Annotated in this window: 197 protein-coding genes, 2 tRNA genes and 2 riboswitches (1 of these 201 cut by a window edge); of the genes, 91 read left to right on the forward strand and 108 right to left on the reverse strand. The window is 67.1% G+C overall.

Annotation, left to right across the window (positions count from 1 at the left end):
• From FHW78_RS17840 to FHW78_RS17870, 7 genes are all read left to right on the forward strand, one after another.
• A protein-coding gene (locus FHW78_RS17840; protein WP_183643802.1) for a fimbrial protein crosses the window boundary here: on the forward strand, positions 1-674 show its 3' portion. 352 nt of this gene lie to the left of the window's left edge; 674 of the gene's 1,026 nt are visible here — the last part of the coding sequence; its start codon lies off the left edge, out of view; it ends in the stop codon at positions 672-674.
• Positions 675-887: 213 nt separating this feature from the next.
• Positions 888-1,511 carry a fimbrial protein gene (locus FHW78_RS17845; protein WP_183643806.1) on the forward strand — a complete coding sequence of 208 codons (624 nt, stop codon included), beginning with the start codon at positions 888-890 and terminating at the stop codon, positions 1,509-1,511.
• 70 nt (positions 1,512-1,581) lie between these two features.
• Complete coding sequence (locus FHW78_RS17850; RefSeq protein ID WP_183643809.1) at positions 1,582-2,301, forward strand: molecular chaperone; 720 nt, start codon at positions 1,582-1,584, stop codon at positions 2,299-2,301.
• Between the two features lie 110 nt (positions 2,302-2,411).
• On the forward strand, positions 2,412-4,934 hold the full coding sequence (locus tag FHW78_RS17855) for a fimbria/pilus outer membrane usher protein (protein WP_183643811.1): 2,523 nt from the start codon (positions 2,412-2,414) through the stop codon (positions 4,932-4,934).
• A gap of 28 nt (positions 4,935-4,962) precedes the next feature.
• On the forward strand, positions 4,963-5,961 hold the full coding sequence (locus FHW78_RS17860; protein ID WP_183643815.1) for a fimbrial protein: 999 nt from the start codon (positions 4,963-4,965) through the stop codon (positions 5,959-5,961).
• Positions 5,954-6,727, forward strand: a complete 774-nt coding sequence (locus tag FHW78_RS17865; protein WP_218533635.1) for a molecular chaperone — start codon at positions 5,954-5,956, stop codon at positions 6,725-6,727. The genes FHW78_RS17860 and FHW78_RS17865 overlap by 8 nt, the downstream gene beginning before the upstream one ends.
• Positions 6,724-7,752, forward strand: a complete 1,029-nt coding sequence (locus FHW78_RS17870) for a fimbrial protein (RefSeq protein ID WP_183643818.1) — start codon at positions 6,724-6,726, stop codon at positions 7,750-7,752. Before FHW78_RS17865 ends, FHW78_RS17870 begins: the two co-directional genes overlap by 4 nt.
• A 906-nt stretch (positions 7,753-8,658) precedes the next feature.
• On the opposite strand, the gene FHW78_RS17875 is transcribed toward FHW78_RS17870, so the two are convergent.
• Positions 8,659-9,087, reverse strand: coding sequence for a PepSY domain-containing protein (locus tag FHW78_RS17875; protein ID WP_183643821.1), 429 nt, complete (start codon positions 9,085-9,087; stop codon positions 8,659-8,661).
• A gap of 536 nt (positions 9,088-9,623) precedes the next feature.
• Here FHW78_RS17875 and FHW78_RS17880 point away from each other — a divergent pair.
• Positions 9,624-10,280, forward strand: coding sequence for an OmpW family outer membrane protein (locus FHW78_RS17880; protein ID WP_183643824.1), 657 nt, complete (start codon positions 9,624-9,626; stop codon positions 10,278-10,280).
• Positions 10,281-10,664: 384 nt separating this feature from the next.
• On the opposite strand, the gene FHW78_RS17885 is transcribed toward FHW78_RS17880, so the two are convergent.
• From FHW78_RS17885 to FHW78_RS17895, 3 genes are all read right to left on the reverse strand, one after another.
• Entirely contained in the window at positions 10,665-13,874 is a 3,210-nt protein-coding gene (locus FHW78_RS17885; RefSeq protein WP_183643829.1) for a hybrid sensor histidine kinase/response regulator, read from the reverse strand.
• Positions 13,875-13,982: 108 nt separating this feature from the next.
• Positions 13,983-14,708, reverse strand: coding sequence for a polysaccharide deacetylase family protein (locus FHW78_RS17890; RefSeq protein WP_343205580.1), 726 nt, complete (start codon positions 14,706-14,708; stop codon positions 13,983-13,985).
• Complete coding sequence (locus tag FHW78_RS17895) at positions 14,705-15,796, reverse strand: glycosyltransferase family 4 protein (RefSeq protein WP_183643832.1); 1,092 nt, start codon at positions 15,794-15,796, stop codon at positions 14,705-14,707. The genes FHW78_RS17890 and FHW78_RS17895 overlap by 4 nt, the downstream gene beginning before the upstream one ends.
• A 192-nt stretch (positions 15,797-15,988) precedes the next feature.
• Here FHW78_RS17895 and FHW78_RS17900 point away from each other — a divergent pair.
• Positions 15,989-16,052 (forward strand) — tRNA-Lys (locus tag FHW78_RS17900).
• Positions 16,053-16,746: 694 nt separating this feature from the next.
• Here FHW78_RS17900 and FHW78_RS17905 read toward each other — a convergent pair.
• On the reverse strand, positions 16,747-17,100 hold the full coding sequence (locus FHW78_RS17905) for a hypothetical protein (protein ID WP_183643835.1): 354 nt from the start codon (positions 17,098-17,100) through the stop codon (positions 16,747-16,749).
• A gap of 416 nt (positions 17,101-17,516) precedes the next feature.
• Between FHW78_RS17905 and FHW78_RS17910 the strand changes: the two genes are divergently transcribed.
• The 7 genes from FHW78_RS17910 (at position 17,517) to FHW78_RS17940 (ending at position 23,609) form a co-directional block, all read left to right on the forward strand.
• Positions 17,517-17,807 carry a type II toxin-antitoxin system RelE/ParE family toxin gene (locus FHW78_RS17910; RefSeq protein WP_183643838.1) on the forward strand — a complete coding sequence of 97 codons (291 nt, stop codon included), beginning with the start codon at positions 17,517-17,519 and terminating at the stop codon, positions 17,805-17,807.
• Positions 17,808-17,884: 77 nt separating this feature from the next.
• Entirely contained in the window at positions 17,885-18,328 is a 444-nt protein-coding gene (locus FHW78_RS17915) for an addiction module antidote protein (RefSeq protein WP_183643841.1), read from the forward strand.
• Positions 18,329-18,959: 631 nt separating this feature from the next.
• Positions 18,960-20,270: a hypothetical protein gene (locus tag FHW78_RS17920; protein ID WP_183643844.1), complete on the forward strand. Its 1,311-nt coding sequence runs from the start codon at positions 18,960-18,962 to the stop codon at positions 20,268-20,270.
• A gap of 39 nt (positions 20,271-20,309) precedes the next feature.
• Positions 20,310-20,681, forward strand: coding sequence for a hypothetical protein (locus tag FHW78_RS17925; RefSeq protein ID WP_183643847.1), 372 nt, complete (start codon positions 20,310-20,312; stop codon positions 20,679-20,681).
• Positions 20,682-20,745: 64 nt separating this feature from the next.
• Positions 20,746-21,585 (forward strand): pyrroline-5-carboxylate reductase, encoded by an 840-nt coding sequence (proC, locus tag FHW78_RS17930; RefSeq protein WP_183643849.1) that lies wholly within the window; start codon positions 20,746-20,748, stop codon positions 21,583-21,585.
• 14 nt (positions 21,586-21,599) lie between these two features.
• Positions 21,600-22,064: a DUF4426 domain-containing protein gene (locus FHW78_RS17935; protein ID WP_183643852.1), complete on the forward strand. Its 465-nt coding sequence runs from the start codon at positions 21,600-21,602 to the stop codon at positions 22,062-22,064.
• Positions 22,065-22,196: 132 nt separating this feature from the next.
• On the forward strand, positions 22,197-23,609 hold the full coding sequence (locus FHW78_RS17940) for an MFS transporter (RefSeq protein ID WP_183643855.1): 1,413 nt from the start codon (positions 22,197-22,199) through the stop codon (positions 23,607-23,609).
• 22 nt (positions 23,610-23,631) lie between these two features.
• Here FHW78_RS17940 and FHW78_RS17945 read toward each other — a convergent pair whose 3' ends face one another.
• From FHW78_RS17945 to pdxH, 3 genes are read right to left on the reverse strand one after another with little or no spacing between them, the layout of a single operon-like run.
• Positions 23,632-24,426: a cobalamin-binding protein gene (locus FHW78_RS17945; protein WP_183643859.1), complete on the reverse strand. Its 795-nt coding sequence runs from the start codon at positions 24,424-24,426 to the stop codon at positions 23,632-23,634.
• A 3-nt stretch (positions 24,427-24,429) separates the two neighbouring features.
• Positions 24,430-24,885, reverse strand: a complete 456-nt coding sequence (aac(6'), locus tag FHW78_RS17950) for an aminoglycoside 6'-N-acetyltransferase (protein ID WP_183643862.1) — start codon at positions 24,883-24,885, stop codon at positions 24,430-24,432.
• A complete protein-coding gene (gene pdxH, locus FHW78_RS17955) occupies positions 24,882-25,484 on the reverse strand; it encodes a pyridoxamine 5'-phosphate oxidase (protein WP_183643866.1) in 603 nt (200 codons plus the stop codon). Before pdxH ends, aac(6') begins: the two co-directional genes overlap by 4 nt.
• On the opposite strand from pdxH, the gene FHW78_RS17960 reads away from it, so the two are divergent.
• Positions 25,484-26,362: a kinase gene (locus FHW78_RS17960; RefSeq protein ID WP_255443338.1), complete on the forward strand. Its 879-nt coding sequence runs from the start codon at positions 25,484-25,486 to the stop codon at positions 26,360-26,362. The genes pdxH and FHW78_RS17960 overlap by 1 nt on opposite strands.
• Before the next feature lie 141 nt (positions 26,363-26,503).
• Here the strand turns inward: FHW78_RS17960 and FHW78_RS17965 are convergent, their stop codons facing one another.
• Entirely contained in the window at positions 26,504-26,707 is a 204-nt protein-coding gene (locus FHW78_RS17965) for a dodecin family protein (RefSeq protein ID WP_141453826.1), read from the reverse strand.
• Between the two features lie 102 nt (positions 26,708-26,809).
• On the opposite strand from FHW78_RS17965, the gene FHW78_RS17970 reads away from it, so the two are divergent.
• Both FHW78_RS17970 and aroB read left to right on the forward strand, forming a co-directional pair.
• Complete coding sequence (locus FHW78_RS17970) at positions 26,810-27,352, forward strand: shikimate kinase (RefSeq protein WP_183643869.1); 543 nt, start codon at positions 26,810-26,812, stop codon at positions 27,350-27,352.
• The gene (gene aroB / locus FHW78_RS17975; RefSeq protein WP_183643872.1) at positions 27,349-28,458 is read left to right on the forward strand and encodes a 3-dehydroquinate synthase; all 1,110 of its coding nucleotides are present in this window, start codon (positions 27,349-27,351) and stop codon (positions 28,456-28,458) included. Before FHW78_RS17970 ends, aroB begins: the two co-directional genes overlap by 4 nt.
• A 561-nt stretch (positions 28,459-29,019) precedes the next feature.
• Here the strand turns inward: aroB and FHW78_RS17985 are convergent.
• A complete protein-coding gene (locus tag FHW78_RS17985; RefSeq protein WP_183643875.1) occupies positions 29,020-29,331 on the reverse strand; it encodes a cupin in 312 nt (103 codons plus the stop codon).
• Between the two features lie 122 nt (positions 29,332-29,453).
• Positions 29,454-30,080, reverse strand: a complete 627-nt coding sequence (locus tag FHW78_RS17990; RefSeq protein ID WP_183643878.1) for a cysteine hydrolase family protein — start codon at positions 30,078-30,080, stop codon at positions 29,454-29,456.
• Positions 30,081-30,174: 94 nt separating this feature from the next.
• Between FHW78_RS17990 and FHW78_RS17995 the strand changes: the two genes are divergently transcribed.
• From FHW78_RS17995 to FHW78_RS18010, 4 genes are all read left to right on the forward strand, one after another.
• A complete protein-coding gene (locus FHW78_RS17995; protein WP_183643881.1) occupies positions 30,175-31,128 on the forward strand; it encodes a helix-turn-helix domain-containing protein in 954 nt (317 codons plus the stop codon).
• Between the two features lie 29 nt (positions 31,129-31,157).
• A complete protein-coding gene (locus FHW78_RS18000) occupies positions 31,158-31,409 on the forward strand; it encodes a WGR domain-containing protein (protein ID WP_183643884.1) in 252 nt (83 codons plus the stop codon).
• 114 nt (positions 31,410-31,523) lie between these two features.
• Positions 31,524-32,597 carry a uroporphyrinogen decarboxylase gene (hemE, locus tag FHW78_RS18005; protein ID WP_183643887.1) on the forward strand — a complete coding sequence of 358 codons (1,074 nt, stop codon included), beginning with the start codon at positions 31,524-31,526 and terminating at the stop codon, positions 32,595-32,597.
• A 23-nt stretch (positions 32,598-32,620) separates the two neighbouring features.
• Positions 32,621-33,268 carry a hypothetical protein gene (locus FHW78_RS18010; RefSeq protein ID WP_183643890.1) on the forward strand — a complete coding sequence of 216 codons (648 nt, stop codon included), beginning with the start codon at positions 32,621-32,623 and terminating at the stop codon, positions 33,266-33,268.
• 290 nt (positions 33,269-33,558) lie between these two features.
• Here FHW78_RS18010 and FHW78_RS18015 read toward each other — a convergent pair whose 3' ends face one another.
• Entirely contained in the window at positions 33,559-37,101 is a 3,543-nt protein-coding gene (locus FHW78_RS18015) for an ATP-binding protein (protein ID WP_183643893.1), read from the reverse strand.
• Positions 37,102-37,208: 107 nt separating this feature from the next.
• On the opposite strand from FHW78_RS18015, the gene FHW78_RS18020 reads away from it, so the two are divergent.
• The 4 genes from FHW78_RS18020 to FHW78_RS18035 are packed head-to-tail and all read left to right on the forward strand — an operon-like array spanning position 37,209 to position 40,004.
• Positions 37,209-37,904, forward strand: coding sequence for a YceI family protein (locus tag FHW78_RS18020; RefSeq protein WP_183643897.1), 696 nt, complete (start codon positions 37,209-37,211; stop codon positions 37,902-37,904).
• Positions 37,882-38,481, forward strand: a complete 600-nt coding sequence (locus FHW78_RS18025; protein ID WP_183643900.1) for a cytochrome b — start codon at positions 37,882-37,884, stop codon at positions 38,479-38,481. The genes FHW78_RS18020 and FHW78_RS18025 overlap by 23 nt, the downstream gene beginning before the upstream one ends.
• Positions 38,478-39,041 carry a YceI family protein gene (locus FHW78_RS18030; protein ID WP_183643903.1) on the forward strand — a complete coding sequence of 188 codons (564 nt, stop codon included), beginning with the start codon at positions 38,478-38,480 and terminating at the stop codon, positions 39,039-39,041. The genes FHW78_RS18025 and FHW78_RS18030 overlap by 4 nt, the downstream gene beginning before the upstream one ends.
• Before the next feature lie 9 nt (positions 39,042-39,050).
• Complete coding sequence (locus tag FHW78_RS18035) at positions 39,051-40,004, forward strand: alpha/beta hydrolase (protein ID WP_183643906.1); 954 nt, start codon at positions 39,051-39,053, stop codon at positions 40,002-40,004.
• A gap of 315 nt (positions 40,005-40,319) precedes the next feature.
• Here the strand turns inward: FHW78_RS18035 and FHW78_RS18040 are convergent, their stop codons facing one another.
• Positions 40,320-40,550: a glutaredoxin family protein gene (locus FHW78_RS18040; protein ID WP_183643909.1), complete on the reverse strand. Its 231-nt coding sequence runs from the start codon at positions 40,548-40,550 to the stop codon at positions 40,320-40,322.
• Positions 40,551-40,623: 73 nt separating this feature from the next.
• Between FHW78_RS18040 and FHW78_RS18045 the strand changes: the two genes are divergently transcribed.
• The gene (locus FHW78_RS18045; protein ID WP_183643912.1) at positions 40,624-42,006 is read left to right on the forward strand and encodes an L-serine ammonia-lyase; all 1,383 of its coding nucleotides are present in this window, start codon (positions 40,624-40,626) and stop codon (positions 42,004-42,006) included.
• Between the two features lie 81 nt (positions 42,007-42,087).
• Here FHW78_RS18045 and FHW78_RS18050 read toward each other — a convergent pair whose 3' ends face one another.
• The 3 genes from FHW78_RS18050 to FHW78_RS18060 are packed head-to-tail and all read right to left on the reverse strand — an operon-like array spanning position 42,088 to position 45,427.
• Positions 42,088-43,167 carry a homoserine dehydrogenase gene (locus tag FHW78_RS18050; RefSeq protein WP_183643916.1) on the reverse strand — a complete coding sequence of 360 codons (1,080 nt, stop codon included), beginning with the start codon at positions 43,165-43,167 and terminating at the stop codon, positions 42,088-42,090.
• Complete coding sequence (locus FHW78_RS18055; RefSeq protein WP_183643919.1) at positions 43,164-44,384, reverse strand: O-succinylhomoserine (thiol)-lyase; 1,221 nt, start codon at positions 44,382-44,384, stop codon at positions 43,164-43,166. Before FHW78_RS18055 ends, FHW78_RS18050 begins: the two co-directional genes overlap by 4 nt.
• The gene (locus FHW78_RS18060; protein ID WP_255443339.1) at positions 44,381-45,427 is read right to left on the reverse strand and encodes a homoserine O-succinyltransferase; all 1,047 of its coding nucleotides are present in this window, start codon (positions 45,425-45,427) and stop codon (positions 44,381-44,383) included. Before FHW78_RS18060 ends, FHW78_RS18055 begins: the two co-directional genes overlap by 4 nt.
• Before the next feature lie 78 nt (positions 45,428-45,505).
• Positions 45,506-45,624: riboswitch (SAM riboswitch) on the reverse strand.
• 111 nt (positions 45,625-45,735) lie between these two features.
• Here FHW78_RS18060 and FHW78_RS18065 point away from each other — a divergent pair.
• The 5 genes from FHW78_RS18065 (at position 45,736) to FHW78_RS18085 (ending at position 52,261) form a co-directional block, all read left to right on the forward strand.
• A complete protein-coding gene (locus FHW78_RS18065) occupies positions 45,736-46,824 on the forward strand; it encodes a phytase (RefSeq protein WP_183643921.1) in 1,089 nt (362 codons plus the stop codon).
• Positions 46,821-47,816: a peptidoglycan DD-metalloendopeptidase family protein gene (locus FHW78_RS18070; RefSeq protein ID WP_318288607.1), complete on the forward strand. Its 996-nt coding sequence runs from the start codon at positions 46,821-46,823 to the stop codon at positions 47,814-47,816. Before FHW78_RS18065 ends, FHW78_RS18070 begins: the two co-directional genes overlap by 4 nt.
• 46 nt (positions 47,817-47,862) lie before the next feature.
• Positions 47,863-49,467 carry a peptide chain release factor 3 gene (locus FHW78_RS18075; protein WP_183643924.1) on the forward strand — a complete coding sequence of 535 codons (1,605 nt, stop codon included), beginning with the start codon at positions 47,863-47,865 and terminating at the stop codon, positions 49,465-49,467.
• 92 nt (positions 49,468-49,559) lie between these two features.
• A complete protein-coding gene (locus tag FHW78_RS18080) occupies positions 49,560-50,231 on the forward strand; it encodes a hemolysin III family protein (protein ID WP_183643927.1) in 672 nt (223 codons plus the stop codon).
• A gap of 86 nt (positions 50,232-50,317) precedes the next feature.
• Complete coding sequence (locus FHW78_RS18085; RefSeq protein WP_183643929.1) at positions 50,318-52,261, forward strand: AsmA family protein; 1,944 nt, start codon at positions 50,318-50,320, stop codon at positions 52,259-52,261.
• A gap of 3 nt (positions 52,262-52,264) precedes the next feature.
• Here FHW78_RS18085 and FHW78_RS18090 read toward each other — a convergent pair whose 3' ends face one another.
• From FHW78_RS18090 to mtgA, 3 genes are read right to left on the reverse strand one after another with little or no spacing between them, the layout of a single operon-like run.
• Complete coding sequence (locus FHW78_RS18090; protein ID WP_141453858.1) at positions 52,265-52,693, reverse strand: CBS domain-containing protein; 429 nt, start codon at positions 52,691-52,693, stop codon at positions 52,265-52,267.
• A complete protein-coding gene (locus FHW78_RS18095) occupies positions 52,653-53,681 on the reverse strand; it encodes a glycosyltransferase family 2 protein (RefSeq protein ID WP_183643932.1) in 1,029 nt (342 codons plus the stop codon). The genes FHW78_RS18090 and FHW78_RS18095 overlap by 41 nt, the downstream gene beginning before the upstream one ends.
• Positions 53,682-53,688: 7 nt before the next feature.
• Positions 53,689-54,462, reverse strand: a complete 774-nt coding sequence (gene mtgA, locus FHW78_RS18100) for a monofunctional biosynthetic peptidoglycan transglycosylase (RefSeq protein WP_183643935.1) — start codon at positions 54,460-54,462, stop codon at positions 53,689-53,691.
• Between the two features lie 74 nt (positions 54,463-54,536).
• Between mtgA and FHW78_RS18105 the strand changes: the two genes are divergently transcribed.
• Together FHW78_RS18105 and FHW78_RS18110 are read left to right on the forward strand one after the other, a co-directional pair.
• Positions 54,537-55,433, forward strand: a complete 897-nt coding sequence (locus FHW78_RS18105) for an Hsp33 family molecular chaperone HslO (protein ID WP_328805112.1) — start codon at positions 54,537-54,539, stop codon at positions 55,431-55,433.
• Positions 55,434-55,586: 153 nt separating this feature from the next.
• Positions 55,587-56,417, forward strand: a complete 831-nt coding sequence (locus tag FHW78_RS18110) for a hypothetical protein (RefSeq protein ID WP_183644828.1) — start codon at positions 55,587-55,589, stop codon at positions 56,415-56,417.
• A 97-nt stretch (positions 56,418-56,514) separates the two neighbouring features.
• On the opposite strand, the gene FHW78_RS18115 is transcribed toward FHW78_RS18110, so the two are convergent.
• From FHW78_RS18115 to FHW78_RS18170, 12 genes are all read right to left on the reverse strand, one after another.
• Positions 56,515-57,405, reverse strand: a complete 891-nt coding sequence (locus FHW78_RS18115) for a DUF4097 family beta strand repeat-containing protein (protein WP_183643939.1) — start codon at positions 57,403-57,405, stop codon at positions 56,515-56,517.
• A 20-nt stretch (positions 57,406-57,425) separates the two neighbouring features.
• On the reverse strand, positions 57,426-57,926 hold the full coding sequence (locus tag FHW78_RS18120) for an anti-sigma factor (RefSeq protein WP_183643942.1): 501 nt from the start codon (positions 57,924-57,926) through the stop codon (positions 57,426-57,428).
• On the reverse strand, positions 57,923-58,486 hold the full coding sequence (locus tag FHW78_RS18125) for a sigma-70 family RNA polymerase sigma factor (RefSeq protein WP_183644831.1): 564 nt from the start codon (positions 58,484-58,486) through the stop codon (positions 57,923-57,925). Before FHW78_RS18125 ends, FHW78_RS18120 begins: the two co-directional genes overlap by 4 nt.
• Positions 58,487-58,545: 59 nt before the next feature.
• Positions 58,546-60,117, reverse strand: a complete 1,572-nt coding sequence (locus FHW78_RS18130; protein ID WP_183643945.1) for a sulfotransferase — start codon at positions 60,115-60,117, stop codon at positions 58,546-58,548.
• A 66-nt stretch (positions 60,118-60,183) separates the two neighbouring features.
• Positions 60,184-63,228 (reverse strand): TonB-dependent receptor, encoded by a 3,045-nt coding sequence (locus FHW78_RS18135; RefSeq protein ID WP_183643948.1) that lies wholly within the window; start codon positions 63,226-63,228, stop codon positions 60,184-60,186.
• A 342-nt stretch (positions 63,229-63,570) separates the two neighbouring features.
• Positions 63,571-66,609, reverse strand: coding sequence for a TonB-dependent receptor (locus FHW78_RS18140; protein ID WP_183643951.1), 3,039 nt, complete (start codon positions 66,607-66,609; stop codon positions 63,571-63,573).
• A 404-nt stretch (positions 66,610-67,013) separates the two neighbouring features.
• Entirely contained in the window at positions 67,014-68,594 is a 1,581-nt protein-coding gene (locus FHW78_RS18145; protein WP_183643957.1) for a sulfotransferase, read from the reverse strand.
• Between the two features lie 99 nt (positions 68,595-68,693).
• Positions 68,694-71,606, reverse strand: coding sequence for a TonB-dependent receptor (locus tag FHW78_RS18150; protein WP_225562181.1), 2,913 nt, complete (start codon positions 71,604-71,606; stop codon positions 68,694-68,696).
• A 319-nt stretch (positions 71,607-71,925) separates the two neighbouring features.
• Complete coding sequence (locus FHW78_RS18155; RefSeq protein WP_183643960.1) at positions 71,926-73,515, reverse strand: sulfotransferase; 1,590 nt, start codon at positions 73,513-73,515, stop codon at positions 71,926-71,928.
• Positions 73,516-73,610: 95 nt separating this feature from the next.
• Positions 73,611-76,622 (reverse strand): TonB-dependent receptor, encoded by a 3,012-nt coding sequence (locus tag FHW78_RS18160; RefSeq protein ID WP_183643963.1) that lies wholly within the window; start codon positions 76,620-76,622, stop codon positions 73,611-73,613.
• A gap of 264 nt (positions 76,623-76,886) precedes the next feature.
• Positions 76,887-78,674, reverse strand: coding sequence for a phosphoenolpyruvate carboxykinase (GTP) (locus tag FHW78_RS18165; RefSeq protein WP_183643967.1), 1,788 nt, complete (start codon positions 78,672-78,674; stop codon positions 76,887-76,889).
• 214 nt (positions 78,675-78,888) lie between these two features.
• Complete coding sequence (locus tag FHW78_RS18170; protein WP_183643970.1) at positions 78,889-79,632, reverse strand: helix-turn-helix transcriptional regulator; 744 nt, start codon at positions 79,630-79,632, stop codon at positions 78,889-78,891.
• A 108-nt stretch (positions 79,633-79,740) separates the two neighbouring features.
• Here FHW78_RS18170 and FHW78_RS18175 point away from each other — a divergent pair, with 108 nt between their 5' ends.
• Positions 79,741-80,181 carry a hypothetical protein gene (locus FHW78_RS18175; RefSeq protein ID WP_183643973.1) on the forward strand — a complete coding sequence of 147 codons (441 nt, stop codon included), beginning with the start codon at positions 79,741-79,743 and terminating at the stop codon, positions 80,179-80,181.
• Between the two features lie 4 nt (positions 80,182-80,185).
• Positions 80,186-80,998 carry a DUF2145 domain-containing protein gene (locus tag FHW78_RS18180; protein ID WP_183643976.1) on the forward strand — a complete coding sequence of 271 codons (813 nt, stop codon included), beginning with the start codon at positions 80,186-80,188 and terminating at the stop codon, positions 80,996-80,998.
• A gap of 70 nt (positions 80,999-81,068) precedes the next feature.
• On the opposite strand, the gene FHW78_RS18185 is transcribed toward FHW78_RS18180, so the two are convergent.
• A complete protein-coding gene (locus FHW78_RS18185; protein WP_183643979.1) occupies positions 81,069-81,668 on the reverse strand; it encodes a TetR/AcrR family transcriptional regulator in 600 nt (199 codons plus the stop codon).
• A 168-nt stretch (positions 81,669-81,836) separates the two neighbouring features.
• Between FHW78_RS18185 and FHW78_RS18190 the strand changes: the two genes are divergently transcribed.
• The 4 genes from FHW78_RS18190 to FHW78_RS18205 are packed head-to-tail and all read left to right on the forward strand — an operon-like array spanning position 81,837 to position 86,192.
• The gene (locus FHW78_RS18190) at positions 81,837-82,784 is read left to right on the forward strand and encodes an alpha/beta fold hydrolase (protein WP_255443340.1); all 948 of its coding nucleotides are present in this window, start codon (positions 81,837-81,839) and stop codon (positions 82,782-82,784) included.
• Positions 82,781-85,258 (forward strand): acyl-CoA dehydrogenase, encoded by a 2,478-nt coding sequence (locus tag FHW78_RS18195; protein ID WP_183643983.1) that lies wholly within the window; start codon positions 82,781-82,783, stop codon positions 85,256-85,258. The genes FHW78_RS18190 and FHW78_RS18195 overlap by 4 nt, the downstream gene beginning before the upstream one ends.
• A gap of 54 nt (positions 85,259-85,312) precedes the next feature.
• Positions 85,313-85,795, forward strand: coding sequence for a hotdog fold domain-containing protein (locus FHW78_RS18200; RefSeq protein WP_183643985.1), 483 nt, complete (start codon positions 85,313-85,315; stop codon positions 85,793-85,795).
• Positions 85,796-85,799: 4 nt separating this feature from the next.
• Positions 85,800-86,192: a hypothetical protein gene (locus FHW78_RS18205; protein ID WP_183643987.1), complete on the forward strand. Its 393-nt coding sequence runs from the start codon at positions 85,800-85,802 to the stop codon at positions 86,190-86,192.
• 84 nt (positions 86,193-86,276) lie between these two features.
• Here FHW78_RS18205 and FHW78_RS18210 read toward each other — a convergent pair whose 3' ends face one another.
• Together FHW78_RS18210 and FHW78_RS18215 are read right to left on the reverse strand one after the other, a co-directional pair.
• Positions 86,277-86,624, reverse strand: a complete 348-nt coding sequence (locus tag FHW78_RS18210; RefSeq protein ID WP_183643989.1) for a DUF1304 domain-containing protein — start codon at positions 86,622-86,624, stop codon at positions 86,277-86,279.
• A gap of 179 nt (positions 86,625-86,803) precedes the next feature.
• Positions 86,804-88,171, reverse strand: coding sequence for an MFS transporter (locus FHW78_RS18215; protein ID WP_183643992.1), 1,368 nt, complete (start codon positions 88,169-88,171; stop codon positions 86,804-86,806).
• Positions 88,172-88,385: 214 nt separating this feature from the next.
• Between FHW78_RS18215 and FHW78_RS18220 the strand changes: the two genes are divergently transcribed.
• Both FHW78_RS18220 and FHW78_RS18225 read left to right on the forward strand, forming a co-directional pair.
• A complete protein-coding gene (locus FHW78_RS18220; RefSeq protein WP_183643996.1) occupies positions 88,386-89,987 on the forward strand; it encodes a choline dehydrogenase in 1,602 nt (533 codons plus the stop codon).
• Between the two features lie 178 nt (positions 89,988-90,165).
• Positions 90,166-91,542 carry a serine hydrolase domain-containing protein gene (locus tag FHW78_RS18225; RefSeq protein WP_183644000.1) on the forward strand — a complete coding sequence of 459 codons (1,377 nt, stop codon included), beginning with the start codon at positions 90,166-90,168 and terminating at the stop codon, positions 91,540-91,542.
• Positions 91,543-91,615: 73 nt separating this feature from the next.
• Here the strand turns inward: FHW78_RS18225 and FHW78_RS18230 are convergent, their stop codons facing one another.
• Both FHW78_RS18230 and FHW78_RS20080 read right to left on the reverse strand, forming a co-directional pair.
• Complete coding sequence (locus tag FHW78_RS18230; protein WP_183644003.1) at positions 91,616-92,155, reverse strand: SRPBCC family protein; 540 nt, start codon at positions 92,153-92,155, stop codon at positions 91,616-91,618.
• Between the two features lie 109 nt (positions 92,156-92,264).
• The gene (locus FHW78_RS20080) at positions 92,265-92,714 is read right to left on the reverse strand and encodes a hypothetical protein (protein ID WP_183644006.1); all 450 of its coding nucleotides are present in this window, start codon (positions 92,712-92,714) and stop codon (positions 92,265-92,267) included.
• A 222-nt stretch (positions 92,715-92,936) separates the two neighbouring features.
• Between FHW78_RS20080 and FHW78_RS18240 the strand changes: the two genes are divergently transcribed.
• Complete coding sequence (locus FHW78_RS18240; protein ID WP_183644009.1) at positions 92,937-93,287, forward strand: hypothetical protein; 351 nt, start codon at positions 92,937-92,939, stop codon at positions 93,285-93,287.
• Positions 93,288-93,341: 54 nt separating this feature from the next.
• Here the strand turns inward: FHW78_RS18240 and FHW78_RS18245 are convergent, their stop codons facing one another.
• The 5 genes from FHW78_RS18245 to FHW78_RS18265 form a co-directional block, all read right to left on the reverse strand.
• A complete protein-coding gene (locus tag FHW78_RS18245; protein ID WP_183644012.1) occupies positions 93,342-93,593 on the reverse strand; it encodes a hypothetical protein in 252 nt (83 codons plus the stop codon).
• Positions 93,594-93,741: 148 nt separating this feature from the next.
• Positions 93,742-94,137: a glycine cleavage system protein GcvH gene (gene gcvH, locus FHW78_RS18250; protein ID WP_141453884.1), complete on the reverse strand. Its 396-nt coding sequence runs from the start codon at positions 94,135-94,137 to the stop codon at positions 93,742-93,744.
• A gap of 105 nt (positions 94,138-94,242) precedes the next feature.
• Positions 94,243-95,352: a glycine cleavage system aminomethyltransferase GcvT gene (gene gcvT, locus FHW78_RS18255; RefSeq protein ID WP_183644016.1), complete on the reverse strand. Its 1,110-nt coding sequence runs from the start codon at positions 95,350-95,352 to the stop codon at positions 94,243-94,245.
• Positions 95,353-95,540: 188 nt separating this feature from the next.
• Positions 95,541-95,972 (reverse strand): NfeD family protein, encoded by a 432-nt coding sequence (locus FHW78_RS18260; RefSeq protein ID WP_183644019.1) that lies wholly within the window; start codon positions 95,970-95,972, stop codon positions 95,541-95,543.
• Position 95,973: 1 nt separating this feature from the next.
• Positions 95,974-96,939, reverse strand: coding sequence for an SPFH domain-containing protein (locus tag FHW78_RS18265; RefSeq protein WP_183644837.1), 966 nt, complete (start codon positions 96,937-96,939; stop codon positions 95,974-95,976).
• Positions 96,940-97,064: 125 nt separating this feature from the next.
• Between FHW78_RS18265 and FHW78_RS18270 the strand changes: the two genes are divergently transcribed.
• Genes FHW78_RS18270 through FHW78_RS18280 form a run of 3 tightly spaced genes read left to right on the forward strand, consistent with a single transcriptional unit; the run spans position 97,065 to position 99,871 of the window.
• The gene (locus FHW78_RS18270; RefSeq protein WP_183644022.1) at positions 97,065-97,631 is read left to right on the forward strand and encodes a sigma-70 family RNA polymerase sigma factor; all 567 of its coding nucleotides are present in this window, start codon (positions 97,065-97,067) and stop codon (positions 97,629-97,631) included.
• Positions 97,624-98,481, forward strand: a complete 858-nt coding sequence (locus FHW78_RS18275; protein WP_183644025.1) for a hypothetical protein — start codon at positions 97,624-97,626, stop codon at positions 98,479-98,481. The genes FHW78_RS18270 and FHW78_RS18275 overlap by 8 nt, the downstream gene beginning before the upstream one ends.
• Before the next feature lie 28 nt (positions 98,482-98,509).
• Positions 98,510-99,871, forward strand: coding sequence for a PDZ domain-containing protein (locus FHW78_RS18280; RefSeq protein ID WP_183644028.1), 1,362 nt, complete (start codon positions 98,510-98,512; stop codon positions 99,869-99,871).
• A 78-nt stretch (positions 99,872-99,949) separates the two neighbouring features.
• Here the strand turns inward: FHW78_RS18280 and FHW78_RS18285 are convergent, their stop codons facing one another.
• From FHW78_RS18285 to FHW78_RS18320, 8 genes are all read right to left on the reverse strand, one after another.
• Positions 99,950-101,164: an MFS transporter gene (locus tag FHW78_RS18285; RefSeq protein WP_183644031.1), complete on the reverse strand. Its 1,215-nt coding sequence runs from the start codon at positions 101,162-101,164 to the stop codon at positions 99,950-99,952.
• Positions 101,165-101,171: 7 nt separating this feature from the next.
• Positions 101,172-102,092: a DUF6607 family protein gene (locus FHW78_RS18290; RefSeq protein WP_183644840.1), complete on the reverse strand. Its 921-nt coding sequence runs from the start codon at positions 102,090-102,092 to the stop codon at positions 101,172-101,174.
• A gap of 26 nt (positions 102,093-102,118) precedes the next feature.
• Complete coding sequence (locus tag FHW78_RS18295) at positions 102,119-102,733, reverse strand: Hemin transport protein (RefSeq protein ID WP_183644034.1); 615 nt, start codon at positions 102,731-102,733, stop codon at positions 102,119-102,121.
• Between the two features lie 35 nt (positions 102,734-102,768).
• A complete protein-coding gene (locus FHW78_RS18300) occupies positions 102,769-104,952 on the reverse strand; it encodes a TonB-dependent hemoglobin/transferrin/lactoferrin family receptor (protein ID WP_255443379.1) in 2,184 nt (727 codons plus the stop codon).
• Positions 104,953-105,193: 241 nt separating this feature from the next.
• Positions 105,194-105,397 (reverse strand): hemin uptake protein HemP, encoded by a 204-nt coding sequence (locus FHW78_RS18305; RefSeq protein WP_183644039.1) that lies wholly within the window; start codon positions 105,395-105,397, stop codon positions 105,194-105,196.
• A gap of 112 nt (positions 105,398-105,509) precedes the next feature.
• Positions 105,510-106,280, reverse strand: coding sequence for an ABC transporter permease (locus FHW78_RS18310; RefSeq protein WP_183644042.1), 771 nt, complete (start codon positions 106,278-106,280; stop codon positions 105,510-105,512).
• Entirely contained in the window at positions 106,277-107,194 is a 918-nt protein-coding gene (locus FHW78_RS18315; RefSeq protein ID WP_183644054.1) for an ATP-binding cassette domain-containing protein, read from the reverse strand. Before FHW78_RS18315 ends, FHW78_RS18310 begins: the two co-directional genes overlap by 4 nt.
• Positions 107,195-107,565: 371 nt before the next feature.
• The gene (locus tag FHW78_RS18320) at positions 107,566-108,537 is read right to left on the reverse strand and encodes an aldo/keto reductase (protein ID WP_183644058.1); all 972 of its coding nucleotides are present in this window, start codon (positions 108,535-108,537) and stop codon (positions 107,566-107,568) included.
• A gap of 267 nt (positions 108,538-108,804) precedes the next feature.
• Between FHW78_RS18320 and FHW78_RS18325 the strand changes: the two genes are divergently transcribed.
• The 3 genes from FHW78_RS18325 (at position 108,805) to FHW78_RS18335 (ending at position 111,817) form a co-directional block, all read left to right on the forward strand.
• The gene (locus tag FHW78_RS18325; RefSeq protein ID WP_183644061.1) at positions 108,805-109,380 is read left to right on the forward strand and encodes a TMEM165/GDT1 family protein; all 576 of its coding nucleotides are present in this window, start codon (positions 108,805-108,807) and stop codon (positions 109,378-109,380) included.
• 90 nt (positions 109,381-109,470) lie between these two features.
• Positions 109,471-110,769, forward strand: a complete 1,299-nt coding sequence (locus tag FHW78_RS18330) for a nucleoside transporter C-terminal domain-containing protein (RefSeq protein ID WP_183644064.1) — start codon at positions 109,471-109,473, stop codon at positions 110,767-110,769.
• An 82-nt stretch (positions 110,770-110,851) separates the two neighbouring features.
• Positions 110,852-111,817, forward strand: coding sequence for a ribokinase (locus tag FHW78_RS18335; protein WP_183644067.1), 966 nt, complete (start codon positions 110,852-110,854; stop codon positions 111,815-111,817).
• A 30-nt stretch (positions 111,818-111,847) separates the two neighbouring features.
• On the opposite strand, the gene FHW78_RS18340 is transcribed toward FHW78_RS18335, so the two are convergent.
• The gene (locus FHW78_RS18340) at positions 111,848-112,510 is read right to left on the reverse strand and encodes a hypothetical protein (protein ID WP_183644070.1); all 663 of its coding nucleotides are present in this window, start codon (positions 112,508-112,510) and stop codon (positions 111,848-111,850) included.
• Positions 112,507-113,325 (reverse strand): hypothetical protein, encoded by an 819-nt coding sequence (locus tag FHW78_RS18345; protein ID WP_183644073.1) that lies wholly within the window; start codon positions 113,323-113,325, stop codon positions 112,507-112,509. The genes FHW78_RS18340 and FHW78_RS18345 overlap by 4 nt, the downstream gene beginning before the upstream one ends.
• Before the next feature lie 200 nt (positions 113,326-113,525).
• Here FHW78_RS18345 and FHW78_RS18350 point away from each other — a divergent pair, with 200 nt between their 5' ends.
• The 6 genes from FHW78_RS18350 to FHW78_RS18375 all read left to right on the forward strand — a co-directional run bounded on the left by FHW78_RS18350 (position 113,526) and on the right by FHW78_RS18375 (position 119,743).
• Positions 113,526-115,691 (forward strand): TonB-dependent receptor, encoded by a 2,166-nt coding sequence (locus FHW78_RS18350; protein ID WP_183644076.1) that lies wholly within the window; start codon positions 113,526-113,528, stop codon positions 115,689-115,691.
• A 38-nt stretch (positions 115,692-115,729) separates the two neighbouring features.
• Positions 115,730-116,845: a PepSY-associated TM helix domain-containing protein gene (locus tag FHW78_RS18355; protein WP_183644079.1), complete on the forward strand. Its 1,116-nt coding sequence runs from the start codon at positions 115,730-115,732 to the stop codon at positions 116,843-116,845.
• Positions 116,846-116,893: 48 nt separating this feature from the next.
• Complete coding sequence (locus tag FHW78_RS18360) at positions 116,894-117,229, forward strand: YegP family protein (RefSeq protein ID WP_183644082.1); 336 nt, start codon at positions 116,894-116,896, stop codon at positions 117,227-117,229.
• Positions 117,230-117,438: 209 nt separating this feature from the next.
• Positions 117,439-117,867: a hypothetical protein gene (locus FHW78_RS18365; protein WP_183644085.1), complete on the forward strand. Its 429-nt coding sequence runs from the start codon at positions 117,439-117,441 to the stop codon at positions 117,865-117,867.
• 39 nt (positions 117,868-117,906) lie between these two features.
• Positions 117,907-118,905 (forward strand): tRNA dihydrouridine synthase DusB, encoded by a 999-nt coding sequence (gene dusB / locus FHW78_RS18370; protein ID WP_183644088.1) that lies wholly within the window; start codon positions 117,907-117,909, stop codon positions 118,903-118,905.
• Between the two features lie 13 nt (positions 118,906-118,918).
• On the forward strand, positions 118,919-119,743 hold the full coding sequence (locus FHW78_RS18375; protein ID WP_141453905.1) for a class I SAM-dependent methyltransferase: 825 nt from the start codon (positions 118,919-118,921) through the stop codon (positions 119,741-119,743).
• 26 nt (positions 119,744-119,769) lie between these two features.
• Here the strand turns inward: FHW78_RS18375 and FHW78_RS18380 are convergent, their stop codons facing one another.
• The 3 genes from FHW78_RS18380 to FHW78_RS18390 form a co-directional block, all read right to left on the reverse strand.
• Entirely contained in the window at positions 119,770-120,861 is a 1,092-nt protein-coding gene (locus FHW78_RS18380; protein WP_183644092.1) for a metal-dependent hydrolase, read from the reverse strand.
• A gap of 201 nt (positions 120,862-121,062) precedes the next feature.
• Complete coding sequence (locus tag FHW78_RS18385; RefSeq protein WP_183644096.1) at positions 121,063-121,887, reverse strand: UDP-2,3-diacylglucosamine diphosphatase; 825 nt, start codon at positions 121,885-121,887, stop codon at positions 121,063-121,065.
• The gene (locus tag FHW78_RS18390; protein WP_183644099.1) at positions 121,884-123,599 is read right to left on the reverse strand and encodes a GNAT family N-acyltransferase; all 1,716 of its coding nucleotides are present in this window, start codon (positions 123,597-123,599) and stop codon (positions 121,884-121,886) included. The genes FHW78_RS18385 and FHW78_RS18390 overlap by 4 nt, the downstream gene beginning before the upstream one ends.
• Positions 123,600-123,814: 215 nt before the next feature.
• Here FHW78_RS18390 and metK point away from each other — a divergent pair, with 215 nt between their 5' ends.
• The 6 genes from metK to FHW78_RS18420 all read left to right on the forward strand — a co-directional run bounded on the left by metK (position 123,815) and on the right by FHW78_RS18420 (position 130,302).
• Positions 123,815-125,026, forward strand: a complete 1,212-nt coding sequence (metK, locus tag FHW78_RS18395) for a methionine adenosyltransferase (protein ID WP_183644102.1) — start codon at positions 123,815-123,817, stop codon at positions 125,024-125,026.
• A 131-nt stretch (positions 125,027-125,157) separates the two neighbouring features.
• Complete coding sequence (locus FHW78_RS18400) at positions 125,158-125,784, forward strand: CDP-alcohol phosphatidyltransferase family protein (RefSeq protein ID WP_183644105.1); 627 nt, start codon at positions 125,158-125,160, stop codon at positions 125,782-125,784.
• A gap of 1 nt (position 125,785) precedes the next feature.
• Complete coding sequence (locus FHW78_RS18405; RefSeq protein ID WP_183644108.1) at positions 125,786-126,379, forward strand: lysophospholipid acyltransferase family protein; 594 nt, start codon at positions 125,786-125,788, stop codon at positions 126,377-126,379.
• An 80-nt stretch (positions 126,380-126,459) separates the two neighbouring features.
• Positions 126,460-127,359: a phosphatidate cytidylyltransferase gene (locus tag FHW78_RS18410; RefSeq protein WP_255443380.1), complete on the forward strand. Its 900-nt coding sequence runs from the start codon at positions 126,460-126,462 to the stop codon at positions 127,357-127,359.
• Between the two features lie 150 nt (positions 127,360-127,509).
• Entirely contained in the window at positions 127,510-129,375 is a 1,866-nt protein-coding gene (locus FHW78_RS18415; protein WP_183644126.1) for an ATP-binding cassette domain-containing protein, read from the forward strand.
• A 66-nt stretch (positions 129,376-129,441) separates the two neighbouring features.
• Positions 129,442-130,302 carry an alpha/beta hydrolase gene (locus FHW78_RS18420; RefSeq protein WP_183644129.1) on the forward strand — a complete coding sequence of 287 codons (861 nt, stop codon included), beginning with the start codon at positions 129,442-129,444 and terminating at the stop codon, positions 130,300-130,302.
• A gap of 45 nt (positions 130,303-130,347) precedes the next feature.
• Here FHW78_RS18420 and ppc read toward each other — a convergent pair whose 3' ends face one another.
• Both ppc and FHW78_RS18430 read right to left on the reverse strand, forming a co-directional pair.
• Positions 130,348-133,071, reverse strand: coding sequence for a phosphoenolpyruvate carboxylase (ppc, locus tag FHW78_RS18425; protein ID WP_183644132.1), 2,724 nt, complete (start codon positions 133,069-133,071; stop codon positions 130,348-130,350).
• Between the two features lie 147 nt (positions 133,072-133,218).
• On the reverse strand, positions 133,219-135,696 hold the full coding sequence (locus tag FHW78_RS18430; RefSeq protein WP_225562179.1) for a prolyl oligopeptidase family serine peptidase: 2,478 nt from the start codon (positions 135,694-135,696) through the stop codon (positions 133,219-133,221).
• Positions 135,697-135,828: 132 nt separating this feature from the next.
• Positions 135,829-135,920: riboswitch (S-adenosyl-L-homocysteine riboswitch) on the forward strand.
• A 38-nt stretch (positions 135,921-135,958) separates the two neighbouring features.
• Here FHW78_RS18430 and ahcY point away from each other — a divergent pair.
• Positions 135,959-137,392: an adenosylhomocysteinase gene (ahcY, locus tag FHW78_RS18435; protein WP_183644138.1), complete on the forward strand. Its 1,434-nt coding sequence runs from the start codon at positions 135,959-135,961 to the stop codon at positions 137,390-137,392.
• Positions 137,393-137,544: 152 nt separating this feature from the next.
• Entirely contained in the window at positions 137,545-138,018 is a 474-nt protein-coding gene (gene ybaK, locus FHW78_RS18440; protein ID WP_183644142.1) for a Cys-tRNA(Pro) deacylase, read from the forward strand.
• A 36-nt stretch (positions 138,019-138,054) separates the two neighbouring features.
• Here ybaK and FHW78_RS18445 read toward each other — a convergent pair whose 3' ends face one another.
• Positions 138,055-138,612, reverse strand: coding sequence for a DUF3228 family protein (locus FHW78_RS18445; protein ID WP_183644145.1), 558 nt, complete (start codon positions 138,610-138,612; stop codon positions 138,055-138,057).
• Positions 138,613-138,735: 123 nt separating this feature from the next.
• Between FHW78_RS18445 and metF the strand changes: the two genes are divergently transcribed.
• Positions 138,736-139,563, forward strand: coding sequence for a methylenetetrahydrofolate reductase [NAD(P)H] (metF, locus tag FHW78_RS18450; protein WP_183644148.1), 828 nt, complete (start codon positions 138,736-138,738; stop codon positions 139,561-139,563).
• A gap of 88 nt (positions 139,564-139,651) precedes the next feature.
• Complete coding sequence (locus FHW78_RS18455; RefSeq protein WP_183644150.1) at positions 139,652-140,236, forward strand: hypothetical protein; 585 nt, start codon at positions 139,652-139,654, stop codon at positions 140,234-140,236.
• Between the two features lie 39 nt (positions 140,237-140,275).
• Here FHW78_RS18455 and FHW78_RS18460 read toward each other — a convergent pair whose 3' ends face one another.
• From FHW78_RS18460 to FHW78_RS18480, 5 genes are all read right to left on the reverse strand, one after another.
• Positions 140,276-141,601, reverse strand: coding sequence for a HAMP domain-containing sensor histidine kinase (locus FHW78_RS18460; RefSeq protein WP_183644153.1), 1,326 nt, complete (start codon positions 141,599-141,601; stop codon positions 140,276-140,278).
• Positions 141,588-142,271 carry a response regulator transcription factor gene (locus FHW78_RS18465; RefSeq protein WP_183644157.1) on the reverse strand — a complete coding sequence of 228 codons (684 nt, stop codon included), beginning with the start codon at positions 142,269-142,271 and terminating at the stop codon, positions 141,588-141,590. The genes FHW78_RS18460 and FHW78_RS18465 overlap by 14 nt, the downstream gene beginning before the upstream one ends.
• Positions 142,272-142,599: 328 nt before the next feature.
• Positions 142,600-143,484 (reverse strand): 30S ribosomal protein S6--L-glutamate ligase, encoded by an 885-nt coding sequence (gene rimK, locus FHW78_RS18470; protein WP_183644160.1) that lies wholly within the window; start codon positions 143,482-143,484, stop codon positions 142,600-142,602.
• Between the two features lie 91 nt (positions 143,485-143,575).
• Positions 143,576-143,649: transfer RNA gene (locus FHW78_RS18475), tRNA-Gly, on the reverse strand.
• Between the two features lie 88 nt (positions 143,650-143,737).
• The gene (locus FHW78_RS18480; protein ID WP_183644163.1) at positions 143,738-145,555 is read right to left on the reverse strand and encodes an autotransporter domain-containing protein; all 1,818 of its coding nucleotides are present in this window, start codon (positions 145,553-145,555) and stop codon (positions 143,738-143,740) included.
• 173 nt (positions 145,556-145,728) lie between these two features.
• Here FHW78_RS18480 and thiS point away from each other — a divergent pair, with 173 nt between their 5' ends.
• Positions 145,729-145,929, forward strand: a complete 201-nt coding sequence (gene thiS / locus FHW78_RS18485; RefSeq protein ID WP_183644166.1) for a sulfur carrier protein ThiS — start codon at positions 145,729-145,731, stop codon at positions 145,927-145,929.
• 18 nt (positions 145,930-145,947) lie between these two features.
• On the opposite strand, the gene FHW78_RS18490 is transcribed toward thiS, so the two are convergent.
• From FHW78_RS18490 to FHW78_RS18500, 3 genes are read right to left on the reverse strand one after another with little or no spacing between them, the layout of a single operon-like run.
• Positions 145,948-147,423, reverse strand: a complete 1,476-nt coding sequence (locus tag FHW78_RS18490; RefSeq protein WP_183644169.1) for a CehA/McbA family metallohydrolase — start codon at positions 147,421-147,423, stop codon at positions 145,948-145,950.
• Positions 147,423-148,547: a Ca2+-dependent phosphoinositide-specific phospholipase C gene (locus FHW78_RS18495; RefSeq protein WP_183644172.1), complete on the reverse strand. Its 1,125-nt coding sequence runs from the start codon at positions 148,545-148,547 to the stop codon at positions 147,423-147,425. Before FHW78_RS18495 ends, FHW78_RS18490 begins: the two co-directional genes overlap by 1 nt.
• A gap of 13 nt (positions 148,548-148,560) precedes the next feature.
• The gene (locus FHW78_RS18500) at positions 148,561-151,086 is read right to left on the reverse strand and encodes a TonB-dependent receptor (RefSeq protein ID WP_183644175.1); all 2,526 of its coding nucleotides are present in this window, start codon (positions 151,084-151,086) and stop codon (positions 148,561-148,563) included.
• 199 nt (positions 151,087-151,285) lie between these two features.
• Here FHW78_RS18500 and FHW78_RS18505 point away from each other — a divergent pair, with 199 nt between their 5' ends.
• From FHW78_RS18505 to FHW78_RS18515, 3 genes are all read left to right on the forward strand, one after another.
• Positions 151,286-152,080, forward strand: coding sequence for a thiazole synthase (locus tag FHW78_RS18505; protein ID WP_183644178.1), 795 nt, complete (start codon positions 151,286-151,288; stop codon positions 152,078-152,080).
• 4 nt (positions 152,081-152,084) lie between these two features.
• Positions 152,085-152,819 carry a tRNA (guanosine(46)-N7)-methyltransferase TrmB gene (gene trmB, locus FHW78_RS18510; protein WP_183644182.1) on the forward strand — a complete coding sequence of 245 codons (735 nt, stop codon included), beginning with the start codon at positions 152,085-152,087 and terminating at the stop codon, positions 152,817-152,819.
• A gap of 155 nt (positions 152,820-152,974) precedes the next feature.
• Positions 152,975-154,834: an SLC13 family permease gene (locus FHW78_RS18515; protein ID WP_183644843.1), complete on the forward strand. Its 1,860-nt coding sequence runs from the start codon at positions 152,975-152,977 to the stop codon at positions 154,832-154,834.
• Between the two features lie 115 nt (positions 154,835-154,949).
• Here the strand turns inward: FHW78_RS18515 and FHW78_RS18520 are convergent, their stop codons facing one another.
• Complete coding sequence (locus FHW78_RS18520; RefSeq protein WP_183644185.1) at positions 154,950-155,273, reverse strand: Rieske 2Fe-2S domain-containing protein; 324 nt, start codon at positions 155,271-155,273, stop codon at positions 154,950-154,952.
• A gap of 94 nt (positions 155,274-155,367) precedes the next feature.
• On the opposite strand from FHW78_RS18520, the gene FHW78_RS18525 reads away from it, so the two are divergent.
• The 4 genes from FHW78_RS18525 to FHW78_RS18540 all read left to right on the forward strand — a co-directional run bounded on the left by FHW78_RS18525 (position 155,368) and on the right by FHW78_RS18540 (position 158,427).
• On the forward strand, positions 155,368-155,640 hold the full coding sequence (locus tag FHW78_RS18525) for a hypothetical protein (protein ID WP_183644189.1): 273 nt from the start codon (positions 155,368-155,370) through the stop codon (positions 155,638-155,640).
• 57 nt (positions 155,641-155,697) lie between these two features.
• Complete coding sequence (locus FHW78_RS18530) at positions 155,698-156,402, forward strand: fumarylacetoacetate hydrolase family protein (RefSeq protein WP_183644192.1); 705 nt, start codon at positions 155,698-155,700, stop codon at positions 156,400-156,402.
• 106 nt (positions 156,403-156,508) lie between these two features.
• Positions 156,509-156,913, forward strand: a complete 405-nt coding sequence (gene mscL / locus FHW78_RS18535; RefSeq protein WP_183644195.1) for a large-conductance mechanosensitive channel protein MscL — start codon at positions 156,509-156,511, stop codon at positions 156,911-156,913.
• 98 nt (positions 156,914-157,011) lie between these two features.
• On the forward strand, positions 157,012-158,427 hold the full coding sequence (locus FHW78_RS18540) for a M28 family peptidase (protein ID WP_183644198.1): 1,416 nt from the start codon (positions 157,012-157,014) through the stop codon (positions 158,425-158,427).
• A 104-nt stretch (positions 158,428-158,531) separates the two neighbouring features.
• On the opposite strand, the gene FHW78_RS18545 is transcribed toward FHW78_RS18540, so the two are convergent.
• The 7 genes from FHW78_RS18545 to cysD all read right to left on the reverse strand — a co-directional run bounded on the left by FHW78_RS18545 (position 158,532) and on the right by cysD (position 168,863).
• Positions 158,532-159,419, reverse strand: a complete 888-nt coding sequence (locus FHW78_RS18545) for an RNA methyltransferase (protein WP_183644201.1) — start codon at positions 159,417-159,419, stop codon at positions 158,532-158,534.
• Position 159,420: 1 nt separating this feature from the next.
• Positions 159,421-160,920, reverse strand: coding sequence for an alanine/glycine:cation symporter family protein (locus FHW78_RS18550; RefSeq protein WP_183644204.1), 1,500 nt, complete (start codon positions 160,918-160,920; stop codon positions 159,421-159,423).
• 126 nt (positions 160,921-161,046) lie between these two features.
• Positions 161,047-161,583, reverse strand: coding sequence for a GNAT family N-acetyltransferase (locus FHW78_RS18555; RefSeq protein WP_183644846.1), 537 nt, complete (start codon positions 161,581-161,583; stop codon positions 161,047-161,049).
• Between the two features lie 10 nt (positions 161,584-161,593).
• Positions 161,594-164,728 carry an efflux RND transporter permease subunit gene (locus FHW78_RS18560; RefSeq protein ID WP_183644207.1) on the reverse strand — a complete coding sequence of 1,045 codons (3,135 nt, stop codon included), beginning with the start codon at positions 164,726-164,728 and terminating at the stop codon, positions 161,594-161,596.
• 3 nt (positions 164,729-164,731) lie between these two features.
• Positions 164,732-165,838 carry an efflux RND transporter periplasmic adaptor subunit gene (locus FHW78_RS18565; protein ID WP_183644210.1) on the reverse strand — a complete coding sequence of 369 codons (1,107 nt, stop codon included), beginning with the start codon at positions 165,836-165,838 and terminating at the stop codon, positions 164,732-164,734.
• Between the two features lie 113 nt (positions 165,839-165,951).
• Positions 165,952-167,934: a sulfate adenylyltransferase subunit CysN gene (gene cysN, locus FHW78_RS18570; protein WP_183644849.1), complete on the reverse strand. Its 1,983-nt coding sequence runs from the start codon at positions 167,932-167,934 to the stop codon at positions 165,952-165,954.
• Between the two features lie 17 nt (positions 167,935-167,951).
• Positions 167,952-168,863 carry a sulfate adenylyltransferase subunit CysD gene (cysD, locus tag FHW78_RS18575; protein WP_183644213.1) on the reverse strand — a complete coding sequence of 304 codons (912 nt, stop codon included), beginning with the start codon at positions 168,861-168,863 and terminating at the stop codon, positions 167,952-167,954.
• Between the two features lie 209 nt (positions 168,864-169,072).
• On the opposite strand from cysD, the gene FHW78_RS18580 reads away from it, so the two are divergent.
• The 6 genes from FHW78_RS18580 to FHW78_RS18605 all read left to right on the forward strand — a co-directional run bounded on the left by FHW78_RS18580 (position 169,073) and on the right by FHW78_RS18605 (position 176,096).
• On the forward strand, positions 169,073-170,914 hold the full coding sequence (locus FHW78_RS18580; protein ID WP_183644216.1) for an assimilatory sulfite reductase (NADPH) flavoprotein subunit: 1,842 nt from the start codon (positions 169,073-169,075) through the stop codon (positions 170,912-170,914).
• Between the two features lie 123 nt (positions 170,915-171,037).
• Positions 171,038-172,738, forward strand: coding sequence for an assimilatory sulfite reductase (NADPH) hemoprotein subunit (cysI, locus tag FHW78_RS18585; protein WP_183644219.1), 1,701 nt, complete (start codon positions 171,038-171,040; stop codon positions 172,736-172,738).
• Positions 172,735-173,457, forward strand: a complete 723-nt coding sequence (locus FHW78_RS18590) for a phosphoadenylyl-sulfate reductase (protein WP_183644222.1) — start codon at positions 172,735-172,737, stop codon at positions 173,455-173,457. The genes cysI and FHW78_RS18590 overlap by 4 nt, the downstream gene beginning before the upstream one ends.
• Before the next feature lie 224 nt (positions 173,458-173,681).
• Entirely contained in the window at positions 173,682-174,950 is a 1,269-nt protein-coding gene (locus FHW78_RS18595; protein ID WP_183644226.1) for a histidine kinase, read from the forward strand.
• On the forward strand, positions 174,943-175,707 hold the full coding sequence (locus tag FHW78_RS18600; protein ID WP_183644229.1) for a LytTR family DNA-binding domain-containing protein: 765 nt from the start codon (positions 174,943-174,945) through the stop codon (positions 175,705-175,707). The genes FHW78_RS18595 and FHW78_RS18600 overlap by 8 nt, the downstream gene beginning before the upstream one ends.
• Positions 175,708-175,739: 32 nt before the next feature.
• Positions 175,740-176,096, forward strand: coding sequence for a hypothetical protein (locus tag FHW78_RS18605; protein ID WP_183644232.1), 357 nt, complete (start codon positions 175,740-175,742; stop codon positions 176,094-176,096).
• A gap of 13 nt (positions 176,097-176,109) precedes the next feature.
• Here FHW78_RS18605 and FHW78_RS18610 read toward each other — a convergent pair whose 3' ends face one another.
• The 3 genes from FHW78_RS18610 to FHW78_RS18620 form a co-directional block, all read right to left on the reverse strand.
• The gene (locus tag FHW78_RS18610) at positions 176,110-176,448 is read right to left on the reverse strand and encodes a hypothetical protein (RefSeq protein ID WP_183644235.1); all 339 of its coding nucleotides are present in this window, start codon (positions 176,446-176,448) and stop codon (positions 176,110-176,112) included.
• Positions 176,449-176,458: 10 nt separating this feature from the next.
• Positions 176,459-176,992, reverse strand: coding sequence for a nuclear transport factor 2 family protein (locus FHW78_RS18615; RefSeq protein ID WP_183644238.1), 534 nt, complete (start codon positions 176,990-176,992; stop codon positions 176,459-176,461).
• 69 nt (positions 176,993-177,061) lie between these two features.
• The gene (locus tag FHW78_RS18620; protein WP_141453949.1) at positions 177,062-178,045 is read right to left on the reverse strand and encodes a LysR family transcriptional regulator; all 984 of its coding nucleotides are present in this window, start codon (positions 178,043-178,045) and stop codon (positions 177,062-177,064) included.
• Positions 178,046-178,226: 181 nt separating this feature from the next.
• On the opposite strand from FHW78_RS18620, the gene cysG reads away from it, so the two are divergent.
• The 3 genes from cysG to FHW78_RS18635 all read left to right on the forward strand — a co-directional run bounded on the left by cysG (position 178,227) and on the right by FHW78_RS18635 (position 181,925).
• The gene (gene cysG, locus FHW78_RS18625; protein WP_183644241.1) at positions 178,227-179,672 is read left to right on the forward strand and encodes a siroheme synthase CysG; all 1,446 of its coding nucleotides are present in this window, start codon (positions 178,227-178,229) and stop codon (positions 179,670-179,672) included.
• A gap of 25 nt (positions 179,673-179,697) precedes the next feature.
• Entirely contained in the window at positions 179,698-180,657 is a 960-nt protein-coding gene (cysK, locus tag FHW78_RS18630; RefSeq protein WP_183644244.1) for a cysteine synthase A, read from the forward strand.
• A 233-nt stretch (positions 180,658-180,890) separates the two neighbouring features.
• Positions 180,891-181,925 carry a proline iminopeptidase-family hydrolase gene (locus FHW78_RS18635; protein ID WP_183644246.1) on the forward strand — a complete coding sequence of 345 codons (1,035 nt, stop codon included), beginning with the start codon at positions 180,891-180,893 and terminating at the stop codon, positions 181,923-181,925.
• Between the two features lie 96 nt (positions 181,926-182,021).
• Here the strand turns inward: FHW78_RS18635 and FHW78_RS18640 are convergent, their stop codons facing one another.
• The 12 genes from FHW78_RS18640 to gap all read right to left on the reverse strand — a co-directional run bounded on the left by FHW78_RS18640 (position 182,022) and on the right by gap (position 196,456).
• Positions 182,022-182,408: a VOC family protein gene (locus FHW78_RS18640; protein ID WP_218533678.1), complete on the reverse strand. Its 387-nt coding sequence runs from the start codon at positions 182,406-182,408 to the stop codon at positions 182,022-182,024.
• 151 nt (positions 182,409-182,559) lie between these two features.
• Positions 182,560-184,104, reverse strand: coding sequence for an MDR family MFS transporter (locus FHW78_RS18645; protein WP_183644250.1), 1,545 nt, complete (start codon positions 184,102-184,104; stop codon positions 182,560-182,562).
• Between the two features lie 154 nt (positions 184,105-184,258).
• The gene (locus tag FHW78_RS18650) at positions 184,259-185,359 is read right to left on the reverse strand and encodes an HlyD family secretion protein (RefSeq protein ID WP_183644252.1); all 1,101 of its coding nucleotides are present in this window, start codon (positions 185,357-185,359) and stop codon (positions 184,259-184,261) included.
• A gap of 11 nt (positions 185,360-185,370) precedes the next feature.
• Complete coding sequence (locus tag FHW78_RS18655) at positions 185,371-185,844, reverse strand: MarR family transcriptional regulator (RefSeq protein ID WP_183644254.1); 474 nt, start codon at positions 185,842-185,844, stop codon at positions 185,371-185,373.
• Between the two features lie 187 nt (positions 185,845-186,031).
• Positions 186,032-187,036 (reverse strand): class I fructose-bisphosphate aldolase, encoded by a 1,005-nt coding sequence (locus FHW78_RS18660; RefSeq protein WP_183644257.1) that lies wholly within the window; start codon positions 187,034-187,036, stop codon positions 186,032-186,034.
• Positions 187,037-187,070: 34 nt separating this feature from the next.
• On the reverse strand, positions 187,071-187,469 hold the full coding sequence (locus FHW78_RS18665; protein ID WP_183644260.1) for a hypothetical protein: 399 nt from the start codon (positions 187,467-187,469) through the stop codon (positions 187,071-187,073).
• Between the two features lie 57 nt (positions 187,470-187,526).
• Positions 187,527-188,993 (reverse strand): pyruvate kinase, encoded by a 1,467-nt coding sequence (pyk, locus tag FHW78_RS18670; RefSeq protein WP_183644263.1) that lies wholly within the window; start codon positions 188,991-188,993, stop codon positions 187,527-187,529.
• Positions 188,994-189,248: 255 nt separating this feature from the next.
• Positions 189,249-189,890 carry an HAD family hydrolase gene (locus tag FHW78_RS18675; protein ID WP_183644265.1) on the reverse strand — a complete coding sequence of 214 codons (642 nt, stop codon included), beginning with the start codon at positions 189,888-189,890 and terminating at the stop codon, positions 189,249-189,251.
• Positions 189,887-191,062, reverse strand: coding sequence for a phosphoglycerate kinase (locus FHW78_RS18680; protein ID WP_183644268.1), 1,176 nt, complete (start codon positions 191,060-191,062; stop codon positions 189,887-189,889). Before FHW78_RS18680 ends, FHW78_RS18675 begins: the two co-directional genes overlap by 4 nt.
• Positions 191,063-191,133: 71 nt before the next feature.
• The gene (locus FHW78_RS18685) at positions 191,134-192,513 is read right to left on the reverse strand and encodes a DUF3999 domain-containing protein (protein WP_183644271.1); all 1,380 of its coding nucleotides are present in this window, start codon (positions 192,511-192,513) and stop codon (positions 191,134-191,136) included.
• The gene (locus FHW78_RS18690; protein ID WP_183644274.1) at positions 192,510-195,230 is read right to left on the reverse strand and encodes a DUF2339 domain-containing protein; all 2,721 of its coding nucleotides are present in this window, start codon (positions 195,228-195,230) and stop codon (positions 192,510-192,512) included. The genes FHW78_RS18685 and FHW78_RS18690 overlap by 4 nt, the downstream gene beginning before the upstream one ends.
• Positions 195,231-195,451: 221 nt before the next feature.
• Entirely contained in the window at positions 195,452-196,456 is a 1,005-nt protein-coding gene (gene gap / locus FHW78_RS18695; protein WP_183644277.1) for a type I glyceraldehyde-3-phosphate dehydrogenase, read from the reverse strand.
• Positions 196,457-196,699: 243 nt separating this feature from the next.
• On the opposite strand from gap, the gene FHW78_RS18700 reads away from it, so the two are divergent.
• From FHW78_RS18700 to FHW78_RS18720, 5 genes are all read left to right on the forward strand, one after another.
• Positions 196,700-197,323, forward strand: a complete 624-nt coding sequence (locus FHW78_RS18700) for an OmpW family outer membrane protein (RefSeq protein ID WP_183644280.1) — start codon at positions 196,700-196,702, stop codon at positions 197,321-197,323.
• A gap of 44 nt (positions 197,324-197,367) precedes the next feature.
• Positions 197,368-198,180, forward strand: coding sequence for a S1/P1 nuclease (locus FHW78_RS18705; protein WP_183644852.1), 813 nt, complete (start codon positions 197,368-197,370; stop codon positions 198,178-198,180).
• Positions 198,181-198,343: 163 nt separating this feature from the next.
• On the forward strand, positions 198,344-199,126 hold the full coding sequence (gene modA / locus FHW78_RS18710; RefSeq protein ID WP_183644283.1) for a molybdate ABC transporter substrate-binding protein: 783 nt from the start codon (positions 198,344-198,346) through the stop codon (positions 199,124-199,126).
• A 10-nt stretch (positions 199,127-199,136) separates the two neighbouring features.
• Positions 199,137-199,829 carry a molybdate ABC transporter permease subunit gene (gene modB, locus FHW78_RS18715; protein ID WP_183644286.1) on the forward strand — a complete coding sequence of 231 codons (693 nt, stop codon included), beginning with the start codon at positions 199,137-199,139 and terminating at the stop codon, positions 199,827-199,829.
• A complete protein-coding gene (locus FHW78_RS18720; protein ID WP_183644289.1) occupies positions 199,829-200,458 on the forward strand; it encodes an ATP-binding cassette domain-containing protein in 630 nt (209 codons plus the stop codon). Before modB ends, FHW78_RS18720 begins: the two co-directional genes overlap by 1 nt.
• Here FHW78_RS18720 and FHW78_RS18725 read toward each other — a convergent pair.
• The 3 genes from FHW78_RS18725 to FHW78_RS18735 are packed head-to-tail and all read right to left on the reverse strand — an operon-like array spanning position 200,455 to position 202,971.
• Positions 200,455-201,012, reverse strand: coding sequence for a hypothetical protein (locus FHW78_RS18725; protein ID WP_183644292.1), 558 nt, complete (start codon positions 201,010-201,012; stop codon positions 200,455-200,457). The two genes, FHW78_RS18720 and FHW78_RS18725, sit on opposite strands and share 4 nt — an antisense overlap.
• Complete coding sequence (locus FHW78_RS20085) at positions 201,009-202,613, reverse strand: TonB family protein (RefSeq protein ID WP_255443342.1); 1,605 nt, start codon at positions 202,611-202,613, stop codon at positions 201,009-201,011. The genes FHW78_RS18725 and FHW78_RS20085 overlap by 4 nt, the downstream gene beginning before the upstream one ends.
• On the reverse strand, positions 202,603-202,971 hold the full coding sequence (locus tag FHW78_RS18735) for a BlaI/MecI/CopY family transcriptional regulator (protein WP_183644295.1): 369 nt from the start codon (positions 202,969-202,971) through the stop codon (positions 202,603-202,605). Before FHW78_RS18735 ends, FHW78_RS20085 begins: the two co-directional genes overlap by 11 nt.
• Positions 202,972-203,087: 116 nt before the next feature.
• Here FHW78_RS18735 and FHW78_RS18740 point away from each other — a divergent pair, with 116 nt between their 5' ends.
• On the forward strand, positions 203,088-205,031 hold the full coding sequence (locus FHW78_RS18740; RefSeq protein ID WP_183644298.1) for an acetyl-CoA hydrolase/transferase C-terminal domain-containing protein: 1,944 nt from the start codon (positions 203,088-203,090) through the stop codon (positions 205,029-205,031).
• 286 nt (positions 205,032-205,317) lie between these two features.
• Here the strand turns inward: FHW78_RS18740 and tkt are convergent, their stop codons facing one another.
• The 13 genes from tkt to FHW78_RS18800 form a co-directional block, all read right to left on the reverse strand.
• Positions 205,318-207,318: a transketolase gene (tkt, locus tag FHW78_RS18745; RefSeq protein ID WP_183644301.1), complete on the reverse strand. Its 2,001-nt coding sequence runs from the start codon at positions 207,316-207,318 to the stop codon at positions 205,318-205,320.
• 226 nt (positions 207,319-207,544) lie between these two features.
• Complete coding sequence (locus FHW78_RS18750; RefSeq protein WP_183644304.1) at positions 207,545-208,909, reverse strand: dicarboxylate/amino acid:cation symporter; 1,365 nt, start codon at positions 208,907-208,909, stop codon at positions 207,545-207,547.
• A gap of 77 nt (positions 208,910-208,986) precedes the next feature.
• Positions 208,987-210,645 (reverse strand): BatD family protein, encoded by a 1,659-nt coding sequence (locus FHW78_RS18755; RefSeq protein WP_183644307.1) that lies wholly within the window; start codon positions 210,643-210,645, stop codon positions 208,987-208,989.
• Positions 210,642-212,393 carry a VWA domain-containing protein gene (locus FHW78_RS18760; protein ID WP_183644309.1) on the reverse strand — a complete coding sequence of 584 codons (1,752 nt, stop codon included), beginning with the start codon at positions 212,391-212,393 and terminating at the stop codon, positions 210,642-210,644. Before FHW78_RS18760 ends, FHW78_RS18755 begins: the two co-directional genes overlap by 4 nt.
• On the reverse strand, positions 212,390-213,412 hold the full coding sequence (locus tag FHW78_RS18765) for a VWA domain-containing protein (protein ID WP_255443343.1): 1,023 nt from the start codon (positions 213,410-213,412) through the stop codon (positions 212,390-212,392). The genes FHW78_RS18760 and FHW78_RS18765 overlap by 4 nt, the downstream gene beginning before the upstream one ends.
• Positions 213,409-213,861, reverse strand: coding sequence for a DUF4381 domain-containing protein (locus FHW78_RS20090; RefSeq protein ID WP_255443344.1), 453 nt, complete (start codon positions 213,859-213,861; stop codon positions 213,409-213,411). The genes FHW78_RS18765 and FHW78_RS20090 overlap by 4 nt, the downstream gene beginning before the upstream one ends.
• A complete protein-coding gene (locus tag FHW78_RS18770) occupies positions 213,861-214,763 on the reverse strand; it encodes a DUF58 domain-containing protein (RefSeq protein WP_183644316.1) in 903 nt (300 codons plus the stop codon). The genes FHW78_RS20090 and FHW78_RS18770 overlap by 1 nt, the downstream gene beginning before the upstream one ends.
• 10 nt (positions 214,764-214,773) lie before the next feature.
• The gene (locus tag FHW78_RS18775) at positions 214,774-215,784 is read right to left on the reverse strand and encodes a MoxR family ATPase (protein WP_183644319.1); all 1,011 of its coding nucleotides are present in this window, start codon (positions 215,782-215,784) and stop codon (positions 214,774-214,776) included.
• A gap of 170 nt (positions 215,785-215,954) precedes the next feature.
• A complete protein-coding gene (locus FHW78_RS18780) occupies positions 215,955-217,895 on the reverse strand; it encodes a type IV pilus secretin PilQ family protein (RefSeq protein WP_183644322.1) in 1,941 nt (646 codons plus the stop codon).
• Positions 217,896-217,909: 14 nt separating this feature from the next.
• Positions 217,910-218,437: a pilus assembly protein PilP gene (locus tag FHW78_RS18785; RefSeq protein ID WP_183644325.1), complete on the reverse strand. Its 528-nt coding sequence runs from the start codon at positions 218,435-218,437 to the stop codon at positions 217,910-217,912.
• Positions 218,438-218,442: 5 nt separating this feature from the next.
• A complete protein-coding gene (gene pilO, locus FHW78_RS18790; RefSeq protein ID WP_141453983.1) occupies positions 218,443-219,108 on the reverse strand; it encodes a type 4a pilus biogenesis protein PilO in 666 nt (221 codons plus the stop codon).
• The gene (locus tag FHW78_RS18795) at positions 219,105-219,908 is read right to left on the reverse strand and encodes a PilN domain-containing protein (protein ID WP_183644328.1); all 804 of its coding nucleotides are present in this window, start codon (positions 219,906-219,908) and stop codon (positions 219,105-219,107) included. Before FHW78_RS18795 ends, pilO begins: the two co-directional genes overlap by 4 nt.
• A complete protein-coding gene (locus FHW78_RS18800) occupies positions 219,908-220,966 on the reverse strand; it encodes a pilus assembly protein PilM (protein WP_343205581.1) in 1,059 nt (352 codons plus the stop codon). Before FHW78_RS18800 ends, FHW78_RS18795 begins: the two co-directional genes overlap by 1 nt.
• Positions 220,967-221,183: 217 nt before the next feature.
• On the opposite strand from FHW78_RS18800, the gene FHW78_RS18805 reads away from it, so the two are divergent.
• Together FHW78_RS18805 and FHW78_RS18810 are read left to right on the forward strand one after the other, a co-directional pair.
• Complete coding sequence (locus FHW78_RS18805; protein WP_183644334.1) at positions 221,184-223,619, forward strand: penicillin-binding protein 1A; 2,436 nt, start codon at positions 221,184-221,186, stop codon at positions 223,617-223,619.
• 101 nt (positions 223,620-223,720) lie between these two features.
• Positions 223,721-224,374, forward strand: coding sequence for a hypothetical protein (locus tag FHW78_RS18810; protein ID WP_183644337.1), 654 nt, complete (start codon positions 223,721-223,723; stop codon positions 224,372-224,374).
• Between the two features lie 149 nt (positions 224,375-224,523).
• Here FHW78_RS18810 and FHW78_RS18815 read toward each other — a convergent pair whose 3' ends face one another.
• The 4 genes from FHW78_RS18815 to recG all read right to left on the reverse strand — a co-directional run bounded on the left by FHW78_RS18815 (position 224,524) and on the right by recG (position 229,490).
• Positions 224,524-225,813, reverse strand: a complete 1,290-nt coding sequence (locus tag FHW78_RS18815; protein WP_141453990.1) for a citrate synthase — start codon at positions 225,811-225,813, stop codon at positions 224,524-224,526.
• Positions 225,814-226,052: 239 nt separating this feature from the next.
• A complete protein-coding gene (locus tag FHW78_RS18820; RefSeq protein ID WP_141453991.1) occupies positions 226,053-226,295 on the reverse strand; it encodes a type B 50S ribosomal protein L31 in 243 nt (80 codons plus the stop codon).
• A gap of 86 nt (positions 226,296-226,381) precedes the next feature.
• Positions 226,382-227,320: a nucleoside hydrolase gene (locus tag FHW78_RS18825; RefSeq protein WP_183644340.1), complete on the reverse strand. Its 939-nt coding sequence runs from the start codon at positions 227,318-227,320 to the stop codon at positions 226,382-226,384.
• Between the two features lie 67 nt (positions 227,321-227,387).
• On the reverse strand, positions 227,388-229,490 hold the full coding sequence (recG, locus tag FHW78_RS18830) for an ATP-dependent DNA helicase RecG (RefSeq protein WP_183644342.1): 2,103 nt from the start codon (positions 229,488-229,490) through the stop codon (positions 227,388-227,390).
• Between the last annotated feature and the right edge of the window lie 63 nt (positions 229,491-229,553).

Here is a 229,553-nt window from a genome sequence, read left to right on the forward strand (position 1 = left end):
TCTACGCGAACGGTTGGCAGGACACCCGTTATCCCCCCTTCCAGGCCAGCGATCTGGGCGGAGGCGAAGTACTCAGCAGCCCGTATTACGCCGTTGTCGAATTCATCCGCACCGACGCCTACGTGGGCAAGGGCAGCGTGGTCTTCAGCTATCGCGCCGATCTCCCGATTCCCTCCCGGCCGGAAACGCTGATCGACATCGCCGGCACCCACCTCCGCTTCAACCTCACCCACGATACCTACTACACCCGCTGCATGCCGGTCGTGTCGCCACTGGAAGTGCCGATGGGACGGATCAGCACGCTCGATCTCACCCGCAGCGCCGCACCCGCGCGCTCTTTCACTCTCGACATCGACTGCGAAGGCGCCCATCCCGCCACACCACCGCCGGTGCGCATCCATTTCCAGGGCGATTCGCCGCGCGACGGCTGGTTGAACCTGGATCTCGCCGGCCGCGCGGACATCGCCAGCGGCGTGGGCATCGCGCTGAAGGACGAGGACGGCAATCCGCTGCCGTTCTCGCCCGAGCGGGCGTTGCCATTGAAGTGGCAGGACGGCACGCGCCAGCGCCAGCGATATCGCCTGTCCGCGACCGCGCGCTACGCCAGCGAGGGCGGCACGCCCGGTGCGGGACGCGCCGACGCCAGCCTCACCTACGTGCTGGATTACAACTGAGGCCTCGACGCAGCGATTCCCCATCGTTCGCGCGTTCGAACGCGGCAACCCACGCCGCAGCGCGCGCATTGCACGCAACGACGCTCATATAGGTGAACGCTTGTACAGCACACCTAAACGAAAGCGCATCACTTTAGGAACTTTCCTATGGGATGGATACGGCACCGAATCGAGAATTTGCACTCCTTTCCACCAACCAAACGGAGTTTTGCAATGTCCAAATCCCTCCTGGGCCTGTCGGTCCTCATCCTGGCCGGCGCCACCGGTTCGGCCATGGCCGCTGACGGTGCCATCAAGTTCACCGGCGAGATCATCGCGTCGTCCTGCACCATGAAGCCGGGCAACGGCGGTACGCCGGAAGCCGCGGGCAAGATCCTGGCCATCGACCTCGGCAAGGTCGGCGCCGACTCGCTGTCCGTAGGCGGCGGCCAGGGCAATATCGGCGCGGCGAAGAACATCGACATCCAGCTCGACTGCGGCGGTGTTCCCAATGGCCTCAAGAACGTCCACCTGAGCTTCAAGCCCAGCGACGGCGTCGGCGCTGAAACCGGCACCGGCGTGGTCGGGAATGATAGGCGGCTGCTGGCAGTCACCGGTGGTGCCACCGGCGTCGGTATCGGCGTGTTCGACAGCGCCAACGAGCTGCTGAACCTGGGCGATCCGCTGACCCAGATCAGCGGTGCCCTGGACGTCCAGAACATCGGCACCGTGGAAGAACCGAAGTACAAGGGCACCGCCAACCTGGCGCTGCGCGCGGCCTACGTCAAGGTCGGTGCGGATCCGGTGGTTCCCGGTGTCGCCAATGGCTACCTGCCGTTCCAGCTGAGCTACGACTGAGTCGCTCTTTAGCTGTTCCGGGGGGCGGTGTTCCGCCCCCCTTTTTTCCCCACGTTTCCACGGGACCGCCATGAACCTCACGCCATGTATCCGCGTCGCATTGGCCGGCGCCCTGTTGCTGTGCGCCAGCCTGGCCCAGGCCAGCATCCAGTTGGGCGCCACCCGCGTCGTGCTTGCCGCGCCGGCCCACGAAGTCACCGTGCCGGTCAACAACAAGATTGCCCAGGACACCATGATCCAGTCCTGGATCGAAGGCGAGGACGATGCCGCCGGGCAGGACGTTCCCTTCGCCGTCACCCCGGCGCTGAGCCGGCTGGGCGGCAACCAGCAGCAGACGCTGCGCATCTTCTATCAGGGCCAGGGCCTGCCGACCGACAAGGAATCGGTGTTCTGGCTGTCCGTGCAGGAAATCCCGCAGAAGGCCAAGGGCGAGAACGTCCTGCAGATCGCCGTGCGCCAGCGCATCAAGGTGTTCTATCGCCCCGCCGGCCTGGAAGGCAAGCCGGAAGACGCCGCCAAGGCGCTGCGCTGGCAGTGGAGCACGCAGGACGGCAAGCCCGCGCTGCGCGTCAGCAATGCCTCGTCCTACCACGTGTCGGTGACGAGCGCCGCGCTGAAGGACGGTGATCGCCGGCACGCGCTCGAAACCCGGATGGTCGCGCCCGGCGCGACGGTCGTGTTCCCGCTGAAGGACGGCGCCGCGCGCCCGGCCGCCAACGCCACCGTGTCCTTCCAGTACGTCAACGACTACGGCGGCGTCGACCAGCTCGATGCCACGCCGTCGCGCTGACGCCCACAAGGCCTTGATGCCGGAGATCCGCACCACCGTCGTCCACTGATTTTCCCCCGAGAGAACGCTGCGCCATCCCACGGCGGATGCGCCCAAGCAAGGAACACCGCATGCCCGCTCTGCCCGCCCACCATCGACTGAGCCTCGCCCTGCGCCACGCCCTGTACTGCGTGGCGTTCGTGGGCCTGTCTTCCGTTTCGGCCATCGCCGCCGAAGCGGGCGACGACGACGCCAGCTTCGAATTCAACGAGATGTTCCTCAGCACGCGCGGCGGCGGCGGCAGCGTGGATCTGCGCTACTTCGAGAAGGGCAGCTCGGTCGCGCCGGGCACCTACAGCGTCGACGTCTACCTCAACCTGAGCCTGGTCCGCCGCCACGACATCGTGTTCGCGCCGGACGCCAAGGGCCGGGTCGCGCCGGTCCTGCCCTATGGCCTGCTCAGGCAACTGGGCGTGGATGTGGCCAAGCTGCAACAGGAAGGCCTGCTCGATCCGGCGGAAGACGATGCGCCGGTCGATCTCTCGCGTATCCCCGCCGCGCGCGCCGAATTCGACGTCAACAATCTGGCGCTGATGGTCAGCGTGCCGCAGGTCTACGTGCCGCGGCGCTCGCGCTCCTACGTGGATCCCTCGCTGTGGGACAACGGCGTCACCGCGTTCTTCAGCAACTACCAGGCTAACTTCAACAGCAACCACGACCGCCGCAGCGGCGAGGATCGTCACTACGGTTACCTGAGCCTGCGCAGCGGCCTGAACGTCGCCGGCTGGCGCCTGCGCAACGACGCCTCGCTGAGCACCGGCTCCAACCAGCCCAGCCGCTTCCGCAGCCACCGCACCTGGCTGGAACGCGACGTGCGCCGCTGGAACGCCAAGCTGTCCCTGGGCGAGCTGTACACCTCCGGCGAAGTGCTGGACAGCGTGCGCTTGCGCGGCGTGCAGCTGTCCACCGACCTGGGCATGTGGGCCAACGACCAGCAGGGTTACGCGCCGGTCGTGCGCGGCATCGCCGAAACCAACGCCACCGTGGAAATCCGCCAGAACGGCGTGGTGATCCATTCCATGCCGGTGCCGGCCGGCGCGTTCGAAATCGAGGATCTGCCTTCCAGCGGTTCCAACGGCGATCTGCACGTCCGCATCCTCGAAGCCGATGGCCGGGTCCGCGAGTTCACCCAGTCCTTCGCCGCCCTGCCGGTGATGATCCGTCCCGGCCGCCTGCGCTACAGCCTGAGCGCGGGCGAATACCGGGGTGGTCCGCAGGAAGACACGCCCACCGTGGCGCAGGGCTCGCTGGTCTACGGCCTGAGCAACAACTTCACCGGTTTCGGCGCCGCGCTGGCGGCGCAGGACTATCACGCCGTCAGCCTGGGCATGGGCCTGAACTCGCGCCTGGGCGGGCTGTCGCTGGACACGACCCACAGCCGGTCGCGCGCGCCCTCCGGCCGCACCGAGCAGGGCCAGAGCACCCGCCTGCTGTACGCCAAGACCCTCACCGGCACCGGCACCACCTTCACCATGGCCGGGTACCGCTACTCCACCGAGGGCTACCGCACCTTCGGCCAGCACATGGCCGACCGCCGCAACACGTCGAGCTCGATCCACTACAGCCCGCAGAAGAGCCGGGTGGATCTGACCGTCAACCAGCTGCTGCCGCGCAGCCAGTCGCTGTACCTGACCCTGGGCGAGACCAGCTACTGGAACCTGCCCGGCAGCACCCGCACGTGGCGCTTCGGCTACGCCGGCAGCATCGGCAAGTTGAACTACAACCTGGCCATGTCGCGGGATCGCGACCCGCACCGCGAGCGCGACGACACCCAGGTCAACGCCAGCTTCAGCCTGCCGCTGGGCATGGGCAGCCGCGCGCATCGCATGAGCGCCAGCGCCAGTTCCACCCGTCACGGCGCCGACCGCGTGCAGGCCGGCCTGAGCGGTTATCTCGACGCCAACCGCAACGCCAGCTATTCACTCCAGGCCAGCCATGCCGAGGGTTATGGCAGCAGCGGCAGCGCCAACGTCAACTGGGCCACGCCGCTGGCGCAACTGGGCGGCACCTACCAGCAGGGACCGGACAGCCGCCACGTCGATCTGAGCGCCTCCGGCTCCGTGGTGATCCACCGCGGTGGCATCACCCTGGGCCAGCCGGTCGGCGAAACCTTCGGCCTGCTGGAAGTGCCGCGCACGGCCGGCGTCGGCCTGACCAACTGGAACAACGTGCGCACCAATCGCCGCGGCTACGCGGTGGTGCCCTACCTGCAGCCCTATCGCATGAACTGGGTGGAGGTGGACACCCGCAAGCTGGGCCTGGACACCGAACTGCTGGGCAACGCGCCGCAACTGGTGCCGACCCGTGGCGCCATCGCGCGCGCCAGCTACCAGGCCGAAACCGGACGCCGCGTGCAGTTCGTCCTGCGCCGCGAGGACGGCACGGTGCCGTTCGGCGCGATGGTGTACGGCGCGCAGGACAAGGTGCTGGGCATGATCGACAACCAGTCGCGCGTGCTGGTGTTCGGCGTGGAAGACCAGGGCCGGCTGGACGTGCGCTGGGGCGATGGCGCCTGCGTGGCCGACTACACGCTGCCGGCCGCGCAGGCCGGACTGGCCTACGACCGGGTCACCCTGGTCTGCCGTCCGCAGTAATCGCGGCCCGTCCCGTTCCGCACGCATCATGAAGCGCATCCCGTCCCTGCTCGTCCGCATCGCGTTCCCGGCGCTGCTGCTCGTCGCCGGCGGTGCGCAGGCCGCCTGCGTCTTCAATGACTTCTCCGAGACCACTCTCGACATGGCGGGAACGCGCGATGTCATCCCGAGCGCCGTGCGACCGGTGGGCGGCATGATGTACTGGTACAGCCGGTACTTCAACAATGTGCGGACGATCATATGTGATGTCGACACGCCCCTCAGCCTCGTCGCCGACGACGGCCAGATGATCAAGGCCCCGGGCCAAGAAGGCCGCTATGAAACCGGTGTCGAGGGCGTGGAGCTGGAAATCGGGTTCGGAAAAAGCGCCGACAACGGCGACAAGGTGGAGATGAAGACCGGTTGGCAGGGCGTGGCCAAGAGGGGCGTCAACACCCCCGTTCCCCGCAAGATTGTCACCCAATTCATGCGCAGCGGCAGCCATGTCGCGCGCAGCGGCACCATGACCTTCCACTACGCGGCCCGCCTGATGGCCGGCAACCAGACCTTGTTGACGTTCCGCCTTCCCGGCGCGACCTTCAACTTCACCAACAACGTGATGCTGACGAGTTGCTACGCCGAGAACCCGGACATCCCGGTCGCGATGGGCACGGTGCCCTTCGAAACCGTTCGCCGCAACCTGGCCACGCCCCGCGACTACGCCATCGATATCCGCTGTTCCGGTACCAACGGTGCGGCGACGCCGGTCAAGACCTTCTTCGAGGGCAACGTCACCGCCGACGGCATCCTCAAGCTGGCGGACACGCCCGCATCCGCCTCCGGCTTCGGCATCGCGGTGACCGATGCCGAAGGCAACCCCGTTCCGTTCCACGATCGACCGCGATCCCTGCCGTCTGTCTGGCAGGACAGAATCGGCGTCGAAGACCGCTATCGCTTCCAGGGCAAGGCGCGCTATGTGCCCCTCGCCGGCCCGCTGAAGGCAGGCAGCGCCGACGCGGTGATGAGTTTCGTCCTTGACTATGACTAACCCCCTCGCCCGGACCGTCCTCCGTCTGCTGGCGCTGCTGGTGCTGGCACTTGCCGCGCTGGCCCCGGCTGCACGCGCGGAGCTTTACTTCGACGGCAAGAACCGCTTCATCATGGAGGGCACGCGCATGCGCCTGCCCATCACCAACCAGGCCGTCCATCCGGCGCTGCTGCATCTCTCGCTGGACTGGGGCGACGAGGAGTCGCAGGCACCCTTGCCGCTCGCGCTGTCACGGCCGCTGCTGAAACTGCTGGCCGGCCAGCAGGCGCACGTGGACGTGTTCTACCAGGGTGAGGGCCTGCCGACGGATCGCGAGTCCTATCTGCTGCTCCGCATCCTGGACGTGCCGCAGGCGCCACACGCCGACAACACCATGCAACTGGCGCTGCGGCATCACTTCAAGCTGTTCTACCGCCCGCCCCTGCCGACCACGCGGGAGCAGGCCTGGGCATCGCTGTCCTGGGAGCGATCCGGCGACGGCGACACGCCGGTGTTGCTGGCGCGCAATCCCTCGCCCTACTACCTGACCCTCGGTCATCTGGAAATCCTCGATGCCAGCGGGCAGCCCTGCGGCGATCCACGCGAGCATCTGATGATCGCCCCCTATTCCAGCCAGTCGCTGCCCGCGCCCGGCTGCCACGCGGCGCAACTGCGCTACCAACTGATCAGCGACGCCGGCAATCCGCACGCGCGCGTGTTCACCCTGTCCACCTCCGGCCACGATGCAACGGCATCCCGGCCGGCCCTTCCGGAGAAACAACCATGAGGATCCTGATTCGATTGTTGGCGCTGGGCGCGCTGCTCGTGCTGTCGCAGAAAAGCCATGCGCTGACGTGCACGATGGACGGTACCTATTTGGCAGACTACTACCTGGAAACAACCGTCGCGATCTCCAACACCATGCCCAAAGGGACCGTCGTCTGGCGATCACCCAACCGGATTGGGACGCTGAAGTGCTGGCAGGAGCAGCCGGCCGGCGCCGAATTGGTCTATCTTTATGCGAGTCCGGAAAGCAACCTCGCCCTCGGGGAGGATATCGAGATTGGCATCAACATCGACGGTACGGACTACACATACTCCAACCTGACCCAGGTCAAGAATGGCATAAAGAGGGAGCCAACCGAGCTCAAGCTCGATGGGTGCCGCAGCTTCGCCGGTTGCGAGGACCAGGCGAAAATAAAGACCGTGTCCTACAATTTCTTCTTCTCCAAGCGTTCTCCTGCCAACACGGGACAAGCCAAGGAAGGGCCGGTCAGCAGCCAGTCGAAATTTGCCGTATTCCAACTGGATGGCGAAGGTGGATTGAACCCAAAAGTTGGCTCGAATTACAGGCAGTACGTGCACAATCTTCATAACCTGCGCTACATCGCCTGCAGTTCGACCATTGCGCTGTCCCAGTCCACCATCAACTTCGGCAGCCTGAGCAATGTCAACGCCCAGCGAGATCAGATTGCCCGGCAAAAGCCCTTCAGCATCACCGCCAACAAGAACTGCGACAGCGCCTACGGCTTGGCAGCGCTCTTGAAGCCGCTCACGGACGCCAAATTGGATGCACAACGAGAACACGTACTGGTTCCCGAGGACAACAAATCGGTTGGCATCACCCTGCACGACATGGACAACAACGAGCGCGTGGTTCCGTTCAACCAGGAATTCGAACTGGTGCCACACAGCCAGGACAGGACAGTGACGCGGCACTTCGCCGCCCGCGCCGTCTGGCTGACGGACAAGGCCAATACAACGCTCGGAAAATTCAACGCCGGCGCGACCATCGATATCTATTACAAGTAGCGTCATTCCGCGCCGCACCCCAATCCGCCCGGCGCCGTAGAGCGGAGCTCGCTCCGCTGCCTGAACGACCACGGATAGCCCGTCATCCCGGCGAAAGCCGGGATCTCTTTGATTTTTTTGATTGGACGGGGGCGCGTGACGCGGTTCGGTTTGCGCACGGAGCAAAGAGCAAGAGGGGTCCCCGCATTCGCTGGAATGACGGACATTCGCGGCCTTCAGCGCTAAGCCAATTCCCCCGTAGAGCGGAGCTTGCTCCGCTGCCCTCCGCGACCGAACATCCCGTCATCCCGTCATCCCGTCATCCCGTCATCCCGTCATCCCGTCATCCCGTCATCCCGTCATCGCGGCGAAGCCGGGCTCCTTTGGCTTTTGATTGGCCGGGTGTTCGGCACGCGTTGGCCAGCGCACGGAGCAAAGAGCAAGAGGGCCCCCAGCTTTCGCTGGGACGACGGGCGTCGCGGTCTTTCGCTACGTTGAGTCCCGACGTAGAGCGGAGCTTGCTCCGCTGCCCTCCGCGACCACGAACATCCCGTCATCGCGGCGAAGCCGGGCTCCTTTGGCTTTTGATTGGCCGGGTGTTCCGCACGCGTTGGCCAGCGCACAGAGCAAAGAGCAAGAGGGCCCCCAGCTTTCGCTGGGACGACGGGCGTCGCGGTCTTTCGCCACGTGAGCCCCGACGTGGAGCGGAGCTTGCTCCGCTGCCCCTCGCGATGCAAAGAGCAAGAGGGGTCTCCGCGTTCGCTGGGATGACGGTTTGCCGGGTGTAGTACCGCGCCCGCGCGAACTTCCGGGGTTCCACCCCTGGAGCAAGTTACTTCTGTCCGGAAGTTCGCGTGGGCGCGGGGTTCGGGGTGGATGGTGGAGCGGAGCGAGCTCCGCTCTACGCGGGTGCAGGTGTGGGTTCGATCAGTCGTCGAACTTGCTGTTGAGGATGCGGCCGTCGTAGCCGCTGACCTTCAGGTCCACGCGGCGTCCCTGCGGATCGGTGGCCTCCACCTCCCAGACGCCGGCATCACGATCGATATCGGTGAAGGCGCGATAGCCCTGCCCTTCCAGCTTCGCCAGCAGATCGCGCATGGACAACACCTTGCGATTGCCGCGCAAATCGAAGATCTCGCCGGTGGCCGGATCCACGGAGACCTCATCCCACAAGCCATAGGGACGGCGGATTTCGGCTTCCCACAGGCCGTCGTCGTATTCGAGATCGCGGACTTCGCCGTAGCCGGCCTGCTGGAGCAGCGTGATGACCTGCTGCGGGCCCACCGGTTCGGCCGCCTGGGCGGTCGTCAGGCAGGCGCCAAACAGCCCGAGCGCGACGCACAAGGCCATCTTCATCGGAGCACGCGGGGTGTGGGATGGAGGATTTGTCCGGTACGCGATTGTCGCGTTGCTGAAAATTCCTTCGTTGTTCGAACGCATGTGCACGCCATCCTCTTGAAGCAAAAAACGGGCGAACAGCTTGGAGAACCGACGCGGCGCTGTCCCTCGGAACCGTCCGAAAAGTGGGGAGTCCGTGTCCGAAGAGCCAACAGCGAAAACAGGGCGGTGTTCGCCGGGACAAAGAACACCGCTCTTTCCAACGTAGAGCGGAGCTCGCTCCGCTGCCCTCGCCCCACTGCCTTTCCCAGCTACGGATACTCCGTAATCCCGCCGAAAGCGGGAGTCCCCCTGGCTCCTGGCATCCCGCCGAAAACTCACCGTTACCCACAGATCCGTTTCGGAATCCTCCGATTCCTGCCACCCCGGCGCTTGTCGAGAATGCCCGGGCCTTTTCCCTTGCAGGAAGGCAGCACGCAGCGCGCATTCGACGCGTGTTTTCCATCCGGTCGCCTGCATCGCCGGATGCTTCCCTTCCCTTCAGAGAGTATTTGATGAAAGTTCGTATCTTGGCGGCCGCCGTCGCCGCGATGAGCCTGGCCGGTGCCGCGCAGGCCAAGGACGCGGCCCACAGCCGCTTTGCCGTCACCGCCGGTTTCGCCTCCCAGCACCTGGGCGGCGACAAGCCGCTGAATGTCACCCTGACCGATGCCCCCGCCGGCGGACAGGTCGAGAACGACCGCAGTGACGAAGGCGCCACGCTGGGTTTCAGCTGGTTCATCAACCGCAACATCGCCATCGAGCTGTGGGGCGCTTCGCGCTTCGACGCCAGCACCGAAATCGACATGGAGAACGCGCCGGACATCGGCGTGAGCAAGTACCGCACCCGCCCGCTGGCGCTGACCGCGCAGTACCACTTCACCCAGCTGGGCGATCGCTTCAAGCCGTACGTCGGCCTGGGCGTGCATCGCACCAAGGTGGACGGCGAGTGGATCAACCCGGCGCTGGACGGTGCGCATGACTTCCGCATCGACGACGGCACCGGCCTGGCCGCGACCGTGGACCTGGACGTGAACCTGCCGAAGAACTGGTTCGTCCGCGGCGACGTCCGCTACCTGCGCTGGAACAGCGATGTGCGCCTGGACAACCTGCGCTCGGACGTGGACATGCATTCGCTGGTTTATGGCGTGAGCGCGGGTTTGCGGTTCTGAGGCGGGCCAGTCAGAAATAGGTTCACTTTCCCCCCTTTACTAAATGGGGGATTGAGGGGGATTTGTTCTTTGCGCCAAGAGCAAATCCCCCGTCCTCCGCTGCGCGGAGGCCCGCCCCCTTTTTTAAAGGGGGCTTTTTTTGGGTTTCTGTGCAGGTGGGGGGTATGGCTTTTTCTCCCCCTTGACCAGCCATTCGGCTGTTGAAAAACGCCTGAAAAAGGGGGATTGAGGGGGATTTGCTCTCTGCGCCAAGAGCAAATCCCCCGTCCCCCGCTGCGCGGAGGCCCGCCCCCTTTTTTAAAGGGGGCTTTTTTTGGGTTTCCGTGCAGGTGGGCTATGGCTTTTCCTCCCCCTTTGGAAAAGGGGGATTGAGGGGGATTTGCTTTATGAGTGATCCAGCCTCACCAGTTCCACTTCCAGCGCTCGCATCGCCGCTCCCGTCTCATCGACCACCTCGGCAGCGATACCCTCGGCGCGTATCCGATCTTCCAGCCGTTCGAAGCGGGCGATCAGCTCATCCATCTGCATCATCGCCAGCGCGCCGCGCATGCGATGCAGGGTGGTGATGGCGGTGGCCGGGTCCTGCCCTTGCAGGGCAATGGCGACGGCGGCGGCGTCCGCGCGCATGGTGTCGACGAACAGGCGGCGATACTGCGCCGGCAATTCTTCCGCCGCGTCGGGGGGTGCGACGTCGCCCGCGTCGCCGGCATCCCCGGCGGACGCCGCATGCGCACGCAGCAGTTCCCATAATCCGCGCAGGCCAATCGGCTTGACCAGCCAGGCGTTCATGCCGGCTTCCCGGCAGCGTTGTTCTTCCTCGCGCATCGCGTTGGCGGTGACGCCGATGATCGGCACGTCGGCGTCTTCGCGGCGCAGGGTGGCGGCCAGTTCGTAGCCGTTGAGGCGCGGCATGTTGACGTCGGTCAGCACCGCGTCGAAGCGTTCGCCGCGCCACAGTGCGAGCGCCTCCACGCCGTCTTCCGCGGTCGCGACCGTGCAGCCCAGCTGTTCCAGCTGGTGCGCCAGGGTGGCCCGGTTGATCGGATTGTCCTCGGCCACCAGCACACGCAGGCCCAGCCGGCCGGCGATGGGACCGGCCCGCAGCGGCGCGGGCGCGACGGGCTCGCCCCGGCGCAACGCGAGGATCGCCTGGGCGAGCGCGTCGCGGTGATGCCCATCCACGGCCGTTGGCGTGGCGTCGCCGGCATCGGCGCCCAGTACGCGCGGTCCCGGCCATGCCGGGGGGGTGTCCGGCGGCGGCAGCACGTCCACCAGGATGGCGTCCGCATCGGCGGGCGTCGCCGGCACGACGGCCGGCGCGGCGCGCGCGCCCCAGCGTTCGAACCAGCGGCACAGGTCCGCCGTCAGTTCCGGATGCGGCGTGCGCACGCGCAGCACCGCGTCGGAGAGATCGGCGTGGGTGTCCGTGCCCGCGTCGGCCGTCAGCGGCAGGCTCAGGCGGAAGCGGCTGCCGCGTCCGGGCACGCTGTCCACGGCGATGTCGCCCCGCATCAGCCGCGCCAGTTGCATGCAGATGGACAGGCCCAGGCCGGCGCCGCGGAAGGTGTGGCTGGCCGCATCGACCTGGTAGAACGGTTCGAACAGCCGTGCCTGATCCTCCGGTGCGATGCCGACGCCGGTGTCTTCCACGTCCAGTACCACGTGCGCGATACCGTCACGCGTTTCGCTGCCCAGCCGCACTACCACCCGGCCGTGTTCGGTGAACTTGATGGCGTTGCTGATCAGGTTGTCGAGGATCTGGCGCAGGCGTGCCGGATCCCCGCGCAGCCATGCGGGCAGATCCGGATCGATGCAGGCGAACAGATCCAGTCCCTTCTGCCGGGCCATCGCCGCGTAGCCGGCAACCGCGTCCTCGACGAGGTGCCGCGGATGGAAGGCCACCGCGTCCAGCGCCAGCTGGCCGGTCTCGATGCGGGTGGTGTCCAGGATGTCGCTGATGAGCTGCAACAGCACCGCCGAGGAGCTCTGCACGGTCTGCAACTGGCGGCGCTGCTCCTCGTTCAACGGCGTGAGCGCCAGCAATTCCAGCGTGCCCAGCACGCCGTACAGCGGCGTGCGGATCTCGTGGCTCATCGTGGCCAGGAAGGTGGACTTGGCCGCGCTGGCGCGATCGGCCTCGCGCTTGGCGCGGGCCAGTGTGCGTTCGATTTCCGCATGCGCGCTGATGTCGGTGAAGGCGCACAGGATGACCTCGCGCATGCGGTAGCGCGTGGGCGAGTACGCCACGTGCAGCGGGCGGCCATCGGCGGCGGCGAATTCCTCCAGCAGGCCGGCGCCCTCGACCCCGGCCAGCCGTTCCCGCAGGCGCGACAACGCCCCGCTGACCGCCGACGACGAATCCCCGGCCAGCCCCAGCCATTGCCGCGCCAGGCCATTGCCGAACACCACCTCTCCCGAGGCGCGATCCAGCACGCACAGGGCCACCGGCGTGGCGTCGATGATGGTCCGGTTGAACGCTTCGTTGTCGAGGATGTCGCGCTGGGCGGCGAGCGCGGGCGCGACCACGCGGCGGTCGTACCAGCGGCCGAAGCCGAGCGCGCCGGCGATGCCGGCCAGCAACAGCAGGCCCGCGCCCAGCGGCAACCACAGGTTGTCGCGGAACAGGCTGAGGTAGCCCACCCGGTAGTAGGCGTCCCACTGCCCGTTCGCATCGTGGAAATGGAAGACCCAACCCCGGCGGGTGTAGTTGAGACCCAGATCTTCAGCGGGCGGTGGCGTGCCGCCGCCGTCCAGCACGACGCCCTGGCGGGTCAGCCAGAAATCGTCGTAGATCGCTTCGCTCAGATGCCATTCGAACACGCCCACCCGCGAGAGCGTCAGCAGGGTGGCGGCGTAGAAGTCCGGCGGCTGTTCCCTTCCCGTGCCCCACAGGCGGGGCGGAATCGGCGCCGGCAGCACGCCGATGAGCCGCTCAGGCAGATCCGGCGAGCGCAGCCAGCGCACGTTGCGCCCGACCGGCTGCTGGCCCGCCGGGGTGCCGCGTTCGGCCAGGTGCGCGCGCACCGTATCGATCACCGCCGCGAACTGCGCCGGCTCCAGCCGGCCCAGTCCGGATTCGACGCCGATGCCCGGCACGCTAGCGGCCAGGCTGCTGTTCCGGTCGAGCAGGAACACCTCGCCCGGCGGAAACGGCGAGCGCGACCAGAAGGTCGTGTAGGCGTTGCTGAGGTGCTGGCCGACTTCCGGCAGCGCGGCCTGCGCGGCGTCGCAGTCGGCCTGCGCGCAGACCAGCGAGAACGGCAGGTGCACGCCGGCCTCCTGGCCCAGCCACTGGCGTTCGCCGGGACGCGCCGGCTGCGGCATCTCGCGCAGGGTTTCCTGCGGCCAGTCGGGCAGCGAGGCCAGGCGCGCGTTCTGCTGGCTGAATGTGGTCAGGAAGGCTTCGTGCTGGTGCACGTAGCCGGTCATCACCCCGAAATCGACGGCCAGCTTCTGCTGCTGCTCGGTCAGCAGCCGGTGCATGCCCCAGTACAGGCCCAGTCCCAGGAACAGCAGCACCGGCAGGATGCCGAGCAGCGCGAACCGCAGCCAGCGGACCGAGCGGGTGATGCGGCCGAACGGAGTGTCCTTCATCAGCGTGCCGGTGGCCGCGCGCGGCGAGCCAGCGCCGCCACGCCGCCGGAACCGACGGTTCCCTGGGTGGAGATGCCGCGATTCTAACCAGCCGGACTCGCGTTTCGGCTAGCGGCGGTCCCCGTAGCGGGTCGCCAGCTTCAGCCAGAACTGCGGCAGATGATGCTGGTTGAGGACATGCACGCGCGGCACCCGCAGCGGATCCACGCCGATCCGCGCGCGGCCACGCACGGTGGTGGTGGCACCCGCGAAGCCCGCGCGCCGCACCGCCTCCACCACCCGATCGTCATGCGCGCCCCAGGGATAGCAGAACTGGGAGACGCGCAGGCCGAAGCGATCCTCCAGCGCGCGCTTGCCGCCGCCCACTTCGTCTTCCAGCGTGGCGTCGTCCAGGGTGGTCAGGCGCGCATGGGTGCGGGTGTGTGCACCCAGCTCCATGCCGGCGTCGATCCACGCGCGCAGCGCGCCTTCGTCGGCCAGCGGGCTGGTCACGCCCAGCACATCCTCGGACCAGCCATTGCGCTGGCCGATCCGGTCCGCCACCGCGTAGCAGGTGGCGCGATGGCCATGCCGTCGCAGAATCGGCAGCGCGGTGGTGACGTTGTCGAAAAAACCATCGTCGAAGGTCAAGGCGCACAGCTTTTCCCGGGGCACTACTCCGCCCTGCAGGACCGCATGCGCCTCGTCCATGGTCACGCCGCGATAGCCGCAATGCGCCAGCAGCGCCATCTGCCGCGCGAACGCGCGCGCACCGACGAAGATACTGCGCCGCCGGCTGCCCTTCGGCACCGGCCCGATGCTGTGGTACATCAGCACCGGCAGCACCGCGCTCACGCCGGCAGCTCCAGCACCCGCCGGTACAACGCCACGGTGTCATCCACCATGCCGCGTGCGCTGAATCGCTCGCGCTGGGTCCGCCGCGCCTGCTGGCCCAGGCGCTCGCGCAGCGCGGGATCCAGCAGCTTCTTCAGCTGCCAGGCCAGACCGTGGGCATCGTCCGAGGTGAACAGCAGGCCGTTGACGCCGTCCTCGATCACCTCCGGCATGCCGCCGGTACGCGCGGCGATCACCGGCAGGCCGGCGGCCATCGCTTCCAGCAGGGACAGCGACAGCGCCTCGCTGCGCGAGGGCTGCACGAACACGTCCATGCCGCGCAGCAGCGCGGCCACGTCATCGCGATAACCGGGCAGGCGCACCCGTGCGTCCAGTCCGAGCCGACTGATCAAATCGGCGAGTTCGTCCGGCCAGTCGCCCGTCGCGTCGCCCAGCATCACCAGATCCATCGGCTCGCCCACGGCGCCCAGCAGCGACAGCGCACGCACCAGCAGATCGTGCCCCTTGTGCGGCACCATCCGGCCGACCATGCCAATGGCCAACCGCTCCGGCGCGATGCCCAGCCGCTCCCGCGCCGCCCTGCGCTCGGACTCGCGCGTATCCGGAAGCGTATCGACGCCGTTGTAGATGCGCTCGATCCGCGCCGCCGGCAATCCCTTGTGGACCAGGAACTCGCGCACCGCCTCGGACACCGCGATCATCCGCTGGTTGCGGCGAAACCCCTTCCAGGTCTGCAAGGAGTGGATGGTCGCCACCGAACGGCAGCGCCCCCACCCGCCGGCCAACGCACTGTAGAAGGCGCTGCGCCGCGAATGCCCATGCACCACGTCGATACCGCGCTCGCGCACCAGCCGGCGCAGGCGCAGGTGCGACACCGGATCGATCAGCCCGCGAAAGCGCAGCGGCGTCCAGTCCAGCCGTTCCGCCTCGGCTTGCCGCTGCAACCAGGAGCCCTGCTGCAAGGCCAGGGTCACCCCATGGCCGGCATCACGCAGGCCGCGGCTCAGTGACAGCACCTGCCGTTCCAGGCCGCCATAGCCTTGGGTATGGACGACTTGCAGCAATCGGAGGGGACGATGGGGAGGCATGGGAAAGGTCGCGCGAGAAATGTGACGCGACCTTGCCGTCCGGTGGGGGGCTGGACCATCGGATAACTCTGAAAGTGGTTGGGGGGATGCGAGCCTCGCTAGAGGTGTGGTACGAAGCGCTCTGAGCGCTCATCCCGGCTCAAGCCGGAAACTGCCAATCAGGCATTCACACTGCATCTTCGATTGCCCGTAGGGCGGTCGGTAGAGCAAAAGACTTTTAATCTTTTGGTCGAAGGTTAGAATCCTGCGCGACCCGTCATTGGTTCAATGACTTGTGTCGGACATCGTCCATAGCAGTTGAGACGATGTCGGATGCAGGTCTCTCATCGGCTCTCTTTTCAGAACAGACATCCAAAACAGTCGCCATCCATGACCAAACTCTTTCGCATTGGCCAAACCTTGTTCCTGCCAGTTGTTCTGGCGCTGTCCAGTACGGCTTGCTCCGCCAATACCAAGGACGACTCCAAATGGTTACTGGGGACTTGGGAAAAGACAGCGGACGAGGACAATGGGCCGCCCGATTCAATTACGTTCCGAGTCGATGGCACGTTCGTTACGTACGACAAGCAGTGCAAAGAGCATGCTAACGATTACTTTGTCGAGAAGGACATGGTTTTTCTTGTCATTCCCTTGGCCAAGGGGCCGGTCGCTCTCGTTCTTCAACCAGCTTCGGACAGGTCATCGATGTCTTTCACATCTCCCCGCACTCAGAACAGAGCGACATACGTTCCCTCCAAGACCCCACACTGTCGACCCCGCAGCTAGCCATTCGCCCCAGACCGAATCCCCATCGCGCAACAGTTGGGGTCAACGTCTAGCCTGGCACTTCTTTTGCGCTGATTTTTTAGCGCGTGCTGGTGTATGAAAAAAGCCCCATGTATCCCGCGGCGGTAGGCAACCCACCAGTACATGGGCGGCCCCCGAGCGCACAAAGCCCCAGATTCGGGCAATCAAACCTCACCCGCTCTCTCGTCATTGCCTCCCTGCGGCTCCTGCAACGCATCCGCCAGCGCCAGAGGGAGCGGCAGGTTGCCCAGGTACTCGGCCAGTTCGTGGCCTAGCAGATCTTCGTGATCGCGAAAGAATACGGGGCCGGTCGTCAACGTCCATCCGTCCTCGATGCGACGCCAGCCGCGTGTGCTGCGCACCATCAATCCGCCCATGTCGAGCAAGCCGGCCAGGGTGATGTTGTCCTCGCTGACGCGCAGGACGATCTCGGCGACTACGCGCGCGCGTCGGTTATCGGGATAGGTTGGACGATACGAAGTGGAACTGTTGAGGGTGGCTTGAATGGGCTTGCGCATGGTGCGGGACTCCTGAGTTGGCTGGAGTCCACCGTCCCGACTGCAATCGGGGGCGGCGGACGGTACGGGTTGCAGTACCGGACTCAGGAGCCGGCGAGGCCGAAGCCCCCCACGTACCGTCCGCCATGTAGCTGGCTGGGAGTTGCCCATAGAGAAGCCGGGCAACAAAAATGCGCCGTGCATCGTCGGATGGGCGCTGGTACGCCTGAGAAGTCGAGACTGCAATCCCGGTCGCCGAATTTGCGGCGACGCGGGGATGCTGGATCCGCTCCCATGCGCCCGTCAACGCACATTGAGCCAATGATCTGCTTCTGACATTTATGGCGTCAAGGGCGGGGAACGCAGCTACTCAATGGCCCAGGGCGAACGCGAGCAGGAGCTTGCACGGAAACTGGAGTGTCCAGTATAGTGGACACATGGCGACCATTCAGACCACGGATGTGTTTGATCGCTGGTTCGAAAAGCTGCGCGACAGGGAAGCGAAAGCCCGTATCAACGTACGGATACGGCGTTTGTCGAAGGGCAATCCTGGCGATCACCGCAATTTGACGAAAGGCGTGACGGAACTCAGGGTCAACCACGGCCCCGGCTACCGCATCTACTACGTCACGCGTGCCGGCATCACCTACCTCCTGCTGTGCGGAGGCGACAAGGACTCGCAAGAACAGGACATTGCCCAGGCGCTCGCCATGAGCGATGAGCTTTAGTTTCCCGAAGGACCGAATCCCCCGCGATTGACTGTCTGCGCCACAACACTCGTTTAGCTGCAAAGGGAATCAGACCCATGAGCGCAAAAATCAAAACCCGTCCCTGGGACGCTGCGGAACATCTTCGGGATGAAGAAGATATCCGCCGCTACATCGAGGCAGCCCTCGAAGAAGCTCCGGACGATGCGTCTTTCCTGGCCGCGGTGCTGGGTGACGTGGCACGCGCCCAGAACATGGCCAAGCTCTCGCGCGATACCGGCATTGCCCGTGAAACGCTGTACAAGGTGATGCGCGGCGAAGGCAACCCAACGCTTGAGACCGTCGGAAAGATGGCAAAGGCACTCGGGTTCCGTCTCACGCTCACGCCCATCAAGCCTGAAACGCGGGTAGCCAAGAAGCCGGCCGCTGCTCGCAAGGCTATCCGGAAGCGAAAGAGCGCCGTCCAGGACACGGTGGAAATTCTGACCAGCAAGGCCAAGAAGAAGTCCACGCCGACAGTGCGGCGCGTTGCTGGTGGCTGAGCGCGGCATCGCGGCCACCGTTACCGTCCTCCGACAGCCCATGGATTGTCGCGGGTTCATTTTTCCTCGCAGACCTGTCCCCGCGCAGCTTTAGGAAACTTCCTAGGCCACGCATGAGATGTTCCGCCTAGGCTGTTTGGCCTTTTCTGAAACACGTTCGCCCATGTCATGCACGTTCTCTTCTGCTCGCCTGCGCGACTGCTCACGTCCGTCGGCTTTGACATGCGCGCCGAAGATTTTGTCTCCGCCATGTGAGCAGTGCCTGTGTACTGCCCCTTTCCCCGCTTGCGGGGGAAGGTTGGGATGGGGGCGAGGCTGTCGTCGTGCGGGGAATACACGCTGCGCTTACGTTGGGGGCCCCCACCCCAGCCCTCCCCCGCACGCGAGGGAGGGAGCGGTGCGCGTGTTTCGTTCGTTTTCTCGTCGGCGTCGCTCCTTCCCCCGCTTGCGGGGGAAGGTTGGGATGGGGGCGAGGCTGTCGTCGTGCGGAAAAGACATGCTGCGCTTGCGTTGGGGGCCCCCACCCCAGCCCTCCCCCGCACGCGGGGGAGGGAGCGGTGCGCGTGTTTCGTTTGTTTTCTTGTGAATGCTGAAAGGGGGATGCGTGAGAAGCTGTCAGCCATTTGATTTCTTGACCGGTCGTAAGCGCCAGCGTGCATTCGTGCTGGTGCTGCTTGCGGCCGTCGGCTTTGATCTGCATGCCGCAGCATCCGTCTCCGTGGTGGAAGCGGCCGATATCCATCTGCAAGCCTACCTTCAGGCCGAGGCGCGGCAGGTGGAGCGACTGTCGGCGTATCTGCGGAACGAGACGCCTTCGTCCTGCACGGAAAGATGCGACATCCCTTCGCTGCCCGGAGTCGCGATTGAACGTCGGCTGGAAGAGGCACTCGCAGTGCGTGGCGTGGCGGAGACACCGGCGCTCACGTCGCGCATCGGCGCGATCACGCAGGCGATGACGGAGGGGGTGCGCCGCTCACGCTGCCATGCACTGGATGCATCCAGTGCGTTCTTCGGGGCCGCCACGCCGGAAGAGGCGGGCGAGGCGATGGTCCGCTTCCGCTGTGATTTGCCCGATGCCGCCGTCGCGTTGCGGCATGCCGCGACCTTGCGGGAACACGGCGACAGCGTATCGGTGGACGCGCTGTTGCGCACACACCTGGACGCCGCGGTGGCCCTGCGCCGGGCACCGCGGCGCACGGTCGATGCGGAGATGCTGATGCATCGCGATACCGGTGGCGGCTGGCGGACGATGCTGCCGGCGCAGTGGATGGAATACTTCCTTGCCCTGCTCGAACATGCCGACGCCCCGGCCACCGCGGTGCCGGCAGCCAACCTGTATCTGCGGGCACATCTGGGTTTCGTGGCCGCGGACCGGAAGAAGCTGGACGACTACCTGCGATCCTCGTTGGACGCCGCTCGGGATGAACCAGACACCACGTTGGCGGATCTGCTTAATTCGCTCGACGAGGAGACTGCATGGGACGAGAACGTGGCAGTCGCCCGACTGACGGGCACGTTCCTACCCCATCGTGAGGGCGGAAAACTCGCCCGGCTTTTTGAAGAGATACCCCAGCAACGCATCCAGGCCCTGTCCCGGCAGATGGTCGTCGCGGGGAAACAGGCGCAATGCACGGCCATGCAGGTGGAAGCGCTTCCGTTCGAATACAGCCGTCATGCGCGCGTCGCCGTCCGTTGCCAGCTTCCGGACATCGCCGTGGCCGCCGGGCGGTTCCAGCAACGTGCGGACGCGGGGATTCCGGTCACCGTGAAGGAGGTGGACGCCCTGATTGCCGCGCTTGCGTCGCCGGCCCGGCGCGATCACGACGGCTCGCTGGAGCTGGAACTCATCTGGGCGCGCGGTGATACCTGGTACGTGCATCCAAACAAGGTCTTCGACATGATGCTGAGGATGCTGTTTTCGCCGGCACGCGATGTACCGTGATCACTCGCCGGTTCTCCGTCCCCCTTGGAAGTGAATGAAATGGAACTCCGATCGCCCCCTCCCCTCTCCCCCGCCCAGCGATTCGGCGCGGCTGCTTTCACGCTGTTCGCCCTGCCGGTGCTGGCCTGGGTTGCCTGCTTCGGCTACTGGCTGCCGGTGTGCGGAAAGGCGGGTTGGGGCTACGCGCTGATCATGCTGGTGGGCGGCAGCGTGATGGCGCCGGCGGTGGCGGGCATTGCATGGGCAGCGGGACTGGGGACGATGTTCGCGTGGCATCTGCATCGCGTGCGGAAGCACCGGCGGTTGTCCATCCTGTTGTCCGACGCGGCGATTCTGGCGGTGGTGCTGTTTTTCGTTGGCGTCATGCTCGGCGCGACGTTGGGTCAGGGCGGGCGTTGCAGCCTGTTCTAGCGGCGGCCGTTGCCGGCGCGGAGGCTGCGCTAGAATCACCGCGGTTTTCCAACGGATCGCATCCATGCCATCGCCCGCCTCGTCTTCGTCCACTCCGCTCGCCTTCATCGGTGGCGGCAACATGGCGCGCAGCCTGATTGGCGGGCTGATTGCGCGTGGGCATGCACCGGAAGCCATTCACGTGGCCGAGCCGGTGGAGGCGCTGCGCGATGCGCTGGCGCGGGACTTCGGCGTGCGTGTGCACGCGAGTGCCGCCGATGCGGCCGCCGATGCCGATATCTGGCTGTTGGCGGTCAAGCCGCAGGTGATGCGCACGGTTTGTGGCGATCTGTCCGCGCTGGCGCAGGCACGGCGACCGCTGGCGATTTCGATCGCCGCCGGCATCACCGCCGCGCAGTTGGAGCGCTGGCTGGGCGGCGACGTGGCGGTGGTGCGGGCGATGCCGAACACGCCGGCGCTGCTGGGCGCCGGTATCACCGGGCTGTATGCGAACGATCGCGCCGACGCCGCGCAGCGCGACGCCGCCGCCGCGTTGCTGGCGGCGGTGGGGCCGACGGTGGCGATTGGCGAGGAACCGTTGATGGACGCGGTCACCGCGGTGTCCGGCAGCGGGCCGGCCTATGTATTCCTGCTGGCCGAGGCGATGCAGGCGGCCGGCGAAGCCGAAGGCCTGCCCCCGGACGCGGCGCGCGAGCTGGCCACGCAGACCCTGCTGGGCGCGGCGCGCATGCTGGTCGAATCCGGCGAGCCGGCCGGCGTGCTGCGCGCGCGGGTGACCTCGCCCAACGGCACCACCCAGGCGGCCATCGAGACCTTCCAGGCCGGCGGCTTTGAAGCGCTGGTCGCAAAAGCCATCCACGCCGCCACCGAACGCGGACGCGAACTGTCCGCCGCCAACGACTGACATCGACGACTGCCATGAAGACCATCAAGACCGCCTGGATTGCCTGCACCCTGTCCCTCGCCCTGGCCGCGTGTTCGGCCGGCGAGGCGCCACGCGCCGCCGAGTTCGTGCAGCCGGTGCAGGCGCAGCAGGATTTCGGTTCCCTGCGCGTGCATTTCAACGCGCTGCCGACGCTGTCGCTGAGCGAGGCGGTGGCGCGCGAGTACCAGGTGCAGCGCGAGGCCGGCACCGCGCTGGTGGTGATCGCCCTGCGCCGGGTGGCCGGCGGCGAGGAAAGCGTCACCGAGGGCGAGGTCGAGGGCGAAGCGCGCGACCTGTCCGGCAAGCGGCAGGCGCTGGCGTTCCGCGCGGTGCGCACCGGTGATTACGTTGACCACATCGGCACGCTCAAGGTCGGTCCGCGCGACACCTATCGTTTCGATCTGACCGTGCGCGCCGACGGCCGCAGCGAGAAGTTGCAGTTCCAGCGCAATTTCTGAGCGGCGTACGCGCCTTCCCGGGCGCGCGATGCGGGTACCGTCGCCATCGCAAGCATGCGTGCGCGCGCCGGTTGACCTCAACCGCGCTTGAGGGCGCAAGCTCCGCGACTCCCCCGCTCCGCTTCTCCTTCCATGGAATCGTCGTCCCTGTCTTCCTCCGCCGGCCCCGATATCGCGGCCGATCCGGCTCCGGCCATCACCACAACCGCCGAGGACGGCCTGCTGTCGCCGCGCCGTCGCGCGATGACCCTGGGCATGGTGGCCCTGGTGTCGCTGGGCGCATTCGAGGCGCTGGCCGTCGCGACCGCGATGCCGACCGTGGCGCGGGCGCTGGACGGCCTGTCGTTGTACGCGCTGGCGTTCGCCGGCACCTTGGCCGCGAGTGTGGTCGGCATGGTGCACGCCGGCCGCGCCAGTGATCGGCACGGTCCCGCGCGCGTGGTCTGGTGGGGCGTGGCGTGGTTCGTCGCCGGCCTGATCGTGGCGGGACTGGCGCCGAACATGCCGGTGCTGCTGCTGGGGCGCGTTGTACAGGGCTTTGGCGGCGGCGCGATGTCGGTGGCGCTGTACGTGGTGGTGGCGCGCGCGTATCCGGAGGCGCTGCGCCCGCGCGTGTTTGCCGCGTTCTCGGCGGCGTGGGTGGTGCCTTCGCTGATCGGCCCGAGCGTCAGTGGATTGATCGTGGAGCATGTGGGCTGGCGCTGGGTGTTCCTGGCGGTGCCACTGCTGGCGATTCCGGCGGCCTGGGCATTGCGGCCCGGCCTGAAGGCGTTGCCACCGACGATCGCCGAAACCACCGGCGGGCGATCGCTGCTGCCGTGGGCCGGGCTTGCGGCGGCGGCGGCCTGCCTGTTGCATCTGGCCGGACAGCGGCACGACGCGCGCGGCGCGCTGCTGCTGGCGGTGGCGCTGACGGGTTTGATCTGGGCGACGCGCAAGCTGTTGCCGGACGGCAGCCTGAGCCTGCGGCGCGGGTTGCCGAGCGTGATTGCGCTGCGCGGATTGGCAAGTGCGACCTTCTTTGGCGCCGAGGTGTTCATTCCGCTGATGCTGGCGCAGCAGTTCAAGTTGTCGCCGCTGTGGGCGGGTGTGGCGCTGAGTGTCGGCGCGCTGGGCTGGTCGATGGGTTCCTGGTACCAGGGCAACACGCGGCGTGCGTGGTCGCGTGCGACGCTGCTGCGGATTGGCCTGACGATGATGGCGATCGGCATCCTGCCGTTGCCGCTGGCGGTGTTCCTGCCAGGTGGATTGGGGCTGGCGCTGGTGGGCTGGGCGATCACCGGCATCGGCATGGGCCTGACCTACCCCAGCCTGTCGGTGCTGACGCTCTCGCTGTCGCCGCCGCAGGCGCAGGGGCGCAACAGCTCCGCCTTGCAGTTGATGGACGCGCTGGCGATCGCGACGGTGCTGGCGCTGGCCGGATCGCTGGTGGCGGCGCTGCTGGATCGCGCGCCGACGCTGGCGTTCGGACTGAGTTTCGGGATGACCGTCGCGCTGGCGATCCTTGGTGCGCTGCTGGCCGGGCGCGTGCGTCCGGCCGATTGAAGCGTGCCGATTCGCCCGCGACTCAGGCGTGGCGCGCGGCCCAGGCCTGCACGATGTCGGCGATCGCGCGCACGCCGTCGGTGAGCGCGGCCGGGCCGGGCTGGAGGATCAGCGGTGATTTGATCTCGTGCAGTTCGCCGTCACGCACCGCCGGGATCGTGTCCCAGCCGGGCCGCGCGGCGACCCGCTCGGGGCGGAATTTCTTGCCGCACCACGATCCCAGGATGATGTCGGGCGCGCGCCGCACCACTTCGTCACCGTTGGCGAGGATGCGCTGCTTCGCCAGCGGTTCAATCGACAGTTCCGGAAACACGTCGTCGCCACCGGCGATGCGCACGATTTCGGCGACCCAGCGGATGCCGGTGATGATCGGCTCGTCCCATTCCTCGAAGTACACGCGCGGGCGGCGCGGCAGCGCGGCGGCGGCCTGCTCGATGGTGCGCAGGCCATTCTCGATGCCGCGCGCGTAGGCGTCGGCCTTGTCGCTCGCACCCACCAGCGCGCCCAGCCGGCGGATGTAGTCGAGGATGCCGTCCACGCTACGGTGGTTGGCGATCCACACTTCCACGCCCTGTTTGATCAGCTCGGCGGCGATCTCGGACTGGATGTCGGAGAAGCCGATGGCCAGATCCGGCTTGAGCGCCATGATCTCGCCGATCTTGGCGCTGGTGAACGCGCTGACCTTGGGTTTCTCGCGGCGCGCCTGCGGCGGCCGCACGGTGAAGCCGCTGATGCCGACGATGCGGTGCTGCTCGCCGAGCGCGTACAGCGTTTCGGTGGGTTCCTCGGTCAGGCAGACGATGCGTTGCGGGCCCATGCGTCAGTCGTCCAGGCGCTTGCGGAAATACACCACGCGCTCGGTTTCCTCGAAGCCGCAGGCGGCGTGCGCGGCCTGGCTGTCGCGGTTGTCGAGCAGCGCGTCGGATGCCAGTTCGCTGCATCCCTGTTCGCGCGTCCACGCTTCCACCGCCCGCACCAGCGCGCGGCCGATGCCACGGCCGCGCCAGGCCGGATCCACGTACCAGCCCTCCAGGAAGCCGACCGGCGAGGCCTCGGTGCCGTTGACGTAATCATGCCGCAGGCTGGCCTCGGCGAAGGCGATGACCTGCCCGTCCGCATGGGTGGCCAGGAAACCGGCCGCGTCACCGGCGAGGAAATCCAGGATGTCGGCGGCCTGCTGGCCGGGCTCGTCCATCGGCCACAGATCCTGGCGCAGGCGCGCCCAGCCGGCGGTGTCGCGCGGTTGCGCCTGGCGGATGCTCCAGCCATCGCTCACGGGAACAGCATCCGCTTGGTCCACTGGCCGGCGGCGTCGCGCTCGTAGCGCCAGCGTTCGTGCAGGCGGAACTGCGCGCCGTACCAGAACTCGAACGCCTCCGGCACCACCCGGAAACCGCTCCAGCCGCTGGGGCGCGGCACGTCCTGGCCGGCGAAGCGCGCTTCGGTTTCGGCGATGCGCTGGTCGAAGGCGTCGGCCGAGGCCAGCGTTTCCGATTGATGGGAGGCCCAGGCACCGATCTGGCTCATGCGCGGGCGCGAGGCGAAGTAGGCGTCGGCCTCGGCCGCGTCGACCAGTTCCACCGCGCCTTCGATGCGCACCTGGATGCCGGCATCACGCAGGCTGCGCCACAGGAACAGCAGCGCCGCGCGCGGATTGGTTTCCAGCTCGCGGCCCTTGTGGCTGTGCAGGTGGGTGTAGAACACGAAGCCGCGTTCGTCGAAGGCCTTCAGCAGCACGGTGCGCGCGGACGGGTGGCCGTCTGGGGTGGCGGTGGCCACGGTCATGGCATTGGCTTCCAGTTCGCGCGGGGAAGCCTGGGCTTCCTCGTAGAGTCCGGCGAACGTGGTCAGGGCTTCGGCGTACAGATCGGTCATTGCGCACCCGGCAGGTCGAGGGTGCCGCGCGGCGCGCGGCGGTCATGCGCTATTGTCGCGCGATGTCCGCATCCACGCATCCCGGCAACGGCGAGGGCTTCGCATCCGAATGGGTCGAGGCCGCGCTGGCGGCGGCGCTGTCGGTGCGCGCGGCGGTGCCGGTGCTGGCGATCAGCGGTTTGCAGGGTTCCGGCAAGTCCACGTTCGCGGCACAGATCGCCGCGCTGGCGCGGGCGCGCGGCCGGCATCCGGCGGTGCTGTCCATCGACGATGTCTACCTGACCCGCGCCGAACGCCAGCAACGGGCGCGCGCGGTCCATCCCCTGCTCGCCACCCGTGGTCCGCCCGGCACGCACGACGTGGGACTGGCCTGCGATCTGCTGGATGCACTGCGCGCGGGGCGGCCGGCGACGCTGCCGCGCTTCGACAAGTTGGCGGACGACCGTGCGCCCGAGTCGGCGTGGGAACGGCTGGAGGTGGCGGATCTGGTGATCTTCGAGGGCTGGTTCCTCGGCACGCCGGCCGAGCGGGACGACGCGCTGCGCGAGCCACTGAATGCGCTGGAGCTCGAGCAGGACGGCGATGGCCGCTGGCGGCGGTATTGCAACGACGCGCTGCGCCGCGACTATCCGGCGCTGTGGCGACGGTTCGATCGCCTGTGGTTCCTGCAACCGCCGGGCTTCGAGGTAGTCGCCGGCTGGCGCGCGCAGCAGGAGCGGGAGCTGGCGCGGGCGCGGCCGGACGCCGCGGCGATGGACGACGCCGGCGTGGCGAGGTTCGTGCAGTTCTTCGAACGGGTCAGCCGGCAGGCGCTGCGCACGCTGCCGGATCTGGCCGATCGGACGCTGGCGCTGGATGAGCGCCGGCGGCCTCGGTGAAGCCTCCCCTCCTCCTTCCTTCCTCCTTGTGGGAGCGACGTAAGTCGCGATAGCCGCCGCGGGAAAGCCTAATCGCGACTGACACCCTGGGAAAGCCTCATCGCGCCTTACGTCGCTCCCACAGGGAGGGTTGTTGTGGGGTTACGCCACCACGAAGCTGATGCGCAGGTTGACGCGCCATTCGGTGACGTTGCCGGCGTCGTCGGTCACCACCTTGATCTCGTTGACCCAGGCGCCCTTGATGCCCTTGACCGTCTCGGAGGTCTTCTTCAAGCCGACCTTCACCGCGTCTTCCATGCTGGTCTTGGAGGCGGCGTTGATTTCGATGATCTTGGCGACAGACATGGCGTTTCTTCCTTTTGCTGTGGCTGGGCGGGCATCCGCCGGGGTGTCCACCCTAGGCCAGCGCGTGTTAAGGGCCCGCCACGGGTGCTAGCATCCCCGGCGATGAATCCCGCCCCCAACCTCGTCCTGGTCGGCCCGATGGGCGCCGGCAAAACCTCGATCGGCAAGCGTGTCGCCGAGCGGTTCGGGCTGGTGTTCGTCGATGCCGACCAGGCCATCGTCGAGCGGGCGGGCGCCACCATCCCGGAAATTTTCGAGCATGCCGGCGAGGCCGGTTTCCGCGAACGCGAGACCGAGGTGCTGCGCGATCTGCTGGCCGGCGAAGGCCGGTTGATCTCCACCGGTGGCGGCGCGGTGTTGTCGGCCGACAACCGCGCCCTGCTGGGCCGGCGCGGTTTCGTCGTCCACCTGGGCGTGAGCGTGCCGGCGCAGCTCAAGCGCTTGGCCCGCTGCACCAACCGCCCGCTGCTGCAACGCCCGGATCGCGAGCAGGTGCTGGAGGAAATGGCGCGCACCCGCACGCCGCTGTATGCCGAAGTCGCCGATCTCACCCTCGATACCGATCACCTGATGCCGCCCGAGGCCACCCTGCGCCTGTGCCACCTGCTGGCCACGCACTGGCGGCGGCAAGAGACCCCCGCATGAATCCGCTTTTCCGCACCGTCGCCGTCGGCGGCGACACTCCCTACACGATCACCATCGGTCTCGGCCTGCTGGCCGATGGCGCCGCCCTGGCCCGCCATGTGCGCGGCCGCCACGTGCTGCTGGTCAGTGATTCGACGGTGGCGCCGCTGTATGCGGCGGCAGTACGCGAAGCGCTGCACGCCGCGCGCCCGGAACTGGGCATCGGCACTTTCATCCTGCCGGCCGGCGAAGCCTCCAAGACGCTGGCGCATTTCGGCCACGCCATCGACGCGCTGGCCACCCTGGGCGCGACCCGCGACGCCTGCGTGTTCGCGCTGGGCGGCGGCGTGGTCGGCGATCTGGCCGGATTCGCCGCCGCCTGCTGGATGCGCGGCGTGGACTGCGTGCAGTTGCCGACCACTCTGCTGTCGATGGTGGATTCCTCGGTGGGCGGCAAGACCGCGGTGGACATTCCGCAGGGCAAGAACCTGGTCGGCGCATTCCATCCGCCGCGCGCGGTGTTCGCCGACACCGACGCGCTGCGCACGCTGCCGCCGCGCGAACTGCGCGCCGGCCTGGCCGAGGTGATCAAGTACGGCGCGATCCGCGACCCGCTGTTCTTCCAGTGGCTGGAGGCCGAACGCGACGCGCTGCTGGAAAGCGATCCGACCGTTCTGGCACAGGCGATCGCGCGCAGTTGCGAGCACAAGGCGGAAATCGTCGAACGGGATCCGCTGGAGCGCGGCGAGCGCGCGCTGCTCAACCTGGGCCACACTTTCGGCCATGCCATCGAGACCGAACAGGGGTACGGCAGCCCGGACAACGACAACCTCAACCACGGCGAAGCGGTGGCGGTGGGCATGGTGCTGGCGGCGCGGCTGTCGGCGATGCTGGGCCTTTCAGGCGATGCCGATACAGAACGGTTGATTGCGTTGCTGCATGCGTACGGCCTGCCGATCGCCATTCCGACCGGACTGGCGCCGGAAGCTTTGCTGGCGCGGATGCGGTTGGACAAGAAGAACCAGGCCGGCCGCCTGCGGCTGGTGCTGTGGCGTGGCATCGGCCGCGCCGAGGTGGTGCCGGACGTGGACGAGGCGCAGGTGTTGCGGGTGCTCGGGGGAGGTTGAACTTCCCCGCCCTTGTGAGGGCGACGTCAGTCGCGATGGAGATCGCGGGAAAGCCCCATCGCGACTGACGTCGCTCCCACAAAGTGGAATCCTGCGCGCGCGAAACGGTTCCTTTCTTCTCCGCATGCGGGGAATCGAACGCCCCACAGACTTGGCCCCCTCCCCCGCCTGCGGGGGAGGGTTGGGGTGGGGGCGAACGTCCCCGTGTTCCCGCGCCGCTGGAAGCGGCCCCCATCCCGACCTTCCCCCGCGCGCGGGGGAAGGGGCAAAAGCTGCGCGCTGCCGGTACTGCGCGTTCGACGGCTACACGCTGCCTTCGCGTTCAATCACCAGGATTCGCGCCACGCCGAGCGGTTCGGCCCGATGCCCGGTACCGGTGTCCGCATGGAACACGAACGACCCACCGACTTGGCTCCCTCCCCCGCCTGCGGGGGAGGGCTGGGGTGGGGGCGAACGTCCCGGTGTTCCCACGCCGCTGGAAGCGGCCCCCATCCCGACCTTCCCCCGCAGGCGGGGGAAGGGGCAAAAGCTGGGTGCTGCCGGTACCTGCGCATCCGACGGCTACACGCTGCCTTCGCGTTCAATCACCAGGATTCGCGCCACGCCGAGCGGTTCGGCCCGGTGCTCGGTGCCGGTTTGCGCATGGAACATGTCGCCGGATTCCAGTACCGCCGAGTGTTCGACACCGTGCTCGCGCCAATGCATGCGCACGCGGCCGTCCATCACCGCGAACACTTCCTGGCCGTCGTTGACGTGCCAGCGGTATGGCTGGTCGGTCCAGTGCAGGCGAACGCTGGTGCCGTCCAGATGGGCGACGTCGAGTGCGCCCCAGGCGCGATCGGCGGTGTAGTCGCGGCTGCGGATGAGGTTCATGGGGGCTCCGTGGAGGCAAGTAATATCGAGATCCGATCGCTTCCTTGTGGGAGCGACGTCAGTCGCGATGAAGATCGCGGGAAAGCCCCATCGCGACTGACGTCGCTCCCACAGGTTGGGGATCAGGCCACGGCTTCACGGGCGCGCAGGTTGGATTGCGGCACGTTGTCGATCGGCAGCGGTGCCTGCGCGTCGAGCGCGGCGATCCATTCGGCGGTGGAAGCCACGGCGGCGAAGTTGCTGTGGAAGACCACGCTGAAGACGCGGTGGATTTCCTCGGCGCTGGCCGAACCAGCCGCGTTGGCGTAGGGCAGCGCGCCGGTGGCGTCGTGCAGGAATTCCATCCGCAGGCCGCGATGCGCGCCTTCGTAGATTGTCGAGGCGTCGCAGTTGTGGGTCATGTAGCCGACCACGGCGAGCGTATCGATGCCGCGCGTGGCCAGCCAGTCGGCCAGATCGGTGCCGGTGAACGCGCTGGCGAGCGATTTCTCGATGTAGTGATCGCGCGGCCGGCCGGCCACGTCGGGATGCAGTTCCCAGGTCGCGGTGCCGGGCGCGAACACCGGCGCGCCGGCCGGGGCGCTGTGCTGCACCACGATCACCGGGATGCCGCGCGCCTGGGCGGCGTCCATCGCCCGCAGCAGGTTGGGCAGGGATTCGCCGACCGGCGGGTGCTCGATGGGCAGGCCGCCGGTGAAGTACTCGTTCTGGACGTCGATGACGATGAGGGCGCGACGGGGGGAGGTCATGGCGGTCGGTTCCGGTGGGGGTGTGGCGGCATTCTGGGCAGCGGGCCGGAACGCCACGAGTGGCCCGAAGCGCATCTTTCGATAGAATCGGGCCATGTCCCTGCACCGCATCGCCGTGGTCGCCTTCGACCGCATCAGCCCCTTCCACCTGTCGGTGCCCTGCCTGGTGTTCGAGTCGCGGCCGGCGCCGGGCCTGCCCGACTTCGACCTGCGGGTCTGCGCGGTGGAGCCGGGTCCGCTGCGCACCGACGCCGGCTTCGCCCTGCAACCGGAGTACGGGCTGGAAGGGCTGGAAGGCGCCGATACCGTGGTCGTCCCATCCTGGCGGGACCAGGACGAACCGGCGCCGGAGGCGCTGTGCCAGGCCCTGCGCCGGGCCCATGCGGACGGCGCCCGGCTGGTGGGCCTGTGCCTGGGCACCTTCGTGCTGGCCGACGCCGGGCTGCTGGACGGGCGTCCGGCCACCACCCACTGGGCCGCGCTGGACACCTTCGCCCGCCGCTACCCGAAGGTGCGGCTGGAGCCGGACGTGCTGTACGTGGACGATGGCGAACTGCTGACCTCGGCCGGCACCGCCGCCGGCATCGATTGCTGCCTGCACCTGGTCCGTCGCCATCACGGCGCCGAGGTCGCCAACCGGATCGCCCGCCGGCTGGTGGTGGCGCCGCATCGCCAGGGCGGCCAGACCCAGTACATCGAGCAGCCGCTGCCGGCCGATCCGGGCGACGACCGCCTGCGCGCGGTACTGGCCTGGGCGCTGGCGCACCTGGACCAGCGGCTGGGGGTGGACGAACTGGCCGACCGGGCGCTGATGAGCCGGCGCACCTTCACCCGCCGGTTCCGCCGGGCCACCGGCGCCAGCGTCGGCGACTGGCTGGCCCACCAGCGGCTGGCGCGGGCGCAGCGGCTGCTGGAAACCACCGACCGGCCGCTGGACCACATCGCCGCCGAGGCCGGTTTCGGCAGCGCCGTCTCCCTGCGCCAGCGGTTCGCCGCCGCCCTGGGCACCTCGCCCTCGGCCTACCGGCGCAGCTTCCGCGGCGGCTGAACGGCCGCCGCTTCGCTACAATCCGCCCCATGCGCGTCTTCCTCCAGCAACGCCCCGAGACGGGCGAAGCTCCCCGCTACGTCCAGCTGACCCTGCAACCGGACCTGTTCGGCGGCTGGGAGCTGCTGCGCGAAAGCGGGCAGATCGGCGGGCGCGCGCAACTCAAGCGCGAGCAGTACCTGCTGCAATCCGAGGCCGACGCGGCCTTCGAGAAAGCGCGCGACACCCACCTCAAGCGTGGCTACCAGATCACCTTCACGCAGGGAGCGCCACAGCCGTGAGCCTCTCCGCGGCGGCCGCCGTCCGCGCCGCCTGAAGGTCCGCATGCGTCGCCCGCGCCACGCCTCTTTTTCCACCCGGCGGAACCACTGCCGGATTCCCCCACAAGGAACATGATGTCCAGCTCCCTGAAGAATGATCGCCTGCTGCGCGCGCTCAAGCGCGAACCCGTCGACTGCACGCCCGTCTGGCTGATGCGCCAAGCCGGCCGCTACCTGCCGGAGTACCGCGCCACCCGCGCCGCCGCCGGCAGCTTCCTGGGCATGGCGAAAAATCCGGACATCGCCTGCGAGGTCACCCTGCAACCGCTGCGCCGTTTCAAGCTGGACGCGGCGATCCTGTTTTCCGACATCCTGACCGTGCCCGACGCGATGGGCCTGGGCCTGTACTTCGTCGAAGGCGAAGGCCCGAAGTTCGAACGCACCGTGCGCACCGCCGCCGATGCGGAAAAGCTGGCCGTGCCCGACATGGAAACCGAACTGCGCTACGTGATGGACGCGGTGCGCCTGATCCGCCGCGAACTGGATGGCCAGGTGCCGCTGATCGGTTTCTCCGGCAGCCCGTGGACGCTGGCCTGCTACATGGTCGAAGGCGGCGGCAGCAAGGATTACGCGCGCATCAAGGCGATGGCGCTGAACGATCCGGCCACCCTGCACAGGCTGCTGTCGGTGAACACCGACGCGGTGATCGCCTACCTGTCGGCGCAGCGCGCGGCCGGCGCGCAGGCGCTGCAGGTGTTCGACACCTGGGGAGGCGTGCTGTCGCCGGCGATGTACCGTGAGTTCTCGCTGCCTTACCTGACCCGCATCGCGCGTGAACTGGAACGTGGCGAAGGTGCGGATCGCACGCCGCTGATCCTGTTCGGCAAGGGCAACGCCGCGCACCTGGAAGCGCTGGCCGACAGCGGCGCCGAAGGCGTGGGCGTGGACTGGCTGATCGAACTGGCCGACGCGCGCCGCCGCACCGCCGGCAAGGTGGCGCTGCAGGGCAACCTGGACCCGGCCGTGCTGTACGGTTCGCCGGACGCGATCCGCGCGCAGGTGAAGGCGACCCTGGACAGCTACGCCGCGGGTGCGGACGGCAGCCGCGACGGCCACGTCTTCAACCTCGGCCACGGCATGTCGCCCGACATGAATCCCGAGCACGTTGCCGTGCTGGTGGATGCCGTGCACGAGTTCAGCGCCCGGTAGGCGCGACGTTTCCGGAGCCCGCAATGGACGGCCGCCCCCACGCGCTTTCCCTCGCCCTCGTCCTGATGACCACCGGCCTGGCCGCCTCCGCGGCGCTGGCCGACGAACGCGCACCGGTGACGATCGAAGTGCGCGGCGACGACTTCCCGATGCTGGTGCAGGACACCGGCCTGCCGCCGCCGCTGGACGACAACGGCCTGCCGCGCACACCCGGCTGCGAGGCCGTGCGCGCGCGCCGCGTGGACGAACTGCCCTATCCCTGGCGCGAGGCGGTGGATCGCATTCACCTGGATTGCCAGCCGATGGAAGCGCCCGAGGGCGAGACCGCGCTGATGGCGCTGACCGCGACCGCGTTCCTCAAGCCCGGCCGGGTCTGGCTGGCCGGCCACACGGTAAGCGAGATCCGGCGGATGGATTCCGAACTCTGGGGCGATCACCAGTACGTGCTCGCCGAACCCTACGCGCAGGTCGCCGCCGATCTGCGCGCGCAACTGGAAGCCGATTGCGTGAAGCGCCATACGCGCCAGGAACGCGAAGGCGCGCCCGAATGCACGATGGAAGAAAGCGAAGGCGCGCTGTACCTGCGCGTGGACGAGATCAGCGGGCTGTGGATCCATGCGGATCCGGATGATGCCTCGCGGACGATCTACGCGGAGGGGTGGGCTGATTAGGCGGGGATTGGGGATTGGGGATTGGGGATTGGGGATTGGGGATTGGGGAAGGCTAGGCTTTTGCCTCCCCCTTTGAAAAAGGGGGATTGAGGGGGATTTTGCTTTGGGCGCAAAAAGCAAATCCCCCGTCACCCGCTTCGCGGGCGCCCGCCCCCTTTTTCAAAGGGGGCTAATCAGGCGTTGACCCAAGGCCAGCGCAGATCAACGAAAGCAAACTCGCTTCGCCTCCCCCTTTGAAAAAAGGGGGATTGAGGGGGATTTGCTTTTGGCGCCCGCCCCCGGTTGGCCAGTCATGCGCCGTCCGCCCGCCCGTCACAGACACGCAGGATCGCATCGGCCAGCATGTCGCCGGTGACCGGTTTTCGCAGGAAGTCGTCGAAGCCGGCCGCGCGCGCCTGTGGTTCGGCCTCGGCGTCGGCGCGTGCGGTGATGGCGATCAACGGCGCGTTGAAGCCGCCCAGGCGCAATTGCCGCGCCAGTGCCAGCCCGTCCAGTCCCGGCAGATCGAGATCCAGCAGGGCGACGTCGAACGATTGCCCGGCGGTTTCGCCCAGCGCCGCCAGTCCGTGCGCGGCATGCACGACATGATGTCCGCGCGCGCGCAGCAGTCCGGCGATCACTTCGGCCACGGTGATGTCGTCTTCCACCAGCAGGATCCGCCGCGCCTGCGCCGACACCGCCGCCCGCGGCGTGCCGGCCGTCGCCGGCACGATGTGCGGAAGCGGCAGCTCCACGATGAAGCGGGTGCCCAGGCCCGGTCGGCTTTCGACCCGGATGCTGCCGCCCATCGCGACCGCCAGTTCCTGGCAGATCGCCAGGCCCAGGCCGCTGCCGCCGTAGCGCGAGGTGGTACGCGCGCCATCGCCCTGTTCGAAACGCTGGAACAGGCGCGCCTGCTGTTCGGCGTTGATGCCCGGCCCGGTGTCGCTGACTTCGAAGCGCACGCCCTGCGGGTGCAGCGGGAGCACGCGCAGGCCCACCCCGCCGCGCTCGGTGAACTTGATGGCGTTGCCCAGCAGGTTGAGCAGGATCTGCCGCATCCGCATCGGATCGACGATCACGTGCGAAGGCACGTCCTCGTCGCATTCGTCGGAGAACGACAGCCCGCGCTTCTCGGCCATCGGCGCGGTCATGTCGATGACCTCGCGGATCAACGCGCGCAGATCGACTTCCTGCACGTCCATGTCCAGCTTGCCGGCCTCGATGCGCGCCAGGTCCAGTGCGTCGTTGACCAGCCGCAGCAGGTGCGAACCGGCGCGCTGGATGGCGTTGGTGTAATGGCGCTGGGTGTCGGTCAGTGGCGTCGCCAGCAGCAGTTCGCTCATGCCCAGCACGCCGGTCATCGGCGTGCGCACTTCATGGCCGAGGGTGGCGAGGAAGCGGGTCTTGGCCAGTGAAGCCTGTTCGGCCACTTCGCGCTTGTGTTCGTTGAGCTGCCATTCGGTGCGACGACGCACCCGGCGCCGGTAGGCGGCGGCCAGCAGCGCCAGCAGCAAGGCGCCGGCCGCGGTCAGCAGGCTGATGCCCCAGACGCTGCGGTACCAGGGTGGCAGCACTTCGAACGAAAGCTGCTTTTCCTCCGAAGCGTTGCCCGCCGCGTCGAACGCCTGCAGGCGCAGGCGATAGTGGCCGGGACGCAGGTTCGAAAACGAACGCTCGCCGCTGGCGCCCTGTTCGACCCAGCCCTGATCGAAGCCTTCCAGCCAGGAACGATAGCGATGCGCCAGCGGATCCTCGTAGCTGAGCAGGCGCAGGCTGACCTGCAGGTCATGGTCATCGGGCAGCAGTTCGAAGCCGCCATTCATCGGCAACTGCACGGTGCGATCGCGCTGGTTCACCTGCAATCCGGCCAGCAGCAGGTGCGGGGTGAGCGGCGGCGGATCCGGCAATGCCGTGTCCAGCAGCATCACCGAACCATCGGCGGTGCTGCCGGCCAGCAGGCCGCCGCCCGCCATCAGCAGGCCGCGGTCGTTGAATTCCTGGCTCATCAGCCCATCGCGCACGCCGAAATTGCGCACCCGCACCGGCGCCTGATCATCGGGTGCCTCGATCCGGAACAGGCCACGGCGGGTCGCCAGCCACACCCGCTTTTCCGGATCGATGGTCATGCCGGTCGATTCCAGCGCCGGCAATCCCTGTCGGGGCGCGATCTGCCGCACCTGTACCCATCGGCCTTCCCGCTGCCGCCAGTGTTCCAGGCCGGAGAGCCGATGCAGCCACAATTCGTCGGGCGCGACGAAGGCGAAGGACAGCACCCGCTCCACGCCCGCGCCGATGACGGTGACGAACCGGTGCTGACCGGGATCCCAGCGCTCGATGCCGCGATTGCTCGCCGTCCACAACTGGCCGTCGGGGCCGGCGAGCATCGTTTCGATCTCGCTCGGCTCGCTGTCCTGTTCCGAGCGGGCCAGACTGTCGATGACCTGCCCGGTCGCGCCATCCCGGTGCTGCAGCGACCCCATCTGGGTCGCCAGCCACAGCGTGCCGTCGCCGGTCTGCACCAGCCAGTCCACCGACGTGCCGTCGGGCACCTGATCCGGGCCTTCGGCATTCGACCATTCGCGCTTCTCGCCGCTGCGCGGATCGATGCGGATGATGCCGTTGCGATGGCCGAGCCAGAGGCGTCCCTCGCGATCCTCCAGCACCGAGGTGAAGCGCAGTTCCTTCAACCGCTGCGCGTGCACGCCCAACGGCTCCACCTCGCCACTGGCCGTGTCCAGTCGCTCGACCCCGCCGATGCTGCTGACCAGCCACACGCCGGTACCGGTGGCCGAGGTGGCCAGGCCGCGATACAGCCCGCCTCCCAGGCCCTGCGTGGGCGTGAACGACGCGATCCGCCGCCAGTCCGAGCGCAGGTAGGCGACGCCGCGCGTCGGCACCGGCACCCAGAGGCCGCCATCGGGTTGCATCAGCAACGTCTGCAACACGCGGCCGACACCCACGCCCTGGCTGTCCTGCGCGATCGGCGCGGGCGCGCGATCGCCGTCGGTATGCCAGAGCCCGCCCTGGCTGGCCAGCCAGTATTCGCCGTGCCCATCGGCGGCCATCGCCATCACCGCGTTGGGTCGTTCGAACATCGGCGACCATGGCGGCGTGCTCCAACCGCCCTGGCGACGCCAGCGATACATGCCGGACGATGTGCCCGCCCAGATCGAATCGCCATCGACGGTGACCGAATAGATGATCAGCGACTCCCCGCCGGGCAGGGCTTCGCGCAGCATGCGCTTGCCGTCGTACCGGACCAGGCCGCTCATGGTGCCGATCCACAACTGGCCGGTCGGATCGAAGGCCAGCGACAGCACGTTGTCGGACGGCAGGCTGGAGGGATCGCCTTCCACCGCGTTGAAGCGCTGGACGCGACCGTCGGTGCCGATCCGATGCAGGCCGCCGCCGAAGGTGCCGAACCAGACCTCGCCACCGTGGCTGGCGATGGCGAATGCATCGTCGCTGCCCATCTGCGGATACTGGGCCCTGCGGAAATGGCGGAATCCGCGGCGCTCGGGTCCCATCATGCTGAGGCCGCCGTTCTCGGTGGCGACCCAGACCCGGTCCAGGCCATCCACGTGCAGCGCCTGGACGACGTTGCCCGGCAGCGAGGCCGGATCATCCGGATCATGCCGCCACACCTTGAAGTTCACGCCGTCATAGCGGGCCACGCCATCCCAGGTGGCCAGCCACAGGTAGCCGGCGCGGTCGCGGGCCATGGCGGGGATGGTGGTGGACGGCAATCCGTCGGCCACCGTCATCATCCGGAAACGCGGAATCTCCGGCACGCCCGCCTGCACTGTCGCGCAGGCCAGCCATGCCGCCAACATCCAGATCCGCCATCCCATGCCGTCGTGTCCTGTTCTGCCGTGGTTCCCCGGCCCGAATCGTCGCAACGGACCGTTGCAGGCGCAAGCGGGGTATCTTCAGCCGGGCCCGCCTAGAATCCCCGGTCATGACTCCAACGCGCCCATATCGCCGTGCCCGGACCAGCGCCCTGCTCGCGCTGCTCGCCTGCGCATGCCCTGCCTGGGCGGCGGGTCCGGTGGCGTACGCGCTGGATCCGGTCCACACGCGGGTCATGCTCGCGGTGGAGCATGCCGGCTTCTCCAAGGCCATCGGCACGATCTCCGGCAGCACGGGCACGCTGGTGTTCGATCCCGAGGACTGGAGCACCGCGCGGCTCGATGTCACGGTACCGCTGGCACGCACGGATTTCGGCGACGAGAAGTGGAACCGGGCGGTGCTGGCCGGCAACCTGCTGGATGCCGAGCGCTTCCCCGAAGCGCGTTTCGTTTCCAACCGGATTGAACCGGCCGGACCGGACCACGCCTCGGTCTGCGGCACCCTGTCCCTGCATGGCACCGATCGCGAGCTGTGCCTGGACGTCAGACTCAATGCGCTCAAGCGCCATCCGCTGCCGCCGTTCCGCCGCACGGCCGGTTTTTCCGCCACCACCACGCTGCAACGCTCGGATTTCGGCATCACCGCATGGAAGTCGGTGATTGGCGATTCCGTCGAGCTCCGCATCGAGGCCGAAGCCACACGGACGGGCAAGGTCGACGATAGCGAAGAAGCGGCCGCCGACGCGGCCACCATCCCAGCCACCCCTCGGGAGCCCACCCTCAATGACCCTGAAGAACACCCCTGAACGCTGGGGCGTCGTCAGCCAGACGCTGCACTGGCTGATCGTCGTCCTGCTGCTGGTCATCGCCTACATCGGCCTGACCATGGGCGAGCTGCCCAACGGACCGCGCAAGATCAACATCTATGCGCTGCACAAGTCGATCGGCCTGACCATCCTGGCGCTGGTGACGCTGCGCCTTGTCTGGCGCGTGTACGCCGGCGCGCCGCTGGCGATCCCCGGCACGCCCGGCTGGCAGCAGCGCATCGCCTCGCTCACCCACGTGGCGCTGTACGGGCTGATGTTCGCCATGCCGTTGTCGGGCTGGGTGCTGAACTCCTCGGCGGGCTATCCGCTGCAATGGTTCAAGCTGGTCAACCTGCCGGCCATCACCGCCCGCAATCCGGAGCTGCACGAGCTGGCCGAAACCCTGCACGAATCGATGTTCTGGGTGCTGGTCGTCGTGGTGCTGCTGCATGCGGGCGCCGCGTTCTACCACCACCTGTTCCAGAACGACGACACCCTGCGGCGGATGCTGCCGGGCCGCCGCCGGCAGGCCACTGCTTCCCCCACCGCGTCCACCACCGAGGATATCGCGCCATGATCCGTTCCCTCCGCCCCCGCCTGCTTGCCGCCAGCCTGTTGCTGGCCGCCACCGCGCCCGCGTTCGCCGCCGACTACGTGCAGGCGCCGGGCTCCACGCTGGTGTTCGCCAGCAACTACCAGGGCGAAACCTTCACCGGCAAGTTCGGCGGCTTCAACACCACCCTGAGTTTCGATCCGGCCAACCTGGCCACCTCGAAGCTGGACGTGACCATCCAGCTCGCCGGCACTAATACCGGCAACGACGATCGCGACAGCACGCTGCAGACCGGTGACTTCTTCAACGTCGCCAAGTTCGCCCAGGCCCGCTACACCGCGACCAAATTCCGCGCGCTGGGCGGCAACCAGTACGCCGCCGACGGCAGCCTGAGCCTGCGTGGCGTCAGCAAGCCGGTCACCCTGACCTTCACCTGGACCCCGGGCGCGCAGCCGGTGCTGGCCGGCAAGGCCACCGTCAAGCGCCTGGACTTCGGCGTCGGTGGCGGCGAATGGGCCGACACCAAGACCATTCCGAACGATGTCGCCATCAGCACCAAGGTGGTGCTGAAGCCGGCGAAGTAAGCTGCTCCCATGCGGCGCGTCATCCTGCGCGCCTCGCTGGCGGTCGCGTTGCTCTGCTTCGCGACCCTCCTGGCGGCCTGGTTCGTGGGTGGCGAGCTGTTGGCCCCGCGCCTGGCCGCCATGGGTGACGCGCCCGCTGATCTGCCCATTGAAGCGGTAACCATTCCGGTCCCCGACGCGCCGCCGCTGCGTGGATGGTGGGTGACCGGAACCACGGCGCGGCCCGCCGTACTCCTGCTGCATGGCATCCGCGCGGATCGGCGCGCGATGCTGGGACGCGCCCGTCTGCTGCATCGTCATGGCTATTCGGTCCTGCTGGTCGATTTGCAGGCACATGGCGAGAGCCAGGGCGATGCGATCACGCTGGGCGCACGCGAGTCTCGCGGTGTTGTCGCCGCGCGGGACTGGATGAGGCAACGTGTTCCCGGCAGTCGCCTGGCCGCCATCGGCGTATCCCTCGGCGGCGCCTCGATATTGCTGGCGCCGCAACCCGCCGGATTCGATGCGGTGGTGCTGGAAGCGGTCTATTCGAACGCGCGCCAGGCCGTCCGCAACCGTATCGCCATGCGCCTCGGCGATGGCATGGCGGAATTGCTGGCGCCGCTGCTGACCCTGCAGACGCAATGGCGGATCGGCGTGACCGTCGATGAACTGTCGCCCCTGGACCGGATCGGGAAACTGGATGCGCCCGTACTGGTCGTGGCCGGTGGCCGCGACCGGCATACCCTGCCCGCCGAGTCGCGCGCCCTGTTCGAACGCGCCAAGAATGCCAAGGCATTCTGGTTGCTGCCGAATGCCGCGCACGTGGATTTCCTCGCGCACGCCCCCGATGAGTACGAGAAGCGGGTGGTCGGCTTTCTCGAACACCAGTTGTCCGGTCCGTCCTCGCAGCAGACCGCGCGCCACGCTTCACCTGCTTCGATGCCCGACTCCGCATCCCGCCACGATCCGACGGCACCCTGACCCGACTCGTCAGGCAACAGGAAATCCGCGCCATGGCGCGGGCTTCCTGTTGCGGGGAGGACCCGCGGGCGCAATCGACCTGCGCGACGGCGAGGCACGGTCCCCGTCGGATGACCACCAGTGCCGCCACGCCGGAACCGGCCAGAACAGCGGCCATATCGTGGATACGTGCAGCGGACGACCTGGCCGGATTCGACGTGAGGTCCCGCGCCTGCACCTGAACTATGCGCTGCTGTTCACCCTCGAAGACGAGGTACTACTCCCCCATCCTTCGCGATCGTCCGCGCCCGTACGACAGCATCGCCGTCAACTCCCTTAACCGGCGAGGAAGCGCGCCAGCCCCGCCGCATCGAACGGCCAGTCCAGTTCGGTCCCGTCCGCGCGGCGCAGGACCGGTACCCGCACGCCGTAGCGCGCCTCCAGATCGTCGTCGCCGTCAATGAACGCGCTCTCGAATTCCGGCACCCGCGCCTCGGCCAGTACGGCCAGGGCCAGGTCGCACAGATGGCAGTCGTCGCGCTGGTAGAGGGTCAGGGCTGGGGACAAGGGTGCGATCTCCGGATCCGATCTGTTGCGTCGCGGGAGCGGCTTTCACCGGCGACGGCATAGAATACGCGCCATGGCAGTCAGCACCTTCGACCTCTTCAAGATCGGCATCGGGCCGAGTTCCTCCCACACCGTCGGCCCCATGCGGGCGGCGGCGCGGTTCGTCGCGCGCTGGCTGGAGGAACCCGGCCGCCTGCGCGACGTCGCGCGGATCCGCGCCGAAGTGTTCGGCTCGCTGGCCCTGACCGGGCGCGGCCACGGCACCGACAAGGCCGTGCTGATGGGCCTGGAAGGCCACTATCCGAACGAAATCGACCCGGACATCATCCCGCCGGCACTGGAACGCATCCGCGGCAGCAAGACCCTGCAACTGGGCGGCACCCACGCGATCGCCTTCGACGAGAAGCGCGACCTGCTGATGAACAAGCGGCAGAAGCTGCCCTACCACACCAACGGCATGCGCTTCACCGCCTATGACGCCAGCGACGAAGTCATCGCGACCCGCGATTACTACTCGGTCGGCGGCGGCTTCGTGGTCAACCAGGACGACGCGGCGGTGGATCGCATCGTCGCCGACGAGACCCCGCTGCCGTATCCGTTCAAGAGCGGCGACGAGCTGCTGGCGCAGTGCCAGCGCAGCGGACTGAGCATCGCCCAGCTGATGTTCGAGAACGAGAAGTGCTGGCGCGGCGAGGACGAGATCCGCGAAGGCCTGCGGGCGATCTGGAGCGCGATGCAGGCCTGCGTGACCCGTGGCATCCGCGAGGAAGGCACCCTGCCCGGCGGCCTGCACGTCTCGCGCCGCGCGCCCGCCCTGCACCGCGAACTGGCCAGCAAGCCGGAAGCCAACATGCGCGACCCGCTGACCACGCTGGACTGGGTCAACCTGTACGCGCTGGCGGTCAACGAGGAAAACGCCGCCGGCGGACGCGTGGTCACCGCGCCCACCAACGGCGCGGCCGGCATCATCCCGTCGGTCATGCACTACTTCGACCGGTTCTGCCCCGGCTCCAGCGAACAGCGGATCTTCGACTTCCTGCTCACCGCCGCCGCCATCGGCATCCTCTACAAGGAAAACGCCAGCATCTCCGGCGCCGAGGTCGGCTGCCAGGGCGAGGTCGGCGTGGCCTGCTCGATGGCCGCCGGCGGCCTGGTCGCCGCGCTCGGCGGTTCGCCCAGCCAGATCGAGAACGCCGCCGAAATCGGCATGGAACACAACCTGGGCCTGACCTGCGATCCGATCGGCGGACTGGTGCAGATTCCCTGCATCGAGCGCAACGCGATGGGTGCGGTGAAGGCAATCAATGCCAGCCGCATGGCGATGCGCGGCGACGGCAAGCACAAGGTGTCACTGGACAAGGTCATCAAGACCATGCGCGACACCGGCCGCGACATGCAGGACAAGTACAAGGAAACCAGCCGCGGCGGCCTGGCCGTCAACGTCATCGAGTGCTGACGGAACCCGGCGGCCCGTAGAGCGGAGCTTGCTCCGCTGCCCTTTCTCCGCAACCTCCCCGCCAGCCGAGCAAGCTCGGCTCTACGGGTTGGCGGTGATCGCCAATACGTCATCCAGCAACGCGGCCGCGGTCACTTCCGCGCCCGCGCCGGGGCCCTGCACCACCAGCGGCTGGTCCGGATAGCGATCGCTGAAGATCGCGACCCGGTTGTCGGTGCCGCCGCCGCCGCACAGCGGATGATCCGCGGCCAGCGTGCGCAGTCCGACGCTGGCGTCTTCGGCGTCGAAACGCCCCAGGAAACGCAGCTTTTCGCCGTTGCGGTAGGCCTCGCGGAAATGCGCGCCCAGCGGCGCGTCGAACTGGCCAAGCGCCTCGTCCAGCTCGGCGATCGTCAGCGTTGCCAATGCCGCCGGCACCAGCGACTCGACCTTCACGTCTTCCGACTGCAACGGCAGGCCGGCCGCGCGCGCCAGGATCAGCAGCTTGCGGCGCACGTCCTCGCCGGACAGATCGATGCGCGGATCCGGTTCGGTGTAGCCGGCCTCGCGCGCCTGGCGCACGAAGCCGGAGAACGGCCGCATGCCGTCGTAATGATTGAACAACCACGCCAGCGAACCGGACAGCACGCCTTCCACCCGATGGATGCGATCGCCGCCGGCGACCAGCGCGCGCAGGCTGCGCAGCAGCGGCAGGCCCGCGCCGACCGTGGCGCTGTCGCCGTAGTGCGCGCCCGAATCCCGGCGCGCGCGCTGGATGGCCTGTGCACGCACCAGCGCGCCACCGTTGCCCAGCTTGTTGGCAGTGACCACGTGGATGCCGCGCGCCAGCCACTCGGCATGCCAGTCGGCCACCGCGTCGCTGGCGGTGGCGTCGACGATGATGTCGCCGTCGCGCAGCGATTCGGCTTCCGCCCACGGCGGCAGTTCCGCATCGCGCGCCGGCGCGGCGCGGGCGGCATCCAGCGCATCGGCAGGCGCGGCGGCGCAGGCCTGCACGCTGCGCGAGTTGGCCAGCCAGGCGAACTCGGGCAGGCCCTCGACGCGCTCGCGCAGGCGGCCGTAGCGATCCACGAACGCGCTGCCGACCACGCCAGTGCCCAGCAGCGCCAGGCGCGGCGACGGCCGGCGGCGCGCCGCCGGAAGCTGGACGACCGCGCTCATGCGTCGGCGAGTTTTCGATCGGCCTCCGCGGCGGCGCGCTGCGCGCGCGCCAGACCGGCGGACAGATCGGCCAGCAGATCCTCGGTGGCCTCGATGCCGACCGACAGACGCAGCAGGCCATCGGAAATGCCCGCCTTGGCACGCGCTTCGGCGGTCATCGCCGCATGCGTCATCGAAGCCGGGTGCGCGACCAGGCTCTCCACCCCTCCCAGTGATTCGGCCAGGGTGAAGTAGCGCAGGCCTTCCACGAACGCGCGCACGGCCGCTTCGCCGCCATGCAGTTCCACGCTCAGCATCGCGCCGAAGCCCTTCTGCTGGCGCGCCGCCAGCGCGTGCCCCGGATGCGAGGCCAGGCCGGGGAAGTACACCTTCGATACCGCCGGATGCCCGTCCAGCAGGCTGGCGATGGCGTCGGCGTTCTCCTGGTGCACGCGCAGGCGCGCGTCCAGCGTGCGCAGGCCGCGCAGGGTCAGGAAGCTGTCGAACGGCGAGCCGGTCAGGCCCAGCGCGTTGGCCCACCACACCAGTTGCTGGTGCACTTCCGCATCGCGCGCGACCACCGCGCCGCCGACCACGTCGCTGTGGCCATTGATGTACTTGGTGGTCGAGTGCACCACCAGATCCGCACCGAACTCGATCGGCTTCTGCAAGGCCGGCGACAGGAAGGTGTTGTCGACCACGGTCAATGCGCCGGCCTTGTGCGCGGCATCGATGACGAAGCGCAGGTCGGTGATCCGCAGCAACGGGTTGGAGGGCGTCTCGATCAGCACCAGCCGCGGCGACTGCGCCAGTGCGTCGGCCAGCGAGCGCGGGTCGGTCAGGTCGGCGGTGATCAGCTCGAAGTGGCCCTTCTTCGCCAGCGCGTTGAACAGGCGCCAGCTGCCGCCGTACGCGTCATGCGGCACCACCAGGCGATCGCCCGGCTGCAGCAGCGCGTTGAGGACAAGGTTGATCGCGCCCATGCCGGTGGAGGTGATCACGCCGCCAACGCCGCCTTCCAGTTCCGCCAGCGCCTCGCCCAGCAGATCCCGGGTCGGGTTGCCGCTGCGGGTGTAGTCGTACTCGCGCTTGTTGCCGAAGCCGTCGAAGCTGAAGTTCGACGACAGCACGATGGGCGGCGTCACCGCGCCGTAGGCGGTATCGCGGTCGATGCCGGCGCGGACGGCGGCGGTGGCGGGACGACAGGGGTTGTCGCCGGCGGCGTCGAACTGGCTCATGCGTTTTCTCCGTTGCCGCGCAGGGCAGTGCTGAGGATCGCGTCGATGCGATCGGTTTCTTTCAGGAAGGCGTCGTGGCCATAGGGCGAGCGCAGCACGCGCAGGTTGCCCCGCGTGCCCAGCCCCTCGACCAGGGCCACGGAATCGGACAGCGGCACCAGCCGGTCACCCTCGACCGCGACCACCGTGGTGGGCACGCGCACGGCGGCCGGATCGATGCGGTGCAGATCGATGGATTCGGACAGGCGCAGGTAGGCGGTGACCGGGGTGCGCGCCACGTACTGCGCGCCGGCGGCGTCCAGGTAGTCCTCGGCGGCGCAACGCACGCGGCCATGCACGATCTCGGCGGCGGCGTCGAAGCGCTCCTCGAATTCTTCCGGCGTGCGGTAGCTGAGCATGGCGAACTGGCGCGCCAGCGAAAGTCCTTCCGCGTCGGCGCACTGCAACTGGCCCAGGCTGACCGCGCGGCGCTGCAGCGCGCGCCAGGCGGCGGCATACGGATGGGCGCGGTGCGCGCCGCTGACCGCCACCAGCTTTGCCAGCCGGGCCGGATGGCGCACCGCCAGTTGCAGGCCGACCAGCGCGCCATAGGAATAGCCGACGAAGGCATGCAGCTGGCGGATGCCCAGCGCGTCCAGCAGCTTCACGATCACGTCGGCCTGGTCGGCGGTGTCGATGGGCGCGTCGAGCTTGCCGTCGGCGCCGATGAAATCGATCGCCAGCAGGCAGCGGTGTGCCGGATCCAGCGCGCGGCCGGTGCCGACCAGATCGTTCAACCAGCCCTTTTCCGCGAACGTGGCGCTGGCGGCCAGGTGCCGGTGCGCGGAGATGCCGCCGGCGACGAACACCACCGGCGCGTCCACCGCGCCCGACAGTTCATAGCGCAGCCGGATCAGGTGCCGGCCCGCGTGGCGCATGTCCAGTTCCAGCGCGATTTCGCCACGGCGGGCGGTGATGCCGTCCTGGGCAAGGAGAACGGCATCGGCCGTACAGGACGCGGGCACGGAAGACAGGGAAGACGCGGCGGCGGTGGCGAAGCTCATGGCGGTGTCCGGTGAAGAGGGGACTTGCGGCCATCGAGCTTTCGCGGAGCTCGCGTTCGCCGTGCAGAGGCACGGTACGAACCATCTTTCGGGCAGACGCAAAGGTCCCCGCAGGATTTGGCACCGACCACGACGCTTGCGCATCGCTGGTTGCCCCGGCTTCTTCGGGCCTGTCCCTCTGCCGGTCTCGATGGTGACCGGCACTTTGCCAGCGGCTTTTCCCAATGTCAATCGCTTTATGCGGATGGAGCGATGGATCTTCCGTGATGCCCCTCCCGGCTCCGTGACCCATGCCGCATAATCCCGCCATGACCCGGAAATACCTGTTTGCGGGCGCCCTGGCCCTGCTGGCCGGTTGCGCCACCCAGAGCCACCACACCTCCCGCCCTCCCGCACCGACGCCGACCACCGCCGCCGACGTCATCGTCCCCGAAGCCTGGGTCTCCGCCCCGGTCCCGGAAGACGAACTGGACTCGCTGGCCGCCTGGCCGACCGAAGACGGACGGGTCTGGCTGATCGCCACCGCCAAATCCAGCCACCGCCTGGCGGTGTACGACGGCGACACCGGCGAACGCCTGCGCACGGTCGGCGGCCCGGGCCAGGCACCGGGACAGTTCAACCGGCCCAACGGCATCGCCGTGTTCGGCGACCTGCTGTTCGTCGCCGAACGCGACAACCACCGGGTGCAGGTGATGCGCCTGCCGGAATTCACCCCGGTGGCGCAGATCGGCCAGGACGCGCTGAAGGTGCCCTACGGGCTCTGGCTGGACGAAACCGGTCCCGGCCAGCTGGACCTGTTCGTCACCGACAGCTTCATGGCCGACTTCCGCACCGGCAAGCTGCCGCCGCTCAGCGAGCTCGACCAGCGCATCAAGCATTTCCGCGTCGAGGAAGACGGGGACGGAAGCGTGCGGTGGCGCCTGCTGGGAAGCTTCGGCGCGACCGACGAGGCCGGCGCGTTGCGCATGGTCGAATCCATCGCCGGGGATCCCCTGCACGACCGGCTGCTGATCGCGGACGAGGACCGCCGGGTGGGTTCGACCCTGCGCGACTACACCCTGTCCGGGCGGTACCGCGGACTCAGCCTTCCCGCGTTCGACGCGGACGCCGAGGGCATCGCGCTGTGGCCCTGCGCGGTCGATCGCGGCTACTGGATCGCGGTGGACCAGCTCACCCCCACCCTGTTCCGCGTATTCGATCGCACCAGCCTGGCACCGCGCGGTATCTTCCGCGGTGAACAGGTCAGCAACACCGATGGTGAGACCCTGTACGCGGCATCGACCCGGCGCTTCCCGGCCGGTGCGCTGTTCGCGCTGCACAATGATCAATCACTGGCCGCGTTCGACCTGCGTGACGTCGCGCGCGCCCTGAGCCTTGGAAACGACTGCCTGCCGTGAACCCCGCCCTGCGCACGTCCCTGCTCTGCCTCGCCGCCGCCACGCTGCTCGCTGGCGCCGTCCCCGGCGAGGCGGCGCGGCTGTACCGCTGGAAGGACAAGCACGGCTATACCCAATACGGCGACAAACCGCCGGAGGCCGGCGAACTGGTGGATGCCAGCGTGGACGTGCTGCGCTTCCACAACGCCCCCAGCGCGCAAGTGCGGCTGCGGCTGGAACGCAGCGGCCTGCGCTACCAGGCGTGGGCGGACAACCTGCTGCACGGGCCGGTCGAGGTGCGCCTGGGTTTCAAGCGCAACAGCAACGTCGCCGCCCAGCCGGCGCTGCCGGCGACCGCGGTGGTGCCGGCGCGCAGCAGCGTCCTGGTCGCCAGCATTTCGATGCGCGATCCCCTGCGTGGCGGCGATTTCGAACTGGCGCTGGACTCCCTGCCGGGTGATCCCGCTGCGCACGGCCAGGATTACGAATACCGCCTGCCCTTCGAATACGGGCGGGTGCGGGTGGACCAGGGCCCGGGCGGCGGATTCAGCCACAACGACGCGCAGAACCTGTACGCCATCGACTTCGCGGTCCCGGTGGGCACGCCGATCCTCGCCGCGCGCGAGGGCATGGTGATGCAGGTGGAGTCCGACTTCGACAAGGCCGGCCTGAACCGCGAACGATTCGGCGGCCGCGCCAATTTCATCCGCATCGTCCACGGCGACGGCAGCATGGCCGTCTACGCGCATCTCAAGCCGGAAGGCGTGCAGGTGCGCGAGGGCCAGTACGTGCGCAAGGGGCAGCGCATCGGGCTGTCCGGCAACACCGGGTTCAGCACCGCCCCGCACCTGCATTTCGTGGTCCAGGTGAACCGCGGCATGGCGCTGGAATCCATTCCGTTCAGGATGTTCGGCCCGCTGGGCCAACTCCAGTTCCCCAGCCAGCACGCCGGATCCGGTCCCATCGAACCGCCCGCCGGCGCCGCCCCGGCGGACCGGGCCAACCCGCTATAATTCGCGACTTTCCCCGTCTCCCAGCGCCCGCGCGGGCGCCCTTGCCATGTCCGAAGTCGCCACCGAAGCCGCGCGCCGCCGCACCTTCGCCATCATCTCCCACCCTGACGCCGGCAAGACCACGCTGACCGAAAAGCTGCTGCTGTTCGGCGGCGCGATCCAGATGGCCGGTTCGGTCAAGGGCCGCAAGGCCGCCCGCCACGCCACCTCCGACTGGATGGCGCTGGAAAAGGAGCGTGGCATCTCGGTCACCTCCTCGGTCATGCAGTTCCCGTACGAAGGCAAGATCGTCAATTTGCTGGACACGCCCGGCCACGCCGACTTCGGCGAAGACACCTACCGCGTGCTGACCGCTGTGGACTCGGCGCTGATGGTCATCGACGTGGCCAAGGGCGTGGAAGAGCGGACCATCAAGCTGATGGAAGTGTGCCGCCTGCGCGACACCCCCATCATGACCTTCATCAACAAGCTCGACCGCGAAGGCCGCGAGCCGATCGAACTGCTGGACGAAGTCGAGCGCGTGCTCGGCATCCAGTGCGCGCCGGTGACCTGGCCAATCGGCATGGGCAGCCGCCTGAAGGGCGTGGTACACCTGCTGACCGGCGAGGTCCACCTGTACGAGCAGGGCCGCAATTTCACCCGCCAGGATTCGACCATCTTCGCCTCGCTGGACGATCCGCAGCTGGAAGCGCGCATAGGCGCCGAGATGCTGGCCAGCCTGCGCGACGAACTGGAACTGGTGCAGGGCGCCTCGCATCCCTTCGATCTGCAGGCCTATCGCGAAGGCCGGCAGACCCCGGTGTTCTTCGGTTCGGCGGTGAACAACTTCGGCGTGCAGCCGCTGCTGGACTTCTTCGTCGAGCACGCGCCCTCGCCACAGGCCCGCGCAACCACCGGCCGCAACGTGCAGCCGACCGAGAACAAGCTGACCGGCTTCGTCTTCAAGATCCAGGCCAACATGGATCCGCAGCACCGCGATCGCGTCGCCTTCATGCGCGTGTGCTCGGGTCGTTTCGAAGCCGGCATGAAGGCCTTCCACGTGCGCAGCGGCAAGGACATCAAGCTGGCCAACGCACTGACCTTCATGGCCAGCGATCGCGAGATCGCCGCCGAGGCCTGGCCGGGCGATGTCATCGGCATCCACAACCACGGTACCATCTCGATCGGCGACACCTTCACCGAGGGCGAATCGCTGGGCTTCACCGGCATCCCCAACTTCGCGCCGGAACTGTTCCGCCGCGCGCGCCTGCGGGATCCGCTCAAGCTCAAGCAGTTGCAGAAGGGCCTGGCCCAGCTCAGCGAGGAAGGCGCGACCCAGTTCTTCCGCCCGCTGATGAGCAACGACCTCATCCTCGGCGCGGTCGGCATGCTGCAGTTCGACGTGGTCGCCTACCGCCTGAAGGACGAGTACGGCGTGGACGCGAGCTTCGAGAACGTCAGCGTCGCCACCGCCCGCTGGATCCGCTGCGACGACGCGAAGAAGCTGGAAGAGTTCCGCGACAAGAACGCGATGAACCTGGCCGTCGACGCCGCCGGGCAACTGGTCTACCTCGCGCCGACGCGGGTCAACCTGCAACTGGCGCAGGAACGTGCGCCGGCCGTGCAGTTCCTGGCCACCCGCGAACACGCGCACGCCGCCGCGGTGGATTGATCGCCGCGCGCCGCCCGTGTTTTCCGGCTCCATGCTGAAGACACGGGCGGCGTATGGATGCAGCGCTTGCTGCATTGCGGTAACGTCCGCGCATGACCGCCGAACACTCCCATCCGCGCGCCGCGCACATCCGTGACGAGATCGCCAGCGCCCTGACCCATGGCCTGGGCGCGATGGCCGCCCTGGCCGGTGGCGCGGTGCTGATCACCCTGGCCGCCATCTACGGCGACGGTTGGCAACTCGGCGCGTCGATCGTGTTCGGCGTGACCCTGTTGCTGCTGTACACGGCTTCCACGCTTTACCACGCCATCCAGCACCCGGTCGCCAAGGGCCGCCTGAAGGTGTTCGATCACTGCGCGATCTATCTGTTGATCGCCGGCACCTACACGCCGTTCACCCTCATCGGCCTGCGCGGTCCCTGGGGCTGGAGCCTGTTCGCGGCGATCTGGACGCTGGCGGTGGGCGGGGTGATCTTCAAGCTGTTCTACACCGGCCGCTTCAAGCTGCTGTCCACGCTGATCTACATCGCGATGGGCTGGCTGGTGATGGTGGCCATCAAGCCTATGCTGACCTCGCTCGATGCCTGGACCCTGGGCTGGCTGCTGGCAGGCGGCCTCTTCTACACCCTGGGCACCTATTTCTACCATCGCGAGTCGATCCGCTATTCGCACGCGATCTGGCACCTGTTCGTGATCGCCGGCAGCGTCTGCCACTACATCGCGGTCACCGAACAGGTCCTGCGGCCTCGCCTGGCCGGCGGTTGAGCGCGCCGCACGCCGGCTGAACACGCGAAACCCGGCTTGACCCGGCTTTCGCATGGCCTGAACAACCGCGCTGGCTAAGTGGGCGCATGAATCGCGTCCCTGCCCGCAAGACGCCATTCCGCTGGCCCCGGCCCTCACGCCGCACGGGCATGGTCCTCGCGCTGCTGGTCGCGCTCGTGGCCGTGCTGATCGCCTTGTTCGACTGGAACTGGTTCAAGGGTCCGCTCGAACGGCAGGTTCAGGCCCGTACCGGCCGCGAATTCCGCATCGGCGGCAACCTGGACGTGGACCTTGGGCGCATTACCACCGTGCGCGGCGACGCGCTGCGTTTCGGCAACGCGGCATGGTCGCGAGAACCGACCATGGCGGCGGCGCGGCGGGCGGAACTGGACATCGAAATCTGGCCGCTGCTGCGGGGACAGGTCCGCATTCCCGAGATTCGCCTGATCGAACCCACCCTGCGCCTGGAAACCGGACCGGGTGACAAGGGCAACTGGGACTTCGGGGCTTCCGGCGAGACGGATCTGCGCTTCCATCGCCTCTGGGTCCGCGACGGTCGCCTGCGCTATCTCGACGCGCCGGAAAAAACCGACATCGATATCCGGTTGAACAGCGTGGCGTCGTCTGGCAAGGAAAATGCGCCATCGGTGGCCATCGATGGAGGCGGCCATTGGAGCGGCGAGCCCTTCCGGCTGCAGGGACAGGCCGCCTCGCCGCTGGCGCTGCGCGATGCCAGCCAACCCTATCGCATCGACCTGCGCGCGCAGGCCGGCGCCACCCGCGCCCACGCCCGTGGCAGCCTGCTGGATCCGCTGCGCCTGCGCGGCTTCGATCTGAAGCTGCAATTGGCCGGCCGCGACATGCAGGATCTGTATCCGCTGCTCGGCATCGCCATCCCACCCACGCCCCCGTACCGATTGGACGGACGCTTCACCCGCGACGGCAATACCTGGCGCTACGACGGCTTCACCGGCCAGGTCGGCGACAGCGATCTTGGTGGTTCGGCCAGCGTGACGGTCGGCCGCGCGCGTCCATTGCTGAAAGCGGATCTGGTCTCGCGACGCCTCGACTTCGATGACCTGGCAGGCTTCGTGGGCGCGGCGCCGCAGACCGGTGGCGAGGAAACCAGCAACGCCGAACAAAAGGCCGAAGCGGCCGAGCAGCGCGCCGATGCGCGCGTGCTTCCTGACACGCCCTACCAGTTGGCCAAGCTGCGCGCGATGGATGCGGACGTGCGCTGGAAGGCACATCGCATCAACGCGCCGAAACTGCCCCTGGACGACATGGACGCGCACCTGCGCCTGGACGGCGGCCTGCTGCACCTGGATCCGCTCAACTTCGGCGTCGCCGAAGGCGACATCCGCTCGAACATCCGCATGGATGCGCGCACCGACACCATCCGTACCCGCGCCGACATCTCGCTGCGCCGGCTGAACCTGGCGCGGTTGTTCCCGGATGCCGAAATCACCCGCACGGCCATCGGCCGCATCGGCGGCGATGTCGCCATCACCGGCACCGGCAACTCGGTCGCGCGCATCCTTGGCAGCGCCGACGGCGACATCGCGATCGGCATGGGCCAGGGCCGGATCAGCAACCTGCTGATGGAACTAGCCGGACTGGACGTCGCCGAGTCGCTCAAGTTCCTGCTGACCAGGGACAAGACCGTTCCGGTACGCTGCGCGTTCGGCGACTTCGCCGTGCAGGACGGCGTGATGCACGCGCGCACGCTGGCCTTCGATACCACCGACACGCTGATCGTCGGCAAGGGCGATATCAGCCTGAAGGAGGAAACCCTGGATCTGGAACTGCGGCCGCGACCGAAGGACCGCAGCATCCTGGCCCTGCGTTCTCCGCTGGTGGTGCAGGGCACCTTCCGGGATCCCTCGTTCCGTCCCGACTTCAAGCGCCTGGGCCTGCGCGGCGCGACCGCGCTGGCGCTGGGCAGCATCGCGCCGCCGGCCGCGCTGCTGGCCACCCTGGAACTGGGTCCGGGCAAGGACGCCGGCTGCGGCGGCCAGTACGCGCGTTGAGCGTCAGCTGGCGATGTAGCGCTGCAGTTGGTCCAGTTCCAGTTGCTGGTCCTCGATCACCGCCTTGACCAGATCGCCGATCGAGATCACGCCGGCCACGCGATCGCCTTCCAGCACCGGCAGGTGGCGGATGCGGTGTTCGGTGACGATCTGCATGCAGCGATCGACCGTGTCGTCCGGGCCGACGGTGATCACCCGCCCGGTCATGATGTCGCGCACCGGCGTGTTGGCCGAGGAACGCCCCTGCAGCACCACCTTGCGTGCGTAGTCACGCTCGGAAACGATGCCGCACAGTCTGGCTCCCTGCATGGCCAGCACCGCGCCCACGCTTTTCTGCGCCATCAACTTGATGGCGTCGAGCACCGAATCGTCCGGGGAAACCGCGAAAACCTCAGGGCTCTTGGCCCCCAACAACTGGCGAACCGTGCGCATGACTGCCTCCATCGGATGGTCGAGAGGGCTGGCCCAAGGATACTCCTGCGGCGCCGGGTTGCCATACATCGACCAGGTACAGCGGGCGCTGCTTGGACTCCTCGTAAAGCCGGCCCAGGTACTCGCCGATGATGCCCAGCGCGACCAGTTGCACGCCGCCCAGGAACAGGATGACCGCCATCATCGTCGGCCAGCCGGCCACCGGGTCGCCCCACAGCATCGCCTTGACCACCACCCACAGCGCGGCCAGGAACGCCAGCAGCGCGGTCAGCACACCCAGGTAGGTCGCCGCCCGCAGGGGCGCGGTGGAGAAGCTGGTGATGCCCTCCAGGGCGAAGTTCCACAGCTTCCAGAAACCGAAGTTGGTGTCGCCCGCCAGCCGAGGCTCGCGCCGGTAGGCGATGGCGGTCTGGCGGTAGCCCACCCAGCCGAACAGCCCCTTCATGAAGCGGTGGCGCTCACGCAACCCGCGCAACGCCTCCAGCGCGCGCGGCGACAGCAGGCGGAAATCGCCGGTGTCGGCCGGGATGGGCGTCTTGGAGAGCCGGCCGATGACGCGGTAGAACAGGTGCGCGGTCGAACGCTTGAGCCAGCCCTCGCCTTCGCGCTCGCTGCGGGTGCCATGCACGTTGTCGTAGCCCTGCCGCCAAAGTTCGACGAAGCGGGGAATCAGTTCCGGCGGGTCCTGCCCATCCGCGTCCAGGATGATCGCCGCACCCGCGTGGACCTGATCCAGCCCGGCGGTCAGCGCCGCCTCCTTGCCGAAGTTGCGCGATAGCCGCAGCAGCGACACCCGCGGATCCTGCGCCGCCAGCCGCTGCATGACCGCCCAGGTCGCATCGGTGCTGCCGTCGTCCACGTACACCACGCGCGCGCGCAGGCTGCCTTCCATGCCCTCCAGCGTGGACGCCAGCCGCGGGTGCAGCAACGGCAGCGCATCGGCTTCGTTGCGCGCCGCGACCACTACCGTCAGCAGATCATCGCTCATGGCTCGCTCAGTCCAGTTGCTCGAGATACCCGGTGCCACCGATCTGGCGGACCTGGCGCTGGATCCAGTTGGCCCGGCGCTGCACGTAAGGCCCGGGATTGCGCGCGTTGTAGCGGCGCGGCGCCGGCAGCACCGCCGCCAGCCGCGCGCTCTCGGCGGGCGACAGGCGCGATGCGTCCTTGCCCCAGTAGCGGCGGGCGGCCGCCTGGGCGCCGTAGACGCCGTCGCCGAACTCGGCGATGTTCACGTGCATTTCCAGGATCCGCGACTTCGGCCAGAAGGTCTCGATCAGCAAGGTGTACCAGACCTCGAATCCCTTGCGTACCCAGCGCGAAGGCCGGCTGCTGCCCTGCCACAGGAACAGGTTCTTGGCGACCTGCTGGCTGAGGGTGCTGGCGCCGCGCAGCCGCCGCCCCTTGGCATTGCTCGCGCGCGCCTTCTCGATGGCCTTGAAATCGAAACCGTTGTGCCCGGCGAAGTTCTGATCCTCGGCCGCCACCACGGACAACGGCAGGCTCGGCGCAATCCTGTCCAGATCCCGCCAGGCATGCTGGATGCGGAAACCCCAGTCGCCCTCGGACCAGGCTTCGATCTGGCGCGCGACCATGAAGGCCGACAGCGGCGGGTCGACGAAGCGCAGGACCACGACCTGCAGGACGCTCGCCGCCGCGAACAGGAATGGCAGCGCCAACAGCCATCGGCCCCAGCGGCGTCGGCGGCGGACCGGTCTCCCGCCCGCTTCCTGGCCCGCCGTCTTGAGGAAGGCCGGATTCGCCCCCATCGTCACACCATCCTTTGCCATCGCAATGCCGCATTATGCCGATGCGGCCGGTTTTCCCGCATCCCGGAGTCCTCGTGAACCCCAGCCCCGACAACGACACCCAGATCCGTTTCCTGCTGCCCAAGGCCGGCGTGCGCGGCGTGACCGTGCACCTGGATCAGTCGTGGCGCGAACTGCTTTCGCACCAGGCCTATCCGCCCGCCGCCGCGGCATTGCTGGGCGAAGCCAGCGCGGCGGCGGTGCTGTTCACCGGACACACCAAGGTGGATGGCCGCCTCTCCATCCAGCTGCGCAGCCGCGCGTCGTTGCGCACCCTGTTCGCCGAATGCACGGCGGCGGGCACGCTGCGCGGCATCGCCCAACTCGAGGACGGCCACGACGCCCCGCGCGACCTGCGCGACCTCGGCGAGGACGCCCTGCTGGCCATCACCATCGAGAACCCGGGCCTGGACCCGCGCGAGCCGCAGCGCTACCAGAGCCTGGTGTCGCTGGACGCCGAATCGCTGGCCGGGGCCTTCGAGGACTACTTCCGCCAGTCGGAGCAGTTGCCGACCCGCCTGCTGCTGGCCAGCGACGGCGAACGCGCCGCCGGCCTGATGCTGCAGAAGCTGCCCGGCGACGAGGGCGACGCCGACGGCTGGCACCGGGTGGGCGCGCTGTTCGACACCCTGTCCGAGGACGAACTGCTGGCCACCGCTCCTCATCTGCTGGTCCATCGCCTGTTCCATGAGGAAGCTCCCGAACGGATGGCCGAACGGCCACTGCGCTTTGGCTGCTCCTGTTCCCGTGATCGGGTCGCGGCCATGCTGCAGTCGCTGGGGGAAGAAGAAGCCCACGCCGCGCTGGTGGACGGGACGGCGGAAGTCCGCTGCGAGTTCTGCGGTCAAAAATACCAATTCAATACCAACCAGATCGCGGAACTTTTTGTCCAACCGCCGGTCGGAATCGAGGCCCCGGCCAGGCTCCAGTAGCGTTATTTTTGGAAGCAGGCGGGTCCTGGGGACTTGTTAAAGAAACATAAACGGCATAGCATCAGTTCCCCTTCGGGAGGGGAACTCCGCGTCAACGATCGGGGTCTGAAGCGAGCCATGAAACTGCGTCATCTGCGACTACCGTTAGCCGTTCTGCTCGCCCTTGGCGTGGCGACGGGCGCGGCTGCGCAGACCAAGCAGAAGAAGTCCGAGCGCGCCGCGCCGACCGCACTCCCCATTCTGAACAACGCCAACGGCAAGGTCGAAGCCGTGCTGTTGCTCGAGCCCACCGGCGAAGCCTCCGCGGGCGCGCGCTGGCGCTTCGGCAGCAACACGCTGAGCGCGGCCTTCGGCCTGGAAGCCGGCGATTCGCTGGGCCTGGTGTGCAACCGGCAGAGCGGCATCGTCGGCAACATCGGCAGCCTGGCCAGCCACTGCATGCTGGCGGCACTGGACAGCGATGAAGCCAACGGCCAGCGCATCAGCGCCGGTGCGACCCTCAGCCGTCCCGGCGGCCGTCTCGGCCTGTCGGCCGGCACCGGTCGCGACACCCTTCCCGTCTGGCTGTCCGGTGGCAAGGTTTCCGGCGGACGCGTCGAACAGAACGATTTGGCGGTGTTCGGCGAGAAGAACATCGGCCGCGAAGGCTTCGTCTCCATCGGCGGCGCGGTCGCCCGCGCCCGCCTGGTGCCGGCGTCGGACCTGCCGGCGATCGCCGATCACTGGAACAGCAAGACCTTCACGGTTGGCGGCGGCTACGGTCCCTTCAGTGCCAACATCATCGGCCGCGTCATCGATGTGCCGGGCCAGCCGGGCAAGTGGGAAGGCCTGGGCCTGGGCTTCACCTGGCGAACCCCGTGGAGCGGCCAGTTGACCGTGGGCGCGGAAAACGTCATCAGCCGCGGCAAGAATCCGTTCTCGCTGAGCAACGACAAAGCCGACGAAGGCACGGTGCCCTACGTGCGCTACGAGCAGGATCTCTGATTCACCGGGCTCCCGGAACGGTTCCTCGCAACAAAACCCGGATACAGGAAAGGCCGCGATTTCCGCGGCCTTTCTGCTTTCCGGATACCGATGCGGCTTACTCGAAGCGGAGCTCCGCATTGCCGGAGAAGGTCTCCAGGCTGATGTCGCCATCGCCGCTGCCGTAGCGGGTCTGGAAACTGGCGCCCGGCCCGGCGCCACGCTCGACCTTCACCCCCGGCGCACGCAGATCGCCACTGAAGGTTTCACCCCGGACCGAGGCCGAAAGGTTCTTGGGCACGATCAACAGCACGTTGCCGCTGACCGTCTCCATGTGGAACTCCGCCTTGGGCGCCACACCGGTACTGACCCGGAGATCGCCACTGACCGTATTGGCCTTGAATTCGCGCAGGCGCTCATCCTTGACGGCGACATTGACGTTGCCGGAGACACTCTCGACGGTGACCTCGCCATTCAGGCGTCCATTGAGGGTCAGGCTGCCACTGACGGTCTGGGCATCGACTTCCGCGCTGTTGAGGGTCAGGCGGACATCGCCGCTGACCGAACTGATGTCCGCGCTCCGCGGCGCGCCGATCGCCACCACCTGGCCGCTGACCGCTTCGATCGACAGCGAACCCGCCGCCACGCCCTCGACATCGACGTCGGCCGACACCGAATCGATCTCGAGGTCCGCGCGCAGCGGCACCATGAGCTGCAGATCGGTCGGTTCGCTGCGGCGCTCCCCCCAGCCACCGCCATTCGGGTACTCGACGGAGACATTCAGGTGTTCGCCGCCGCCGTCGATCTCCAGCTTTTCGACCCCGGCCCCCAGGGTACCAGTGATTTTGACCTCGGGCCGGTCCCAGGTGCGGACCTGGATCCGTCCCTTGAGGTTGCTGACGTCCACGCGCCCGCGCGGATCCAGCGGGCGACTCTCGTTGATGGGCGTACCGGCCAGTGCCGGACATGCCATGACCAGCGACAGCAGCAGCACGGAAGTTCTGAACATGTACATGGGAGACTCCTTGGTCAACTCATCATTGCGCGCTGGGTCAACGCCAGGCGCTTGGCATAGGTGCGGCGCAACTGCTCGAGCAGGAAGCGCGTGTTGGGTGCGCGGTCCAGCGCGGCAAGGATTTCCTCGGCGCTGCGATCGAGCTCCTGCAGGGCGCCCCCCAGTTCCGGATGGGCCTCTGCTCCCTGGATCTGCGCCAGCGCTCCCTGGTAGTCGCGGGTCAGCTGCACCGCTTCCTGCCTGATCAGGGGCTCCTCCTGGGGCGATGTCAGATGCGTGGCCTGCCACAGGAAGCCCACGGTCAACAGGACGGAGGCCGCCATCGCCCAAGGCACCAGCCGGCGCGCGCGCAAAGGCAGGCTGGCAACTCGTTCCCGGCCTGCCGAAGACCCGGTGGACGGCTGCGGCAGCTCCGCAATGCGGGCGGCGATACCCGGCCACAGGTCGCGGGACGGTGGAACATCCTGGCGCAGGCCCTTCAACTGCCAGCGCAGGCGATCGTTTTCTTCGTTCATGCTTCTACTCCCAATCTTTCGCGCAGCAGCTGCCGGGCGCGATGCAGTTGCGCCTTGGAACTGCCAACCGCCATGCCCAATTCGCTGGCGATTTCCTCATGTTTCCAGCCTTCCACGTCGTACAGCACCAACACCGCGCGCGCGCGTGGCGGCAGCGTCGCCACCGCCCGTTCCAGATCCAGCGAGAGCGCGGTCTGGTGGCCCGCGGAATCGGCCATGCCCAGATCGTCCAGGCGGTCCTCGTCTTCATCGAACAGCGGCTGCGACCGGCGCGAGCGCAGTTCCATCAGCGCGGTATTGACCGCCAACCGATGCAGCCAGGTGCTGAAAGCGCTTTCGAAACGGAACTTTGGCAGTGCCTGCCAGGCACGCACGAAGGCTTCCTGGGTCAGGTCATCCGCACGCACGCCCTGGCCACCGACCAGGCGCTGGATGACGCCATGGATGCGGCTGGCATGCCGGCGGTAAATCGCTTCGAAGGCGCGCATGTCGCCGCCGACGGCGGCCCGGACCAGGCCATTGTCGGTCTCGGCGGCCGCCAGGGCGGTCGTGTCGGTCATCAGGTCGGTCACGGCGGCGTTCAGCATATCCCTTTGGATGTGCCACCGACGGGAAAGGTTTAAGCCGTTTCCGCCCTCAGACCGCGAATCAGCGGCTGCAGGTAGTCCTCGTAGGGCGCCCACTTGGGCCGTTCCAGCGCGACCACCCGGTCACGCACCTGCACGGCGCTGGCCGTCGCGACCCCGCGGGTCCGCTCCTGCAGCGCCAGCATGCCCGGCTCGAATTCGAAGCCGCAGAAATCGGCCACTTCCCGCAGCACCGTCTCGGTATCGCGGGTCAGCCGGCCATAGTCCACGTCCAGGACCCGGCCGGGGTAAGCCTGGCGCCAATGCGCCATCAGGCGCTCGTACTGCCGATGGTAGTACGCCAGTTCGTCCTGGTCGTAGGAATAAGGATTGGCGTCGGAGAACAGCTCGCGCAGATTGGAGAAACAGGTCTCCACCGGGTCGCGGACCATATGCAGGATCTTCGCCTGCGGCAACGCCTGGCAGATGAAGCCGATGTTGAGGAAATTGGAGGGCAGCTTGTCGGTGAAGAAGCGCTCCTTCCCCAGCCGCCATTCCATTTTCTGCAGATAGCCCTGCCCCGCCGCGGCATAGTCCACGCCCGCCGCCGCCTTCCGCGCCAGCGTCTCGTCGATGACGCCTCGGCAGTGGTAGTCGGTCGCCCAGCGCATCTGACTGGTGAAGTCGTACAACTCGCCGACACCGTGGATGTCGCCATGCCCGTCCAGCAACTGCTCCAGCAGGGTGGTCCCGGAGCGGTGCATGCCGACGATGAAGATCGGCACGCGTCCCGCATGGGACTCGCCTGGCGTCCGCATATCGCCCGTTCCCGTGGGAAGCGCGATCAGCGCATCCACCAGCCGCCGCGATTCCTCGCTCTGATATTTCAGCGTCGACCGCTTGGCCCGGCAGGCCAGCGTCAATGCCTCGCCCGCGCCGGCGAAATCACCAATGTCGTCCAGCTCCTTGTGCAGCGCATAGGCCAGCAGCGCCACCTCGTCCGGACGCTTGCCCGGCGCGGCCAGCAGGCGGCGCAACCGCTCCACATGGTTCGCATCCTTGCTCTGCTTGCGCAGGCGGGAGACCAGCCACCAGGCCTGGGCGATTTCCGGTGCGCGCCGCAGGCAGTACTGGAGGTCTTGTTCTGCCGCCTGGAACCGACCCAGATAGGTCAGGACCTGCGCGCGCGCCATCAGCGTCGGCGGATAATCCGGATCCGCGCGCTTGGCTTCGTCCAGCAGCCGCAGGGCATCTTCCTGCCGATTGAGGTAGCTCAGCTGGGCGGCAAAGGCCAGCAGCAAGGGGATCGGAACCCGATCCAGGCCACCCAGCCCACGCAGGCAGTCCTGCAAGACCTCGGCTTCGTTGAATGTGCGCAGGCGCTTGGCGAGTTCGGCCAGCACCGGAAGTTCTCTGGGCTTCGCCGCAGCCGCGCCCAATGCATATTCCCGCGCAGCCCGGTAGTGACCTTGCAGGGATTCGACATATGAAAGCTGGGTCAATGCCCCTGCATGTCCGGGCTGCCGCGCGAGAATCGCCTTGTAGGCTTCCCGCGCCGCATGCCAATTGCCCTGTCCGGCCAGTTGTTCGGCACGCTGGGATAACTCGGAAATCGATGGATTCATGCCTTGATCATACAAAAGGCGGCCACCCCGAGGTGGCCGCCTCCTGTTTGAGAAGGTCTGAAGACCTTAGAAGTCGTACTGAATCATGAAGCGGACCGAACGCGGTGCCTGGAACGTCACAGGCGCCAGGTATGTTTCAACGGGCAGACCGGATGCCTGATCTTCGGCAATTTCGTTCACCGCCACCACTTTCTGCGTGTCAAACAGGTTGAATACATCGACCTTGACCTGCAGCCCCTTGGCGAACGATGGCCGATAGGCCACGTTCAAATCGAATGTACTGGTCCAAGGCAACCGCCCCGCAGTACCACGCGGCACAGGAATATTGTTGCAGCGGAAGAACGAGGCTCCGTATGGGTGCGGATTGTAGGTACCGTCCGGCGCCGGCAGGCTCGGCGGGTCGCCGGCTGCACGGTTCGGGTCACGATCGAGGACGCCAATGCAGTTGTACGGACGACCCGACTGGATCAGCAAGTTGCCGCCCACCGACCACTCTTCGGTGATCTGGTAGTTGCCGAACAGCTTCAGGCTATGCCTGCGATCGTTCGGCAGGTAGCCATAGGTATTTTCCGTCAACTCGATGTAGTCGAAGTCCTGCGTCACGTTCGTGTCCGCCTGACCGATATCCGACTTCACGCCACCCTCGGTGTTGCCCTTGCTCTTCGCATAGGTATAGGAACCCTGCAGGAAGAACTTTTCCCAATTGCCGTCGGCGAAAATTTCCAGGGCCGAATAGGTACGCTTTGCCTTGGGGCTGAGACGGTCGCCGGGGATGGTGATGGTGCGCAGGGTGCCGTCGGCTTCGATGTCAGTCACGAACACCGCATCCTCACCCGGATTGAACATGCGGCAATAAGGGAAGCCGGGATTCGGGATCACCGGATCCAGGCCGTTGGCTTCCGCGTATTCCAGAATCGCCGTGTAGTCGCAGTTGTCATCGATCGCCTGCTTCAACTCACGAAAAATACCGCGAGCGCCCAACGTCAGGTTCTCGGTCAATGCGGCCTGGAAACCAATGATGTATTCATCCTGGTACTGCGGATCCAGCGTCTTCGATGCAATCGTCGCGGGGTTCTTTCCGCGGCCATCTTCGCCATTGATGAAAGCAGGGCCGGTGGTTCCGCGCGGAGTCAATCCCAGCGGCGCACCCGTGACGGGGTCAACACCCGTGAAGTTGAAGTTCTGCCGCGTGAACAAGGATGCGCTCGCGCCACGCAGGGCAACGCTCGGCGTCAACGGGAGTGCATAGCGACCGGCATTGGCGAACAGCTTGAAGGTCGAGTCGCCATTCACGTCCCAAGAGAAACCCAGGCGTGGGCCGAACTGGTTGTCGATCTTGACATATGTCTGTCCGCTACCGTTCAAGTTCTCAAAGCTGTCCCAGCGAACACCAAGATAGGCGATGAAGTTGTCGGTAATGTTCCAGCTATCCTGCAGATAGAACGCGCGCTGCTTGACCTTCAGCTTTGCTCCCGACGTGGTGATTTGCTCACGGACAATATCGAACTCATCGCCGGAGTTCGCACCGTCCACGCCCGGGGTGGGATCGACCGTCGAGTAGCGCCAGAGGCGGCCGCCCTCATTTGCCTGGCCCGCCACGGACTCGTAGTCGTCCAGATCATAACCGAAGCGCAACAGGTGATCGCCCAACTGCCATTCGGCGTCCAGACGGAACTGATCACGGGTGTCCTTTGAATTTTCAGCCTGCAGCAAAGCGCCTGCGCCGATGTTGCATTGGCTGCTGTATGCCCCACCGGTAGCTGCACGCCGATAGGCCGGGCGGACATCGAGAATGAACGGGCAACCACCGACGGGCTGGTTGAGGTTGCCGTTGTAGCTGACGTTCTCCCCGCTCGCCGTCTTGATGCTTTGACTACGCGAAAATTCACCGTGTCCGGCGAGAGCGGACAATGTGAAATTGTCGGTGAAGTACCCGGTGTACTTCAGCACGTAGTTCTCGCCGCCTTGCTCGCTGTGCAGTGTTCCGATGTAGTTCTTTCGATCCACCCTCCCCACGGTGTTGAGATAGGTATCGGCATCCTGCTTTTGCTTGTCGGAGAAAGCAGTGAATTCCAGCAAACTGTTATCGGTAATGTTCCAATCCATCTTCAACAACCAGTTCGGATTCTTGGTTGTCGTGCTGGTATTGGTCGAAGCCAGGATATTGCCCCATGCCTCGGCCTCGGTACGACCATACTGGACCAGGCCATACGCAAAGAGCCTGTCTTTTATCAGCGCGCCACTGGCCCAAACCGCGGTGGTTGCGTTCCAGGTTTCATCGCGTGAGTTGTCTGCGCGCAGCGTTCCGTTAGTCAGATAGACGTTGCGCGGATTGGAAGTCAGGCTTTCCGGCGTATAGAAGACGTTGGCACCCGCATGAAACTCATTGGTACCACGTTTGGTGATCTGGTTGACCACGCCGCCCAGCGATCGGCCAAACTCAGCGCCATAACCGCCCGTCTTGATCTGCTGTTCCTGTATCGCTTCGAAAGGAACCTGTGAGAAATTCAGGCTTCGGAACGAATTGGTGATATTGAAGCCGTTGACGAAGTACTGGTTTTCCGCAACCGATGCACCGCCGAACGAAGCCAGGTTGCCGAACGCCGCATCGCCACGCACCGTGCCCGGTGCAAGAAGCGCGACACTGGTGGTATCTCGCGGAACAGGAATACGCGCGATCTGCTCCGAAGTCAGGATGGTGGTCGATTCCACCGACGTAACGTCGATCGGGTTGACGAAGCCACTTCCGACCACGGTCACCGCGTCCAGCGTCGTGGCACTTCCGTCCCCGCGGCTAACGAAGTCCGCATTGGCTGCCACGCCCACGTTGACCGAAACATTACGGGAACCTCCCGCGCTGCTGGTGACTGTGTACTGGCCGGTTGGAAGCGCCGAGAAGCGATAGAGCCCATCCGACCCCACCGTGATCGTTCTCGAGAAACCGGTGTTCGGGTTGGTAACGGTTATGGTGTCCCCGGCGTTGGCTCGTCCCGCGATCGCGCCGGCGGTATTTGACTGCGCATTGACCCCACCCACGACGCACAAGCCGAGGGCAAGTGCGAGCGTGGTTCTTTTCATACGCATTTTGCTGATATTCGTTTTGGCAACCATGCTTCTCTCTCCGCGAAGATGAATTAAAGACTTGGCCTACCCAACCCATGCCACGTACATCTGGCGCGGCGAGAATAACGCTTATTTAAGGTTTTAAAAGCGCTGGCCGTTTCGTTCTTCATCAGTCACGTACAAAGCCGAATTAATCCGTCGTTTTTGTTCCGAATTACGCCTGGTATGCCCCGCTCACGCATCAAATCGCTTTAATTAATATTTGCATCCTTTCTGTGAAAGGCCATTCAGTACGTAACCTGGATTCTCAATGGTGCAATGCAAAAAAAGAAGGCCACCCCTAGGGGTGGCCTTCAAGCAACTCTGTGGTTCTATTTTTTCTGACTTTGATTAGAAGTCGTATTGGACCATGAAGCGTACCGAGCGCGGAGCCTGGAACGATGCCGGCAGCAGATAGGTTTCCGAACGGGCACCGGTGGTGCCGTCTTCGCCGATCTCGTTCACCGAGGTGTACTTGTCCGAGCCGAACGCATTGAACACGTCGACCTTGAACTGGAGACCTTCCGCCCACGAAGGACGGTAGGCCAGGTTCAGGTCAACCGAGTTGGTCCACGGCAGGCGACCTGCGGTACCGCGCGGAACCGCCTCGTTGTTGCAACGCATGAAGGACGCGCCATAGCCGTGCAGCGAGCCGTCCGGCAGCGTCAGAACGCCCAGGCAGTTCACCGGACGACCGGACTGGATCAGCAGGTTCGCACCCAGTGACCACTCTTCGTTGAACTGATAGTTACCAAACACCTTCAGGCTGTGGCGACGATCGTTCGGCAGGTAGCCATAGGTATCGGTGGTCAGCTCCAGGTAGTCGAAGTCCTGCGTGACGCTGGTGTCATCCTGACCGATGTCCGACTTAACGCCACCTTCGGTGTTGCCCTTGCTCTTGGCGTAGGTGTACGAACCCTGCAGGAAGAAGTTATCCCAGCTGCCTTCGAAGAAGACTTCCATCGCGGAATAGGTACGCTTGGCCTTCGGGCTCAGGAGGGCGCCATCGATCGTGTTGGTGGTCAGCTGGCCATTGCCCAACAGATCGGTCACGAACACCGCGTCCTTGCCCGGGTTGAACATGCGGCAGTACGGGAAGCCCGCACCCGGGATATTGGCGACGTCGCCGTTCGCGTTCACCCAGCCATCATCCGTCAGCTCGAAGCCGTTGGCCGCCATGATCGGAGAGTAGTCACAGGTATCGTCGATCGCCTGCTTCAGGTCACGATAAATACCGCGGACACCCAGCGAGAAGTGGTCGGTCAGCTGCGCCTGGAAACCCAGGATGAACTCGTCCTGATACATCGGATCGAGGTTCTTCGCGGCAATGGTCGCCGGATTCTTGCCAACGCCGAATTCGCCGTTGATGTAGCTCAGCGGACCACGGGCCACCGGATCAATCGGCGCGCCCGTCACAGGGTCAACGCTGACGTAGTTGAAGTTCTGGCGGGTGAACAGCGAGGCGCTGGCGCCACGCACGGCCACGCTCGGGGTCAGCGGCAGCGCGTAGCGACCGGCATTACCGAAGATCTTGAAGGTCGAGTCGCCATTCACGTCCCAGGAGAAGCCCAGGCGCGGGCCGAACTGGTTGTCGATCTTGACGAAGCTTTGGCCGGCACCGTTCTTGTTGTTGAAGCTGTCCCAGCGCAGGCCGACATACGCCATGAAGTTGTCGGTGATGTTCCAGTTGTCCTGGATGTAGAACGCCCGCTGCTCGACCTTGACCGTGGCGCCCTGATTGACGATCTGCTCGCGCACGATGTCGGTTTCGTCACCACTGTTGGCAACGGTATCGGGGTCGATCGTCGAATAGCGCCATGCACGACCGCCTTCGATGGACGTACCGGCGATGGACTCGTAATCATCTAGGTCGAAGCCGAACTTCACCAGGTGGTCACCCAGCTGCCATTCCGCGTCGATACGGAACTGGTCGCGGGTATCGCCCGAGTCAACGCGATCGATGGCGCCGGCCAGCGAGGGGATGTTGGCGCTGATGTTGCAGGTGCTGCCGTAAGTGCCCGTCAGCGCACGACGATAGCCGGGACGCGCATCCACGATCACCGGGCAGCCGGTTGCGGGCACGTTCAGGTCACCGCCGTAGGAAACGTCCAGGCCACTTGCCGTACGCATGCGGACCGAGCGCGAGAACTCGCCATGACCGTACAGGGCGGACAGGGTGAAGTTGTCGGTCAGATAACCCGTGTACTTCAGGACGTAGTTCTCGCCACCGTTCTCGGTGAACACGGTGCCAATCTTGCCCGTGCGATTGAGCACGCCGGGAGTATTGCCGTACACGTCCGAATCCGTCTCGGTCTTGTCCGAGAACGCGGTCAGTTCCAGGACGTGGTTGTCGGTCAGGTACCAGTCCAACTTGGCCAGCCACGTCGGCGTCTTGGTCTCGTTGTAGGTGTTGTTGAAGGCCAGGACGTTGCCCCAGGAATCGGCTTCGGTACGGCCGTACTGCAGCAGGCCATAGGCAAACAGGCGATCCTTGACAAGCGCGCCGCTGGCCCACACCGCCACGGTCGCGTTCTCCTCGGAATCCTTGGAATTGTCAGAACGCAGGGTGCCGTTGCGCAGGTAGGCATTCGGCACCGCCGAACGCATGCTGTCGGGGCTGTAGAACACATTGCCACCGGCATGGAACTCGTTGCTACCGCGCTTGGTGACCAGGTTGATCACGCCGCCCAGCGAACGACCGAACTCGGCGCCGTAGCCGCCAGTCTTGATCTGCTGCTCCGCAATGCCTTCGAACGGGACCTGGGCGAAGTTGAGGTTGCGGAAGGAGTTGGTGACGTTGAAGCCGTTGATGAAGTAGGCGTTCTCAGCGACCGAGGCACCGCCGAAGGAAGCCAGGTTGCCGAACGCGGCGTCGCCGCGGACGGTACCCGGAGCCAGCAATGCAACGCTGGTGATATCGCGCGGCACCGGCAGCTTGGCGATCTGCTCGGAGGTCAGGATGGTGGTGGACTCAACCGAGGAGACATCGATCGGGTTGATGAAACCGGTACCGGTCACCGTAACCGCGCCCAGGGTGGTCGCATCGCCGCCGCCGGCGCTGACGAAGCTCACCGTGGCCGCGGTACCGATGTTCACGGAGATGTCGCGGCTCGAGGTGCTGCCATCGGCCGCCTTGCGGGTCACCGTGTACTTGCCCGTCGGCAATGCAGAGAAGCGATAGGAGCCATCTCCGCCGACCGTGATGGTGCGGGTGAAGCCGGTGCTCGGGTTGACGACGGTGATGGTATCGCCCGAGGCGGCCTGACCGACGACGGCACCCGAAGTATTGGACTGCGCGTGAACGCCGCCCACGAAGCAGGCGCCGAGTGCGAGGCTGAGGGCGGTCCGCTTGATGCTGGCATGAACGAGACTGGACTTTCGATTACGCATTGACTCTCTCTCTCTGTTGTTCCAAGAAATGTTTGGAAGCCAAAAGGATTGCCGGCTTCTATGAGCCGGCTGACAGTGAGAGTAACGCAATTTTCACAGCCTGAACCGTAATTAAAGTTACCTTTGCAATATTTTTATACATAAAAATCAATAACTTAATCTAAATAACCCCCTTGAAACGGAATTACGTCTCGCCAAGTTGGCATCTCTTTTCGGCCTAGCCTACCAACCGGCCGTTCCCCCAATCAGGCCAAGTCCCAGTACAGGTGCGCTGGGCGAAAAGCTGAATTACGCGCCTTTGAGGGATCTGATAGCGGTCCGGTAATCGAACGGGGCGTACGTTCGCAATGTGCGCTCACGTAGTATGGGTTCGACTCACTGTTCCAGGACGGCCATGGCTCACTCTACGACCTCGCCAGTGCCTGCTCCAACGCGCCGAGATGACGGGCATATCTCTTCCATCCCCACAAGTTGTCTGTGTGTACACCGCGTCTCACCTGAACACTGCTCGCTGTGGTAACGGGAGTGGCATTTCGAGTCACATCTTCCAGTCCAGTTTCCATGGGCAGCGCGCAATGCTCGAGCATTTTCCCGACCGTTGGGCCTGGGTCCCGGACAAGATCTTCATAGTCCACCGTCAGGATCCTTCCCGGATCCAGACTTTTCAACTCATCCATGAACCGGTGGCAGATCGAGTAATAGGCCGCGACTTCTTCAATATCATAGCTGTATTCGTAATATGAAGGCCGGAAGAATTCCTTGAGGTTTGAAAAGCAGGCGTCCATCGGATTCCGCTTAACAAAGACAATGCGCGCTTCGGGAAGAGAGTGAAGAACCGCACCAGTCAGTGCCAGGTTGCCCGGGTGCTTGTCCGTGAACCAGTCCGTATCGGAACGCCAGTACGTGGCGTTCCGATAGATCTTTCCCATCATAGCCAAATCGGCCAGTGCTGCACGTTGTGCGGACGGCTCATCCACTATTCCGGGACTGTAATAATCGACCGACCACTTGTACGCCATCCTCAGCTCGCTCAGCTCTCCGCATGCGGTCACATTTGGGTGATTTCCCAGCATGCGCTCAACGAGCGTAGTCCCCGTCCTCGGCATTCCGACAATGAATATCGGACATTTACCCGTGGGATCCACATCTACTTTTTCTGAGCGCGACCTTCGGACTCGAAAGTCATCCAGCAATAGTGAAAATGTTCGCTCGCTCGATGACGATGAGTACTGAATCGTTCTTCTTTTCTGAAAAAGTGCCGTCCTCAATGCACACCATGCCGCATCAACATCGTCGACTGCATCCAGTTCCCTGAAGAGTGCGAAGCCAGCGGCGGTAAGGCTTCCCAAATCAGTTTCTTTCTGCGGGTGATTGGCCATCAGCCGCCGAAGTCTATCGATACGCTGCGCCGCGCCCTCACCACCCAACGTAGCCAAGGCCAGATGCAAGTAGCCATCGAAAGGGCTTTGACTTATCGCGTCCTCGTACGCAGCTCGAGCCTCCTCCAACTTTCCCGTGAACTTGAGAGCATTTCCACGCAAGTAGGAAAGCGTGGATGTTCTAACTCCCCTCTTCTCGGCCGCCTTCAGCCACGCGAGAACTTCACGGGGAGAATCCAGCATCGCGGAGATCTGGCATGCCTCTTCGATATCCCGTGCATCAGGCAATGCCGACTTATCAAAGGTCTGCAGTAAGTCCATTGCCGCCCGATACTCTCCCGTGGATACAAGGCGACGGGATACATTCAACCTTTCCCTTCTCGAGGATGCTTCTGTCAACAGTCTTGCAGCCTGTCTTGCATGGAAAACCGCGAGACGGAATCTGGTTTTGGCCTGGTGAATGTTGGAAGCCATCCAATGCCCCCCCGGGAATTCCGGCGCGCTTTCAAGTACCTGCATGCAGAAGTCCAATGCCGCATTCAGTTCTCCATTCGAGAACGCACGCTGCGCCATTTCCCACGCCGATGAAATACTTTGCTGCTTCAAGGTTTATCTACGCAATTGTTAACGAAGCCAGTATTCCACAAAAGTATGGGCGCCAGCTTTCGCTGGCGCCCATATTCCCAACCAAGGAACGAAAATCGGTCAGAAATCGTAACGAGCGGAAAAGCGTACGGCGCGCGGGGCCTGGAAGTTCACCGCATTAAGGAAGTTCGGATTGTAGACGGGAGCTGCGCGCTCCTTATCACCCGTCTCCGAGTACTCCGTTACACGATCCGAATTAAAGACATTGAAGACGTCGACCTGCAGGCGAAGCTTTCCAGTGCCCAACGTTGGCGTCCAGGCCAGCGATAGGTCAAGGGTGTTTGTCCAGGGCGTACGCCCATAATCACCACGCTTGCCGAGGTGCGGAACGCCATCAGCATCGTGGCAGTAGAAGCTGGACGCCGAGTACGCACTGATCGAGCTTTCATAGCCCGGGTCGCTTTCAGGAATGAAACCATTGCAGTTGATGGGGCGACCGGACTGCACGAGCAGGTTGCCGGATACATGCCACTGGTCCGTGATGTCATACGTACCGAACAGCTTGAAGGTATGGCGACGATCGTTGGGAAGATAGCCATAGCTTCCCTTGGCAAAAGCCGCGAAGTCCCAGTCCTGGGTGATGCCGGCATCTGCCTGCTCCAGGGTTGAGTTCACATAGCCCTCTGAATTGCCGATGCTCTTCGCGTAGGTATAAGAGCCCTGCAGGTACCAGTTATCCGTCTTGATTCGCTCGAAGAAGACTTCCATCGCCTCATACTTACGGCTGTACTTCGGCAACCCGAAATAGTCCTTGGGGATCGAGACGACCGTGAAATTGCCATCGTTATGCAGGTCAAGCGCGAGGTCGGTATCCTGACCGGGATTGACCAGATAGCACTGCGCAGCGGTCGAGGAATCGTATTCCGTGTATCCGTTGTCGGCGGCCCATTGCTCCAGGGGGCCATGCATACAGATATCATCGAATCCGCTCTTGACTTTGCGCTTGATGCCCCGCACGCCCAAAGTCCAGTTTTCTGTGAGCTGGGTCTGGATGCCGAGAATGAACTCATCCTGATACATCGGATCCAGATTGTCCGCCGCAACGGTGGCCGGGTTCGGAGCCACGCGGGAACCATTGACGCCAGTCGGCCCCAACTGGGCGCCCAGAGTCGGTGCGCCGGTGACAGGATCGATAGCGGTGAACTGGTAGTAATCGGTCAGCGTTTCCTCGGCACCCGACGCACGGATGCTGGTGTTGTTGGCGACCGGAATGAAGTAGCGACCGGCATTGCCAAACACCTTGAAGGTAGAGTCTCCATTCACGTCCCACGAGAAACCGATTCGCGGGGCAACCAAATCGTCAGACTTCACGAAGGAAACGCCATCGGCATTCATGTTGTCGAAACGCTCGACGCGGACACCCGCATACAGCAGGAAGTTATCGGTGACGTTCCAATGGTCCTCGATGTACGCTGCTTCGTTCTTTGTTTCATATCCGCCGCTGGATCGATAAAGGTGGCGCACGCGAACGTACTCTTGCGTGTTGGGCACACCATTGGTGGTTCCATTGGCGGGCGCGGCATAGTAACGATAGTAAACGCCGCCCGCGAAAGTCGACGCCGTGAAGGTTGAGGTGAACTTCTCGCTATCCACACCGGCACGCAGCGTATGGTCTCCCAAACGCCATTCCGCGTCGATGCGCCAAGCCTTGCGGGTGTCGATATCCGGGCCCGCGTTGGCCGGCCTCACAGCGGCAAAAGTGGCCGCCGGCCAGCAGCCAACATAATCCAAGCCACCAGATCGACCATCATACACGGTAGGGCAATCTTCACCGGGCAGGCCGCCCTTCACGTAAGGGTTGTCAAATTTGAGGTCGCCATACTGCGCCGACACGGTAAAGTTGTCGGTCAGATAGCCGGTGTACTTTCCGATGAGTACGCGCCCTCCACTCGGACTCTCGTATGAGTAGTCTGCCGCATCATGGTTCCTGCTGAACTTGCTATTGTTCGTGTAGTGGTCAACTTTGTCTTTCTGCTTGTTATAGATGCCCGTGAACTCAAGCAGATGATTATCGGTAAGGTTCCAGTCTAGCTTGACAATGCCCTGCGGAGAATTGTTCTTGGTCCGAGTGCTATCGTTCTCGAAGTACCGGTCGCTGGTCTCATCACGCCCCTCGACCAGGCCGAAGAAGAACAGGCGATCCTTAATCAGCGGGCCGCCGCCATAGATGTTGTATCGAACTCGGTCATCTTCGTTGGCGGACCGATAAACGAAGTAACTGCCATCGTCAATGGGATCGCGACTTATCACGTCCTTGCCAGACTTCTGCAGACTAGCCGGCTCCCAGTACGCGCTGACGCCCCCTTTCCATTCATTGGTACCGCGCTTCGTCACGATATTGATGACGCCACCGAGCGAACGACCATATTCCGCGCCGTAACCGCCGGTTTTGACCTGCTGTTCGCCGATGGCGTCGAACGGCATATTGGCGTATGAGAGTAGAGAACGCAGATTGGTAACGTCGAAGCCATTGATGTAGTAGCCATTCTCTGCAACAGACGCGCCACCGAAGGAGGCCAGGTTGCCCAGCCCGGTGTCACCCCGGACAGTGCCTGGTGCCAACAGGGCCACGTTGGTGATGTCGCGCGCAACCGGCAGTGCCTGGATCTGTTCAGCGGTAAAGACTGTGGTTGATTCCACCGAAGACACATCGATAGGGTTGATTGCACCCGTACCCACGACGGTGACTGTATCCAGCGTATTCGCCGACGACGAGCCGGTGAAGTTCAATTCGGTACCCGTACCCACGGTGACGGCGACTTCACGACTATTGCCGTTAGCTGTAATCCGATAGCGTCCCGTTGGCAGCTGCGTGGCGGCGTAGCGGCCACTACTGTCGGCCGTGATCTCGCGCTTTGTTCCAGTATCGGTGTTCTCAATTGTGATGGTCGAGCCTGCTTCGGCTCGCCCGAAAACCGAACCAGCTGCGCTCTGTGCCTGCACGCCACCAACGACGCAAAGGCTGAGCGCCATGCTCAGTGCCGTCCGCTTGATGCCCCTAGACAAATAGCTGGGCCCCATGTGGGTTGTCATCGTGCTCTCTCTCTCTCAAGTCAAAAAAAGACCGGTACGGACCGGCCCCGAATGCAGGCGAAACCTAAACGCCTGGTGACCAGAGAATAACGTAACTTTTACGAGCGGGAGCGGAACTTACATTACGCTTTCAGATGAAAAAAATCAATGCAATCAATTACTTATAATACAATACGGCAATGGTGAAAAATAATGACGGTAGTGAAACGATGGCCGATCAGTTATCCCGGAGGCACATCTCCTCCCCTACCTCTTTCCGTCAGTCCCTCGCTTCGAATGAAGCTACCAACCTGCCCAATTGGCCCTCATATCGCTTCCAGCTTTCGAGGTTCCTCGTATGGATTCCTTCGCGCACTTGCGAGCTACTTGCGGTCGCTGAAGGCGTCAAATTCTTCTTCACATCTTCCATCCCTACATGGGTCGACAGACCACAGAATGCGGCAACCCGGGAGAGCGCTTCTTCCGGGCTCGTTACCAAAGCCTCGTAGTCCACGCACAGGAATGCATTCGGCATGAGTCTCTGCCAGTGTTCCGTCAAATGGATGAAACGGCGGTAATGATTGGCCATTTCAGTCAAGTCATAGCTGTAGGGATAGCTCGTTCCCGAGAACAGGTGCTTGAAGGTAGAAAAGCAGCTATCCATGGCTCCCCGACGCAGGCAGATAATCTTCGCGTCAGGCAACGCACGATGGATAAAGGCCGCGTTGATTACATTGTTGGGCAATTTGTCGACAAGCAGTTTCTTTTCTTCTAGACGCCAGGAGGTTCTCTCTTGGTAGCCAGCCCCAAGTGCGCGAAAATCCATCTCCAGGTAGTTCTGGAGGCCCTGCTTGTCAACTATTTCGCCAATGAATCGACCGCTTTCCCATGCCATCTGCATTGGAAAATCGTTCAGCTCGCCAGCCAGCATCACGTCCGGGTGATTCCCAAGCATGCGTTCAAGCAGGGTAGTGCCACTCCTTGGAAGACCCACCACAAATATGGGCCCTTGTTGTGGAAGATAACGCGGTTCATCACGCCGCGCATCTAGGAAAAACGCTTCGTTGCAGGCGTGCATCAGTGCGTGATAATTCTCCTCGTATGCGGAATCTGCATAGCGAATCCCTTGCCGCTTGGCCGACGCTCCTACCTGCAACGCTTGCCATGCTTCTTCCGTACGGTCGGCATCATCCAGTTCCTTGAACAGGGCATATTGCAGGTAGATTGCGTCTTCTAAACCCGGCTTGGTATGCGCGATCGCCCTTCGGATTCGAGTAACTCTATCCCCTGGACGCGCGCTTCGCTGGTGATGTGCCAACGCCCAGTGCGCCTCGGCGTTCATGGGGTCCGATGCTATGCACCGTTCAAAGGCTTCTGTGGCCTCTTGCATGCGCCCCAAGTGCCGCAGCGCATTCGCGCGTGCGAGAAGGAGTGAAGATGGGGGATTGCCAATCCTGGACAGAGCGTGATCTGCGAGAGCCAATGCCTCTTGGTGGGCGTCTGTCAGGCCAAGATACTGGACCAGTCCCATGCTGTAACGCAGCACTACCGGATCTGACCAATCAGACAAAGCGATGATGTCCCTTGCGTCCTTGTATTCACCGAGCACCAAAAGACGCATGCTCAGTTCGGTGATGAACTGCTGGCTTCCACTTCGCTTCCAGGCAGGTACGGCAGAACGGACCGCGCGCACCGATTCACGGAAATCGCCTTGGCTCTGGGCCAACGCGGACAACGCCAGCCAAGCACGCGGTTGCGCGGGATCCAGCGCGAGAATCTGCTGGTAGATCTCGCGTGCATCGTCGAAACGACGTTCCATCATTGCCTGGCGGCCACGCTGGACGTAGGCACCGATGTCGGGATTTTGCACGCTGGGCTCCGAGGGGCAAAGCAAAAAGGATAGTGCAAAAACAAGACGGCCGCCCAAAGGCGGCCGTCTCCTTCACGCTGACTTCCCGATATTGCTTAGAAGTCGTACTGCACCATGAAGCGGACCGAGCGCGGGGTCTGCCAGGACAGCGGGGTCTTGTAGGTTTCGGTCTGCACGATCGGGTCACCCGCGTCGTTCTCGCCTTCCTCGTTGACCGCGATGGCCTTGTCCGCGTTGAACACGTTGAACACGTCGACTTTGAAGGCAAGCTTGCCGTCGGCGAATGCCGGACGATAGGCGACATTGAGGTCGAAGGTCGTCGTCCACGAGGTGCGTCCGGCGGTGCCGCGGTCCACGACGGTGGTACCGCCATGCTGGCCAATCGGATCGCAGGAGAAGTACGCCGCGCGGTAGCCGACCGGGTCGTCGCCGTAGACACCGAAACAGTTGATCGGACGTCCCGACTGGACCAGCAGGTTGCCACCCACGGACCACTCATCCGTGATGTCCCAGTTGCCGAACATCTTCAGGGTGTGGCGACGGTCGTTCGGCAGGTAACCGAAAGAACCCAGCATCAGCTCCGGATAGTCGAAGTCCTGCGTGGTGCCGGTATCACCTTGGCCGATGTCGGACTTCACGCCGCCTTCGGTGTTGCCCTTGCTCTTGCCGTAGGTGTAGGAACCCTGCAGGAAGAACTTGTCCCACGCGCCTTCCCAGAAGAACTCCAGTGCGGAGTAGGTACGCTTGGCTTCCGGGCCCAACGCGTTCGCGGCGATGGAGACGCGCTCGGTGGTGCCGTCGCCATCAACGTCGATGTTCCAGATGCCATCGCTGCCGGGGTTGTACAGGCGGCAGTACGGGAACGACGGATTGCCGACGGCCACGTCCGTATACCCGTTCGCTTCAGCCCAATCCTCGATCGGACGGATGTCGCAGGTATCGTCGATCGCACGCTTGAGCTCACGGTAGACACCGCGAACGCCGGCGGACAGGTGCTCGGTGATCTGGGCCTGGAAGCCGAGGATGAATTCATCCTGATACATCGGCTTCAGGTTGGTCGACGCGATGGAGGCCGGGTTCTTGTTCTGACCGGTTTCGCCATTCGCATAATAGGGTTCCACCAACGGGCCGCCACCCGGCGTCATGTTGATGGGCACGCCCGTAACCGGATCGACACCCGTGTAGATGAAGTCCTGCATCTCGTAGATCGACGCGCTCGCCCCACGGACGGCAACGTTCGCGGTCAGTGGCAGAGCGAAACGACCGGCATTACCGAAGATCTTGAAGGACGAATCACCATTCACGTCCCACGAGAAGCCAAGGCGGGGAGCGAACTGATTGTCGATCTTGACGTAGCTCTGGCCCAGTCCGTTCTTGTTCTCGAAGCTGTCCCAGCGCAAGCCACCGTAGACCAGGAAATTGTCGGTGACGTTCCAGGTATCTTCCACATAGAACGCACGCTGCTCGACCTTCACCGTCGAACCTTGGCGGATGTTGATGCGGCGAACGAAATCGTTTCCGGTGTTCGGGTTGTTGTTGTACTGGTAGTAGTAGTTGCCCGAATACGCAGTGCCATCCACCGTCTCGAAGTCGTCCAGGTCGTAACCGAACTTGACCACGTGATCGCCCAGCAACCATTCGGCGTCGATGCGGAACTGGTCGCGAGTGTCCTTGGCATCGGAGCGATTCAGGGAGGTCGCAAAGTCGCAACCGGAGTAGATGCCGGTGGCATCCTTGCGGGCGCTGGGACGGTTGTCACGCACGATCGGGCAACCGCCCACCACGCTGTTGAGATTGCCGTCATAGGAGATGCGGCTGCCGTCGGCCTGGATGGCGTGGTTCGAACGCGAGAATTCACCGTGGCCCGCGAGCGCCGTCAAGGTGAAATTTTCACTCAGGTAGCCGGTGTACTTCAGCGCATAGTTCTCGCCGCCATCTTCTTCATGCAGCGTGCCCAGATAGGTACCACGATTCGGCTTGACCGAATCACCTTCGAAGGTCGTGTAGTAATACGCGGTGTTGGTCTTGCGCTTGTCCGAGAACGCAGTCAGCGCCAGCAGGTGGTCATCGGTGATGTTCCAGTCCAGCTTGACCAGCCAGGACGGCGACTTCTGCTCTTCCTGGGTGTTCTTGCCGCCGCTCAGCACATTCGGATAGGCGGCTTCGTCGGTGCGGCCATACTGCAGCAGCGCATAGGCGAACAGCTTGTCCTTCACCAGCGCGCCGCTGGCCCAGACCGAAGCGGTCGCGGCCCAGCCCAGGTCCTTGGAATTATCCGAAACCAGTCGACCATTGCGGTAGTACAGGTTCGGCGTGCTCTCGCGCAGCGATTCCGGTTCCCAGAAGATGTTGCCGCCGGCGTGGAACTCGTTCGAACCACGCTTGGTGATCAGGTTGATCACACCACCGGTGGAACGACCGAATTCGGCACCGTAGCCGCCGGTCTTGACCTGCTGCTCGGCGATCGCCTCAAAGGGGATCTGCGCGAAATTGAGGTTCTTGAAGGTATTGGTGATGTTGAAGCCGTTGACGTAATACTGGTTCTCCGACACCGAAGATCCGCCGAACGACGCCAGGTTTCCGAACGCGGCATCACCCTTGATGGTGCCGGGAGCCAGCAGCGCGACGCCAGTGATGTTGCGGGCAACCGGAATCTTGGCAATCTGTTCAGCGGTCAGCACCGTGGTGGATTCCACGGAGGACACGTCGATCGGGTTGATGGCATTGGTGCCGACGACCTGCACCGCATCCAACGTGGTGGCACCACCCGAAGCGGCGGCCGCACGGGCGAAATCCACATTCGCGGCCGTGCCCACCGTCACGGTGATATCGCGGCTCGACGAGGCGCCGTCCGCAGCCTTGCGGGTGATCGTGTACTTACCGGTCGGCAGCGCGGAGAAACGATAGCTGCCGTCGCCGCTGACGTTGATGGTGCGGGTGAATCCGGTGTCCGGGCTGACGATGGTGATGGTGTCGCCGTCGACGGCGCGACCGGTGATGGCACCGGCCGAGTTCGACTGCGCCTGTACCCCACCCACGAAGCAGGCACCCAGGGCCAGGCTCAGGGCCGTGCGCTTGATGCCTTTCGACAAGTAACTGGAACCCATTTGTCTCTCTCTCTTGAGTTGTAAACGGCCGGTGCCAACGCGGCGCCGGAATCCGAAGTGACAGGCCTCACATAGCCTGTGAACCAAAGAGTAACGCAAATTTCTTTATTAAGAAAGAGTTATGAGCCCTTATAAATCAAACACTTGTCCTATTCATTTTGATGAACTGTAAGTAAAAATACGTTTGTGGCATCCCGCATTCAGCGCCACCAGAAACAGAAAACGGCTGCAGAAGCAGCCGTTTCCGTTGGACGAAGGTCAGATTTAACCCAACTGGCTGGCAATGCGCTCCTGCTCACCCTTCAACGCCCCCGGCATCCTCCCACCGAACTCCTCCAGATAGGCCCCGATACTTTCCACCTCGGACCGCCAGCCGTCCCGGTCGAAGCCGAACAGCTTGGCCTCGGCTTCCTGCGAAAGCGCCACGCCTTCGAGATTGAGGTCAGCGGGCCGCGGGAGATGGCCGATCGGCGTTTCCACAGCGTCCGCCTGCCCTTCCACCCGCTTGATCATCCACTCCAGCACGCGCAGGTTCTCGCCGAAACCCGGCCATAGGAATTTGCCGTCGTCGCCCTTGCGGAACCAGTTGACGTGGAAAATCTTGGGCAGCTTCGCGCCGGGCTGGTCGAACGACAGCCAATGGGCGAAGTAGTCGGCGAAGTTGTAACCGCAGAACGGTTTCATCGCCATCGGGTCGCGACGCATCACGCCAACCGCGCCGGTGGCGGCGGCGGTGGTTTCCGACCCCATCGCGGCGCCGACCAGGACGCCATGGGTCCAGTCGCGGGCTTCGAACACCAGCGGAACCAGCGATGCCCGGCGACCACCGAACACGATCGCTGAAATCGGAACGCCCTGCGGATCTTCGGCGCGCGGCGAGTAGCTGGGGCACTGGCGGGCGGACACGGTGAAGCGCGAGTTCGGATGCGCGGCCGGGCCGTTGGCGGGATCGTACGGGCGTCCCTGCCAGTCCAGCGCCGGCGTGCGTCCGTCCAGGCCTTCCCACCACGGTTCCTGCTCGTCGGTCACCGCGACGTTGGTGAAGATGGTGTGGTGGCTGATGGTGGCCAGCGCGTTCGGGTTGGAACTGTCCGAGGTGCCCGGAGCGACGCCGAAGAAGCCGGCTTCCGGATTGATGGCGTAGAGCCGGCCATCGGCGCCCGGACGCATCCAGCAGATGTCGTCGCCGACGGTCCACACCTTCCAGCCGGCCTGGCGGTAGCCCTCCGGCGGAATCAGCATGGCCAGGTTGGTCTTGCCGCAGGCGGAAGGGAACGCGGCGGCGACATAGTGGGTCTGGCCCTGCGGGTTCTCGATGCCGACGATCAGCATGTGCTCGGCCAGCCAGCCTTCCTGGCGTGCCTGGTGCGAGGCGATGCGCAGCGCGTGGCACTTCTTGCCGAGCAGCGCGTTGCCGCCGTAGCCGGAGCCGTAGCTCTTGATGGTCAACTCTTCCGGGAAATGCATGATGAAGCGGCGCTCCGGATCCAGTTCGCCGATCGAGTGCAGGCCCTTGACGAAGCTGCCCTCGCGTTCGATCCGCGCCAGTGCCGCCGCGCCCATGCGGGTCATGATGCGCATGTTGGCGACCACGTAGGGCGAGTCGGTGATTTCCACACCGCAACGCGCCAGCGGTGAATCGATCGGGCCCATGCAATACGGCACCACGTACAGGGTGCGACCGCGCATGCAGCCGGCGAACAGCGCGTCCATCTTGGCGTGTGCCTCGGCCGGCGCCATCCAGTGGTTGTTCGGGCCGGCGTCGTCGCGCTCCGGGGTGCAGACGAAAGTCAGATGCTCGACCCGCGCTACGTCGCTGGGGCTGGAACGGTGCAGCCAGCTGTGCGGATGGGTTTCGCGGTTGAGCGGCAGCAGGGTGCCGTCGGCCTGCATGCGGGCGATGAGCGCGGCGTTTTCGGCATCGCTGCCATCGCACCAATGGATGTGGTCGGGCTGGGTCAGCGCGGCGACTTCCGCGACCCAGGCGTTCAGCGCATCCAGCCTGCACCCCTGGGAGTCCTGCGATTTGAAAACGTCGACCGCTGCGTTCATGCCGTGCCCTCGAAAAATGAGACCAAAATGATACCAATGTCCGGTCCCGATGACGAGGAGAACGCCGAATCGGATTCAGGAAGGTCAGGACTTGTCCCGTAGGGCACGCTCGGGCCTCCCGGAATCGGCGTCAGAGGCAGCGGTCCACATACATATGTAGACGCGGCGCCGGCAGGCTCCCCCTCGCGGCAGGCCAGGAGTTCCGGGGGCGGGCTCAGCCGGTGCGCGATCGCCGGTAGGGGTTGAAGAGCTGGAGCAGCCAGGGCTTCTGCGCCAGCACCAGGCTCACCCCGATGCGCTCGGACGCCGGCAGGGTCGCATCCCGTGCCAACAGGGCATCGAACTCGCGCGCCACTTCCTCCAGCCTTTGCCGCAATTGCTTGATGCCTTCGATGCTGAGGCTGCCGCTGAGCAGCAGCAACGCATCCTGCTCGCCGTCGAAGGCATCGGCGAAGTAATCCGTCAGCAGGGTGTGGCGGAAATAGCGTTCCATCGGCCCATCGGCGCGCCACCGGAAGTTGCGCGCAGTCAGGGTGCGCGTGCGGTTGCCGGGCATCAGCTCGATGATGCCGAGGCGATCCAGTTTCACCAGCAGGCCGGTCCACTGGGCGGAGGTGAAGCCGAAGTGTTCCAGCACATCTTCCTGCCGCCATCGATTGAGGGTCAGGAACAGCGCCATCAGCAGCGCGGGCTCCTTCACCAGCGCCTGTTCCTGCGCCGCCTCCAACTGGGCCATCGGCTTGCGCCCGCGCGACGCCTCGGCGCTGAGCTCGGCCAGGCCGACATCCAGGACCTCGCAGATCTGCTCCAGCCGCTGCAGGCTCATGGCGCGACGGGAGAACATGCGCTTGATCGCCGCCTCGCTCATCTTCATCTGCGCCGCCAGATCGCGGTAGGTCATGCCCTGCCCGCGCAGGCAGCGCTTGAGCGCGTCGACCAGTTCCAGGGATACGGCCATGGGTAGCGGATTCCTATACCTTTCGTCCTCCGGAAGCTTACCTTGTCAAAGTTAGTTGAATCCGGACGGCGTCTGCGCCCACCTTGCGCTGCGCAAGGAGACCTGCCGATGACCCTGTCCAAATCCCCCGTCCCGTACTTCCGTGCCCTGCTGCTGGCGACCGCACTGTTCGCCGCCGCCGTTCCCGCCCGGGCCGCCGTTCAGTCCGATGGCGCCAGCCGGCACTCGCAGGCCAGCCTCGCCGCTTCCGTCGAAGTGCCCGTGGCCGTCGTGCACGCGTTGGCGCATGGCGCGTCGGCCGTGGTGTCGGGGGTCGCCGTGGTGGGCGGCAGTGTGGCGGTGACCGTGTCGGCCACCGCCGCCGGCGCCTCGTTCGTGGTCTACCTGTCGGTGGAAGCGGTTCGCCGGCTGGGCATCGCGGTGGGAACCGCGATCAGCGTGACCGCCGTTGCCACCGGCTGGCTGCTGAGCGCTGCCGGCGAGACGCTGTGCTTCATCGCCAACGACAGCGTCCGTCCGCACATCCACAGCCATCGCTACGGGAGTTGAGCCGATGAACCGCCTGTTGATGCGCTGCGCGTGGCTGTTGTGCCTGCCGCTGGCGGCCCACGCCGGCAACGATTGCCGGGAGCAACAACTGTCGCCGACCAAGGTCGCCTCGGCGGCGGAGACCGCGCTGCTGGCCGCCGCCGCGCTGGATCAGAGGGATGCGCCGGTGGCACTGATTGCGCGGGTGGGTACGGATCTGTCCAAGCAGGGTCTGGTCTACAGCCATGCCGGCTTTGTCGTCCGCGATCATCCCCGGGGACGCTGGACGGTGGTGCACCTGCTCAACGACTGCGGCAGCGATCGTTCGGGACTGTACGCGCAGGGGCTGGTGAATTTCTTCTCCGACGATCTGGTCAACCAGGATCTGCGCATCGTCTGGTTCAAGCCGGATTTCGCGCAGCGGCTGGCCGGACGACTGCAACAGTTGCCGCGCCACAGCCTGCACCATCCGCGTTACAACCTGATCGCGCGTCCCGGCGGCCGCAACTATCAGAACTCGACCGCCTGGCTGGTCGAAATGATGGCCAGCGCGATCGCCGACAAGCCGGTATACGACCGCGCCACGGCGTACGCCTTCGCGCGCGGCGATGGTTTCATCCCGGATACCATCCATGTTCCGTACACCAAGCGCGTGCTGGGCGGATTGTTCACCGCCAACGTCGACTTCACCGACCATCCGGTCGCCACCCGCCTGTCAGGCGACTATCCCGTGGTCACCGTACGCTCGATCTTCCGCTATCTGGACAGCGCGGGATACACCGAGCACGTGCGGGAATGGCGCAATGGCCGATTGATGAGCGCACCCGGTCCCGCATGATTCCCGCGAGGCGGCTTTGTGCCCGCTCATGCTCGCCGCCCTGCTTTCCGCGAGCGAGGTGCGCCTGCGCTCAGGTGGGAATGAGTGTGGAGATGACGTGTTCCAGATAGGCTTCGAACTCGTCGTGGGTCATGCGTGGCTGCTGCAGTTGCAGTGACAGCTGCAGGAAGCCTACATACGCGGCATAGGTCAGGCGGGCACGATGGATCGCGTCCTGGCGCGCCAGCCCCGCCTGACGGAACGACGCCATCAGGTATTCGAGTCGACGCTGCGACACACGATCGATCACCGGCTGGACCGCCGGATGATCCAGCGCCTTCAGCAACTCGCTGTAGATGATGTGCGGTTTGACCTCGTGTCCGACCAGTTGGAACAGCGCGCGCAGGCGCTCGCGCGGATCCGGCACTTTCTCCAGGTTGCCGAACACGCTTTCCTGCTCCACCGCTTCCCAGCGCTCCAGCGCCGCCTGCAACAAGGCGTCGCGGGAAGGAAAGTGCCAGTAAAAGCTGCCCTTGGTCACGCCGAGACGACGCGCCAGGGGTTCGACCGCCACCGCGGAGACACCCTGTTCGGCGATGAGATCGAGCGCGGCCTGCGCCCAGTCGTCGGCACTGAGACGGGCATTCCGCGGAGATGCGGCGGGAGCTGGGTCGGGGCTTGGAGTCGTCATGACCCCATTTAACCATACGGCGAAGTTTGTTGGAGTACGTTTGCTGCGATGCAACAAAACTTTCGCCAAATCAAACGCTTGCGATGGCGAAGAATCCCGCCGACCGATTGACTGCTCTAAACCGGCAAGCCCATACTAGCCCGTATGGTCAATGCCTCCTCTCCTGCCATGTCCCTCTCCGCAACCGGTGTCGGCGAAGCGCTGGGGCTGACCGGAGCCGGCGATCTGCGGCTCGCTGCCAGCCGGTTCGCTTCACCCGCCCCGCTGCAGGCGGAACCCGCATTGATCTATTCGCATGGCTTTGGCCAGACCCGCCATGCTTGGGCGCGGACCGCGCAGGTCCTCGCCGCGAAGGGCTATGCCGGCCTTGCCTATGACGCCCGCGGGCACGGTGACTCGCAACGGAATCCAGCCGAATTGCCTTACGCCGGCGAGCAGTTCGCCGATGATCTGATCATCGTTGCCGGCGAACAGGCCCAGGCGCCCATCCTCGTCGGTGCATCGATGGGCGGGCTGTTCGGCCTGATCGCCGAATCGCGCTGGCCTGGCCTGCTGCGGGCAATGGTGCTGGTCGACATCACCCCGCGCTGGGAATCGGCGGGCCTGGAGCGCATCCTCGGTTTCATGACCGCGTTTCCCGACGGTTTCGAGTCCCCGGAACAGGCCAGCGACATCATCGCCGCCTACCTGCCGCACCGCCGCAACCGCAAATCGCCGGATGAACTGCGCGCGTTGCTGCGTCCGAACGCAAACGGCCGCTGGCATTGGCATTGGGACCCGCGCCTGATCGACGAACTGGCCCGCGACAGCGAGCAGCACCAGGATGCCCTTGCCGAGGCCGCCAGCCGCATCCGCTGTCCGATCCTTCTGATCAGCGGCGGACGCAGCGACCTGGTCTCCGCAAGGACCGTCGAGGAGTTCCGCGCGCTGGTTCCCCACGCGCGGCACGTCCATCTGCCGGACGCCACCCACATGGTGGCCGGCGACGACAACGACACCTTCACCGCCGCCGTACTCGAGTACCTGGCCGAACTGCGGTCGCCGCAGGCGTCCTTCGCGCCAGCCCCCACCGAATCGTCCGCCGAAAGCGGATCCGCAACCGGAGCAAGTCCATGAGCATCCTAGCCCCCTTCCTCGCCTTCCTGTTGGCGGGCGCGTTCGCGGCCTATCACCGCCTGCGGCTGGCCTATTGGGTGGCGATCACCGCGACCCTGCTGGTAGCCTGCTGGCTGCTCGGCGCCAATCCGACCGCCACGATCATCGCCGCCGTCATCGTGGCCCTCATCGCCGTCCCGCTGCTGATTCCGGCCATCCGCAAGCCGTTGATCACCGCGCCGCTGCTGACCTTCTACCGCAAGATCCTGCCGCCGCTGTCGCAGACCGAGCGCATCGCGCTGGAATCCGGCTCGGTCGGCTTCGAGGGTGAGCTGTTCTCCGGCGATCCGGACTGGAACCAGCTCCTGTCCCAGCCGAAGCCCGAACTGACGGCCGAGGAGCAGGCCTTCCTGGACGGTCCGGTGGAAGATCTTTGCCGGATGACCAACGACTGGGAAATCACCCACGTCCACGCCGATCTGCCGCCGGAAATGTGGGAGTTCATCAAGAAGAACAAATTCTTCGGCATGATCATTCCCAAGTCCTATGGTGGCTTGGGCTTCTCGGCGCTGGCCCACCACAAGGTGATCCAGAAGCTGGCTTCGGTCTCCAGCGTGGTCAGCTCCACCGTCGGCGTGCCCAACTCGCTGGGCCCGGGCGAACTGCTGATGCATTACGGCACTGAGCAGCAGAAGGACTACTACCTGCCGCGCCTGGCCGACGGCCGCGAGGTGCCGTGCTTTGGCTTGACCGGTCCGTTCGCCGGTTCCGACGCGACCTCCATTCCGGACTACGGCATCGTCTGCGAGGGCGACTGGGACGGCGCCAAGGTGGTCGGCATCAAGCTGACTTTCGACAAGCGCTACATCACCCTGGCGCCGATCGCCAGCATCATCGGCCTGGCCTTCCGCATGTACGACCCGGACGGCCTGCTGGGCGACAAGCGCGATCTGGGCATCACCCTGGCGCTGATGCCGCGCGAAACCCCGGGCGTGGAAGTCGGCCGCCGCCACTTCCCGCTGAACTCGCCGTTCCAGAACGGCCCGGTGCGCGGGCATGAAGTGTTCCTGCCGCTGTCGCAGATCATCGGCGAGGAGAAGGGCATCGGCGAAGGCTGGCGCATGCTCAGCGAGTGCCTGTCGATCGGCCGCTCGATCACCCTGCCCTCCACCGCCAGCGGCGGTGCCAAGATGGGCGCGGTCGTCACCGGCGCCTATGCGCGCATCCGCAAGCAGTTCGGCCTGTCGGTCGGTCGTTTCGAAGGCGTCGAGGAAGCGCTCGCCCGCATCGCCGGCAAGGCCTACGCGATCAGCGCGTTGTCGCAGGCGACCGCGGCGGCCGTGGACCGTGGCGAGAAGCCGGCGGTGCCGTCGGCGATCGCCAAGTACCACTGCACCAACATGAGCCGCGACGTGGTCAAGGACGTGATGGACGTGGTCGGCGGCAAGGGCATCATCCTGGGGCCGCGCAACTTCGTCGGCCGCGCCTGGCAGGCCTCGCCGATCGCGATCACGGTGGAAGGCGCCAACATCATGACCCGCAGCCTGCTGATCTTCGGCCAGGGCGCGATCCTGTGCCATCCGTGGGTGCTGAAGGAAATGAAGGCGGCGCAGAATCCGGATACCGTCGCCGGCACCAACGAGTTCGATCGCAACCTGTTCGGCCATATCGGCTATGCGATTTCCAACGCGGTGCGTTCGTTCTGGTTCGGCCTGACCGCTTCGCGCATCGGCGCGGCCCCGGGCGACGAGTACACCCGCCGCTTCTTCCGCAAGATGGATCGCTACTCCGCCAACCTCGCGCTGATGGCCGACATCTCGATGCTGACGCTGGGCGGCAAGCTGAAGTTCAAGGAATCGCTGTCCGGCCGTCTGGGCGACGTGCTGAGCCATCTGTACATGACCAGCGCGATGCTCAAGCGCTACCACGACGAAGGCGCGCCGGCGGCGGATCGGACCCTGCTGGCCTGGGCCTTCCACGACAGCGTGCACCAGATCGAACTGTCGCTGTCGGCGGCACTGCGCAACTTCCCGATCCGTCCGGTCGGCTGGCTGATGTGGGCGCTGATCTTCCCGTGGGGCCGCCGCGCGCACGCACCGGGCGATCGCCTGGGCCACCGTGCCGCCGCCCTGCTGATGACGCCCAACGAAGCACGCGATCGCCTGGCCAAGGGCGTTTTCACCACCCCGTGCGAGAACAATCCGGCCGGCCGCATCAACAGCTATCTGGCCAAGGCCGTGCTGGCCGAACCGGTGGAGCGCAAGTTCCTGAAGGCGCTGAAGACCAAGGGCATCGAGGCGCTGGACTTCGCCAGCCAGCTGGACGAGGGCGTGCGCGAAGGCTGGATCACCGCGGAAGAACGCAAGCAGTTGGAAGAACTGCGCACGATGACGCTGGATACCATCACCGTCGACGATTTCGATGCGCACGAGCTGCGCGCGGCCAGCTACTACGATCGACACCAGCCCGGCGACAAGTCACGCGCCGCGGCCTGACCCGCAACACCCGCGACGGCGAGCTTCGGCTCGCCGTCCTTGCATGGAGACCCCATGAGCGCATCCGTCCTGTCGATGTACCGCAGACTCTCGGCGCGGCCATTCGGCCATTGGCTGTTCTCGCGCCTGGTCTGTTTCAAGGCGCCCTACTTCGCCAGCATCCGCCCGCGCATCACCCGGCTGGAACCGAACCGCGGCGAGGCGACCATTTCCCACCGGCGCGGTGTCACCAACCATCTGGGCACCGTGCACGCCATCGCCCTGTGCAACCTGGCCGAATTCGTCGGCGGCCTGACCACCGATGTGAGCATCCCGGCCTCGATGCGCTGGATTCCGCGCGGCATGACCGTGGAATACCTGAAGAAGGCGGTCGGCACGATGCACGCGGTCGCCACTCCCGCCTTCCCGCCGCACGCCGCGGAAGAGGGCTACGAGTTGCCGATGGATGTGGTGGTGAGCAATCCGCAGGGCGAGGCGGTATTCCGCGCACGCATCGCGATGTGGGTGTCGCCGCGGCCGGCAAGCCCCGGCGTCTGACCTGATGGAAGCCGCGGGCGACTGGCTGGTCCGGCTGGCAGGCGTCCACAGCCTGGGCTTCGCCCTGTTCCACTTGGGTTTCTGGAAGCTGTTCCGCTGGAAGGACGAACTGGCCCGGGTCGGATTCGCCACCCGCGCGATCACCCAGATCCTCAACCTTCGCCTGATCTACCTGTTCCTCGGCATCGGCGCGGCCTGTTTCGCCTTCACCGGCGAACTGCAGGACAGCGGACTGGGACGCGCGGTACTGGCCTTCATGGCGTTGTTCTGGATCGGGCGGACGATCGAACAGTTCGTGTTCCTGCGGCGCCATCATTGGCTGCTGCATCTGCTGACCGCACTGTTCGTGCTGGGAGCGCTGTTGTTCGCGCTGCCGCTGGGCCTGTCTTTTCTGTAGGAGCGACGTCAGTCGCGACCGGAAATCGTCATCCCGGACGGCACTCGGTCGCGACTGACGTCGCTCCTGCAAGGAAAAGCCGGTTCAGCCGAAGAAGATGGCGGCAAGCGCGGCGACGGCGGGGATGCCCTGCACGAAGAATATCCGCCGGCTCACGCTGTAGGCGCCGTACAGTGCGGCCACGACCACGCAGATGAGGAAGAACACCACCACGTTCCATTGCTGGCTGAGCAGTCCCCACAGCAGGCCGGCGGCGAGGAAGCCGTTGTAGAGACCCTGGTTGGCCGCCAGCACCCGCGTGATCGCCGCTTTCTCCGGTGTATTGCGGAAAGTCTTCAGGCCTATCGGGCGCGTCCACAGGAACATCTCCAGCACCATGAAGTACAGGTGCAGCAGGGCGACCAGGAAGCTCAGCGATACGGCAATCAGCATGTCTCTCGTCCAGCGCGGCGGCCTCGACAGGATAGCCAAATGAGCCCGTGCGCGTCGCGCGCATGTTCAGGCGGTTCCTGTTGAAGCCGGGACATCGGCGCGAACGCGAGGGCGACGTCGTGCCCGGTCTCCAGGCGTTGGCTGGACGGTCTTGCGGTCCGTCCACCGTTGTCCCCACCTCAGGCCGCCTTGCCCTCGGCGGCGACCGACGCCGGTTCCGGCAACCGGCGCTGCGCCTGGATCACGCGCCATGCGCCCAGGGTCATGCCGGCGGCCACGCCGATACCGACCAGGAACACCACGCTGGATCCCAGCGCGGACAGCGCCTTGTGCAACCAGACGAAGCTGAGATCGCCGCCGCGGTAGACCACGGTATCGATGACCGCCTTGGCCTTGTAGCGCGATTCGCGATCGACCCGGGTGTAGAGGGTTTCGCGGGCCGGCTTGGCCAGCGAGAACTCACCCGCGCGGGTCGCCACCTGGACCACCCAGATCAGCGCCGGCAGCGGCGCGGCCGCCAGCAGCGCGTAGCCCAGCAGGATGGCGGTGGCCGGTATCAGCAGCAGCGGCGCGATGCCGAACCGGCGCAGCAGCCAACGGGTCAGGAATACCTGCACGAGGATGGTCAGCAGGTTCACGCCCAGATCCAGGTTGGCGTAATACGCGGTCCGCGACGCGTCCTGCACCAGTTGCCGCGCGATCGCCGCCTGCTCGTTGTACAGCAGGGTGCCGACGCCGACCCCGAAGAACATCAGCATCGCCAGCGAGCGCAGCAGCGGATCCCGCCAGACCAGCCGCAGGCCGGCCAGCACCGAACCGCCCATCGCATCCTCGCCGCTGGCCTCGCGGTTGCGCTGCTCGCGGCGCACCGCCCACGGCCGCAGGCGCAGGATGCACAGCAGGCATACCGCCAGGAACAGCGCCGAGACCAGCAGCAGGTTGCCCACGCCGATGCGTTCGACCAGCAGGCTGGTGATCGTCGGGCCCACCAGCGCGCCGGTGGTGCCGCCGGCGCCGATATAGCCGTAGACCTTCTTGGCGTCCTCGTTGTCGAACACGTCGGCCATGTAGCTCCAGAACACCGAGACCGCGAACAGGTTGAACACGGCCACCCAGATGAAGAACGCCGCGCCGCGTCCCGGCAGTTCCCGGTTGAAGGCCCAGTAGAAGAACCCCAGGCAGGCGATGAAAGCCAGGTACACCACCGGCAGGAACACCCGCCGCGGGTATCGCGACACCAGCGCGCCATAGATGGGCTGCAGCAGCACCATGCAGACGAAGGTGCCGGTGAACAGCACCTGCAGGGTGAAGTCCTTGAGGTCGATGCCGTGCTGCCCCGCCCAGCCGATCAACCGGGCGGGAAACACCGCCGCGACATCGCCCGACGCGCCCATCGCGTCGCGTACCGGGCGCAGGACGTAGTAGCCGCTGAGCAGGCAGAAGAAATAAAGCAGCGACCACCACAGGGCCGGGGAATCCACACCCAACTGCGAAATCACCTGGCGAAAGCCGGTGGGACGGGAGGCTTCGTGAGCGGGAGAATTCATGCGGATTGCCGTCGCCTGGCCGCCGGGATGGGAAGGACGGGCACTGCGGCCGGCGTCACGCGCGCAAGGTATCCGATGCACTGCAACATCGCCAGCGTTTTCAGACGCCGCTGTGTTCCATCGCTGCGGAAGGCGCGCATCTGGTCGAGGCCCGCCGAGCATTTGCTCTATCCCCGCCCGATAGCTTCGATCCATCCCGGTTGCAGGCTTCCACGTGTACGACTACATCATCATCGGTGCCGGTTCGGCCGGCTGCGTGCTTGCCAACCGCCTCTCCGAAGATCCCGCCTGCCGCGTGCTGCTGCTGGAAGCCGGCCCCCGCGACTGGCATCCCTTCATCCACATGCCGGCCGGACTGGCCAGGCTGGTCGGCCAGAAGGGCGTGAACTGGAACTACGACACCGTGCCGGAAGCGCAACTCGACGGCCGGCGCCTGTGGTGGCCGCGCGGCAAGGTACTGGGCGGCTCCAGTTCAATCAACGCCATGTGCTACGTCCGCGGCGTGCCGGAGGACTACGACCGCTGGGATGCGGCAGGCGCGGAGGGCTGGGACTGGCAGGGCGTGCTTCCCTACTTCAAGCGCTCCGAGCGCAACAGCCGCGGCGCCGACGCGCTGCATGGCGCAGACGGCCCGCTGCACGTGTCCGACCTGCGCTACACCAACCCGTTGTCCTCCGCCTTCATCGAGGCCGGACAACAGGCCGGCTACTCCCGCAACGACGATTTCAACGGGCCGGCGCAATCGGGTTTCGGTTTCTACCAGGTCACCCAGAAGGATGGCGCGCGCTGCTCCTCGGCCGTGGCCTACCTGCATCCGGTGCGGCACCGCTCGAATCTGGAAGTCTGCACCGGCACCCTCGCCCGCCGCATCCTGATCGAGGACGGCCGCGCGGTCGGCGTGGCCTATGCCCACCGCGGCCGCGAGATCCGGGTGCGCGCCGAGCGGGAAGTGCTGCTGGCCGGAGGCGCGATCAATTCGCCGCAGTTGCTGATGCTGTCCGGGATCGGACCGGCCGATCATTTGCGCCAGCACAGCATCACGGTACGGATGGACGCGCCGCAGGTCGGCCTGAACCTGCAGGATCACCTGGATATCTGCACGCTGCGGCATTCGACCCGGCCGGTCACCTACGACCGTACCAGCGAGTTGAAGACGGCCTTCGACTATTTCCTGCGCGGGCATCGCGGCCCCGGCACCAGCAACATCGCCGAAGCCGGCGCATTCGTGCGCTCGTCGCTGGCGCCCGACCCGCATGCCGATATCCAGTTGCACTTCGTGCCGGCCATGCTCGACGACCACGGGCGGCATCGCCTGGCTGGTGACGGCTATACGCTGCATGCCTGCTTCCTCCGTCCACGCAGTCGCGGCCGCATCCGCCTGGAGGACGCGGACGCGCGCACCCCGGCCCGCATCGAAGCCAACTACCTGAGCGATCCCGAGGGCTTCGATCTGAAGATGATGATCGAATGCGCGCGGCTGTCGCGCGAGCTGTTCGCCCAGCGTGCGTTCGACGACTATCGCGGCACGCCGATCTTCCCGGTCCGGGACGATCTGGACGACGCCGGGCTGGCGGCATTCGTGCGCGCCAAGGCCGAGACGGTCTATCACCCGATCGGCACCTGCCGGATGGGCAACGACGGCAACGCGGTGGTGGATCCGCAGCTTCGCGTGAACGGCATCGGCGGACTGCGGGTAATCGATGCCTCGGTGATGCCCACCCTCATCGGCGGCAACACCAACGCGCCGACGATGATGATTGCCGAACGTGCTGCCGACCTCATCCGTGGCCATGATCCCCTTCGCGTTGCGCACTGAATTACCTGCTGAAAATGCCTGCTCAGGGAGCTGAACAGGGCGCGCCGAAAATGCGACGGACGACACCCGGATCTTCAACTAGATGAACGACATGCGTGCGGAAGTTGCCGCCATTTGTGCAATCTGAAACAGCAACGTTATTATCGCGTCCAGCAACCGTTGCGCAGGCGATCAGTACATGAAGAAGAAGGTAACTCGGCGGCCGTTGCGCCCGTTCCGTATTGGGCTGCTCGGACTGCTGATACCTCTGACGCTGGCTTCCACGGCCCAGACGCCGCCCGTCGGCGCCGCCCGCACCGTCTCGCCGGCCCCGACCGCCACGACTTCCGTTCCCGCCGCTCAAGCCGCCACGGTTGCCGCCGCGACCGCACCCGCGCTCGCGCCTGGCTTCGACGTCGCCCGTTTCGAAGCCATGGCGCAACAGCTGACCCTGGGCGAACGCGTTCCCGGCCTGGCGCTGGCGATCGTCCACAACGGCCGCGTGTTGACGGCGAAGGGCTATGGCGTCACCGACGTCAGCGCGCCGCAGACGATCGACGGACACACCGTGTTCCGGCTGGCGTCACTCTCCAAGGCGTTCGCCGGTACCCTCGCCGGTTTGCTGGTCAACGACGGATCGCTGCGCTGGGACAGCCGGGTGGCCGACTACGTGCCCAACTTCCGCCTCAGTGATCCGATGGCGACCCGCCAGGTGACCGTGGCGGATCTGCTGAGCCACCGGGTCGGCCTGCAGGCGCACAACGCCTTCGATCGCGACATCGAGGGCAATGCCGACTATTACGCGGTGACCCAGAAGTTGGCCTACGCGCCGATGAGCTGCGTGCCCGGCCAGTGCTACGCCTACCAGAACGTCGCCTTCAGCGTGTTCGGCGACGTGGTGTTCGCCGCCACCGGCGGTTTCTACGAACAGGCGGTCGACAAGCGCATCTTCAAGCCGCTGGGCATGAACGACGCCAGCCTGGGACTGGAGGGCATCGAGAACAGCGCGCGCTGGGCGCGTCCGCACGTGCGCAGCCGTAATGGCTGGGTCGCCCTGACGCCCAAGCCGACCTACTACCGCCTGGCCCCGGCCGCCGGCGTCAACGCCAGCATCAGCGACATGGCGCAGTGGCTGGTCGCGCAGACCGGGCATCGCCAGGACGTGCTGCCGGCGCCGCTGCTGGCCACGCTGCATGCCTCGCTGGTGTCCACGCCGGGCGAGATGCGGGCCGGCTGGCGCCGCGATCGCATCTATTCCGCCGGCTATGCGCTGGGCTGGCGCGTCTTCGACTACGCCAGCCACCCGGTGGTCTTCCACGCCGGCGCCGTGCAGGGCTATCGCGGCATGGTCGCGCTGGTGCCCGAGCGCGACCTGGGCATCGCCATCCTCTGGAACAGCGACAGCTCGGTACCGTCCGGCCTGCTGCCGACGATCCTGGACCGCGCGATGGGCCTGCCGCCGCAGCAGTGGCTGGACACGCCGATGGATACCAGCGATCTGCTGATGGCCGATTCGCCGCAGCCGGACAACAAGAGCGGCGCCGCCGCCAGCCAGGCAACCGCCTCACCGCGTTGACGTCCACTACCCGCGATGTTCCGCACGCGCCCCGCTATCCGCGGGGCGCGCCGGTTTTGGACCGCGGATTCGATCAGCGCGCGGGCGCCTGCTCCAGCACGGTCTTGAGCTGGCCCAGGCCACGCTCGTAGTCGGCGCCGATCATGCGATCGAACAGCAGGCCGAACCAGCGCGATATCGGGTTGTAGCCGTGTTCGGTATCGAAGGCCCAGGTCAGCCGGGTCGCGTTGCCGCCCTCGGCCACCAGCGTGTAGGTGGCGACGGAGGGATGGCCGCCGAAATCCAGGGCGACGATCACCTGCTCCGGCGCGCGGCTGCCGGTGATCCGCTGGCTGCCGGTTCCGACCGCCTGGTTGCCGGACCAGCGCATGCTGGCGCCCACGCCTTCGGCGGGGCCTTCGTAGGTGTACTTGGCCTGCGGATCGGCGGCGAACCAGGGCGACCACTCGTTGAAGCGGCGGAACGAATTGAGGGTGGCGAACACTTCCGCCGGCGGCCGCTGGATGGTGATGGAACGTTCGACGTGGGTGCGCGCCGGCAGCAACAGGCTTCCGGCCACCAGCACCACGCCCAGCACGACCAGGATGCCCAGGGCCCATTTCAGCAACTTCATGTCATTCCTCCGCTTCGACGGCCGCCAGCTTAATCCCGCGCAAAAAAAAACTCTCCCCCTGCTGGGCACAGGGAGAGAGTCTGATGGATACGGCTAATCGGGGTTTGGCTTAGATCAGCGGAGCCGGGGTGGCCGGCAGCGCGACCGGAGCCGCTTTCTTCTTGGACTTGCGGGCAGGCTTCTTGGCGGCCTTCTTCGCAGCCTTCTTGGCCGGCTTCTTGGCAGCCTTCTTGGCGGCCTTCTTCACGGTCTTCTTGGCAGCCTTCTTGGTGGCCTTCTTCGCAGCCTTCTTCGCGGGCTTGCGGGCGACCTTCTTGGCAGCCTTCTTGGCAGCCTTCTTGGTGGCCTTCTTCGCAGTCTTCTTCGCAGCCTTCTTGGCCGGCTTCTTGGCAACCTTCTTGGCAGCCTTCTTCACGGTCTTCTTGGCGGCCTTCTTGGTGACCTTCTTGGCAGCCTTCTTGGCGGCCTTCTTCACGGTCTTCTTGGCGGCTGCCTTCTTGGTCGCCTTCTTGGCGGCCTTCTTGGCAGGTTTCTTCTTAGCAGCTTTCTTCGTTGCCATGTGATGGCTCCTCGTCAGTGAACTTGGATTGGGTACATCGGGGTACGACACCTCTGCCCGAAGGCAGGCCCAGTTGCGGAATTGGCCGCGGGAGTCGGACCCGCAGGCAACCGTCGACGCGCCAGGCGCGTTGAACCGGATTCTTTTGTCGGGACCCTTCTGACGTGGTCCCCTACAAATACGAAAACACCCGGGTCGCCGGGCGACACGGGTGCGGAATGGATGGTGCTGGTCATTTTTTCGGGGGAAGCGAGCCCTGCGTCCGCCGCTGCCTGGGCTGGGACGATTGGCCTTGTTGTCACTCGCGCTGTCGTATTGATCCGACTCACTCGCTTCCGCAGCACTCTCTGCTGCGCGAAACCTAATCACGGTTTTTGGACGTGTCAACACCTCGGCGAAATTTTTTTGGGGCCGCCGCCGCCGCCTGCCCGCCGGGATGGCGGCGAACGAGGATGGGAAATCGCGGTAACGGATCCCGCCAGCAACGTCGGCGCTGAAGCGGCAAGAAAAAAAAAGCGCAAAAACGAGCGCTTTTTTGACATGCATTCGCCTGATGCGGAATCCGGATCGTGATTCGCGCTCCCCGCGACAGCATCGCGGAGCTGCCGTCGGAGGGCTAAACGGCACCTAAAAATTTTTCCGCTGGGCGGTCCGGTTTGGGGCGGCGCACAAGCCCGATTGCGCGGATCTGCGCAAAAAAAATCCGCTTTCGCGACCGTCTTCGCGGTCGTCCGACGACGCTTCGACGACGTCGGATGGATGGCCGACGATGCATGCCGGCATCCGTCTGGCGGCATCGCCGGTCGTGTCCGGCACCGTCGTCGGCACCGTTCGCGTCGACGATCGGATCGCCCGCGGCGAGGCATGGAAGAAAACCATCGACGGAATTCCGTCACCCGGCTCCGGACGCCGCGCTCCCGATTCACCTGCATCGCGCCTCCCGTCCGTCACGACGTTGCCGGAAGGGGAGGCAAAAAAAAACCGGCCGCGCGAGGCGGCCGGTCCAGGCTGGGTGAAGATGCCGGACTCAGTGGTCCTCGTCTTCCAGCAGCTCGGCGTAGTCGTCGGGGGACAGCAGCTCGTTGAGCTGCTCCGGCTCCTCGGCTTCCACCACGAAGATCCAGCCTTCGCCATAGGCATCCTCGTTGATGGTTTCGGGCTTGTCGGCCAGCGCCGCGTTGACCTCGATCACCTTGCCGGTTACCGGGCTGTACACGTCGGACGCCGCCTTCACCGACTCGACAACGGCGCTGGCGTTGCCTGCCTCGACGCGGTCGCCGACGTTCGGCAGCTCGACATAGACGAGGTCGCCGAGCAGGCCCTGCGCGTGATCGGAAATGCCGACGGTGACGCGGCGATCGCCTTCAGCGCGGGCCCACTCGTGGGACTTCAGGAATTTGAGATCGCCGGGAATCTCGCTCATGTTGGCTACTCCGGATTTGTAACGGGTGGGCGGGAAAGAGGACGCTAGTTTAGCTGCTTATGCCGGGCATGAAAGTGGCCCGGCCGAAGCCGGGCCACCCTCGTGTCATTCGCCCAGCACGCCGGGCTGGGCCTGGCCGTCGCGGACGAACGGGAACTTCACCACCCGCACCGGCACTTCCTTGCCGCGGATGTCCACGCGGACCACACCGGGCTCGCCGGCCGGCACGCGCGCGAAGGCGATGGCCTTGCCCAGGGTGGGCGAGAACGTGCCCGACAGGATCTCGCCATCGCCGTTGGCGGTCAGGACCTTCTGGCCGTGCCGCAGCACGCCCTTCTCGTCCATCACCAGGCCGATCATCTGGCGCGGCGCGCCATCCGCCTTCTGCTGCTCCAGCACCGGGCGGCCGATGAAGTCGCGGCCCGCGTCCAGGGCGACGGTCCAGGCCAGCGCGGCCTCGTAGGGAGAGACCGATTCATCCATGTCCTGGCCATACAGGTTCATGCCCGCTTCCAGGCGCAGGGTGTCGCGGGCGCCGAGGCCGGCAGGCTTCACCCCCGCTTCCAGCAGCGCGTTCCAGAACCCGACCGCGTCCTGTTCCGGCAGGACGATCTCGTAACCGTCCTCACCGGTGTAGCCGGTGCGGGCGACGAACAGCGGCACGCCGGCCATGCTCTGCGCCTGCACCGCGGCGAACCGCGACAGCTTGTCGGCGGCGGCGCGATCGGATTCGCGCAGCAGGCCGATGACCTTCGCGCGGGCGGTCGGGCCCTGCACGGCGATCATCGCGAACTCGGGACGCTCCCTCACTTCGACGTCGAACGCGGCGGCCTGGGACTGGATCCACGCCAGGTCCTTGTCGCGGGTGGCGGCGTTGACGACCAGGCGAAAGAACGCGTCGTCCATGAAATAGATGATGAGATCATCGATCACCCCGCCGTTGGCATCCAGCATGCAGGTATAGAGCGCCTTGCCCGGCACCTTCAGCTTGTCGACCGAGTTGGCGACCAGATGGCGGAGGAATTCACGGGTGCGCTGACCATGCAGGTCCACCACGGTCATGTGGCTGACGTCGAACATGCCGGCGTCGCGACGCACCTGGTGGTGCTCCTCGATCTGGGAGCCGTAGTGGATCGGCATGTCCCAGCCGCCGAAATCGACCATCTTGGCGCCGAGCGCGCGATGGGTGTCGTTGAGGATGGTCTTCTTGGTCATGGCCGCTCCCGGGCAAAGAACGCCATTATCCCAGATGGGGAGCGCCCATGCCCCCGACGCCGCCGCATGGTGCGGCGAAGGCCTGAAACGGTGCGAGGGAAGACATCCGGGGAATGGGTTTCCGGACGGGCGGATAGCCGAGATTCGGCGCGCCGGCCGGGCACACGGCCCGGCCGGTGGCGCACGGGTCAGTGCGCCTGCACCTTCAGGACCATGCCGTCCACGGCGATCACGCGGACGCGCGCGCCGACCGGCAAGTCCGGACCGCTGACCGACCAGAAGGCATCGTCCACCTTGACCCGTCCCAGGCCGCCGGCGATGGCCTGGTCCAGTTCCAGCACACGCCCGATCAGCTGTTCGGCACGCCGGTTCAGCAGCGGCTGATCGCTGCGGCGGCCACGCCCGCGGAACCATTTCAGGTAGATCCCGACCGAGATGACCGCGAACACCGAGAACAGGATCGCCTGCCACAGCCAGCCCAGTTCCGGCAGCAGCAGGACCACCACCGCCATCGCCGTGGCGGCGAAACCGAACCAGAGCATGAAAGCTCCCGGCGCCATCGTCTCGGCCGCGAACAGCAGCAGCGCGGCGCCGGCCCAGATCGCGAACTTGAGGCTCATCTCAGCCTCCGATACGCGGCGGCCGTGAGGCGATCGACGCCTGCTGCTGGCTCAACGCGTCCTTGGCCAGTTCGGCGATGCCGGCGATGGAACCGATCACGCCGCTGGCCTCCATCGGCATCAACACGAATTTCTGGTTGGGCGCCGTCGCCAGTTCCTTGAAGGCCTCCACGTACTTTTGCGCGATGAAGTAGTTGATGGCCTGCACGTCGCCCTTGGCGATCGCCTCGGACACCAGCGAGGTCGCCTTGGCTTCCGCCTCGGCCAGGCGCTCGCGTGCCTCCGCTTCGCGGTAGGCGGCCTCGCGCTTGCCCTCGGCCTCCAGGATCGCCGACTGCTTCTCGCCCTCGGCGCGCAGGATCTCCGACTGGCGCGAACCTTCCGCTTCCAGGATCGAAGCGCGCTTGTCGCGTTCGGCCTTCATCTGCCGCGCCATCGAATCGACCAGATCGCGCGGCGGCTGGATGTCCTTGATCTCGATGCGGTTGACCTTCACGCCCCAGGGGCTGGTGGCGTGATCGACCACGCCCAGCAGCTTGGCGTTGATGGTTTCGCGCTGGCTGAGCGACTCGTCCAGGTCCATGGAACCGATGACGGTACGGATGTTGGTCTGCACCAGCGCGATCATCGCCTGGTCCAGATTGGCCACTTCATAGGCCGCCTTGGCCGCATCCAGCACCTGGAAGAACACCACCCCGTCCACCTTCACCACGGCATTGTCCTTGGTGATCACGTCCTGGGAAGGCACCTCGAAGACCTGCTCCATCATGTTGACCTTGCGTCCCACGCCCTGCATGTAGGGAATCAGGAAGTGCAGCCCGGGGGACATCGTATGGGTGTACTTGCCGAAGTGCTCGACGGTGAACTCGTACCCCTGCGGCACCACCCGCACGCCCTTGAGGAAGGTGACGACGATGAAGATGGCGATTGCGATGACCACGAACGTGGTCAGACCCGAAGAAAACATCATTACCCCCTTCTGTCCTTAGTTATAGGGGAGTATAGACGGCCCCGGGGTACCGCCGGTCCGGGATCTGGCAAATGTGATTCCGGCTGCGACCCTTTTGCCACCCCCGGCATCTGGATGAATGCATGCCACCCGTATCCAGTTTTGCCATCGACGTGCCCGACACCCTCCTGGCCCGCGCCCGCGCGGGGCGGCAGGACGCCTTCGAGCAGTTGTACCGCTGGTTCGAGCGGCCCGTATTCACCTTGGCGCTGCGCATCTGTGGCGATCGAGAGGAAGCCTCCGACGTGTTGCAGGACACCATGCTGAAACTCTTCCACCACCTTGACGACTTCCGCGGCGGCAGCCCGTTCTGGGGTTGGCTGCGCCAGATCGCGGTCAACGAGGCGCTGATGAAACTGCGCCGCAACCGCCGCTTCGACATGGAGATCGCCATGGACGAGGAGGACTTGCCGGAAGACGGCGGCCGCCTGCCGCCCGCCGCCGCCGATGCCGCCTTGCTGCAGCGGGCGCTCGGCGCGCTGCCGGCCGCGACCCGCAGCGTGCTGTGGCTGTACCACGCCGAAGGCTATACGCACGAGGAAATCGCCCGGCTGATGCAACGCACCCCCAGCTTTTCCAAATCGCAGCTCTCGCGCGGCACCCGCCGCCTGCGGGCGCTGCTGCAGATCGAGGAACCCGCCCATGCCTGACGCACGCCAACCGGGGAGCCCGGCTCCCGAGGACTGGGGCCAGGCCTTCGCCGCCTTGCCGCTGGAAACCCCGCCCGCCGGCGGCTGGAGCCGGGTCGCCACGGCCCTGCCGGCACGCCGTTCGCGTGCGCGTGTCTGGATTCCGGCCGCGGCCGCCGCCTGCCTGGCGCTCGCGGTGGCGGTGCCGTGGCGCGACACCTCGCCCGACCCGTCGTCGGCGACGACGGTTGCGCGCACGCCCGCTGGCACGTCACCGGCGGGAGCTCCCGCGACGCCGGTCGTGTCTCCCGCGCCATCGCCCGTTCCGACGACGGCCATCGCTTCGAACGGAGAGGATGCACCGCCCCCCGCGCCGCTCGCGGACACTGTCCCGCGCGACACGACGCTGGCGACGACAGATTCGCAGCACGGTTCGGTACCGCCCAAAGCGACCGAGCGCCGACGCGCTTCCAGCGCGCGCGCACGCGACGGGCAAACCGCCGACAGCGCGCTGGCCAACGCAGGCAATCGGGCGCCCGCGCCCAAGGCCGGGGACACGGCGACGAGTGGTTCACCCGCCGCACTGGAAACGCTGTACGCCGAATCCGCGCGCCTGGAAGCACTGCTCTCGCAGATCCGCGACGACCGCGTCGCCAGCGGCCCCGCCATGGCATTGAGCGCGGCCCTGAACGAGCGCATGGCCGGTATCGACGTCGCCCTGTCGCAGCCCGAACTGTCCGCCGATACCCGCGTCGACCTGTGGCGCGAGCGGGTCGCCGTCCTGCAACGGCTGACGGGCGTGGAAGGCACCCAGCGCTGGATGGCGGCCAATGGGTACCGTGCCGATGGCACGGTCGCCCAGGTCTATTGAGGAACACGAGGAACAACCCGAGGTGATCATGAAATCCAAGATCCGAAACATGAGCGCCGCCGCGCTCGCCATCGCCATCGGCATGGCCTTCGCCACCCAGGCCCAGGACAGCGCCCGGACCGCGCGGGCGCAGGCGGGCGACGTGCAATCCGCCGCCGCGCGCGAAGCGCAGCGCAAGGAACTGGAATCGGCGCGCGAGGATCTACAACGTGCGGCGCGGCGTCTGGCCGAACTCTCGCGCAGCGAAGAGATGGCGGCGATGCGCCAGCGCATCGAGCGCCGGCCGATGCTGGGCGTGCTGCTGGCGCCGGACGCCAGGACCGGCGTCCGCGTCACCGGCGTCACCCCGGACAGCGGCGCGGCGCGGGTCGGCCTGCGCTCCGGCGATCAGCTGCTGAAGATCAACGGCAAGGCGATCGCGGGTGGCACGCCGGAACAGCGCCTGGAAAACGCACGCGCTGCGCTGTCGAGCCTGAAGGTGGACGTGCCGGTGAAGATCTCGTTCCAGCGCGACGGCGGTGCCCATGACGTGCAGGTCACACCCCAGGCCGGCCGGCCGGTGCTGGTCTTCACCGACGACGGTTCCACCGGCGAACGCGGGACACGCATCGTCCTGTCACCGGAAGACGAGGGCTTCGCGACCATCGACAACTTCGACTTCGGCACCTTCGACTTCAACCCGGCCGAGCTGGCGATCACGCCGGATATCCAGCGTGAACTGATGCGGGTGCGGGAACTCACCGACTGCACCGACGGCAAGGACTGCCTGATGCCGCGGCTGGCCGAAGCCTATCGCTGGAACGGACTGAACCTGTCGTCGGTGGATCCGCAACTGGGTCGCTACTTCGGCACCGATAGCGGTGTGCTGGTGTTGTCGACCGGACCGGAACTGGAAGGCCTGCAGGCGGGCGACGTGATCCGCCGCATCGAAGGCCGGGACGTGGCGACGCCGCGCGAGGTGATGGAAGCCCTGCGCGGAAAACCGGCCGACAGCGCCGTCAAGGTGGAATACCTGCGCGATCGCCGGACCGCGACCAGTTCGATCCGGATTCCGCGCGCCACGCCGCTGCGGATTCCCGTTCCCCCCACGCCGCCCGCTCCGCCGGCGGCGCCGCCGACGCCCCCTTCACCCGTGCCTCCCGCTGCACCAACACCCCCCGCCGCGGCTGCGGTGCCCACCCCGCCGGCACCGCCCGCGCCTGCGGCCGTGATCACGAACCGCCGTCAGCAGGTGGTCATGGTCGATCGCGACGGCCGGATCCACGAATACAGCGGCGACGCCAGAGCGCCCTTTCCGCAGCCTCCCACGCCACCAACGGCGCCGCGGGCGCCTGCGATGCCCAAGGCACCGCCTGCGCCGCCGCCCCCGTCACCGGGCGTGCCGGTCTGAGTATTCCGACAAGAACATTCGTGTGAATCCCCTGCCCCGGAGCTCTCCGGGGCATTTTTTTTCAGCGCCGCAGCAGGCTCACGCCGCTTCGTCGGCAGGCCGGGCAACGGCGGGCTCGCGGGCCGTGCCGACCCAAAAGGCGATCGACGCCAACATCAAAGCGCCGACCACGAACGGCACCGCCGGTGCGATGCCGTACAGCAGCGTCCCCGCCAGCGGTCCCAGCACCATCCCGATGCCCTGCGCGGCGGATACGGTGCCGGCGACGGTTCCCTGTTCGTGCGCGGCCACCGCGTTGGCGGCCATCGCCGAGAATGCCGGGAACACCAGCCCCATTCCCAGCGCCATCACGAAGTAGCTGGCGATCAGTTGCCAGGGCGCCGCGGTGAAGCCCGCGACCAGGAATCCCAGCATCGCCACGACCGCGCCACGCCGGATCAACACATGCGGCGGCCATTGCAGGCGGCGCACGCCGACCTGCGCGGCAATCAGCGCCACTCCGACCGCCGTCAGCGCATAGCCGGCCACGCGTCCGGCGTGCTCGCGCGACAACCCCCAGCGATCCATCGCATAGAACCCCACGCAGATCTGGGCGATGGCGACGCTGCCCATCGCCACCAGCGCGACGACCACCGGCATCCGCAGGCGCGGGTCCCCCATCCGCACCGGCGTCGCGTCACGCGGCGCCAGCGGCGCGTCGCCTCCGGGCAGTCCGTATATCGCGACGATCAGGGCGACCACCGCGAGCCCCGCCATCGCATACAGCGGCAACACCAGTCCCCCGCCCACCAGCCAGCCGGCCAGCGATGGGCCGAGCACCAGTCCGATGGCACTGGAGGCGCCCAGCGTCGCCATCGCGGCCGCACGCCGCTCGACCGGCGTGCGGTCGGCGATCATCGCGTTGGCCGCCGCGGGTATCGCCGCGTAGAACGCGCCGATCGCGCCGCGCCCCGCCAGCAGCAGCAGGAAACCCGCCAGTGTTCCCGGCAGCGTCAGCAGGGCCCAATGGATCCCGGCCGCCAGCGCCAGATAGGCCGCCGCGAAACCGGCGATGCCGGTGGCAATCACCCGCTTGCGTCCCCAGCGATCGCTCAGCCTTCCCCATGGCCGCGCCAGCAGGAACCACAGCACGCCAGCCACGGTCACCGACGCCCCGGCCTGCCATTCGTTCAGCGCCAATGTCCGCGCCAGCGGTGCCAGCAGGGCGATGAACGCGTTCATCGCCATCATGCACGCCGCGTTGGCCAGAATCAGCGGCAGCAGTTTCAGCGGCGGCGCCGACGGCGCGGACATCGAAGACTTACCTGGCGACGGTGCGGCCAGCCGGCGCCGGTTCCACCCACGCCGCGAACACCTTGTCGATTTCCGCATCGCTTACCGCCTTGCCTTCCTGTGCTTCGCCGGCCTGGGTGAACAGCGGGATGATCATCGCCATGCCGTCGATCTTGGTCTTGAGGTGGACACCGGTATCACGCTCGAGGAAGCGCTCCCAGCGCGTGCGCACGCGGGCCCAGTAGTCAGACGTGCCCTTCCAGTACTCGTACGCCGGCTTGAAGTCGATGTCCTTGGTCTTGATGTAATCGTTGAAGCCGAACTCGCGCGCCAGTTGCACTTCGCTGCCATCGGGCTTGCGCAGCACCTTGGTGTTGAACTGCTCATGGGTCCAGCCACCCGGGGTCAGGGTATGGCGATTGATCACCGACATCGCGTTGTAGTCGCTGCGACGGGTGTATTCGCGACGCGGCAACGGACGCCAGGACAGGTCGCTGGTCCAGGTCGGATGGCCTTCGCGGTAGTCCCAGCGACCGGTGCCGCAATAGCGCGGCGCATCACTGACCTCGTAGACGCACTGGGTCCAGGCGCCACGGGTCACCTCGGCAGGAATGGCCTGGCGGGTCCAGGTCTGATCCGCACTGAATTCGAAGCGCTGCGGGGCCTCATAGATCCAGTCCTGCCGCCAGTGCTTGGTGACGTGGCCGCTCTTGGCATCCACCAGGATGTGCTGCAGGACGATCCGGCGCGGGGTGTCCTCGACCACGATGACGGTCTCGTCGCCACCGCTGCGCATGGCCGCCTGGCGCTCGTAGCCGGGCTGCAGCAACACGGTTTCGTCGAAGGCAAAATCGACCGTGTACTCGCCCTGCATGGCCAGGATCGACTGGCGGTCACGGGCGGGATCGGCATTCTGCGCGGCGGCATCGCCGGCACCGGCCAGCAGCATCGTCAGGAGGATAAGAGGCAGGAATTTCATGCGTGGGTTCTCTCGTTTGGCTTCCAGGAAATCACGGCATCCGGGTAGCTACCGTGTGGCATGTCGCGGATTCGCGACGGTGCGGACGAGAGACAGCAGCACTCGTCCGACAGGGTTTCATCATCGATGCCCTCGTTGCGGGCAATCGCGCGCGCGGTGGCGGCGCCGAGCGGGGACAGCCGCGCCAGGCTGGCGGCCAGCACCGGACGTCCGCCTTCGCCCGGCAGTTCATGCAGGCGCAGGATCGCCGCTCGCCATTGCTCGCCGCGCAGGCGGCCTGCCAGGCGGCGCCACAAGCGCTCGCCGACACCGGCCGCGGATTCCGCGCCGGCCTCTTCCGGCCAACGCGACAACAGGCGATCCCAGGCCAGGAAGTCGCTGTCGGGCAGCAGGAACAGGCGCCAGCAGCAACGGCCGCCGGCGTCGAGGAACTGCAGCGATTCGCGCAGGCAATCGCTGTCCAGGCCGGCGCGGACCCGAACACTGGCGGCCTGCTGCCAGCCGGCCAGTTCGCCGCCATGTTCGGAGCGGTACAGACACAGCACCGTGCCCAGCGTGGCGAGCTGATGCGGTTGCGGCAGGCGCGCGGCCTCCCGCCAATCGCCCGGCATCCGGACTTCCGGCGGAAGCGCGCGCGCCACCATGGCTACCAGCTCACCGCGACGCTGGCCGACAGCGTGCGGCCGGGCGCGGTGTACCGATCCAGGGTATTGCTGGTAGCGGCCACCAGGGCGAGATCCCCGGCATCGAAGTAACGCCGGTCGGCCAGGTTGAACACGCCCAGGTTGAACTTCGCGCCGGGGGCGAATTCCCAATGCGCGTAAAGATCCAGGACGCCGTAACCACCCGGGCGATAGAGGTTGCTGGCGGACGCATGGGTCTTGCGTCCGACGAAACGGCCCGCCAGTTCCACGCCCCACTGCGACTGGTCATAGGCCAGGCCCAGCGCCGCGGTCAGCGGATCCACGCTGTCGAGCCAGGTGTCGTCGGTCTTGTCCTTGCCACGCGACCACGCCGCCGAACCACGCATCGACCAGCCGTCCCAGCTCGGCGACAGCGCGCCGAAGTCGATGCCCGCTTTCACCTCGGCGCCGTAGATCTCGGCCTCGGCGATGTTCTGCGACTGGAACACCATCAGCCCTTCGGCATTGAAGCCGATGTTGCGGCTGGACTCGATGAAGTCGTCGTACTGGTTGTAGTAACCGGACAGGCTGGCGTAGACGGCATCACCGGAGAAGCGCAGGCCCAGTTCCAGACCGTCACTGGTTTCCGGCTTGAGATTGGGGTTGGCGATGGCGGTATAGCCGAACTGGACGTTGGTGAAGCCGATGTTGACGTCGTTGTACGGCGGCGAACGGAAGCCGCGCGCATAGCCGCCGAACAGTGACCATTCATCGTTGAAGTGCCAGACCAGGCCGAACTTGGGCGAAATACTGGTCTCGTTGAGGCTGACCGCGCGAACGCCGGGATTGTCCTCGGCGAAGATGTTGTCCATCTTCGGCTTGAGCCGGTAGTGGTCCACGCGCAGGCCGGGAATCAGCCGCAGGCGGCCATCGACCATCGCGATTTCGTCCTGCACGTACAAGGCGCCGACCGTGGTTTCGCTGTTGGGAAAGTCGCGCACGGGGAAGCTGTCGGGCGCCATCACCGGCGTGGTCACGCCGGTGAGCGGGAAGGTGCGCACGCCGTCGCGCTTCTGGCGGGTGCGGGTCCAGGCCAGGTCCACGCCGTAGCTCAGATCGTGCTGCGCGGCACCGGTTTCGAAATGCTTGCGGAAATTCGCCTGCAGACCGTAGGTGCGCTGATCGAAATTGAACACGCGATCGCGGATGTCCTGCAGGATCGGCGGTGACAGCGTGCGCTCCTCGTGGGTGTACTGCGTGGTTTCACTGTCCTGACGGTAGATCTGCCAGTCCAGGCTGTCGGCAAAGCCGGCATCGAGTCCATCCCATTCATGCGCCAGCGACAGGCGCGCGCGGGTCTGGCGATCGCGGGCCGTGACCGCCGTGTTGGTGGCACGGGTCGCCGACTGGAAGCCCAGCGCATTGAGCAGGTTGGTATCGGCATTGTCCTCGGTGCCTTCCACCGTCAGGCGGAAGCGCTGCTGCTCGTTCGGTGCGAACACCAGCCGGGTCAGCAGGCTGCGGCCATCGCGTTCTTGCGGATTGGGTTGCGTGCGACCGCTGCCTTCGCCCCCGACGCGTCCCATGTTCTCGGTTTCCTTGCCCTGGCGATGGCCGACCACGGCCAGGCCGCTCCAGCGCTCGCCGCCGAAGGCGGCGGTGGCGCTGCCGAACAGTCCCTTCCAATCGCCCTCGTAGCCGAGCTTCAAGCCGAAGTAGGCGTCCTTGCCGTCCCCCAGATAGTCGGAGGGGTCCTTGGTGATGAACGACACCACGCCACCAAGCGCGTCGGATCCGTACAGGGAACTCGAAGGCCCGCGCACGATCTCGACCTGCTTGATCGTGTCCAGGTCGACCAGGTTGCGGCCGGCGTTGGAGAAGCTGCCGATCGAGAACGCATCGGCGACGGCGATGCCGTCGGTCTGGATGCGCACGCGGTTGCCGTCCAGGCCGCGGATGCGGAATCCGCCCATGCCGAACCGGCCGAAACTCGAGGTAACGCTGACACCCGGCTCGTAACGCACCAGATCCTTGATGTCGCGTACCAGGTGATCGTCCATCTGTTCGCGGTCGATCACGCTGACGGTGTTGGGCACGTCGGCGATCTCGCGTTCGCTGCGGGTCGCGGTGACCTGGACGCGTTCGAACTCGCGGGTGGGCGCTGTGCCGGCGGATGCGGCGTCGGCAGGCGTCTCAGCCTGGGCCATGCTTGCGCAGGCCAGCCACAATGCGGAGGTAAGCAGGGTTGGGCGAATCATCGGGGTACGGCAGTCCTTGATCGGTTTCCCGGCGCGCAACGCGTGCGCACCGTGGGTGGCGGGAAACCTGGAAGGCTGGCGGGCCGGTCGAACCGATGGCTGGCGCCCAGGCGGAGAGAGAAGGTCACCACCGCGGCGGCGCGCCCCGCCGGGGAGAGAGAGCGTTGGGGCGCGGCCGCGGCGGCGGTGTTTACTTGGTGAGGATCAGCTTGTCGTTGCTGGTGTGGCGCAGGCGATAGATCTTGTCGCCGTGGCGGATCAGCACTTCGCGCTGGCCCTTGAGCAGCACGTGGCTGTCCAGTACGTCCTCGGCGAGGGCGGCCGGCCGGGCAGGCAGACGGTCGCGCAGCGACAGGGGTTCGACGTTCGGCAATGAGGTGACGTTCGAGATCATGGTGGTGGGCTCCGGGTCGGGCCACTCAAATGATAATGATTCTCATTGGCTAGTCAAATCTTTTTTTCAATTCCCGGCTGGCGTTTCCGCCCTTGCCGTCAATGGCCGGAATTCAGGGGTATTCGCGACGCACGAAGTCCCACAGACCCAGCGCCACGGCGGCTACGCCGCCCAGCAGGCCGGTCACGGCGACCTGTCCCATCAGTTCGCCCTGCCCCGCGAACACCTGCATCGGCAAGGTCCACGGATACCACGGTCCGAAGCGGGCCGACTGGCCGATCAGGAATCCGGCCACGGTGGCGGTCATGCCGGTCGCGACCGCCACGGTGAAGCTGGTCCAGCGCAGGGCGATCCACAGGTGCAGGCCGATGATGCAGGCGGACGCGGCCAGGATGACCGCCGCGCGCAGACCGAGGAAGGCCCAGGGCACCGGGCCGCCGATGCCGAGCGGATTGTGCAGTTGCACCAGCAGCCATCCCCCCAGCGGAATCAGCGCGGCCAGCACCAGCGTCGCCAGCGCCACCATTCCGATCAGGATGATCAGCTTGCCCAGGTAGTGGGCGCTGCGCGGAACCGGCAACGCGAACAGGTGCTTCCACTGGCGTTCGCCGTGTTCGAGGCCGGCGAGCAACGCCGATTGCAGGGTCACGTACAGCGGCAACATCAGGAACGCCCACAGCAGCATCACGCCCTGGATGAAGCGCTCCCACGCCAGCAGCGGCGTCGCCAGCGGTTGCCCGCCCTTGCTTAGCAGCAATTGCAGCACCGACAGCGCCACCACCAGCCCCGGCGCGATGAAGCAAAGGCGCAGTGCCAACGTGCCCTTCAGTTTCAACGATTCGGCGGACAGCGCGCGCAGGCTTGCGGGAATGATCGCGCTCATGCCGCCTGCTCCTGCGCGGGATCGCCGGTGAGGGTGAAGAACAGTGATTCCAGCGACACCGCCTCGCGCGCCAGATGGGAAACACCGATTCGGCGGCCGACCAACAGGCGATTGATGTCCTGTTCGCTGCGCAGATGCAGGTGGACCTTCAGTCCTTCCGCATCGAGATCGCTGATCCGCTCGCCTGCCTGGCGCAGGGTCTCGGCGGCCTGCGCGGGATCGTCGCAGCGGATCTGCAGGCGTGGGCGCGCGCGTGACCGCAGTTCCTCCAGCCGTCCTTCGAAACGGAGCTGCCCCGCCTGCAGCACGCCGACATGGCTGGCAATCAACTCGATCTCGCCAAGCAGGTGGCTGGAGACGAACACGGTAATGCCCTGCTGCGCAAGCTCCCGCAGCAACCGGCGCATGTCGAGGATGCCGGCGGGATCCAGGCCGTTGCTGGGCTCGTCGAGGATCAGCAGGCCGGGCGAAGGCAGCAGGCTGAGGGCCAGCGCCAGGCGCTGGCGCATGCCCAGCGAATACTCGCGCACGCGCCGATCGCCGGCGTCGCGCAATCCGGTCAGATCCAGTACTTCGTCGATGCGCTTGCGCGGCAGATCGAGCAGGCGGCGGGTGACCTCCAGGTTCTGCCGACCGCTGAGGTGGGGATACAACGAAGGGGATTCCACCAACGCACCCACCCGCGACAGTACCCGCCGGTCATCGCGCACGAGCGGCTGGCCGAACAGTTCCACCCGTCCGCGATCCGGATGCAGCAGGCCCAGCAACAAGCGCACCGTGGTCGTCTTGCCGGCGCCGTTCGGCCCCAGGAAGCCGTACACGGTGCCCGCCGGCACATGCAGGTTGAGCGACTGCACGCCGAAGCCGCCGGGAAAGCGGCGCTGCAGATCGAAGGTCCGGATTGCGTAGGTCATGGCCGCTCCTGCGGATAGGGCCGCAGTATCGGCATCGTCACCTCGCGGACTCCCCTGCCGGGAGTCACGCCGTGTCGTTGGTCATGTGTTGTGGTGGTTTTGGGTGAATGGCTTTCGGTGGCTGATCGGAGCGTCGAGATCATCGGCTTCGGCTTGCCCCCACCCCAGCCCTCCCCCCGGGAACGGAGGAGGGGGTACATGGTGCCGTGTGAACGTTGGAGTCACGCGGCGGGATTGGTCATGTGTTGTGGTGGTTTTGGGTGGGGGCGTTTGATGGCTGATTGGAGCGTCGGGATCAGTGGCTCCGGCTTGCCCCCACCCCGACCCTCCCCCGTGAACGGGGGAGGGGGGTGATGTCACTTCATTTGTTGTCAGCTGGCGGCGGCGCCCAGTCGTTCCCAGACGGTTTCGTCGTAACGCTGCGCCAGATCGATGGCGGTCAGATTCTGTTGCAGTTGCCCGACCCTGCTGGCGCCGGTGATGACGGTGGACACATGCGGATTGCGCAGGCACCACGCGATCGCCAATGGCGCCGGGGCTTCGCCGAGTTCGGCCGCCAGCGCGGTGAAGCGGCGCGCGCGCTCCAGCTTGCGGTCACCGGCGGTGCCGATCACCATCCGCTGCAACTCCTCGTTGCCGGCGTGGCCCAGGCGGGTATCGTCCGGAATGCCGTCGTTGTATTTGCCGGTCAGCAGGCCGGAGCCCAACGGCGACCAGGTGGTGGTGCCGAGGCCGAGTTCGGCATACAGCGGCGCGTATTCGAGTTCGACCCGCTGGCGGCGCAGCAGGTTGTACTGCGGCTGCTCCATGGTCGGGCCGTGCAGGTGATGCTGGCGCGCGACGCGGGCGGCCTCGCGGATCTGCGTCGCCGGCCACTCCGAGGTGCCCCAATACAGCACCTTGCCCTGCCGGACCAGCGCGTCCATCGCCCAGACCGTTTCCTCGATCGGCGTTTCCGGATCGGGACGATGGCAGAAGAACAGATCCAGATAATCGACCTGCAGACGCGCCAACGCCGCGTGGCAGGCGTCGGTGACGTGCTTGCGCGAGAGCCCGCGCTGGGTCGGGCGGGGCGTTTCGGCCGAACCGAAGAAGACCTTGCTGGAGACGCAATAGCCGTCGCGTGGCAGGCCGAGGTCGCGCAACGCCTGGCCCATCACCGTTTCCGACGCGCCCTGGGCATAGCTTTCGGCGTTGTCGAAGAAATTGACGCCATGGTCCCACGCGCAGGCCAGCAGATCGCGCGCGGCTTCGCGCCCGACGCGATCGCCGAACGTCACCCAGCTGCCGAAGGAGAGTGCCGACAACTGCAATCCGGAGCTTCCCAGGCGGCGGTACTGCATGGACGGCAACCTCGCACGGACGGGTAAATGAGAACAGTTTACGCCCGCGCCCGCGGGCCTCCGCTAGAATGCGCGCACTTACCTCCGGGGAGTAGCCCGTCCGCCACGCGCGGATACCCTGCATCAACACACTTGGCGGCACGCCATGGTGCGGGGGACGAAGCAAAGGCTTCGTCGGGCAAGACCGAAGGCAAGCGCGACGCGACCCGGGCCGGGCTGCGTGCGTTTGCCTTCGCGTCCATGCGAAGCCCGGCCCCGGAGTTCCTGATGTTGCTGTCGTTCCAGGCCCTGCTGGTCTCCACCGGCACGGTCGCGCTCGCCGAGATCGGCGACAAGACCCAACTGCTCGCCCTGTTGCTGGCCGCGCGCTACCGCAAGCCCTGGCCGATCGCCTGGGGCATTCTCGCCGCAACCCTGGTCAACCACGCCATCTCCGCCTGGCTGGGAGCCGAACTGACCCGCTGGCTGTCGCCGGACGTGCTGCGCTGGGGCGTGGCCGCGAGCTTCCTGGCGGTCGCGCTGTGGACGCTCAAGCCGGACAAGCTGGACGAGGACGAAGAGAAACTGCCGGCCTACGGCGCCTTCGTGGCGACCACGGTCGCGTTCTTCCTGGCCGAAATCGGCGACAAGACCCAGGTGGCGACGGTGCTGCTGGGCACCCGCTACGACCCGCTGTGGCAGGTCATCGCCGGCACCACCCTGGGCATGCTGGTGGCCAACCTGCCGGTGGTGTGGCTGGGCCACCGGTTCGCCGACCGGCTGCCGCTGAAGCTGGCGCGCACGGTCGCGGCGCTGGTGTTCCTGGGCCTGGCCGCGTGGGTGGCCTGCTTCGGGGTCGGCTGAGCCCCGCTGGAGCGCGATTCAGGCAGGCCGGCTCGCCCGGCCTGCTAGACTGCCCGCCTTTGAACGACGCGTAGTGGTCTGGGGGATTGCATGGTGGAAGCTCTGGGGCGGATCGGCTTCGGCCTGTTCGGCCTGGTGGTACTGATCGGTATCGCCTGGCTGTTCTCGAACAATCGCCGCGCCGTCGACTGGCGGCTGGTGGTCACCGGCATCCTGCTCCAGATTGGCTTCGCCGCCATCGTCCTGCTGGTGCCCGGCGGCCGCGACGTGTTCGATTGGCTGGGCCAGGGCTTCGTGAAGGTGCTGAGCTTCGTCAACGAGGGCTCCAACTTCATCTTCGGCGGCCTGATGGACACCTCCAAGGTGGGCTTCATCTTCGCCTTCCAGGTCCTGCCCACCATCATCTTCTTCTCCGCGCTGATGGGCGTGCTGTATCACTTGGGCGTGATGCAGGCGGTGGTGCGGGCAATGGCCTGGGCCATCACCAAGGTGATGAACGTGTCCGGCGCCGAAACCACCAGCGTGTGCGCCAGCGTGTTCATCGGCCAGACCGAGGCGCCGCTGACCGTGCGCCCGTACATCCCGCGGATGACCGAGTCCGAACTGATCACCATGATGATCGGCGGCATGGCCCACATCGCCGGCGGCGTGCTGGCGGCTTACGTGGGCATGCTCGGCGGCAGCGATCCGGTGCAGCAGGCGTTCTACGCCAAGCACCTGCTGGCGGCCTCGATCATGGCCGCGCCCGCCACCCTGGTCGTGGCCAAGCTGCTGATTCCGGAAACCGGCACGCCGCTGACCCGCGGCACGGTGAAGATGGAAGTGGAGAAGACCACCAGCAACGTCATCGATGCGGCCGCGGCCGGTGCCGGCGACGGCCTGCGCCTGGCGCTGAACATCGGCGCGATGCTGCTGGCCTTCATCGCCCTGATCGCGCTGCTCAACGCCCCGCTGACCTGGCTGGGCGAAATCAGCGGCCTGCAGGCGATGCTGGGCAAGCCGACCAGCCTGTCCACCCTGCTGGGTTACCTGCTGGCGCCGATCGCCTGGGTGATCGGTACGCCGTGGGCGGACGCGACCACCGTGGGTTCGCTGATTGGCCAGAAGGTCGTGATCAACGAATTCGTCGCCTACACCGAACTGGCCAAGGTCGTGAACGGCCAGGTGCCGGGCATGATGCTGAGCGACGAAGGCCGCCTGATCGCGACCTATGCGCTGTGCGGCTTCGCCAACTTCAGCTCGATCGCGATCCAGATCGGCGGCATCGGCGGCCTCGCGCCGGAGCGCCGCGCCGACCTGGCGCGCTTCGGCCTGCGCGCGGTGCTGGGCGGTTCCATCGCCACCTTCATGACCGCGACGATTGCCGGCGTGCTGACCCACTTCGGCTGATCGCCGCCTTCCGCTACCACGCCGCCGGAGACGATGTGCTCCAGCGGGCAACCGCCCCGCCCGGAACAAGCTGACCACCTCCATGCCCAGCGTCACCCTCGTCGGTTCCTTCAATGTCGATCACGTCTGGCGCTGCGATCAGCTGCCGGCGCCCGGCGCCACCATCGCCGGCCGCTACGACACCGGTCCCGGCGGCAAGGGCTTCAACCAGGCCATCGCCTCGGTGCGCGCGGGCGCGGACACGCGTTTCGTCTGTGCGCTGGGCGATGACGCCGGCGGGCAACTGGCGCGCGGCCTGGCCGCGGACAACGGCGTGACGCTGATCGCGCAGGCATCGGCCGAACCGACCGGCACCGCCGGCATCTACGTCGATGCGATGGGGCGCAACACCATCGTGATTGGCGCCGGCGCCAACGCGGATCTGTCGGTCGATTTCGTCGAGACGCAACGCGACGCGATCACCGGCGGCGGCGCGCTGCTGGTGCAACTGGAATCACCGCTGGACAGCGTGCTGGCCGCCCTGCGCGCTGCGCGCGGACACGGGGTGCCCACGCTGCTCAACCCCGCCCCGGCCAACTCCGCGACCACCGTCGAGCTGCTGTCGCTGGCCGACGTGCTGACACCCAACGAAACCGAGTTCGCCGCCCTGCTCGCCCGCCATGTCGGCGAACGGGTGGCACCGGAGGATGTGGCCGCGCTGGATGGCCAGCGCCTGCACGCGCTGTGCCGTGAAGTGCTGCCGCGCGGGACGGTGGTCATCACCCTCGGCGCCACCGGCGTGTTCGTCTCGCACGCCGAGGAACAGCAACGCGGCGATGCCAGGATGTTCTATCGGCACGCGGCCGAGTCGGTGACCGCGATCGACACCACCGGCGCGGGCGATGCCTTCAACGGTGCGCTGGCCGCGTCGCTGGTGCATGCGCCGGACGCCGCGTTCGCCGAGCACGTGCGCTTCGCCAACCGTTATGCCGCGTTGTCGACCGAACGCGCGGGCGCGGCGTTGGCGATGCCCACGCGGGCGGACGTGCAGGCGCGCTTCGGCGACTGATTCGTACGGCGGCGGCGGCGGCCACGGCTGTCACGCCTGTCCATTCCGGGTTTCGGCCAGCCAGCGCCAGAAGCGATCATCGGATTGGCGATCATGCAGGCTGGCGATCCGCCTGACGATGATCGATGCGGTCGCCGGGACGTCCAGATCCAGATCGCGTTCGACGTAGGCGCGGAACCGCAGCGGCGCCAGATAGTCTTCCGCCAGGCCATAGCCCATGGCATAGGCCTCGGCCGGCGCCATCGCGAAATAGTCCGGCGCCGACAGTTCCGGATAGCCCAGGGCCAGCAGGCGCAGCAGGTGCACCGGATCGTCGGCCAGTTCGCACAGCAGCGCCGGCCCTTCGGGCGCGCCGACATGGACCAGCCGCTGGTGGCCATGGTCGTCCAGCCACAGGCCGGCGCGGGAACCATCCAAGCCGGTATCGACGAACAGCACCAGGCGGTCGTTGACCCGCGGATGCTCGCTGCGCGTCCAGGCCCGGGTGTCGTCCCTCGCGGGTATCCTCAGCGTCACCCGCGAGGATCCCGGTTCCTGGCCGGGATACAGGCGCGCGACCTGCCCGCTTCTTCCGCCGCCGACAAAGCCATTCACGTCCAGCCAGTCCAGCGCCTGCCAAAGCAGGGGCGGTAGCGGATTGGCGACCGGAAAGGCCGCGGCGACACGCTCGGCGAAACCGCTCCCGCGCTTCATGCGGGACTCCCGAAGGCGGGCGCGGGATCGTTGAGGTGTCCGCCCGGGGTCTCGCCCAGTTGCTCGACCAAACCAGCCAACTGACCGACGAAGCCACCCTCCTCCTGCTCCAGGGCCAACCGGCGGGCCGCGGGAAGCATGGTCAGCGCGACCGCCCTGACCCGGCCGCGCGGCGAGGGGAACGCGGCGGGCACGGTCGCCGCGCGCACGCCAACCAGGACGGTCACCAACCCGCTGGCGGAACGCCAGGCATCGGGCAGGCCCGCCACCCTCATCTGCAGGCTGAAGGCGCCCTGCTCGCGCAGCAGCGACAGGAAACGACCGTGGGCCACCGCGTTCTGGCTGACCTGGTGGACCAGATCGAACAACCAGGAGGTCCCCGGATCGGCCAGCGCGCCACGCGCTTCGGCGTAGACCTCGATCCCCAGACCGGGCGTCGTCGTGCCCGCGCCGGCGGCGTCCAACGGATTGCCCGGGTCGAAGGGGTCGAAAGGATCGGAAAGCCCATCGCTGAAGATCAGCGTGGTATCGGGACGCTGGATCACCCGCCAGGCCTGGCGCAGCGCCGGCCAGATCGGACCGCGGGTGAAGACAGGGTGCCGGGGCGGCGGCAGTGGATACGGCCTGACGTTGCCCAGGCCGGTGAAGAAGGCCTGGCGCGCCCCCGCCATCGCGGTCAGCGCGGTTTCGTTGAGCCTGGGCTCCTGCGCGGTGGCGAATGGCGAGGCAGGGTTCTGGGGCGCCCTCGGGGCGTCCGGCGGAAGCGATCCGGCCCCATCGGACACCGTGTTCGGTTCTATGTTCCAGCTGTTCATGGGATGGCGAGGACTCCGGGCGATGCGCCGGGGATTCCCCTCCCGGCGCGCCTCCGGAAAAGACCATGCCGGCCGCCCTGGGGACCATCGGAAAGCTCCTAAAAAGCCAGGACGCCGCGCCATTCCGGAAGCCGGCCCGCGCTCGTACCGATAACGTTTCTCATTTACAATGCCGCCGATTTCACTCCACCCCCCATCCCATGCATTCCCATCGTCCCCATTTGCTGGCGGCCGCCCTGCTGGCCGCCCTCCCCACCCTTGCGCACGCCCAGACCGGCGCCACCGACGCGCCGGTCGAACTGGACCGCGTCAGCGTCTCGGCCAGCACCAGCCGCATCCCCGACTCCGCCGCCGCGCTGCCCAACACCATCACCGTGATCGACAAGGTCCAGCTCGACCAGCAACTGGCGCTGACCCAGGACCTGTCGCAGGTGCTGGCCAACCTGATCCCCTCGTTCACGCCCTCGCGGCAGAAGCTGACCAACGCCGGCGAGAACCTGCGCGGCCGCAAGCCGCTGTACCTGGTGGACGGCGTGCCGCAGTCCACCCCGCTGCGCGAAGGCGGCCGTGACGGCCACACCATCGATCCGGCGATGATCGAACGCATCGAAGTCATCCATGGCGCCAACGCGATGCAGGGCCTGGGCGCTTCCGGCGGCATCATCAACATCATCACCAAGCGCGCGCCGCGCAAGGACGGCGATCGCTTCCACGATGTTTCCGTGGGCACCAGCACCGCGCTGCCGCACGAGAGCGACAGCACCGGCTACCGCGCCTCCTACGTGTTCGGCATGCGCGAGGGCGCGTTCGATTTCGTCGGCGGCGCCTCCTACGCCAGCGAAGGGCTGTACTACGACGGCGACGGCCGCGCGATCGCGGTCAACGACGTGCAGGGCGATCTGATGGACGCGCGCAGCCACAACCTGTTCGCCAAGGCCGGCTGGAACATCGACGAGAACCGTCGCCTGCAGCTCAGCGCCAACCGCTACGAGCTGGTGGGCAACAACGACTATGTGACGGTGAACGGCAACCCGGCCACCGGCCAGTTGGCGACCTCGGTGCGTGGCAGCAAGCCCGGCGAGGGCACCCGCAACCTGTCCACCTCGCTGAGCGTGGACTACACCGACAAGGACCTGGCCGGCGGCTACCTGCAGGCGCAGCTTTACTGGGTGGACTTCAAGGGCCGCTACGGCAGCACCGACTGGGAAGACTTCTGGGGCGACGGCCGCGACCCGCACTGGTTCGATCAGTCGCAGAACCTGTCCGAGAAACTGGGCGGCAAGTTCAGCTGGTCGCGCGGCAACCTGTTCGACCAGAACCTGCGCGTGACCCTGGGCCTGGACATCGCCCGCGACAAGACCCAACAGGAACTGGTGCGCGCGCGCATGGCCTGGGTGCCGGAGACCATCTACGAATCGTGGTCGCCGTTCGTGCAGGCCGAATGGTGGATGACCGAATCGCTGATGTTCACCGCCGGCCTGCGCCACGAGCGCGGCAAGCTGAAGGTGGACGACTACCTGACCGTTCCGGATCAGCGCACCAATCCGCCGGGCGTCCGCGGCACCCGCTACTTCGTCGAGGGCGGCGAACCGGAAACCCGCGAGACCATGCCCAACGCCGGCATCGTCTGGGAAGTCACCGACACGCTGAAGCTTTACGCCTCGTACTCCGAGGGCTACACCGTCGCCGACATCGGCCGCGTCCTGCGCGGCATCACCGCGCCCGACCAGCGTGTCGCCAACCTCGTCGATCTGCAGCCGGTCATCGCCGACAACCAGGAAATCGGCCTGGATTACGACAACGGCCGCTGGCTGGTGCACCTGGCGGCGTACTGGTCCGATTCGGACCTCGGCGCGCGCCTGAACTACGACACCGCCACCCGCACCTACAAGGTCGCGCGCGAGCGCACCGAGATCAAGGGCATCGACGGCAGCGTCGCCTACCAGGCCGAGAACGGCATGCGCGCCGGCGTTGCGTACGCACGCAGCGAAGGCCGCTACGACAGCGATCGCGACAACCGGGTGGACAGCGACCTGCCGGGCGTGAATGTCAGCCCCGACCGCTGGACCGCCTTCTGGGAAGTGCCGGTGACGCCGTCGGCGGATCTGCGCCTGCAGGCCAGCCGCTCGCAGGATCGCAGCTTCGATTTCCGCGGTGTCACCAATCCCAACACCCGCTTCAACGGCTACACCACCGTGGATCTGCTCAGTCGCTTCCGTCTGCCGGTCGGCACGCTCAGCGTCGGCATCGAGAACCTGTTCAACGAGCAGTACGTGACCTACTACTCGCAGAGCACGCCGCGCGAGGACACTTATGTCGCCGGGCGTGGACGGGTGCTGTCGCTGAGCTGGTCGCACCGGTTCTGAACGGCCACTCCTGAACGGCTGCCGCCACAACGCCCCGCATGTCGCACCGCCAGGCCACATCCGCTTCCACGCCGCCACGCCATCGCGTGCGCGGCGCGCTGAAGTGGTTGCACCTGTGGCTGGGGCTGATTGTCGGCACGGTGTTCGCGCTGGTCGCGCTCAGCGGCACCGTGCTGACCTTCCAGCGGGAAATCCTGCTCGCCCAGCATCCGGAATGGACCCGGCGGCCGTTGCCGGGCACGGATGCACAGGCAAAGGCGTTCGCACGCCTGCTGGCCGAATGGCAGCCGCGCGGCCTGCGCTCGGTGGACATTCCCACCGCGCGCCTGCCGGTCTGGCAGGCGTATTTCCCGGACGGCGAACGCCGCTATTTTGATCCTGCCAGCGGCGAACTGCTGCTGATCCGCAACGCCGACAACGATCCGGTGTTGTGGCTGCGCGAACTGCATACCCACCTGCTGTATGGCGAAACCGGCGAGGATCTGCTCGGCATCTGCGGGCTGATCGCGATCTTCCTGCTGTTGTCCGGCCTGTACCTGTGGTGGCCGCGCAAGGGCGCGCTGGCCGCCAGCCTGCGCTGGCACGCCGGCCCGCCGACCCGGCGCTGGCTGAGCTGGCACCGCAGCACCGGCGCGGTGCTGTTGCCGCTGCTGCTGCTGGCGACGGTGACCGGCGTGGCGATCGTCTATCACGACGCGGTCCGGCCGGCGCTGCGCTGGAGTTTCGACGACGGTCCCGAGGTGGTGCCGCCGCTGCCGATGGCGCCGCGCGAAGCCGACGTCGACTGGGCCGCGATCCTGCGCGCCGCGCAGGCGGCAGTGAAAGGCGGGGAACTGCGGCGCATTTCCCCGCCGGACGACCAGGACGCCCTGGTCACCATCCGCTACCGGGCCATCGGCGAATGGCATCCGAACGGGCGCAGCCAGGTCTGGCTGGACCCCTACGCCGCCCGCGTCGTCCAGGTCCACACCGCCACCCGCCAGGGCGCGGGCGCACGCATCGACGAGGCCATGTATCCGCTGCATGGCGGCTTCATCGGCGGCTGGCCGTGGCAATGGGCGGTGGCGGCGTCCGGCCTGCTGCCGCCATTCTTCCTGGTCACCGGCTTCCTGTTCTGGCGCGCGCGCCGTCGTCGTACCGTCACGGATCCTTAAGACGCCACGGCTAAGCTCGCCAGGCCACCCGTTTCCAAGGAGGACTTCATGGCAGGCAAGTTCGTGATCGGCAAGCGCAGCAACGGCGATTTCCAGTTCAACCTGAAGGCCGGCAACGGCCAGGTCATCCTGAGCAGCCAGGGCTACGCCGACAAGGCCGGCTGCAAGAACGGCATCGACTCCGTGAAGAAGAACAGCACCGACGACGCCCGCTACGAGCACAAGGTGTCCAGCAACAACAAGTTCTTCTTCAATCTGCTGGCCGGCAACAGCCAGGTCATTGGCACCAGCGAGATGTACGAATCCGAATCCAGCCGCGACAACGGCATCGCATCGGTGAAGAGCAACGCCCCGGATGCCGAGGTGGTCGACGAGACCGCCTGATGTCCTTCCGCGCGGCCCGGTCGACCACCGGCCGCGCCTCCCTGTTCCTTCGTTTCCATCGGCAGCCAATCGCCGCGCTTCCGCGGCGCGCGCCCGATCCGGCACGCTGACCGTCCGCGCCGCGCTCGCGGCGTATGCTGCGACCTTCCGTCGCATTGCCCCTCCTCCCGCGCCTCGTCCAGGATCGGGTCCCGACTCCGGAGATTCGCATGGAAGGCAATACGGCGCTGTTGTTGGCCGCGACGGGCACGGCGCTCGCGGCGCTGCTGCATATCGGCTGCATCGCGTTCGGTCCCGCCTGGTACGACGCCCTGGGGGCCGGCGAACGGATGGTCCGCTGGTCGCGCGAGCGCCGATGGCGGCCGACGGTCATCACCGGCGCGATCACGATCGTACTGGGGATCTGGACGCTGTACGCGCTGGCCGGCGCGGGAATGCTTCCCACCCTGCCGGCCACCCGCTTCATCCTGCCCGCGATCACCGCCGTCCTGCTGTTGCGCGGAATCGCCGGCGTGGCCATCGCCGCGCTTCGGCCCGGCTACAACGGTGTCCGCTTCTGGATCGTCAGTTCGGTCGCCTGCCTGGGACTCGGCGGGTTCTATCTTGCCGGCACCCTGCAGGTCTGGCCCAGCCTGTAGGCACACGTTCTCGCGCGTCCGCCGCACTACAATGCGCGCATGCAGATCGGTCCGCACCGCATCGATACCCCGGTGATCCTGGCTCCCATGGCCGGGGTCACCGACAAGCCGTTCCGCCAGCTGTGCAAGCGGCTGGGCGCCGGACTGGCCGTGTCGGAAATGACCATCAGCGACTCGCGCTTCTGGAAGACCGACAAATCGCGCCGGCGCATGGACCACGACGGCGAGCCGGCGCCGATCAGCGTCCAGATCGCCGGCACCGAGCCGCGCCAGCTGGCCGAGGCCGCGCGCTACAACGTCGATCACGGCGCCCAGATCATCGATATCAACATGGGTTGCCCGGCCAAGAAGGTCTGCAACGCCTGGGCCGGCTCGGCGCTGATGCGCGACGAATCGCTGGTGGCGCGGATCCTGGAGGCCGTGGTCGGCGCGGTCGACGTCCCGGTGACCCTGAAAATCCGCACCGGATGGGATTGCGACCACCGCAACGGGCCGGTGATCGCGCGCATCGCCGAGGCCAGTGGCATCGCCGCGCTGGCGGTGCACGGACGCACCCGCGACCAGCACTACACCGGCCAGGCCGAGTACGACACCATCGCCGCGATCAAGGCCGAACTGCGCATCCCCGTGTTCGCCAATGGCGACGTCGATTCGCCGCACAAGGCCGTGGCCGTGCTGAAGGCCACCGGCGCCGACGCGGTGATGATTGGCCGCGCCGCGCAGGGCCGGCCATGGATCTTCCGCGAGGTGGCGCATTTCCTGGCCACCGGCGATCTCCTGCCCGCACCCGCGCTGTCGGAAGTCCGTGATGTCCTGCTCGGCCACCTGCATGCGCTGCATGGGTTCTACGGCGAGGCGCAGGGCGTGCGCATCGCCCGCAAGCACCTGGGCTGGTATGCGAAGGATCGTCCCGAGAACGCCGCCTTCCGCGCGGTGGTCAACCGCGCCGAAACCGCCGAAGCGCAGATCGCGCTGACCACCGATTACTTCGACGCCCTGATCGCGGGCGTCGTCCCGGAGCTGCCCGCCGCCGCCTGACCGGAGCCGTGCCATGAGCGAATCCCCGTCTCCCGCGTATCTGCACGGTTTCTCGCCGGTGGAGCAGGCCCGCCTGATGAAGCAGGCACGGCTGGCCGAATCCACCATCTTCAGCCGCATCGACTACACCGGCGTGCGGCGGGTGCTGGAAGTCGGCAGCGGAGTCGGCGCGCAGACCGAAATCCTGCTGCGGCGGTTCCCCGACATCCACGTGACCTGCGTGGACCTGAATTCGCTGCAGTTGGAAGCCGCGCGCCGCAATCTGGCCCAGATGCCCTGGTGCCGCGAACGCTACGAGCTGCACCAGGCCGATGCCACCAACCTGCCGTTCGAACCGCGCACCTTCGATGCCGCGTTCCTGTGCTGGGTACTGGAACACGTGCCCTCGCCGCAGCGGGTGCTCAACGAGGTGCGCCGCGTGCTCGCGCCCGGCTCGCCGGTCTACGTCACCGAGGTGATGAACTCCTCGTTCCTGCTGCATCCCTACTCGCCCAACGTTTGGCGCTACTGGATGGCGTTCAACGATTTCCAGTACGACAACGGCGGGGATCCGTTCGTCGGCGCCAAGCTCGGCAACCTGCTGCTGGCCGGCGGTTTCCGCGACGTGCAGACCGAGATCAAGACCTTCCATTTCGACAATCGCGAACCGGCGCGGCGCAAGACCATGATCGCGTTCTGGGAGGAATTGCTGCTGTCGGCGTCCGAGCAGTTGCTGGAGGCCGGCCGGGTCACCCCGGACGTCGTCGAAGGCATGCGCCGCGAGATGAACGATGTGCAGAACGATCCGAACGCGGTGTTCTTCTACGCGTTCGTGCAGGCCAGCGCCACGGTCTACTGACTATCCGTACCGCCGGACCGCTTCACTCACGGCGCCCCCGGGATCGCGGTCTCCGTCGGCGGTTCCTCCACGATGACGCTGCGCAGGGTGCGCGCATCGGCATGCCAGATGCGATGCCACATCGCCGCCAGCAGCGTCCGCAGCCCGCTCCAGCCGGATATCGGCGCCTGCCAGGGCTGTTGCACCGGCGGCATCGGCTGCCAGCGGCCCCCCTGCCGTCGCGCGACCTCGAAACTGAAGTTGTAGTCCGGCTCCAGTCCCATCCGCAGGTCCGACAGCACCAGCACGCCGTCGTCCCGTACCCGCGCGCGCATGAAGCCGCGGTTGAACCATTGCAGGCGTTGCACGGCGGGAATCCCGCGGGCTTCGGCCAGCGCCTGCACATTGGACGGATATCCGCGGAATGCCATCGCGCCGCGATCCGAAGCAATCGAATACTCCGCCTCCACATAGCCGGAAGGCGTCATCGCCACCACTCGCCACAGCAGCGTGTTGAACGGCATCGGCACGCTGAAGTACGGCGCATCGTCCAGCCCCATCGCCGCCAGCGAGCGTTCGGCGACCCGATCGACCTGGGCCTTGGCCAGCAGCGACCAGCCCAGGTAGGCGCTGCTCAGCACCAGTCCGGCCAGCAACGCACGCCGCGCGGCGGTCCGGTCGCGCCACCACCACGCCAGCACGCAGGCGATCAGCAGCCAGATCGTGTACAGCGGATCGATGATGAAGACGCTCGACCACATCGTTGGATGTGGTTGCAGTGGCCACCACAACTGGGTGCCGTAGACGGTGAATGCGTCCAGCAGCGGATGGGTGATCAGCGCCAGCTGGATCGCCCAGAACCAGCGCGCCGGCGCCTGCGCGACGCGGCCATTGCGTTGCTTGCACAGCCACCAGATCAACCCGCCCACCCACGGCAGCACGAACAGCGAATGGCTGAAGCTGCGGTGCATCGTCATCAATGCCACCGGATCGTCGGTGAGCAGCAGGATGGGCAGGCTGTCGAGGTCGGGCAGCGTGCCGAGCGCCGCACCGGCCAGCAGGGCGGCGCGGCGGTGGGCGGCGGGCGCGATGGCCGCCGCGATGGCGCCGCCAAGGACGATCTGGGAGAGGGAATCCATGGCGGGATGCTAGCAGTTGGCTGGCTGGGGGGCGGGTGAGGCGAACAGCAAATCCCCCTCAATCCCCCTTTTTCAAAAGGGGGAGGTAACTCCTCAATCAGTACAGGCGGCGGCCCCTTCAATGCCCCCTTTGAAAAAGGGGGCGGGCGGCCGCGCAGCGGGCGACGGGGGATTTGCTTTTCGCGCCAAATTCCCCGGCTATCAGGCCGCCTTCGCTTCCGGCCGCTCCAGCGCCACCAGCCGCAGGCGCGGCGGGACTTCGCTCAATACCTGACCGGTGTGCGACAGCAGGCGCAGGGTGCCGTCGGCTTCCTCGCTGAGCGCGGTGAGGCTTTCCACCCAGTCGCCGTCGTTGGCGTACAGCAGGCCGTCGCGCTGGAACAAGGCGGCGCGGTGGATATGGCCGCACAGGATGCCGTCGAGTCCGCGCCGGCGCGCGTCGTCCAGGCCCGCCTGCACGAAGCGGCCGATGTAGCGCTCGGCCGCATCGCTCTGCCGCTTGAGGTATTCGGCCAGTGACCAGTAACGCAGGCCCAGCCGGCGGCGGATGCGGTTGGTCAGGCGGTTGCCGGTGAGGATGCGGTAGTACAGCCAGTCGCCGAACTTCTCCTGCAGCCCGCCAAAATGGGTGATGCCGTCGTAATCGTCGCCGTGGGTGACCAGCAGACGGCGGCCATCGGCGGTCACGTGGATGGCGCGCCGGCGCACCTGCATGGCCGGCAGCATCAGGCCGCAGAAGCGGCGGATGGGGCGGTCGTGGTTGCCCGGCACGTAGATCAGTTCGGTGCCGTTGCGCACCAGCGCGTGCAACTGCTCGATCACCCGGTTGTGGGCGGCGTCCCAGTTGGCGCGACGTTGCGCCATCCACCACAGGTCGACGATGTCGCCGACCAGATAGAGCCGGCGGCAGCGCAGGGTCGCCAGGAAATCGGCGAATTCGGCGGCGTGGCAGTGCTTGGAACCCAGATGGACATCGGAAACGAAGACCGCCCGCCGGATGCCCGCGTCGACGGCCAGCGGGCTCATGCCGGCACCGCCTCGGCGGACGGCTGCAGGTAGCGCGCCCGCTTCTTTGGCCGGATGCGATGCAGATCCACTTCAATCAACCCATCGATGGAATCGCAGAAAGCCGGATCCACGCCAAAGGCGAGGAAGCGCGCACCGCCGGGTTCGCACAGGTCCGTGTATTGCTTGTACAGCATCGGCACGCTGGCACCGAGGGCGTCGAGGTTGGCCTTGAGTACGCGGAACGCGGTATCGGCGTCCATCTCGCCGTAGCTGGGCGGCGCGGCGGAATAGCGGAACGGATGCCGAGACACCGCGTCGCGGCTGTCCACGCCGTAGTAGCGGGCGTAGTAGGAGACGACCTGTTCGCGCGCGTCGCGCGGCAGCGCCGCGCTCATCGACACCGCGCCGAACAGGTAGCGCACCCGCGGGTGCCGGCACAGGTAGGCGCCGATGCCCTGCCACAGGTAATCGATGCTGCGGCTGCCCCAGTACTCCGGGACGACGAAGCTGCGCCCCAGTTCCATGCCCTCGGCGATACGCGGCAGCGCATCGTCGGCATAGCGGAACAACGAGGCGGTATACAGGCCCTTCAGGCCGTGCTCGGCCAGCACGGGCGCGCCGCGCGCGATGCGGTAGGCGCCGGCGATCTTCCGCGCCTGTTCGTCCCACAGCACGATGTGCTCGTACCAGGCGTCGTAGGGATCCACGTCCAGGCGCTTGCCGGTGCCCTCGCCCACTTCGCGGAAGGTCAGCTCGCGCAGGCGGCCGATTTCACGCAGCACCGGCGAGTCCGGGGCCAGCCGGCCCACGCAGATGCGCTTGCCGTCGGTGGTGCGGCCCAGTCTTTCCAGCGCGTCGACCGCGACGGCCAGGCGTGCCGGCTCCACCGGCGGCACCAGCGGTTCCGGACTGACCGGTTCGTTGCGCTGCGCCTCGCGGCGACCCAGCGCGTACAGCGCGCGGCGTACCCGTTGCAGGGCGGTCTGGCTGTCCTCGTCGGCGGCGATGGTCATCGGCGTGCCGATTCGCAGGGCGATGCGGCGCTGGCTGCGCTTGAACATCTCGCGCGCCAGCAGGGCGGTGCCGGCTGGCTTGAACAGCGCCGAGGCGCCGTAGAAGAACGCGGAATTGCGCGCCTGCACCCGGATCGGCAGGACCGGCGTGCCGGTGCTGCGGGCGAAGCGCAGGAAGCCGCGCCGCCAGCGGGTGTCGGTGATGCCGCGCGGTCCCAGCCGCGAGACCTCGCCGGCCGGGAACACGATGACGCACTGTTCCGCCTCCAGCGCCTGCTCGACCGCGCGGATGCTCTCCGGGCGGGGATTGCCGCCCAGGATGCGCACCGGCAGCAGCAGGCCGGACAGGTTGTCGATGCTGGTCAGCATGTCGTTGGCGACGATCCTCACGTCGCGGCGGATGCCGCCGACGAAGTCCAGCAGGGCCATCGCGTCCAGCGCGCCGGAGGGATGGTTGGCGACGATCAGCAGGCGCCCGGTCGCCGGCACCCGCGCGCGCTCGGCCGCATCGACCGAGTAGCGCAGGTTGAGGAAGTCGATGGCCGCCTGCAGGAAGGCGAAGTCGCGCAGATGGGCGTGCTCGGCCAGGAAGGCGTAGGCCTGGTCCAGCCGCGACCAGCGGCCCAGGGTACGCAGCAGCGGCCGGGTCAGGCCGGCGCGACGGCCACGGAACCAGTGGGGGTAGCGTTCGGCAATCTGCTGTTCCAGCGGGCGCATGGTCGCTCGGATCCGGCCGGGGTCGGCGGGTTTCGCCGCGCAGCCTGCGCCCGCCGCGCGACAGCCCGATGGCAGCGGCGTGGCGGTTGCATGACAGCCCGGGACGGCCCCGGCTTAACGCAAGGAACATCCTGAACGGCGCAGAATGCACGCACCGCCCGGCGCGTGTATCATTCGCGCCCATCTTTTCATCCGAATACAGGGATATAAGCCCGATGTCCAACTACCTGTTCACGTCCGAATCGGTCTCCGAAGGCCATCCGGACAAGATCGCCGACCAGATTTCCGACGCCGTGCTGGACGCCATCCTGGCCCAGGACAAGCGCGCTCGCGTGGCTTGCGAAACGCTGGTCAAGACCGGCGTGGCCATCGTGGCCGGCGAGATCACCACCTCGGCGTGGATCGATCTGGAAGCGCTGACCCGCAAGGTGATCCTGGACATCGGCTATGACAGCAGCGACGTCGGCTTCGACGGCGCCACCTGCGGCGTGCTCAACCTGATCGGCAAGCAGTCCCCGGACATCAACCAGGGCGTCGACCGCAAGAAACCGGAAGAACAGGGCGCGGGCGACCAGGGCCTGATGTTCGGCTACGCCACCAACGAGACCGACAGCTACATGCCGGCGGCGATCCATCTGTCGCACCGCCTGGTCGAGCAGCAGGCCAAGGTCCGCAAGAAGAAGAACTCGCCGCTGCCGTGGCTGCGCCCGGACGCCAAGAGCCAGGTCACCCTGCGCTACGAAAACGGCAAGGCCGTGGCGATCGACGCGGTGGTGCTGTCCACCCAGCATGATCCGGACGTCAAGCAGAAGGATCTGGTCGAGGCCGTGCGCGAGCACATCCTCAAGCCGGTGCTGCCGGCCAAGTGGCTGCACAAGGGCACCAAGTTCCACATCAACCCGACCGGCAAGTTCGTCATTGGCGGCCCGGTGGGCGACTGCGGCCTGACCGGCCGCAAGATCATCGTCGACACCTACGGCGGCTGGGCCCGCCACGGTGGCGGCGCGTTCTCGGGCAAGGATCCGTCCAAGGTGGATCGCTCCGCCGCCTACGCCGCGCGCTACGTCGCCAAGAACGTGGTCGCCGCCGGCCTGGCCGATCGCTGCGAGGTGCAGGTCTCCTACGCCATCGGCGTGGCCGAGCCGACCTCGATCTCGGTGACCACCTTCGGCACCGGCAAGATCAGCGACGACAAGATCGAGAAGCTGATCCGCAAGCACTTCGATCTGCGTCCGTACGGCATCATCCAGATGCTGGACCTGATCCACCCGATGTACCAGGCCACCGCGTCCTACGGCCACTTCGGCCGCAAGCCGCACGAGATCAGCTACCTCGACGGCGCCGGCAAGAAGCAGACCGGCACCGCGTTCTCGTGGGAAAAGACCGATCGCGCCGAAGCCCTGCGCAAGGACGCCGGCCTGAAGTAAGCCGGCACGCGCGAACGCCTCCGGAAAGACCCCGCTTCGGCGGGGTTTTTCTTTTCCGGTCCCGCGCCTCGCGTGAGTGGAAGGATGACGCTGACCGGTCCGTGCCCCGCATTTCGTCTATTCTCCCTGCCATGGGGAAATCATCCGAACGACGACCGATCGCCGCGCGCGGCAGCGGCTGGGCGCGTGCATCGAGCGCGGCGCTGGCGCGCTCACGGGTCACGCCCAACCAGATCTCGGTGCTCAGCATCTTTTTCGCGGCGGTCGGCGCGGCGATGCTGGCATGGGTGCCCTCCACGGCCGGCCTGCTGCTGTGCGCGGCCTGCGTGCAGTTGCGCCTGCTGTGCAACCTGCTGGACGGCATGGTCGCGATGGAAGGCGGCAAGCAGACGCCGACCGGCGCGCTGTACAACGAGTTTCCCGATCGCATCGCCGATTCGCTGCTGATCGTCGGCTTGGGTTACGCCGCCGGCCTGCCCTGGCTGGGCTGGCTGGGCGCGCTGCTGGCCGCCCTTACCGCCTACGTGCGCGTGTCCGGCGGCAGCCTGGGCCTGGCCCAGGATTTCCGCGGACCGATGGCCAAGCAGCACCGCATGGCGGTGCTCACCGTGGCCTGCCTGCTCGCCATCGCCGAACGTCATTCGACCGGCACGGCGTGGGTGCTGCCCGCGGCCGCGTGGATCATCGCCATCGGTTCGCTGCTGACCTGCGTCACCCGTACCCGCGCGATGGCCGTGCAGCTGCGCGGGAACGCCTGAGATGGCGTCCCGCCTGCTGGCTGGCCTGGCCCATCTGTTCTTCGGCGCGTACCCGCGCTGGCAGGGCTCGCGGCCGGAGCCGCGCCAGCGGATCTATTTCGCCAACCACGCCAGCCATATCGACACGGTGGCGCTGTGGGCCGCGTTGCCGCCGCCACTGCGTGCGCATACGCGACCGGTGGCCGCGCGTGACTACTGGGGCCACGGACCAAGGCGCTGGCTGGCCCGGCACGGCTTCAACGCGGTGCTGATCGATCGCCAGCGCAGCACGCCCGATCAGGATCTGCTGGAGCCATTGTACGAGGCGCTGGATGCTGGCGATTCGCTGATCCTGTTCCCGGAAGGCACCCGCAACCACGACATTCACCCGCAGGCGTTCAAGTCCGGACTGTTCCACCTGGCCCGCCGCTATCCGCAGGTGGAATTCATCGCGGTCTACCTGGACAACGCGCGCCGCTGCCTGCCCAAGGGCAGCCTGGTGCCGGTGCCGCTGGTGTGCACGGTGCGCTTCGGCGCGCCGGTCGCGCTGCGGCCGGACGAGGAGAAAGACGCTTTCCTCGAACGTGCCCGCGCGGCGGTGGTGGCGCTGGCATGAACCTGATTCCCTCCGACCTGCCGGTAGGCGGTTTCCTGCAGGCCGCCATCGCCCGCGCGCCGCAGACGTTCTGGGGTGTGATGGGCGGGATCGGCGCGTTGCTGCTGCTGGCCAGCCTGATCGGCTGGGTGCTGCACCTGCGCAAGCCCGGCCCGGTGATCGACAACCTCAACGCGCGCATTCGCGCGTGGTGGGTGATGGCGGCGGTGCTGGCCACCTGCTTCCTGCTGGGCAAGGTGGCGACGCTGATCCTGTTCGGCATGCTGTCGTTCCTCGCCCTGCGCGAGTTCATCAGCCTGACCCCGACCCGGCGCGGCGATCACCTGGCGCTGTGCCTGTGCTTCTACGTCGCCATCCCGTTGCAGTACTGGCTGATCGGGATCGACTGGTACGGGCTGTTCGTGGTGTGCATCCCGGTGTACGGCTTCCTGTTGCTGCCGGCGGTATCGGCGCTGTCCGGCGACACCGAGGATTTCCTCGCCCGCAGCGCCAAGGTGCAGTGGGGCCTGATGCTGGCGGTGTACTGCCTCAGCCACGCGCCGGCGCTGCTGCTGCTGCGCATCTCCGGCTATGAGGGCCAGAACCTGATGCTGCTGCTGTACCTGCTGCTGGTGGTGCAGCTGAGCGACGTGCTGCAGTACGTGTTCGGCAAGTTGTTCGGCCGGCACCTGCTGGCGCCGCAGGTCAGTCCGTCCAAGACGGTGGAAGGGCTGGTTGGCGGGGGCTTGGCCGCCGCGGGGGTGGGCGCGGCGCTGTGGTGGATCACCCCGTTCACCCCGCTGCAATCCGGGCTGCTGTCGCTGTTGATCGTGCTGTGCGGCTTCCTCGGCGGCCTGGCGCTGTCGGCGGTCAAGCGCAGCCTGGGAGCCAAGGACTGGGGCGAGATGATCGAGGGCCACGGAGGCATGCTGGACCGACTGGACTCGGTGGTGTTCGCCGCGCCGATCTTCTTCCACGTGGTCCGCTACGGATTCGGGTAGAGCGGAGCTTGCTCCGCTGCTTTTTATTCTCGGTTCTTGCCACAAGAGCAGCGGAGCAAGCTCCGCTCTACGCGGGTGGCCTTGGAGCAGCGGAGCAAGCTCCGCTCTACGGCCGGGCGGCGGTGGGGCACGGCCGGGTACAATGGCGGCATGTCCCTTCTGCAATTCCAGCGGGTCGACTTCAGCGTCGGCGGTCCGCTCCTTCTCGAACACGTCGATCTGTCCATCGAAGCCGGCGAGCGCGTCTGCATCGTTGGCCGCAACGGCGCCGGCAAGTCCACCCTGATGCGGCTGATGGCCGGCGAAATCCGGCCCGACGACGGCGAAATCCGGATCCAGGGCGGCGTGGTGGTCGCGCGCATGGCCCAGGAAGTCCCGCAGGACACCGCCGGCAGCGTGTTCGACGTGGTCGCCCAGGGCCTGGGCGACCTGGGCGCGCTGCTGGCGCGCTACCACCATGCCGTGGCCGAGGGCGACATGGCCGCGATGGGCGAGGCGCAGGCGCAGATCGAGGCCCGCCACGGCTGGGATCTGGATCGCCGCGTGCAGCAGGTGCTGGCCCGGCTGGAACTGCCGGAGGACGCCGATTTCGCCGCGCTGTCCGGCGGCATGAAGCGGCGCGTGCTGCTGGCCCAGGCGCTGGTGCGCAAGCCGGACATCCTGCTGCTGGACGAACCGACCAACCACCTCGATATCGAGGCGATCGCCTGGCTGGAAGGCTTCCTCAGGCAGTTCGAGGGCAGCCTGGTGTTCGTCACCCACGATCGCAGCTTCCTGCGCGCGCTGGCCACCCGCATCGTCGAGATCGATCGTGGCCAGCTGACCAGTTGGCCGGGCGACTACGACAACTATCTGCGTCGGCGCGAGGAACGCCTGCACGCCGAGGCGCAGGAGAACGCGCGCTTCGACAAGCTGCTGGCGCAGGAGGAAGTCTGGATCCGCCAGGGCATCAAGGCCCGTCGCACTCGCAACGAAGGCCGCGTCACCGCGCTCAAGGCGATGCGCCGCGAGCGCGCCCAGCGCCGCGATCTGTCCGGCAACGTCAGGATGGAAGCCGCCGCCGCGCAGGCCTCCGGACGCAAGGTCATCGAGGCCACCGACGTGACCCAGGCCTATGACGGCCGCGTCCTGCTGGATCGCGTGTCCACCACCATCATGCGCGGCGACCGGGTCGGCATCATCGGTCCCAACGGCGCCGGCAAGTCGACCCTGCTGAAGATCCTGCTCGGCGAACTGGTCCCGCAGCAGGGCGAGGTCAAGCTGGGTACCGGCCTGCAGATCGCCTACTTCGATCAGCACCGCAGCCAGCTGGACGAATCGCTCAGCGCGCTGGAGAACGTCGCCGAGGGGCGCGACTTCGTCGAGATCAACGGCAGCCGCAAGCACATCATCGGCTACCTGCAGGACTTCCTGTTCTCGCCCGAACGCGCGCGCGCGCCGATCACCCGGCTGTCCGGCGGCGAACGCAACCGGCTGCTGCTGGCCAAGCTGTTCGCCCAGCCGTCGAACCTGCTGGTGATGGACGAACCGACCAACGATCTGGACGTGGAAACCCTGGAACTGCTGGAAGAGCTGCTGCTCGACTACAAGGGCACGCTGCTGCTGGTCAGCCACGATCGCGATTTCCTCGACAACGTGGTCACCAGCACCCTGGTGCTGGAGGGCGAAGGCCGCCTCGGCGACTACGTGGGCGGTTACACGGACTGGTTGCGGCAGCGTCCGGAATCCGTCGTGGTGGCGCCCGACCGGCCGGCGACGGCCGCGCCGGCAACGGCCGCTGCTCCCGCGGCATCGGCCAAGCGCAAGCTCAGCTACAAGGACGCGCGCGAGTTGGAACAGTTGCCCGGACGGATCGAAGCGCTGGAGGCGGACATCGCCGGCCGCACCGCGGCGATGAACGAGCCGGCCTACTACCAGCAGGACCCCGCCAGTCTCCAGCGCGCCAACGAACAACTGGCCGCGCTCCAGCAGGAACTGGAACTGGCCTACCAGCGCTGGGCCGAACTGGACGCCTGATCCCCCGCGTCTTCCTCCCCGCGCCACGGCTCTTGACCGCCGCGCGGGCGCGCGCGATGTTGCGCCATGCCGACCGCTCACCCTGTCTCCGCCCTGCTCACCGACGATGGCCTGACTCTGCAGCCGCGCGACTGGCCGTTGCCGCGGCCGCGTGCGCGCCTGCTGCTGGTGCATGGCCTGGGCGAGCATTCGGGCCGCTACGCGCGGCTGGCGGAGGAATTGAACGCGGCCGGCATCGCGGTGCGCGCCTACGATCACCGTGGACACGGCCGCTCGGAAGGCCCACAGGGCGGCGTGGACGAACTGGCGCGGTTGCCACGCGACACGATGGCCGCGTTCCATGCCTATGCCGCCGAGGCCGACGACCTGCCGTTCCTGTTCGGCCACAGCCTGGGCGGGCTGGTGGCCATGTACGCGGTGTTGCTGATGGACCTGGCGCCGCGTGGCCTGATCGCCTCATCGCCCGCGCTGGCGACCCATGCCGGCGGCGCGCAGCGGGCGTTGGCACGCACGCTGTCCGGCTGGTGGCCGGGGCTGACGCTGCGCACGGGCCTGGCCGCGAGCCGGCTTTCGCACGATCCCCATATCGAGCGCGAGTATCTGGAGGATCCGCTCAACCATTCGCGCATCAGCGCGCGGCTGGCGCATTTCATCTTCACCGGCGGTCCCCGCGTGGTCGCGCGGGCCGCCAGCCTGAAAACGCCCACGCTGCTGCAGTTCGCGGCCGACGACCATCTGGTTGATCCGGCCGGCGCCCGCGCCTTCGCCGCCGCCGCGCCCCAGCGCAAGCTGCAGGCACACGAATACCTGCGCCTGTACCACGAGATCTACAACGAGGCCGATCCCGAACGCAGCCGCGTGGTCGCGGATCTGCTGCGCTGGCTGGACCTGCAACTGGACAAGCCCAAGCGCGGCAGCCAGCCCTGACGGCGGAGTCCGCCGGGAGGATTCGCCATCCCGGCGCCGCGGGCCTCAACCGGTGTTCTGCACGCCCTGCGACACGCCGTTGATGCTCGCCACCAACGCGCGCAACAGGGTGTCGTCCTCGCGCCCGGTCTCGCGCCAGCGCCGCAGCAGATCCGCCTGCAACACGCTGATCGGGTCGATGTAGGGATTGCGCAGGCGTATCGACAGCGCCAGCCGCTGATCGTGCTGCAGCAGCCATTCGTCGCCGGTCAGGCGCAGGACCCAGTGCAGGGTCAGCGCATGCTCGCGCTGGATGCGCGGGAAGAACTCCTCGTGCAGGTCGCCGGCCATCCGCGAGAACATCCCGGCGATGCTCAGATCGCCCTTGGCCAGCACCATCGAGATGTCGTCGAGGAAGGTGCGGAAGAACGGCCAGTCGCGCGCCATCTCCAGCACCGCGTCCTCGCCATGCGCATCCACCGCCGCCTGCAGCCCGCTGCCGACGCCGAACCAGCCGGGAATCACCGCGCGCGCCTGGCTCCAGGCGAATACCCACGGAATCGCGCGCAGGTTGCCCAGCGCCGCGTCCTGGCCGAGCCGGCGCGAGGGCCGCGAACCCAGCGTCATCCGTTCGATCACGTCGATCGGCGTGGCACTGCGGAAATAGTCCATGAAGCGCGGCGCGCCGACGAACCCGCGATAGACCTCGCTGCTATGGCCCGCGACGGTGTCCATGATGTCCCGCCAGCCCGGCTCGCGCGGCTCCAGCGGACGCGGGCGCAACGAGGAGGCCAGCACCGCGCCGACCGATTGTTCCAGCGAGCGCAGCGCCAGCGCGCGGATGCCGTACTTGCGATGGATGACCTCGCCCTGCTCGGTCACCCGCAGGCGGCCATCGACGCTGCCGCGCGGCGACGCATCGACCGCGCGGGTGGTCTTGCCGCCGCCGCGGCTGATCGAACCGCCGCGGCCGTGGAAGAAGGTCAGCTTGATGCCGAGTTCATTGGCGGTCTGCAGCAATTCGACCTGCCCGCGCTGCAATCCCCAGCGCGAGGCGGCGATGCCGCCGTCCTTGCCGCTGTCGGAATAGCCAAGCATCACCATCTGCACGTTGCCGCGCGCGGCCAGGTGCGCGCGGTACACCGGATCGGCCATCAGGTCGCGCAGGGTCTCCGGGCCGTGGCGCAGATCGTCCACGGTTTCGAACAGCGGCGCGATGTCCAGCGGCACGTTGCCATCGTCGTCGACCAGCCCACCACGACGCGCCAGCGCCAGCACGGTGAGCACGTCGGCGCGGTTGTGCGCCATGCTGATGATGTAGGCGCCCAGCGCATCGGTGCCATGCCGGCGGCGCGCGTCGCCCAATGCGGCGAACACCGCGTCCAGGCGTGGATTGCCCTCGTCCTCCGAAGCCGGCAGTACCTGCTCGCCGCTGGCATACGGTGCCAGCAGCGCACCGCGCTCGACCGCGTCGCGCGATTCCCATTCCGAATCCGCCAGCGCCGCCGCGACCGCGCGCGCGTGCACGCTGGATTCCTGGCGCACGTCCAGCCGCGCCAGGTGGAAGCCGAAGCTGCGGATGCGCCAGGCCAGCCGGCGTACCGCGAACCAGCCGGCGTGGATGCCGCGGTTGTCTTCCAGGCTGCGCAGGATCAGATCCACGTCGGCGGCGAGCTCATCGGGCCCCGTGTAACCCTGCGGCAGATCTTCCAGCGTCGCCTGCAACCGCGCCCGCATCAGATCGTTGAGCAGGCGATACGGCATGTCGCCGTGGCGCGGGCGCGACTGCGCGGCGGCCTTCGGCAGCAGTTCGCGGTATTCATCCACGCGCGCCAGCACCTCGGCCGACACGCCGACCAGCGAACTCGACTGGCTGAGCAGCGTGGTGAGCTGGCGCAATTCCTTGATGTAGCGGCGCAGGATCACCGCGCGCTGCGCGTTGAGCGTCGCGGTGACGGTGCCGGCGTCGACATTCGGATTGCCGTCCATGTCGCCGCCGACCCAGGTGCCGAAGCGCAGCAACCGGGGCAGATGGCGGGTGATCGCCGGATGTTCGCCGTAGACCTGGGTGATCGCGCTTTCCAGTGTTTCGTACAGCACCGGCATCACCCGGTACAGCACTTCGATCAGGTAGAAGCCGACATGCTCGCGCTCGTCCTCGACGCCGGGACGCACCGGCGAGGAGTCGGCGGTCTGCCAGGCCGAGGTCAGCGCCATCCGGAAACGCGCGGTGTCGGTGGCCTGTTCGCCAGGCGTGCGGGTGCCGTCCAGCCCGTTGACCAGGCTGGCGACCATCAGTTGTTCCTTCTCCAGCAGCGCGCGCCGGACCGCCTCGGTGGGATGCGCGGTGAACACCGGCTCGATGTCGATGCGCGGCAGCCATTGCGCGAGTTCGTCGATGCCCACGCCCTGCGCCTTCAGTCGCAGCAGCACGTCCTGCAGGCCTTCCGGTTGCGGCTTGCTGCTGTCGGTGCGCTGGTAATCGCGGCGGCGGCGGATGCGGTGCACGCGCTCGGCGATGTTGACCACCTGGAAGTACGCGCTGAACGCGCGGATCAGGCCTTCCGCCTGCGTGGGTTTCAGCCCGGCCAGCAATCCCGCCAGCGACTGCGGCGGCGCGTCGCTCTGGCGGCGCGCGATCGCGGTGGTGCGCACGCGTTCGACTTCATCCAGGAACGCGGGCGATACCTGTTCGGCCAGCATGTCGCCGACCAGCGCGCCAAGCCGGCGCACGTCTTCACGAAGCGGTACATCGGGTGGAGCGAACTCGAGACTGCGGGGCGAATTCATCGAGGCGGCAAACCGGACGTCGGGGTGAGCTCCCAACACTACCCCAATTCGGCCGCCGTTTGCTGCACCGCCGCACGCCTGTCCCGGGATATCCGCCGGGACAGCCGAACCGGACCGCAATTGGTCCGGTTCCGGTCTGGTTGCCGGTCAGCGCTTGGCCGCGGCCGGCGCGGCCTGCTTCACGTAGCGATCCAGCCAGGCGTTGGATTCGGCCAGCATCTGCAGGATCGATTCGCGCGCGCGGTAGCCATGCGACTCGTTCGGCAGCATCACCAGCCGCGCGGTGCCGCCCAGTCCCTTGATCGCCGCGTACATGCGCTCGCTCTGGATCGGGAAGGTGCCGGAATTGTTGTCCTGTTCGCCGTGGATCAGCAGCAGCGCGTCCTTGATCCGATCCGCGTGGTTGAACGGCGACATGGTTTCGTACACGTCCGGGGCTTGCCAGAAATTGCGCTCCTCGGCCTGGAAGCCGAACGGCGTCAGGGTGCGGTTGTAAGCGCCGCTGCGGGCGATGCCGGCCTTGAACAGGCGCGTATGCGCGAGCAGGTTTCCGGTCATGAACGCGCCATAGGAATGGCCACCCACCGCGATGCGATCACGATCGGCCACGCCCAGGCGCACCGCCTCGTCCACCGCCGCCTCGGCGCTGGCGACCAGTTGCGGCACGTAGGTGTCGTTGGGTTCCTTGTCGCCCTCGCCCACGATCGGCACCGAGAAGTCGTCCCACACCGCATAGCCCATCGCCAGGAACGCCTGCGGCCCCCAATAGCTGATCGTGTTGAAGCGGTACGGCGAATCAGTCACCTGGCCGGCGGCCTCGGCGGATTTGAACTCCGCCGGATAGGCCCACATCAGCATCGGCAGGCGGCCGTCGCGTTTGGGGTCGTAGTTCGGCGGCAAGTACAGCGTCGCGGTCAGATCCACGCCGTCCTTGCGCTTGTAGCGGACCTGCTGCTTCTTCACGCCCTTCAGCTGCGGGGTCGGATGCGGGAAGCGGGTCAGCGCGCGCGGCTCCGCCCCGCCTTCGGCGATGAAGAGGTTGGTCGGCTCGTCCGGCGATTCGCGGGTGATCAGCAGGCGCTGGCCATCGGCGTCCAGCGGTGCCACCGGCACGGCGTAGTAAGGCGCCTGCGAATGGAACAGGCGGGTCTTGCCGCCCTGCTCGAGATCCACCTTGTCGAGGAAGGGACGATCCCCTTCCGGCGACGCGCCGTCGCCAATCCGGTAGATGCTGTGTCCATCGGCGGCGAGCATCAGGCGCATTTCACCGCGTTCGTCCTGCGCCAGCACCGGCTGGCCGGGATCGTTGTAGCGATCCTCGTAGGACCCCTCGCGGATCAGCTTTGGTGCCTGCGCCGCGTCGTCCGGCGCGATCCGCCATTCGCGGATCTGGCGGTTCTTCCACCACGCCTCGCTGATCAGCGCCAACCGGCCGTCGCCCCACTGGATGTCGGCCAGGCGCATGCCGAGGCGCGCCAGCGTCACCGGCGGCTTGTCAAAGGGCGCGGCCTGCATCATCACCGCGTCGCGGATGGCCGCTTCACGCGAAGGATCGCCGCCGTCCTGGGCCTCGGCCCAGACCAGCGTGGCGTCGGCGTCGGCCCGCCACTGGATGTCGCGCACGCCGGCGGGCACCGCGTCGTTGCCGGGCGGCAGGCCTTCGATCAGCGGCAACTTCGCCACTTCGTGGACCAGCCGTCCCTGCATGTCCAGGACTTCGATGCGGGTCGGGAACGAAGTCACCGGCACCAGATAGGAGAACGGCCGCTCGACCCGGCGACGCAGCAGGTAACGGCCGTCCGGCGACGGCGACAGCGACAGGTTCAGATCCGGATTGCCCAGCGGCTTCACCGCACCGCTCAGATCGACCAGCGCCGGCTGCGAACGCAGTTGGTACTCCAGCAGGCGCGCGTCGTCCTCGTTGCGCAGCATGTCCTGGTAGGTGCGGATCTGCACCACGCCGCCGCCCGCCTGGGTCTGCTGCACGTTGGGGCCGGTCGGCACCCCGCTGCGCTCGGGCGCCTCGCCCTGCCCCTGCGGCTGCAACTGGACCAGCAGGCGGCTGCTGTCGCCCAGCCAGGCGTAGCCGCGGCCGACGACGGTGTTGAGGGCGCGATCGGTCAATCGGCGCGCGCCGCGCGATGCCACGTCGATCAACCACAGTTCGTTGGCGGCCGATTGCGGATCGATGCGGTTGAACGCGATGTAGCGCTGGTCCGGCGACCAGCGGAAACCGACCATCGACAGCGGCTGCGGCAGCCCCTGGATGCGCAGTTCCTTGCCGGTGGCGATCTCCTGCAGCCAGAAGTCGGTGCCGAACGAGAACCGGCTGGCCGAATGGCTGCGCGGATGGATGCGCAGGCCGGCCAGTTTCAGCTCCGGCTGGGCGACCACATCGATGCCCGGGAGCGTGGGGACCTGCATCAGGGCCAGCAGGTCGCGGCGGGGGCTGACCGAGATGTCGGGACGGCGCGGCGCGTCGACGATGGCCCGCAGCGGTGCCGGCGGAAGCTGGTAGCCGGTGTCGGCGACCGCCGCGACCTTGGGTGCGGCGGCCGGCGTACGGGCGATGGCGGCCGGCGCCAGCAGGGTCATCGCCAGGGCCAGCGCGGCGATACGGGGCATGGAGGGCATTGGGACTCTCTCGCGACAGGGTTTCATTCGAGCTTAACAACCCCGATCCCGGTCGGGCCACGGCCGTCGGTCATGCCCGGCCCATCCATCGCTTCATCCGGAACAGCCGATATAATGGCCGCCCTCGCCGAGGGGCGCTGCGACCATGACGGGCTTCAGGAGAAGCATCGATGGCCAGGCTCGGCAGGACTTTTCTGTAACGGCGCCCGGTCAAGAATGCGAGCACAGCTCGCCCATTAACCGGAGCCGAACCATGAACGCCGTACGCCAGTTCTCCACCGAGGGTGACTACAAGGTCGCCGACATTTCCCTGGCCGACTGGGGCCGCAAGGAAATCGACATCGCCGAGCACGAGATGCCGGGCCTGATGTCCATCCGCCGCAAGCACGCCGCCGCCAAGCCGCTCAAGGGCGTGCGGGTGACCGGTTCGCTGCACATGACCATCCAGACCGCCGTGCTGATCGAGACGCTGGTCGACCTGGGCGCCGACGTGCGCTGGGCCTCGTGCAACATCTTCTCCACTCAGGATCACGCCGCCGCCGCGATCGCCGCCGGCGGCACCCCGGTGTTCGCCTGGAAGGGCGAGAGCCTGGAAGAGTACTGGGACTGCACGCTCGACGCGCTGAGCTTCGGTGGCGGCAAGCTGGGTCCGGAGCTGGTCGTCGACGACGGCGGCGACGTGACCTTGCTGATCCACAAGGGCTACGAACTGGAAAACGGTTCGGACTGGGTCAACACCGCCTCCTCCAGCCACGAGGAGCAGGTGATCAAGAACCTGCTCAAGCGCGTGCACAAGGAGCGTCCGGGCTACTGGACCGAAGTGGTCAAGGCCTGGAAGGGCGTGTCCGAGGAAACCACCACCGGCGTGCACCGCCTGTACCAGCTGGCCGAAGCCGGCACCCTGCTGGTCCCGGCGATCAACGTCAACGATTCGGTCACCAAGTCCAAGTTCGACAACCTGTACGGCTGCCGCGAGTCGCTGGCCGATGGCCTGAAGCGCGCGATGGACGTGATGCTGGCCGGCAAGGTCGCCGTGGTCTGCGGTTACGGCGACGTCGGCAAGGGTTCGGCGCACTCGCTGCGCGCCTACGGCGCCCGCGTCATCGTCACCGAAATCGATCCGATCTGCGCGCTGCAGGCGGCGATGGAAGGCTTCGAGGTCAACACCATCGAAGACACCCTGGGCACGGCCGACATCTACGTCACCACGACCGGCAACAAGGACATCATCACCATCGATCACATGAAGGCGATGAAGGACCAGGCCATCGTGTGCAACATCGGCCACTTCGACAACGAGATCCAGGTCGACGCGCTGGTCAACTTCCCCGGCGTGCAGAAGGTCAACATCAAGCCGCAGGTGGACAAGTACGTGTTCCCGAACGGCAACGCGATGTTCCTGCTGGCCGAAGGCCGTCTGGTCAACCTGGGCTGCGCCACCGGCCATCCCAGCTTCGTGATGTCCAACTCGTTCGCCAACCAGACCCTGGCTCAGATCGACCTGTGGGCGAACAAGGACGTCTACGAGAAGACCGTCTACCGCCTGCCCAAGCACCTGGACGAGGAAGTGGCGCGCCTGCACCTGGAAAAGATCGGCGTCAAGCTGACCAAGCTGACCCAGGACCAGGCCGATTACCTCGGCGTGCCGGTGGAAGGCCCGTACAAGCCGGACCACTACCGCTACTGATCGGACCGCCTCGATCGGCTTGCCCGATCGATCCGCTCCAACACGACGGGCGCCTTCGGGCGCCCGTCGCCGTTCATGGACAGCAAGCCCGTTCAAGACGACGGCGCGCGGCGCGGCCAGCATGATCGCCTCCGACGACACGGACATCGCCCATGACCCCTGCCATCGAACTGCTCAAGCGACAGCGCATCGCCCATGCCGTGCACGCCTATGCGCATGATCGCGACGCCGGTTCCTACGGCACCGAAGCGGTCGAGAAGCTGGGCCTGGACCCGGCCCGGGTGTTCAAGACCCTGCTGGCCGCCACCGAATCCCGCGAACTGCTGGTGGCCATCGTTCCGGTCGCCGGCCAGCTCGACCTCAAGGCGCTCGCCGAGGCCGCCGGCTGCCGGCGCTGCGACATGGCCGCCGCCGACGCCGCCCAGCGCGCGACCGGCTACCTGGTCGGCGGCATCAGCCCGCTGGGGCAGAAGAAGCGGCTGCGGACCTTCCTGGACGCCAGCGCGCAGTCGCTGCCGGCGATCCACGTCAGCGCGGGCCGGCGCGGACTGGAAGTGGAACTGGCCCCGGCCGATCTCGCGCGCCTGACCGACGCCCGCTTCGCGCCGATCGGTCGCGCCCGCTGAAGGGCGCCGCCCGCGGCCTTCGCCTCCGGTACGGGATTACGGCCGCCAGTTGGCGTTGTTCTCCCAGAATTCCACCGCGCGGCGATAGGCGTCGCGGTCCAGCGGCGTACCGGAGCCGCCCTCCTCGACGCCCAGCGCGTTGCGCATCATGGTGATGGGCGCCATCGGGATCTCCTCGGGTTCGGCGGTATACAGGCAGCCGACCACGCCCCAGTCGGCGTCGATGGGACTGCCCTCGCGCGCCAGTTGCTCGCGGCTGTACAGGATCACCACCAGATAGCGCGCCACCGGCGGCTCCACGCCCTCGAACCAGCGCACCAGCACCGGCAGCTCCTCGCGGGTGCGGGCCTCGTAGGCCGACCGCAGCCGATGGCGGTTGCCGTCGGTGATCGGCACGGTCAGGCAGCGGGTGGAGGTCCAGTTCCGGTGCACGTGCAGCCGGCAGAACGGCGCATAGCCCGGCAGGTCCTTCAGCGGCGCGTGCCGGTTCAGATGCTGCTCGAACTGCTCCGGCGTGCAGTCCTGGATGGTGTTGCGGCGGGTCTCGCGGGGAAACAGGCGGGTGCGGGCGAACGGCGTGAGGACGATGGACATGGACGAGCGCGGTGAAAGGTCCCGCACAGGGTACCGCGTGGCCGCAAGCCGGCGGCCACAGCGTTTGCATATCCATCTTGATGGAGAGATATAATGGACGCGTTTCCGTCGCCCTGCCCGCCCATGACCGCCCTCAGCTTCGAGTTCTACCCCCCCAAGACCGACGAGCAGCGTGCCCAGCTCGACCGCACCGCGGAGAAGCTGAAGGGGTATGGTCCCGAATATGTCTCCTGCACCTTCGGCGCCGGCGGCTCCACCCTCAGCTACACCTCCGAGACGGTCCGCCACCTCAACCAGCAGCACGGCTTCTCCGCCGCGCCGCACCTGTCCTGCGTGGGCGGCAGCCGCGAGGAAATCCGCGAACTGCTCAAGCTGTACCGGGCCATCGGCTGCAAGCGCATCGTCGCCCTGCGCGGCGACCTGCCTTCCGGCATGGGCCACCCCGGCGACCTGCGTTACGCCTCGGAACTGATCGCGTTCATCCGCTCCGAGCATGGCGACACCTTCCACATCGAGGTCGGCGCCTACCCGGAAACTCATCCGCAGTCCGACGACGCGCTCAGCGATCTGAAGTACTTCAAGGCCAAGGTCGATGCCGGCGCGGACGGCGCGATCACCCAGTACTTCTACAACCCCGACGCCTATTTCCACTTCGTCGACGCCGCCCGCAAGCTGGGCGTGGACATTCCGATCGTGCCCGGCATCATGCCGATCTCCAACTATTCCCAGCTCAAGCGCTTCTCCGAAGCCTGCGGCGCCGAGATTCCGCGCTGGATCGCCAAGCGCATGCAGGCCTATGGCGACGACGTGGACAGCATCCGCGAGTTCGGCGCGGACGTGGTCGCCAACCTGTGCGAACGGCTGATTGCCGGCGGCGCCCCGTCGCTGCACTTCTACACCCTGAACCTGGCCAAGCCCACCCAGGCCGTGCTGAGCCGGCTGGGGCGCTGAACCACGGGTGGTGTACGCGGCGTTGCGGTTGGCGCGCGCATGCATGAAGCTCATTGGCGGGCCACGCGTCGGCCGGTAGGCTGATGCGATGCGACTCATCCTCCTGCCGCTGCTTGCCGCCTGCCTGGCCTGGCCCACCGGAATCCTCCCCGCCAGCGCCCAGGATCCGGTGCAGCGCTGCACCACCATGACCGGCGAAACCGTCTACACCGACAAGCGCTGCGAGGACATTGGCGCGATGGACCGCCTGCCGGATCCCGCCACCGCGTCCACGCGCGGTGCTTCCGGTCTGTATCGCGGCACCTGTTCGCGCACGCTCAGCGACCTGGTGGCGCAGATCACCGCCGCCGTCGACGCGCGCGACGTCAACCGGCTGGCCGGCATCTACCAATGGAACGGGATCTCCGATCGATCCGCCCACCGCATCCTGGATCAGCTGGAAGCGGTGGTGCAGCGCCCGCTCATCGATATCGTCCCGATTCGCCCCGCCACGCCGGTGCTGGCCGAGGACGGCAGCGTGCTGGACGCCAACACCGATGGCTACTACCCGCAGACCACCCCGCAACGGCCCGTCGGCCTGCGGCTGGAGCAGACACTGAAGAACAGCGCGACGCCGTCGCGAACGGTGTTCGGCCTGCGGCGCGCCTACAACTGCTTCTGGATCACGCTGTAGGCACGATCGGAATGCGCCCGCCCGAGGAGGCGTTCCCGGTCAGGAAAAGCGAAGCGTGGCGATCACGCCGCGTTGCTCTCCCGGCTTCACCCCGACCCGCCAGCCATACAGATCGCAAAGACGACTGACGATCGAAAGGCCAATGCCGCCTCCCTGTGAATGACCGGCGTGGGTACCGCGGTAACCGCGTTCGAACAGACGGGCCGCGTCTTCCTTGCTCAGCCCCGGACCGGAATCGATGACTTCCACCGCCGTCGGCAACAACCTCACGACGACCTCGCCTTCCTGGGTGTACTTGACCGCGTTGCCGATCAGATTGCCCAGGGCCACCGATAGCGCGGCTTCCGGCGCATCGATCTTCAACCCGCAATCGCCCTCGACCCGGAGGTCCAGCGTCTTTCCACCCAACTGGGCGCGGTGCGCATCCAGCAGTTGTTCCGCCACCCGGCCAACGTCGGTGTTGCCGTGCCCGCGTTCGCTCCGCGACAGCAGCAGCAGGGCGCTGATGAGATCCGTGCATTGCTGCTCCGCGCGCTGGATGCGCAGGATGCGGGTGCGGGTCTTCTCGTCCAGGTCCTGGCGCGACAGCATCAATTCGACCGAGCCGCGGATGATGGCCAGCGGCGTACGCAATTCGTGGCTGACGTCGGCGTTGAACTCGCGATCGCGCTGGACCACCTCGGTCAAGCGGTCGGAATAGTCATCCAGCGCCTTGGCCAGCTCGCCCACTTCGTCCTCGGGAAAATGGGGCGCCAGCGGTTTGGGATCGCTGCTGCCCTTGTAGGCGCGCAACCGGCGCGCCAGGTTAGAAACCGGACTCATCACGCGCGAGGCGGACCACCAGCCGATGATCAGTGACAGCGCGCCGAACAACAGCACGGCCAGGTACAGCCAGCGCTTGAGCTGCACTTCGCCCTTGCGCGACTGGGTCATGTCATAGGCCAGGAAAAACCACTGCTCGGGGGCTTTCCTCACCGCCAGCTTGTAGGCGTACTCGACGCCGGTTTCATCGACGCCGGTGATGTTGTGGGTTCCGTCGCGCAGGCGAATCCAGTCGGGGAACTCGGTCCGCAGCCGCTCGCTGTCGGGTGCGAACACGTAGGCGCGTATCTGCTGGACCTTGATGTCCGGGTTCCCGCTGGGGTCCAGGTAGAAACGACGCATGTACTCGTCGATGTTCTGGTTCATCACGTCTTCCACCAGCTGTGTTTCCACGCGCTGGCGGGCGACGTCGGTCAGATAGGCGAACAGGCCGGTCAGGCCGGTGCCCAGCAGGAAAAACGACAGGATGATGCGGGTGCGAAGGCGGTGGCGGAACTTGCGGGCGCGCGCCGCCGCCGGGCGTCCGGGCTCAGCCGTTGCCATCGGGCGCGGCGATCCGGTAGCCGATGCCGTGGCGGGTCTGGATCAGGGGGACTTCGAACGGCTTGTCGACCACCGCGCGCAGGCCGTGGATGTGCACGCGCAGGGAATCCGAGTCGGGCAATTCCTCGCCCCAGACCCGGGTTTCCAGTTCCTGGCGGGTGACCACCGCCGGCGAGGCTTCCATCAGCGCCTGCAGGATCTTCAGCGCGGTCGGGTTGAGTTGCAGCAGCTTGCCCTGCCGGCGCACTTCCAGGGTGTCCAGGTTGTATTCCAGATCACCGACTTCCAGCACCCGCGTCTGCACGCCCTTGCCGCGACGCGACAGCGCGTTGAGGCGCACTTCCACCTCCTGCAGGGCGAACGGCTTGATCAGGTAGTCGTCGGCGCCGGAGTCGAAGCCGGCCAGCTTGTTGTCCAGGGAGTCGCGGGCGGTCAGCATCAGCACCGGGGTCTGCTTGCGCGCCTCGTTGCGCAGCTTGCGGCAGACTTCCAGCCCGTCCATGCCCGGCAGGTTGAGATCCAGCACGATGGCGTCGAACTCGTGGACCACGGCCAGGTGCAGGCCGGTGACGCCGTCGGCGGCGAAGTCCACGGTGTGGCCGCGTTCCTCCAGGTAGTCCCCGAGGTTGGCGGCGATGTCGCTGTTGTCTTCAATGACCAGAATTCGCATGGCGGTTCCTGTGTTGGGATCCGTTCGACCCGTCCTGCGGGCCGCGGTTCCAAAAGTGAGGCCCTGAATTTAACAAATTCTCCCTGCACGGCTCCGTGCACGGATCAATCGGCCCCGCAACGCCCTCATTGCAAAGAAAAAGCCCAGGCCGGCGGGCGCCGACCTGGGCCAAGATGTGCCCCGATTACCGTAATCCTGTGCTTTCCGGAAGTAACCCAATCCAGGGAAGACGCAGAGCTGCGGTCGGGCAAGGCTACGCGGATTTCGACTAAAAAACCGTTAAAGCTCGCGTTAATTCCACGTGAAAACGCCCTGTTCAGGCAAAGGTTCAGCCTGAACAGGCGGCCCCGTCCGCCAGGTGGTCGACGATGGCCCCCGCCACGTCCACGCCACAGACCGCCTCGATGCCTTCCAGGCCGGGGGTGGAGTTCACTTCCAGGACCAGGGGACCGCGCCTGGACCGGATCAGATCCACCCCGGCCACGCCCAATCCCAGCACCTGCGCGGCGCGGACCGCGACCGCCCGCTCTTCCTCGGTCGCCGGGGCGGCCTCGGCGGTGCCGCCGCGATGCAGGTTGGAGCGGAAATCACCCTCGGGCGCCTGCCGGCGCATGGAGGCGATGACCTGGCCACCGACCACGAAGCAGCGCAGGTCGGCGCCCTCGGCCTCGCCGATGAACTCCTGCACCACGAAATTGGCGTACAGGCCGCGCAGGGCTTCCACCACGCTGCGCGAGGCGGACGGCTTCTCGGTCAGCATCACCCCGGCGCCCTGGGCGCCTTCGTTGAGCTTGATCACGTGCGGTGGCGGGCCGAGCATCGACAGCAGGTCGGTGGTGTCGTCCGGGTTGTCGCCGAACACGGTAATCGGCAGGCCGATGCCCTGTGCCGCCAGCAACTGGTGCGCGCGCAGCTTGTCGCGCGCGCGCAGGATGGCGTCGGACGGATTCGGGCTGAAGCTGCCCATCAGTTCGAACTGCCGCAGCACCGCCGTGCCATAGCGGGTCACCGAGGCGCCGATGCGTGGAATCACCGCCGCATACCCGGCGATCGGCTTGCCCATGTAGTGCATCGCGAACCCGTGCGAGGCGATGCGCATGTAGCAGCGCAGCGGATCCAGCACGCGCACCGAATGGCCGCGCTCGCGGGCCGCCTCGACCAGCCGGCGGGTGGAATAGAGCTTGCTGTTGCGCGAAAGGATGGCCAGTTTCATGGCGGGTCGCCGCGGCTGAGGCCCAGAGAATCGCACGTCCCCGGCAACCGTGGATGACGGCCCGGTGACATGGAAGGGGGGAAGGGAAAAGTGGAGCGGGTGATGGGAATCGAACCCACGTTAGCAGCTTGGGAAGCTGCAGTTCTACCATTGAACTACACCCGCACGGGAACGAGTCTATGCGGTGTCGGGGCGCCGATGCAATGCGGCGCCCACGAGGGGCGCCGCAAGGCAAAGCAGGTGATCGGTGGAATCAGAAGCCGCCACCCAGGCTGACGAACACGGTCGCATCGTGACCGTCCTTCTTGCCGGCCGAAACCCGCGCGCCGACGTCGGCGTCGAGGCCGAAGACCTGCGTGCGGGCACCGACGGTGAGGGTGCCGTAGTTGCGATCGAAGTTCAGGCCCGGCACCGCGTACGGCATCACGCCGGGCATCGACTGCAGGCTGGCGAACACCTGGCGATCGGCTTCCTCGAACTCGTGATCGTAGGTCAGCTGCGCGTACGGGCGGGTGTGCTCGGTGGCCTGGATGCTGGCCTTCCAGCCCACGCTGCCGATCAGCGAATCCAGATCCTGGTCGCCATAGGTCAGCGCGGTGGAACTGGGGTTGCTTTCCGAATAGCCGTCCAGCTTGACCCGCTGGGCGACCACGCTGGCGACCGGACCGTGGCGCAGCTTGCCGTGCTCGAAATCGTAGCCGGCGCTGATCGCCGCGGTCAGGTTGCTGCCGTCCGGCGAACCACTGTGGCGGCGGGTGGCGGGACCGAACGGGATCTCGCGGTCCACGTCGTAGGACAGCCAGGTGTAGCTGACCTGGCCATTGACCCACATGCGATCCTGGTACCAGCCGGCAAAGCCGCCGAGGGTGGCATCCGATTGCTTGAAGCTGCCGCGGCTGTCGCCGAAGTCCATCTTGCCGCGACCGAAACCGGCGAAGCCGCCGAACACGAAATCACCGCGCGTCCAGTCCAGGCCAAAGGTGCCGGTCGGGGTGATGCCGTCGAAATCGCCCTCGTCGTAGCGCAGTGAGTCGCCACGCAGGTCGCCCCACCAGCGCACGCCGTCGGATTCCGGCTTGGCGTCGATGTGGCTGGCGACGCGGTCGGCGCGCGAGCGGCCGATCACCGAGGCGGTGTACGGCAGCACGGCCAGCTGGCGCGGGCCTTCCAGCACCGAAATGGCGTACTGGCCCAGCATCTGGTGCGCGGTCATCGACGGATGCACGCCGTCGGCGAACGCATAGGTCGCCGCGGCGTTCGGATCCACGTAGTTCTGCGGTACGCACAACAGCGACGACACCGCGCCGCAGGCCGGCGTGGTCACGTTGGCGAAACCGTACTGGCCCGGCGCGGAAGTGATTTCGCGCAGGAAGTTGAAGGTATCCAGCGGGATGACCCGCAGGCCCTGCGCGGTCAGGCCGTTGTAGAGCGCCGCGTTGTAGGTCGCGGCCAGTTGGGTGGCGCCGGCGTTGTTGAGGAAGGCCGGCGTGCGGCCGAGATCCGGAATGTTCGGCACCAGGATGTATTCGGCCCCGGCCTGCTTGAGACCGGCGACCACGGTGATCTGCGACGTCACCGCCGCGCCGATGATGGCCGGCGTCTGCGACGGGTTGGCGACGGCCGCGAACAGATCGTTGGGGCCGCCCCAGACGGTATACAGCGCGCGCGCGTCGGCCTTGCCGCCGGTCGCGCCCAGGTACGCGCCCAACTGCGTGGTCAGCGCCGGCACCGGCACCGTGATCGGGCCGAAGGCCTGCGAACCATCCGTACCGGTGCGGGCACCACCCACCGCGTAGTTGGTGCCGCCCTGGTTGGCGCTCACCGCGCCGGTGCCGTAGTACTGGGCCAGGAATTCGGACCAGACGAAGCCCGGGTTGGTGGTGAAGCGGCCCGCGACCGCGGCGCCCGGGTTGAGCTGGACCAGGGTCGGCCGGAAATGTCCGCTGTCGGTCAGGCTGTCACCGAAGAAGATGGTTTGCGAGAAGGGGCTGCTCTGCGCGAAGGCAGGCGTCGCGGCAGCGGCCAGGGCCAAGGCCAGCAGGCGGCGCAACGGCCGTTGGGTCGATTTCATGGTGTTCTCCCGGGGCAATGTCGATGTTGTCGTTATGAATGCGATGCGGCGTGGGCTGCGTTGGCCGTACGGCGGCGCATGGGAGGCTATCGTTCCACCAAGGCCCGGGGCGTTCACGCTGCAACGCGGCAAACCGGCGTGCACCGGCACGGCGGGGCGGCGACAATAGGCGCATGAACATCGTATTGAACGGCGAAGCCCGCCACATCCAGGCCGCGCTCACCATCGCCGGCCTGCTGCAATCCGAAGGCCTGGCCGAACGCCGCGTGGCCGTCGAGGTCAACGGCGAAATCGTGCCGCGCGGCCTGCATCCCTCCCACGCGCTGCAAGACGGCGACCGCATCGAGATCGTCCACGCGCTCGGCGGCGGCTGAGCGCCGCCGGCCGCCCGCTCAGCCCGCGGGCGGTTCGACGTAGATCGGATTGCCGAGCAGCCAAAGGCGGCCATCGGCGCCGCGCACGTTGGCGCGCACCCAGTGCCTTGCGCCATCGCCGCGCCAGGTGAACCGCAGGACCTGCTCATGCGCGCCGGTCGGGATGGGACGGCGTTCCACGATCCGGCCATCCACGATCAGTTCGACGGCGCCGCCGCCCACCGCGCTGGCGCGCAGGACGAACGCGGCTTCGCCATCCGCGGCCACCGGCAACGCCTGCCCCATCACCGCGCGCACCCGCCCGGCCTCGGCTTCCCAGCTCATCGCGCGATCGCGGCTGCCCTGGACATCGACGAACACCTGGCCCTGGCGGATGCCGTCCAGGATGGCCGGCATCGACAGTTCCGCCGCCCGCACCACCGTGACCGGTGTCCCCAGCGCCGCGCCGCCGGCATCGGTGACCTCCCGCAGCGCATCGTGGTTGTCGCTGCCGCCGATCGCGGTAAGCCGGTGTCCGGCCGACAGTTGGCGCTCCCAGAACGGAATGCCCGACCACTCGCTGTCGGCGTCGGCGCCGTTCACCACTTCCACCGCCTGGATCCGCGACAGATCCGTCCTGTCCGGCGCGCTCCAGCCGCAGCCCATGCAGGCCTCGCCGGAGGGGCGGATGGGATGATTGATGGAGACGATGCCCTGCCCCCGGGTCTGCGCCAGCACCGCGTTCCAGTCCGGCACCTCGGCCGACCCCACCCGGAAATCCAGCGGCGCGATGCTGCCGATCCAGTTGGCATGGCCGCTGAAGGTCGTGATCTCGCGGCCCGGCATCAGCAGCAGGCGATCGAAGTACGGCTGCAGTTCGCGCAGGCCGTTGGCCTGCGACATGGTGTTGTGATCGGTGACGGCGATGAAATCCAGTCCGCGTCGCGCGGCTGCCTGTGCGGTCAGGAACAACGGGCAGGGCACGCGCGTGCCGGCCTGGCTGGCGCAACCGCCATCGCTGTGCGCGTCGTGCATGTGCAGATCGCCGCGATACCAGCCCGCTTCCCCGCGCAGGGGCGCCTCGGCGCGGGTGTCGTCGAACCACACCCGTGCGGTGAAGCGATCGTCCGCATCGGCGCGGACATTCGGAAAGCCCAGCAGCAGCGACCAGGTTCCCGGCGTGATCGGCCCGGGCAGGTAGGAGGGCGTGGCGTCCGTCGCCGACACCGTGAAGCGCTGCTTGTTGCCGCCGCTCCAGCCCCGGAATCCGTCGCGTCCGCGGAAGCCGTCCGGCCCCAGCAGGCCGAGATCGACCGTGGTCCGGCGCTCGCGTCCGCTGTACTCGAATTCCACGCTGATGCGGCCGGTGCCGGCGGGCACCTCGAACGGCAGCAGGCGGTAGCTCTGGTGATCACCACCACGGATGCTGCCTTGCAGGATCCGATCCGGCGCTTCCCCGGCGCGCAGCGAAAGACAGCACAGCAGCAGGCCCAGCAGGGCGACAAGTCGTTGCATCACGGAGTTTCTCCAATGGCGAGGCCCGCGCAGGGATCATCCCCGGGCCGCGGACGGCAGCGGGCGATGCCGCCGCCCGGCATGGCGACGCGGTATTCGCCGAATCGGGCGTCCGCGTCGATGTAGTCGGTGGATACGATCTGCGCGCCGCTTGCGAAGGCGGCGTCGCGGCGCCGGGCATCGCCGGCGCGGGCTTCCCGGGTATCGGCGTCGGCGCGCGTGCGCACCAGCAAGCCGGCCGCCAGCGCCTGCCGGATGGCTTCCGCCTGTTCCCGCGGGTCGTTGAGCGTGCGCCAGCCGGCCGCCGCCGAATCCACGCCGGTGTTGACGAACATCACCCGCCCTTCCAGTCCCTTGCGATCACCGCGATACCGCGCCACCTTGATCTCGTCTTCGTCCAGCGCGAACAGGAAGCGCCCGCGCGCCTGGCCCAGCGTCGGCCAGCGTGGAGGGTCGCCGGCGCCCAGCACCTGATCCGGCAGAATCAATTCGGCCCCGGAAAACACGTCGCGAATTTCGGCATCCAGCGCGTCGAATGCCGCGGTGTCGAATGGCAACGGCTGCACCTGTCCCGGCGCGGACGGTCCGTCCTTGGCATTGATCTGGACGATGATCGGTACATGCCGGGGATGCGCGCGCGACCACGCCCGCAGTTGCCGCAGGCATTCGCGGAACGGCTGGCATCGGCTGCGCCAGTCGATGTCGGCCAGGTGCATCACCTTGAAGCCCGGCTGGCGCATCGACCGCGCCAGTCCGGCCGGCGCATCCGCGTGCGCGAAGCGTCCACCACGCGGGTCGTGGTAGACATCCAGCTCGAAACCGCGCACACCGCGCGCCAACTGTTCGGCCAGCGGACGATGCGCGTAGTCGATGCCGTCCGCGCCACGAGGATCACGTGCGCGGTGCGCCGCCAGTTCGTGGCCGGGCAACGCGCGCTTGTAGCTGTTGTGCGTGGCCAGCAACTGGATGTCGTCCAGGCGCAGGTGCCGATCCATCCAGGCCTGCGCGCACCCGGCACCCGCCCCCGCCGCGTCGGCCGCGGTGAAGTCGCAGGCCGCCGACGCCCAGGTCGCCGGCAGCCACAGCAACAGCGGGCGCAGTACCCGCCAGCCTCGTCCCGCCATCAGAACGCGCTCACTAGAAGCGGTACATCAACGCCAGGCGGTACGAACGCCCCAGCAGCGGACGCGCGATGAAGGTGTTGGCACCGGCGTCGCCGCTGGATACCTCGCCCGCGCGCGGGTTGCCCTCGGTCAGTCCCAGCGAGTTGTCCAGGTTGTCGACGTAGGCATACAGCGACCAGCGGTCATCGAAGGCGTAGCTGCCGCTGAGGTTGATCACGTCGTAGGACGGCAGGCGCACGCTGTTGGCGGTATCCACGTAGCGCTCGCCCTGGCGTTCGTAGGACGCCTGCAGGCGCAGCTTGCCACCGGCCAGGTTGAACCCGGGCACCACCCGCAGGCTGTTCTTCGGCACCCGGATCAACTGGTTGCCGACGAAATCGCGCAGCACCGGCTGGCCGTTGACCACTTCGGTATAGCGCAATCCGCGATACTCCGGTTCCTGCACCGTCGCGGTCATAGAAACGTCGAACCAGTCCACCGGATAGTAGGCGGCTTCCAGTTCCAGGCCGAAAGTACGGGTGTCGGCGAACAGTTCCTGCCGGGTCGAAGCCCCCGTGTTCGCATCGAACACGTAGTTGCTGTAGCCGACGTTGTCGTACCTGGTGAAGAACGCCGTGGCGAACAGATCGAACTTCTGGTGGGTGAACTTGTAGCCCAGCTCGCCCAGGTCCATGGTCTGGATCACCGGCTTGGCGGTCGCGTTGGTGATGAACGAACCCAGGTTCGGCAGGCGGAAGGTCGAGGTCCAGCGCGCGAACAGGCCGGAATACTCGTCGAACTGCCAGTTGCCGCCCAGGGTCCAGCCGACCTTGTCGAAGTCCCGGTCGTAGGTCGAGAAGCGGCCGTTGCCGATCCACATCTGGCTGTCGGTGATCGGACCGCCGGCGGTCAGGTTGGGCTGCACGCGCCCTTCCACCCAGCCTTCCACGTTGACCTTTTCCCAGCGCACGCCGCCATCGATGCGCAGCTTGTCGTTGACCTGCCATTCGTCGGCCACGTAGAACGCGTGCGTCTGCGAGCGGCCGCTGGCGTTCTCCCATTCGTAGCCGTAGCGCCAGATGCCGTTGTCGCTGATGGTGCCCACCGGATTGCCGCTGGCGTCCACCGCCACCAGGTCCAGCAGGCGGGCGTTGTCACGCGCGTCCAGCAGGACGGTGGAGGAATAGCGATCGAAGTCCTGATCCACCTTGGCGTAGTAATAGCCGAAAGTCAGGTCGTGGGACTGGCTGCCGAACTCGAAACGGCGCGACACCCGCGCGTCGTTCATTAGTTCCTTCACCGGCGCGGTGACGCCGCGCAGGCCGCCGATGACGATCAGGCCGTTGCCGTTCTGGTTGGCCGTGTCGTAGATCTGGCCGCCGTGGGTATAACGGAACTGCAGCGCGGTCGCGCCCGGGTAGCGGGCCAGCAGGGCCAGGTTGTCGCCGTTGGCCAGGAACGAACTGGCGCTCTGCAACGCGTTCGGGAACATGCCGTTGCGCTGGGTCTCGGTGTCGTTGTAGCGCAGGCTGTCGACGAAACGCCAGTCGCCCAGCGTCTTGTCGAACTTGACCGTGAACTGGTCGCGTTTGACGTGGGTGCCCTCGCCGTTGTCGAAATCGTAGATGCCGCCGTCGGCCATGCGCATGCGCACGTGCTCGGTTTCCGGCCCGGCCAGGGTGCCGTGGTTGCCGTCGAAGCCCGGCACCGCGCGGATCTTGCCGCCGATCGTGCGCATCGGGATGCCCAGGTACAGCATCACCTTGTCGTCCATGTGCTTGACGTCGAAGGACAGGCTGCCACCGTCCAGCGCGCGCACCAGGTTCAGTCGCACCTGGCCGCCGTCGTTGGCCTTGAAGCCCGGATCGCGCACACCGTCGTCCTGGCGGTAGTAGCCGCCCAGTGACATTTTCCAGTCCTGGCCAATCGGCGTGCCGACCCAGAAGTCGCCGCGATGCAGGCCGTAGTCGCCGACGGTGTACTTGAACACGCCCTCGGTGCGATCACCCGGCTGGCGCGGGATGTAGTTGACCGCGCCGGCGGGCGCGTTGGAGTAGAAGATCGAGGACGGTCCGCCGCGCACCACTTCGATGCGCTCGGTGGTCTCGTCGAGGCGGAACGCCTGGTCGCCGTTGAGATAGCCCAGCGCGGGGTCGTGCTGCACCGGCATGCCGTCATCGAGCAGGGTGATCGAACCGAAGCCGTCGACCGGCACGCCGCGCGCGCGCACGTTGCCGCTGGCCTCGCCGCCGGACGCCTCGACCCAGAAGCCCGGCACGCTCTTCAGCGATTCGGTGACGCTGGTGGGTGCCTGCAGGCGCAGGCGTTCTTCGTCGATGCCGGTGATCGAATAGCTGGTCTCGGCCTTGCTGCGTTCCTGCACGCCGGCGCGGCCGGTGACAATCACCGTATCCAGTTGCTTGGCGCTGGCGGTCGTGCCCGTCGTGGCCGTCGCGGCGGCCTCCTGGGCATGGGCGGGAAGCAGGCCGGCGGTGAGGCAGGCGCCGGACGCGAGGACGCAGCGAATCGAACCGCCGAGGCGGTGGAGGCGTATGGGCATGGTTGTTTCCTGGGGGAGGAAGAGCGATCGCGCGGCAGTGGCGCCGCGCCGTGATCGACGGGATGTTGGCCAGCGGATATGTCGTCGGGGTGACCGCGGCGGGTCAATCCGATGACCATCGCGACGCCGATCCCGCTTTTCCGGCGCCCCGCGTCGCTCCGCTCACGCACGCCCGGCCGGGATCGGCGATAATCCGCCGATGCCTCACGATACCCACACCGACCCGCTGGTCATTGCGGGAAAAAGCTACCGTTCCCGCCTGCTCACCGGCACCGGAAAATTCAAGGATTTCGAGGAAACCCGCCTGGCCACCGAGGCCGCGGGCGCCGAAATCGTCACCGTCGCGATCCGCCGCACCAATCTGGGCCAGTCGCCCAACGAGCCCAACCTGCTCGACGTGCTGCCACCGGATCGCTACACCATCCTGCCCAACACCGCAGGCTGCTACACCGCCGACGATGCGGTGCGCACCTGCCGGCTGGCCCGCGAGCTGCTGGACGGCCACACCCTGGTCAAGCTGGAGGTACTGGGCGACCAGAAGACCCTGTATCCGGACGTGGTGCAGACCCTGGCCGCGGCCGAGCAACTGGTGGCCGACGGCTTCCAGGTGATGGTCTATACCAGCGACGACCCGATCCTGGCCCGCCGGCTGGAGGACATCGGCTGCGTGGCGGTGATGCCGCTGGCCGCTCCGATCGGTTCGGGCCTGGGCATCCAGAACCGGTACAACCTGCTGGAAATCATCGAGAACGCCAAGGTCCCGGTGCTGGTCGACGCCGGCGTGGGCACCGCCTCGGACGCGGCCATCGCGATGGAGCTGGGCTGCGACGGCGTGCTGATGAACACCGCCATCGCCGGCGCCCGCAACCCGGTGCTGATGGCCAGCGCGATGCGCAAGGCGGTCGAGGCCGGCCGCGAGGCGTTCCTGGCCGGGCGCATCCCGCGCAAGCGCAACGCGTCGGCCTCCAGCCCCATCGACGGCCTGATCGGCTGATCCGATGACCGATCCGTTCTCCAGCCCGGGCGCCAAGACCCCGCCCAAGCCATTCACGGTGGAGGAAGGACGGCGCCAGATCCGCAGCTTCGTGCTGCGCCAGGGCCGCTTCACCGAGGCCCAGCAACGCGCGTTCGATACGCTGTGGCCGCGCTTTGGTCTGGACTACACCGGCCAGTCGCGCGACTACGACGCGGTGTTCGGCAGGCAGGCGTTGCGGGTGCTGGAGATCGGTTTCGGAAACGGCGAGGCGCTGCGCTTCGCCGCCACCCAGGATCCGGAGCGCGACTACATCGGCCTGGAAGTGCACGCGCCGGGCGTCGGCCGGCTGCTGAACGCGCTGGCCGAGGACGGCAGCAATCACGTGCGGCTCTACCACCACGACGCGGTGGAAGTGCTGCAGCACGAGGTCGCCGACGGCTCGCTGGACGAGATCCGCATCTATTTCCCGGATCCCTGGCACAAGAAGCGCCACAACAAGCGCCGCCTGATCCAGCCCGGCTTCGCCGCCCTGCTGGCGGGCAAGCTGCGCAGCGGCGGACGCTTGCATGCGGCCACCGACTGGCAGGACTATGCCGAGCAGATGTGGGACGTGCTCGACGCCACGCCCGGCCTGCGCAACCGGGCCGGCCCGCGCGGACACGTGCCGCGCCCGCCCTGGCGGCCGCAGACCCACTTCGAGACCCGCGGCCAGAAGCTGGGCCACGGCGTCTGGGATCTGGTTTATGACCGGGATTAGGGAATAGGGAACTCGGGATTGGACGTCTTCGCCAAATTGCCTGATAACCGTGCCGGCACCGCACTCGGCCCGCGCCACCGGCGCGCCCGCCCTACCGAATCCCGGTTTTCAACGTCCGAATGGACGGTCATCCCGAATATCGAATCCCAGCCGTGATCACCACTGCGCTGACGCTGACCAACGACATGAAGCTCGTGCTCGGGCTGGTCGGCTTCACGATGGCGATGTTCCTGTTCGAGCGCATCCGCGCCGATCTGGTCGCGCTGGTGGTGCTGGTGATCCTGGGCATCACCGGCCTGATCGCGCCGGAGGAAATCTTCGGCGGCTTCTCCGGCAACGCGGTGATGAGCATCATCGCGACCATGATCCTGGGGGCCGGCCTGGACCGCACCGGCGCGCTGAACCGGCTGGCCTCTTGGCTGTTGCGGCGCGGCCACGGCGTCGAGCAGCGGCTGCTGCTGATGACCACCGCCATCGCCGGCCTCAATTCCTCGTTCATGCAGAACCCGTCGGTGATGGCGTTGTTCATGCCGGTCGCCTCGCGGCTGTCCTCGCGCACCTCGCTGTCGCTGCAACGCCTGCTGCTGCCGATCGCCGCGGCCATCGTGATGGGCGGCGCGCTGACCATGGTCGGCAATTCGCCGCTGATCCTGCTGAACGACCTGCTGGTCTCGGCCAACAACAACCTGCCCTCCGGCATGGCCACGCTGGAGCCGCTGCGCATGTTCGCGCCGCTGCCGATCGGCGTGGCGCTGCTGCTGGCCTCGCTGCTGTACTTCCGCTACTACGGCGACAAGAAACTCAAGGACGAAACCGAAACCAGCGTGACCCCGGCGCGCACCGAGAGCTATTTCGCCAATACCTACGGCATCGAGGGCGACGTGTTCGAGCTGCTGGTCACCGCGGAAAGCCCGCTGGTGGGCATGTCGCTGGGCGAGGCCGAGGCGATGCACGACGCGCCGCTGATGCTGGCGCTGCAGACCGGCAACGACACCCGCCTGGCACCGCCGGCGGACATGCGCATCTGGGTGGGGAGCGTGCTGGGCGTGATGGGTTCGCGCCCGCAGGTGGCCGACTTCGCGCAGAACCATTTCCTGCGGATGTCCTCGCGCCTGCGCCACTTCGGCGATCTGTTCAATCCCAGCCGCGCGGGCATTTCCGAGGCGGTGATTCCGCCGACCTCCAAGCTGATCGGCAAGACCGCCGCCGACCTGCGCCTGCGAAAGCAGGCCGGCATCAGCCTGCTGGCGATCAACCGCGACAAGAAGGTGCTGCGCGAGGACGTGCGCAAGATTCCGCTGCGCGCCGGCGACATGCTGGTCTTCCACAGCATCTGGACCGACCTGCACCAGGCCGCCGAGAGCCGCGACTTCGTGGTGGTGACCGACTATCCCAAGGGCGAGCAGCGGCCGCACAAGTTCAAGATCGCGATGACCATCTTCGCGGTCACCATCATCATCGCGCTGACCTCGAAGCTGCCGGTCTCGCTGACCCTGATGACCGGCGTGGCCGGCATGCTGCTGACCGGCGTGCTGCGGATGGACGAGGCCTACGCGGCGATCAACTGGAAGACGGTGTTCCTGATGGCGGGGCTGATTCCGCTGGGCTGGGCGATGGACAGCAGCGGCGCGGCGGCGTGGGTCGCCGGGCACACCGTCGAGCGCCTGCCCGAGGGCATGCCGGTCTGGCTGATCGAAATCGCGGTGGCGCTGCTCACCACCGGCTTCTCGCTGGTGATCAGCCACGTCGGCGCGACCATCGTGATGGTGCCGATGGCGATCAACCTGGCGCTGGCCGCCGGCGGCAATCCGACCGCGTTTGCGCTGATCGTCGCGCTGTCGGCCTCCAACAACCTGATGACCGCGTCGAACCCGGTGATCTCGATGGTCACCGGCCCGGCCAACTACACCTCGCGGCAGATGTGGCGCGTCGGCGGACCGCTGTCGCTGATCTACACCGTGGTGGTGGTGCTGGCGGTCAACGCGCTGTTCTGGTGGAACGGCCGGGCGGGTTAGCCGCAGCCCCCTGTCATCTCGACTGTGGGAGCGACGTCAGTCGCGAGCTATTGCCCGAGCGGGCCACCGTGGATCATCGCGACTGACGTCGCTCCCACAAGGTTGACCACGCGCGCTACACCAGCCGCACCATGCCCTCGACTACCTGCACCGGCACCGCCCGCAGCGAGTCGCCGCGGCAGGGACCGGCGACGCAATCGCCGCGCTGCAGTTCGAACGAGGCGCCATGGGCGGCGCAGACCAGCAGGCCGTCCTTGCTTTTCAGGAACTTGCCCGGCGCCCAGTCCAGCCGGCGGCCGGCATGCGGGCAGACATTCAGCCAGGCGCGAACTTCCCCGCCCTGCCGAAAAAGCACCAGAGACTCGCTATCTCCGTCGATATCGGCTTCGACTTCGGCGAACCCGCCGTCTTCTATTCTGTCCAGCGCTATAAGGGCCATGGTCGCCTTAACGAACTTCTCACACCGTCATATTCTTGTCACCGGATACTGCACGCCATCCGGCTCCGGCCGCATTGTGTCACGACCCATCGCCATGTTCGCACGCAGCTTCCAGTTCAACGCCTTCCGTTCCGCCTTCGCTCCGCGCAAGCCCCGTCATCCGCTGCTGCGGCTGGCCATCGGCCTGCTGGGCCTGGCCTTGTTGTGCGTGCTGGTGTTCTTCAGCGTGTTCATCGGCGCGGCTATGATCGCCGCCGGCCTGCTGTACAGGCTGTTCAAGCAGCGCGGCAAGCCGATCGCGCGTGGCGGTGTGGTCGAAGCCGAGTACCAGGTGGTGCGCAAGCCGGTGTTGCCGCTGTCGCACTGACGGCGCGCGTCCTACACTCAGCGGCCGTTTCCCTGCCCGGCACGGCCGGCCGCCGACATGACCGATCTGTTCCCCGCTCCTCCCGTTCCGCGCGTGACCGTGCGTGGCGGCGGCACGTTTCCCGTGCGCCGTATTTTCTGCGTTGGCCGCAACTTCGCCGATCACGCGCGCGAGATGGGCGCCGCCGCCCCGGCCTCGAAAACGGAGCGCGGGCAGCCGGTGTTCTTCCACAAGCCCGCCGATGCCCTCGTCGCCGGTAACGCGGATGTTCCCTACCCGCCCGGCACGCAGGATCTGCACCATGAGGTGGAACTGGTTGCCGCGCTGGGCCAGGATGCCCCGGCCGGCGAGTTGGATCCCGCACGGGCGCAGGCGCTGGTGGTGGCCTATGGCGTCGGCCTGGACCTGACCCGCCGCGACCTGCAGGGCGCGGCCAAGGCCAAGGGGCTGCCGTGGGACACCGGCAAGGGCTTCGATCATTCCGCGCCGATCAGCGATCTGGTGCCCGTGGCGGACGTGGGCGATCTCGCGGCGCTCACGCTGACCCTCGCCGTCAACGACCAGGTGCGCCAGCATGGCGCGCTGTCGGATCTGATCTGGGACGTGCCGGAAATCCTGCACGAACTGTCCCGGCTCTACGCGCTCAAGGCCGGCGATCTGGTGTTCATGGGCACGCCGGCCGGGGTGGGTCCGCTGGTGGCCGGGGATCGCTTCGCCGCCTCGCTGGACGGCGTGGTCGAACTGCGCGGCACGATCGTCTGATCCCCGTCGTTCGCGCGAAAAACGTGCGGAAGGGATGCGATCTTCACCCGCCACGGTATAGTTTTGCGCCTACGGGCGCTGTCGCCCGGACATGAGGACCTCCAGCATGGGCATGATCAGCGAGTTCAAGGAATTCATCGCGCGCGGCAACGTGGTCGACCTGGCGGTCGGCGTGGTGATCGGCGCGGCGTTCGGCAAGATCGTCACCGTGCTGGTCGACAAGATCATCATGCCGCCGATCGGCCTGCTGGTTGGCGGCGTGGATTTCTCCAAGTGGGTATGGACGCTGAAGGAAGCCACCGTCGATGCCGCCGGCAAGGAGATTCCCGCGGTGGTGATCGGCTTCGGCGAGTTCATCAACACGCTGATCCAGTTCGTCATCGTCGCCTTTGCCATCTTCCTGCTGGTCAAGGCGGTCAACCGCCTCTACAAGAAGGCGCCGGACGCACCGGCCGCTCCGCCCGAAGACGTGCTGCTGCTGCGCGAGATCCGCGACGCGCTGAAGAAGTAAGCCACGACTTGTTTCACAATCGGGGAAAGCCGCGGGCTGCTAAGCTCGCGGCTTTCCTGTTTCCTGCCCAATTTCCAGCCTGCTCCCAGGGGTACTCCATGCGTCTGACGCCGTTGTTGATCGCCCTCAGCCTGTCCCTTTCCGCTCCCCTCGCGCACGCCGCGCAGAAACCCACCCGCATTCCCGACGCCGCCCTGGCCACCGCCGCGCAGCTGCGCGAGCAGGCGCTGGCCGACGACACCGGCTGGAAGGTGGTGGAATCGCTGACCACCGAAGTCGGTCCGCGCCTGGCCGGCAGCGAGGCCGACGCGCGCGCGGTGGCCTGGGCCACCGCCAAGTTCAAGGCGCTGGGTTTTGACAAGGTATGGACCGAACCGGTGACCTTTCCCAAGTGGGAACGCCGCAGTGAGCACGCCGCGGTACTGGGTGCGCATCCGCAGGCGCTGACCATCACCGCGCTGGGTGGCAGCCCCGGCGGCACGGTGGAAGCGGAGATCGTGCGCTTCGCCGATCTGGCCGCGCTGGAAGCCGCGCCCGCGGATTCGCTGAAGGGCAAGATCGCCTTCGTCGATTACCAAATGAAGGCGGATCGTTCCGGCAGCGATTACCGCAACGGCGGCGCGATCCGCTCGCGCGGCCCGTCGGCGGCGATCCGCAAGGGCGCCATCGGCTACCTGATGCGCTCGGCCGGCACCGACAACCATCGCGTCGCCCACACCGGCATCACCCGCTTCGACGACGGCCTGACCCCGGTACCGTCGGCGTCGCTGACCATCCCCGACGCCGACCAGCTCGCCCGCCTGCTGGCGCGCGGCCCGGTCAAGGTGCGGATGGCGCTGGATTGCGGCTGGGATGGCGAGGCCACCTCCTACAACGTGATCGGCGAAATCACCGGGCGCAGCCTGCCCAGGGAAGTCGTGGTCATCGGCGGCCACCTGGATTCCTGGGATCTGGGCACCGGCGCCATCGACGACGGTGCCGGCGTCGCCCTGACCATGGCCGCCGGCCATCTGATCGGACAACTGAAGCAGGCGCCCAAGCGCACCATCCGCGTGGTCGCCTTCGCCAACGAGGAACAGGGCCTGTACGGCGGCCGCGCCTATGCGGAGAAGCACGCCGCCGACGTGCGTCTGCACCAGATCGGCGCGGAGAGCGATTTCGGCGCCGGCCGCATCTACGCCTTCAACACCAGCGCGCCCGAGCATGCCCGCGAGGCCACCCGCCAGATCGCCGAGGCACTGGCGCCGCTGGGCATCGAGTACCAGGCCGACAAGGGCGGTCCCGGCCCGGACATCAGCCCGTTCGCCGCGCGGGGCCTGGCCTGGGGTTGGCTGGCGCAGGATGGCACCGACTACTTCAACCTGCACCACACCGCCGACGACACCCTGGACAAGATCGATCCCAAGGCGCTGGCGCAGAACGTGGCCGCCTATACCGTGTTCGCCTATCTGGCGGCGGAGGCCGAGGGCGGTTTCGGCAGCGAGCCCAAGCAGGTCAAGCCGCCGCAGGAATGATGCTTTCGTCTTCCGTGGATGAAAAAAAAGAGCGGGCCATTCGGCCCGCTCTTTCGTTCTGCAAGCGATGTTCGCGCCGGAAGCCGGGGCGGCCAGCGCGTCGCTCAGCCCCTCGCGAGACGCTGCCGCCACTGGGCGAGGAACACGGCGGTCGCCGAGGCCACGTTGAGGCTCTCCACCGCGCCGGTGCCGGGAATCGACAGGCGCGCATCGCAGGCGGCGGCCATTTGCGGATCCATGCCTTCACCCTCGGCGCCCATCACGTAGACCAGGCGTTCCGGCAAGCGCGCGGCGAACAGATCGTCACCGCCGCGCACCACCGTGGCGGCCAGCGAGAAGCCGGCGCCGCGCAGTTGCGCGATGGCGTTTGCGGTGTTGCCCAGGCGCACCAGCGGCACTTGTTCCGCGCCACCTTCGGCGACCCTCGCCGCGGCGCCTGACAGCGCCAGTCCACCCTGCGGCGGCAGCAGGATCGCCGATACGCCGAAGTGCGCGGCCGAGCGCAGGATGGCGCCGAAATTGTGCGGATTGCCGACCCCGTCCAGCCAGATCGCCAGCGCCGGACCGGCCGGCAGCGTGCGCAGCCAATCGCCGGCCGACGTCGGCTCCACCTTCAGCACCTCGGCGACGATGCCCTCATGGTGCTGGCTGGCGGCGAGCCGATCCAGATCATCCTCGGCTACCACCCGGTAGCCGACGCGCTGCTTCACGCACCACGCCAGCAGCGCCTTGAACGCGGGAATCCGCGCCTCGGTCAGGTAGATCTTGCGGATCGCCTCCGGACGCCGTTCGAACACCGCGCGCACGGCGTTGATGCCATACAGGCGCAACTCGTCGCGCGCGCCCATCGGCGCTCCCATCTGCGCCCCCGCCGACCCGCGCGCGTCATCGCGGGGCTCGGCGGGACGCGGCGCACGCGGCTGGCGCGGGCCCGCCGGACGGCCGGTGCCATGCGAGCGCGGCGGTGGCCGCTTGTCCCAGGGACCACTCATGTCAGCTTTGCCGGTTCTTCCAGAAGTCGGCGTTCTTCACGCCCGCCACGTCCGGATCGAAGACGGGATCCAGGCCCAGCTTCTTCTGCCGCTCGTAGTCGCGCAACGCCGCCATCGCCGGCTTGTGCAGGATCAGGATCGCGATGATGTTCAGCCACGCCATCAGGCCGACGCCGATGTCGCCCAGCGCCCACGCGGTCTTGGCATTGTGGAAGGCACCGAAGATGACCATGCCCATGATGCCCAGCCGCAGCAGCAGCACGGTCAGCGGACGACGCCGGTTGCCGTTGACATAGCTCAGGTTGGTCTCGGCCATGTAGTAGTAGGCCATGATGGTGGTGAAGGCGAAGAAGAACAGCGCCACCGCCACGAAGCCCGCGCCCCAGCCCGGCAGCACCGATTCCACCGCCGCCTGCGCGTAACCCGGGCCTTCCTCGACGCCCGGCGGCATGCCGGTATACAGGTGCGCGCCGCCCGTGGGCGAGTACACGTTGTACTTGCCGGTGGTCAGCACCAGGAACGCGGTCGAGGTGCACACCATCATGGTGTCGAAGTAGATCGCGAAGGCCTGCACGTAGCCCTGCTTGGCCGGATGCGAGACCTCGGCGGCGGCGGCGGCGTGCGGGCCGGTGCCCTGGCCGGCCTCGTTGGCGTAGATGCCGCGCTTGACGCCCCATTCCACCGCCAGGCCCAGGATCGCGCCGAACGCGGCATGGGTGCCGAAGGCGCTGCTGAAGATGACGCGGAACATTTCCGGCACCAGCTCGGCGTTGAGCACCATCACCGTGACCGCCATCAGGATGAAACCGGCGGCCATGAACGGCACCACGATTTCGGCGAAGTTGGCGATGCGCTTGACGCCACCGAAGATGATCACCGCCAGCAGGATCGACACCGTGATGCCGATGCCCAGCTTGAATGCATCGCGCGCCGGCATGCCCAGCCACTGGCCGTCCATGGCGCCGCACAGCGACGTGCCCTGGCAGACGTTGGCCGCGCTGTCGGCGATCGCGTTCGCCTGCACGCCCGGCATCAGGAAGCCGGTGGCGGCGATGGTCGCGATGGCGAACAGCAGCGCGTACCACTTCAGGCCCATCGCCTTTTCGATGTAGTAGGCCGGGCCGCCGCGATAGCGTCCTTCGGCATCCTTGACCTTGTAGATCTGCGCCAGCGTCGATTCGACGTAGGACGTCGACGCGCCCAGGAAGCCCATCACCCACATCCAGAACACCGCGCCGGGACCGCCGAAGGCAATCGCGGTGGCGACGCCGGCGATGTTGCCGATGCCGATGCGGCCGGCCATCGACATGGCCAGCGCCTGGAACGAGGACACGCCGGCCTCGGATTTCTGCCCGCTCACGGTCAGCCGCAGCATCTCCGCGAAGCCACGCACCTGCATGAAGCGGGTGCGGATGGTGAAATACAGGCCGGCGCCCAGGCACATGACGATCAGTGCCTTGCTCCAGATGATGCCGTTGACGGCATTGATAATGGCTTCCACGCAGTCTCCCCTGCCCTAAAAGGAAAAGTCCCCGTCACCGGGGACCGGTCGATTCTCCACGAATCGGCCCGCTCTGCGAAGCCCGGCGAGGGGGATCACCCTGCTGAACAGGGAAACCCGGGGTGTTCAGTGCGTGGTCGGCGTCCGCAGGCGGGAGAAGACCCGCAGGTCGTGCAACTGCCCATCCTTGCGGATGGCGTGGCGGAGCAGGCCTTCTTCCTGGAAGCCGTTCTTGAGCAGCACCCGTGCCGAGGCCGGGTTGATGTCCAGCACGTTGGCCTGCATGCGGTGCAGCTGCAGGTGATCCATCACCCACGGCACGTAGGCCGCGACCACCCGGCTCATCAGTCCCTGGCCCCAGTAGCGGCGGCCGAGCCAGTACCCCAGCTCGGCGCTGCCCCCACGCTCGCCCAGGCGCGGGTGCGCGCCGATGCCGCCGCAGGCGCGGCCGTCGATATCGATGGCGAACACCGGATCGTTCAGATCCACCACTTCGCCGGCGAGGAACCGCCAGGCGTCCTCGCGCCGGTAGGGATGCGGGAAACGTTCGCTCAAGCCGCGCACGACCTGCGCGTCGTTGGCGTGGCGGAGCAGCCAGCGCGCGTCTTCCGCCCGCCAACGCCGCAATGTGAACCCGTCGCCCTGAACCACGCTGTCTTCCATGCTTTCCAGATCAACCATGACCGCCTACCGGGGGAGTTTCTTCTTCCAGTCGCTTCAGTTCGTGGGCCACGGCCTCGGGAGACCGCGTGAACGGTGCCAGCAGCGCGTAGAACGCCGGCACCACGTACAGCGACAGCAAGGTGGAGAAGGAGACGCCGAAGATGACCACGATGCCGATCGTCGCGCGGCTGGCCGACCCCGGTCCGCCGGCCACCACCAGCGGCACGGCGCCCATCACCGTGGCCACGGACGTCATCAGGATCGGGCGCAGGCGCACCTTCGAGGATTCGGCGATGGCGCGCGCCACGCTCATGCCGTCGTCGCGCAATTGGTTGGCGAACTCGACGATCAGGATGCCGTTCTTTGCCGCCAGGCCGATCAGCATCACGATGCCGATCTGGCTGAACAGATTGAGCGTGCCGCCGGTGACCCACAGGCCGATCAGCGCGCCCAGCACCGCCAGCGGCACGGTCAGCATGATCACCAGCGGGTGGATGAAACTCTCGAACTGCGCCGCCAGCACCAGGTAGACGATCAGCAGCGCCAGCGCGAAGGTCAGCAGCACCGCGCCGCCGGCCTTGAGGTACTCGCGGGATTCGCCCTTCCAGTCGATCTGCGCGTAGTCGGGCAGTTCCTCCTGCGCCACCTGCCGGGCCCAGCCCATCGCCTCGCCCAGCGTATAGCCCGGCGCCAGCGACGCGGTCAGGGTGATCGCGCGCAGGCGGTTGAAGCGGTTGAAGCTGCCGGGTTCGGCGATTTCCGACAATGTCACCAGGTTGGACAGCGGAATCAGCTCGCCCGCGCTGCCGCGCACGTAGGTGTTGGCCAGGTCCGCCGGCGAGGAACGGCGCTCGCGGTCGGCCTGCATCAGCACGTCGTACTCCTCGCCGTTGTCGACGAACGTGGTGACCTGGCGGGAACCCATCATGGTTTCCAGCGTGCGGCCGATTTCCTGCACCGACACGCCCAGGTCGGCGGCGCGGCTGCGGTCGATGTTGACCCGCATCTGCGGCCGGGTTTCCTTGTAATCCGAGTCCACGCCGTACAGGCCGGGGTTCTGCTCCATGCGCGCCATCATCCGGTCGCGCCACTGCGAGAGCTCGTTGTAATCCGGACCGCCGAGCACCATCCGGAACGGCTGGCCACCACCGCGAACCAGGCCGGTGCGCTGGGAAGGCTGGGCGCGGATGCCCGGCATCTGCTCCAGTTGGCCGCGCACCGATTCCAGCACCTCGGTGGTGCTTTCGTGGCGCTTGCTCCAGTCCTGCAGGAACACGATCACCTGGCCGGTGTGCATTTCCTCGCTCGCGCCAAAGCCGCCCGGCACGCGGGCGTTGGCGCGCTGGATCGGCTTGCCTTCGCCGATGTTGTCGGCGAACAGATGCTCGACCTGCTGGATCTGTTTCACGGTGTAATCGAAGCCTGCGCCTTCCGGTCCCTGGATGGAGACGAAGAACGAGCCGCGATCCTCCATCGGCGCCAGTTCCTTGGGCACGCGCAGGCCCAGCACCGCCGCCACCGCCAGGCAGGCGCCCATCGCGATCAGCAGGATCAACAGGATGCGCCGGCCGGGCATCGCCACCATCCGCTGGACCTGGTGGCCATACCCCTCGCTGAGCCGGGCCAGCTGCCGGTTCATCCAGGCGTTGAAACCCTTGGGCTTGCTGTGCGGCCGGACCAGCTTGGAGGACATCATCGGGGTCAGGGTCAGGGCCACGAACGCCGAGATCGCCACCGCCGCCGCCAGCGCCACCGACAGTTCGCGGAACAGGCGTCCGGTGTTGCCTTCCATGAACCCCACCGGCAGGAACACCGCCACCAGCACCGCGGTGGTGGCGATGACCGCGAAGGCCACCTGCGCGGTGCCGCGACGCGCGGCCACCAGCGGCGGCTCGCCCAGGTCGGCGCGGCGCTGGATGTTCTCCAGCACCACGATGGCATCGTCCACCACCAGGCCGATGCACAGCACCAGGGCGAGCAAGGTCAGCAGGTTGATCGAGAAGCCGAACGCGTAGAGGGCGATGAACGAGGTAATCAGGCAGACCGGCACCGTCACCGCCGGGATCAACGCCGCGCGCAGGCTGCCCAGGAACAGCCAGATCACCGCGAACACCAGGATCATCGCCTCCACCAGGGTGGCGTAGACGCGCTCGACCGACGCCTCGATGAACACGGTGCTGTCGTAGGCGACGAAGATCTGGGTGCCCTCCGGCAGGGTCGGGCGGATGCGGTCGGCGGCAGCGCGGGCCGCGCGCGCCACATCCAGCGCGTTGGCGGTTGAGGTCTTGACGATGCCCAGGCCGACGTTCGGGCGGCCGTTGCTGCGGAAATAGGCGCGGCGTTCCTCGGTGGTCAGCTCCACCCGGGCCACGTCGCCCACCCGCACCACGTAGCCGTCGGCGCCCTTGCTCAGCGGCATCCGCGCGAACTGCTCGGCGGTCATGTAGCCGCGTTCGACCCGCAGGGTGAAGTCGCGGGTTTCCGATTCGATGCGGCCGGCGGGCAGTTCGATGTTCTCGCGCCGCAGCGCCGCCTCCACGTCGCTGGCGGTGACGCCGCGCGCGGCCATCGCGGCGCGATCCAGCCAGATCCGCATGGCATAGCGCTGGGCGCCGCTGATGCGCACCTGGGCCACGCCGTCCAGCGCCGACAGCTGATCGACGATATAGCGATCGGCGTAGTCGGTCAGCTGCAGGGTGTCCATCTTGGTCGAACTCATGTTCAACCACAGGATCACGTCGGCATCGGCTTCCACCTTCTGCACTTCCGGCGGATCCGCCTCGTCGGGCATGCGATCCATCACCCGGCTGACCTTGTCGCGCACGTCGTTGGCGGCGGCCTCGATGTCGCGGGTAAGGGTGAACTCGATGGTGACCTGCGAACGGCCGTTGGAGCTGCGCGACTCGATGGTCTCGATGCCCTCGATGCCGGCCAGCGCGTCTTCCAGGATCTGGGTGACGCGGGTTTCCACCACCGCCGCCGACGCGCCCGGGTAGGTCACTTCCACCGACACCACCGGCGGATCGATGTTGGGCAGCTCGCGCAGGGTCAGGCGCATGAACGACATCACCCCGAGCACGATCAGCAGCAGGCTCATCACCACGGCCAGCACCGGCCGCTTGATCGACAGGTCGGACAGCTTCATGGTTCAGCCCCGTTTGACGGCGGGTGCGGCGGCGGGCGCGGCGGCCGGTGGCGTGGCCGCGCCGGCCTCGGTGATCTTCGCGCCGGGCCGCAGCTTGCCGGTACCGTCCACGACGATGCGATCGCCGGCCTTCAGGCCTTCGGTGATCTCCACCCGACCCTCGCGACGGACGCCGGTGCTCACGGTGACCTGCTCCACGCTGCTGTCGGCCTTGACCCGGTAGACGAAGGTGTCGCGGCCCACCTGCACGACGGCGATCTCGGGAATCACCAGCGCCTGCCGCTCCGGCCGGAACAGATTGACGTTGAGCAGCATGCCCGGGCGCAGCGCGCGATCCGGGTTGGCGAACACCGCGCGCACGGTGACCGCGCGGGTGGCGGGATCCACCCGCGCATCGACCGTTTCCACGGCGCCCTCGAAGGTGCGCCCCGGCCAGGCGGCGGTGGTCGCGTTGACCGTATCGCCGTTGTCGACCGTGGCCAGCGCCGCTTCCGGCACCTGGAAGTCCACGTACATCCGCGAAACATCGTCGAGGGTGGCGATGACGGTGCTGGCGGTGATCAGCGAGCCCGGGCTGACCTGGCGGATGCCCAGTACGCCGGCGAACGGTGCGCGCACCGTGCGATCGCCGATGTCGGCCTTCATCTGCTGCACGCGCGCTGCGGCGGCGTCGCGCAGGGCCAATTGTGTGTCCAGGGTGGAGCGGGCGACCAGTTGCTGTTCGGCCAGTTCCTTCTGCCGGCGGTACAGGCGGTCGGCTTCGGCGTAGGTGGCCTCGGCCTGCTCCAGCGACGCCTTGGCGGCGTCGCCGCGCAAGGTCACCAGCACCTGCCCGGCCCTGGCGTCCTGGCCGCTTTCGAAGTGCACGTCCTGGACGATTTCGCTGACCTTGGCGGTCAGGGTCACCGACTCACGCGCCTTGGCGGTACCCAGCGCCTCCAGGGCGTCGCTCCACGCCGAGAGCTGGACCACCTGGGTGTTCACCGGCACCGGCCGATCCGCACCCTGCCCGCCTCCGCCCGCGCCGGCGGATTTTTCTCCGCAGGCGGTCAACAGGAACATCGACGCGGCGACGGCCAGCGTCGCCCGGATTCCGGTTCGGCTCAGCATGAAAGTACCGTAATGATCGTTATCACGTGAAGTTTACCTTCACGCCATGAACGAATATGCGTACGGAAGCGTTGACAGGGCCATGACTAACGACCCTTGTGCAGCGTGGTTCGCTAGGTCAATCCCAGTTTTTCCAGGACCCGCAGCGCCAAGTGTTCCGGACTCTCTGCGCCGGCATCCAGCCGCAGGTCGGGATGTTCCGGTGCTTCGTACGGCGAGTCAATGCCGGTGAAGTTGGGAATCAGGCCCGCCCGCGCCTTGCGGTACAGGCCCTTCACGTCGCGTTCCTCCGCGAGCGCCAGCGGCACGTCGACGAAGATTTCCAGGAACTCGCCTTCGCCGAACCGTTCGCGCGCCATCTGCCGCTCGGCCCGGAACGGCGAGATGAAACTGACCAGCACGATCAATCCGGCGTCGGTCATCAGCCTGGCGACCTCGGCCACGCGGCGGATGTTCTCCACCCGGTCCTCGGCGGTGAAGCCCAGATCCCGGTTCAGGCCATGACGCACGTTGTCGCCGTCGAGAATGAAGCTGTGGTAGCCCAGCGCGTGCAGGCGCTTGTCGACCAGGTTGGCCACGGTCGACTTGCCGGCGCCGGACAGGCCGGTGAACCACAGCACCCGCGGCTGCTGGCCCTTGATGCGCGCACGCGCCGCCTTGTCCACGTCCAGGTGCTGCCAGTGCACGTTGCCGGCGCGGCGCAGGGCGAAGTCCAGCGTTCCCATCGCGACCGTGTGGTTGCTCTGCCGGTCGATCAGGATGAAGCCGCCCAGCGCGCGGTTGTCCGCATAGGGTGCGAACGCGATCGGTTCGTCCAGGCTGAGGTTGCAGTAGCCGACCTCGTTGAGTTCCAGCCGCTTGGCCGCCAGGTGCTCCTGGCTGTTGATGTCGACACGGTGCTTGATCTCGCTGATCGAGGCGGCGACCGTGCGCGTACCGATCTTCAGCCAGTACGGACGTCCGGGCAGCAGCGCGGCGTCGTCCATCCACAGCACGTGCGCGGCGAACTGATCGGCGACCTGTGGCGGATCGCCGGCGGCGGCGATGACGTCGCCGCGGCTGATGTCGATCTCGTCGTCCAGGGTCAGGGTGATCGCTTCGCCGGCACTGGCGAGTTCGCGATCGCCATCCGGCCCGAGCACCCGCGCGACCTTCGAGCGCCGGCCCGAGGGCAGCGCCACGATCGCGTCGCCCGGGCGCACCCGCCCCGCCGCCACGGTGCCGGCGAAGCCACGGAAATTCTGGTCCGGCCGGTTGATCCACTGCACCGGCAGGCGAAACCCGCCTTCGGCGCCGGCATCGTCCACCGGCACGCTCTCCAGGTGCTGCAACAGGCTGGGGCCGTCGTACCACGGCGTGCGTGCCGAACGTTCGATCAGGTTGTCGCCCTCCAGCGCGGACAGCGGCACGCACGTCACGTCGGCGATGCCCAGTTGCGCGGCCAGTGCGCGGTAGGCGGTGGCGATGCCGTCGAACACCGCGGGATCGAAGCCGACCAGATCCATCTTGTTGACCGCCAGCACGACGTGGCGGATGCCCAGCAGCGAGACGATATAGCTGTGCCGGCGGGTCTGGGTGAGCAGGCCCTTGCGCGCGTCGACCAGCACCACGGCCAGATCCGCGGTGGACGCGCCGGTGGCCATGTTGCGGGTGTACTGCTCGTGTCCCGGGCAATCGGCGACGATGAACTTGCGCCGCTCGGTGTCGAAGTAGCGGTAGGCCACGTCGATGGTGATGCCCTGCTCGCGCTCGGCGGCCAGGCCGTCCAGCAGCAGCGCGTAATCGATGTCGCCGCCGCGGGTGCCATGCCGGCGGCTGTCCTTCTCCAGCGCCGCCAGCTGATCATCGAACAACCGCTTGCTGTCGTGCAGCAGGCGACCGATCAGCGTGCTCTTGCCATCGTCGACGCTGCCGCAGGTGATGAAACGCAGCAGCGGCTTGGTTTCGTGCTGGCGCAGGTAGTCGGTGATGCTGGTGTTTTCGGGATTGGGGATTCGGGATCCGGGATTCGCAACGGCGGGCGCTTCCGCCAGCGGATCGCTTCCCGCTTTCCCTAATCCCGAATCCCGGTTTTCAACGGCCGGATGGCCGGTCATCCCCAATCCCGGCTTCATCAGAAGTACCCCTCCAGCTTTTTCTTCTCCATCGACGCGCCCGGATCGTGATCGATCACCCGGCCCTGGCGCTCGGAGGACGTCGCCACCAGCATCTCGGCGATGATCTTTTCCAGGGTGTCGGCGTCGGACTCGATCGCGCCAGTGAGCGGGTAGCACCCCAGGGTGCGGAAGCGCACCCTGCGCAGTTGCGGCTGTTCGCCTTCATGCAGAGGCAGGCGTTCGTCGTCCACCAGGATCAGCGCGCCATCGCGTTCCACCACCGGCCGCTCGGCGGCGAAGTACAGCGGCACCACCGGAATGCCCTCGCGATAGATGTAAAGCCAGATGTCCAGTTCGGTCCAGTTGGACAGCGGGAACGCACGCACGCTCTCGCCCTTGTGGATGCGGGCGTTGTAGAGGTTCCAGAGCTCCGGTCGCTGGTTCTTGGGATCCCAGCGGTGGCGATCGTTTCGGAAGGAGAATACGCGCTCCTTGGCGCGCGACTTCTCCTCGTCGCGGCGGGCGCCGCCGATGGCCGCGTCGAAGCCGTATTGGTCCAGCGCCTGCTTCAGGCCCTGGGTCTTCATCACGTCGGTATGCACGGTCGCGCCGTGGCTGATCGGGCCGACGCCCTGGGCGATGCCATCGGGGTTGACGTGCACCCGCAGATCCACGCCGGTCTCGGCCGCGCGGCGATCCCGGAACGCGATCATCTCGCGGAACTTCCAGCGCGTGTCCACGTGCAACAGCGGGATGGGCGGGCGGCCCGGCGCGAACGCCTTGAGCAGCAGGTGCAGCAGCACCGAGCTGTCCTTGCCCACCGAATACAGCAGCACGGGATTGCGGAACTCCGCGGCCACCTCCCGGAGGATGTGGATGCTCTCGGCTTCCAGGCGGTCGAGGTGGGACAGGCGGTGTTCGGCGCTCATCAAAACGGGCTGCGGTGCGTGACGGGATGCCGGCGCAAAGCGTACCAGCTACCGCCGTTGCTTCTGCCCCAGGAGGCCAACGAGCATTCCATGCCTCCCCCGCGCCGGGAAATAAGCCAGCGGGATAAGCCCATAACCAGCCGTCCTTTCTGCACGGGACAACGGGTTCCTAACATCGGACTCCCTCCTGCGCAAAGCGATTGCCCGCGATGACCGCTTCCTCCTCCGCACTGGCGCCCAGTCCCCTGGCCGAGGAGCGGCGCGTGCTGCTGGCGCGGCTGGTCGAAGGGCTGGATGCGCCGACCCTGTGGTGGCTGTCCGGCTATACCGCCGGGCTCGCCCAGGGCCAGCACGCGCCCCAACTGGCGGTGCTGCCGGGCGGCCAGGCGCAGGCGGGCCAGCGCCTGACCGTGGTCTACGGCAGCCAGACCGGCAATGCGCGACGCGCGGCCGAGAAGATCGCCCAGGCCGTCGAGGCGGCCGGGTTGCCGGTGCGCCTGTTGCGGGCGGACGCCTATCCGACCCGCGAACTGGCCGGCGAACGCCTGCTGTACGTGGTCATCAGCACCCAGGGCGAAGGCGATCCGCCGGACGATGCCATCGGCCTGGTCGAGTTCCTGTCCGGCCGGCGCGCGCCCAAGCTGCCGGAACTGCGCTACGCGGTGCTCGGCCTGGGCGATTCCAGTTACGCCGATTTCTGCGGCATCGCCCGCCGCCTGGATGCCCGCCTGGCCGAACTGGGTGCCCAGCGCCTGTTCGAACCCGGCCTGGCCGATCTGGACATCGACACGGTGGCCGATCCCTGGCGCACCCAGGCGCTGTCGTCGGCGCGCGAACACCTGAAATCCCACCCCAGCGCCCCGTTGGCCACGGTCACCCCGCTGCGGCCAACGCACGCGGCCTCGCCGTGGTCGCACGAAAAACCCTACTCCGCCGAAGTCCTGCTCAACCAGAACGTCAGCGGCCGCGACTTCAAGGGCAAGGCATTCGGGCGGCATGGCGAACGCGACAAGGACGTGCGCCATCTCGAACTGTCGCTGGCCGGCAGCGGACTGCACTACGAACCGGGCGACGCGCTTGGCATCCGCCATCGCAATCCGGATTCGCTGGTGGAATCGATCCTCCAGGCCACCGCGCTGTCCGGCGACGCCGGGATCGAGCTCCAGGGCGATACGCTGCCGCTGCGCGAGTGGCTGGCCAGCCGTCGCGAACTGACCCGGCTCTCGCGCCCGTTCCTGGCCGAACACGCCGCGCAGGCGCGCGCCGAGGATCTGAACGCGCTGCTGGCGCCGGCGCAGCAGTCCGCGCTCGCCGGCCTGCTCAACACCCATCAGGTCGTCGACGTGCTGCGACGCTGGCCGGCACGCTGGGAAGCGCATGAACTGGTCGCCGCGCTGCGTCCGCTCGCGCCGCGGCTGTACTCGATCGCCTCCAGCCGCAAGCGGGTCGGCGAAGAAGTCCACTTGACCGTGGACGTGCTGGCCTACGAAGCGTTCGGTGAAGCGCATGGCGGCGCGGCCAGCGGTTACCTCGCCGCGCGTGCGGAAGGTGAAGCGGTGCCGGTCTATGTCGAGGCCAACGAACGGTTCCGGGTGCCCGCTGACGGCGCCCGCGACATCCTGATGATCGGTCCCGGCACCGGCATCGCGCCGTTCCGCGGCTTCGTGCAGGAGCGCGCCGAAACCGGCGCGCAGGGCCGCAACTGGCTGTTCTTCGGCGCCCGCCATTTCAACCAGGACTTCCTCTACCAGTCCGAATGGCAGGACGCGCTCCGTGACGGCTCGCTGCACCGGCTGGACCTGGCGTTCTCGCGCGACCAGGCCGACAAGATCTACGTGCAGGACCGCCTGCGCGAACACGCCCGCGAGGTCCATGCCTGGCTGGAGGGCGGCGCCCACCTGTATGTCTGCGGCGCCATCGGCATGGGCAAGGACGTGCACGCCACGCTGCTGGACATCCTCCGCACCCAAGGCGGCCACGACGAAGACACCGCCGCCGAATACCTGACCCGACTGCAATCGGAAGGCCGCTACTGTCGTGATGTGTATTGACGGCCGGGATGGGGGATTCGGGATTGGGGATTCGTGAAAGCCCGTCCCGTTCCTGATTTCTCCGATCTCCTGCTGCGCTCTTGCGAATCCCGAATCACCAATCCCGAATCCCGGCCCCCACCCATGTCCCACTCCGTAGAAGACATCAAATCCGAAAGCCGTCGCCTGCGGGGCAGCCTGCTGGAGAGCCTGGCCGACCCGGTGACCGGCGCGCTGCGCGAGTCGGACCAGACCCTGATCAAGTACCACGGCAGTTACCAGCAGGACGATCGCGATCTGCGCGACGAGCGCCGGCGGCAGAAGCTGGAACCGGCCTACCAGTTCATGATCCGGACCCGCACGCCCGGCGGCGTGGTCACGCCCGAGCAATGGCTGAAACTCGACGCGATCGCCACCCGCTACGCCAACCACTCGCTGCGGGTCACCACCCGCCAAGCGTTCCAGTTCCATGGGGTGATCAAGCGCGAACTGAAGGCGACCATGCAGGCAATCAATGCGGCGCTGATCGACACGCTGGCCGCCTGTGGCGACGTCAACCGCAACGTGCTGGTCGCGGCCAATCCGCTGCTGTCGAAGGCGCATGCGCAGGTGCAGTCCTGGGCGGCGCGCCTGTCCGAGCACCTGCTGCCCAATACCCGCGCGTACTACGAAATCTGGCTGGACGAGGAACGCGTGGCCGGCAGCGGCGAGGAGGAGGAGCCGGTCTATGGCGCCACCTACCTGCCGCGCAAGTTCAAGATCGGGTTCGCGGTTCCGCCGCTCAACGATGTCGACGTGTTCGCCAACGACCTGGGCTTCATCGCCATCCTGGAGGACGGCGAGCTGGTCGGCTTCAACCTGGTCATCGGCGGCGGCATGGGCGCGACCCACGGCGACGCCGCGACCTATCCGCGCATCGGCAACGTGGTCGGCTTCCTGCCACCGGAGAAACTGCTGGACGTGGCGACCGCGGTGGTCACCACCCAGCGCGATTTCGGCAACCGCGAACTGCGCAAGCGCGCCCGCTTCAAGTACACCATCGATGATCACGGCCTGGAGGCGATCGTCGGTCAGATCGAGGCCCGCTCCGGCCATGCGCTCCAGCCCGCGCGCGCGTGGCACTTCGATCACAACGGCGACCGCTATGGCTGGGTCGAGGGCGAGGATGGCCGCTGGCACCTGACCCTGCACTTCTTCGCGGGGCGCATCGCCGACACCGCGCAGGCCACGCACCTGACCGGCCTGCGCGAGATCGCCGGCATCCACCGCGGCGAGTTCCGGCTCACTCCCAACCAGAACCTGGTCATCGCCGGCGTGCCGGCCGGCGAGCGCGAGCGCATCGACGCGCTCGTGCGCGCGCATGGCCTGGACGACGGCCGCCGCGCCGGCACCGCGCTGGCGCGTGCGGCGGTCGCCTGCGTCGCCCTGCCGACCTGCGGCCTGGCCATGGCCGAAGCCGAGCGCTACCTGCCCGACTTCACCGCCCGCCTGGAGCCACTGCTGGATCGGCACGGCCTGCGCGATGCGCCCATCCTGCTGCGCATCTCCGGCTGCCCCAACGGCTGCTCGCGTCCCTACCTGGGCGAAATCGCGCTGGTCGGCAAGGCGCCCGGCCGCTACAACCTGATGCTCGGCGCGGATCACCGCGGCCAGCGCCTCAACACGCTGTACCGCGAGAACATCACCGAAGCGGAAATCCTGGAAGCGCTGGATCCGCTGCTGGCCCGCTACGCGCGCGAGCGCCAGGCCGACGAGGGCTTCGGCGATTTCCTGCACCGCAGCGGCATCGTCGCCCTGCCGCCCTACCCCACCCATCGACAGATCGCCCTGGAACTGCACGCATGAGCGCGCCGCAAACCGCACCGCTGCCCGAAGCCACCGAAGACATCTCCGCCATCAACGCGCGCCTGGAAGCGCAGCCGGCCGAAGCGCGGGTGCGCTGGGCCCTGGCCAATGGTCCGGCGCAGGCGGCGATGTCCTCCAGTTTCGGCGCGCAGGCGGCGGTGCTGCTGCACATGCTGACCCGCCAGCAACCGGACATCCCGGTGATCCTGATCGATACCGGTTACCTGTTTCCCGAGACCTACCGGTTCGCCGACGAACTGACCGAACGGCTCAAGCTCAACCTCAAGGTGTTCCGTCCACTGGTCAGCCGTGCCTGGATGGAGGCGCGCCACGGCCGCCTGTGGGAACAGGGCCTGGTCGGCATCGAGCAGTACAACAACCTGCGCAAGGTCGAACCGATGCGGCGCGCGCTGGCCGAACTGGACGTCGGCACCTGGTTCACCGGCCTGCGCCGCAGCCAGGCCAGCAGCCGCGCCAACGCGCCCGTCGTCGAGTGGCGCGGCGCCCGCCTGAAGGTCAATCCAATTGCCGACTGGACCGATCGCGAAGTCTGGCAGTACCTCAAGCAACACGATCTTCCCTACCACCCGCTGTGGGAACAGGGCTACGTCTCCATCGGCGATTTCCACACCACCACCCGCTGGGAACCCGGCATGCGCGAGGAGGACACGCGCTTCTTCGGCCTCAAGCGCGAATGCGGCCTGCACCTGGACATCTGACCGGGAGTTTCGGGCCATCGGTTGCTGACCGGCGACGCCGGCCGCGCACCGTCACGTCGATGGCAGGGATCGGCGCGAGGGCCGCCGCCGGCGCCGCCGCCTGATACGGACCATCCGGCCCCGGGCGGTTTCCGTCGCCCGAATCCGGCTTCCGTCGCCGGCCCCCTTCCCCGCCGGCGCCGGCCGGCTATGCTCCGCGGCAATCCAACACCGATGGATCCGCCGTGTTCGCCAGCCTGTTCTTCATCATCCGCATCTTCGCCGCCTGGTCCGGCGTGCTCCTGCTCGCCGGCCTGATCTGGGCCGGGACTTTCAATGTCATCACCGGCAACGACGATGCACCCGGACCGGTGTTCGCCCTGCTGGCGCTGCTGGTCGCGCTGTCGGTGGTCATCAGCACCTTCTCGCACCTGCGCCGGGTCAGCCTGGTCGCCGGCCGGCTGGATCACGACACCCTGTCCAACCGCCAGCACCGCCGGATCGAGATTCCGCTGGAGGCCGACGAAGCCTTCCTGCTGGTCGAATCGGCGGTGCGCGAACTGCCGCGGGTGGAGGAACTGGAAAGCGCGCGCGACAGCCTGCAGGTCAAGGCCAAGCTCAAGCGCGTGGATCCCTATGGCAACGACCGCCCGGCGCGATACAACGTGTTCAACTGGTTCAGCACCAAGCGCAACCAGATCCTCGCCACCGTCACGCCGGGCGCCGGCAGTTGCAGCGTGTCGCTGCTGTGCGAGCCGGAAGCCAGCACCTGGAGCGATCTGCTGAAGGTGGACAACGGCACCAACCTGGAAAACGCCGAAGCCATCGTCCGTGCGATCGCACGCCGGATCGGCGAGCGCCGGCGCGAGGAAAAGGCCGACACCGTGCAAACCGTCACCGAGAAGGAATTGACGGTGGCCAAGCTCAACCTGCTGCAGGCGCAGGTGGAACCGCACTTCCTCTACAACACCCTGGCCAGCGCGCAGGTACTGACCCGCACCGATCCCGCCCGCGCCGATCTCATGCTCGGCCACCTCATCCAGTACCTGCGCCGCTCCCTGCCCCGCGCCGAGAATGCCGTCTCCACCCTGGGCGAGGAAGCCGAACGCGCCGAGGCCTACCTGGAGATCCTGAAGATCCGGATGGGCAACCGCCTCAACACCCAGGTGGAGATTCCGGAGGCGCTGCGCGATGTCGCGATGCCCTCGATGATGTTGCAGACGCTGGTTGAGAACGCCATCAAGCACGGCCTGGAGCCCAAGCCCGGCGGCGGCACCATCTGGATCATCGCACGCGAACAGGAAGGCCAGGTGGCGATCACCGTCGCCGACGACGGCCAGGGCTTCGGCAACCAGACCGGTGGCACCGGCATCGGCCTGAAGAACCTGCGCGAACGCCTGCGCCTGACCTACGGCGGCAATGCCTCGTTCGCCATCATCTCCAACTTCCCGCAGGGCGTGGCCGCCACCCTCAACCTGCCGTCCAAGCCGGCCGGAGTCGCCCGTCATGCCTAAGGCCGTGATCGCCGAAGACGAGGAACTGCTGCGCACCGCGCTGGCGTCGCTGCTGCGCGACACCTGGCCGCAACTGGAACTGGTCGCCGAATGCGAGGATGGCGCCTCCGCGCTGGAAGCCATCGCCGAGCACCAGCCCGACGTGGCGTTCCTGGACATCCGCATGCCGGGCCTGACCGGGCTGGAAGTCGCCACCGCGATGACCGAGGCCAGTCCCGCGACCCAGATCGTGTTCGTCACCGCCTATGACCAGTACGCCATCGGCGCATTCGAACAGGGCGCAGTGGACTACCTGCTCAAGCCAATCACCCGCGAGCGCCTGGCCACCACCGTCCAGCGCCTGCAGCAGCGCAGCGGTCACCATCCCGACGCGGCCACGCTGGCGGCCCTGCTCAAGCAGCTCGGCGACCAGTTGCCCGCCGCCGGCAAACCGCCGCTGGTCTGGATCACCGCCAACACCGGCAAGGAAACCCGGCTGATCCTGATCGACGATGTCGCCTACTTCCGCGCCGACAACAAGTACACGGTGGTGATGACCGCCGAAGGCGAGGCGCTGCTGCGCACGCCGCTGCGCGAACTGCTGGAGGCGCTGGATCCGCGGACCTTCAAGCAGATCCATCGCTCCACCATCGTCAACCTGAAGGCGGTCGCCTCGATCACCCGCGACGATGTCGGACGCGGCGTGCTTCGCCTGCGCAACCGCCCCGAAACGCTGCTGGTCAGCCAGCCCTTCATGTCCCTGTTCCGCGGCATGTGAACGCCGCTCCCCATCGTTCGTCGAGGCCCGCCATGCGCATCATCGTCACCGCCATGTCCTTCCTGCTGAGCCTGGTCGGCTGCCAGGACAAACCGTCCGTGACCTCCGTGGTGCGCAGCGAGGCCAACGGTGTGGAGCTGATCCACAGCCGCAGTGTCATCCGCGCCGGCGAGGGCCTGTTCCGCTGCAGGGCCAGCGCCACAGGCAAATGCCACTACCTGATCGTCGCGACGGACGAATGCCGCGCCGGCGAAAGCTGCCCGCCGCGCAAGTTGCAGGCATTCGTCCTGGACGTCGGCGGCGAAAGCCGCATCGACAACCTGCCGCGCGGGGTACGGACCTGCGTGGATCGCGAACGCGAACCCGACGCGGCGACCTGCCTGGACTAGCGGCGCGCGCCGCTCAATGCACGTGGCGGATTACCGTCTTGCCGCCGCAGCCGATGCACTTGCGATAGATCTCGCCGCGCCGGTTCAACCGTGGCCGCGACATCAGCCCACCGCAACCGCAGCGGCGCTCCCGCCCCAATGCCCAGCGGTACAGTCGCCAGCTGGAATGCAGTGCCCAGGCGGTGCCCAGCACGATCGCCGCCAGGAACGACAGCGACGCGGTGCGCCCGCTGCTGAAACCGCTGAACGTGGTCTGGGTGCGGGCCACCGTCTCGGCCACGACGAAACCACCGGCGGCGATCACCACCGCCGGCGCGTACATGCGCAGCACCATCCGGGAGATCATCTTCATCGCTCGTCCCTCAGGGAACCAGTGGCCGGTGGCCGTAGCTGAGCACGCGGGAAAGCTTCCACTGCCCGCCTTCGAGTTTCCAGACCTGGCTGAAACCTGCCATCCCGACCGCCTTCTCGGGGCCATCGCCCTTGCGTTCGTGAAACCGGTGCTCGCCGATTTCCATCGCGCCGTAGCCGGGAATCGGATCCACCTGCAACGAGGATTCGATCAGTTCCCGGCGCGAACGCCATGCATCCGGTGCCTTCCAGGCCGCGCAATTCTTCTCGATGACGGCGATGAAGTCGGCGGCCGAGCGTGACACCACGCCGCCCTTGTCGTGATAGAACTCCAGGTCATCGGCCAGCATCGGCTTCAGCGCCTCGATGTCGCAGGTTTCGAAGGTGATCGCGAACAGGGCGAGATCCTGTTCGCGGATGATCCGCTTCAGTTCCTCCGGTGCGGGCAAGGTCACCTGGCCGGCGGCCGGTTCGGCGGAAAGGGCGGGCAGGCCGAACGCCAGGAGGATTGCCGGAAGGATTGCCGGAAGGATCGCGATGCGCATGTCGATGTCCTTTTCGAATCAGTGCGGGAGTATGCGATTCCGCCACCGGCGCCGGTAGTCCCGCCGTCGTCAGGTGGTGATGGTCTGGGTCAGGGATTCCCAGGTGGGCGGTGTCGGCCAGTCGGCGACCTGGTTGCCGTCCAGTACCCGCCGCAGATCGCGCCGGTCCACCTGCGGCGCCAGGGCATGCACCAGCTCCAGCGCATAATCGCGCAGCACGCGCTCGCGCGGCAGCACGGCCCAGGCCACGCATTCCTTGATCTCCGGCGGGGCCGGCCACGCGCGCAGGTCGGTGTCGCCACTGCCGATCGCCATTTCCGCCAGCAGGCCGACGCCAAGGCCGGCGCGCACGTAGGTCTTGATGAGATCCGCATCCAGCGCGGTCACGGCGATGGTCGGCTCCAGCCCCACGCTGGCGAACGCGCGCTGCAGCGAGGAACCCGGCCGGGTCGAGGAGTCGTAGCTGACCAGCGGCAGGTCGACCAGCTCGCGGATGCTCGGCGCGGCACCGTCGCGATCCAGCGCATGGCCGCGCGGCACCAGCACCAGCCGGCGCCAGCGGTACAGCGGCACCGCGATGCCGCCCTGCGGCTCGTCGCCGGCGGTGCTGATCACCGCGATGTCGGCATCGCCCTGGCTCAGCAGATCCAACGCGGTGCTCTCGGCGGCGTGCTGCAGGTGCACGCTGACCTGCGGGTAGGCCCGCTTGATCCGGGCGACGGCCGGCGGCAGCACGAAGCGCGCCTGGGTATGGGTGGTGGCCAGGATCAGCTGGCCCTGGCTCTCGCGACGCTGGTTGGCCGCGTAGGTGCGGATGTTGTTGGCTTCGGCCAGCACCGCGCGCGCGCGCTCGATGACCTCCTCGCCCGCCGGGGTCACCGATTCCAGGCTGCGTCCCTTGCGCACGAACAGCAGGAAGCCCAGTTCGTCCTCCAGTTGCTTGAGCTGCTTGGACAGGCCCGGCTGGGTGGCATGCACGCGGGCCGCCGCCAGCGTGATGTTGAGGTCGGCATCGGCGATCGCCACCAGGTAGCGAAGTTGGGTCAGCGTCATCGGAATCCGTCTCGGAAGCGCCGCGGCGGGCGGCGCAGGGGGAGCGAGGACTGTAGAGGATTTTCCCGGACCGTAACGCCGGTGGCTTATAACTGCAAGGCATGTCCGATCCGGCGCAAGTTATTTCCTTGTGCCGCTGTGCCAAAGCTACGGTCATGAGCCTCGAACCAGATGCTCCGCCGTGGCCACCCTGTTCCCTCTTTTCGTCGATCTGCATGACCGTCCGGTGCTGGTGGTGGGGGGCGGCGAGGTCGCCGAACGCAAGGTGCAGGCGTTGCGCGAAGCCGGCGCCCGCATCCACGTGCAGGCACCCGCGCTGACCCCGGCCCTGCAGTTGCTGGCCGACACCGGCCTGATCGGCTGGGATCCCGGCACCTTCCGTGCCGGGGCACTCGACGGCGTCTGGCTGGTCATTGCCGCCACCGACGACGCGACGGTCAACCGCGCCGTCGCCGATGCCGCCAGCCGCCGCCGGGTGTTCGCCAACGTGGTCGACGACGCGGTGCTGTCCAGCTTCCACGTACCGGCGGTGGTCCGCCGCGGCGATCTGCAGGTCGCGGTGTCCAGCGGGGGCGGCGCGCCGATGGTGACCCGCCATCTGCGGCGCCAGCTGGAAACCTGGCTGGATGACTCCTGGGGCGCGCTGACCGCGCTACTGACGCGCGAACGCGGCCGCATCCGCGCGCGCTTCCCGGAAACCGGCGCGCGCCGCCGTTTCTTCGAACGCCTGTTGGCAGGCCCGTTGCCGCGGCTGCTGCGGCAGCGGCGGACGGAGCAGGCCGAACGCGCGCTCGCCGACGCCCTGGCGGCGCCTGTTTCGCCGCCGCGGGGTTCGGTGGTCCTGGTCGGCGCGGGTCCGGGCGATCCCGGCCTGCTGACCCTCAACGGCCTGCGCGCGCTCAACGAGGCCGACGTGATCCTGCACGACCGCCTGGTCAGCGATGAAGTGCTGCAGCTGGCGCGCCGCGACGCGCTGCGGGTGGAGGTCGGCAAATCGGCGCAGGGCCACAGCGTGCGCCAGGAAAGCATCCATGCGTTGATGCTCGAACATGCGCGAGCCGGCCGCCGGGTGGTGCGGCTGAAGGGTGGCGACCCGTTCGTGTTCGGCCGCGGCGGCGAGGAACTGGAGTTCCTGCGCGGGCACCGGATTCCCTACGAGGTCGTCCCCGGCATCACCGCGGCGGTGGCCTGCGCGGCCTACGCCGGCATCCCGCTCACCCACCGGGACCACGCCCAGTCGGTGCGGCTGGTGACCGCCCACTGCCGGGACTCGCTGGATACCCTCGACTGGGCCGCGCTGGCGCGGGGCCGGCAGACCCTGGCGTTCTACATGGGCGTGGCCGGGCTGGAAACCGTACAGGCGCGACTTTCCGCCGAAGGGTGTCCGGACCGGACGCCATTCGCGTTGATTGAAAGTGGGTCGCGTGCCGAACAGCGCGTGATCACCGGCCGCCTGGACGGGCTGGCGCGGACCGCACGCCATCACCAGGTGCGGTCACCCGCCCTGCTCATCCTCGGCGAGGTCGCCGGCCTGGCCGATGCCCTGCACTGGTTCGGACCCGCGCCGCTGGCCGCGCCACCACATCCCGATGACCTGGCGGCGGCCACACTCCCGCACGCCGCCTGACTTCCCTTCTCCAGGAGATTCCCTCATGCCCATCCACGACAGCATCCTCGACACCATCGGCCGCACGCCGGTGGTCAAACTTCACCGCGTCGCGCCTTCGCACGTCGAGCTGTACGCCAAGGTGGAGTCGTTCAATCCCGGCGGTTCGGTCAAGGATCGCCTGGCGCTGGCGATCGTCCTGGATGCCGAGGCCAAGGGCCTGCTCAAACCGGGCGACACGATCGTCGAAGCCACCTCCGGCAACACCGGCGTGGCATTGGCGATGGTCGCCGCCGCACGCGGCTACAAGTTCGTCGCCACGATGGCCGAGACCTTCTCCATCGAGCGCCGCAAGCTGATGCGCGCCTATGGCGCCAAGGTCATCCTGACCCCCGCCGCGGAACGCGGCAGCGGCATGGTTCGCCGGGCCGAGGAACTGGCGAAGAAGCACGGCTGGTTCCTCGCCCGCCAGTTCGCCAATCCGGCCAATCCCGCCTACCACCGGCAGACCACCGCGGCGGAAATCCTGCGCGATTTCGCCGGCCGCCGGCTGGATCACTTCGTCACCGGCTGGGGTACCGGCGGCACCCTCACCGGCGTGGGCGAAGTGCTGCGCGTGGCCCGTCCGGAAGTGCGCATCACCGCCTCCGAGCCGGCCGGCGCGTCGCTGCTGCAGGGCAAGGAATGGGCGCCGCACAAGATCCAGGGCTGGACCCCGGATTTCGTGCCTGAAGTGCTCAACCGCGAAGTATTCGACGAACTGCTGACGGTGGACGATGCCAGCGCCATCGCCACCTCGCGGCGGCTGGCCGCCGAGGAAGGCATCTTCGTCGGCATCTCCGCCGGCGCCACCGTCGCCGCCGCCTTGCAGGTGGCGGAAAAGGCCGGCGAAGGTTCGGTCATCCTGGCGGTGCTGCCGGATACCGGCGAACGCTACTTCTCCACCCCGTTGTTCGAGGGCGTCAACGAAGGCTCCGACGACGAGTGGCTGGCCTCGCTGGGCTGAGCCGGCGTTGAGGTGGCGGCGATCCGGGCACGGATCGTCGCCGGTGCGTGTCCCGGTACGCCGCATATCAACGTCCGTGGCTCTCGTCGATGCCGGAAGGTGCCCGCGCATGCATCCGGCGCGAACATCGGCACATCGGTTCCCGTCCCGGACAATCCTGTTATGACGCCGCCGGTTGCGGCGGCTTCGGGCGCGTTGCTAGGCTCGGCATGGTCCATCGCCTGGAGTCCGCCATGAAGCTGGCCGGTTCGCTGCTGCTGTCGTCGCTGTTCCTCGTCTCCGGCATCGCGGCTGCCGCGCAGTCCTCGCCGCCAACACCACCGGCAAGCTACTTCGACAACACCGGCCGAGACGACGTGTTGTCCGGCGGCGCGCGCATGATTCCGATCCACACGCCCGCCGGCGACTTCAAGGTCTGGACCAAGCGGGTCGGCAACAATCCGCGCATCAAGCTGCTCCTGCTGCATGGCGGTCCAGGCGCCACCCACGAATACTTCGAGGCCTTCGACAGCTTCCTGCCGGCCGCCGGCATCGAGTACTACTACTACGACCAGCTCGGTTCGGCCTACAGCGATCAACCCGATGACCCGCGCCTGCTGGACACCGCGCGTTTCGTCGAGGAAGTGGAGCATGTCCGCCAGGCGCTCAAGCTGGACGGGAGCAACTTCTATCTGCTCGGGCATTCCTGGGGCGGCATCCTGGCGATGGAATACGCGCTCAAGTATCCGCAGCATCTCAAGGGCCTGATCATCTCCAACATGATGTCCAGCATTCCAGCGTACAACGACTACGCGCACAAGGTGCTGGAACCGAAGATGGATCCCGTCGCGCTGGCCGAGATCAGGCAACTGGAGAAGGACAAGCGCTTCGACGATCCGCGCTACATGGAATTGCTGTTGCCGCATTACGAAGCGCACGTCCTGCGCATGCCGGCCGCGCAGTGGCCGGAACCGGTCAACCGCTCATTCGCCCACATCAACAAGAAGGTCTACGTACCGATGCAGGGCCCGAGCGAACTGGGTGCCAGCGGCATCCTCGCCGACTGGGACCGCACCGCTGACCTGGGAAAGATCCCCGTACCCACCCTCGTCATCGGCGCACGCCACGACACCATGGATCCGGCCTACATGGAGATGATGAGCAAGCGGCTGCCGAAAGGTCGCTACCTGTTCTGCCCGGAAGGCAGCCACATGGCGATGTACGACGACCAGAGCACCTACGTGAACGGGCTGATCGATTTCCTGCGCGATACCGACGCGGGTCGTTGATCGATTCCCCGTTCCTGTGGGAGCGACGTGAGTCGCGAAATCCTGACTGACGGTGCCATCGCGAATCGCGACTTACGTCGCTCCCACAGGCAAGCGTCAATCCTCGTACAACTCCAGCGGCAACCCGTCCGGGTCCGCGAAGAAGGTGAAACGCCGGTCGGTGAACTCGTCCACCCGGATCGGTTCCACCGCCACGCCATGCGCTTCCAGATGGGAGACCGCGGCATCCAGGTCCGCCACCCGTAGCGCCAGATGGCGCAGGCCGCACGCTTCGGGCCGCGACACCCGCGCTGGCGGCGAGGGAAACGAAAACAATTCGATCCGGGTGCGCTCGTCCAACCGCAGATCCAGCTTCCAGGAATCGCGCGCCTCGCGGTAATGCTCCGCGATCACATCCAATCCCAGCACCTCGACATAGAAACGCCGCGAACGCGCATAGTCCGAAGCGATGATGGCGACGTGGTGGATGCCGAGCAGTTTCATGGACATCATTCTATCCCTGCATCCTGTAGGAGCGACGTGAGTCGCGACTGCTCGCCGCGATCGCGATGTAGGAGCGACGCAAGTCGCGCCCCAATCCAGTGCCAGGCATGCGGTCGCGACTCACGTCGCTCCTACAATGAGGTGATGCCCGCTAATGCGCCGCTGCCGCATCCGCGCCCGCGGATCCGCCTGTCGGATGCTTGCCGCTCTGCATCAACAGCACCAGCGGCATCGACACCAGGGTCAGCAACATCATCAGCTTGAAGTCGTTGAGATAGCCAATCGCCGCGGATTGCCGCATCACCTCGGCGTTGAGCAGCGCCGCGCCGCTCACGGTATCCGGATTCCACATCGGCGGCAGCAGGGTAGTCTCGGCACCGAAGGCGGGTATGCGCGCGCCGATCTCCGCGTGGTTGATCTGGCCGGCGCGCGACAGCAGCGTCATCACCACCGAGATGCCCACCGACGAGCCGATGTTGCGGACCAGACTGAACAAGCCGGCCGCTTCGGTGCGCTGGTGCGGTTCCAGCGTCGCATAGGCGACCGTTGAAATCGGCACGAACACCAATCCCAGTCCCAGGCCCTGGATCACGCCCAGCCAGACAATCGACGACATCGACGCGGTCGGGCCGAATTGGGTCATGCCATGCAGCGAGAGCACCATCAGGCCCATGCCGACCAGGATCGGGCCGCGCGCATCCACCCGTCCCAGCAGGCGCCCGACCACCATCATGCTCAGCATGGTGCCGACACCGCGCGGCGCCAGCACCAGACCGATGGTCAGCACCGGGTAGTTCATCAGCGTGCTCAGGTACGGTGGCAGCAGCGCGAGCGTGGCGAACAGCACGATACCGACGATGAAGATCAGCGCGCAGCCGACCGCGAAGTTGGCATTCTTCAGCAGCCCGAGATCCAGCAGCGCGTGCTCGCGGTGGCGCCACCACCACAGTGCGTACGTGTACAACGCCAGGAACGCCAGCGCCGCTTCGATCTGGATTTCCAGGCTGCCGAACCAGTCCTCGCCCTGCCCGCGATCCAGGAACAGCTGCAACGCGCCGATGCCCAGCGCCAGCAGCCCCAGGCCGATGCCGTCCAGCGGGCGCTCGTGCGGCTGGTCCTTCTTCACGCTGGCCAGGATGCCGATGAGCGCGAGGATGCCGATCGGCAGGTTGATCAGGAATACCCAGTGCCAGCTGTAGTTTTGGGTCAGGAAGCCACCCAGCGGCGGACCGAGGATCGGGCCGACCATGATGCCCATGCCCCACATCGCCATCGCCGCGCCGTGCTTTTCCTTGGGGAATGAATCCAGCAGCAGCGACTGCGAGATCGGCACCAGCGAGGCGCCAAACACGCCTTGCAGCACGCGGTAGAACACCATTTCGCCGATGCCGGTGGCGATGCCGCACAGCAGCGAGGCGACGGTGAATCCGCCCACCGCGATGATCAGCAGGCGCCGGCGTCCCAGCCGACCGGCCAGCCAGCCGGTGACGGGAGTCAGGATCGCGGCAGCCACTATGTAGCTGGTCAACACCCACGACACCTGGTCCTGGGTGGCCGACAGCGAGCCCTGCATGTCCGGCAGCGCGACGTTGGCGATGGTGGTGTCCAGCGCCTGCATCAGCGTGGCCAGCATCACCGACACCACCAGCAGGGTGCGGTTGCCGTTCGCGTTGTCGTTCTTCAATCGGCTGATCATGGCGTCACCGGCGTGGCACGGGGCGGCGCGCGCATGCGTCGCGCCATGGAGAATCAGAGGTCATCCCGGAGCGCCGCGGAACCCTTCGCGACTCCACCACAGCGCCGCTATGCGGTCCGCAGACGCCCGGAATGACGGTAACAAACAGCTTGCTTCAGCGCGCCGCGGTGGCCTTGCCGGCATGGCCGCCGCCGTCGGGATCGCGCAAGTCGACCTCCACGTCGGCGCTCATGCCGGCGCGCAGTTGCGGAGCGTCCCTGCGATCGGCGCCGTCGATTTCGAGGCGGACCGGAATGCGCTGCACGATCTTGACCCAGTTGCCGGTGGCGTTCTGCGGCGGCAGCACGCTGAACTCGGCGCCGGACGCCGGCGCGATCGAGGCGACGTGCGCCTTCCACTTCACGCCCGGATAGGTATCCACTTCGACGGTCGCCTGCTGGCCGACGTGCATCCGGGTCAACTCGGTTTCCTTGAAGTTGGCTTCCACCCATATCGGGTTGGTGGCGACCAGCGGCATCGCGGTCTGGCCGACGTTGATGTATTCGCCCACCTGCAGATCGTGCAGGCCGACGATGCCATCGACCGGCGCGCGAACTTCGGCGTGCGCCAGGTCCAGTTTGGCCTTGGCCAGCATCGCCATCGCGCCGCGATAGCCCGGCAGATCCTGCAGCGGGGTATGCGAATCGCCGCTCAGCGCCGCGTTGGCTTCGGATTCGGATGCGATCGCGTCGGCCAGATCGGTCTTCGCTTCCGCCACGGCGTGACGCGCGTCGTCGAGCATCTTGCGTGAGACCAGTTGCTGGCCGGCGAGCTGCTGCATGCGCGCGAGGTCGCGCTGCGCCCAGGCCAGGGTTTCGCGCTTGGCCGCGACCGAAGTGCCGGCGCCGGTCACCTTGGCGCGGCTCGCGCTGGTGGTGTTGGCGACATAGGCCAGGGTCGCCTCGTTCTGCGCCAGCGCAATCTGCAGCGGTTCGGGGTCGATGCGGAACAGCAGATCGCCCTTCTTCACCACCTGGTTCTGGCTGACCGCCACTTCCACCACCCGGCCGCCGACCTGCGGCGCGATGAGGATGCGTTCGGCCTTGATGTAGGCGTTGTCGGTGCCGACCTGGCGGTTGGATACCACCCATTCCCAGGCAAAGAAACCGATGACCGCGGCCGGTGCGGCGATCCACAGCCAGACCGGCACGCGCCGGCGCTTGGGAGATGCGGGAGTGGCCGCCTGCTCGGCGGCGGCATTGATCTTGGTGGTCATGGGGGGCGGGGTCAGGACTTGCGAAGGGAGGACTCGCCGCGGCTGGCGCGGTCGAGCTGGGAAAGGGTTTCGCGGATCTGGCCCAGCACCTGCAGGGTGATCCGCAGGTCATCGGGCGCGACTTCGGCCAGGCTGTCCTCACGCAGACCGGTGGCCACGTCCTCGATCAGATCCATCAGTTCGTTCGATTGCGGCGACAGGTGCAGCCGCCAGCAACGGCGATCGTTGGGATCGTTGCGACGCTCGACGAAGCCGGCCTTCTGCAGCCGATCGACCACCCGGCCGACCGCGATCGGCTCCATGTCCATCACGTCGGCCAGCGCCGCCTGGGTCAGGCCTTCGTTCTGGTGGATGCGCTTGAGCGCGCGCCACTGGACCCGGGTCAGGCCCAGGTGCGCGGCACGCCGATCGAACACCCGCCCATACAGGCGGCTGAGGTCGGCAATCAGGTAGCCGAGGGAAGCGGGATTACAGGACTCGCTCATGGCTGCCTATGATATAGCTGCCTAGGCAGCTAAATACAGGAGCGGCCGTTTTCTTGAACGGGCGTTCAGTTTGGAGCGCCCTCGCTGTCCGGCGATTGCCGGGGAGGAAAAGCAAAACGCCGGCGCGTGGCCGGCGTTTTGGACTTTCTGGACTCTCGTTTCGCCGAACAAGCTCGGCGCTACGGGCTCAGCCTTCCCACTTGCCAAGGGCGGCCAGGCCGTTGTCCTTGGCGCGGGCGTAGACCGTGGACTGGGCCTTGGCGAAGTTGCCCTTCAGATCCTCGGACCACAGCTTCAGCGCCGCCTGCTGCATGGCGCGGCCATACGAGAACGACAGCGGCCACGGCAGCGCGCCGAGGCGGTTCATCGCGTCGAGGTGCGCGGTGGCGTCCTCGTCGCTCTGGCCACCGGACAAGAACACGATGCCCGGCAGGATCGCCGGCACGGTGCTCTTCAGGCACATCACGGTGGATTCGGCCACTTCCTCGACGTCGGCCTGGTCCGGGCAGTCCTTGCCGGGCACGACCATCGAGGCCTTCAGGATGGTGCCTTCCAGCAGCACGTTGTGCTCGTACAACGCGGCGAACAGCGAACGCAGCACCGCTTCGGTCACTTCGTAGCAGGTCTGGATGTCGTGTTCGCCATCCATCAGCACTTCCGGCTCCACCATCGGCACCAGTCCGGCTTCCTGGCACAGCGCGGCATAGCGGGCCAGCGCGTGCGCGTTCGCCTCGATGCAGGTGCCGGTCGGGATGTCCTCGCCGATGTTGATCACCGCGCGCCACTTGGCGAAGCGGGCGCCCAGCGCGTAGTACTCCTTCAGGCGATCACGCAGGCCGTCCAGGCCCTCGGTGACCACTTCGCCGGGGCAGCCGGCCAGCGGGTGGGTGCCCTTGTCGACCTTGATGCCCGGGATGATGCCGTGCTGGGCCATGTACTTGGCGAACGGCACGCCGTCCTTGGTGGACTGGCGAATGGTCTCGTCGTACAGGATGGCGCCGGAAATGTAGTCGCTCAGCTTGGGCGTGGTGAGCAGCAGTTCGCGATAGGCGCGGCGATTTTCCTCGGTGTTCTCGATGCCCACCCCGGCGAAGCGCTTGGCGATGGTGCTGGTGGATTCGTCGATCGCGATGATGCCCTTGCCCGCGGCCACCATGGCCTGGGCGGTTTCGGCAAGCTGTTCGATGCTCATGTGGGTCCTGGAGGAGCGGCGGGAAAGATACCAATTATAGCCCAATCACGGAAACAGCTTGGGCCACCGGAAATTTGCAAACGGTTACAAGCACAGCGTAACAACGGAGTGACGATTCAGTCCGGAGCGGACTCCTCCGCTTCCAGTCGGCCATAACGCCAGCGGTGCACGGAATCCGGCTCTCGAACACGGACTCCTGCGGCCGCGCCAGCGCCAGGCGTGTCAGCTTGTCGGCAAACAGCCAGGCCAAGCCCGGCACCAGCGCCGGCAGCAGAATCGCCGCCAGGCCCAACCAGATCGCATCGCCCTGGTATGTGCCATCGCGCATGGCAATCATCAGGCCGGGAGTCATCAGCAACAGGGAAGCGGAGAACCACACCACGACGGCACGAATCGCGACGCACAGCAGCGTATAGGCATTGGTCCTGGTCATGAACTCCGCTTTCATTCTCCGGGCGGGAGCGTGCGGCCTCGCCCGAATGGAAGGCAATTACAACTCGCCCAGCCCTTCGGCCTGGCCCTGCATGCCGATCTGCAGCAGACGCAAGGTGTTGGTGGCGCCGTGCTTTTCCATGTGGTCGCCGCTGGTGAAGATGATGCGGTCGCCTTCGGACAGCAGCTTGCGGTCGTACAGGCAGCGCATCGCCTCGCGCGCGGCTTCGCGTGGCGCCAGGCCACGGCTGTCGAACGCGATCGGGAACACGTCGCGCATCATCGCCATCCGCCGGCGCGCGCCGTCGTGGCGCGAGAAGGCATAGACCGGTGCCCGCGCGCGGAACCGCGACAGGTAACGTGCGGTGCCGCCGGATTCGGTCATCGCGACGATCGCGCGCACGCCGATGTGCTCGGTCAGGAACATCGCGGCCATCGCGATGGCCTGGTCGGCGCGCGCCAGATCGCGCGGCGCCTTCTCGAAATCGGTATCGGTCTCGAACTGCTTTTCCGCACCCAGGCAGATGCGCGCCATCGCCTCGACCGCCTTGACCGGATAGCTGCCGGCCGCGGTTTCCGCCGACAGCATCACCGCGTCGGTGCCGTCGATGACCGCGTTGGCCACGTCCAGTACTTCGGCGCGGGTGGGAATCGGGTTGTCCACCATCGACTGCAACATCTGGGTGGCGGTAATCACCACGCGATTGCGGGCCAGCGACTCGCGGATGATCTTCTTCTGCAGGCCGGGCAGCTCGGCGTCGCCGATCTCCACGCCCAGGTCGCCACGCGCGACCATCACCACGTCGCTCGCCTCGACGATCTCGGCCAGGTTCTCGATCGCCTCGGTGCGCTCGATCTTGGACACCAGCGCGGCATCGCTGCCATGCTCGCGTGCGATGCGGCGCGCTTCGTTCATGTCCTCGGCATTGCGGCAGAACGACACCGCGATGAAGTCGACGCCAATCTCGGCGACGATGGCGATGAGTTCCTTGTCGCGCTCGGTCAGCGCGCCCAGCGACAGGCCGCCACCGAGCTTGTTCAGGCCCTTGCGATCGGACAGCACGCCATCGTTGAGCACGGTGGTGATGATGCGCTCGCCTTCCACCTGCTCCACCCGCAGCTGCATCAGGCCGTCATCGAGCAGCAGGGTGTCGCCGTGGGTCACGTCTCCGGGCAGCCCCAGATAACTCACGCCCACCTGCGAGACATCGCCGGCCGGCGCACTGGCATTGGCGACCAGATCGAAACGCGCACCGGCCTTGAGCACGACCTTGCCCTCGGCGAAACGCTCGATGCGGATTTTCGGCCCCGGCAGATCAGCGAGGATGCCGACTTCGGCACCGGCACGTTGCGCGGCGGCGCGAACCGCGGCGGCGCGCTTGGCCTGGCCGGAAGGATCACCATGGGAGAAGTTCAGGCGGACCACGTTGACGCCGGCACGGAACAGCTCGTCAAGCACGCCCGGCGGGTCGGTGGCCGGTCCGAGGGTGGCGAGGATCTTGGTGCGGCGCTGGCGTTCGATCATTGGTGCGTTTCCCTGAATTGGCGCAAACGCTACCACACCGCACGGGCACTGCAATGATCCACGCGGACAGGTGGCGTACCGCGCGTCGGCAGGTGCGGCACGAGCCTGCGCGGGATCCAGTGAAACCGCTGTTTTACAGCGGTTTCGTGAACTTCGCGCCGATGCCGATACTGGTATTTTTTTGGTCTCTTGAGTGCGTTGCCATGCTGCGATCGCACCCCGGTTTGCGCGCCGGTCCGCGCGTGCCCGCGATACTCAGGCCAGCAGCGCGCGCAGATCCGGCGGTCGCGTGGCGAGGTGATCAGCGCCGGCCTGGCGAAGTTCCGCCTCGCCGCCGAATCCCCACAGCACGCCGATGTTGCGCATGCCATGATGGCGCGCGCCATCGATGTCCATGTGGCGATCGCCAATCATCAGGCACTGTTCCGGTGCCAGCGACAGGCGGCGCATCGCCTCGGCGATCAGCTCCGGCTTGTGGCTGAGGCTGCCGTCGATGGTGGAACCGATGACATCCTCGAACCGATGACCGAACGGCAGGTGCGCGATGATCTTGCGCGCATGCGGCTCGTTCTTGGCGGTGACGATCGCCAGGCGATGTCCCCGCGCGTGCAGCGCCTCCACTGCCTCACCGATGCCCTCGTAGACCTCGTGCTCGGCCCAGCCGTGCGATTCGAAGCGGGTGCGATAGTGTTCGACCGCCAGTTCCACCTGCCGCGGCTCCTTCAGCAGCGGACCGAAACTGGTGCGCAGCGGCGGGCCGATCCAGCGGCGCAGCTCGGCGTCGGCTGGCACCGGATGCCGCAATTGCTCCAGTGCATAGGCGACGCAACGGGTGATGCCGACGGCGGAATCGATCAGGGTGCCGTCGAGATCGAAGAACAGGGTGTCGCGCGTCACTGTCCGCGTGCCTCCAGCGCGGCCACCGCCGGCAGGGTCTTGCCCTCCAGGAATTCCAGGAACGCGCCACCACCGGTGGAGATGTAGCTCACCTCGCCGGCGATGCCGTACTTGTCGACCGCGGCCAGGGTGTCGCCACCGCCGGCGATCGAGAACGCCGGCGACTGCGCGATTGCGCGCGCCAGCGCCTCGGTGCCCTTGCCGAACGCGTCGAACTCGAACACGCCGACCGGTCCGTTCCACACCACCGTTCCGGCCGAACGGATCAGCTCGGCGTAGCGCTGCGCGGTCTGCGGGCCGATATCGAGGATCAGGTCATCGGCGGACACCGCATCGACCGCCTTCACCTCGGCCGGCGAATCGGCCTTGAATTCCTTCGCCACCACCACGTCGGACGGCAGCGGGATGTCGGCGCCGCGTGCCTTCGCGTCGGCGTCGATCTTGCGCGCGGTGTCGAGCAGATCCGGCTCGTACAGCGATTTGCCGACCGCATGACCGGCGGCGGCGATGAACGTGTTGGCGATGCCGCCACCGACGATCAGCTGATCCACCTTGCCGACCAGGTTGGACAGCAATTCCAGCTTGGTCGAGACCTTGCTGCCGGCCACGATCGCCAGCAGCGGACGGGCCGGCTTGTCCAGCGCCTTGGCCAGCGCGTCCAGCTCGGCCATCAGCAGCGGGCCGCCGGCGGCCACGCCGGCGAAACGGATGACGCCATGGGTCGAAGCCTGCGCACGGTGCGCGGTGCCGAAGGCGTCCATGACGAACACATCGCAGAGCGCGGCGTATTTCTTCGACAGAGCCTCGTCATCCTTGCCCTCGCCCACGTTCATGCGGCAGTTTTCCAGCAGCACGATCCGGCCCGGCTTGACGTCCACGCCGTCCACCCAGTCGCGCACCAGCGGCACCTCCACGCCCAGCAGTTCCGACAGCCGCGCGGCCACCGGCGCCAGCGAATCGGCTTCGCTCCACACGCCTTCCTTCGGACGTCCCAGGTGCGAGGTGACCATCACCGCCGCACCCTGCCCCAGCGCCTGCTTCAGCGTCGGCAGCGACGCGGTGATGCGCTGTTCGGAAGTGATCCGGCCGTCCTCGATCGGCACGTTGAGATCCTGGCGGATCAGCACGCGCTTGCCGGCGAGGTCGAGGTCGGTCATGCGGACGATGGACATGGGCATTCCTTCGGGGCGGGGAAAGACGCCTATTGTCCCGGCTGCGCGCAGGCGCCGCAAACCGCGGGCCCTCAGCCCGCGGGTGGCGGCTTGCGCAGCAGGCTGAAGGCGAATCCCGCCACCAGCAGGGCACCGGCCACCAGCAGCCCCCACAGCAGCCAGGCCTTCCAGTCGCGCTGCGGTGGCGCGGGCGCCAGCGCGGCATCGCCGGCCAGCACGCGCGCCTGGCCCAGCGTCGCCACCGCCGGTTGCCAGGCGGGGCCGCGCTGGCTCCGCAGCGCGGCGACCAGTTCCGCAAGCGGCGCATCGTCGCGGCGGGTGCGCGCACTGCCGGCCGCGAGCGCGAACGGTGGTTCGCCCTGGCTCACGAACACCAGCGTCTCGGGCCGATAGCCCAGCCGCAGGCGGGGCGCTTCGGTCTGCGCGCCGCGCGCGCCGGTCAGGCGCCAGTGGCGATCCCGGCGCAGGCCATCCAGCGGCTGCGACGGCGAGGCATCGACGCGGTCGCCGGATTGCAAGCGGTACGCCACCCAGGGCGATGCCGCGCGGCGCCAGGGCGACGCCGGATCGTCGCGCGACTCCAAGGTCCACGCGCGGGTGCTGTTGCCGGGCAGCAGCACGTCGGCGCGCTCCACCGGAAAGCGTCCGGGCAAGACGAATTCGTAGTGCACGGCGCCTGCGGGCTCCTCGGTGCGCGTTCCCGCCAGTTCCTGCCAGGCCCAGTCGGGCTCGTGCGCCGCCGTCGCCAGTTCGGCCTCCATCTGTTCAACGCGCAGCGGCGTCCCCGCCGCCAGCGGGGCCAGCCGCAGGTAGCGCGCCTTCACCGGCTCAAGCTCGATGCGATCGCGCATGACCCGCTGGCCCTGATTCTCCAGTTCGACCAGGTGTCCTTCCTCCTGCACGGTCTGCCAGTCACGCAGATTGTCGGATGCCATCACCCGGTAGGCGCGATCGAAGGGCGCCTGTCCCGCGCTCCAGCGCACCCGCAGCGCGACCGGCGCGGCCTCCAGGCGACTGGCATCGATCAGGATGCCGCCGTCCTGCGCGTCCGTGCCGCGCAGCTCGACCCGGCGCAGGCTGCCATCAGTGGCAATCTCGCTGATCGCGGCGATGTCGCGCGATGCCGTGCCGCTCATCACCGGCAGGGGAAACCAGGGCAGCGTTTGCCGGCGGGCTGTGGCCGCCTGCGGACGATCGGTTTCGAGCAACGCCGTCGGCACCGCCTGCCCGCGTGCATCGAACACTTCCAGATCCTTCAGCTCAGGCGACTGCACCTGCCGGTAGACGGCGGCATCCAGCGTCACCCGGTAGGCGCCCGCGTCGGATTGCGCCGCCTTCAATGGCCACTCGCGCGCATAGTCGCTGCGGGAACCGGCCAGCGCCTGCGAGGCCACCAGCAAGGCCAGCAGGGCGAGCGCGGCCTTTGCCGCGCGCGGTGTGATCGGGGTCATGCGTGTTCTCCGTCATTCTCCGGGCCGGCCACGCGCGGCGGCGCCGGCGCGAGATAACCGACCACCGTGCACAGCAGGCCATAGGCGATGAAGGAAGCGATGCCCAGCACATCGCCCAGGTTGCCGCGATCCACCAGGATCAGTTTCACCAGCACCACGCCCATCAACACGGCGCCGGCCAGCCACAGGCCGCGCTGGCCGCGACGCGAGCCGGCGATCCAGCCGATCACGCCCAGCACGCTCCACACCACGGTCAGGCTGGTCTGGGCCAGGCCCGTGGAAATCAACCGATCGTTCCAGGCCACGCCACCCCAATGGTGCACGGCATGCAACACGACCGAGGTGATCAGCACGAAGCCGAGCAGCGCCAGCACCATCGGCCGCCACCGCAGCAGCAGTTCCGGTGCCTGCGGCGACCATGCCCAGCATGCGAACAGGACGAAGATCGCCAGTTGCGCCAGTTCCAGCGGGTTGAGCAGCGGCACCCACGGCAGCGGCGATGCCGCGCCGGCCAGCCACAGCGATCCGAGTCCACCGATGCCCAGCACCACGAACAGCACCGCCAGCAGCGTGCCGCGATAACCTTCGAAGCGCTCGCCCAGCGGCGCCGCCAGCCACGGCCAGCGGAACAGGCCCAGCGCCGCGGCCGCCAGCCACGGCAGGCCGATGCCCAGCACGCGCCAGCCCTCGGCCAGTTCGAAACGTCCGCCGGTCCATTCCAGCAGCATCGACAGCACCGCGGGCCACACCAGCAGCCACGCGAATTGCGCCCAGCCGGCCAGCGCGTGTTCGCTGGAACGCAGGCACAGCAGGCTGCGCACGCCCAGGACCGCATACGCCAGCCAGGCCAGCGCGCCGTAGCCGGCGAACGGTTGTCCGTGGGCCTGGGTCTGCGCCAGCGCCAGCGGCAGGGCCGCCGCGAGTGCCAGCAAGGTGGTCATCGCGAGCGCGGTCGCGGGACGACGGCGATGCACCTCGGCCGCGATCCAGCCGGTGAACGCGACCAGCACGAGCAGCGCATCGGCGCGCGCATCCCAGGCCACGAACCGGCCAATCTCGCTGACCGTCGTGCCCAGCCACCACGCCATTCCCCACAGATAGAACGCCAGCGCCGGCATCGGCTTGCCGTGCGCCCGCAACACCCACGCGCTCGCCAGTCCGGCCAGCGCGATCAGCAGCGCGCCCATGAAGGCCGGATTGGCGACGGCGATATCGGGGAGCACCGGGCTCAGGCCAAGCAGGAACGCGAACGCCGCAAGCAACTGCAAACCGGTACCGCTAATCAGCGGCAACCGCCGCCGCTGGTGCAGGCCGAGCCAGACCAGCGCCGCGCCTTCCAGCGCGAACACGCTGGCGGTGGCATGCGCAGACAGCGCCAGCGGCACGGCGAGGGTGGCGAAACCGACCGCCAGCACCGCATACGACGGCACCATCCGTTCGAAACCGCCGCGTCGGCGCAGCGCCGCCGCCAGCAACGCGTACAGCGCCGCCAATCCCAGCGCGTTGAACGCCAGCGGCAGCCGTTCGCCCTGCAGCAATCCCGCCTGCAGCGAGAACGCGACCAGCGGCGTGCCGAACACCAGGCAGCCTTCGACCAGTCCGCGCCGGCCTTCCGGCTGCCGGCGCGCATACAGCAGCGGAATGATCAGGTAGAACGCGAAGAACAGCAGCAGGAACGGCTCGGTGGTCGCGAACTTGGTCGGCTGGTAGTCGAGCACGCCCCAGATCGTGCCGATGCCGAAGGTGAAGACGAAGCCCAGCAGGTTGAGGATACGCCACGGTTTCCACCAGGCGACGCCCAGGATCGCGGCGTTCAACACCGCGTAGTACGAGAACAGCGCGACATGGTTGCCGCTGCCGGTGGACAGCCAGATCGGCGCCAGGAAGCCGGCGAGAATCGCGAACACGGCGAGCGCCTTGGCGTTCTGCAACACCGCCAGCGCCCCCGCTCCGGCGATCAGGATCACGCTCAGGGCAAACGCCGGTGCGGCCTCCAGCAGTTCGTAGCGCTTGAACGCGGCGAACACCGTCAACAGCAGGATGCCGATGGCGCCGCCCTGCAACGACAGCGCGAAGCTGCGATTGCTTTCCCGCTTGCGCCAGGCGAATACCAGCGCCGCCAGCGATGCGGCCGCGATGCCGGCCAGGCGCAGTTCGATCGGCAGGCGCAGCCAACCCTGGTCGCTGGCGTACTTCAACAGCGCGGCCACGCCGGCGAACAGCACCAGCACGCCGATCTTCACCGGCACGTTGCCGACGGTGAACCACCGCTTGACCGCCCGCAGCCCCAGGCTGATGAAATCCGGACGCGGCGGTTCGGCAGGCGCGGAAGGCGGCGGTACGTGCGTGGATGCGGCGGCCGGCGCGGTCGCCTCGGCCGGGGGCAAAGGCGGCGGTACCGGCGCGGCCGCACGCGGCGGCGGCGCCTGTTCGGGCGCGGACGAGCGCATCAGCTCGGCGAGCGTGGGCGTGGGCGTGGACACATCGTCGCTTTGCGGCTCCGACGGGACCCGCTCGCGGACCGGTGCGGTCGCGCGCGGCGCCTGTTCCGTCGCGGGCGCGCCCGTGGCGGCCGCGGCGTTTCTCCGTAGCGCATCCAGTTGCTGTTCCAGCGCGGCGACCCGCCGTTTCAATCCGGCGACCGACACCAGCGCCAGGATCAGCAGTACCGGCACCGCCAGCACGGCCAGACCGATCAGGACCAACACTCCCGCCAAGTCATCCATTTCCCGTCCTCGTCATGGATCCGGCGCGCCGCAAGTCGGGTCCGCGTCCGGATTCGCGTCCGCAGCCTCCGGCAAAGCCCGGGGCATTGCAAGAAGCTGCCCCCGGGTCGCCTCCCGCTGGCCAACCGGTATATCACGGCGATACCCGTAAACGCGGAAGGCGCCCGCAGGCGCCTTCGCGTATTGCTTCCGGAAAGTCCCGGTTGGCTTGATTACTTGCCGGCGACCACGCGGACCATTTCCAGGCACTTGTTGGAATAGCCCCACTCGTTGTCGTACCAGCTCACCAGCTTGACGAAGGTGCCGTCCAGGGCGATGCCGGCGTCGGCGTCGAAGATCGAGGTGCGGGTGTCGCCGCGGAAATCGGTGGCGACCACCTTGTCCTCGGTATAGCCCAGGATGCCCTTCAGCGCGCCTTCGCTCTGCGACTTCATCTCGGCGCAGATCTCGGCGTAGGTGGCCGGCTTCTCGAGTTCGCAGGTCAGGTCCACCACCGAAACGTCGCTGGTCGGCACGCGGAAGCTCATGCCGGTCAGTTTCTTGTTGAGTTCCGGAATCACCACGCCGACCGCCTTGGCCGCGCCGGTGCTGGAGGGAATGATGTTTTCCAGGATGCCGCGGCCACCGCGCCAGTCCTTGTTGGACGGACCGTCGACGGTCTTCTGGGTGGCGGTGGCGGCATGCACGGTGGTCATCAGGCCGCGCTTGATGCCCCACTTGTCGTGCAGCACCTTGGCCAGCGGTGCCAGGCAGTTGGTGGTACACGAGGCGTTGGAGATGATGGCCTCGCCCTTGTAGGTCTTGTCGTTGACGCCGTAGACGAACATCGGGGTGTCATCCTTCGACGGCGCCGACAGGATGACCTTCTTCGCGCCGGCATCCAGGTGCTTCTGCGCGGTGGTCTTGTCGAGGAACAGGCCGGTGGATTCGATCACCACTTCGGCGCCGACTTCGTCCCACTTGAGGTTGGCCGGATCGCGTTCCTGGGTCAGGCGGATCTTCCTGCCGTTGACGATCAGGGTGTTGCCTTCGACCTTCACCTCGCCCTTGAAGCGGCCGTGCACGGAGTCGTACTGCAGCATGTACGCCAGGTAGTCCGGTTCCAGCAGATCGTTGATGGCGACGATTTCGATGTCGTCGGCGAAATTCTGCACGGCGGAACGCAACACGTTGCGACCGATGCGGCCGAAGCCGTTGATACCAACCTTGATCGACATTGCTCGGGACTCCTGCGGCCGCGCCCGGCGCGGCGGGGTTGACGGGATGACCATTCTATCAGGGCCGGCGCGGCCGGCCATGCGGGACGGAGGGGCGGGCGCGAATGCCGGGGCCATGCCCGCTCCGCATGCATTCCCGGCCTCTTCACGCCCCATTGATCCGGATCAAGGCGACGCGCCGCGCGGGCGCGGACACTGCGCACATCGATTCACCCACACGTCCCATCGAGAAGAAGAAGCCCCATGAACAAGCCCCTCGTATCCGCCGTTCTCGCCGTTGCCCTAGCCGGCGCCGCGCTGCCCGCCTTCGCGCAATCCAAGGGCGACTGGACGCTCGGTTTCGGCGTCCACCAGGTCAACCCGAAATCCGACAACGGCAAGCTGGCCAGTGGCGCGCTGGCGCTGGACATCGACAGCGACGTCAAGCCGACCGTGACCTTCGAATATTTCCTGCGCGACAACCTGGGCCTGGAAGTGCTGGCCGCGCTGCCGTTCAAGCACGACATCGAGATCAAGGGCCTGGGCCGGGTCGGCAGCACCAAGCACCTGCCGCCGACCTTCACCCTGCAGTACCACTTCAACGGCCAGGGCAAGGTGTCGCCGTTCCTGGGCGCGGGCGTCAACTACACCACGTTCTTTAGCGAAGACACCCACGGCGCGCTCGCCGGCAGCAAGCTGAAGCTGAAGGACTCCTGGGGCCTGGCCGCGCATGCCGGCCTGGATTTCAAGGTCAGCGAACGCGGCGCCGTGCGCGTGGACGTGCGCTGGATGGACATCGACAGCGACGTCAAGCTCGACGGCGTGAAGCTCGGCCAGGCCAAGATCGATCCGCTCGTCTACGGCGCGGCATATGTACTGAAGTTCTAAGCCTGTAACCACCGGAGCGGGTCATGTCGGTTAAAGTGGCCGGCATGACCCGCACCGTTTTTTCCGCATTCCTTTCCTTCTGCCTGCTCCTGCCGCTCGCGCCCCGCGCAGGCGCGTGGGGTCCGCTGGGACACCGGCTGGTGGCACGCCTGGCGGAAGCCGATCTGGATCCGCGGGCGCGCGCGGAAATCCAGCGCCTGCTGCGCGGCGAAGCCGAGCCCACGCTCGCCGGCATCGCCAACTGGGCCGATGACCTGCGCGAGAACGATCCCGACCTCGGCAAGGCCGCCGCACGCTGGCACTACGTCAACATCGGCGAACACGATTGCAGTTACCAGCCCGCGCGTGATTGCCCCGACGGCAAATGCGTGGTCGAGGCGATCCGCGCGCAGAGCGCCATTCTCGCCGACCCCAGGCGACCGGACGCCGAACGCCTGCAGGCACTGAAGTTCGTCGTCCATTTCGTCGGCGATGCCCACCAGCCGCTGCATGCCGGCTATGCGCGCGACAAGGGCGGCAACGATTTCCAGACCAGCTACCAGGGCAAGGGCGGCAACCTGCACCGGGTCTGGGACAGTGGCCTGCTCAACAGCCGCGGACTGAATGAAGACGGTTACCTGCGGGTATTGCGCGCGCTGCCTCTTCCCGCGCCTGATCGGGCCGCCGCGCTGCCTCCCGCCTCGGCGGACTGGGCGCGCCAATCCTGCGCGATTGTCGTCGCGCCGGGCTTCTATCCCGCCCGTGCCAAACTGGAAACCGCGTACTACGAACAGCAGCGGCCGATCGCCGAGCGCCAGCTGAGGCTGGGCGGCGCGCGCCTGGCATCACTGTTGAACGCGGCGCTTGCCCCGCACTGAATCCCCCGGCCCAGGACGCATCCCGATGAATGTCCGACGCTTGTTTTCGTTGTTCGCATTCGCTCCGCCGGCGATCGCGGCGTGCGCGCCCCGCGCCATCGCGCGCGTTTCGCACGCGGCGCGCGCCACGGCATTCCCTGGCGCACCCGAGCAGAGCCCCGCCATGATCCGCCCCTTCCCGCTTCGTCGTTGGGCAAGCCTGCTGGTCCTGGGACTTGCCTTCACCACGACTGCACCGGCGCAGGAACCCGCGTCGCTGACGGTGTTCGCCGCCGCCAGCCTCAAGGAGTCGATGGACGAGGCCGCCGCCGCCTACCAGCGCGCCACCGGCACGCCGGTCCGGGTGTCCTACGCCGCCAGTTCCGCGCTGGCGCGGCAGATCGAGCAGGCCGCGCCCGCCGACGTGTTCTTCTCCGCCGATCTCGAATGGATGGACTACCTGCAGCAGCGCGGCAAACTCGATCCGGCGCAGCGGCGCAACCTGCTCGGCAACCGGCTGGTGCTGATTGCTCCCAAGGCGAGCACGCGCCAGGTGAACCTGGCCAGGCCCGGATCGCTGGCGACCGCGCTGGGCCAGGGCCGGCTGGCGGTCGGGCAGACCCGCACCGTTCCGGCCGGCAAGTACGCGCGCGCGGCGCTGCAGAAACTGGGCCAGTGGCCTGGCGTGGAGACGCGCCTGGCCGAATCCGAAAGCGTGCGCGCGGCGCTGATGCTGGTCGCCCGCGGCGAGGCCCCGCTGGGCATCGTCTACCTGTCCGATGCGCGCGCCGAACCCGCGGTGCGGGTGGTGGCGACTTTTCCCGCCGACAGCCATCCGCCCATCGTCTATCCGGTCGCCGCGCTGCGCGGCGAGCGCAACGCGCAGGCGAATGCCCTGGTGAAGTGGCTCGCTTCGCCGGAAGCCGGCGCGATCTTTCGCCGGCACGGCTTCGTCCTGCTGAAGTAGGCCGCGCCGCTTGGACTGGTTCACACCCGAGGAAATCACCGCCATCCGCCTGAGCCTGAAGGTGGCGGTGACCGCGGCGATCGCCAGCCTGCCGTTCGGCGTGCTGGTGGGCTGGCTGCTGGCACGGCGCCGTTTTCCCGGCAAGGCGCTGCTCGACGCGGTGGTGCACCTGCCGCTGGTGCTGCCGCCGGTGGTGATGGGCTACGCCCTGCTGATGACACTGGGAACGCAGGGTACGGTTGGCGCCTTCCTGCAACAGCACTTCGGTATCGTGTTCGCGTTCCGCTGGACCGGCGCGGCGCTGGCCTGCGCGGTGATGGGATTTCCGCTGATGGTGCGCGCCATCCGGCTCTCGCTGGAGAACACCGACCGCAGGCTGGAACAGGCCGCGGCCACGCTAGGCGCCGGTCCCTGGCGGGTGTTCTTCACCGTCACCCTGCCGCTGGCCTGGCCCGGCCTGGTCGCCGGTACCGTGCTGGCGTTCGCCAAGGCACTGGGCGAATTCGGCGCCACCATCACCTTCGTGTCCAACATTCCGGGCGAGACCCAGACATTGTCGTCGGCGATCTATGGGCTGATGCAGGTCCCCGGCGGCGAAGCCGGCATCTGGCGGTTGGCGGCGGTCGCGGTCGCGATCTCGCTGATCGCGCTGCTGTTGTCGGAATGGCTCACGCGGCGCCACGTTGGCCGGGAGGAAATCTGATGCTGCGGCTGGACGTGGAACTCAGGCGCGGTACGTTCCATCGGCGCGTGCGCATCCAATCGGACGCGCGCGTGCTCGCGCTTTCCGGTCCGTCCGGCGTGGGCAAGACCACCGTGCTCAACGCCATCGCCGGGCTGGTATCGCCGGTGGCCGGGCATATCGAAGTCGATGGCCGGGTGCTGTTCGACAGCGCGAACCGCATCGATATCGCCACCCATCGACGCCGCATCGGCTACGTGTTCCAGGATGCGCGCCTGTTTCCGCACCTGGACGTGCGCGGCAACCTGCGCTACGGGCGCCATGGCCGAAACACGCCGGTACGCTTCGGTTTCGACGCGGTGGTCGAACTGCTGGGCATCGGTGCGCTGCTGGGACGGCGCACGCGCAACCTTTCCGGCGGCGAAGCCCAACGGGTGGCGATCGGGCGTGCGCTGCTCTCGCAACCGGCGATCCTGCTGTTCGACGAGCCCCTGTCCGCACTGGACCAGGCACGCCGTGAAGAGTTGATTCCCTACCTGCAGCGGGTCCGCGATGAAATCCGCCTGCCGATCGTCTACGTCAGCCACCACGCCGAGGAAGTGCGCCGCCTGGCCGACGCCGTGCATGCGATGGCGCCGGGCAGCGACTAGCGCTTGGCCGACGCCACCTCGCCCTTGCCGTTGCGGAGACTGAAGGTGAAGGCATAGGCCAGCGATACCGGCACGATCCGCTTCTGCACGGTCGCACCCGCGCAGCCGACGCCATTCCAGTCGCGATCGCGGGTGGCGGCATCGGGATAGTCGCAGAACATCGCCGGTTCGAACCGCCATTGGCTCACCGCGGCCAGCATCGCGTCGCGCAGCGGGACGAACTGCTCCGCCGGCGCGCAGCCTTCCTGGGCCAGTGCGTTGACCTGTGCAGGATTGCCCGCTGCATCGACGACGAACGACACGCACAGCGTGGTGGGCGCCAGTTCGCGCGCGGGATAGTCGGCGGGAAACACCGGCGAGACGTTGTCCTGCGGAACCGGATAGGCGAACGCCTGGTGCGCCGCCATTGGGTAGCGCGCGCTGCCTTCCGGCATGATCAGGCGGCGCTCGACGCTGTCGATGCGGGTGGCGGGAGGACTGGCACAAGCGGTCAGGCCGGCGATCGTCACCGCCAGCATCCAGCGTGGCGCGATCGCATGCGCGGTGCGCCTCATCGCCGCGCACTCCGCTGTCCATTCCACGCCGGTTCGGTCGGATCGCGTGCGGCCTGTTGCGCCAGGTCATCCGGTTCATCCAGCGAAAACTCCACCGGCACCCGCACCATCGACGCCACGGCACGGCCCCCTTCGATGGCCGGCTCGAAACGCCATCCGCGCGCGGCGGTCATCGCGGCCTGGTCCAGATCGTCGAAGCCGGAACTGCGCTCTAGGCCGACCTGGCTCACCCCTCCCTCCGTCCCGATGACCAGCCTCATCACCACCGTCCCCTCATGCCGGCTGGCGGGATATCGCGGCGGTGCGAGCGTGGAATGATCGACGGCGCGCTTCATGCGGCTGATTGGACGGCTGCCGGTGCTCAGCGGCGAGGTGGTTCCCGGTTCGAGGGTGACCATCAGTTCGATGGAGAGGGAAGGCTTCCCGTTTTCACCGTCGATGCGAAGGCTCGCCGACTTGCCGAGCTCGATCAGCAACTCGGGGCTTCCCGCCGGCTTGCCGGCGACGTCGATATCGGCAAGCACGCGGGCACGCCCGGCCGTCATCGCTTCGACCCGGAACGTGCCCTTCCACGTCTCGCCGGCCTCCGTCTGGCCCGACACCGCGAATACCTTTCCGGGCTTCTCGCGGATCTCGAACGCACGGGTCGCACCGCCCAGGCTCACCTGCATGGCGATGTGGTACAGACCCTCCTGCGCGACCGCGGGCGGCGGCGCCGGTTGCGCGGCCCAGGCGCCGTAGCCGGCCGCGACGACCATCGCGGCCACCAGCAGCGTCGCCAGAGCACGGCGGCGCCGAGAGGGAAGCTGCTTTCCGAGTTGGGCGATCCTCTCCCTGAGCGGATGCGGCGCGGGCCAATGGCAGGCGAGCGGCACCGGACCGACATCCAGTTGCCCCTTCAGCATGGCCTCGCCGTAACTGCGCCGGGCACCGGGATGCCGGCGGATGACGTCCTCGTCGCAGGCCAGTTCCTGATCGATGCGCAAGCGGCGCGCGGCCAGATGGATCAGCGGGTTGAACCAGTAGACGCACCGCAGCGCCGACATGAACGCATTGGCCACCAGATCGCCGCGGTTGATGTGGAGGCGCTCGTGGCAGGCGATGAGAACCCGTTCCCGCTCCAGGTAGCGGGACTCGAAATCGGCCGGCACCACGATGCGGGGACGGAACAGTCCGGTCGCCGCCGGCAGTCCGCGCGTACTCGTCGCGCTCCATAGCCCATCCCCGCGCAGGCGCAGCTCGCCCAGGCCGCGCACGAAGCGATGCTGTCGCATCCACAGCCACCCCGCCATCGCGACGACGCCACCCAGCCAGGCGACCAGCAGGCATGTTTCCCACATCGAGGACAGGGACGGCGCCACCGCCGCGGTGGCCGCCCGCATCGGCATCAGCACCGTGCCCACCGCGTCCCATTCCACCGCTACCTCGCGCGCGGGCAGCAGCACCGCGAGCGCGGCGACCGGTACGCACAGCCAGGACGCGTAGGCGGCACCCGCTCCCAGCCAGCGCCGGAGTGGCGCACGCAGCAGATACAGGAGCAGGATGATCAGGGACGTGGCGAGCGTGGTCGCCAACAGCAGGCGCAGCAAATCACTGCTCATCGTCGAGCTCCGCGATCAGTTTCTTCAGTTCCGCGATGTCCGCCGGCGACAACCGACCCTGTTCGCTGAAATGCGCCACCAGTGGCGCCACCCGTCCGCCGAACAGGCGTTCGAGCATTCCCGCGCTCTGCTGCCGTACCCAGTCCTCGCGGGGCAGCACGGGCGTGTAGAGGTAACGGCGGCCTTCCTTCCGGGCCTGGATGGCGCCCTTGTTGAGCAGCCGGTTGAGCAGGGTCTTCACCGTCGGCTCGGCCCAGCCGGTCTGCGCGGACAGGGTCGCCAGCACCTCGTCGGCGCCGAGCGGGTGTTCCCGCCAGAGCACCTCCATTACCAGGGCTTCGGCATCGCTGATCGGCATGGCGTTTACACCTGTAAATTTTCATCGATTACGCGCGTAAACAGTTCGCCTGTCAAGCCCCCCGGCAGACGCCCCGTTCCTGCCTCCCTCACCGGCTTTCGCCTAAGCTTGCGCGCATGACCGTTCACCTGGACTCCCTCGACGGCGCCGTCGAATTCATCCTCCAGCACACCCCGCAGACCCTGCGCATGGGCGCGCCGCTGGGCATCGGCAAACCGCATCGCCTGCTCAACGCGCTGTACGCGCGGCTGCGGCAGGACGCCTCCCGCCCATGGTTCCTCTACACCGCGCTGTCGCTGGATCCACCGCAGGCGCACGCGGGCCTGGAAGCGCGCTTCCTCGCCCCCTTCGCCTCGCGCCACTTCGGCGACGACTTCCCGCGCCTGGATTACGTGCAGGCGATGAAGCGCGACGCATTGCCCGCGCACATCGAAATCGAGGAGTTCTACATGCAGTCCGGCGCGCTGCTGTCCTCCTCGCAGGCGCAGCGGCGCTACGCGAGCCTCAACTACACCCACGTGGCACGGGCGCTGGGCGATCGCGCGCTCAACGTGATCGTGCAGAAGGTGGCGCGCGAGCCCGGTGGAAGCCGGCTGTCGCTCTCCTGCAACAACGACCTCACCCAGGATGCGGTGGAGGCGGTGCTGGCACGCGGCCTGCCCCGTCCGTTGCTGGTGGCGGAAGTGGATCCGCAATTGCCCTGGCTGGGCGGTACCGCGGCGGTGGACGAGGACTACTTCGACGCGGTGGTGACCCCGCCCGGCCCCTATCCGATGCTGTTCGGACTGCCGCGCCAGCCTGTTTCCGATGCGGAATACGCGATCGGCCTGTACGCCAGTGCGCTGGTGCGCGACGGCGGTACCCTGCAGATCGGCATCGGCGCGCTGGCCGACGCGCTCTGCCACGCGCTGGTGCTGCGCCATACCGACAACGCCGCCTATCGCGCGGTGCTGGCGGCACTGGATCCCCGGATCGAACAGCATCCCGCCGTGATCGAGAGCGGTGGCCTGGATCCTTTCGAAGCGGGCTTGTACGGCTGCAGCGAAATGATCAACGAGGGATTCAAGCGACTGGTGGAAACCGGCGTCATCCGCCGCAAGGTGGTCGACGACGAACTGCTGATGCAACGCATCGCCGACGGCACCGCGAACCTCGGCGACCAGGCGCGGCTGCAGCGCGACGGCGAGTACCTGCACGGCGCGTTCTACCTGGGATCGCCGGCTTTCTACGACTGGCTGCGCACGCTCCCCGATGACGAGCGCCGCGCCATCGGCATGCGCCGCATCGGCAGCGTCAACCAGATCTATGGCGGCCACGAATCGCTGGAACGCCTGCAACGCCGCGAGGCGCGCTTCTTCAACTCGGCGATGATGATGACCGCGCTCGGTGCGGCGGTGTCGGATGGGCTGGAAGATGGGCGGGTCGTGTCCGGCGTCGGTGGGCAGTACAACTTCGTGGCGATGGCGCATGCGCTGGAAGATGCCCGTTCGGCGCTGATGTTCCGCGCCATCCGCGACGCCGGCGGCAAGACCCATTCGAACGTGCGCTGGAACTACGGCCATACCACCATCCCGCGCCATCTGCGCGATCTGTGCATCAACGAATACGGCATCGCCGATCTGCGCGGCCGCAATGACGAGGACTGCGTGATCGCGATGGCCGGCATCACCGACGCGCGCTTCCAGTCCAGCCTGCTGGAGGAAGCGCAGCGCAGCCGCAAGCTCCGTCGCGAATTCGTCCCGCCGGCGGCCTGGACGGAGAACACGCCCGCGCATCTGACCGCGCGCCTGCGCCGCTTCCGCCACGACGGCACCCTGCCCGACTACCCGCTGGGCAGCGATTTCACCGAAGTGGAACAGCGCCTGGTGAAAGCCCTGTCCTGGGTGAAGAGCCAGACCACCACGCCACTGGGCAAGGTGGACACGGTGTTGCGGGCAATGTCAGCGGGCACCGCCGATGCCGAGGCGATGGAGCGGATGGGATTGAGGAATCCCGCCGGTTGGGGTGAGCGCGTGGAGGCGAAGCTGTTGGCATTGGGATTGCGCGAAACCCGGGGTTAACCCAGATCGCATCGCCATCACCGACGTAGAGCGGAGCTCGCTCCGCTGCTTTGCTTTTGTTGTTGATTTTTGCTGTTTCTCCCACCAGGACCTTCACCCTGAAATCCAGGCCCGACCGACCATTCGTCTGCTGCAACCGCCGCCAATCGAACGGCAACGACCACGGCAGCGGAGCAAGCTCCGCTCTACGGTGCAATCGACGGGTGTCGGCGGCGACGGTACGCACCCAGGAAAAAGGCCGGGCTCACGCCCGGCCTTTTTCGTGACTCACGACGGCAAGTCCGTCTCAATCCAGCGACTTCACCGCCTCGACCACCTTCTCCACGGTGATGCCGAAGTGCTTGTAGAGCGCTTCGGCCGGCGCGGAGGCACCGAAGCTCTCCATGCCCACGACCGCGCCGTCCAGGCCGACATACTTGCGCCAGAAATCGGTGGTCGCCGCTTCCACCGCCACGCGCTTGCGCACCGCCTTCGGCAGCACCGCTTCGCGGTACTCGGCCGGCTGGCGATCGAACACGTCGGTCGACGGCATCGACACCACGCGGGTCTTCAGGCCTTCGGCATCCAGCGTGGTCTTGGCCTGCATGGCCAGGCCCACTTCCGAGCCGGTGGCGATCAGGATCACGTCCGGGGTGCCGGCGGCATCGGCCAGCACGTAACCGCCGCGCGCGATGTCGGCGACCTGCGCTTCGCTGCGCGCCTGGTGCGGCAGGTTCTGGCGCGAGAAAATAAGGCAGCTCGGGCCGTCGCGGCGGACGATCGCCGCCTTCCACGACACCGCCGACTCGACCGCGTCGCACGGGCGCCACACGTCGTTGTTGTGGATGTAGCGCAGCGACGCCAGGTGCTCGACCGGCTGGTGGGTCGGACCGTCCTCGCCCAGGCCGATGGAATCGTGGGTGTAGACGTGGATGGCGTGGGCCGGAATCAGCGCGCTCATGCGCACCGCGTTGCGCGCGTAATCGCTGAACACCAGGAAGGTCGCGTCGAACGGCAGGAAACCGCCGTGCAGCGCCAGCCCGTTGCTGATCGCGGTCATGCCGAACTCGCGCACGCCGTAGTACACGTAGTTGGCGTTCGGATCATCGGTGGCGACCGACTTGCTGGCCTTCCACAGGGTCAGGTTGGAGTGCGCCAGATCCGCCGAACCACCGATCATTTCCGGCAGCAGCGGGGCGAACGCTTCGATCGCCAGCTGCGAAGCCTTGCGCGAGGCGATCACCGGGCCTTCGGCCTGGGTCTTGGCGATGAAGGCATCGGCGGCGGCCAGGAAGCCTTCCGGCAGGTCGCCATGCGAGCGGCGGCTCAGTTCGGCGGCCTGTTCCGGATACTGCGCGGCGTACTTGTCGAACAGCATGTTCCACTGTTCCTCGCGCACCAGGCCGGTGTTGCCGGCGCGCCAGCCGTCGTAGATTTCCTGCGGAATCTCGAACGGGCCGTACGGCCACTCCAGCGCCTTGCGGGTGGCTTCCAGCTCTTCCTTGCCCAGCGGCGCGCCGTGCGAGGATTCCTTGCCGGCCTTGTTCGGCGAACCGAAACCAATCGTGGTACGGCAGCAGATCAGCACCGGCTTGTCTTCCGATTTCAGCGCGGTGTCGATCGCGGCCTTGATCTCGACCGGATCATGGCCGTTGACGTTGCGCACCACCTGCCAGCCATAGGCTTCGAAGCGCGCCGGGGTGTCGTCAGTGAACCAGCCATCGGTGTTGCCGTCGATCGAGATGTGGTTGTCGTCCCAGAAGCAGACCAGCTTGTTCAGGCCCCAGGTGCCGGCCAGCGAGGCGGCTTCGTGCGACACGCCTTCCATCAGGCAGCCGTCGCCCATGAACACCCAGGTGCGGTGATCGACGATTTCGAATTCGGGACGGTTGAAGCGCTGCGCCAGCAGCTTCTCGGCCAGCGCGAAACCGACCGCGTTGGCGAACCCTTGGCCCAGCGGACCGGTGGTGGTTTCCACGCCGGGGGTTTCATGGCGTTCCGGATGGCCGGCGGTCTTGCTGTGCAACTGGCGGAAATGCTTGAGCTCTTCCAGCGGCAGGTCGTAGCCGCTCAGGTGCAGCAGCGCGTACTGCAGCATCGAGCCGTGGCCGTTGGACAGGATGAAGCGATCGCGGTTGAACCAGTGCGGGTTCTTCGGGCTGTGGCTCAGGTAATCGTTCCAGAGCACTTCGGCGATGTCGGCCATGCCCATGGGCATGCCCGGGTGACCGGACTTGGCGGTTTCGACCGCGTCGGCGGCGAGGAAACGGATGGCGTTGGCGAGCTGGCGGCGGGAGGGCGTCGTCATGGGGAGTTCGGGGCTTTGGAGTGGCGCGCCGGAATGCGGGCCGCCCATTGTCCCATAGACCGGCGGCCGGGCAGAAACGGCGGCATCGCCCGGCGAACCGAATCCCCCCTTGAATCAGTGACTTGCGGGGACCCAGGATTTCCTGTCTTCAGTGTTTCCCGGCCACGAAACGCCGACGCCCCGCGATTGGCGGGGCGTCGGGAGCGGATTCGGCCGGATCACGAACTCAGGTGTGCCCGCGATCGGTTTCGCCCTTGGACACCATCGCCGCGATCGCGATGTCGCCGGTGACGTTGAGGGTGGTGCGGCACATGTCGAGGAAATGGTTGACGCCCAGGATCAGGCCGATGCCCTGCGGCGGTACGCCGACCATGCCGCAGATCATCGCCACCACCGGCAGCGAGCCGGACGGAACGCCGGCCGTGCCGATGCCGCCGAGGATGCACACCAGCATCACCAGCACCTGCTGGAACAGGGTCAGGTCCACGCCGAAGAACTGGGCCAGGAAGATCACCGTCACGCCCTCGAACAGCGCGGTGCCGTTCTGGTTGGCGGTGGCGCCGACGGTCAGCACGAAGCGCGAGATCCGCGGTGGCAGGCCGAGCTTCTCTTCCGCCACCCGCAGCGAGGTCGGCAGGGTGGCGTTGCTGGACGCGGTGGAGAACGCCAGCACCATCGCTTCCTGGGTGCCGCGGAAGAACGCGCGTGGCGAGTAGCCGCCGATCACGCGCAACGCGATCGAATAGACCACGAACAGGTGCAGGGCCAACGCCAGCACCACCACGCCGACATAGCTGGCGAGCTTGAACAACAGGTCCCAGCCGAACTTCGCGGCCAGGTCGAACATGAAGCAGAACACCGCGTACGGGGCCAGGCGGATCACCAGGCCGATCAGGGTCATCGACACGTCGAACAGACCCTGGATGCCCTCGCGCAGCGTATCGGTGGCCTTGCCGGGCGTCAGCACCATGCCGATGCCCAGCATCAGGGCGAAGAACATCACCGCCAGGATGGTGTTGTCGGCGGCCGCCTTGATGACGTTGTCCGGCACGATCGACAGCAGCATGTCGAGTCCGTGCGGCTGCTCGTGCGTGCTGGCGACGATGGCGCTGGCGCGTTGCGCCCCCTCGGCCAGCAGGTGCTGCGCGGTCTCGCGGTCAATGCCGCTGCCCGGTTGCAACCAGTTGACCAGCAGCAGGCCCAGCACCACCGCGATGGACGACATCAGCACGGTATAGCCCAGGGTACGCCAGCCTACCCGGCCGAACGCCCGGATATCGCCCATCTCGGAAACGCCGACCACCAGCGCCGAGAACAGCAGAGGCACCACCAGCATGAAGATGAGATTGAGGAACAGCTGGCCAATCGGCCCGGTCACGTAACTGGTGATCAGCTGCACCCATGGCATGCACTGCCAAGGCAGATCGGCGGCCCCGGCGACGCAGGCCGGATTGCCGGTGCCGGCGGCGGTCAGCTGGCCGATTCCCGTCATGTACACCAGCAATCCCATTGCCAGGCCGGCGATGAAACCGATCGCCATTTTCCAGTGCAGCGGTAGCTTGTTCTTGCCGGTGGTCGGGGCTTCGGTCATGAGGGATGCCTTCGGAACGAAGCATCCAGCTTAGCAAACCTGCCCCGTCCGGCCGTTGTGCGCCTGCGTCAGTCCGCTCAGGCCGGTGGATACAACGGCGGCAACGGCGCCCGCGGCGGCGTCACCTCCTCATGCCAGCGGGGACCGTCGGCGAATGCCGTTCTCAGCGCGCCGCGGGCGGCACTGCCGTCGCCATCGGCCCATCGGGCCCGCCGCAATTGTTCCACCGCATCGCGTTGCGCGGGCGGTTGCAGGCGCCGCACGAGTTCGTCCAGATCCGCCGCGGGCGGGCTGGCCATGCCGCGCAGCACTTCGCCCACCTCGTCCAGGCTGCCGGTATCCAGCGCGCGCTTGAGATCCGGCAACGCATGGCGAGGCGCCGGCGCCGTGCGAGCGGCGCCGTCATGCGCCGGCGCCGTCGCGGGAGCACGCCGGCGCTGGAGCGCCCATACCAGGGTGATCAGCCAGAGCACCGCGAACGCCACCGCCAGCCATGGCCAGACGCCATCGCCCGCGAGCGCGCGGCCGTTCCCCGCCGGGCCGATCAGCGTGGCGGGCGCGGCACCGGGCACGGTGGCCGCAGGGGCGGGCGCGCCGGCGGCCACCTGCAACGGCAGATCCGGCAACCGGGCCGTTTTCGCCGCGCTGGCCGCCACGTCCCACCAGGGAATTCCCAGCCCCGACACCATCAGGCGTCCCGGGCGATCCGGCACCACCGCATAGCGCTGGGTCCACTTCACCTGCGGCGTGCCGCCAGTGAAGGTCTCGTCGTATTGAATCGGTTCGGCGAATACCTGCGCGCCCGGCACCGATGGCACCGGCATCTCCGGAAGCTGCGCCCGCGTGGCGCCCTCGGCAACGCCTTCCACGACCAGCGTCGCCGCCTCGCCCACCCGCGCCGCCGTGGGCGCGCCGACATAGCGCACGCGCAGATCCCGCAGCGGCAGCCAGGGTTGCGGCGCCCCTGGTGGCTGCGCGCGTACCACCAGTGCGCGCGGCGCACCGGCAACCCGCAACTCACGCCGCCCGTTGCCGACCAGATCGTCGAACCAGCCGCCCGCGCCGCGCCCGTTGAACCGGGGCGCCGGCAGGGTCACGGTTCCACTGCGCTCGGGCACCAGCAGGAAGCGCCTTTCGATCAGGTTATAGCGACGACCGTTGATCTCCCGGCTGCCTTGCACGTCGTCGCCGATCTTCTGCAGCACCGCGCCATCCGGCGCGTCCAGATCCAGTTCGCCGGACACCAGCGGTACGCCATAGAACAGGCGCAGCACCACGCCCACGCTCTGCTGGACATAGGGCGTGGCGTCGTCCACTTCGGTTTCCAGGAACACATCGGCATTGCCCGCGCGCGTGGCGACCGGCGGCGCGGGCCGGACGGTCAGCGCGATGGGCGCGGTGCGCTGTTTTCCGACCTGCAAGGCGGGAATGACCAGATTGCCTTCGCGGCGCGGCCGCAGCGTGATCTGGTAGGTCACCCGCGAAGCGCTGGCGCCGTTGATCATTTCGAACGAGCGGCCGCTGCTCTGGTCCAGCAATTCGAAGTCCTGCATCAGCGGCGTGAGATCCGGCGCCGACGCCGCGCCCGTCGACTGGACGGTCAGCGCCACCGTGTCACCGAGATCGATCGGGTTGCGATCCAGGCGCGCCTCGACCTGCGCCTGCGCCGGCCATGCGGCCAATGCCAGCACGAGCCACATCAACACGCCGATCGGATGTCGCCACCACGCTTTCATTGCCCTTCCCTCATCCGACGTTCGTGTTCCAGCTGGAATTTGGCCTTCAGCAATCCGCCCGGATCATCCGGCACCCGCTTCAACCAGGCCTGCAGTGCCTGGCGGCGCTCGCGTTCGGCGGGCGTCTCGTCGGCGGCGGCCTGGCCCGTCGAAGCCTTGCCGTCACGCTTTTCCGGCTGCCGCGCGAGCGCCTGGCGCATGCGCTCGCGCTGGGCCGCGTCGGCGGCCTGCTGGGCCTGCGGATTCGCGGGTGAATCCGGCGGCTGCGAGGCCGTCCGCGCCGGGGATTGCGCCGAATCCGCTTGCGGCTGCGGCGGTTTGCCGGGTGTCGCCGGTGGTGGCTGTCCCTGCTGCTGCGAGGCGGCGGCATTGTTCGCCGCGCGCGAAGCGTTCGGCGAAGCGCCGGCGTTGCCGGCGCCGCGATCGGAGGAATTCCTGCCCTGCTGTCCCTGCCCTTGCTGGCGTTGCCGCGCCTGTTCGACCGCGCGGCGGTTGGCAATCGCATCCTGCATGCCCGGCTGCCGCTGCAACGCCCTGTCGTAGGCACCGATGGCCTCGTCGTAGCGGCCCTGCTTGGCCAGCGCGTTGCCGAGGTTGTACTGCGCTTCGGCATTGTCCTGACCGGCGAACGCCTGTTCCGCCGCGGCGAAGTCGCCCTTGCGGTAGGCCTGCACGCCCTGTTCCATCCGCGCGTGCTGCTGCTGATCCGCACGGCGCCACCAGTTGCCATCGGCGGCCTGAGAAGGCTGTGCCCACAGCAACGAGCAACCGGCGAGCAGCATCAATGCGGCGCCACGACGGAAGGCGAGCAGCATCAGCAGCATCAACGGAGGCAACAACCAGTAACCCTCGTCCAGCCACGCCTTGCCGCGCGTACCGGATGGACTGGCGGCGTCGATGCTGTCCGGCGCCAGCACGCCGAGCGCTTCCAGATCCGTACTCTCGCGCGCCAGTACCTCGAAACGTCCGCCTCCGCGCTGCGCGAGCTGGCGCAACGAGGCCGCATCCAGCCGTGTCCGGGCCAGCGCGCCATCGCGCGCGCGGTAGGCCGCTCCGGCTTCGCTGCCCAGGCCCAGCACGGACACGCGATAGCCCTGCCGGGACGCCCGGGCCGTCGCTTCGAGCGCGGCCGCGTCCGCATGATCCGCCATCAGCAGGATCTCGCCGCGGTCGAAACCCGCTTGCTTCAGCAGCCGCGCCGCCCCCTCAATCGCACGATCCATCCGCTGCCCATCGGCCGGCATGACGTCGGGAGACAGCGCGTCGAGGAACAACGCGACGTTGTCCGCATCTTCGGTCAACGGCGCCACCGTGAACGCATCGCCCGCGTACGCCACCAGCGCCACCTGCCCGCCTTGGCGCTGGCGCAGCAACGTGGCCAGCTTGCCGCGCGCCTGCAACAGGCGCGACGGCGGCAGATCGGCGGCTTCACTGGCGCTGGACAGATCCAGGGCGATCACCAGCGGAGCGCGTTGTTCCCACAATGGCTGTTCGCCCTGGCGCCAGCTCGGTCCGGCCAACGCCACTATCGCCATCGCGAAACCCAGCGCCAGCAGGATCGGCGCGATCCAGCCGGCGCGTCCCGCGCCGGCGAGCAGGTGCGGCAGCAGGTGCGCGTCCACCGCCTGCCGCCAGACATTCGCCCGCCGTTGGCGCAGCCGCCAACCCGCGCCGATCAGCGGCGCCAGCAGCAACAACCACAGCAATTGCGGACGCAGGAAATGCAGCGATTCCATCCATGTCGTCATGCGTGCCTCCGTGGCAATGCGAAGGCGAGCAATCCCACGCACAGCGCCGCCGCCAGCGGCAGCGGATAGCGTTCGACGCGCGGACGCACCTGTTCACCGGGCAGTTCCACCGGTTCCAGGCGGTCCAGCTCCGCATAGATGCTCGCCAGCTGCTCGATATCGCGTGCGCGGAAGAAGCGCCCGCCGGTCTGCTTGGCGATGCGCCGCAGGGTGTCCTCGTCGATCTCCTCTCCGCCAGCTCCCGGCAACGGCACCGCCATGCCGAAGAACGAAGTCATGCCGCTGCCGCCAAAGGCGATGGTGTGCACACGCACGCGTGCCTGCGCCGCGAGTTCGGCCGCCTTCAACGGCTCGAGCATGCCGGCGGTGTTCACGCCATCGGTCAGCAGGATCAGTACGCGCTGCCCTTTCTCCTGCGCCGCCAATCGCTTGACCGCCAGGCCGATCGCATCGCCCACCGCGGTTTCCCTGCCGGCCAGTCCCACCACGCTGTCGCGCAATTGCTCGCGCACGCTCTGCCGATCCATCGTCAGCGGAGTGAGCGCGTAGGCGCGCTGCCCGAACACGAGCAGGCCCACCCGATCGCCGGCGCGGCGGTCGAGGAAGTCCGCGAGCACCGCCTTGGCGGCCGTCAGCCGATCCACGACACTGCCGCCGAGCTCCATGTCGGCCTCGCTCATGCTGCCGGACAGGTCCACGGCCAGCATCAGGTCACGTCCGCTTTGCGGCGGCGTGACGGCCTCGTCGAAAGTCTGCGGCCGGGCCGCCGCCGCGCACAGCAGGAACCAGGTCAGCCAGGCCAGCGCCGCCACCCGGCGCTTGCCCAGGAATCCATGCGTCGCCGCGATGGCCTGCAGGTTTCCACCATAGGGAACACGCAGCGCCGCCGAGGTGCTCCGGACCGGCGGCAGCAACCAGCGCATCAGCCACGGAAGCGGAAACGCCAGCCACATCCACGGCCACGCGAATCCGGCGTACGCGTCGCGCAAGGCCTGCAGCAGCGGCCAGTCGCCGATCATCGCTTGCCCGCCATCAATTGCAGGAAACGCGCACGCGCCAGCCCACGCAGGCGCGCGACCGCATCGGCGTCGACTTCCCGTCGATAGCCGCCATCCAGCAGCAGGCGGCCCTCCCCCTGCGAGAACGCTCCCGCGGTGTCGCCATCGAGGAACCGCAACCAGGCTTCGCCCGACAGGCGGGTCGTGCCGGAATCGGCCTCGCGCGCCGCACGACGCAGCAGATCGGACATCGCCGCCACCTGCGCGGCCGGTGCGTCGCCCAGGCCGCTCTCGTCGAACCAGCGCAGCCACTGGCGCTGGCGCCGGCTTCGACGCCAATGGCGCGCCACGAAAAACAGGACGACCACCGCCAGCAATCCCGCCAGCAACCACCAGCCGGGCGCCAGCGGCCACCAGGCCGGCGTGGGCGGCAGATGGACATCGCGCAGGACCAGATCGGCCGGCTTCATCAGGCCACCTGCGGTGTCGGTGCGCCCGCGGGCAGCCAGGATTCACTCGGCGCATCGCCACGCAGGGCATAGGCACGCACGCCACGCAGCGGCAACCCGCGCACCGCGGCCTGCATGGGTTCCGAGAAGAACCGCTGCCAGCGCTGTCGCTGGGCGGCGTCGGCCAGATCGAGTTCCACCCGGCTTCCACCGGCCTGGAACGGAAGCGCGGACGCCGGCGGCGAGGCTTCCAGCGCATCGAACAGCATCACCACGCTGATCTCGTGATGCGCGGCCCAACGCGGCCAGTCACTCTGCGGAATGGCCGCGACACTGTGCGGATCGGCCAGCACGATCATCCGTGAGCCGGGCCGCAGCAGGCGCGCGGCATGATCCAGCGCCACCGCCAGTCCCTGATCGTCCGTGGGCGGACGCTCGTACCAGCGCACCAGCGCATCCAGCACGCGCAGCGCTCCCCGCGTTCCGGACGCCGGCGGCACCGGCGGCTCGGCGGCGGTACCGCGCAGCGCCGCGACGCGATCACCGTCGCGTATCGCGCTCCAGGCCGCCACCGCGCCGGCGCGCGCGGCCTGGGTGGATTTGAAGCGTACCCGGGTGCCGAAATACAGCAGCGGCGAGGTATCGGCCACGATCAGCGTCAGTCTTTCGCGTTCGGCCTGGAACAGCTTGGTATGGGTCCGCCCGCTGCGCGCGGTCAATCGCCAGTCGATGTGGCGCACGTCGTCGCCGGGCACGTACTCGCGCGATTCGGCGTATTCCATCCCCCTTCCGCGCAGGGTCGACGCTGCCGGCCCGGTGATCGAATGCCGACCGTGGCGCGCCGGCTTGCGTCGCTGCGCGGTGGCGCGCAACGCGACCAGTTCGGCCAGGGTCGGGGCGATGCCGTCGCCGTTGATCGCCATGCCGGTTCCCTCAGGGCAACGGCACGATGTCGAGCAGCGCCGCGACCAGGCGATCGCCATCCCAGCCTTCGGCAGTGGCTTCGTAGCTGGGCAACACGCGATGGCGCAGCACGTCCGGGGCGATCGCGCGCACGTCCTCCGGCGTCACGTAGTCGCGTCCGGCCAGCCAGGCACGGGCGCGCGCGCAGCGTTCCAGCGCGATGGAACCCCGCGGGCTCGCGCCCCATGCTATGCGCCGCGCCAATTTCGGGTCGTAACGCGCGGCATCGCGCGATGCGAGCACGAGTTCGATCAGGTAGCGCTCGAGTTGCGGCGCCACATGCAGGTCCAGCACCGCCTTGCGCGCGGCGAACACGTCTTCCTGCGGCATCCGGGTCAGTGTGGCCGGCACCGGTTTCAGGGTCTGCTGCGCGCGCTCGCGCGCCAGACGCAGGATTTCCGCTTCCGCGGAAGCCTCGGGATAACCGATGCGCACGTGCATCAGGAAACGATCGAGCTGGGCTTCCGGCAACGGGAAGGTGCCTTCCTGTTCGATCGGGTTCTGGGTCGCCATCACCAGGAACAGCGCCGGCAACGGATAGGTGTGCCGGCCGACCGTGACCTGGCGCTCGCCCATGGCCTCCAGCAACGCCGACTGCACCTTGGCTGGCGCGCGGTTGATCTCGTCGGCCAGCAGCAACGGGTGGAAGATCGGTCCCGGCTGGAATTCGAAACGGCCGTCCTGGGGACGCCACACCTCGGTGCCGGTCAGATCGGCGGGCAGGAGGTCCGGGGTGAACTGGACCCGGGCGAAGTCCGCCTCCAGCCGGCCCGCCAGCGCCCGGACCGCCGTGGTCTTGGCCAGGCCCGGCGCGCCCTCGACCAGCAGATGCCCATCCGCGAGCAGCGCGATCAGCAGGCGCTCGATGAGCGCGGCCTGGCCGACGATGGTGTCCGACAGGTCCTGTCTCAACGCGGTGAACGCGGCATGCAGGCGCCCCTGCTCGGGCGGCGGAAGCGGCGCGGAAGCGGAATTTTCCATCGGGAGCGGCTGTGCGGAATCGGAGGGCCATTGTGACCCAAGGAAAGATGGATTGGTTCAGCCAGCCCCATCCACCGGTTTAGCCCGCGTGCACGTGGTCCCCGCCATCCCGGAAACGCGGACGGGGGCCGAAGCCCCCGTCGTCATTCCGATGGCGGATTGCGCGTGCTTCAGTTGGCCGCGCGCGACAGCGCCTGCTGCGGTGCCACCCGAAGGACCTTCGGGGTGACGAAGATCAGCAGCTCCGCCTTTTCCTTGTTGCGTCCCTTCTTCTTGAACAGGTTGCCCAGGAAAGGGATGTCGCCCAGGAACGGCACCTTGGCGATGCTGGTGCGATCGGTGAACTCGTAGACGCCGCCGATGACCACCGTCTGGCCATCGTCGACCAGCACCGCGGTGTTGATCTCGCGCTTGGCGATTTCCGGCACCGAACCGAAGTCGCCCATCTCGATGAACCGCAGCACTTCGTCCTTCTTCACGTTCAGCGACAGGAACACGCGATTGTCGCTGGTGATGGTCGGCACGACCTTCAGTTCCAGCACGGCTTCCTTGAACTGCACGGTGGGCGTCAGCACGCCGGTGCCGCCGCCGGTGACGGTCAGGTAGCCGACCTCGCGGCCCTGCTTGATGACCGCTTCACGCTGGTTGGTCGTGACCAGGCGGGGGTTCGAAATCACTTCGCCACGGCCCTCTTCCTGCAGCGCCTGCAGTTCGATGTCCAGGTTGAAATTGCGGCCCAGCAGCGTGTAGGCGATGGACGCGGGCGTCCCCAGGGTATAGGTCTTCGCCGGCAGGTTGACGTTGAGGCCGCGATTGGCCGGCGACGTCCCCGCATCCGGCAAGCCGCTGCCGATCGTGCCGGTGTTGTCGCCGTTGTTGTAGCTGCGGCGTCCACCGATGCCGAATCGCGCGCCCAGATCGCGGGCAAAGCTGTCGGTGGCGATCACGATGCGGCCTTCGATCAGCACCTGGTCGACCGGGCGGTCGATCACGCTGATGAGCTCGCGCATCTGCGCGATCTTCTTCGGGATGTCGTTGATCATCAGCGTGTTGGTGCGCTCGTCGGCAACGATGCGCCCGCGCGGCGACAGGAAGCTGTTTTCCTGTTGACCGCCCGGGCCGCTGCCGCCGGAGCCACCGCTGCTGTTACCGATGCCCTTGGCTTCGGTGATGGCTTTGAAGATCGCCGCGGCGTTGTGGTAATTGATCTGGATGTAGTCCGTGACCAGGTCCTCGCGATTCTCGATCGCGATGCGCGCGTCTTCCTTGTCCTGCTCGAACTTGGCCAGTTCCGGTTGCGGGGCCACCCACATCACGCCGCCATCGCGCCGCTTGTCCAGGCCCTTGGCGCGCAGGACGATGTCCAGCGCCTGGTCCCAGGGCACGTTGACCAGTCGCAGGGTCACATTACCCTGCACGGTGTCGGAAGCAACGATGTTGAGGTTGGATTCCTCGGCGATCAGCTGCAGGACCGTGCGGACCGGCACATCCTGGAAATTGAACGTCACCGGGCGTCCCCCGTAGGCGCGGGCGTTCTGCGTGGCCGCCACCTTGGCCGCCGCGCTAGCGACCGTACCCGCCGCCGTACCGCCGGGCGCTCCCATAGCCGGCTTGTCCGCCCGCGGGGCGATTTCCACCACGTATTCGTTGCCGGTCTGGTAGGCCAGTGATTCGAAGGCGCCCTGGGTGCTGAGCACCAGCTGGGTACCCTTGCCACTCGGGCGGGCGTCAACCCGCTGCACCGGGGTGGCGAAGTCGACCACGTTCAGGCCGCGCTGCAAGGTGGCGGGAATCTCGGCATTGCCGACGTCCACCACCACCGAGGAGCCCAGGTTGCGCAGGTCGGGGGCCGCGCCGGCCCGGTCGAACTTGACCACCAGCCTGCCCGCGCCGTCGTCGCCGCGGCGGAAGTCGATATTGGTGATGGCGACCTGCCCGGCTGCCGGCGTGGCGGCCGGTGCCGTGGCTGGCGCGGTCGCCTGGGGTACCGGATTGGCCGCGCCGGCAGCGCCCGTGGCGACCAGCAGGCCGATGGCGAAACCCAGGCCCTGGATCCTGAGCGAAGCCAGGCGCCGGATCGGCCGCAGGCCATTAGCGTTTGAAGCGGTCATCGTGTTTCCCCCAATCATTGATCTTCAAGCGCAACCGAAGCGGGCCGTTCCAGCCAGCCGCCAGCGCCATCCGGCACCAGTTCGACCATTTCGATGCCGTCCTCGCGTACCGCGGTGACGCGACCATCGCTCTGGCCCATGTAATTGCCCGGCCGGATCCGGTAGGTCACCTTGTCCGGCGCCATTACCAGGGCAATCAGGCCCGGTCCTTTGCCGATGGTCCCCACCATGTCCAGGCTGTCCAGCGGATACTGCTCGAGGGTTTCCTTGCGGCGATTCGGGTCGGGCCGCAGGCCCCCGTTGTCCACGTTGCTCCAGGCATTGCTGAATGGATCACGCAGGCTCTGCGCGGCATATTCGAAGGTTTCGAACTGCTGCATGACCGGCAGCGGATCCAGCGGAGGCGCGGGACGGGCGCGTACGTCCGCCACCCACTTCTCCAGGTTGGGCGCGTCGCCCGGCGTACTGGTGACGCCACGCGCGCAGCCCGCCAGCAACACCATCAGGCAAGCCAGGAACAAGGGGCGGAAAGCGGAGTGCATGTTCTTCACTTCTTCCCAGCCTTTGCCGCGTCGGCGGCGGCCTTCTCCTGGTCCTCGATTTCCTTCTCGTCGAGGTAACGATAGGTTTTCACCGTACCCGAAAGTTCAAGCGCGCCGCGGCTGGTGATGGCGCCCTTGCCCTCCTTGGGCTTGAGCGAGATGTCGTGCATGGTCAGGATGACCACGCGCGGCAGCGAAGCCACGCCGCTGACGAAGGCACCGAACTGGTGGTAGCTGCCGACCATGCGCAGGGCGATCGGCTTCTCGGCGTAGAACTCCTTAGGCGTCTCCGGTCCGGGCTGGAACAGCTCGTTGGACAGGCCGCTGGACAGCGCCGTCTGCGAGATGTCGATGATCAGGTCCGGCATCTCGGTCTTGCTGGGCAGCTGGCGCAGCATCTGCTGCAGCACCTGCTCCATCTGCGCCAGTTGCTGCTTCAGCGGGCCCAGGTTGGCGGCACGCCCCTGCTTGTCCTCGAAGTCGCTACGCAGCGTGCTCTCCTGGCGTTCCAGTTGCACGAGATCCTGGCGCTTGCCCTTGATCACCAGCAGATAGGCCATCACCACGATGAACAGGCCGACGATCACGCAGAAACCGATCTTGGCGTTCTGCGGCCAGGCGCCGATGTTGTTGATGTCGAGATTCTTGAGCGATGTCTTTTTCTGGCTCATGACGCATTCCCCGGGCTGTTGGCGGGCGTCTGGGCCGGAGTCGAGGGAGCGGCCGGAGTGGTGGCTGGCGCCGCCGGTTGCGAGGCGGGCGCGGGAGCGGCGGCCGGTGCCTGCCCGTCGCCGGGAGCCGCCGGGGTGGCCGGCGTGGCGGTGGCGGAGGGTGCCTCGACCGCACTGGCTTCGGACAGCGCTGCGCTTTCCGGAGTCTGGCCGTCCTTGCCTTCCGGGGCATTCGGGTTGGCCAGCCGCACCTGCAGGTTGAATACGTAGGGCAGCGAACTGCTGATCCCGCCGGTCAACGCCTTGGCATCCTCCGCCTTGGCTTCGATGATCGCCAGGTCGGGCTTGGTCATCCAGCCGGAGCCTTCCAGGTTGCGCATGTATTCGCTGACCCGGGCGTTGGACTGCGCGCGTCCTTCCAGGGTCAGGACCTCGCCTTCCTGCTTGATGTTCGACAACGCGACGCCATCGGGGATGGTGCGCACCAGCGAGTCGAACAGGTGGACCATCTGCGACCGGTTGGCCTGCAGCTGCTCGATCACCTTCTTGCGCGCCAGCAGGCGGTCCTTCTGCTTGTCCAGCGCCTCGATTTCCTTGATCTGGGATTCGACCTTCTGGATCTCGCCGGTCAGGAAATCATTGCGCACCATCTGGCCGCTGATCTGGCGGTCGTAATGGAACCAGAGCAGGAATGACAGCAGCACGCCGCCCAGCGCGGCGAGGCCCAGCATGGCGTAGAAATCTCGCTGCCGCTGCGCGCGCCGTTCGGCCCGCCACGGGAGTAGGTTGATTCTTGCCATCAGTCGAAGCTCCTCAGCGCCAACCCGGTGGCAATCATCAGCGCCGGAGCATCCTGGGCCAGCGCATGGGCCTGGACACGCGGCCCGAGGGTCATCTGCGAGAGCGGATTGGCCACCACCGTCGGCACGCCGAGTTGCTCTTCCACCATTTCCGGCAGGCCGGACAGCGCGGCGCAACCGCCGGCCAGCACGATCTGGTCGACCCGGTTGAATTCGCTGCCGGCGTAGAAGAACTGCAACAGACGGCTGATCTGCTGCACCGTGGCTTCCTTGAACGGTTCCAGCACTTCGACTTCGTAGCTTTCGGGGAGCCCACCCTGGCGCTTGGCCAGGCCGGCTTCCTCGTAGGTGAGTCCGTAGCGGCGCATCACCTCGTCGGTCAGCTGCTTGCCGCCGAACACCTGTTCGCGGCTGTACAGGCTGCGGCCGCGACGCAGGACGTTCAGGGTGGTCATGGTCGCACCGATGTCGACCAGCGCCACCACGCCGTCCTGCGGAATCGGCAGTTCGTCGGCGATCAGCGCGAAGGCGTTCTCGACCGCGAAGGCCTCCACGTCCATCACCCTGGCGGTCAGCCCCCCGAGTTCCAGCGCCGACTGGCGAAGCTCGACGTTCTCCGAGCGCGAGGCCGCCAGCAGCACCTGCACCATCTCGGGATTGTTGGGCATCGGGCCGAGCACCTCGAAGTCGAGGTTCACTTCCTCGATCGGGTACGGGATGTAGTTGACCGCCTCCAGCTCGACCTGGGCCTCGAGATCACTCTCGTCCAGGTCGGCGGGCATCGGGATGATCTTGGTGATGACGGCCGAGCCGGCCACCGCGGCGGCGGCGTGCTTGACCTTGGTTCCCGCCCGCGTCACCGCGCGCCGGATGGCCTCGCCGACGGCCTCGACCTCGACGATGTTCTTCTCCACCACGGCATTGGGCGGCAACGGTTCGACCGCGTAGTGTTCCACGCGGTAACGGTTACCCACGCGGGAAAGCTGCAGGAGCTTGACCGCGGTCGAACTGATATCGACGCCGACCAGCGGCGCCTGGCTTCTTGGGATTAGCCCCACGGTCTTTCCCCTTCCGACGGGCACTGGACGGTACTTCTACCGGCCACATTAATAACCAACTCTTTACGCTTGGCAACCTGAGTTTTCGTGGCTGTGCGGCTTGTCACGGTTCACGAAGGTTGTCACCCAAGTTACTGTTCCCCCTAGGATCGCCGGTGGCAACCCCAGCCGTCATCTATACTCTGCCCTTGAGAATTCTGCAATCGGATCCCTCTGGATGCCCCGTTTCCGCCGCCTCTTCCGCTGGGCCCTGTTCGCCGGCCTGGCCCTGACCCTCGCCGGCCTGGCCGCCATCGGCATCCTCTATTACGTGGTTTCGGCCAAGGTTCCGGACATCCAGTCCCTCCGCAGCGTCGAGCTGCAGGAACCCCTCTACGTCTATGCCAGCGATGGCCGGCTGATCGGCCTGTTTGGCGAGACCCGCCGCTATCCGGTGTCGATCAAGGATGTCCCCGAGCCGGTCAAGCGCGCCTTCATCGCGGCCGAGGACTCGGATTTCTACAAGCACAACGGCGTGGACCTGACCGGCGTCAGCCGCGCGGTCTGGCAGATCCTCAGCCGCAAGGAAGGACGCGTCGCCGGTGGCAGCACCATCACCCAGCAGGTCGCCCGGCAGTGGTTCCTCAGCTCCGAATACAGCTACACGCGCAAGCTCGTCGAAATGATGCTGGCGATGCGCATCGAAAAGATGCTGAGCAAGGACGAGATCCTCGAGCTCTATCTCAACAAGAGCTTCTTCGGAAACCGCTCCTACGGCGTGGCCGCGGCCGCCGAGTACTACTACGGAAAATCGCTTGACCAGTTGACCCTGGCAGAGACCGCGACGCTGGTCAGCGCGCTGAAGTTTCCCTCCAGCGGCAACCCGATCAGCAACCCGGTGCGCAATCACCAGCGCAGCGTTTACGTCATCAACCGGATGCTCGAGGACCGCTACATCACCCCGGCGCAGGCGGCGGAAGCCAAGGCCGAACCGATGCACGCGACGCCGCACGAACGCCCGGTGGAGGTCTACGCGCCCTACGTCGCCGAGATGGTCCGCCAGGAAATGATCGCCCGCTTCGGCGGCGACGTCCTGACCAAGGGCTATCACGTCACCACCACCATCGACGCGACCCTGCAGGCCGCCGCCGACCAGGCGGTGCGCGAGGGCCTGCAGTTGTACGACCGTCGCCACGGCTGGAACGGCGTGGAGCGCCATTTCGATGTCGCCGCCGACGCCGATGCCAAGGCGCTGGCCGGGCAACTGTCCGGGATACCGCCGCAGGGCGGCATGCGCCCGGCCATCGTCGCCGCCACCGCCGCCGACGGCAGCGCCACCGTGGTCCTGTCCGACGCCAGCGAAGTGGTGTTGCCGCCGTCGGCCAGCCAGTGGACCGGCAAGGCGCCCGGCAAGCTGTTCAAGCGCGGCGACCTGGTCCGGCTGAAGGCCGGCAAGACCGAAGGCAGCTATATCGTCGACCAGGTGCCCCGTGCGCAGGCCGCGCTGGTATCGCTGGACGCCGACACCGGCGCGCTGCGCGCGCTGATCGGCGGCTACAGCTTCGCCGGCAACAAGTTCAACCGCGCTACCCAGGCACGCCGCCAGCCGGGTTCCAGCTTCAAGCCGTTCCTGTACGCGGCGGCCTTCGAGAAGGGCTTCAACCCGGCTTCGATCGTGCTCGACGCGCCGGTCGTGTTCCGCGATCGCCGCGGCCACATGTGGCGCCCGCAGAACGATGGCGGCGGATTCCGCGGCCCGATGCGCCTGCGCGAGGCGCTGGTGCAATCGCGCAACCTGGTGTCGGTGCGCCTGCTCGACGCCATCGGCGTGGACTTCGCGCGCAAGTACATCAGCCAGTTCGGCTTCGAGGAAGCCGAACTGCCGCCCAACCTGTCGATGTCGCTGGGCACCGCCTCGCTGACTCCGATGTCGGTGGCGCGCGGCTACGCGGTGTTCGCCAACGGGGGTTCGCGGGTCACGCCCTGGTTCATCGACGAGGTCAAGGACCGCGAAGGCAACGTGCTGTTCAAGGAAAAGCCGGCGGTCGCCTGCCGCGGCTGCGGCGGCACCTCGCTGGGCAACGCGGCCGCGCCCGCCAACGACGTGGTCGACGGTTTCAATTTCGGGCCCCAGCAGGCGTCCGCACCCAAGCCCGCGCCGGTCAAGCCGGCCACGCCCGCGCCCGCCAAACCGCCGATCCAGACGGCCGACACGGTGGCCGCGCCGCGCGCCATCGACGAGCGCACGGCCTACCAGCTGGTCTCGATGATGCGCGACGTGGTCCAGCGCGGCACCGGAACCGCGGCCAAGACCCTGGGACGCGAAGATGTCGGCGGCAAGACCGGCTCCACCAACGACCACCGCGACGCCTGGTTCTCCGGCTTCGGCGGCACCTACGTCACCACGGTCTGGGTGGGTCGCGACGACTTCCGCTCGCTGGGTTACCGCGAATATGGCGGCAAGGCCGCGCTGCCGATCTGGATCGACTACATGCGGGTCGCGCTGAAGGACAAGCCGATCGCCGCGAACGACCCGCCGGCCGGCATGGTCCAGGTCACCACCAACGGCGCGACGGAATGGGTGAAGGCCGAGGACCTGGAACGCATCGAGCAGTTCGACGACTTCGGTCCGGAAGACGCGGTGCCGGACGAGGAAGCCTTCGACATCTTCTGACGCCGCTTGCGGCCGAATCGGTGGATCACCCGGTGATCCACCGATTTACATTCACAATCCTTGGTGTACAGTCGCCGCTAGTTTCGACGCGGAGGCTCGCCATGCACCACGCCCGTCAGCACGCCGAAACCCGCACCCGCGAACGCCGCCGGCGGCTTGCCCACGAGGCCGCCCGGCTGATGGCCGAAGGCGGCATCCGCGACTTCCACCAGGCCAAGCTCAAGGCCGCGAACCGGCTCGGCATCCACGACGACGCCTCGCTGCCCCGCAACCGGGAGATCGAAGACGCGCTGCGCGAGTACCAGCGCCTGTTCGTCGGCGAGGCGCATACGCTCGGCGTACGCCGCCGCCGCGAGGCCGCGCTGAGGGCGCTGGAATTCTTCAATGGCTTCTCGCCCCGGCTGGTAGGGCCGGTCCTGGATGGCACGTCCGACAACAACGCCGCCGTGCAACTGCATGTGCACAGCGATGATCCGGAGGCGGTGGCCCACTTCCTCGAAGAGAACCGCATGCCCACCGAATCCCGCACGCGCCGGCTGCGCCTGGATCGCGAGCGCAGCCTCGACGCGCCGGTATGGCTGTTCAGCGCGGAGGAGCTGAGTTTCGACGTGACCGTGCTGCCGCTGGACGCCCTGCGCCAGGCGCCGCTGTCGGGCATCGACGAAAAGCCGATGCGTCGCGCTTCCGCGACGCAGTTGCGGCAGATGCTGGCCGAAGAGGAAATCGCCGGTTACGAGTCCGGCATGCAGGGCTGAGCGCGGCAGGGGGCGGCATCGAGCACCTGCTTCCCGCTTCCGCCGCAATGCGCCCCGGCAGGACGCGATCGATTCACCTTGCTGAAAAAGCAAACGCCCCGCGAAAGCGGGGCGCTGCGTTTCGGTGCGTCATCGATGCGGCGGATTGCTCAGCGCTGGTCGATGCCCTTGTAGTCGCGCACATCGTAGCCGGTGTAGATCTGGCGCGGACGGCCGATCTTGGCTTCCGGGTCGACCTGCTGTTCCAGCCAATGCGCGACCCAGCCGGCGGTGCGGCCGATGGCGAACATGACGGTGAACATCTCGGTCGGGATCTTCAGCGCCTTGTAGATGATGCCGCTGTAGAAATCGACGTTCGGGTAGAGCTTGCGCTGGATGAAGTAATCGTCCTTCAGCGCGGCCTCTTCCAGCTTCAGCGCCACTTCCAGCAGCGGATCGTTGACGCCGAGTTCGCCCAGCACCTTGTGGGTCATCTCGCGGATGATCTTGGCGCGCGGATCGAAGTTCTTGTAGACGCGATGGCCGAAGCCCATCAGGCGGAAGCCGGATTCCTTGTCCTTGGCCTTGGCGACGGCGCTGTCCACCTTGTCCGGCGTGCCGATCTCTTCCAGCATCTTCAGCACCGCCTCGTTGGCGCCGCCGTGCGCGGGGCCCCACAGCGCGGTGATGCCTGCGGCGACCGAAGCGTACGGGTTGGCGCCGGTGGAGCCGACCAGGCGAACGGTCGAGGTCGAGGCGTTCTGCTCATGATCGGCGTGCAGGATGAACAGCAGATCCAGCGCCTTGGCCACCACCGGGCTCAGTTCCAGTGGCTCGCTCGGCACTTCGAACATCATGTGCAGGAAGCGGTTGACGTAGTCCAGGTTGTTGCGCGGATAGCGGATCGGCCAGCCGATCGAATAACGATAGGCGGCGGCGGCGATCGTCGGCACCTTGGCGATCAGGCGGATGGCGGCCAGGCGGCGCTGTTCCGGATCTTCCAGGTCCAGGGTGTCGTGGTAGAACGCGGACAGCGAGGCCACCGTGCCGGCCAGCATCGCCATCGGATGCGCGTCGTAATGGAAACCGTGCAGGAAGTTCTTCAGCGACTCGTGCATCATCGTGTGATGCGTGACTTCGTGATCGAACTTCTCGAATTCCGCCTTGCTCGGCAGTTCGCCGTTCATCAGCAGATAGGCCACTTCCAGGAAGCTGGAATTCTTGGCCAGCTGTTCGATCGGGTAACCGCGGTACAGCAGCACGCCGTTGTCGCCGTCGATGTAGGTGATGGCCGACTTGCAGCTGGCGGTGGCGGTGAAACCGGAGTCGTAGGTGAAGAGACCGGTTTCCTTGGTCAACTTGGAGATGTCCACGCAGTTGTTGCCCAGCGTGGGTTTCAGGACCGGCAGGTTGACGGATTTGTCGCCGGCGGTCAGCGTGACCTGGTCGAGTTCGGACACAGTGTGCGCTCCTTCGTGGGGAAGCACCGGCCGCTTGCACGGGCGGTGTGTGACGGGAGTCCGGAGGGGGTTCCTCGGATAACGTCGATTATCGCACACGCGGTTTGGAGTCGTCGCTCGGTTCCAGACCAAACTCAGACCAAAGCATAAGGCGCCGCGCAACGCGCGTTACGCGAAAGACGGAAATGCAAACGGCCGCGCACTTGGCGCGGCCGTTGCAGGACGAACCGACCGTTCGCTCAGCGCGCGTAGCGCTTCTGGAACTTGTCGATGCGGCCGCTGGTGTCGATGACCTTGTGCTTGCCCGTGTAGAACGGATGCGAAGCGGAGGAAATTTCAACCTTGATCAGCGGATAGTCGTTGCCGTCTTCCCACTTCGTGGTTTCCTTGCTGCCCAGGGTCGAGCGGGTCAGGAACTTGAAATCGGAGGTCACGTCGTGGAAGACGACTTCGCGGTAATCGGGATGGATGTCGGCCTTCATGGCGGGCACACCGTGTTGCGGGATAGGGAAGAGCGGCATTGTAGCCTGCCCTCCCGTCCCGGTGCAACCCAGCCCCTTGCCCGGCCTCAGCGGGCGGCCAGGGCGGCCTGGATCAGGGCCTCGAAGCGCTCCTGGTCGTATTTGAGCAGGATGTCGGCCTTGTCCGGCTTGCCACCTTCCCGGCGCCAGTCCACCACGCTGGCGCCCCGGCTGTGGGTGCCCTGCAGCTCGATGGCCAGCGGCCGTTCGGCCCGTTCCAGCGTCCCTTCCGGGGCCAGCGCGAAGGCCATGGCCAGGGCGTCGGCCGCGTACCAGTAGTCGCCCCGGCGGTCGATCGACCACAGCCGGGTCTTTTCCGAGATGCCGGCATAGAACCTGGCCCGGTCCGAATCGGCCCGCAGCCAGCCAACGACCCGGTCGTGGTGGAGGCCATGGGCGATGGTGGCCTCCCAGTCCGCGAGTTCGATGCGGTCGAACGCCTCGAACACCAGGTGGGCCGCTTCCGGATCGAAGTAGAAATTGAACTCCGCCGCCGGGGTGATGTTGCCGTGGCAGGTTACCGCGCCGCCCATCACCACGAAGCGCGCGACACGCTGCGGCAGGGTCGGATCCAGCTTCAGCGCCAGCGCGATGTTGGTCAGCGGTCCCAGCGCGACCAGCAGCAGCTTGCCGGCGTGTTCGTGCGACAGGCGCAGGATGGCCAGCGCGGCATGTTCGGCTTCGGCCTGCTTGGACGGTGCGTCGTAGCCGATGTCGCCGAAACCGTCCTGGCCATGCACGTAGCCGGCGTCCGGCGCCGGATGCAGCAGCGGTTCGGGTGCGCCCGCGAATACCGGGATGTCGGCGCGGCCACTGATCTCGCACAGCTTCAGCGCATTGCGCACGGTGTGTTTCAGGCCGACGTTGCCGGCGGCGATGGTCAGGCCGATCACGTCGTGGCGATCGTCGTTGAACGCCATCAACAGCGCCAGCGCGTCATCGACGCCGGGATCGGTATCAATCAGCAAGGGAATCCTGTCGCTCATCTTTTTTCATTCATGTCGGTTGGCCTGCGAGTCTGGCACCGATGGATGACGAACGAAAGTCGAGTGCTCAGGCACCCGCGTAGCGGACCGCCCCGCCCACCCAGCGCTGAACGATGCGGTCGGCCAGCGCCGGCGATTCGGCCAGCAGGCGATCGGCCATCTCGCGCACCTGCGGCAGCAGTGCCGCGTCGCGCGCCAGATCCGCGACCCGGAACGTCGCCAGGCCGGTCTGCCGCGTGCCCAGCAGTTCGCCGGGGCCGCGCAGTTCCAGATCCTTCTCGGCGATGACGAAACCGTCGTTGGTCTCGCGCATGGTCGCCAGGCGTTGCTTGGCCATCTGCGAGAGCGGCGCCTGGTACATCAGCACGCAGGTCGAGGCGGCCGCGCCGCGCCCGACCCGCCCGCGCAACTGGTGCAGCTGCGCCAGGCCGAGGCGCTCGGCGTTCTCGATGATCATCAGCGAGGCGTTGGGTACGTCCACGCCGACCTCAATCACGGTGGTCGCGACCAGCAGATCGCTCTCGCCCTGCTTGAACGCACGCATCGCCGCCTGCTTCTCCGCCGCCTTCATGCGTCCGTGGACGAGCGCGATGCGCAGTTCCGGCAGGGCGGCGGAGAGCTGTTCGTAGGTGGTCTGCGCGGCCTGCGCGATCACCTCGTCGCTGTCGTCGATCAGTGTGCACACCCAGTACGCCTGGCGCCCCTCGGCGCAGGCGGCGCGGATGCGCTCGACCAGTTCGGGACGGCGCTCGGCGCTGAAGGCGACGGTATGCACGGGCGTGCGGCCGGGGGGCAGTTCGTCGATCGCCGAAACATCGAGATCGGCGTAGGCGGCCATCGCCAGCGTGCGCGGGATGGGCGTCGCGGTCATGACCAGTTGATGCGGCACCGACTTCCCGCTGGCCCCCTTGTCGCGCAGCGCCAGCCGCTGGTGCACGCCGAAGCGGTGCTGCTCGTCGACGATGGCCAGGGCAAGGTCCTTGAAGGTCACCGCTTCCTGCATCAGTGCATGCGTTCCCACCACCACTTGGGCCTTTCCGGTGGCGACCTCGTCCAGCACCTGCGCGCGCGCCTTGCCGGTGACCTTGCCGGCCAGCCACGCGACCCGGATACCCAACGGTTCCAGCCATTGCCGCAGGTTGGCCAAATGCTGCTCGGCCAGCAGTTCGGTGGGTGCGGCCAGCGCCGCCTGCCGGCCGGCTTCCACCGCCAGCATCGCCGCCATCGCGGCGACCACGGTCTTGCCGCTGCCGACGTCGCCCTGCACCAGCCGCAGCATCGGCGAGGGCAGCTTCAGGTCCTCGCGGATCTGCTTGAACACCCGTTGCTGCGCGCCGGTCAGGCGGAACGGCAGCGATTTCGCCAGTTGCGCGGCCAGGGTGCCGCGCCCGTTCAGCGCCGGTGCGTGATGGCGCTGCAGGGCGATGCGCTGGCGGCGCAGGCTGACGTGATGGGCCAGCAGTTCCTCCAGCGCCAGCCGCCGCTGGGCCGGATGCCGCCCCAGCGACAGGGCCTGCAGATCGGCGTCGCGCGGCGGGCGGTGCATGACCAGCAGCGCCTCGCGCAGCGACGGTAGCCCGGATTCACGCAGCAGGGCTGTGGGCAGCAGTTCCAGCGCGACATCGTCCGGCAGGCGATCCAGTGCCTGGCCGACCAGTTTGCGCAGGCTGGCCGGCCCCACGCCTTCCACGGCCGGATAGATGGGATCCAGCGCCTCGCCGAGGGCGATCTCGGCATCGGCGTCGAGCACGCGATAGCTGGGATGGACGATCTCCAGGCCATGCTGGCCCGGCTTGGGCGTGCCGTAGCAGCGCACCCGGGTGCCCGGCGCGAACTGCGCCACCTGCGCCGCACGGAAATGGAAGAACCGCAGCACCACCGTGGCATGCGAATCGTCGCCGATCGCCACCCGCAACACCGGCCGGTAGCGGAAACCGCGCTCGACCGCCTCCACCCGCCCCTCCAACTGCGCGGGCACGCCTGGGCGCAGCGCGCGGATCGGCGTCAGCGCGGTGCGATCCTCGTAGCGCAGAGGCAGGTGCAGCCAAAGATCCTGCAAGGTCAGCAGGCCGCGCGCCGCCAGCTTTTCGGCGATGCGCGCGCCCACGCCTTTCAGCGACGCGATCGGAAGACGGGCCACCTCGTCGGCCCCGGGAATGGCATGCGGCATGGTGCAAGCATGCCGGGTATCGCGGTGCGATTGCCAGTCCGCGGCGGTTCCGGCGCGCGGCCG

This window comes from Pseudoxanthomonas sp. OG2 (assembly GCF_014192765.1).
Classification (GTDB): domain Bacteria; phylum Pseudomonadota; class Gammaproteobacteria; order Xanthomonadales; family Xanthomonadaceae; genus Pseudoxanthomonas_A; species Pseudoxanthomonas_A beigongshangi.

Bases quoted from the DNA above. Each gene is read 5' to 3' on its own strand.
- FHW78_RS17995 (WP_183643881.1), top strand. From the start codon at position 30,175: ATGTCCCTGCACCGCATCGCCGTGGTCGCCTTCGACCGCATCAGCCCC.
- FHW78_RS18765 (WP_255443343.1), bottom strand. From the start codon at position 213,412: ATGATCGGCGACTGGCCGCTGCTGCAGGCCTTGCGCGACGCGTACGCC.
- pilO (WP_141453983.1), bottom strand. From the start codon at position 219,108: ATGAGCCAGAAAAAGACATCGCTCAAGAATCTCGACATCAACAACATC.
- FHW78_RS18705 (WP_183644852.1), top strand. From the start codon at position 197,368: ATGACCCGCACCGTTTTTTCCGCATTCCTTTCCTTCTGCCTGCTCCTG.
- FHW78_RS18405 (WP_183644108.1), top strand. From the start codon at position 125,786: ATGGCGTCCCGCCTGCTGGCTGGCCTGGCCCATCTGTTCTTCGGCGCG.
- FHW78_RS18075 (WP_183643924.1), top strand. From the start codon at position 47,863: ATGTCCGAAGTCGCCACCGAAGCCGCGCGCCGCCGCACCTTCGCCATC.
- FHW78_RS18135 (WP_183643948.1), bottom strand. From the start codon at position 63,228: ATGGTTGCCAAAACGAATATCAGCAAAATGCGTATGAAAAGAACCACG.
- FHW78_RS18095 (WP_183643932.1), bottom strand. From the start codon at position 53,681: ATGAGCGATGATCTGCTGACGGTAGTGGTCGCGGCGCGCAACGAAGCC.
- cysI (WP_183644219.1), top strand. From the start codon at position 171,038: ATGTCCCACTCCGTAGAAGACATCAAATCCGAAAGCCGTCGCCTGCGG.
- FHW78_RS18825 (WP_183644340.1), bottom strand. From the start codon at position 227,320: ATGAGCGACAGGATTCCCTTGCTGATTGATACCGATCCCGGCGTCGAT.
- FHW78_RS20085 (WP_255443342.1), bottom strand. From the start codon at position 202,613: ATGAGCAGTGATTTGCTGCGCCTGCTGTTGGCGACCACGCTCGCCACG.
- FHW78_RS18795 (WP_183644328.1), bottom strand. From the start codon at position 219,908: ATGGCAAGAATCAACCTACTCCCGTGGCGGGCCGAACGGCGCGCGCAG.
- FHW78_RS18530 (WP_183644192.1), top strand. From the start codon at position 155,698: ATGACCGATCTGTTCCCCGCTCCTCCCGTTCCGCGCGTGACCGTGCGT.
- FHW78_RS18700 (WP_183644280.1), top strand. From the start codon at position 196,700: ATGAACAAGCCCCTCGTATCCGCCGTTCTCGCCGTTGCCCTAGCCGGC.
- FHW78_RS18205 (WP_183643987.1), top strand. From the start codon at position 85,800: ATGGAAGCCGCGGGCGACTGGCTGGTCCGGCTGGCAGGCGTCCACAGC.
- FHW78_RS18245 (WP_183644012.1), bottom strand. From the start codon at position 93,593: ATGGTTTTCTTCCATGCCTCGCCGCGGGCGATCCGATCGTCGACGCGA.
- FHW78_RS17850 (WP_183643809.1), top strand. From the start codon at position 1,582: ATGAACCTCACGCCATGTATCCGCGTCGCATTGGCCGGCGCCCTGTTG.
- FHW78_RS18340 (WP_183644070.1), bottom strand. From the start codon at position 112,510: ATGAAGCGCGGGAGCGGTTTCGCCGAGCGTGTCGCCGCGGCCTTTCCG.
- FHW78_RS18590 (WP_183644222.1), top strand. From the start codon at position 172,735: ATGAGCGCGCCGCAAACCGCACCGCTGCCCGAAGCCACCGAAGACATC.
- FHW78_RS18620 (WP_141453949.1), bottom strand. From the start codon at position 178,045: ATGACGCTGACCCAACTTCGCTACCTGGTGGCGATCGCCGATGCCGAC.
- FHW78_RS18325 (WP_183644061.1), top strand. From the start codon at position 108,805: ATGTTGCTGTCGTTCCAGGCCCTGCTGGTCTCCACCGGCACGGTCGCG.
- mscL (WP_183644195.1), top strand. From the start codon at position 156,509: ATGGGCATGATCAGCGAGTTCAAGGAATTCATCGCGCGCGGCAACGTG.
- FHW78_RS18305 (WP_183644039.1), bottom strand. From the start codon at position 105,397: ATGATCTCGAACGTCACCTCATTGCCGAACGTCGAACCCCTGTCGCTG.
- FHW78_RS18055 (WP_183643919.1), bottom strand. From the start codon at position 44,384: ATGAGCCAGTTCGACGCCGCCGGCGACAACCCCTGTCGTCCCGCCACC.
- FHW78_RS18580 (WP_183644216.1), top strand. From the start codon at position 169,073: ATGACCGCTTCCTCCTCCGCACTGGCGCCCAGTCCCCTGGCCGAGGAG.
- trmB (WP_183644182.1), top strand. From the start codon at position 152,085: ATGACCGATCCGTTCTCCAGCCCGGGCGCCAAGACCCCGCCCAAGCCA.
- FHW78_RS17945 (WP_183643859.1), bottom strand. From the start codon at position 24,426: ATGGGCCCGCAACGCATCGTCTGCCTGACCGAGGAACCCACCGAAACG.
- FHW78_RS18770 (WP_183644316.1), bottom strand. From the start codon at position 214,763: ATGGCGATCAACGGCGACGGCATCGCCCCGACCCTGGCCGAACTGGTC.
- FHW78_RS18020 (WP_183643897.1), top strand. From the start codon at position 37,209: ATGACTCCAACGCGCCCATATCGCCGTGCCCGGACCAGCGCCCTGCTC.
- FHW78_RS17865 (WP_218533635.1), top strand. From the start codon at position 5,954: ATGACTAACCCCCTCGCCCGGACCGTCCTCCGTCTGCTGGCGCTGCTG.
- ybaK (WP_183644142.1), top strand. From the start codon at position 137,545: ATGACCCCTGCCATCGAACTGCTCAAGCGACAGCGCATCGCCCATGCC.
- FHW78_RS18490 (WP_183644169.1), bottom strand. From the start codon at position 147,423: ATGCAACGACTTGTCGCCCTGCTGGGCCTGCTGCTGTGCTGTCTTTCG.
- FHW78_RS18645 (WP_183644250.1), bottom strand. From the start codon at position 184,104: ATGATCAGCCGATTGAAGAACGACAACGCGAACGGCAACCGCACCCTG.
- FHW78_RS18035 (WP_183643906.1), top strand. From the start codon at position 39,051: ATGCGGCGCGTCATCCTGCGCGCCTCGCTGGCGGTCGCGTTGCTCTGC.
- cysK (WP_183644244.1), top strand. From the start codon at position 179,698: ATGCCCATCCACGACAGCATCCTCGACACCATCGGCCGCACGCCGGTG.
- FHW78_RS18030 (WP_183643903.1), top strand. From the start codon at position 38,478: ATGATCCGTTCCCTCCGCCCCCGCCTGCTTGCCGCCAGCCTGTTGCTG.
- FHW78_RS18360 (WP_183644082.1), top strand. From the start codon at position 116,894: ATGGCAGGCAAGTTCGTGATCGGCAAGCGCAGCAACGGCGATTTCCAG.
- FHW78_RS18125 (WP_183644831.1), bottom strand. From the start codon at position 58,486: ATGACCGACACGACCGCCCTGGCGGCCGCCGAGACCGACAATGGCCTG.
- gcvT (WP_183644016.1), bottom strand. From the start codon at position 95,352: ATGACCAAGAAGACCATCCTCAACGACACCCATCGCGCGCTCGGCGCC.
- ahcY (WP_183644138.1), top strand. From the start codon at position 135,959: ATGAACGCCGTACGCCAGTTCTCCACCGAGGGTGACTACAAGGTCGCC.
- FHW78_RS18090 (WP_141453858.1), bottom strand. From the start codon at position 52,693: ATGCGCACGGTTCGCCAGTTGTTGGGGGCCAAGAGCCCTGAGGTTTTC.
- FHW78_RS18195 (WP_183643983.1), top strand. From the start codon at position 82,781: ATGAGCATCCTAGCCCCCTTCCTCGCCTTCCTGTTGGCGGGCGCGTTC.
- FHW78_RS18665 (WP_183644260.1), bottom strand. From the start codon at position 187,469: ATGACCAGGACCAATGCCTATACGCTGCTGTGCGTCGCGATTCGTGCC.
- FHW78_RS18420 (WP_183644129.1), top strand. From the start codon at position 129,442: ATGCCGACCGCTCACCCTGTCTCCGCCCTGCTCACCGACGATGGCCTG.
- FHW78_RS18785 (WP_183644325.1), bottom strand. From the start codon at position 218,437: ATGCACTCCGCTTTCCGCCCCTTGTTCCTGGCTTGCCTGATGGTGTTG.
- FHW78_RS18380 (WP_183644092.1), bottom strand. From the start codon at position 120,861: ATGGATTCCCTCTCCCAGATCGTCCTTGGCGGCGCCATCGCGGCGGCC.
- FHW78_RS18320 (WP_183644058.1), bottom strand. From the start codon at position 108,537: ATGCAGTACCGCCGCCTGGGAAGCTCCGGATTGCAGTTGTCGGCACTC.
- FHW78_RS18500 (WP_183644175.1), bottom strand. From the start codon at position 151,086: ATGCCCATACGCCTCCACCGCCTCGGCGGTTCGATTCGCTGCGTCCTC.
- FHW78_RS18270 (WP_183644022.1), top strand. From the start codon at position 97,065: ATGCCACCCGTATCCAGTTTTGCCATCGACGTGCCCGACACCCTCCTG.
- FHW78_RS18140 (WP_183643951.1), bottom strand. From the start codon at position 66,609: ATGCGTAATCGAAAGTCCAGTCTCGTTCATGCCAGCATCAAGCGGACC.
- FHW78_RS18300 (WP_255443379.1), bottom strand. From the start codon at position 104,952: ATGGCCCAGGCTGAGACGCCTGCCGACGCCGCATCCGCCGGCACAGCG.
- FHW78_RS18085 (WP_183643929.1), top strand. From the start codon at position 50,318: ATGAATCGCGTCCCTGCCCGCAAGACGCCATTCCGCTGGCCCCGGCCC.
- FHW78_RS17875 (WP_183643821.1), bottom strand. From the start codon at position 9,087: ATGAAGATGGCCTTGTGCGTCGCGCTCGGGCTGTTTGGCGCCTGCCTG.
- FHW78_RS18820 (WP_141453991.1), bottom strand. From the start codon at position 226,295: ATGAAGGCCGACATCCATCCCGATTACCGCGAAGTCGTCTTCCACGAC.
- FHW78_RS18120 (WP_183643942.1), bottom strand. From the start codon at position 57,926: ATGAACGAAGAAAACGATCGCCTGCGCTGGCAGTTGAAGGGCCTGCGC.
- FHW78_RS18290 (WP_183644840.1), bottom strand. From the start codon at position 102,092: ATGCTGCTGGCCGGTGCCGGCGATGCCGCCGCGCAGAATGCCGATCCC.
- FHW78_RS18400 (WP_183644105.1), top strand. From the start codon at position 125,158: ATGGGGAAATCATCCGAACGACGACCGATCGCCGCGCGCGGCAGCGGC.
- FHW78_RS18230 (WP_183644003.1), bottom strand. From the start codon at position 92,155: ATGAAGTTGCTGAAATGGGCCCTGGGCATCCTGGTCGTGCTGGGCGTG.
- tkt (WP_183644301.1), bottom strand. From the start codon at position 207,318: ATGACGACGCCCTCCCGCCGCCAGCTCGCCAACGCCATCCGTTTCCTC.
- FHW78_RS18160 (WP_183643963.1), bottom strand. From the start codon at position 76,622: ATGGGTTCCAGTTACTTGTCGAAAGGCATCAAGCGCACGGCCCTGAGC.
- FHW78_RS18735 (WP_183644295.1), bottom strand. From the start codon at position 202,971: ATGCCGATCAGCGATGCCGAAGCCCTGGTAATGGAGGTGCTCTGGCGG.
- aroB (WP_183643872.1), top strand. From the start codon at position 27,349: ATGAATCCGCTTTTCCGCACCGTCGCCGTCGGCGGCGACACTCCCTAC.
- mtgA (WP_183643935.1), bottom strand. From the start codon at position 54,462: ATGGGGGCGAATCCGGCCTTCCTCAAGACGGCGGGCCAGGAAGCGGGC.
- gap (WP_183644277.1), bottom strand. From the start codon at position 196,456: ATGTCGATCAAGGTTGGTATCAACGGCTTCGGCCGCATCGGTCGCAAC.
- FHW78_RS18375 (WP_141453905.1), top strand. From the start codon at position 118,919: ATGAGCGAATCCCCGTCTCCCGCGTATCTGCACGGTTTCTCGCCGGTG.
- FHW78_RS18285 (WP_183644031.1), bottom strand. From the start codon at position 101,164: ATGTCCGCGCCGTCGGCGCCGCCGCTGAAACTGCTGCCGCTGATTCTG.
- FHW78_RS18650 (WP_183644252.1), bottom strand. From the start codon at position 185,359: ATGACCACCAAGATCAATGCCGCCGCCGAGCAGGCGGCCACTCCCGCA.
- FHW78_RS17845 (WP_183643806.1), top strand. From the start codon at position 888: ATGTCCAAATCCCTCCTGGGCCTGTCGGTCCTCATCCTGGCCGGCGCC.
- FHW78_RS18065 (WP_183643921.1), top strand. From the start codon at position 45,736: ATGACCCGGAAATACCTGTTTGCGGGCGCCCTGGCCCTGCTGGCCGGT.
- hemE (WP_183643887.1), top strand. From the start codon at position 31,524: ATGTCCAGCTCCCTGAAGAATGATCGCCTGCTGCGCGCGCTCAAGCGC.
- FHW78_RS18740 (WP_183644298.1), top strand. From the start codon at position 203,088: ATGACCGTTCACCTGGACTCCCTCGACGGCGCCGTCGAATTCATCCTC.
- FHW78_RS18460 (WP_183644153.1), bottom strand. From the start codon at position 141,601: ATGGCAACGGCTGAGCCCGGACGCCCGGCGGCGGCGCGCGCCCGCAAG.
- FHW78_RS17935 (WP_183643852.1), top strand. From the start codon at position 21,600: ATGAAGACCATCAAGACCGCCTGGATTGCCTGCACCCTGTCCCTCGCC.
- thiS (WP_183644166.1), top strand. From the start codon at position 145,729: ATGAACATCGTATTGAACGGCGAAGCCCGCCACATCCAGGCCGCGCTC.
- FHW78_RS18000 (WP_183643884.1), top strand. From the start codon at position 31,158: ATGCGCGTCTTCCTCCAGCAACGCCCCGAGACGGGCGAAGCTCCCCGC.
- FHW78_RS18540 (WP_183644198.1), top strand. From the start codon at position 157,012: ATGCGTCTGACGCCGTTGTTGATCGCCCTCAGCCTGTCCCTTTCCGCT.
- FHW78_RS18345 (WP_183644073.1), bottom strand. From the start codon at position 113,325: ATGAACAGCTGGAACATAGAACCGAACACGGTGTCCGATGGGGCCGGA.
- FHW78_RS18780 (WP_183644322.1), bottom strand. From the start codon at position 217,895: ATGACCGCTTCAAACGCTAATGGCCTGCGGCCGATCCGGCGCCTGGCT.
- metK (WP_183644102.1), top strand. From the start codon at position 123,815: ATGTCCAACTACCTGTTCACGTCCGAATCGGTCTCCGAAGGCCATCCG.
- FHW78_RS18175 (WP_183643973.1), top strand. From the start codon at position 79,741: ATGACCCTGTCCAAATCCCCCGTCCCGTACTTCCGTGCCCTGCTGCTG.
- FHW78_RS18180 (WP_183643976.1), top strand. From the start codon at position 80,186: ATGAACCGCCTGTTGATGCGCTGCGCGTGGCTGTTGTGCCTGCCGCTG.
- FHW78_RS18170 (WP_183643970.1), bottom strand. From the start codon at position 79,632: ATGGCCGTATCCCTGGAACTGGTCGACGCGCTCAAGCGCTGCCTGCGC.
- FHW78_RS18720 (WP_183644289.1), top strand. From the start codon at position 199,829: ATGCTGCGGCTGGACGTGGAACTCAGGCGCGGTACGTTCCATCGGCGC.
- FHW78_RS18480 (WP_183644163.1), bottom strand. From the start codon at position 145,555: ATGAAATCGACCCAACGGCCGTTGCGCCGCCTGCTGGCCTTGGCCCTG.
- FHW78_RS18200 (WP_183643985.1), top strand. From the start codon at position 85,313: ATGAGCGCATCCGTCCTGTCGATGTACCGCAGACTCTCGGCGCGGCCA.
- FHW78_RS18505 (WP_183644178.1), top strand. From the start codon at position 151,286: ATGCCTCACGATACCCACACCGACCCGCTGGTCATTGCGGGAAAAAGC.
- FHW78_RS18050 (WP_183643916.1), bottom strand. From the start codon at position 43,167: ATGAGCGCGGTCGTCCAGCTTCCGGCGGCGCGCCGCCGGCCGTCGCCG.
- pdxH (WP_183643866.1), bottom strand. From the start codon at position 25,484: ATGACCGATCTGTACGCCGAAGCCCTGACCACGTTCGCCGGACTCTAC.
- FHW78_RS18385 (WP_183644096.1), bottom strand. From the start codon at position 121,887: ATGAGCCCGCTGGCCGTCGACGCGGGCATCCGGCGGGCGGTCTTCGTT.
- FHW78_RS18025 (WP_183643900.1), top strand. From the start codon at position 37,882: ATGACCCTGAAGAACACCCCTGAACGCTGGGGCGTCGTCAGCCAGACG.
- FHW78_RS17855 (WP_183643811.1), top strand. From the start codon at position 2,412: ATGCCCGCTCTGCCCGCCCACCATCGACTGAGCCTCGCCCTGCGCCAC.
- FHW78_RS18335 (WP_183644067.1), top strand. From the start codon at position 110,852: ATGCCCAGCGTCACCCTCGTCGGTTCCTTCAATGTCGATCACGTCTGG.
- FHW78_RS18295 (WP_183644034.1), bottom strand. From the start codon at position 102,733: ATGCCGGGCGATTGGCGGGAGGCCGCGCGCCTGCCGCAACCGCATCAG.
- FHW78_RS18240 (WP_183644009.1), top strand. From the start codon at position 92,937: ATGGTGCTGGTCATTTTTTCGGGGGAAGCGAGCCCTGCGTCCGCCGCT.
- FHW78_RS18080 (WP_183643927.1), top strand. From the start codon at position 49,560: ATGACCGCCGAACACTCCCATCCGCGCGCCGCGCACATCCGTGACGAG.
- FHW78_RS18150 (WP_225562181.1), bottom strand. From the start codon at position 71,606: ATGGCGCTCAGCCTTTGCGTCGTTGGTGGCGTGCAGGCACAGAGCGCA.
- FHW78_RS18640 (WP_218533678.1), bottom strand. From the start codon at position 182,408: ATGAAACTGCTCGGCATCCACCACGTCGCCATCATCGCTTCGGACTAT.
- pyk (WP_183644263.1), bottom strand. From the start codon at position 188,993: ATGATCGAACGCCAGCGCCGCACCAAGATCCTCGCCACCCTCGGACCG.
- FHW78_RS17860 (WP_183643815.1), top strand. From the start codon at position 4,963: ATGAAGCGCATCCCGTCCCTGCTCGTCCGCATCGCGTTCCCGGCGCTG.
- FHW78_RS18130 (WP_183643945.1), bottom strand. From the start codon at position 60,117: ATGAATCCATCGATTTCCGAGTTATCCCAGCGTGCCGAACAACTGGCC.
- FHW78_RS18465 (WP_183644157.1), bottom strand. From the start codon at position 142,271: ATGCGAATTCTGGTCATTGAAGACAACAGCGACATCGCCGCCAACCTC.
- FHW78_RS18275 (WP_183644025.1), top strand. From the start codon at position 97,624: ATGCCTGACGCACGCCAACCGGGGAGCCCGGCTCCCGAGGACTGGGGC.
- recG (WP_183644342.1), bottom strand. From the start codon at position 229,490: ATGCCGCATGCCATTCCCGGGGCCGACGAGGTGGCCCGTCTTCCGATC.
- FHW78_RS18610 (WP_183644235.1), bottom strand. From the start codon at position 176,448: ATGAAGATGATCTCCCGGATGGTGCTGCGCATGTACGCGCCGGCGGTG.
- FHW78_RS18225 (WP_183644000.1), top strand. From the start codon at position 90,166: ATGAAGAAGAAGGTAACTCGGCGGCCGTTGCGCCCGTTCCGTATTGGG.
- FHW78_RS18560 (WP_183644207.1), bottom strand. From the start codon at position 164,728: ATGAAGCTGTCCGACCTGTCGATCAAGCGGCCGGTGCTGGCCGTGGTG.
- FHW78_RS18115 (WP_183643939.1), bottom strand. From the start codon at position 57,405: ATGTTCAGAACTTCCGTGCTGCTGCTGTCGCTGGTCATGGCATGTCCG.
- FHW78_RS18185 (WP_183643979.1), bottom strand. From the start codon at position 81,668: ATGACGACTCCAAGCCCCGACCCAGCTCCCGCCGCATCTCCGCGGAAT.
- FHW78_RS18725 (WP_183644292.1), bottom strand. From the start codon at position 201,012: ATGAGGCGCACCGCGCATGCGATCGCGCCACGCTGGATGCTGGCGGTG.
- FHW78_RS18350 (WP_183644076.1), top strand. From the start codon at position 113,526: ATGCATTCCCATCGTCCCCATTTGCTGGCGGCCGCCCTGCTGGCCGCC.
- FHW78_RS18190 (WP_255443340.1), top strand. From the start codon at position 81,837: ATGTCCCTCTCCGCAACCGGTGTCGGCGAAGCGCTGGGGCTGACCGGA.
- FHW78_RS18655 (WP_183644254.1), bottom strand. From the start codon at position 185,844: ATGAGCGAGTCCTGTAATCCCGCTTCCCTCGGCTACCTGATTGCCGAC.
- FHW78_RS17905 (WP_183643835.1), bottom strand. From the start codon at position 17,100: ATGCGCAAGCCCATTCAAGCCACCCTCAACAGTTCCACTTCGTATCGT.
- FHW78_RS18390 (WP_183644099.1), bottom strand. From the start codon at position 123,599: ATGCGCCCGCTGGAACAGCAGATTGCCGAACGCTACCCCCACTGGTTC.
- FHW78_RS18525 (WP_183644189.1), top strand. From the start codon at position 155,368: ATGTTCGCACGCAGCTTCCAGTTCAACGCCTTCCGTTCCGCCTTCGCT.
- FHW78_RS18520 (WP_183644185.1), bottom strand. From the start codon at position 155,273: ATGGCCCTTATAGCGCTGGACAGAATAGAAGACGGCGGGTTCGCCGAA.
- FHW78_RS18330 (WP_183644064.1), top strand. From the start codon at position 109,471: ATGGTGGAAGCTCTGGGGCGGATCGGCTTCGGCCTGTTCGGCCTGGTG.
- FHW78_RS18615 (WP_183644238.1), bottom strand. From the start codon at position 176,992: ATGCGCATCGCGATCCTTCCGGCAATCCTTCCGGCAATCCTCCTGGCG.
- FHW78_RS20080 (WP_183644006.1), bottom strand. From the start codon at position 92,714: ATGGCAACGAAGAAAGCTGCTAAGAAGAAACCTGCCAAGAAGGCCGCC.
- FHW78_RS18165 (WP_183643967.1), bottom strand. From the start codon at position 78,674: ATGAACGCAGCGGTCGACGTTTTCAAATCGCAGGACTCCCAGGGGTGC.
- FHW78_RS18760 (WP_183644309.1), bottom strand. From the start codon at position 212,393: ATGACGACATGGATGGAATCGCTGCATTTCCTGCGTCCGCAATTGCTG.
- FHW78_RS18260 (WP_183644019.1), bottom strand. From the start codon at position 95,972: ATGAGCCTCAAGTTCGCGATCTGGGCCGGCGCCGCGCTGCTGCTGTTC.
- cysD (WP_183644213.1), bottom strand. From the start codon at position 168,863: ATGAGCGCCGAACACCGCCTGTCCCACCTCGACCGCCTGGAAGCCGAG.
- FHW78_RS17925 (WP_183643847.1), top strand. From the start codon at position 20,310: ATGGAACTCCGATCGCCCCCTCCCCTCTCCCCCGCCCAGCGATTCGGC.
- FHW78_RS17910 (WP_183643838.1), top strand. From the start codon at position 17,517: ATGGCGACCATTCAGACCACGGATGTGTTTGATCGCTGGTTCGAAAAG.
- FHW78_RS17985 (WP_183643875.1), bottom strand. From the start codon at position 29,331: ATGAACCTCATCCGCAGCCGCGACTACACCGCCGATCGCGCCTGGGGC.
- FHW78_RS18415 (WP_183644126.1), top strand. From the start codon at position 127,510: ATGTCCCTTCTGCAATTCCAGCGGGTCGACTTCAGCGTCGGCGGTCCG.
- FHW78_RS17870 (WP_183643818.1), top strand. From the start codon at position 6,724: ATGAGGATCCTGATTCGATTGTTGGCGCTGGGCGCGCTGCTCGTGCTG.
- FHW78_RS17970 (WP_183643869.1), top strand. From the start codon at position 26,810: ATGAATCCCGCCCCCAACCTCGTCCTGGTCGGCCCGATGGGCGCCGGC.
- FHW78_RS18455 (WP_183644150.1), top strand. From the start codon at position 139,652: ATGCGACTCATCCTCCTGCCGCTGCTTGCCGCCTGCCTGGCCTGGCCC.
- FHW78_RS18635 (WP_183644246.1), top strand. From the start codon at position 180,891: ATGAAGCTGGCCGGTTCGCTGCTGCTGTCGTCGCTGTTCCTCGTCTCC.
- FHW78_RS18775 (WP_183644319.1), bottom strand. From the start codon at position 215,784: ATGGAAAATTCCGCTTCCGCGCCGCTTCCGCCGCCCGAGCAGGGGCGC.
- FHW78_RS18210 (WP_183643989.1), bottom strand. From the start codon at position 86,624: ATGCTGATTGCCGTATCGCTGAGCTTCCTGGTCGCCCTGCTGCACCTG.
- FHW78_RS18495 (WP_183644172.1), bottom strand. From the start codon at position 148,547: ATGGCGGGACGAGGCTGGCGGGTACTGCGCCCGCTGTTGCTGTGGCTG.
- cysN (WP_183644849.1), bottom strand. From the start codon at position 167,934: ATGACCGGCCATCCGGCCGTTGAAAACCGGGATTCGGGATTAGGGAAA.
- FHW78_RS17915 (WP_183643841.1), top strand. From the start codon at position 17,885: ATGAGCGCAAAAATCAAAACCCGTCCCTGGGACGCTGCGGAACATCTT.
- FHW78_RS18045 (WP_183643912.1), top strand. From the start codon at position 40,624: ATGGCAGTCAGCACCTTCGACCTCTTCAAGATCGGCATCGGGCCGAGT.
- FHW78_RS18605 (WP_183644232.1), top strand. From the start codon at position 175,740: ATGCGCATCATCGTCACCGCCATGTCCTTCCTGCTGAGCCTGGTCGGC.
- FHW78_RS18600 (WP_183644229.1), top strand. From the start codon at position 174,943: ATGCCTAAGGCCGTGATCGCCGAAGACGAGGAACTGCTGCGCACCGCG.
- FHW78_RS18310 (WP_183644042.1), bottom strand. From the start codon at position 106,280: ATGAGCGCGATCATTCCCGCAAGCCTGCGCGCGCTGTCCGCCGAATCG.
- FHW78_RS18750 (WP_183644304.1), bottom strand. From the start codon at position 208,909: ATGACCGAAGCCCCGACCACCGGCAAGAACAAGCTACCGCTGCACTGG.
- FHW78_RS18265 (WP_183644837.1), bottom strand. From the start codon at position 96,939: ATGTTTTCTTCGGGTCTGACCACGTTCGTGGTCATCGCAATCGCCATC.
- FHW78_RS18565 (WP_183644210.1), bottom strand. From the start codon at position 165,838: ATGCTGAGCCGAACCGGAATCCGGGCGACGCTGGCCGTCGCCGCGTCG.
- FHW78_RS20090 (WP_255443344.1), bottom strand. From the start codon at position 213,861: ATGAAGCCGGCCGATCTGGTCCTGCGCGATGTCCATCTGCCGCCCACG.
- FHW78_RS17965 (WP_141453826.1), bottom strand. From the start codon at position 26,707: ATGTCTGTCGCCAAGATCATCGAAATCAACGCCGCCTCCAAGACCAGC.
- FHW78_RS18430 (WP_225562179.1), bottom strand. From the start codon at position 135,696: ATGCCCCGTATCGCCGCGCTGGCCCTGGCGATGACCCTGCTGGCGCCG.
- FHW78_RS18215 (WP_183643992.1), bottom strand. From the start codon at position 88,171: ATGAATTCTCCCGCTCACGAAGCCTCCCGTCCCACCGGCTTTCGCCAG.
- FHW78_RS18445 (WP_183644145.1), bottom strand. From the start codon at position 138,612: ATGTCCATCGTCCTCACGCCGTTCGCCCGCACCCGCCTGTTTCCCCGC.
- FHW78_RS17990 (WP_183643878.1), bottom strand. From the start codon at position 30,080: ATGACCTCCCCCCGTCGCGCCCTCATCGTCATCGACGTCCAGAACGAG.
- FHW78_RS17940 (WP_183643855.1), top strand. From the start codon at position 22,197: ATGGAATCGTCGTCCCTGTCTTCCTCCGCCGGCCCCGATATCGCGGCC.
- FHW78_RS18660 (WP_183644257.1), bottom strand. From the start codon at position 187,036: ATGAGCATCGAACAGCTTGCCGAAACCGCCCAGGCCATGGTGGCCGCG.
- FHW78_RS18315 (WP_183644054.1), bottom strand. From the start codon at position 107,194: ATGACCTACGCAATCCGGACCTTCGATCTGCAGCGCCGCTTTCCCGGC.
- metF (WP_183644148.1), top strand. From the start codon at position 138,736: ATGACCGCCCTCAGCTTCGAGTTCTACCCCCCCAAGACCGACGAGCAG.
- FHW78_RS18805 (WP_183644334.1), top strand. From the start codon at position 221,184: ATGCCCCGTTTCCGCCGCCTCTTCCGCTGGGCCCTGTTCGCCGGCCTG.
- FHW78_RS18810 (WP_183644337.1), top strand. From the start codon at position 223,721: ATGCACCACGCCCGTCAGCACGCCGAAACCCGCACCCGCGAACGCCGC.
- FHW78_RS17885 (WP_183643829.1), bottom strand. From the start codon at position 13,874: ATGAAGGACACTCCGTTCGGCCGCATCACCCGCTCGGTCCGCTGGCTG.
- rimK (WP_183644160.1), bottom strand. From the start codon at position 143,484: ATGAAACTGGCCATCCTTTCGCGCAACAGCAAGCTCTATTCCACCCGC.
- FHW78_RS18410 (WP_255443380.1), top strand. From the start codon at position 126,460: ATGGGCGGGATCGGCGCGTTGCTGCTGCTGGCCAGCCTGATCGGCTGG.
- FHW78_RS18680 (WP_183644268.1), bottom strand. From the start codon at position 191,062: ATGTCCATCGTCCGCATGACCGACCTCGACCTCGCCGGCAAGCGCGTG.
- FHW78_RS18555 (WP_183644846.1), bottom strand. From the start codon at position 161,583: ATGGAAGACAGCGTGGTTCAGGGCGACGGGTTCACATTGCGGCGTTGG.
- FHW78_RS18010 (WP_183643890.1), top strand. From the start codon at position 32,621: ATGGACGGCCGCCCCCACGCGCTTTCCCTCGCCCTCGTCCTGATGACC.
- proC (WP_183643849.1), top strand. From the start codon at position 20,746: ATGCCATCGCCCGCCTCGTCTTCGTCCACTCCGCTCGCCTTCATCGGT.
- FHW78_RS18545 (WP_183644201.1), bottom strand. From the start codon at position 159,419: ATGAGTGGTCCCTGGGACAAGCGGCCACCGCCGCGCTCGCATGGCACC.
- FHW78_RS17880 (WP_183643824.1), top strand. From the start codon at position 9,624: ATGAAAGTTCGTATCTTGGCGGCCGCCGTCGCCGCGATGAGCCTGGCC.
- ppc (WP_183644132.1), bottom strand. From the start codon at position 133,071: ATGAATTCGCCCCGCAGTCTCGAGTTCGCTCCACCCGATGTACCGCTT.
- FHW78_RS18685 (WP_183644271.1), bottom strand. From the start codon at position 192,513: ATGACCCCGATCACACCGCGCGCGGCAAAGGCCGCGCTCGCCCTGCTG.
- modA (WP_183644283.1), top strand. From the start codon at position 198,344: ATGATCCGCCCCTTCCCGCTTCGTCGTTGGGCAAGCCTGCTGGTCCTG.
- FHW78_RS18060 (WP_255443339.1), bottom strand. From the start codon at position 45,427: ATGAGCTTCGCCACCGCCGCCGCGTCTTCCCTGTCTTCCGTGCCCGCG.
- gcvH (WP_141453884.1), bottom strand. From the start codon at position 94,137: ATGAGCGAGATTCCCGGCGATCTCAAATTCCTGAAGTCCCACGAGTGG.
- FHW78_RS18755 (WP_183644307.1), bottom strand. From the start codon at position 210,645: ATGAAAGCGTGGTGGCGACATCCGATCGGCGTGTTGATGTGGCTCGTG.
- dusB (WP_183644088.1), top strand. From the start codon at position 117,907: ATGCAGATCGGTCCGCACCGCATCGATACCCCGGTGATCCTGGCTCCC.
- FHW78_RS18365 (WP_183644085.1), top strand. From the start codon at position 117,439: ATGGAAGGCAATACGGCGCTGTTGTTGGCCGCGACGGGCACGGCGCTC.
- FHW78_RS18015 (WP_183643893.1), bottom strand. From the start codon at position 37,101: ATGGGATGGCGGATCTGGATGTTGGCGGCATGGCTGGCCTGCGCGACA.
- FHW78_RS18280 (WP_183644028.1), top strand. From the start codon at position 98,510: ATGAAATCCAAGATCCGAAACATGAGCGCCGCCGCGCTCGCCATCGCC.
- FHW78_RS18355 (WP_183644079.1), top strand. From the start codon at position 115,730: ATGTCGCACCGCCAGGCCACATCCGCTTCCACGCCGCCACGCCATCGC.
- FHW78_RS17895 (WP_183643832.1), bottom strand. From the start codon at position 15,796: ATGCCTCCCCATCGTCCCCTCCGATTGCTGCAAGTCGTCCATACCCAA.